Source organism: Nocardia sp. KT25-26 (assembly GCF_056627695.1).
On record NZ_CM152813.1, the window covers coordinates 4757200 to 4985764 of the forward strand.

Annotated in this window: 208 protein-coding genes, 2 tRNA genes, 6 rRNA genes and 2 pseudogenes (2 of these 218 running past the window's edge); 72 read left to right on the plus strand and 146 right to left on the minus strand. The window is 68.3% G+C overall.

Translation table 11 applies throughout. From position 1 onward, the window contains the following. Positions 1-730: the 5' portion of a hypothetical protein gene (locus tag AC1HFH_RS21545; RefSeq protein ID WP_480244596.1), read on the minus strand. 494 nt of this gene lie to the left of the window's left edge; 730 of the gene's 1224 nt are visible here — the first part of the coding sequence; it begins with the start codon at positions 728-730; its stop codon lies off the left edge, out of view. 299 nt (positions 731-1029) lie between these two features. On the opposite strand from AC1HFH_RS21545, the gene AC1HFH_RS21550 reads away from it, so the two are divergent. Both AC1HFH_RS21550 and AC1HFH_RS21555 read left to right on the plus strand, forming a co-directional pair. Beyond that, on the plus strand, positions 1030-2175 hold the full coding sequence (locus AC1HFH_RS21550) for an acyl-CoA dehydrogenase family protein (RefSeq protein WP_480244597.1): 1146 nt from the start codon (positions 1030-1032) through the stop codon (positions 2173-2175). A 187-nt stretch (positions 2176-2362) separates the two neighbouring features. Continuing rightward, a complete protein-coding gene (locus tag AC1HFH_RS21555; protein ID WP_480244598.1) occupies positions 2363-2854 on the plus strand; it encodes a DUF4254 domain-containing protein in 492 nt (163 codons plus the stop codon). 16 nt (positions 2855-2870) lie between these two features. On the opposite strand, the gene AC1HFH_RS21560 is transcribed toward AC1HFH_RS21555, so the two are convergent. Together AC1HFH_RS21560 and AC1HFH_RS21565 are read right to left on the minus strand one after the other, a co-directional pair. Continuing rightward, positions 2871-3140, minus strand: coding sequence for an Rv3235 family protein (locus AC1HFH_RS21560; RefSeq protein ID WP_480244599.1), 270 nt, complete (start codon positions 3138-3140; stop codon positions 2871-2873). Between the two features lie 483 nt (positions 3141-3623). Then, positions 3624-4463, minus strand: a complete 840-nt coding sequence (locus AC1HFH_RS21565) for a DUF72 domain-containing protein (protein ID WP_480244600.1) — start codon at positions 4461-4463, stop codon at positions 3624-3626. A 36-nt stretch (positions 4464-4499) separates the two neighbouring features. Between AC1HFH_RS21565 and AC1HFH_RS21570 the strand changes: the two genes are divergently transcribed. Next, a complete protein-coding gene (locus AC1HFH_RS21570) occupies positions 4500-5714 on the plus strand; it encodes an MFS transporter (RefSeq protein WP_480244601.1) in 1215 nt (404 codons plus the stop codon). After that, complete coding sequence (locus AC1HFH_RS21575) at positions 5711-5917, plus strand: hypothetical protein (protein WP_480244602.1); 207 nt, start codon at positions 5711-5713, stop codon at positions 5915-5917. The genes AC1HFH_RS21570 and AC1HFH_RS21575 overlap by 4 nt, the downstream gene beginning before the upstream one ends. Before the next feature lie 9 nt (positions 5918-5926). Here AC1HFH_RS21575 and fadD32 read toward each other — a convergent pair whose 3' ends face one another. The 5 genes from fadD32 to AC1HFH_RS21600 form a co-directional block, all read right to left on the minus strand. Then, positions 5927-7783: a long-chain-fatty-acid--AMP ligase FadD32 gene (fadD32, locus tag AC1HFH_RS21580; RefSeq protein WP_480247936.1), complete on the minus strand. Its 1857-nt coding sequence runs from the start codon at positions 7781-7783 to the stop codon at positions 5927-5929. Between the two features lie 20 nt (positions 7784-7803). Beyond that, positions 7804-9024: a KasA/KasB family beta-ketoacyl-ACP synthase gene (locus AC1HFH_RS21585; RefSeq protein WP_480244603.1), complete on the minus strand. Its 1221-nt coding sequence runs from the start codon at positions 9022-9024 to the stop codon at positions 7804-7806. A gap of 166 nt (positions 9025-9190) precedes the next feature. After that, complete coding sequence (locus tag AC1HFH_RS21590) at positions 9191-10498, minus strand: diguanylate cyclase domain-containing protein (protein ID WP_480244604.1); 1308 nt, start codon at positions 10496-10498, stop codon at positions 9191-9193. A gap of 31 nt (positions 10499-10529) precedes the next feature. Beyond that, entirely contained in the window at positions 10530-11342 is an 813-nt protein-coding gene (locus AC1HFH_RS21595) for an SAM-dependent methyltransferase (RefSeq protein ID WP_480244605.1), read from the minus strand. Between the two features lie 119 nt (positions 11343-11461). Continuing rightward, positions 11462-12115, minus strand: coding sequence for a YdcF family protein (locus AC1HFH_RS21600; protein WP_480244606.1), 654 nt, complete (start codon positions 12113-12115; stop codon positions 11462-11464). 158 nt (positions 12116-12273) lie between these two features. Here AC1HFH_RS21600 and AC1HFH_RS21605 point away from each other — a divergent pair, with 158 nt between their 5' ends. Together AC1HFH_RS21605 and AC1HFH_RS21610 are read left to right on the plus strand one after the other, a co-directional pair. Continuing rightward, positions 12274-13254: a DNA polymerase III subunit beta family protein gene (locus tag AC1HFH_RS21605; RefSeq protein WP_480244607.1), complete on the plus strand. Its 981-nt coding sequence runs from the start codon at positions 12274-12276 to the stop codon at positions 13252-13254. After that, positions 13254-13745, plus strand: coding sequence for a hypothetical protein (locus AC1HFH_RS21610; protein ID WP_480244608.1), 492 nt, complete (start codon positions 13254-13256; stop codon positions 13743-13745). The genes AC1HFH_RS21605 and AC1HFH_RS21610 overlap by 1 nt, the downstream gene beginning before the upstream one ends. A 123-nt stretch (positions 13746-13868) precedes the next feature. Here AC1HFH_RS21610 and rrf (AC1HFH_RS21615) read toward each other — a convergent pair. The 3 genes from rrf (AC1HFH_RS21615) to AC1HFH_RS21625 all read right to left on the minus strand — a co-directional run bounded on the left by rrf (AC1HFH_RS21615) (position 13869) and on the right by AC1HFH_RS21625 (position 19077). Continuing rightward, positions 13869-13985: ribosomal RNA gene (gene rrf, locus AC1HFH_RS21615) — 5S ribosomal RNA — on the minus strand. Positions 13986-14118: 133 nt separating this feature from the next. Further along, positions 14119-17228 (minus strand): 23S ribosomal RNA (locus AC1HFH_RS21620). 330 nt (positions 17229-17558) lie between these two features. Then, a 16S ribosomal RNA gene (locus AC1HFH_RS21625) occupies positions 17559-19077 on the minus strand. The 16S, 23S and 5S rRNA genes sit together here, the layout of an rRNA operon. A 572-nt stretch (positions 19078-19649) precedes the next feature. On the opposite strand from AC1HFH_RS21625, the gene AC1HFH_RS21630 reads away from it, so the two are divergent. Continuing rightward, positions 19650-20123: a MarR family winged helix-turn-helix transcriptional regulator gene (locus tag AC1HFH_RS21630; protein WP_480244609.1), complete on the plus strand. Its 474-nt coding sequence runs from the start codon at positions 19650-19652 to the stop codon at positions 20121-20123. 2 nt (positions 20124-20125) lie between these two features. Here the strand turns inward: AC1HFH_RS21630 and AC1HFH_RS21635 are convergent, their stop codons facing one another. The 13 genes from AC1HFH_RS21635 to AC1HFH_RS21695 form a co-directional block, all read right to left on the minus strand. Continuing rightward, positions 20126-20542, minus strand: coding sequence for a DUF7144 family membrane protein (locus tag AC1HFH_RS21635; protein WP_480247937.1), 417 nt, complete (start codon positions 20540-20542; stop codon positions 20126-20128). Between the two features lie 100 nt (positions 20543-20642). Next, positions 20643-22157 (minus strand): flavin-containing monooxygenase, encoded by a 1515-nt coding sequence (locus tag AC1HFH_RS21640; RefSeq protein ID WP_480244610.1) that lies wholly within the window; start codon positions 22155-22157, stop codon positions 20643-20645. 47 nt (positions 22158-22204) lie between these two features. Further along, positions 22205-23785: a Na+/H+ antiporter gene (locus AC1HFH_RS21645; RefSeq protein ID WP_480244611.1), complete on the minus strand. Its 1581-nt coding sequence runs from the start codon at positions 23783-23785 to the stop codon at positions 22205-22207. A gap of 640 nt (positions 23786-24425) precedes the next feature. Then, complete coding sequence (locus AC1HFH_RS21650) at positions 24426-25025, minus strand: hypothetical protein (protein WP_480244612.1); 600 nt, start codon at positions 25023-25025, stop codon at positions 24426-24428. A gap of 134 nt (positions 25026-25159) precedes the next feature. Next, positions 25160-26116 carry an MlaD family protein gene (locus AC1HFH_RS21655; protein WP_480244613.1) on the minus strand — a complete coding sequence of 319 codons (957 nt, stop codon included), beginning with the start codon at positions 26114-26116 and terminating at the stop codon, positions 25160-25162. Then, entirely contained in the window at positions 26113-27186 is a 1074-nt protein-coding gene (locus AC1HFH_RS21660; protein WP_480244614.1) for an MlaD family protein, read from the minus strand. Before AC1HFH_RS21660 ends, AC1HFH_RS21655 begins: the two co-directional genes overlap by 4 nt. Continuing rightward, positions 27186-28283 carry an MlaD family protein gene (locus tag AC1HFH_RS21665; protein WP_480244615.1) on the minus strand — a complete coding sequence of 366 codons (1098 nt, stop codon included), beginning with the start codon at positions 28281-28283 and terminating at the stop codon, positions 27186-27188. Before AC1HFH_RS21665 ends, AC1HFH_RS21660 begins: the two co-directional genes overlap by 1 nt. Beyond that, positions 28283-29296 carry an MlaD family protein gene (locus tag AC1HFH_RS21670; RefSeq protein ID WP_480244616.1) on the minus strand — a complete coding sequence of 338 codons (1014 nt, stop codon included), beginning with the start codon at positions 29294-29296 and terminating at the stop codon, positions 28283-28285. Before AC1HFH_RS21670 ends, AC1HFH_RS21665 begins: the two co-directional genes overlap by 1 nt. After that, positions 29284-30276, minus strand: coding sequence for an MlaD family protein (locus AC1HFH_RS21675; RefSeq protein ID WP_480244617.1), 993 nt, complete (start codon positions 30274-30276; stop codon positions 29284-29286). Before AC1HFH_RS21675 ends, AC1HFH_RS21670 begins: the two co-directional genes overlap by 13 nt. After that, positions 30273-31307 (minus strand): MlaD family protein, encoded by a 1035-nt coding sequence (locus AC1HFH_RS21680; protein WP_480244618.1) that lies wholly within the window; start codon positions 31305-31307, stop codon positions 30273-30275. The genes AC1HFH_RS21675 and AC1HFH_RS21680 overlap by 4 nt, the downstream gene beginning before the upstream one ends. Positions 31308-31315: 8 nt before the next feature. Further along, positions 31316-32182: an MlaE family ABC transporter permease gene (locus AC1HFH_RS21685; RefSeq protein ID WP_480244619.1), complete on the minus strand. Its 867-nt coding sequence runs from the start codon at positions 32180-32182 to the stop codon at positions 31316-31318. Further along, positions 32183-33028: an MlaE family ABC transporter permease gene (locus AC1HFH_RS21690; RefSeq protein WP_480244620.1), complete on the minus strand. Its 846-nt coding sequence runs from the start codon at positions 33026-33028 to the stop codon at positions 32183-32185. A 196-nt stretch (positions 33029-33224) separates the two neighbouring features. Beyond that, entirely contained in the window at positions 33225-34322 is a 1098-nt protein-coding gene (locus AC1HFH_RS21695; protein WP_480244621.1) for a calcium:cation antiporter, read from the minus strand. Positions 34323-34456: 134 nt separating this feature from the next. Here AC1HFH_RS21695 and AC1HFH_RS21700 point away from each other — a divergent pair, with 134 nt between their 5' ends. From AC1HFH_RS21700 to AC1HFH_RS21710, 3 genes are all read left to right on the plus strand, one after another. Then, positions 34457-35113, plus strand: a complete 657-nt coding sequence (locus AC1HFH_RS21700) for a phosphate signaling complex PhoU family protein (protein ID WP_480244622.1) — start codon at positions 34457-34459, stop codon at positions 35111-35113. A gap of 139 nt (positions 35114-35252) precedes the next feature. After that, positions 35253-36029 carry an HNH endonuclease family protein gene (locus AC1HFH_RS21705; protein ID WP_480244623.1) on the plus strand — a complete coding sequence of 259 codons (777 nt, stop codon included), beginning with the start codon at positions 35253-35255 and terminating at the stop codon, positions 36027-36029. A gap of 32 nt (positions 36030-36061) precedes the next feature. Next, positions 36062-36286, plus strand: a complete 225-nt coding sequence (locus tag AC1HFH_RS21710) for a hypothetical protein (RefSeq protein WP_480244624.1) — start codon at positions 36062-36064, stop codon at positions 36284-36286. On the opposite strand, the gene AC1HFH_RS21715 is transcribed toward AC1HFH_RS21710, so the two are convergent. The 6 genes from AC1HFH_RS21715 to AC1HFH_RS21740 all read right to left on the minus strand — a co-directional run bounded on the left by AC1HFH_RS21715 (position 36267) and on the right by AC1HFH_RS21740 (position 41224). After that, complete coding sequence (locus tag AC1HFH_RS21715) at positions 36267-37472, minus strand: FAD-dependent monooxygenase (RefSeq protein ID WP_480244625.1); 1206 nt, start codon at positions 37470-37472, stop codon at positions 36267-36269. The two genes, AC1HFH_RS21710 and AC1HFH_RS21715, sit on opposite strands and share 20 nt — an antisense overlap. A 174-nt stretch (positions 37473-37646) precedes the next feature. Continuing rightward, positions 37647-38288 carry a PadR family transcriptional regulator gene (locus AC1HFH_RS21720; RefSeq protein ID WP_480244626.1) on the minus strand — a complete coding sequence of 214 codons (642 nt, stop codon included), beginning with the start codon at positions 38286-38288 and terminating at the stop codon, positions 37647-37649. A gap of 118 nt (positions 38289-38406) precedes the next feature. Next, entirely contained in the window at positions 38407-38778 is a 372-nt protein-coding gene (locus tag AC1HFH_RS21725) for a DUF3817 domain-containing protein (protein WP_480244627.1), read from the minus strand. Further along, positions 38775-39242 carry a transcriptional regulator gene (locus AC1HFH_RS21730; protein WP_480244628.1) on the minus strand — a complete coding sequence of 156 codons (468 nt, stop codon included), beginning with the start codon at positions 39240-39242 and terminating at the stop codon, positions 38775-38777. The genes AC1HFH_RS21725 and AC1HFH_RS21730 overlap by 4 nt, the downstream gene beginning before the upstream one ends. 140 nt (positions 39243-39382) lie before the next feature. Then, the gene (locus AC1HFH_RS21735; protein WP_480244629.1) at positions 39383-40267 is read right to left on the minus strand and encodes an oxidoreductase; all 885 of its coding nucleotides are present in this window, start codon (positions 40265-40267) and stop codon (positions 39383-39385) included. Positions 40268-40309: 42 nt separating this feature from the next. Next, on the minus strand, positions 40310-41224 hold the full coding sequence (locus tag AC1HFH_RS21740; RefSeq protein ID WP_480244630.1) for a sigma-70 family RNA polymerase sigma factor: 915 nt from the start codon (positions 41222-41224) through the stop codon (positions 40310-40312). A gap of 104 nt (positions 41225-41328) precedes the next feature. Between AC1HFH_RS21740 and AC1HFH_RS21745 the strand changes: the two genes are divergently transcribed. Both AC1HFH_RS21745 and AC1HFH_RS21750 read left to right on the plus strand, forming a co-directional pair. Then, positions 41329-41961, plus strand: coding sequence for a TetR/AcrR family transcriptional regulator (locus tag AC1HFH_RS21745; protein ID WP_480244631.1), 633 nt, complete (start codon positions 41329-41331; stop codon positions 41959-41961). Between the two features lie 75 nt (positions 41962-42036). Next, on the plus strand, positions 42037-44064 hold the full coding sequence (locus tag AC1HFH_RS21750) for an MDR family MFS transporter (RefSeq protein ID WP_480244632.1): 2028 nt from the start codon (positions 42037-42039) through the stop codon (positions 44062-44064). Between the two features lie 19 nt (positions 44065-44083). Here AC1HFH_RS21750 and rdgB read toward each other — a convergent pair whose 3' ends face one another. The 10 genes from rdgB to clpS form a co-directional block, all read right to left on the minus strand. Next, on the minus strand, positions 44084-44692 hold the full coding sequence (gene rdgB, locus AC1HFH_RS21755) for an RdgB/HAM1 family non-canonical purine NTP pyrophosphatase (protein WP_480244633.1): 609 nt from the start codon (positions 44690-44692) through the stop codon (positions 44084-44086). 2 nt (positions 44693-44694) lie between these two features. After that, entirely contained in the window at positions 44695-45465 is a 771-nt protein-coding gene (rph, locus tag AC1HFH_RS21760; RefSeq protein WP_480244634.1) for a ribonuclease PH, read from the minus strand. 325 nt (positions 45466-45790) lie between these two features. After that, positions 45791-46555 (minus strand): cyclic nucleotide-degrading phosphodiesterase, encoded by a 765-nt coding sequence (locus AC1HFH_RS21765; protein ID WP_480244635.1) that lies wholly within the window; start codon positions 46553-46555, stop codon positions 45791-45793. 69 nt (positions 46556-46624) lie between these two features. Beyond that, entirely contained in the window at positions 46625-47338 is a 714-nt protein-coding gene (locus AC1HFH_RS21770; RefSeq protein ID WP_480244636.1) for a rhomboid family intramembrane serine protease, read from the minus strand. A 560-nt stretch (positions 47339-47898) separates the two neighbouring features. Beyond that, positions 47899-48861 carry a PLP-dependent cysteine synthase family protein gene (locus AC1HFH_RS21775; protein WP_480244637.1) on the minus strand — a complete coding sequence of 321 codons (963 nt, stop codon included), beginning with the start codon at positions 48859-48861 and terminating at the stop codon, positions 47899-47901. Between the two features lie 3 nt (positions 48862-48864). Further along, positions 48865-49152, minus strand: coding sequence for a MoaD/ThiS family protein (locus AC1HFH_RS21780; RefSeq protein WP_480244638.1), 288 nt, complete (start codon positions 49150-49152; stop codon positions 48865-48867). A gap of 47 nt (positions 49153-49199) precedes the next feature. Next, entirely contained in the window at positions 49200-49619 is a 420-nt protein-coding gene (locus AC1HFH_RS21785) for a M67 family metallopeptidase (protein WP_480244639.1), read from the minus strand. Positions 49620-49773: 154 nt separating this feature from the next. Then, on the minus strand, positions 49774-50835 hold the full coding sequence (locus AC1HFH_RS21790) for a P1 family peptidase (protein WP_480244640.1): 1062 nt from the start codon (positions 50833-50835) through the stop codon (positions 49774-49776). A 34-nt stretch (positions 50836-50869) separates the two neighbouring features. Further along, positions 50870-51439, minus strand: coding sequence for an oxidative stress transcriptional regulator AosR (gene aosR, locus AC1HFH_RS21795; protein WP_480244641.1), 570 nt, complete (start codon positions 51437-51439; stop codon positions 50870-50872). Between the two features lie 199 nt (positions 51440-51638). Next, on the minus strand, positions 51639-51959 hold the full coding sequence (gene clpS, locus AC1HFH_RS21800; protein WP_480244642.1) for an ATP-dependent Clp protease adapter ClpS: 321 nt from the start codon (positions 51957-51959) through the stop codon (positions 51639-51641). Between the two features lie 158 nt (positions 51960-52117). Between clpS and AC1HFH_RS21805 the strand changes: the two genes are divergently transcribed. From AC1HFH_RS21805 to AC1HFH_RS21820, 4 genes are all read left to right on the plus strand, one after another. After that, the gene (locus AC1HFH_RS21805; RefSeq protein WP_480247938.1) at positions 52118-53371 is read left to right on the plus strand and encodes a nicotinate phosphoribosyltransferase; all 1254 of its coding nucleotides are present in this window, start codon (positions 52118-52120) and stop codon (positions 53369-53371) included. Positions 53372-53465: 94 nt separating this feature from the next. Further along, a complete protein-coding gene (locus AC1HFH_RS21810) occupies positions 53466-54035 on the plus strand; it encodes an isochorismatase family protein (RefSeq protein ID WP_480244643.1) in 570 nt (189 codons plus the stop codon). A 723-nt stretch (positions 54036-54758) separates the two neighbouring features. After that, the gene (locus tag AC1HFH_RS21815) at positions 54759-56792 is read left to right on the plus strand and encodes an ATP-dependent DNA helicase (RefSeq protein WP_480244644.1); all 2034 of its coding nucleotides are present in this window, start codon (positions 54759-54761) and stop codon (positions 56790-56792) included. Between the two features lie 224 nt (positions 56793-57016). Then, positions 57017-57724 (plus strand): class I SAM-dependent methyltransferase, encoded by a 708-nt coding sequence (locus AC1HFH_RS21820; protein ID WP_480244645.1) that lies wholly within the window; start codon positions 57017-57019, stop codon positions 57722-57724. A 64-nt stretch (positions 57725-57788) separates the two neighbouring features. On the opposite strand, the gene AC1HFH_RS21825 is transcribed toward AC1HFH_RS21820, so the two are convergent. The 4 genes from AC1HFH_RS21825 to glgP form a co-directional block, all read right to left on the minus strand. Beyond that, the gene (locus AC1HFH_RS21825; protein ID WP_480244646.1) at positions 57789-58598 is read right to left on the minus strand and encodes a hypothetical protein; all 810 of its coding nucleotides are present in this window, start codon (positions 58596-58598) and stop codon (positions 57789-57791) included. 124 nt (positions 58599-58722) lie between these two features. After that, positions 58723-59283, minus strand: coding sequence for a DoxX family protein (locus AC1HFH_RS21830; protein ID WP_480244647.1), 561 nt, complete (start codon positions 59281-59283; stop codon positions 58723-58725). A 136-nt stretch (positions 59284-59419) separates the two neighbouring features. Then, positions 59420-60781 carry an NCS2 family permease gene (locus tag AC1HFH_RS21835; RefSeq protein WP_480244648.1) on the minus strand — a complete coding sequence of 454 codons (1362 nt, stop codon included), beginning with the start codon at positions 60779-60781 and terminating at the stop codon, positions 59420-59422. 67 nt (positions 60782-60848) lie between these two features. Next, positions 60849-63428 (minus strand): alpha-glucan family phosphorylase, encoded by a 2580-nt coding sequence (gene glgP, locus AC1HFH_RS21840; protein ID WP_480244649.1) that lies wholly within the window; start codon positions 63426-63428, stop codon positions 60849-60851. Positions 63429-63479: 51 nt separating this feature from the next. On the opposite strand from glgP, the gene AC1HFH_RS21845 reads away from it, so the two are divergent. Both AC1HFH_RS21845 and glgB read left to right on the plus strand, forming a co-directional pair. After that, positions 63480-65495: an alpha-1,4-glucan--maltose-1-phosphate maltosyltransferase gene (locus AC1HFH_RS21845; protein WP_480244650.1), complete on the plus strand. Its 2016-nt coding sequence runs from the start codon at positions 63480-63482 to the stop codon at positions 65493-65495. Next, positions 65492-67657 carry a 1,4-alpha-glucan branching protein GlgB gene (gene glgB / locus AC1HFH_RS21850; RefSeq protein WP_480244651.1) on the plus strand — a complete coding sequence of 722 codons (2166 nt, stop codon included), beginning with the start codon at positions 65492-65494 and terminating at the stop codon, positions 67655-67657. The genes AC1HFH_RS21845 and glgB overlap by 4 nt, the downstream gene beginning before the upstream one ends. A gap of 1 nt (position 67658) precedes the next feature. Here the strand turns inward: glgB and AC1HFH_RS21855 are convergent, their stop codons facing one another. The 5 genes from AC1HFH_RS21855 to AC1HFH_RS21875 form a co-directional block, all read right to left on the minus strand. Beyond that, positions 67659-68741, minus strand: coding sequence for a class I SAM-dependent methyltransferase (locus tag AC1HFH_RS21855; protein WP_480244652.1), 1083 nt, complete (start codon positions 68739-68741; stop codon positions 67659-67661). Positions 68742-68852: 111 nt separating this feature from the next. After that, the gene (locus AC1HFH_RS21860; protein ID WP_480244653.1) at positions 68853-69248 is read right to left on the minus strand and encodes a nitroreductase/quinone reductase family protein; all 396 of its coding nucleotides are present in this window, start codon (positions 69246-69248) and stop codon (positions 68853-68855) included. A gap of 260 nt (positions 69249-69508) precedes the next feature. Further along, entirely contained in the window at positions 69509-70363 is an 855-nt protein-coding gene (locus AC1HFH_RS21865) for a co-chaperone YbbN (RefSeq protein ID WP_480247939.1), read from the minus strand. Positions 70364-70421: 58 nt separating this feature from the next. Then, the gene (locus tag AC1HFH_RS21870; RefSeq protein WP_480244654.1) at positions 70422-70790 is read right to left on the minus strand and encodes a DUF3817 domain-containing protein; all 369 of its coding nucleotides are present in this window, start codon (positions 70788-70790) and stop codon (positions 70422-70424) included. Between the two features lie 313 nt (positions 70791-71103). Continuing rightward, the gene (locus AC1HFH_RS21875; RefSeq protein ID WP_480244655.1) at positions 71104-72282 is read right to left on the minus strand and encodes an acetyl-CoA C-acetyltransferase; all 1179 of its coding nucleotides are present in this window, start codon (positions 72280-72282) and stop codon (positions 71104-71106) included. Between the two features lie 133 nt (positions 72283-72415). Here AC1HFH_RS21875 and mce point away from each other — a divergent pair, with 133 nt between their 5' ends. Beyond that, positions 72416-72880 carry a methylmalonyl-CoA epimerase gene (mce, locus tag AC1HFH_RS21880; protein ID WP_480244656.1) on the plus strand — a complete coding sequence of 155 codons (465 nt, stop codon included), beginning with the start codon at positions 72416-72418 and terminating at the stop codon, positions 72878-72880. A gap of 86 nt (positions 72881-72966) precedes the next feature. Beyond that, the gene (locus AC1HFH_RS21885) at positions 72967-73971 is read left to right on the plus strand and encodes a hypothetical protein (RefSeq protein ID WP_480244657.1); all 1005 of its coding nucleotides are present in this window, start codon (positions 72967-72969) and stop codon (positions 73969-73971) included. A gap of 117 nt (positions 73972-74088) precedes the next feature. Here the strand turns inward: AC1HFH_RS21885 and AC1HFH_RS21890 are convergent, their stop codons facing one another. The 28 genes from AC1HFH_RS21890 to argS all read right to left on the minus strand — a co-directional run bounded on the left by AC1HFH_RS21890 (position 74089) and on the right by argS (position 105328). Further along, positions 74089-74379, minus strand: coding sequence for an ATP/GTP-binding protein (locus AC1HFH_RS21890; RefSeq protein WP_480244658.1), 291 nt, complete (start codon positions 74377-74379; stop codon positions 74089-74091). Between the two features lie 22 nt (positions 74380-74401). After that, positions 74402-75103 (minus strand): endonuclease NucS, encoded by a 702-nt coding sequence (gene nucS, locus AC1HFH_RS21895; protein ID WP_480244659.1) that lies wholly within the window; start codon positions 75101-75103, stop codon positions 74402-74404. Between the two features lie 130 nt (positions 75104-75233). Beyond that, a 5S ribosomal RNA gene (rrf, locus tag AC1HFH_RS21900) occupies positions 75234-75350 on the minus strand. 133 nt (positions 75351-75483) lie between these two features. Then, positions 75484-78594 (minus strand): 23S ribosomal RNA (locus tag AC1HFH_RS21905). A 327-nt stretch (positions 78595-78921) separates the two neighbouring features. Next, positions 78922-80440 (minus strand): 16S ribosomal RNA (locus tag AC1HFH_RS21910). Positions 80441-80878: 438 nt separating this feature from the next. Further along, positions 80879-82186: a UDP-N-acetylglucosamine 1-carboxyvinyltransferase gene (gene murA / locus AC1HFH_RS21915; RefSeq protein ID WP_480244660.1), complete on the minus strand. Its 1308-nt coding sequence runs from the start codon at positions 82184-82186 to the stop codon at positions 80879-80881. Between the two features lie 80 nt (positions 82187-82266). After that, positions 82267-82911 (minus strand): cob(I)yrinic acid a,c-diamide adenosyltransferase, encoded by a 645-nt coding sequence (locus AC1HFH_RS21920; protein ID WP_480244661.1) that lies wholly within the window; start codon positions 82909-82911, stop codon positions 82267-82269. A gap of 26 nt (positions 82912-82937) precedes the next feature. Further along, a complete protein-coding gene (locus AC1HFH_RS21925; RefSeq protein ID WP_480244662.1) occupies positions 82938-83363 on the minus strand; it encodes a DUF2550 domain-containing protein in 426 nt (141 codons plus the stop codon). Between the two features lie 202 nt (positions 83364-83565). After that, positions 83566-83943, minus strand: a complete 378-nt coding sequence (locus AC1HFH_RS21930; protein WP_480244663.1) for a F0F1 ATP synthase subunit epsilon — start codon at positions 83941-83943, stop codon at positions 83566-83568. A gap of 6 nt (positions 83944-83949) precedes the next feature. Then, the gene (gene atpD, locus AC1HFH_RS21935; RefSeq protein ID WP_480244664.1) at positions 83950-85398 is read right to left on the minus strand and encodes a F0F1 ATP synthase subunit beta; all 1449 of its coding nucleotides are present in this window, start codon (positions 85396-85398) and stop codon (positions 83950-83952) included. 31 nt (positions 85399-85429) lie between these two features. After that, a complete protein-coding gene (locus tag AC1HFH_RS21940; RefSeq protein WP_480244665.1) occupies positions 85430-86401 on the minus strand; it encodes a F0F1 ATP synthase subunit gamma in 972 nt (323 codons plus the stop codon). Between the two features lie 57 nt (positions 86402-86458). Further along, positions 86459-88099, minus strand: coding sequence for a F0F1 ATP synthase subunit alpha (gene atpA, locus AC1HFH_RS21945; RefSeq protein WP_480244666.1), 1641 nt, complete (start codon positions 88097-88099; stop codon positions 86459-86461). Positions 88100-88159: 60 nt separating this feature from the next. After that, positions 88160-88972, minus strand: coding sequence for a F0F1 ATP synthase subunit delta (locus tag AC1HFH_RS21950; RefSeq protein WP_480244667.1), 813 nt, complete (start codon positions 88970-88972; stop codon positions 88160-88162). Positions 88973-89069: 97 nt separating this feature from the next. Then, positions 89070-89630: a F0F1 ATP synthase subunit B gene (locus tag AC1HFH_RS21955; protein ID WP_480244668.1), complete on the minus strand. Its 561-nt coding sequence runs from the start codon at positions 89628-89630 to the stop codon at positions 89070-89072. A 5-nt stretch (positions 89631-89635) separates the two neighbouring features. Continuing rightward, positions 89636-89878, minus strand: coding sequence for an ATP synthase F0 subunit C (locus tag AC1HFH_RS21960; protein ID WP_480244669.1), 243 nt, complete (start codon positions 89876-89878; stop codon positions 89636-89638). An 82-nt stretch (positions 89879-89960) separates the two neighbouring features. Next, positions 89961-90737 (minus strand): F0F1 ATP synthase subunit A, encoded by a 777-nt coding sequence (gene atpB, locus AC1HFH_RS21965; RefSeq protein ID WP_480244670.1) that lies wholly within the window; start codon positions 90735-90737, stop codon positions 89961-89963. Positions 90738-91071: 334 nt separating this feature from the next. Further along, positions 91072-91539 (minus strand): Cg1360 family ATP-synthase-associated protein, encoded by a 468-nt coding sequence (locus tag AC1HFH_RS21970; protein ID WP_480244671.1) that lies wholly within the window; start codon positions 91537-91539, stop codon positions 91072-91074. Position 91540: 1 nt separating this feature from the next. After that, positions 91541-92689: an MraY family glycosyltransferase gene (locus tag AC1HFH_RS21975; protein WP_480244672.1), complete on the minus strand. Its 1149-nt coding sequence runs from the start codon at positions 92687-92689 to the stop codon at positions 91541-91543. Between the two features lie 13 nt (positions 92690-92702). Further along, positions 92703-93368, minus strand: coding sequence for an L-threonylcarbamoyladenylate synthase (locus AC1HFH_RS21980; protein ID WP_480244673.1), 666 nt, complete (start codon positions 93366-93368; stop codon positions 92703-92705). Positions 93369-93765: 397 nt separating this feature from the next. Next, the gene (prmC, locus tag AC1HFH_RS21985; RefSeq protein ID WP_480244674.1) at positions 93766-94638 is read right to left on the minus strand and encodes a peptide chain release factor N(5)-glutamine methyltransferase; all 873 of its coding nucleotides are present in this window, start codon (positions 94636-94638) and stop codon (positions 93766-93768) included. 44 nt (positions 94639-94682) lie between these two features. Then, positions 94683-95756, minus strand: coding sequence for a peptide chain release factor 1 (gene prfA, locus AC1HFH_RS21990; RefSeq protein WP_480244675.1), 1074 nt, complete (start codon positions 95754-95756; stop codon positions 94683-94685). Positions 95757-95851: 95 nt separating this feature from the next. Then, the gene (rpmE, locus tag AC1HFH_RS21995) at positions 95852-96082 is read right to left on the minus strand and encodes a 50S ribosomal protein L31 (RefSeq protein WP_480244676.1); all 231 of its coding nucleotides are present in this window, start codon (positions 96080-96082) and stop codon (positions 95852-95854) included. Between the two features lie 333 nt (positions 96083-96415). After that, positions 96416-98413, minus strand: a complete 1998-nt coding sequence (gene rho, locus AC1HFH_RS22000; RefSeq protein ID WP_480244677.1) for a transcription termination factor Rho — start codon at positions 98411-98413, stop codon at positions 96416-96418. 392 nt (positions 98414-98805) lie between these two features. Next, the gene (gene thrB / locus AC1HFH_RS22005; protein ID WP_480244678.1) at positions 98806-99738 is read right to left on the minus strand and encodes a homoserine kinase; all 933 of its coding nucleotides are present in this window, start codon (positions 99736-99738) and stop codon (positions 98806-98808) included. A gap of 26 nt (positions 99739-99764) precedes the next feature. Then, positions 99765-100871: a threonine synthase gene (thrC, locus tag AC1HFH_RS22010; RefSeq protein ID WP_480244679.1), complete on the minus strand. Its 1107-nt coding sequence runs from the start codon at positions 100869-100871 to the stop codon at positions 99765-99767. Further along, positions 100868-102157, minus strand: coding sequence for a homoserine dehydrogenase (locus AC1HFH_RS22015; RefSeq protein ID WP_480247940.1), 1290 nt, complete (start codon positions 102155-102157; stop codon positions 100868-100870). The genes thrC and AC1HFH_RS22015 overlap by 4 nt, the downstream gene beginning before the upstream one ends. 65 nt (positions 102158-102222) lie before the next feature. Further along, positions 102223-103644 carry a diaminopimelate decarboxylase gene (gene lysA, locus AC1HFH_RS22020; RefSeq protein WP_480244680.1) on the minus strand — a complete coding sequence of 474 codons (1422 nt, stop codon included), beginning with the start codon at positions 103642-103644 and terminating at the stop codon, positions 102223-102225. 25 nt (positions 103645-103669) lie between these two features. Beyond that, entirely contained in the window at positions 103670-105328 is a 1659-nt protein-coding gene (gene argS / locus AC1HFH_RS22025; RefSeq protein ID WP_480244681.1) for an arginine--tRNA ligase, read from the minus strand. A gap of 124 nt (positions 105329-105452) precedes the next feature. On the opposite strand from argS, the gene AC1HFH_RS22030 reads away from it, so the two are divergent. From AC1HFH_RS22030 to AC1HFH_RS22055, 6 genes are all read left to right on the plus strand, one after another. Further along, on the plus strand, positions 105453-106376 hold the full coding sequence (locus AC1HFH_RS22030) for a DUF3105 domain-containing protein (protein ID WP_480244682.1): 924 nt from the start codon (positions 105453-105455) through the stop codon (positions 106374-106376). Next, positions 106376-107080, plus strand: coding sequence for a DUF305 domain-containing protein (locus AC1HFH_RS22035; protein WP_480244683.1), 705 nt, complete (start codon positions 106376-106378; stop codon positions 107078-107080). The genes AC1HFH_RS22030 and AC1HFH_RS22035 overlap by 1 nt, the downstream gene beginning before the upstream one ends. Positions 107081-107197: 117 nt before the next feature. Beyond that, positions 107198-107273: transfer RNA gene (locus AC1HFH_RS22040), tRNA-Arg, on the plus strand. Positions 107274-107543: 270 nt separating this feature from the next. Further along, on the plus strand, positions 107544-109775 hold the full coding sequence (locus tag AC1HFH_RS22045) for a SulP family inorganic anion transporter (protein WP_480244684.1): 2232 nt from the start codon (positions 107544-107546) through the stop codon (positions 109773-109775). A 119-nt stretch (positions 109776-109894) separates the two neighbouring features. Beyond that, positions 109895-110449: a MarR family winged helix-turn-helix transcriptional regulator gene (locus tag AC1HFH_RS22050; RefSeq protein ID WP_480244685.1), complete on the plus strand. Its 555-nt coding sequence runs from the start codon at positions 109895-109897 to the stop codon at positions 110447-110449. A gap of 125 nt (positions 110450-110574) precedes the next feature. After that, complete coding sequence (locus AC1HFH_RS22055) at positions 110575-111612, plus strand: Hsp70 family protein (RefSeq protein ID WP_480244686.1); 1038 nt, start codon at positions 110575-110577, stop codon at positions 111610-111612. A 2-nt stretch (positions 111613-111614) separates the two neighbouring features. On the opposite strand, the gene AC1HFH_RS22060 is transcribed toward AC1HFH_RS22055, so the two are convergent. After that, positions 111615-112409, minus strand: a complete 795-nt coding sequence (locus tag AC1HFH_RS22060; protein ID WP_480244687.1) for an enoyl-CoA hydratase — start codon at positions 112407-112409, stop codon at positions 111615-111617. 172 nt (positions 112410-112581) lie between these two features. Between AC1HFH_RS22060 and icmF the strand changes: the two genes are divergently transcribed. Together icmF and AC1HFH_RS22070 are read left to right on the plus strand one after the other, a co-directional pair. Further along, positions 112582-115794 (plus strand): fused isobutyryl-CoA mutase/GTPase IcmF, encoded by a 3213-nt coding sequence (gene icmF, locus AC1HFH_RS22065; RefSeq protein WP_480244688.1) that lies wholly within the window; start codon positions 112582-112584, stop codon positions 115792-115794. Positions 115795-115931: 137 nt separating this feature from the next. Beyond that, positions 115932-116354, plus strand: a complete 423-nt coding sequence (locus AC1HFH_RS22070; RefSeq protein ID WP_480244689.1) for a DUF3224 domain-containing protein — start codon at positions 115932-115934, stop codon at positions 116352-116354. Between the two features lie 4 nt (positions 116355-116358). On the opposite strand, the gene AC1HFH_RS22075 is transcribed toward AC1HFH_RS22070, so the two are convergent. From AC1HFH_RS22075 to AC1HFH_RS22090, 4 genes are all read right to left on the minus strand, one after another. After that, positions 116359-117126, minus strand: coding sequence for an SWIM zinc finger family protein (locus AC1HFH_RS22075; RefSeq protein WP_480244690.1), 768 nt, complete (start codon positions 117124-117126; stop codon positions 116359-116361). Beyond that, on the minus strand, positions 117127-120390 hold the full coding sequence (locus AC1HFH_RS22080; RefSeq protein ID WP_480247941.1) for a DEAD/DEAH box helicase: 3264 nt from the start codon (positions 120388-120390) through the stop codon (positions 117127-117129). A gap of 100 nt (positions 120391-120490) precedes the next feature. Continuing rightward, the gene (locus AC1HFH_RS22085) at positions 120491-120910 is read right to left on the minus strand and encodes a PIN domain-containing protein (protein ID WP_480244691.1); all 420 of its coding nucleotides are present in this window, start codon (positions 120908-120910) and stop codon (positions 120491-120493) included. Continuing rightward, positions 120907-121164: a FitA-like ribbon-helix-helix domain-containing protein gene (locus tag AC1HFH_RS22090; RefSeq protein WP_480244692.1), complete on the minus strand. Its 258-nt coding sequence runs from the start codon at positions 121162-121164 to the stop codon at positions 120907-120909. Before AC1HFH_RS22090 ends, AC1HFH_RS22085 begins: the two co-directional genes overlap by 4 nt. A gap of 280 nt (positions 121165-121444) precedes the next feature. Here AC1HFH_RS22090 and AC1HFH_RS22095 point away from each other — a divergent pair, with 280 nt between their 5' ends. Beyond that, positions 121445-121807 (plus strand): hypothetical protein, encoded by a 363-nt coding sequence (locus AC1HFH_RS22095; RefSeq protein WP_480244693.1) that lies wholly within the window; start codon positions 121445-121447, stop codon positions 121805-121807. A gap of 42 nt (positions 121808-121849) precedes the next feature. Then, on the plus strand, positions 121850-122533 hold the full coding sequence (locus tag AC1HFH_RS22100; RefSeq protein ID WP_480244694.1) for an HNH endonuclease family protein: 684 nt from the start codon (positions 121850-121852) through the stop codon (positions 122531-122533). A gap of 560 nt (positions 122534-123093) precedes the next feature. On the opposite strand, the gene AC1HFH_RS22105 is transcribed toward AC1HFH_RS22100, so the two are convergent. After that, positions 123094-123954, minus strand: a complete 861-nt coding sequence (locus AC1HFH_RS22105; RefSeq protein WP_480244695.1) for a helix-turn-helix transcriptional regulator — start codon at positions 123952-123954, stop codon at positions 123094-123096. A gap of 145 nt (positions 123955-124099) precedes the next feature. Between AC1HFH_RS22105 and AC1HFH_RS22110 the strand changes: the two genes are divergently transcribed. Continuing rightward, positions 124100-124879, plus strand: coding sequence for an NAD(P)H-dependent oxidoreductase (locus AC1HFH_RS22110; RefSeq protein ID WP_480244696.1), 780 nt, complete (start codon positions 124100-124102; stop codon positions 124877-124879). A 179-nt stretch (positions 124880-125058) separates the two neighbouring features. After that, positions 125059-126345 carry a cytochrome P450 gene (locus AC1HFH_RS22115; protein ID WP_480244697.1) on the plus strand — a complete coding sequence of 429 codons (1287 nt, stop codon included), beginning with the start codon at positions 125059-125061 and terminating at the stop codon, positions 126343-126345. Positions 126346-126412: 67 nt separating this feature from the next. Here the strand turns inward: AC1HFH_RS22115 and AC1HFH_RS22120 are convergent, their stop codons facing one another. The 6 genes from AC1HFH_RS22120 to AC1HFH_RS22145 form a co-directional block, all read right to left on the minus strand. After that, positions 126413-127240, minus strand: a complete 828-nt coding sequence (locus AC1HFH_RS22120) for a sulfurtransferase (protein WP_480244698.1) — start codon at positions 127238-127240, stop codon at positions 126413-126415. A gap of 108 nt (positions 127241-127348) precedes the next feature. Further along, complete coding sequence (locus AC1HFH_RS22125; protein ID WP_480244699.1) at positions 127349-128722, minus strand: dihydrolipoamide acetyltransferase family protein; 1374 nt, start codon at positions 128720-128722, stop codon at positions 127349-127351. Positions 128723-128900: 178 nt separating this feature from the next. Continuing rightward, positions 128901-129881 carry an alpha-ketoacid dehydrogenase subunit beta gene (locus tag AC1HFH_RS22130; RefSeq protein ID WP_480244700.1) on the minus strand — a complete coding sequence of 327 codons (981 nt, stop codon included), beginning with the start codon at positions 129879-129881 and terminating at the stop codon, positions 128901-128903. Further along, complete coding sequence (gene pdhA / locus AC1HFH_RS22135) at positions 129878-130966, minus strand: pyruvate dehydrogenase (acetyl-transferring) E1 component subunit alpha (protein ID WP_480244701.1); 1089 nt, start codon at positions 130964-130966, stop codon at positions 129878-129880. The genes AC1HFH_RS22130 and pdhA overlap by 4 nt, the downstream gene beginning before the upstream one ends. 157 nt (positions 130967-131123) lie before the next feature. Continuing rightward, entirely contained in the window at positions 131124-131543 is a 420-nt protein-coding gene (locus AC1HFH_RS22140) for an acyl-CoA thioesterase (RefSeq protein WP_480244702.1), read from the minus strand. A 48-nt stretch (positions 131544-131591) separates the two neighbouring features. Further along, positions 131592-132542: an AraC family transcriptional regulator gene (locus AC1HFH_RS22145; RefSeq protein WP_480244703.1), complete on the minus strand. Its 951-nt coding sequence runs from the start codon at positions 132540-132542 to the stop codon at positions 131592-131594. 121 nt (positions 132543-132663) lie between these two features. Between AC1HFH_RS22145 and AC1HFH_RS22150 the strand changes: the two genes are divergently transcribed. Both AC1HFH_RS22150 and AC1HFH_RS22155 read left to right on the plus strand, forming a co-directional pair. Then, the gene (locus AC1HFH_RS22150) at positions 132664-133506 is read left to right on the plus strand and encodes an NmrA family NAD(P)-binding protein (RefSeq protein ID WP_480244704.1); all 843 of its coding nucleotides are present in this window, start codon (positions 132664-132666) and stop codon (positions 133504-133506) included. Positions 133507-133687: 181 nt separating this feature from the next. Then, on the plus strand, positions 133688-135256 hold the full coding sequence (locus AC1HFH_RS22155) for an MFS transporter (RefSeq protein WP_480247942.1): 1569 nt from the start codon (positions 133688-133690) through the stop codon (positions 135254-135256). A 103-nt stretch (positions 135257-135359) separates the two neighbouring features. Here AC1HFH_RS22155 and AC1HFH_RS22160 read toward each other — a convergent pair whose 3' ends face one another. The 5 genes from AC1HFH_RS22160 to AC1HFH_RS22180 form a co-directional block, all read right to left on the minus strand. Continuing rightward, a complete protein-coding gene (locus AC1HFH_RS22160) occupies positions 135360-135812 on the minus strand; it encodes a nitroreductase family deazaflavin-dependent oxidoreductase (protein ID WP_480244705.1) in 453 nt (150 codons plus the stop codon). A 532-nt stretch (positions 135813-136344) separates the two neighbouring features. After that, positions 136345-137232, minus strand: coding sequence for an SCO6745 family protein (locus AC1HFH_RS22165; protein WP_480247943.1), 888 nt, complete (start codon positions 137230-137232; stop codon positions 136345-136347). 132 nt (positions 137233-137364) lie between these two features. Next, complete coding sequence (locus AC1HFH_RS22170) at positions 137365-138783, minus strand: NAD(P)(+) transhydrogenase (Re/Si-specific) subunit beta (RefSeq protein WP_480244706.1); 1419 nt, start codon at positions 138781-138783, stop codon at positions 137365-137367. A gap of 4 nt (positions 138784-138787) precedes the next feature. Beyond that, positions 138788-139102 (minus strand): NAD(P) transhydrogenase subunit alpha part 2, encoded by a 315-nt coding sequence (locus AC1HFH_RS22175; protein WP_480244707.1) that lies wholly within the window; start codon positions 139100-139102, stop codon positions 138788-138790. Continuing rightward, the gene (locus AC1HFH_RS22180; RefSeq protein WP_480244708.1) at positions 139102-140226 is read right to left on the minus strand and encodes a Re/Si-specific NAD(P)(+) transhydrogenase subunit alpha; all 1125 of its coding nucleotides are present in this window, start codon (positions 140224-140226) and stop codon (positions 139102-139104) included. Before AC1HFH_RS22180 ends, AC1HFH_RS22175 begins: the two co-directional genes overlap by 1 nt. A gap of 408 nt (positions 140227-140634) precedes the next feature. Here AC1HFH_RS22180 and AC1HFH_RS22185 point away from each other — a divergent pair, with 408 nt between their 5' ends. The 3 genes from AC1HFH_RS22185 to AC1HFH_RS22195 are packed head-to-tail and all read left to right on the plus strand — an operon-like array spanning position 140635 to position 142560. Beyond that, the gene (locus tag AC1HFH_RS22185; protein WP_480244709.1) at positions 140635-141078 is read left to right on the plus strand and encodes an HIT family protein; all 444 of its coding nucleotides are present in this window, start codon (positions 140635-140637) and stop codon (positions 141076-141078) included. Further along, positions 141075-141914 carry a maleylpyruvate isomerase N-terminal domain-containing protein gene (locus AC1HFH_RS22190; RefSeq protein ID WP_480244710.1) on the plus strand — a complete coding sequence of 280 codons (840 nt, stop codon included), beginning with the start codon at positions 141075-141077 and terminating at the stop codon, positions 141912-141914. The genes AC1HFH_RS22185 and AC1HFH_RS22190 overlap by 4 nt, the downstream gene beginning before the upstream one ends. 4 nt (positions 141915-141918) lie before the next feature. Continuing rightward, on the plus strand, positions 141919-142560 hold the full coding sequence (locus AC1HFH_RS22195) for a Type 1 glutamine amidotransferase-like domain-containing protein (RefSeq protein ID WP_480244711.1): 642 nt from the start codon (positions 141919-141921) through the stop codon (positions 142558-142560). Positions 142561-142569: 9 nt separating this feature from the next. On the opposite strand, the gene AC1HFH_RS22200 is transcribed toward AC1HFH_RS22195, so the two are convergent. The 3 genes from AC1HFH_RS22200 to AC1HFH_RS22210 form a co-directional block, all read right to left on the minus strand. After that, a complete protein-coding gene (locus tag AC1HFH_RS22200) occupies positions 142570-143157 on the minus strand; it encodes a TetR/AcrR family transcriptional regulator (RefSeq protein ID WP_480244712.1) in 588 nt (195 codons plus the stop codon). Between the two features lie 58 nt (positions 143158-143215). Further along, positions 143216-143713 carry a GtrA family protein gene (locus AC1HFH_RS22205; protein WP_480244713.1) on the minus strand — a complete coding sequence of 166 codons (498 nt, stop codon included), beginning with the start codon at positions 143711-143713 and terminating at the stop codon, positions 143216-143218. A gap of 115 nt (positions 143714-143828) precedes the next feature. Then, complete coding sequence (locus AC1HFH_RS22210) at positions 143829-144149, minus strand: hypothetical protein (protein ID WP_480244714.1); 321 nt, start codon at positions 144147-144149, stop codon at positions 143829-143831. Between the two features lie 208 nt (positions 144150-144357). Here AC1HFH_RS22210 and AC1HFH_RS22215 point away from each other — a divergent pair, with 208 nt between their 5' ends. Together AC1HFH_RS22215 and AC1HFH_RS22220 are read left to right on the plus strand one after the other, a co-directional pair. Beyond that, positions 144358-145731 (plus strand): FAD-binding oxidoreductase, encoded by a 1374-nt coding sequence (locus AC1HFH_RS22215; protein ID WP_480244715.1) that lies wholly within the window; start codon positions 144358-144360, stop codon positions 145729-145731. A 35-nt stretch (positions 145732-145766) separates the two neighbouring features. Continuing rightward, complete coding sequence (locus AC1HFH_RS22220) at positions 145767-146051, plus strand: GNAT family N-acetyltransferase (RefSeq protein ID WP_480244716.1); 285 nt, start codon at positions 145767-145769, stop codon at positions 146049-146051. 12 nt (positions 146052-146063) lie between these two features. On the opposite strand, the gene AC1HFH_RS22225 is transcribed toward AC1HFH_RS22220, so the two are convergent. From AC1HFH_RS22225 to AC1HFH_RS22240, 4 genes are all read right to left on the minus strand, one after another. Continuing rightward, positions 146064-146780: a DUF6875 domain-containing protein gene (locus AC1HFH_RS22225; protein ID WP_480244717.1), complete on the minus strand. Its 717-nt coding sequence runs from the start codon at positions 146778-146780 to the stop codon at positions 146064-146066. A gap of 230 nt (positions 146781-147010) precedes the next feature. Continuing rightward, positions 147011-148171 (minus strand): acyl-CoA dehydrogenase, encoded by a 1161-nt coding sequence (locus AC1HFH_RS22230; RefSeq protein WP_480244718.1) that lies wholly within the window; start codon positions 148169-148171, stop codon positions 147011-147013. A 176-nt stretch (positions 148172-148347) separates the two neighbouring features. Beyond that, positions 148348-149019 carry a TetR family transcriptional regulator gene (locus AC1HFH_RS22235; protein ID WP_480244719.1) on the minus strand — a complete coding sequence of 224 codons (672 nt, stop codon included), beginning with the start codon at positions 149017-149019 and terminating at the stop codon, positions 148348-148350. Next, a complete protein-coding gene (locus AC1HFH_RS22240; protein WP_480244720.1) occupies positions 149016-149564 on the minus strand; it encodes a GtrA family protein in 549 nt (182 codons plus the stop codon). Before AC1HFH_RS22240 ends, AC1HFH_RS22235 begins: the two co-directional genes overlap by 4 nt. A gap of 106 nt (positions 149565-149670) precedes the next feature. Here AC1HFH_RS22240 and AC1HFH_RS22245 point away from each other — a divergent pair, with 106 nt between their 5' ends. Beyond that, positions 149671-150843 (plus strand): 5-(carboxyamino)imidazole ribonucleotide synthase, encoded by a 1173-nt coding sequence (locus AC1HFH_RS22245; protein ID WP_480247944.1) that lies wholly within the window; start codon positions 149671-149673, stop codon positions 150841-150843. Beyond that, positions 150836-151363: a 5-(carboxyamino)imidazole ribonucleotide mutase gene (gene purE, locus AC1HFH_RS22250; protein WP_480244721.1), complete on the plus strand. Its 528-nt coding sequence runs from the start codon at positions 150836-150838 to the stop codon at positions 151361-151363. Before AC1HFH_RS22245 ends, purE begins: the two co-directional genes overlap by 8 nt. 124 nt (positions 151364-151487) lie before the next feature. Here the strand turns inward: purE and AC1HFH_RS22255 are convergent, their stop codons facing one another. Next, positions 151488-152393, minus strand: a complete 906-nt coding sequence (locus tag AC1HFH_RS22255) for a LysR family transcriptional regulator (RefSeq protein WP_480244722.1) — start codon at positions 152391-152393, stop codon at positions 151488-151490. 84 nt (positions 152394-152477) lie between these two features. On the opposite strand from AC1HFH_RS22255, the gene AC1HFH_RS22260 reads away from it, so the two are divergent. Together AC1HFH_RS22260 and AC1HFH_RS22265 are read left to right on the plus strand one after the other, a co-directional pair. Continuing rightward, entirely contained in the window at positions 152478-153320 is an 843-nt protein-coding gene (locus AC1HFH_RS22260) for an oxidoreductase (protein ID WP_480244723.1), read from the plus strand. Positions 153321-153346: 26 nt separating this feature from the next. Beyond that, positions 153347-153988 (plus strand): DUF1579 family protein, encoded by a 642-nt coding sequence (locus AC1HFH_RS22265; protein WP_480244724.1) that lies wholly within the window; start codon positions 153347-153349, stop codon positions 153986-153988. 22 nt (positions 153989-154010) lie between these two features. On the opposite strand, the gene AC1HFH_RS22270 is transcribed toward AC1HFH_RS22265, so the two are convergent. The 3 genes from AC1HFH_RS22270 to AC1HFH_RS22280 are packed head-to-tail and all read right to left on the minus strand — an operon-like array spanning position 154011 to position 156562. Further along, positions 154011-155324: a sensor histidine kinase gene (locus AC1HFH_RS22270; protein WP_480244725.1), complete on the minus strand. Its 1314-nt coding sequence runs from the start codon at positions 155322-155324 to the stop codon at positions 154011-154013. 1 nt (position 155325) lies between these two features. Then, a complete protein-coding gene (locus AC1HFH_RS22275; RefSeq protein ID WP_480244726.1) occupies positions 155326-156003 on the minus strand; it encodes a response regulator transcription factor in 678 nt (225 codons plus the stop codon). A 16-nt stretch (positions 156004-156019) separates the two neighbouring features. Continuing rightward, positions 156020-156562, minus strand: coding sequence for a PH domain-containing protein (locus AC1HFH_RS22280; RefSeq protein WP_480244727.1), 543 nt, complete (start codon positions 156560-156562; stop codon positions 156020-156022). Positions 156563-156725: 163 nt separating this feature from the next. On the opposite strand from AC1HFH_RS22280, the gene AC1HFH_RS22285 reads away from it, so the two are divergent. Next, positions 156726-157697: an acyl-ACP desaturase gene (locus AC1HFH_RS22285; protein ID WP_480244728.1), complete on the plus strand. Its 972-nt coding sequence runs from the start codon at positions 156726-156728 to the stop codon at positions 157695-157697. Between the two features lie 16 nt (positions 157698-157713). Here the strand turns inward: AC1HFH_RS22285 and AC1HFH_RS22290 are convergent, their stop codons facing one another. Next, complete coding sequence (locus tag AC1HFH_RS22290; protein ID WP_480244729.1) at positions 157714-158511, minus strand: biotin--[acetyl-CoA-carboxylase] ligase; 798 nt, start codon at positions 158509-158511, stop codon at positions 157714-157716. 85 nt (positions 158512-158596) lie between these two features. Between AC1HFH_RS22290 and AC1HFH_RS22295 the strand changes: the two genes are divergently transcribed. The 3 genes from AC1HFH_RS22295 to AC1HFH_RS22305 all read left to right on the plus strand — a co-directional run bounded on the left by AC1HFH_RS22295 (position 158597) and on the right by AC1HFH_RS22305 (position 161448). Beyond that, the gene (locus AC1HFH_RS22295) at positions 158597-160237 is read left to right on the plus strand and encodes an acyl-CoA carboxylase subunit beta (RefSeq protein ID WP_480244730.1); all 1641 of its coding nucleotides are present in this window, start codon (positions 158597-158599) and stop codon (positions 160235-160237) included. 160 nt (positions 160238-160397) lie between these two features. Further along, positions 160398-160727, plus strand: coding sequence for an acyl-CoA carboxylase subunit epsilon (locus tag AC1HFH_RS22300; RefSeq protein WP_480244731.1), 330 nt, complete (start codon positions 160398-160400; stop codon positions 160725-160727). Between the two features lie 85 nt (positions 160728-160812). Continuing rightward, a complete protein-coding gene (locus AC1HFH_RS22305; RefSeq protein ID WP_480244732.1) occupies positions 160813-161448 on the plus strand; it encodes a Maf family protein in 636 nt (211 codons plus the stop codon). Here AC1HFH_RS22305 and AC1HFH_RS22310 read toward each other — a convergent pair. Beyond that, positions 161374-162204 (minus strand): helix-turn-helix transcriptional regulator, encoded by an 831-nt coding sequence (locus AC1HFH_RS22310; RefSeq protein ID WP_480244733.1) that lies wholly within the window; start codon positions 162202-162204, stop codon positions 161374-161376. The genes AC1HFH_RS22305 and AC1HFH_RS22310 overlap by 75 nt on opposite strands. A 142-nt stretch (positions 162205-162346) precedes the next feature. On the opposite strand from AC1HFH_RS22310, the gene AC1HFH_RS22315 reads away from it, so the two are divergent. The 4 genes from AC1HFH_RS22315 (at position 162347) to AC1HFH_RS22330 (ending at position 166778) form a co-directional block, all read left to right on the plus strand. Further along, the gene (locus AC1HFH_RS22315) at positions 162347-163228 is read left to right on the plus strand and encodes a sulfurtransferase (protein ID WP_480244734.1); all 882 of its coding nucleotides are present in this window, start codon (positions 162347-162349) and stop codon (positions 163226-163228) included. A gap of 233 nt (positions 163229-163461) precedes the next feature. Continuing rightward, complete coding sequence (locus tag AC1HFH_RS22320; RefSeq protein WP_480244735.1) at positions 163462-165258, plus strand: acetyl/propionyl/methylcrotonyl-CoA carboxylase subunit alpha; 1797 nt, start codon at positions 163462-163464, stop codon at positions 165256-165258. 122 nt (positions 165259-165380) lie between these two features. Next, positions 165381-166313, plus strand: a complete 933-nt coding sequence (locus AC1HFH_RS22325) for a patatin-like phospholipase family protein (RefSeq protein WP_480244736.1) — start codon at positions 165381-165383, stop codon at positions 166311-166313. A gap of 120 nt (positions 166314-166433) precedes the next feature. After that, the gene (locus AC1HFH_RS22330) at positions 166434-166778 is read left to right on the plus strand and encodes a hypothetical protein (RefSeq protein WP_480244737.1); all 345 of its coding nucleotides are present in this window, start codon (positions 166434-166436) and stop codon (positions 166776-166778) included. A 170-nt stretch (positions 166779-166948) separates the two neighbouring features. Here AC1HFH_RS22330 and lat read toward each other — a convergent pair whose 3' ends face one another. Beyond that, the gene (lat, locus tag AC1HFH_RS22335) at positions 166949-168286 is read right to left on the minus strand and encodes an L-lysine 6-transaminase (protein ID WP_480244738.1); all 1338 of its coding nucleotides are present in this window, start codon (positions 168284-168286) and stop codon (positions 166949-166951) included. A 65-nt stretch (positions 168287-168351) separates the two neighbouring features. Continuing rightward, positions 168352-168804, minus strand: coding sequence for an Lrp/AsnC family transcriptional regulator (locus AC1HFH_RS22340; protein ID WP_480244739.1), 453 nt, complete (start codon positions 168802-168804; stop codon positions 168352-168354). 106 nt (positions 168805-168910) lie between these two features. On the opposite strand from AC1HFH_RS22340, the gene amaB reads away from it, so the two are divergent. Further along, the gene (amaB, locus tag AC1HFH_RS22345; protein ID WP_480244740.1) at positions 168911-170455 is read left to right on the plus strand and encodes an L-piperidine-6-carboxylate dehydrogenase; all 1545 of its coding nucleotides are present in this window, start codon (positions 168911-168913) and stop codon (positions 170453-170455) included. 49 nt (positions 170456-170504) lie between these two features. After that, a tRNA-Met gene (locus AC1HFH_RS22350) sits at positions 170505-170578 on the plus strand. A 52-nt stretch (positions 170579-170630) separates the two neighbouring features. Here the strand turns inward: AC1HFH_RS22350 and AC1HFH_RS22355 are convergent. Then, entirely contained in the window at positions 170631-171593 is a 963-nt protein-coding gene (locus AC1HFH_RS22355) for a TIGR00341 family protein (protein WP_480244741.1), read from the minus strand. Positions 171594-171763: 170 nt separating this feature from the next. Between AC1HFH_RS22355 and AC1HFH_RS22360 the strand changes: the two genes are divergently transcribed. Both AC1HFH_RS22360 and AC1HFH_RS22365 read left to right on the plus strand, forming a co-directional pair. Beyond that, entirely contained in the window at positions 171764-172186 is a 423-nt protein-coding gene (locus AC1HFH_RS22360; RefSeq protein WP_480244742.1) for a DUF6325 family protein, read from the plus strand. Positions 172187-172199: 13 nt separating this feature from the next. Then, the gene (locus tag AC1HFH_RS22365; RefSeq protein WP_480244743.1) at positions 172200-172556 is read left to right on the plus strand and encodes an SHOCT domain-containing protein; all 357 of its coding nucleotides are present in this window, start codon (positions 172200-172202) and stop codon (positions 172554-172556) included. Positions 172557-172618: 62 nt separating this feature from the next. On the opposite strand, the gene AC1HFH_RS22370 is transcribed toward AC1HFH_RS22365, so the two are convergent. The 6 genes and pseudogenes from AC1HFH_RS22370 to AC1HFH_RS22395 form a co-directional block, all read right to left on the minus strand. Beyond that, positions 172619-172993 (minus strand): SHOCT domain-containing protein, encoded by a 375-nt coding sequence (locus tag AC1HFH_RS22370; RefSeq protein ID WP_480244744.1) that lies wholly within the window; start codon positions 172991-172993, stop codon positions 172619-172621. 337 nt (positions 172994-173330) lie between these two features. Then, complete coding sequence (locus tag AC1HFH_RS22375; protein ID WP_480244745.1) at positions 173331-174137, minus strand: DNA-formamidopyrimidine glycosylase family protein; 807 nt, start codon at positions 174135-174137, stop codon at positions 173331-173333. A gap of 39 nt (positions 174138-174176) precedes the next feature. Continuing rightward, positions 174177-174614, minus strand: a complete 438-nt coding sequence (locus tag AC1HFH_RS22380; RefSeq protein ID WP_480244746.1) for a type II toxin-antitoxin system VapC family toxin — start codon at positions 174612-174614, stop codon at positions 174177-174179. Next, positions 174611-174865 carry a type II toxin-antitoxin system Phd/YefM family antitoxin gene (locus AC1HFH_RS22385; RefSeq protein ID WP_480247945.1) on the minus strand — a complete coding sequence of 85 codons (255 nt, stop codon included), beginning with the start codon at positions 174863-174865 and terminating at the stop codon, positions 174611-174613. Before AC1HFH_RS22385 ends, AC1HFH_RS22380 begins: the two co-directional genes overlap by 4 nt. 62 nt (positions 174866-174927) lie before the next feature. Then, positions 174928-177759 (minus strand): annotated as a pseudogene (locus AC1HFH_RS22390) (Lhr family ATP-dependent helicase); the annotation flags it as partial. Positions 177760-178134: 375 nt separating this feature from the next. Next, positions 178135-180000: pseudogene (locus AC1HFH_RS22395) on the minus strand (DEAD/DEAH box helicase); the annotation flags it as partial. Positions 180001-180071: 71 nt separating this feature from the next. Here AC1HFH_RS22395 and AC1HFH_RS22400 point away from each other — a divergent pair. The 4 genes from AC1HFH_RS22400 (at position 180072) to AC1HFH_RS22415 (ending at position 183548) form a co-directional block, all read left to right on the plus strand. Beyond that, positions 180072-180617, plus strand: a complete 546-nt coding sequence (locus AC1HFH_RS22400; RefSeq protein WP_480244747.1) for a histidine phosphatase family protein — start codon at positions 180072-180074, stop codon at positions 180615-180617. A gap of 143 nt (positions 180618-180760) precedes the next feature. After that, positions 180761-181324 carry a TetR/AcrR family transcriptional regulator gene (locus AC1HFH_RS22405; RefSeq protein WP_480244748.1) on the plus strand — a complete coding sequence of 188 codons (564 nt, stop codon included), beginning with the start codon at positions 180761-180763 and terminating at the stop codon, positions 181322-181324. Beyond that, entirely contained in the window at positions 181324-182154 is an 831-nt protein-coding gene (locus AC1HFH_RS22410; protein ID WP_480244749.1) for an MBL fold metallo-hydrolase, read from the plus strand. Before AC1HFH_RS22405 ends, AC1HFH_RS22410 begins: the two co-directional genes overlap by 1 nt. Before the next feature lie 203 nt (positions 182155-182357). Then, a complete protein-coding gene (locus AC1HFH_RS22415; RefSeq protein ID WP_480244750.1) occupies positions 182358-183548 on the plus strand; it encodes a TetR/AcrR family transcriptional regulator in 1191 nt (396 codons plus the stop codon). Positions 183549-183564: 16 nt separating this feature from the next. Here the strand turns inward: AC1HFH_RS22415 and AC1HFH_RS22420 are convergent, their stop codons facing one another. Genes AC1HFH_RS22420 through AC1HFH_RS22470 form a run of 11 tightly spaced genes read right to left on the minus strand, consistent with a single transcriptional unit; the run spans position 183565 to position 193303 of the window. Beyond that, a complete protein-coding gene (locus tag AC1HFH_RS22420) occupies positions 183565-184239 on the minus strand; it encodes a hypothetical protein (protein ID WP_480244751.1) in 675 nt (224 codons plus the stop codon). Positions 184240-184245: 6 nt separating this feature from the next. After that, positions 184246-185430 (minus strand): MCE family protein, encoded by a 1185-nt coding sequence (locus AC1HFH_RS22425; protein ID WP_480244752.1) that lies wholly within the window; start codon positions 185428-185430, stop codon positions 184246-184248. Beyond that, a complete protein-coding gene (locus AC1HFH_RS22430; protein ID WP_480244753.1) occupies positions 185427-186539 on the minus strand; it encodes an MlaD family protein in 1113 nt (370 codons plus the stop codon). The genes AC1HFH_RS22425 and AC1HFH_RS22430 overlap by 4 nt, the downstream gene beginning before the upstream one ends. Next, positions 186536-187666 carry an MCE family protein gene (locus AC1HFH_RS22435; protein WP_480244754.1) on the minus strand — a complete coding sequence of 377 codons (1131 nt, stop codon included), beginning with the start codon at positions 187664-187666 and terminating at the stop codon, positions 186536-186538. The genes AC1HFH_RS22430 and AC1HFH_RS22435 overlap by 4 nt, the downstream gene beginning before the upstream one ends. Beyond that, the gene (locus AC1HFH_RS22440; protein WP_480244755.1) at positions 187657-188676 is read right to left on the minus strand and encodes an MCE family protein; all 1020 of its coding nucleotides are present in this window, start codon (positions 188674-188676) and stop codon (positions 187657-187659) included. The genes AC1HFH_RS22435 and AC1HFH_RS22440 overlap by 10 nt, the downstream gene beginning before the upstream one ends. Beyond that, positions 188667-189689, minus strand: coding sequence for an MCE family protein (locus tag AC1HFH_RS22445; RefSeq protein WP_480244756.1), 1023 nt, complete (start codon positions 189687-189689; stop codon positions 188667-188669). Before AC1HFH_RS22445 ends, AC1HFH_RS22440 begins: the two co-directional genes overlap by 10 nt. Further along, positions 189686-191170: an MCE family protein gene (locus tag AC1HFH_RS22450; RefSeq protein WP_480244757.1), complete on the minus strand. Its 1485-nt coding sequence runs from the start codon at positions 191168-191170 to the stop codon at positions 189686-189688. Before AC1HFH_RS22450 ends, AC1HFH_RS22445 begins: the two co-directional genes overlap by 4 nt. A gap of 7 nt (positions 191171-191177) precedes the next feature. Next, positions 191178-192041: an ABC transporter permease gene (locus tag AC1HFH_RS22455; protein WP_480244758.1), complete on the minus strand. Its 864-nt coding sequence runs from the start codon at positions 192039-192041 to the stop codon at positions 191178-191180. A 1-nt stretch (position 192042) separates the two neighbouring features. Beyond that, positions 192043-192897 carry an MlaE family ABC transporter permease gene (locus AC1HFH_RS22460; RefSeq protein WP_480244759.1) on the minus strand — a complete coding sequence of 285 codons (855 nt, stop codon included), beginning with the start codon at positions 192895-192897 and terminating at the stop codon, positions 192043-192045. Then, on the minus strand, positions 192894-193082 hold the full coding sequence (locus AC1HFH_RS22465; RefSeq protein ID WP_480244760.1) for a hypothetical protein: 189 nt from the start codon (positions 193080-193082) through the stop codon (positions 192894-192896). The genes AC1HFH_RS22460 and AC1HFH_RS22465 overlap by 4 nt, the downstream gene beginning before the upstream one ends. Continuing rightward, complete coding sequence (locus tag AC1HFH_RS22470) at positions 193079-193303, minus strand: hypothetical protein (RefSeq protein WP_480244761.1); 225 nt, start codon at positions 193301-193303, stop codon at positions 193079-193081. The genes AC1HFH_RS22465 and AC1HFH_RS22470 overlap by 4 nt, the downstream gene beginning before the upstream one ends. A 748-nt stretch (positions 193304-194051) precedes the next feature. On the opposite strand from AC1HFH_RS22470, the gene AC1HFH_RS22475 reads away from it, so the two are divergent. Further along, positions 194052-194966, plus strand: a complete 915-nt coding sequence (locus AC1HFH_RS22475; RefSeq protein WP_480244762.1) for an oxygenase MpaB family protein — start codon at positions 194052-194054, stop codon at positions 194964-194966. Between the two features lie 87 nt (positions 194967-195053). Here AC1HFH_RS22475 and AC1HFH_RS22480 read toward each other — a convergent pair whose 3' ends face one another. After that, positions 195054-195890 (minus strand): oxygenase MpaB family protein, encoded by an 837-nt coding sequence (locus AC1HFH_RS22480; protein ID WP_480247946.1) that lies wholly within the window; start codon positions 195888-195890, stop codon positions 195054-195056. A gap of 187 nt (positions 195891-196077) precedes the next feature. Here AC1HFH_RS22480 and AC1HFH_RS22485 point away from each other — a divergent pair, with 187 nt between their 5' ends. Continuing rightward, positions 196078-196329 (plus strand): hypothetical protein, encoded by a 252-nt coding sequence (locus tag AC1HFH_RS22485; protein ID WP_480244763.1) that lies wholly within the window; start codon positions 196078-196080, stop codon positions 196327-196329. On the opposite strand, the gene AC1HFH_RS22490 is transcribed toward AC1HFH_RS22485, so the two are convergent. Continuing rightward, the gene (locus tag AC1HFH_RS22490; RefSeq protein WP_480244764.1) at positions 196301-196918 is read right to left on the minus strand and encodes a TetR/AcrR family transcriptional regulator; all 618 of its coding nucleotides are present in this window, start codon (positions 196916-196918) and stop codon (positions 196301-196303) included. The two genes, AC1HFH_RS22485 and AC1HFH_RS22490, sit on opposite strands and share 29 nt — an antisense overlap. A gap of 98 nt (positions 196919-197016) precedes the next feature. On the opposite strand from AC1HFH_RS22490, the gene AC1HFH_RS22495 reads away from it, so the two are divergent. Continuing rightward, a complete protein-coding gene (locus AC1HFH_RS22495) occupies positions 197017-197778 on the plus strand; it encodes a 3-hydroxyacyl-CoA dehydrogenase (protein ID WP_480244765.1) in 762 nt (253 codons plus the stop codon). 106 nt (positions 197779-197884) lie between these two features. Next, the gene (locus AC1HFH_RS22500; RefSeq protein ID WP_480244766.1) at positions 197885-198529 is read left to right on the plus strand and encodes a TetR/AcrR family transcriptional regulator; all 645 of its coding nucleotides are present in this window, start codon (positions 197885-197887) and stop codon (positions 198527-198529) included. Positions 198530-198557: 28 nt separating this feature from the next. On the opposite strand, the gene AC1HFH_RS22505 is transcribed toward AC1HFH_RS22500, so the two are convergent. The 8 genes from AC1HFH_RS22505 to AC1HFH_RS22540 all read right to left on the minus strand — a co-directional run bounded on the left by AC1HFH_RS22505 (position 198558) and on the right by AC1HFH_RS22540 (position 206925). Next, positions 198558-199037, minus strand: a complete 480-nt coding sequence (locus AC1HFH_RS22505; protein WP_480244767.1) for a hypothetical protein — start codon at positions 199035-199037, stop codon at positions 198558-198560. A 91-nt stretch (positions 199038-199128) separates the two neighbouring features. Beyond that, positions 199129-199902, minus strand: a complete 774-nt coding sequence (locus AC1HFH_RS22510) for an SDR family NAD(P)-dependent oxidoreductase (protein ID WP_480244768.1) — start codon at positions 199900-199902, stop codon at positions 199129-199131. Further along, a complete protein-coding gene (locus AC1HFH_RS22515) occupies positions 199899-200921 on the minus strand; it encodes a phosphotransferase family protein (protein ID WP_480244769.1) in 1023 nt (340 codons plus the stop codon). Before AC1HFH_RS22515 ends, AC1HFH_RS22510 begins: the two co-directional genes overlap by 4 nt. A gap of 94 nt (positions 200922-201015) precedes the next feature. Continuing rightward, entirely contained in the window at positions 201016-202212 is a 1197-nt protein-coding gene (locus AC1HFH_RS22520) for an acyl-CoA dehydrogenase family protein (RefSeq protein ID WP_480244770.1), read from the minus strand. Next, positions 202209-203378: a thiolase family protein gene (locus AC1HFH_RS22525; RefSeq protein ID WP_480244771.1), complete on the minus strand. Its 1170-nt coding sequence runs from the start codon at positions 203376-203378 to the stop codon at positions 202209-202211. Before AC1HFH_RS22525 ends, AC1HFH_RS22520 begins: the two co-directional genes overlap by 4 nt. A gap of 169 nt (positions 203379-203547) precedes the next feature. Beyond that, complete coding sequence (gene fadD5, locus AC1HFH_RS22530; RefSeq protein ID WP_480244772.1) at positions 203548-205101, minus strand: fatty-acid--CoA ligase FadD5; 1554 nt, start codon at positions 205099-205101, stop codon at positions 203548-203550. 43 nt (positions 205102-205144) lie between these two features. Beyond that, positions 205145-205942, minus strand: a complete 798-nt coding sequence (locus tag AC1HFH_RS22535; protein ID WP_480244773.1) for an enoyl-CoA hydratase — start codon at positions 205940-205942, stop codon at positions 205145-205147. Then, on the minus strand, positions 205939-206925 hold the full coding sequence (locus AC1HFH_RS22540) for an NAD(P)H-dependent flavin oxidoreductase (protein ID WP_480244774.1): 987 nt from the start codon (positions 206923-206925) through the stop codon (positions 205939-205941). The genes AC1HFH_RS22535 and AC1HFH_RS22540 overlap by 4 nt, the downstream gene beginning before the upstream one ends. A 183-nt stretch (positions 206926-207108) precedes the next feature. On the opposite strand from AC1HFH_RS22540, the gene AC1HFH_RS22545 reads away from it, so the two are divergent. Together AC1HFH_RS22545 and AC1HFH_RS22550 are read left to right on the plus strand one after the other, a co-directional pair. After that, positions 207109-208584: an aldehyde dehydrogenase family protein gene (locus AC1HFH_RS22545; protein WP_480244775.1), complete on the plus strand. Its 1476-nt coding sequence runs from the start codon at positions 207109-207111 to the stop codon at positions 208582-208584. Positions 208585-208634: 50 nt separating this feature from the next. Beyond that, positions 208635-209780 carry an acyl-CoA dehydrogenase family protein gene (locus AC1HFH_RS22550; protein ID WP_480244776.1) on the plus strand — a complete coding sequence of 382 codons (1146 nt, stop codon included), beginning with the start codon at positions 208635-208637 and terminating at the stop codon, positions 209778-209780. Here the strand turns inward: AC1HFH_RS22550 and AC1HFH_RS22555 are convergent. Next, entirely contained in the window at positions 209768-210613 is an 846-nt protein-coding gene (locus AC1HFH_RS22555) for a hypothetical protein (protein ID WP_480244777.1), read from the minus strand. The two genes, AC1HFH_RS22550 and AC1HFH_RS22555, sit on opposite strands and share 13 nt — an antisense overlap. Positions 210614-210707: 94 nt before the next feature. Between AC1HFH_RS22555 and AC1HFH_RS22560 the strand changes: the two genes are divergently transcribed. After that, positions 210708-211292, plus strand: a complete 585-nt coding sequence (locus tag AC1HFH_RS22560; protein WP_480244778.1) for a TetR/AcrR family transcriptional regulator — start codon at positions 210708-210710, stop codon at positions 211290-211292. 108 nt (positions 211293-211400) lie between these two features. Here the strand turns inward: AC1HFH_RS22560 and AC1HFH_RS22565 are convergent, their stop codons facing one another. Beyond that, complete coding sequence (locus AC1HFH_RS22565) at positions 211401-212045, minus strand: class I SAM-dependent methyltransferase (protein ID WP_480244779.1); 645 nt, start codon at positions 212043-212045, stop codon at positions 211401-211403. A gap of 1063 nt (positions 212046-213108) precedes the next feature. Between AC1HFH_RS22565 and AC1HFH_RS22570 the strand changes: the two genes are divergently transcribed. Genes AC1HFH_RS22570 through AC1HFH_RS22585 form a run of 4 tightly spaced genes read left to right on the plus strand, consistent with a single transcriptional unit; the run spans position 213109 to position 216244 of the window. Then, on the plus strand, positions 213109-213654 hold the full coding sequence (locus AC1HFH_RS22570) for a DUF3558 domain-containing protein (protein WP_480244780.1): 546 nt from the start codon (positions 213109-213111) through the stop codon (positions 213652-213654). 36 nt (positions 213655-213690) lie between these two features. Further along, positions 213691-214089, plus strand: coding sequence for a hypothetical protein (locus AC1HFH_RS22575; protein WP_480244781.1), 399 nt, complete (start codon positions 213691-213693; stop codon positions 214087-214089). Next, on the plus strand, positions 214089-215468 hold the full coding sequence (locus AC1HFH_RS22580) for a PPE domain-containing protein (RefSeq protein WP_480244782.1): 1380 nt from the start codon (positions 214089-214091) through the stop codon (positions 215466-215468). The genes AC1HFH_RS22575 and AC1HFH_RS22580 overlap by 1 nt, the downstream gene beginning before the upstream one ends. Continuing rightward, positions 215468-216244 (plus strand): ESX secretion-associated protein EspG, encoded by a 777-nt coding sequence (locus tag AC1HFH_RS22585; protein ID WP_480244783.1) that lies wholly within the window; start codon positions 215468-215470, stop codon positions 216242-216244. The genes AC1HFH_RS22580 and AC1HFH_RS22585 overlap by 1 nt, the downstream gene beginning before the upstream one ends. Positions 216245-216274: 30 nt before the next feature. Here the strand turns inward: AC1HFH_RS22585 and AC1HFH_RS22590 are convergent, their stop codons facing one another. Further along, the gene (locus AC1HFH_RS22590; protein ID WP_480244784.1) at positions 216275-218068 is read right to left on the minus strand and encodes a glycerol-3-phosphate dehydrogenase/oxidase; all 1794 of its coding nucleotides are present in this window, start codon (positions 218066-218068) and stop codon (positions 216275-216277) included. Positions 218069-218317: 249 nt separating this feature from the next. Here AC1HFH_RS22590 and glpK point away from each other — a divergent pair, with 249 nt between their 5' ends. After that, the gene (glpK, locus tag AC1HFH_RS22595; protein ID WP_480244785.1) at positions 218318-219814 is read left to right on the plus strand and encodes a glycerol kinase GlpK; all 1497 of its coding nucleotides are present in this window, start codon (positions 218318-218320) and stop codon (positions 219812-219814) included. On the opposite strand, the gene AC1HFH_RS22600 is transcribed toward glpK, so the two are convergent. The 4 genes from AC1HFH_RS22600 to AC1HFH_RS22615 all read right to left on the minus strand — a co-directional run bounded on the left by AC1HFH_RS22600 (position 219799) and on the right by AC1HFH_RS22615 (position 224936). Beyond that, positions 219799-220998 carry an aminotransferase-like domain-containing protein gene (locus AC1HFH_RS22600; RefSeq protein ID WP_480244786.1) on the minus strand — a complete coding sequence of 400 codons (1200 nt, stop codon included), beginning with the start codon at positions 220996-220998 and terminating at the stop codon, positions 219799-219801. The genes glpK and AC1HFH_RS22600 overlap by 16 nt on opposite strands. A 75-nt stretch (positions 220999-221073) precedes the next feature. After that, on the minus strand, positions 221074-222132 hold the full coding sequence (locus AC1HFH_RS22605) for a DUF8176 domain-containing protein (protein WP_480244787.1): 1059 nt from the start codon (positions 222130-222132) through the stop codon (positions 221074-221076). A 70-nt stretch (positions 222133-222202) separates the two neighbouring features. Further along, positions 222203-223273 carry a hypothetical protein gene (locus AC1HFH_RS22610; protein WP_480244788.1) on the minus strand — a complete coding sequence of 357 codons (1071 nt, stop codon included), beginning with the start codon at positions 223271-223273 and terminating at the stop codon, positions 222203-222205. A gap of 259 nt (positions 223274-223532) precedes the next feature. Next, positions 223533-224936, minus strand: coding sequence for an NAD(P)H-quinone dehydrogenase (locus AC1HFH_RS22615; RefSeq protein ID WP_480244789.1), 1404 nt, complete (start codon positions 224934-224936; stop codon positions 223533-223535). 400 nt (positions 224937-225336) lie between these two features. Between AC1HFH_RS22615 and AC1HFH_RS22620 the strand changes: the two genes are divergently transcribed. Beyond that, complete coding sequence (locus tag AC1HFH_RS22620) at positions 225337-225801, plus strand: gamma-glutamylcyclotransferase family protein (protein ID WP_480244790.1); 465 nt, start codon at positions 225337-225339, stop codon at positions 225799-225801. 357 nt (positions 225802-226158) lie between these two features. Here the strand turns inward: AC1HFH_RS22620 and AC1HFH_RS22625 are convergent, their stop codons facing one another. Together AC1HFH_RS22625 and AC1HFH_RS22630 are read right to left on the minus strand one after the other, a co-directional pair. Next, positions 226159-227340 (minus strand): M20 family metallopeptidase, encoded by a 1182-nt coding sequence (locus AC1HFH_RS22625; protein WP_480247947.1) that lies wholly within the window; start codon positions 227338-227340, stop codon positions 226159-226161. A gap of 38 nt (positions 227341-227378) precedes the next feature. After that, a protein-coding gene (locus AC1HFH_RS22630) for a M20 family metallopeptidase (RefSeq protein ID WP_480244791.1) crosses the window boundary here: on the minus strand, positions 227379-228565 show its 3' portion. It continues 16 nt past the right edge of the window; only the last 1187 of its 1203 coding nucleotides appear in the window; its start codon lies beyond the right edge, outside the window; it ends in the stop codon at positions 227379-227381.

A 228565-nucleotide genomic window follows, 5' to 3' on the forward strand; every position in this document is an offset into this window, starting at 1 on the left:
CGTAACGGGCACTGACCGCATCGTGGATCAGCAGGGCGACACCGATCATCACCGGCGCCACCGCGTGTACCGCAGCGTCGTACCAGAGGCTGTCGCGCACATAGGGATAGGTGTTCAGCGTGACCGTGAGTGCGAGCAGCGCGACCTCGGCGAGGGCGACCTGCTGCCGGTTGCCGACCACACCCCATTCGGCCACCTTGTTCGTGCCGACCATGATGATGATCAGGCAGACGCTGATCATGGCTTCCAGCAGGTAGCTGAACCAGAACAGCGGATCGGTCGGCCCACCCGGTGCGATGTTCTGCTGGACGTTGACCGCCGACCAGAGCATGCCGGCCGCGACGACACCGGCCAGTGCCCGCAGCGACCAGGAGCGATGCCGGTACAGCGAAGCCAGTTTCGCGTGCGGGCTCGACTCCCGTCGCTGTGCGGCGATCGCCCTGCGGGCTACCAGCAGATCTCGCATGTCGGCCTTCTCGATTGCTTCGGTGGTCTGCCGGGCCCGGTCGGAAGCGGCCGCCTGTGCCTGGGTCTGCTTCCACCGTTGCTCGCGGTCCTGTTCCCGGATCCGTTCGGCAAGTTCGCGTTCGGCCCGCAGCTCGGATTCCGACAGGGCTTCGGTGAGCGCGGGGTCGAATTGGTACGCGAGCCGGCCCCGGGCCTTCTCGACCCGCTGAGCCAGTTCGGTGACGTCGTCGGCGACCTCGTCGACGGAATGCTCGATCGTCATCGCGAACCCCCAGCCGGATTTCGCGACAGCGGGCTGATGACCACACGTGTGAACGGCACACGCCATTCATAGTCCATTCACACGCTCCAGTGAAACGGAGTTGCCCGACGCGCCCGGACTCGTCGGCGCGCCGCCGGCGACACGCACGCCCACCGGCCGGTCGAGCTCACCACCATCCGGCTATTGTCACTTCGCCAATATTGCGCCACAATGTGCATGTAACTACTCGTCACCCCTGGTGAGCTGTGACTTCAGCAGCCACGGGGGTGGCAGCGCTGTACCGAGCCGAAGGAGACTCGATGGCCGCCTACCGGTCGAGCTGGATGGACGAGGATACGGAAGCGCTGCGCGAGCTCGCGCGCGCCTTCTTCCAGAAGGAAGTCGCCCCCAATATCGACAAGTTCATCGACCAGCACCACGTCGATCGCGACCTGTGGAACAAGGCCGGCGAGGTCGGTCTGCTGTGCCTTTCGATCCCCGAGGAGTACGGCGGCGGCGGGGGCACCTTCGCCCACGAGGCCGTACTGATGGAGGAGCAGGCGCGCGCCGTGGACACCGCCTGGGGTGTCAGCCTGCACAACGGCATCGTCGCCCACTACCTGCTCGCCTACGGCACCGAGGAGCAGAAGAAACAGTGGCTGCCGAAGATGGCCACCGGCGAAGTGGTCGGCGCGATCGCCATGACCGAACCCGGCACCGGGTCCGATCTGCAGAGCGTCAAGACCAAGGCGGTGCGCGACGGCGACGAGTACGTGATCAACGGCTCCAAGACCTTCATCACCAACGGTAGCCAGGCCGATCTGATCATCGTCGTCGCCAAGACCGACACCACCCAGGGCGCGAACGGCATCTCGCTGATCCTGGTCGAGGCCGACCGGGCAGGGTTCCGGCGCGGCCGGGTGCTCGACAAGATCGGCCAGAAGGGCCAGGACACCTCGGAGCTGTTCTTCGAGGACGTCCGGGTCCCGGTCACCAATCTCCTCGGCACCGCAGAAGGCCAGGGCTTCATCCAGCTGATGCAGCAGCTGCCGCAGGAGCGCTTGATCGTGGCGATGGGCGCGGTGGCCGGGATGGAGGTCGCGCTCGACCACACCCTGCGCTACACCAAGGAGCGAGAGGCCTTCGGCCGTCCGGTGTTCGGCTTCCAGAACACCAAGTTCAAGCTGGCCGAGGTCGCCACCGAGGCGCGGATCGCCCGGGTGTTCATCGACGACTGCATCGACAAGCATCTCGTGGGTGAGCTGGATATCCCGACGGTCGCCATGGCCAAGTGGTGGTGCACCGATCGCGCCATGAACGTCGCCAGCGAATGTCTGCAGCTGTTCGGCGGGTACGGCTATATGACCGAGTACCCGATCTCGCGCATGTGGGTCGACAACCGGGTGCAGCTGATCTACGCGGGCACCAACGAGATCATGAAGGAGATCATCGCCCGCAGCCTCTGACCGGCGCGATTTCCCGACACACGCGGCGCAACCGGTGGATCCGGTTGCGCCGCGCCGCGTTCGGAGGCTCTGCCGGATGCTCCGGACCGGCGGGAGAACCATCCGCGCCGGGACCGAGACCGAATGTCAGACGGGAGCCCGGCGCCGGCGCGCCCACTGACCACTCACGGGCGGAGGTAATGGTGCGGTGAACGCGGACAGTGACCGGTCTCCCGACGACGCGGTCCGGCCGCTGCCCGGGCGTGAGGTGATGGTGCAAGCGGTGTGCGGCGGGGTGGACTGTGCCGACCCGATGCTCGACGCCGCACACGAGCTTTCCGGGCTGCACGAACGCCGGGCGCTGGTGGGACCGGGCGATATCGGCGAGATCGACCGGCACCGTGCCTGCCTGGTCTGCGAAATCGACCGCTGGGTGTACCTACGCACCCCACGCCCGCAGGCCGGGGCGCCGATGCATACCGAAAGCCTGGGCGCGGTGGTGGACCGAATGGCCCAATTCGCGGCCCTCACCTATTCGGCCCTGGCCAACGGCGCCGACGAACAACTGCGCGCCGCCCATCACCGGCTGTACGAATTGGGCTGCGGCTATGCGGACCTGGTGACCGAACTGTCCTGCGGAACCAGGCGGGTACCGGACGATCCCGACTTCGGACGCACACCCGGGGCGCGCCCCGAGTAACGCCGACCGCCCCTCATCAGCGCATGCGCAGCGAGATCAACTGCCAGGAACCCCTGCGATACCGGATCCGGCCCGCGAAGGCGAACCGGCGGTCACCGCGCTGATATCCGCCGAAGATCTCCGCGGTACGCGGATCGATCGGCACCGTCGACACCCGGGTCAGCGCGGCGGAACCGAGCCCGGATCCCGGCACCAGGTCCTGCGTGACCAAGGTCTGCACCGCGGCCACCACCTTCGGATCGGCGACGGCTCGCAATTGCCCCGCACCCCGGCGGCGATCCAGCACCTCGAGCACTATCCGCAGCGCCCGACGAGTGAACTGCGCTGCGGGAGACTCCGATTCGTCCCGGTGCCGGTCGGGTGCCGATGCAGCCCCGGAAGGTCCGACTGCTCCTTCGGAGGGTGGGCCGCACGTCGCAGCGGCAACCTGCGCAACACGCTCTCCCGTGTGCCCGGCCGAGCTCGTACAGCCGGGCAGGCGGCCGTTCCCGCTCATCGCCCCAGTCGCCGGGCGGCCGGCCCGCCGGACACCGAACGAATGCTGCGCACCACGACCGGTACGACAGCCGATCGCCGGTCGCGCCGTGGCGTTGCGGGCCGCATGCGGCCGGTGCGGTTCCAGCGGCGGCTCACAGCACGGCGCCGGTGACAACGAGATGTCCTCGGTTCCCATCGATCCCCTCCTGCCCACCCGATCCCCTTGCGGGCACCAGCATGTCACGCCCCGACAGCGTCGTAAAGAGCGAAAACCCAGGTCAGGCGACCAGTTTCAGAACAACGTCATCGGCGCAACCGACTCGGGGTCCGGCAACGGAGCCAGTCCCGGTACCAGCGCGGCGACTTCGGCGTGGAACCGCCGGGCCAGGATGCGTGATCCGGCGTTGTCCGGGGTGTGCAGGAACATCGTGGGCGAGCGCCCCTCGCGCAGCCACTCCGCGACGGTATGCACCCACGGCTGCCAACCGGCGACGGCGCGCTCCGGATCGTCGGGACCGTGATAGCGCACGATCGGGAACTCGGTCAGCGCACGCAGCCGCCGCGGCAGCCGGGGCTTCTTCCCACGTGCCTCCAGTTCGGCCGGGCTCTGCGCCGCCCGTTCGAACAGCACCGTGGTGTCGAACGGCACCCATTCGGCGCCGATCCGGCCGAGGACGCGTTCCAGCTGGGTGGCCGCATCGGGATCGGTGAAGAACGCCGGGTGGCGAACCTCCACGGCACAGCGCAGCCCATCCGGCAACGCCCGCTGGAACCGGGCCAGCGCACCCAGATCGCCCGGGCCGAAGGTGGCGGGGAGTTGGCACCACAGTGCGTGCAGGCGCGGCCCCAGCGGCGCCATCGCCGTCAGGAATGCCGTGAGCTCCGGCTGCGTCTCGATCAGGCGCCGTTCATGGGTGATCGGCTTGGGCAGTTTGACCACGAAACGGAAGTCCGGATCCGTCTGCTCGGCCCATCCGGCGACCGTCTCCGGTGCCGGGGTGGCGTAGAAGGTGGTGTTGCCCTCCACGGCATTGCAGTGGGCCGCGTAGCTGCGCAGCCGCGCACCGGCCGACGACGGCCGGGGTTGCCAGTCGGGATGGGTCCACATCGCGCATCCAACGTGCAGCCGCATGGGCCGACCGTAGTGCATGAAAACTTGCCGTTTAAGATGGGGTCAGTGACGGCCACCCTGACGACCGGTCGCCCCGGCACGGGCGTTGCGACCACGACCCGCAGCTGGCTCGGCGTCGCCGCCGCGATCTTCGCCATCGCCTGGGGCGGCAACGAGTTCACCCCGCTGCTGGTGATGTACAAGGGCCAGGGGATGGCCCCGACCACCGTCGACCTGCTGCTCTTCTATTACGTCCTCGGTATCGTGCCCGCGCTGCTCATCGGCGGGCCGCTCTCGGACCGCTGGGGACGGCGCCCGCTGCTGCTGCCCGCGCCGATCATCGCCGCCGCCGGATCGCTGCTCCTGGCCTCGGGTGCCGGGTCGGCACCGATGCTGGCGGCGGGGCGACTGCTCTCCGGGGCCGCGCTGGGTCTCGCCATGGCGGTCGGTGGCAGCTGGCTCAAGGAGCTGTCCGACGGCACCGGCGCGCGCCGCTCGGCAATGAGTCTGACCGGCGGTTTCGCTCTCGGCGCGGGTGTCGCCGGCCTGCTCGCCCAGTGGGCCCCGCTGCCGAACTCGGCCGCCTACCTGGTCAACATCGTGCTGTGCCTGGGTGCCGCCGGATGGCTGCGGCAGGTGCCGGAGACGGTCCGGCCGGTGGCTGCGCCGGGCCGGCTCCGCGACGATCTGCGGATCCCGGCCGCCGCACATCCCCGGTTCCGGACCGTCGCGATCCCGGTGGCACTGTGGCTGTTCACCGCCAACGCCACCGCCTATGCGGTCCTGCCGACGCTGATGCTGCCCCGGGTCCCGGAGGCGCCGATCGCCTTCTCCGCACTCGTCACCATGGTCACCCTCGGCTGCGGATTCACCATCCAGTCCCTCGCCCGCCGCATCGACCTGCCGGGCACCGCCCGCAGTGCGGTGGTGGCGCTGATCCTGCTCACCATCGGCATGCTGCTCGCCGCGTGGACCGCCGCCACCCTGACCGTATGGGCGACACTGCTCACCGCAATGGTGCTCGGCAGCGGCTACGGCATCGGCCTGGTGGCCGGACTACAGCAGATCGAGCGGATCGCGCCCCCGAGGCAGCTGGCCGGGTTGACGGCGGTCTTCTACTCGATCAGCTACCTCGGCTTCGGCGTCCCGGCCTTGCTGTCGGCACTGCACGGCCGCGCCGGGTTCGGTTATCCGGCCATGTACCTGGTCACCGCCGCCGTCGCCGCCGGCTGCCTGGCTCTGGTGGCCGCGAACTACCGGGAACGGCGATGACCGAGGACCGGGTGGCGGCCCTGCGCCGGTGGGAAGACGCCGGCGCGATCTGGCGGGTGCTGAGCCGCCGCCCCGGCTCGGTCACGATCGGGCTGTTCGAGTGCACCGGGGGTCAGGAGGTGGACCGTTTCACCGCCACCGACGCCGCGCTGCTCGGCTACGTCGGCGACCGCAACAGCAGCGACGAGCCCTCCCCGCACTGAATCACAGCCTCACGACACCGCCACATCCGGGAATGCCTGCTGCCGATGCCCGCCGCGCAGCGTGCCGTCCAGATAGGCGGTCCGGCAGGCCCGCCGGGCGATCTTGCCGCTGGACGTGCGCGGAATCGACCCGGCGGGGACGAGCAGCAGATCCCGCACCGTCACCCCGTGCCGGCGGGCGATGGCCGAGCGCACCGCTTCGGTGATCGGGCCGGGGTCCAGCTTCGCCGCCCCGGTCCCCCGCTCGGCGACGAGCACCAGCTGTTCCCCGGACCCGGCCGCCGCCGGCAACTCCGCCGCCGACACCGCGAATGCGGCCACGAACCCCGGCCGCAGCGCACTGCTCGCCTCCTGCGCCGAGTACTCCAGGTCCTGCGGGTAGTGGTTGCGCCCGTCGACGATCACCAGATCCTTGACCCGGCCGGTGATGAACAGCTCCCCGTCGTGGTAGGCGCCCAGGTCACCGGTGCGCATCCAGGACGCGTCGGCCTCGGTCCCGGCGGCATGGCTGCCGTTCGGCTGCCGGGCGATCAGCCGGTTGCCGAAGGTGGCGGTGGTCTCCTCCGGACGACCCCAGTACCCGATGCCCATATTGTCGCCGTGCAGCCAGATCTCGCCGACCTCGCCGTCGCGGCGTTCGAATCCGGTCTCCGGGTCCACGATCACCGCCCACTGGGACAACGCCACATAGCCGCAGGACACCTGGGCGATCGAATTCTCCGCGTCCTCACCCACCGGGATCATCCGGCCGGCACCCAATTCGGCGCGGTCCACGTACACCACGCGGGCCGGATCCTCGCGCCGGGTCGCGGACACGAACAAGGTCGCCTCAGCCATCCCGTAACACGGTTTGATCGCGGTCTTGGGCAGCCCGTAGGGCGCGAAGGCCTCGGTGAACCGGTTCATCGAGTCGACCGACACCGGCTCACTGCCGTTGATCAAGCCGATGACATTGCTCAGATCGAGTTCCTCGCCCGCCTTGGGAACCCCACGGACCGCCGCATGCTCGAAGGCGAAGTTCGGGGCCGCCGAATACATTTCCGCCCCGTCCGACTGTGCGGCCAGTTCCCGGATCCACCGGTACGGCCGCCGCACGAAGGCGCTCGGCGACATGATGGTGATGAACTTGCCACCGATGGTCGGCAGAATCACCGTCAACAGGCCCATATCGTGGAACAACGGCAGCCAGGTGACCCCACGGGCGTTCTCGGTGATCCCGATCGCATCGATCATCTGCAACAGGTTGGTGCCGACCGAACGGTGCGTGATCTCCACTCCCGCCGGAGTCCGGGTGGAACCCGAGGTGTACTGCAGATAGGCGACACTGTCGGCGTCGATCTGCGGTCGCCGCCAGCTACCGCCGACGCTGTCCGGTATCGCCTCCACGGCGATGATCCGCGGCCGATGCGCGGCGGCCCGGTCCCGGTAGAACTCACGCACCCCGGCCGCCGCCGAACCGACGGTCAGCACCGCGGCCGGTTCGCAGTCGGCCAGCACGGCCCGCAACCGGTCGCTGTGGCCCTGTTCCTCGGGGTCGAACAGCGGCACCGCCACGTTGCCCGCATACACCGAAGCAAACAGTGCCACCACATAGTCCAGGCCCTGCGGCGCCAGAATCGCGACCCGGTCCCCCGGGCGGCAGACCTGCTGCAGGCGAGCGGCCACGGCCCGCAAACGTACGCCGAATTGCCGCCAGGTCAGCTCGTGGTATTCCCCGTCCCTTTCCCGGGAGTAGTCGATGAAGCGGTAGGCGAGTTCGTCACCGTTGGCTTCGCTGTGTTTGTCGACGAAATCGATCAGGGTCCGGTCGCCCGGAATGGTGATCCTGCCGTTCTCGTCGAGATAGTCGTCGAAGGTCTCGCCGATCAATGTGTCCCCTGTATCGATCAGTAACGGCCGAAGGCGATGGCGACGTTGTGCCCGCCGAATCCGAAGGAGTTGTTCACCGCGTAGTCGATGCGGCCGCTGCGGGCCGAGCCCGACACCACGTCCAGGTCGATCTCCGGATCCTGGTTCTGCAGGTTCAGGGTCGGCGGCACGATGCTGTCGCGAATGCTCAGCACGGTGAGTACCGACTCCAGCGCGCCGACCGCCCCGATCGAATGCCCCAGTGCGGATTTCGGCGCATACACCGAGGCGTGGTTGCCGATAGCGCTGCCGATCGCCCGGGCCTCCGCGGTGTCCCCGATCGGGGTGGCCGTCGCGTGCGCGTTGACATGGGTGATGTCCGCCGGGGTGAGCCCACCGGTCTGCACCGCGCGGGTCATGGCGCGAGCGGCACCGGTACCGTCCGGATCCGGTGCCACCAGGTGGAATCCGTCCGAGGTCACCCCGGCGCCCAGCAGCCGGGCGTGCACGGTGGCGCCGCGGGCCGCGGCGTGTTCCTCGGTCTCGAGCACCATCAGGGCACCGGCCTCACCGAAGACGAACCCGTCGCGGTCGGCGTCGAACGGACGCGACGCCGCCTTCGGATCGTCGTTGCGGGTGCTCATGGCACGCATCTGAGTGAAGGCTGCGATCGGCACCGCCTGGATCGACCCTTCGACGCCACCGGTGACCACGATGTCCGCATCACCCATCACGATCATCCGCCAGGCGTTGGCGATCGCCTCGGAGCCGGACGAGCACGCCGATACCGGGGTGGCCACTCCCGCCCGGGCGCCCAGTTCCAGGCCGACGCAGGCTGCCGGACCGTTCGGCATGATCGCCTGCACCGTCAGCGGCGACACCTTGCGGTATCCGCCGTTGTCCAGCTTGTCCCGGGCGTAGATCAGTGATTCGGCCCCGCCCAGCCCGGTACCGATGGAAACCCCGAGCCGATCTGCGTCGACCTCCGGACTACCGGCATTGCGCCACACCTCCCGGCCCAGAACCACGGCCATCTGCTCGACGTAGGACAGCCGCCGAGCTTCGTCGCGGGTCAGGGCGGAGGCCGGATCCACCTTCAGGTGGCCGCCGATCCGCACCGGCAGGTCGAACTGGTCGATGAACTGGTCGTCGAGCCGGTCGATCCCGCTTTCGCCGTTGAGCAGGCCCTTCCAGGTGGAATCCACGTCACCGGCGATCGATGTGGTCGCCGCGAGGCTCGTGACGACGATGTCCCTCATGTTTCGCTCACTCTCTCTGGCTGTACTACGACGGATCGAGAACTGCTGTTCGAGAACTGGTGGAGCAGAACGCACTACCGGCCGGGCCAGGTCGGCCGGACGGTAGGTGGAACGACCCGGTCACACTACCGGATCGCCGACGGCAAGATCCCTCGGATCGGCCCGGCTAGCGGGTCCGGCTGCGCGGACCGGGCGCCGTACGGCCGGCTTTGTCCCGATACATGGCCGCATCGGCGGCGTGCAAGAGGTCGTCGACGGCCGCCGGCGGAGTGGTGAAATACACCGAACCGATACTCGCCCCGACCGCTACGACGCGGCCTTCGACCCGCATCGGCGCGGTCAAGCTGGCGAACAGGGTGTCCGCGACCTTCTCCAGCTCGGCCGCGCCGGCACAGTCATCGAGGACGACCAGGAACTCGTCGCCGCCGATCCGCGCGGTCAGCCCACTCTCCGGCGGGACCGCCGCGCGCAGCCGGTCGGCGACGATTCGCAGTACCCGGTCACCGACCCCGTGCCCCCAGAGGTCGTTGATCTCCTTGAACCCGTCCAGATCGAGATAGCACACCCCGATGGGCGTCGTGGTGACCGACAGCCGGTCGAACAGATGTCCGCGATTGGGCAGGCCGGTCAGCCCGTCGTGATTGGCGTCGTGCCACAACCGGTCGGCCAGTTCCTTACGCTCGGTGACGTCCACGGCCACCCCGATCAGGAAACGCAGCTGTCCGTCGGCGTCGCGCACCACGGACATGGACAGATCGATGCACCGGAGCGTGCCGTCGCTCCTGGTGTGCTGGGTCTCGGTCCGGAACCGGTCGATCTCACCGGTGAACATCCGCTGCAGCTGTGCGAATGCGTCGTTGAGGTTCGCCGGGCCGAGGATGTCGGCCACCGTCCGCCCCGGTAGCGCCGTCGGCTCCTGGCCGAGCATCTCCGCCATGGCGGCATTGGCATCGAGCACGTGCCCGGTGCGATCGATCACCCCGATGCCCACCGAGGCACCAGCGAACACGGCGGCGAAGCGGGCTTCCGAGAGCTGCCGCCGCTGTTCGGCCTCGCGGGCCGCGACCAGCGCCGCAGCCAGGGTGGTCTCCTGTTCCGCGAGCGCGGTCGTCCGCAGCGCCCCCGTGAAGGCCGCCGCGAACTCTGCAGCCAGGTCCACGGCGCGGCACCGCAGCTCGGGCCCGGCATCGGCTCCTGCCCCGGCGGCTTCCACCAAATCGGTGCAGATGATACGCACCGACCTACCGACGGCGGCGGGATCGCGGTAGTTCGCCGCCACCAGTGCCTGCGCCGCACGGGAGGCGACATCGCACGCTCCGCCGGTGCGGACGGTGACGATGAGTTCCGCACACATCCCGGTGAGCAGCGCAGTCACCTCGGACCGGGTGAGAGTGGGCGCCACGATGCCGTCGAGGGCGTCGGCCCACCGGCCTGCCAGCTCTCGCGACCCCAACACCTGGTTCACACCTGCCATCCCACTCCATCACCCGGTCGTCCGGGCCCGGCTACCGCGCCTTGGTCGCCACCCCTGCCATACCGAGCGAATTGCCCGGCTTCTCGTGCTGGTCCTGTTCGGACTCGGGCCGCCAGGACGGCAGTTCCACCACGCCCGGATCGACCAGCTCCCACCCGTCGAACATGGCCGCGATCGCCTGCTGTGACCGAAAATGGATTCCCACCCGGGTCCGATCGGTCGCCTGAGCTCCGAGCTTACCGGCATCGTCGGGCCGCTGCTCCGATGAAAGATGCGACAGTGCGAGATGGCTGCCGGTCGGCAGGGCGGTACGCAGGGCCGCCACCAACCCGGCCGGATCCTCGTCGTCCGGCACCAGATGCAGCACCGCCACCAGCAGCAGGCCGACCGGCTCGTCGAGATCGATCAGACCGGAGGCCCGCACCGCCTGCAGCAGCTCGTCCGGTTTACGCAGATCGGCTTCCAGTGCCCCGGCCTTGCCGTTGCCGCCCAGGATGGCCTTCGCATGGGCGACGGCCACCGGGTCGATATCGACATAGAGCACGCGGCAGCCCGGATCCAGCTCCTGCGCGATCTCGTGCACATTGCCCGCGGTCGGGATCCCGGAGCCGATATCCAGGAACTGCCGGATACCGGCATCCAGGCAGAACCGCACCGCACGACGCAGGAACGCGCGGTTGCTCAACGCCAGCCGCGGGAGGTCGGGCACCAGCTGGACCGCCATCGATGCCGCCTGTCGGTCCACTTCGAAGTTGTGCGACCCGCCCAGGAGCGCGTCGTACATCCGGGCCGGGCTGGCCTGCTGCATATCCACACCGTCGGGCGCCCATGCCGGTCGATCCATCGCCTGTCCTTTCCGCAGTGCCCGCACCGGCCGTTTCGGCCACGCACCCGGGGTGCCGGCGGGTCGATCCAGGCGAATCGTAGCCCCGGTTGCCGCGCACCGCGAGGCTCGGCGATCGGCTACCGCTCGGTGCCGTAAGGCTGGGCCCACAGCGGCACCCGGTCCGGAGTCATGGTCGCCACCACCGGTACGCCCGCATGGTCGAAGTCGTTCCTGGCGCGATCCAGGTGGTCGGTGGAGGTGATCAGCACGGCGCGATGAATGTTCAACAGCTCGAGCAGCCGGGCGGAGAAGAGGGCGTTCTGCACGGTGGACGCCGCGCGATCCTCGATATGGATCCGGTCCCGGGCGATGCCACGCGCCGCCAGCCAGTCCGCCATCGCCTCCGCTTCGGTCACCCCGTTGCGCGGATTGCCACCGGTGACCACGACCGGTGAATGCGGTGACATCAACGCCTGGATCAGCCCGGCGTGCAGCCGCGCATTCAGTTCCGGCCGCATGGAACCGTCCGGCAGCAGGCCGAAGCCGAGCACCACGATCGCGGTATCGGGGCCGTAGTCGTCGGGGACCCCGAGATCCGGGCGGGCAGCGTCGAGGGTCCGCAGCGCCTGATTGGCTATGACCGCCACCTCGTCGGTGAACCCGGCCGGTATTTCGAACGGCTGCGCCATGGCAGGCGTTGCGGCCACGGCCACCGCGGTGCACGCCACGGAGCCGAGCGCGAGCCGTAGGGCGCCATGGCGGGCAGCTGCGAAGGGAAAAGGCCTGTCCATGTCGCGACCTCCTGGCGGGAGCGGCCCGACCGGCCGCTACGAGCAACACTGGCCAATATGGTGACCGAGCGCCCGGTTCGGTGTGCCGTTTTCTGAAAAGTCTGTGATTCGCACTTATCGGGCGGTGGATTGTGCTGTGCCGGCGTTGACCTTCGACGGTGGATCCGCACACCGGGTACCGCTACTACGCGAACACCCAGGTCGAGTCGGCGATCCTGCTACGTCGGCTGCGCGAGATCGATCTCCCGCTCGACACGGTCACCACGGTCCTCACCGGTCCGGCCGAGACCGCGGAACAACTCCTCGACACCCACGTGCACGAGCTGGCCCGCCGCGCCGAGCGGGCAGCCGCGGTATCCGCGCAGGTCAAACACGGCCTCCGGGAGGCGTCCGGGACCGCCGTGTGGCTCCGTGGCGCCGACCTCGCGGCGGCGGTGCGCGCCGTCGCGCCGGCCGCCGCAGCCGATTCCGAATTCCCGGTACTCACCGGCATCTACCTGGAAGCCGGCCCGGAGGGCGTCGTACTCACCGCCACCGACCGATATCGGCTGAGTACCCGCTCGCTGGTACCGGATCGGCCTCCGGCCCGAAACTGGACCGCGATCGTGCCGGCTGCCGACCTGCTTTCCCTCGCCGGTGCCTTCGATACCAGCGACCGGGTCCGGTTGACCGTGCATGCGGATTCCCTCCGGCTCACCGCCGAGGAAACGCTGCGGCCGCTGCCGATCCTCGAAGAGGTCGAGTACCCGGACTACCGAGCGATGATCGCCGGGCTCGCCCCACCGTCGGCGCGTCTGGTCCTGCCCCGCACACTGCTGCTGGACGCGCTCACCGATGCCGAGGTGGTCCACTGCCACTGGACACCGGACGAGCTCGCGGTCACGTCCACAACCGGCGAGCAGATCCGGATCCCGGCACAAGTACGCGGCACCGGATCCGATATCGAATTCTGGTGTGCCTCGCACCGGCTGTTCGCCGCCGCCGACGCAGCCGTCGGCCCCGAGGTGGTCCTCGAGATCGCGGCACCGGATCAGCCGATCGTGGTCCGGTCCGCCACTGACGGCGACCTCACCACCCTGGTCATGCCCATGGCCGAGCCGGCTACGGATACTCGGGCACACGGAACGGAAGGGCGCTGATGTCGGCCGACGAAACCATGGACCGCATCGGCGAGGCGATCACCCTCGGCCGCTCCGGCCACCCCGCCGACGCCATCGATCATCTGCAGAAGCTCTGGCAGCGGATCGGCACCGACGGCGATCCCCTGCACCGATGCACGCTGGCACACTACCTGGCCGACCTGTACGACGATCCGGCCCTGGCGCTGACCTGGAACATTCGCGCGCTCGACGCCGGTATCGCACTGACGGATGCCCGGGCTGCCGCCCATGACCCCGGCCTGCGTGCAGCCGGTTTCCTCCCGTCGCTGTATCTGAATCTCGCCGACGACTATCGCCGGCTCGGATCCTTCCGAGCAGCCGCCGACACCCTGGCCGACGCCCGCGCCGTACTGGGTGAACTCGACGACGACGGCTACGGCGAAACGATCCGCCGGGCGGTAGCCGACCTGGGCGAAGCGATCGCCGCGCAAGACAGCACACCGCGAGCCGGTGCACCGGCCGGAACTTGATACGCGCATACGACAATGGCCCCTGGGATCCCAAAAGGGTTTCCAGGGGCCATCATTTCGGATCACTGGGACCCGAAACGACGATAGGGGACCCAAACCTGGGTCCCCTATCGTGAATGTATGTTCCGGCGGTGTCCTACTCTCCCACACCCTGTCGAGTGCAGTACCATCGGCGCTGGTGACCTTAGCTTCCGGGTTCGGAATGGGACCGGGCGTTTCCCCACCGCTAAAACCGCCGTAACTCTATGAAACTATCCAACAAACCACCACACCCCCCAACGAGGGAGTGTGCCGGACCCGGAACATCCCGGACCCCAGCAATGGTTCGTGTGTTGTTTCAGACACCACACAGTGGACGCGTAACACCTTCATCTTTTATAAGCCCTCGACCTATTAGTACCGGTCACCTACACACATTACTGCGCTTCCAGTTCCGGCCTATCAACCCCATCATCTGTAGGGGGCCTTACCCACTCGAAGGTGGTGAGAAACCTCATCTAGGAACAGGCTTCCCGCTTAGATGCTTTCAGCGGTTATCCCTCCCGAACGTAGCCAACCAGCAATGCACTTGGTAGCACAACTGACACACCAGAGGTTCGTCCGTCCCGGTCCTCTCGTACTAGGGACAGCCTTCCGCAAGTTTCTGACGCGCGCGGCGGATAGAGACCGAACTGTCTCACGACGTTCTAAACCCAGCTCGCGTGCCGCTTTAATGGGCGAACAGCCCAACCCTTGGGACCTACTCCAGCCCCAGGATGCGACGAGCCGACATCGAGGTGCCAAACCATCCCGTCGATATGGACTCTTGGGGAAGATCAGCCTGTTATCCCCGGGGTACCTTTTATCCGTTGAGCGACACCGCTTCCACACGCCGGTGCCGGATCACTAGTCCCGACTTTCGTCCCTGCTCGACCTGTCGGTCTCACAGTCAAGCTCCCTTGTACACTTGCACTCGACACCTGATTGCCAACCAGGCTGAGGGAACCTTTGGGCGCCTCCGTTACCCTTTAGGAGGCAACCGCCCCAGTTAAACTACCCACCAGGCACTGTCCCTGAACCAGATCATGGTCCGAAGTTAGAAGCCCAATACGACCAGAGTGGTATTTCAACGACGACTCCACAAACACTGGCGTGCCCGCTTCACAGTCTCCCACCTATCCTACACAAACCGTACCGAACACCAATACCAAGCTATAGTGAAGGTCCCGGGGTCTTTTCGTCCTGCCGCGCGTAACGAGCATCTTTACTCGTAATGCAATTTCGCCGAGTCTGTGGTCGAGACAGCAGAGAAGTCGTTACGCCATTCGTGCAGGTCGGAACTTACCCGACAAGGAATTTCGCTACCTTAGGATGGTTATAGTTACCACCGCCGTTTACCGGGGCTTAAATTCTCAGCTTCGCAACCCAAAAGGTCGCTAACCGGTCCTCTTAACCTTCCGGCACCGGGCAGGCGTCAGTCCGTATACATCGTCTTACGACTTCGCACGGACCTGTGTTTTTAGTAAACAGTCGCTTCTCTCTGGTCTCTGCGACCCAACCCAGCTCCCCGAGCAAGTCGGTTCACCGGATCGGGCGCCCCTTCTCCCGAAGTTACGGGGCCATTTTGCCGAGTTCCTTGACCACAGTTCTCTCGATCGCCTCGGTATTCTCTACCTGACCACCTGTGTCGGTTTGGGGTACGGGCCGTGTACCAACTCACTAGAGGCTTTTCTCGGCAGCATAGGATCACTGAATTCACCACAACGGCTACGCATCACCTCTCACCCACAAGAACCACGGATTTGCCTATGGTTCGGGCTACAGGCTTACACCAGTACAACCACTGACTGGCCCAGCTACCTTCCTGCGTCACCCCATCGCTTGACTACTACACCCAGGGTCGTGTGCATCCCCATCACTCCACCCGAAGGTGATAGATCCGGTTCAGGACACTTAGCACAGATGATTCGCCATTGGGCGCGGATACACGGGTACGGGAATATCAACCCGTTGTCCATCGACTACGCCTGTCGGCCTCGCCTTAGGTCCCGACTCACCCTGGGCGGATTAACCTGCCCCAGGAACCCTTGGTCATCCGGCGGACGAGTTTCTCACTCGTCTTTCGCTACTCATGCCTGCATTCTCACTCCCATAGCCTCCACAGTTGGATCACTCCACCACTTCCACGGCTACAGGACGCTCCCCTACCCACCCCAACCACTGCCCCGAAGGGAATGTATATGTTGGAGTGCCGCGGCTTCGGCGGTGTACTTGAGCCCCGCTACATTGTCGGCGCAGGACCACTTGACCAGTGAGCTATTACGCACTCTTTCAAGGGTGGCTGCTTCTAAGCCAACCTCCTGGTTGTCTCAGCGATCCCACATCCTTTTCCACTTAGTACACGCTTAGGGGCCTTAGCCGGCGATCTGGGCTGTTTCCCTCTCGACTACGAAGCTTATCCCCCGCAGTCTCACTGCCGCACTCTCACTCACCGGCATTCGGAGTTTGGCTGACTTCGGTAAGCTTGTAGGCCCCCTAGGCCATCCAGTAGCTCTACCTCCGGCGAGAAACATGCGACGCTGCACCTAAATGCATTTCGGGGAGAACCAGCTATCACGGAGTTTGATTGGCCTTTCACCCCTACCCACAACTCATCCCCTCAGTTTTCAACCTAAGTGGGTTCGGGCCTCCACAACATCTTACTGCTGCTTCACCCTGGCCATGGGTAGATCACTCCGCTTCGGGTCCATAATGTGCGACTCAACGCCCTCTTCGGACTCGCTTTCGCTACGACTACCCCACACGGGTTAACCTCGCCACACACCGATGACTCGCAGGCTCATTCTTCAAAAGGCACGCCATCACCAAACAAGTCGGCTCTGACGGATTGTAAGCGCACGGTTTCAGGTACTATTTCACTCCCCTCCCGGGGTACTTTTCACCTTTCCCTCACGGTACTAGTCCGCTATCGGTCACCAGGTAGTATTCAGGCTTACCGGGTGGTCCCGGCAGATTCACAGCAGATTCCACGGGCCCGCTGCTACTCGGGCATCACTCACGCCAGCCGCCATGTTTTCAGTTACGGGACTCTCACCCTCTACGGCAGACCTTTCCAGGCCACTTCACCTAACACAACGGTTTCTGACTGACGCTCACCACGGCAGTGATGAGAAGAGCAACCCCACAACCCCACACATGCAACGCCTGCCGGCTATCACACACACATGGTTTAGCCTCATCCGCTTTCGCTCGCCACTACTCACGGAATCACATATTGTTTTCTCTTCCTGTGGGTACTGAGATGTTTCACTTCCCCACGTTCCCTCCACACACCCTATATATTCAGATGCGGGTAACACGACATCACTCGTGCTGGGTTTCCCCATTCGGAAATCCTCGGATCACAGCTCGGTTGACAGCTCCCCGAGGCATATCGCAGCCTCCCACGTCCTTCATCGGCTCCTGGTGCCAAGGCATCCACCGAACGCTCTTAAACACTTACAAAGACAAAGATGCTCGCGTCCACTGTGCAGTTCTCAAACAACACACCCACCAGAACCACACACCCCGGACCGAACACCCTCCACACGGAGAACCGGTATCACGAGAGACCCTGGCGGATCGTTTCTTGCCTAGAAAGAACGCCTGTTCTTTCAGGACCCAACAGTGTGCCGACTACAATCCCCGAAGACCAGCCACACAGGACCGACCCACACCCGAGGCACATATCAGTGTTCCACCCATGAGCTCCGCAGTCCCACGATCGGAGACTAAACGGCTCTGCCACCACACGCTCCCCGACAACTCGGGGCGTGGATGGAGAATGCTCCTTAGAAAGGAGGTGATCCAGCCGCACCTTCCGGTACGGCTACCTTGTTACGACTTCGTCCCAATCGCCGATCCCACCTTCGACAGCTCCCTCCCACAAGGGGTTAGGCCACCGGCTTCGGGTGTTACCGACTTTCATGACGTGACGGGCGGTGTGTACAAGGCCCGGGAACGTATTCACCGCAGCGTTGCTGATCTGCGATTACTAGCGACTCCAACTTCACGGGGTCGAGTTGCAGACCCCGATCCGAACTGAGACCGGCTTTAAGGGATTCGCTCCACCTCACGGTATCGCAGCCCTCTGTACCGACCATTGTAGCATGTGTGAAGCCCTGGACATAAGGGGCATGATGACTTGACGTCGTCCCCACCTTCCTCCGAGTTGACCCCGGCAGTCTCTCACGAGTCCCCGCCATAACGCGCTGGCAACATAAGATAAGGGTTGCGCTCGTTGCGGGACTTAACCCAACATCTCACGACACGAGCTGACGACAGCCATGCACCACCTGTACACCAACCACAAGGGGGGCCGTATCTCTACGGCTTTCTGGTGTATGTCAAACCCAGGTAAGGTTCTTCGCGTTGCATCGAATTAATCCACATGCTCCGCCGCTTGTGCGGGCCCCCGTCAATTCCTTTGAGTTTTAGCCTTGCGGCCGTACTCCCCAGGCGGGGTACTTAATGCGTTAGCTACGGCACGGATCCCGTGGAAGGAAACCCACACCTAGTACCCACCGTTTACGGCGTGGACTACCAGGGTATCTAATCCTGTTCGCTACCCACGCTTTCGCTTCTCAGCGTCAGTTACTTCCCAGAGACCCGCCTTCGCCACCGGTGTTCCTCCTGATATCTGCGCATTTCACCGCTACACCAGGAATTCCAGTCTCCCCTGAAGTACTCAAGTCTGCCCGTATCGACCGCAAGCTCGAAGTTGAGCCCCGAGTTTTCACGATCGACGCGACAAACCGCCTACAAGCTCTTTACGCCCAGTAATTCCGGACAACGCTCGCACCCTACGTATTACCGCGGCTGCTGGCACGTAGTTGGCCGGTGCTTCTTCTACAGGTACCGTCACTCTCGCTTCGTCCCTGTCGAAAGAGGTTTACAACCCGAAGGCCGTCATCCCTCACGCGGCGTCGCTGCATCAGGCTTCCGCCCATTGTGCAATATTCCCCACTGCTGCCTCCCGTAGGAGTCTGGGCCGTGTCTCAGTCCCAGTGTGGCCGGTCGCCCTCTCAGGCCGGCTACCCGTCGTCGCCTTGGTAGGCCATTACCCCACCAACAAGCTGATAGGCCGCGGGCCCATCCCGTACCGATAAATCTTTCCACCAACCCCCATGCGAGAGATGGTCATATCCGGTATTAGACCCAGTTTCCCAGGCTTATCCCAGAGTACAGGGCAGATCACCCACGTGTTACTCACCCGTTCGCCGCTCGTGTACCCCGAAGGGCCTTACCGCTCGACTTGCATGTGTTAAGCACGCCGCCAGCGTTCGTCCTGAGCCAGGATCAAACTCTCCGTTGAAGACTCACGAAACACCCGAAGGTGAATCAGCAGTATCTAACTAGAGTCCGAAAACCTAGCAAAACGCCAGCCGGAAATTAGCTGACAAAAAATGTCCGACACCCACACGGGGGTGCAAGCATCGGAACCAAAAAATATTTGGCACTGACATTCATCGACACACTATTGAGTTCTCAAAGAACACACGCACACACCGAGAACACCCGAACCGAATCCGGTGCCTCAGTGAAGCAACTTTCCGAAGCTTAGCCGACCACAGTCCCCGACACAAAATCGGGTCCCGGATCAACCAGTGTGATCGTCAGGCGCTCATCGTCCTACCTCGTTTTCCCGCACCGTCGCGTACCCTGTGTTCAAGGCCGCGTTCGGCTCCGGGTCGGAGTCCGTGTCGCTCTGACTCGAATAAAGTTACGCATGATCGAGAACGAAGTCAAATCGCCTGGTCAGACGGCATAATTGCCGCCCCGACTGCAGCCGACACCCCGAACAGAGACGTAGACACCCACTACACACCCGGGCTACAGTCATGTCCCCATAGCTAACTTCCAGCTACACAACGGAGGGGTGGTCCAGTGCCCGGTGACCTCGGTACCACCGAACGTCGAGCGTGGTCTGCCCTCGTCGCAGTATCCACTCTGCTACCGGCGGCGCTCGATTCGCTCCTGCAACGCGAGTTCGGCCTGACCCATTTCGAGTACCGGGTGCTTGCGGTACTCCGGGAGGCGCCCGGCCGGCGGATGCGCCTGTCCGAGCTGGCCACCCGGGGCCACGGCTCGATCTCCCGCCTGTCCCACGTCGTCTCCAAACTGGAGCGGGCCGGCCTGGTCGAGCGCCGGGTGTCCCGCTCGCGACGCGGGATGGACGCGGTACTGACCGCAGCCGGTGCCGGAAAGCTGGCCGCCGCTACCCCGGCCTATCGGCAGGCGGTCGGTGATCTGGTCTTCGACGGTTTGGCCCCGGAACAGACACAGTCGCTCGCCGACCTCGGCGAGCGACTGTGTGAACATCTCGGCGTTGCCCTGGACCGGGATCCGGCCGGCCGATGAACTCAGACCCGGCGCGGATCCCAGGTGCACACCGCCCAGATCACGACGATGTCCAGTGCGATGATCAGGACCGACCACCAGGGGTAGTACGGCAGCCACAGGAAGTTGGCGACGATCGACAGCGAGGCCAGCACGATCGCCATGATCCGCCCCCACATCTGGCCCGCGAGCAGCCCGATCGCCGAGATCACCACGACCGCACCGAGCACGATGTGGATCCAGCCCCAGGTGGTCAGATCGAACTGGTAGATGTATTCCGGCCCCACCACGATCAAATCGTCCTCGGCGACCGCCGAGATGCCCTGCAGGATCTGCAGAACACCGATGACCAGGAGCAGGATGCCGGCGCCGATGGAGGCGCCCGCGGCGAACCCGTCGCGCAACGAATGATCTTCCCGGGGCGGTTGCGCCTGGGTCATGTCGGGCTGATTCGTCATCGTCTCGACCTTTCCGTCAGTTCACCGACGTGCCACGACGGCACTTGGCACCGACGGTAGGGAGCGCACCCCGGATCGCACCTCACCCGTTGTGGGTGAGATCGGAAACGCGCCGGTCAGCCGGGCGCAGTGTGCGGCGCAGCCCGGTGCCCCGGACGACGAGCGAATCCAGCAGGTAGTTCTGCCGCACCTGCCACGGCCGGCGATCACCCTGCCGCGGGAAGTCAGCGATCGACCGGCGGATATAACCGGATTGCAGATCGAGCAGCGGGCGGGCGGCCAGCCTGCCCCGCGGCCGGGGCACCACCGGCGTGCCACCGTTGCGGTCGATATGCCGCAGCACCTTGCACACCAGTCGCGAGGTGAGATCGGCGCGCAGGGTCCAGGAGGAGTTGGTGTAACCGATACAGATCGCGAGGTTCGGCAGGCCGGTGAGCATGGCGCCCTGCCAGACGAACTGCTCCGCGAGATCGACCGGCACCCCGTCGACCGAGGGCCGGATGCCGCCGAGGGCGAGCAGTCGCAACCCGGTCGCGGTGACCACGATGTCCGCCGGCAGCGTCGTCCCGGAGGACAAGGTCACCCCGTCGGGAACGAACCGATCGATCCGGTCGGTGACCACGTCGGCCCGGCCCTTCTTGATCGCCTTGAAGAAGTCGGCATTCGGCGCGGCGCACAGGCGCTGATCCCACGGGTCGTAGTCGGGGGTGAAGTGCTCGGCGACCAGGTCCGGATCCTTCAGGATCCGGGTGGTGAGCCGGGTGAGCAGGGCCCGGGCCGCGGCGGGGCGCCGCCGGCAGTACTGATAGAAGCCGATGTTGAACAGGATGTTCTTGATCCGGACCACCCGGTGGGCGAGCGTCGCCGGCAGCAGTTCCCGGATCCGGTCGGCCTGTTTGTCCCGGCCGGGGACCGCGCTGATCCAGGTGGGGCTGCGCTGCAGCATCGTCACTCGTTCGGCGTCCTCGGCCATCGCCGGCACCAGGGTCACCGCGGTGGCGCCGCTGCCGATCACCACCACCCGTTTGCCCCGGTAGTCCAGCTGCTCTGGCCAGAACTGCGGGTGCACGACCTCGCCGGCGAATTCGTCGAGGCCGGGGAAGTCCGGCGCATGCGGCCGTTCGTAGTCGTAGTACCCGGCACAGATATACAGAAAATTGCAGGTCAGAACCGCTTCCCCGGGGTCCCCACGGACAGTCAGCCGCCAGTGTGCGGCATCGGAGACCCAGTCGGCGGCGAGCACCCGGTGCCGATACCGGATCCGGGACTCGATGTCGTGTTCGGCTGCGGTCTCGCGCAGATAGCGCAGAATAGCCGGACCGGCGGCAATCGATTCGGCATCGCGCCACGGCGCGAACGGATAGCCGAGGGTGAACATGTCCGAATCGGACCGAACTCCTGGATAGCGGAACAGATCCCAGGTCCCGCCCATTCGGTCCCGGGCCTCCAGGATCGCGAAGGACTTGTCCGGGCACTCGGTCTGCAGCCGGTAGGCGGCACCGATCCCGGACAACCCGGCCCCGACGATGACGACGTCGAGATGTTCGGTGGCGGACGGATCCGCCCGATCGGTGCGCGTACGGGTGCTGTCGGTCATGGCACCAGTGTGCCGTGCCCCGCCGGGCGGCACCGGCGTTCGGCGGGTCAGTTGCCGGCACCGAGGTCCAGCCGGCGGGTCACCCGGTCCACGACGTCCGGCGGCATCCCGGGTTCCCGGCGGGCGGCCTGGGCCTCCCGCCGACCGGCTTCCACGATGGCGGCTCTCAGGTCGTGGGCCCGGACCATCATCCGGCGCTCCCGTTCCAGAGTGGCCTTCTCCCCCGCATCGGCGGCTTCCGGATCCGCCCGTGCGGAACGGCGCATCAGGCTGTCGCGCAGATTGCGGTAGGCCTCGTCCGGCAGGCCCTCCTGTTCGGCGACCCGGTCCAGTTCGACCAGTTCGGCCCGCACGACTCGGGCCCACAACTGCATCTCCAGGTGGCGTTCCATCTTGGTGTCGGCGTGCACCCCGGTGATCCGGACCATCAGCGGCAGGGTCGGCCCCTGCACCAGCAGGGTGAACAGCACCAGGGCGAACGCTATGAACAACACCTCGGCGCGGCCGGGGAACTCGGTTCCGGCATCGGTGAAGTACGGGATTGCCAGCGCCAGCGCGACCGTGGCGACGCCGCGCATCCCGCACCACCAGGTCACCAGGGTTTCGCGCCAGGTGTAGGGCTGTTCGGCCTCGACCCGCAACCAGTACCGGCGGCCGACCGCCCAGCTGACCAGCAGCCAGGCCAGGCGCAGCAGCACCACGACCGCGATCACCGCGGCCGTCACACCCAGCAGGCTGGGCCAGCCCTTGCCGGTGGTCGCCAGCACCGTCCGCATCTCCAGCCCGATCAGGGCGAAGGCGAATCCGGTGATGAAGACTTCGGTGATGTCCCAGAACGAATCCGCCACCAGGCGATAGTCGCGATCGCCGATCTCGGTGACCGCATCGGTCAGGTACAGGGCACAGACCACCACGGCCAGGACCGCCGACCCGTGCCAATGCTCGGCGAGCCCATAGGCCGCGAACGGCAGCAGCAGCCCCAACGCGACCTGCCAGACCGGGTTGTCCAGCCGGGCGGTCAGTTTGCTGCCCAGCCACCCGGTCGCCACCCCGACACCGCCGCCGACACTCGCGGCGACCAGGAACTCGACCATTGCGCTCTGGGTGGAGAACGTTCCGGTGACGACCGCCTGCACGGCGACGGTGTAGATGACGATCGCGGTGACGTCGTTGAACAGTCCTTCACCGCTGAGCATGACATTGAGCCGCCTGGGCAGGCCGAGCCGGCTCGCCATCGATTCCGCGGCCACCGGATCGGGTGGCGCCACCATCGCCCCGAGCACCACGCCGACCGCGATCGGCCACCCCGGGAACCAGGCATGGAATATCGCAGCGACGGCTGCGGCGGTGGCGATCACCAGGCCGAAGGCGCGCAGCGCGATCGGGCGCCAGTTCTCCGCGAACTGCCGCCACGAGGTCCGCCGGGCCGCGGCATACAGCAGTGGCGGGAGGACCAGCGGCAGGATCAGCTCCGGCGGCAGCCGCAGATCCGGCACGAACGGGATGACCGCCAATCCGAGCCCGAACAGCGTCATCAGCACCGACGGCGCCACCCGCAGCCGTTCACCGAGCGGTTCGGCGAAGATGGCGGCGAACAGGATGATGAGCGTCAGCACCAACTGATCCATGCGAACAGTGTGCCGACGCGGCCCCCGGCCCCCGGTCGTGACGCGCCCGGCAACTCACCGGCCGATCAGCCACCCGATTACGGCCGGCGGCGCCGCTCCGAACGCGATCACCGACTCCGATCGACCGGCCGACGCAGCCGGCAACGATCGCGGCGACCACGACGGAGTGCATGCCACCGGCAAATCGGTGCCAATTGATCCGGACCGTCCTGCGGGTAGGTGGCGGCGGTCCGCTGCATCGGCAGGTGGAATCCGAGCGACTTTCGCGGGCGCCCTGCTGCGCGGCTCACCGACAGCGACCGATGGGTGATCCGGTGGGTGCGCCGGGGCCTACCACTGCGCATGCGCCGAGCGGACAACCGATACCGGTGCGTCCGGAGCCTGCGGGCCGGCACCCGACCGCCTGAGCTCTGACCGATCCGCCGACACCCACCAACACCCCCGAGCATTCCTGCGCTGGACACGCCGCCCGGATCAGTCGGCGGCCGCGAAGCCCACGGCCGCAGCCGGAACGCAACCTTGACCGGAGGCACCTCATACAGCGGCTGCACGTAGACCGGCACCGGTGGACGGCGCCGCGGAGTACCGGATCGGCGCCTGCCTGCACCCCGAGCATTCATGCCTGGCTACGCATCTCGCATCAGTCGACGGCTGCGGCTGCCGGGGGAAACACGATCGGCGGCAGTGGGAACGGCAGCTGGATCGGTGGAGGTGGCGGCGGAGGAGGTGGCGGAGGAGGTGGAGGGGGCGGAGGCGGCGGAGGTGGCGGCGGGGCCGGAGCCACCGGGACGTTCACCGGAGGCTCGTAGACCGGCGGTGGTTCGTACACCGGCACCGGTGGCGGTGGTGGTGGTGGTGGAGGAGGGGGCGGCGGAGGTGGGGCGGGGGCCGCTGTCTCGGAGGGTGGCGCGGGTGTGCATTGCCAGCTGTCGGCCACCAGTTCCCACCGCGCGGTGATCCCGCCGGCCGAGCAGTTCCCACCGATATGCCGAGCCGGCCACGGCGGGCCGTCCCGGCCACCGAAGGCGGCGCCGATCACCGCCGTGGCGGAGCCGGGCGTAGCGGACGAGCCGGTGGTCGTGGCCGGTTCCGAGCTGTCCTCGGCTTCCTCACCCTGTTGGAACCACATGATCAGCGCGACCGCGACCACCAGGGCGAGCACCGCGACCAGTACCGCGGCAATCGCGAGTACCCGGGTATTCTCCGGCCCCGGTGCGGGGCCGTCCTCGGACTGCTCCATCGCAACCGCCTCTGCCGCGGGAACCGGGACTTGCTCCGGTCTGCAGGCTACCGCACGATTGCTGCCCTGCTCACCGGATCCAACTCAGACCTCCTGGCCAGGGCATACCGCTATATCCAGCGGTTGCCGAACATTCACTTGATTGCGACCCGGACGCGGATGGAGTCGGCATCGGTATCGGCCAGCGCCTGATCCACCAGGGCACCCAGGTCGATCCGGGTAGCGCTGTCGGTCACCGCCTCGGTGAGTGGACGCAGGCCGGGCAGCAGCTCGCGCAGCTCGGGGCCGTGCTGCTCTAGCCAGGCGGTCAATCGCTCCAGGAACGGAACCAGGCCGCCCTCGGCCAGATAATCCTGCGGGTCGATGCTGTCGGTGGCCAGCCGGCCGACCGATTCGACGAACTCATCGAGGGTCTTGCTGAACCGGACGAAGCTGGGGGCGGCGGCCGAGGTCGCCGGTCCGGCCCACTCGATGTCCTGAGCGACGTACTGGAAGTTGTTCAGCAGTTCGGCGATCGCCGGGGATCGGCTCATGATGGTCGCGGCCAGCAGTTCGCCGGACCGGGCCAGCTGGGGCATCGAGTCCTCGGTACCGTCCAGCGCCACCGCCATGGTGTCGACCAGCGAACCGACCACCGCCGGGTCCAGCTGGTTCACCGTGCGGGTGACCATCCGGGCCACATCGGGAATCGATACCGGAGTGCGCACCTGCTCGCCGGCGAGCCGCTGACCGTCGTGAACGTAGGGACCGTCGCCGGATTCCGGTGCGAACTGCACATACGGTTCGCCCAGCGAGGAGAGGTGCTCGACGGTGACGGTGCTGTCCACCGGCAGCTCGTGTTCGGCGCCGAACCGGAAGTCCACCCGGACCCCGGCCGCGGTGTTGTCCACCGCGGTCACCTCGCCGATCTCGATGCCGGTGAGCAGGATCGGTGAGCCCGGGCTCACGCCGCCGGAGTTCTGCAGCACCAGCGACGCCCGGGTGTAGTCGGCGAACGGGTCGGCCCGCACCACCCCGAAGGTCAGGTAGCTCGCGCCCAGCACGGTGATGGCGGCGATGCCGCCGAGCGAGGCCAGGGTTCCGATCTTCATCGCACCGCTCCGATCATGCGCAGGACCTGGACGAGCTGGGCCAGCTGGTCGCCCGCCGGATCTGCGGAATCGGCGATCCGCGCCCCGGTGATGTTCACCTTCGGCCCGTTCTCGGCGAACGGAATGACCTTGTCGCGCAGCAACGCGATCAGCAACGCGGTATTGGCCGGCGACCGCAGATCGGGGCCGCCGGTCGCCAGCGGGACGAACGCCTGGACCGCGGCATCGCCGGATTCGGCCAGTGGTGCCAGCCAGGCCAGTGATTCGCCGGTGGGTCCGAGTGCCGCGAACACCTCCATCACCCCGCCGATCGATTCCTGTGTTCCGGTGAACGCGGTCACCGCCTCGGGCGTCAGGATGTTGGTCAGCTCGTCCGGGATATCGTGCATGACCTCGGCGTTCGAGGCGAGGCCGTCGACCAGCAGGTCGACCCGATCCAGGTTGGCGGCCAAGTCGGCGGCGTCGGCGCCGAGGGTGGCGGCGATCTGCGCGGTCCGGCGCGGGTCCTCCGGCAGCACCGAATTCACCCGGTTGACGATGTCCTGTAGCTGCCCGATGGCGCCGCCCTGGACGAACATCGCCATGGTGGCCATGGTGTCCTCCAGTTGCACCGGTGTCCTGGTGTGGTCGATGCCGATGGTGTCGCCGTCGGTGAGCAGCGTGCCGAACCCGTCGGCGGGTGTGGTCAGCGCCACGTGGATATCGCCGAGCAGGGTGTCCTGGCGCAGTTCGGCGACGGTGTTCTCGGGCAGCTGCACCGACTGCCGGATATCGGCCTCGACCAGCACATAGCCGCCCCGACCGGCGGGCGCCGCGGCCGGCGGGACGACGGTGACCGCATCGACGATGCCGATCTGGGCACCGTTCGCGATCACCTTCGACTTGGCCGGCAGGTTCAGCGCGCTGGCGAACTCGATGCCGATGCGATAGGTCGGGCCGGAGACAGTGGACCCGGGCACCGGCACGTCGGCCGGGTCGAATCCGCAGCCGCCCACTGCCAGCGCGGCCGCGCAGGCCAGTGCGACGGCGCCGCGGCCGAGGATCGTGCGGTGTGTTCGCTTCCGAAGCATCAGCGGGCACCTGCCGTTCCGAGTACCAGGGGTACGAGATCGATGCCGGTGGGGCCCGCAGCCGGATCGGGGCACCCGCCGGGGGTGAGGTCGTTCACCGCAGCGCACACCTGCTGGGCCTGATCGGCGCCCAGTGGTAGCTGCGGTGCCGCATAGGTGATCGCGGTGCCGCCGTCCGGACCGGCGATGGTCCGGAAAGCACTGGTCAGCGCAGGCATCATCAGGACGATATCGCGCAGCGAACCGACTTCGGACTGCAGCAGCCGCACCAGCGGCACCGAATCGTCGAGTGCCCGCAGCAGCGGGTCACCGAGGATCACCGTGAGGTCGTTCAACATCGGCAGTACCTCCCGCAGGCCGTCGAACAGCCCGATGGCGGGGCCGAGCAGATCGTCGGTGGCCATATCGAGCAGTGGCGCCAGCCGGGTCAGCATGGACCGCAGATCGCCCCAGTTGGCCGCCACCCGGTTCGACACCGATGCGAAGGCGTCGAACAGACCGGCCAGGTGCGCGATATCGGCGTCGGGCGAGTTCAGTGCGGCACCCAGCTTTTCGACGAGCGCGTTGATCCGCGGGCCGGCGCCGGTGGTCGCGGTGTCGATGGCGGCCAATCCGTCGGCGAGCGGACTCGGCTGCGCCGGATCGGTGCCGGTGAGTTCGTCCGACAGCGAGGCCAGTGCGGTCAGCGTCTCGGTGAGACTCTTCGGGGTCAAGGTGTCGGTGATGCACCCGCCGGACCATTCGGTGCGGTCCGTTCCGCTGCTGAGTACCGCGAGGTTGCGGTCCGCCGCGACGGAGAAGGCGACCGTGGTGGCCGACGCGTCGGCGTACACCGGATACTCCGCGTCGACCGCGAAATCCACCCGGACCCGGGCACCCTGGTTCTGCACGGCGGTGACCTCACCGACGGTGATTCCGCGCATCGTCACGTGATTGCCCGGATACAGCCCGATCGCGTCCGGCATCAGGGCGCAGTAGGCGCGGGTCTCCTTCATCGGATCGAAGGCGATGAAGTACCCCGCGACCACGGCAGCAACCAGCACGACCGCACCGGCGATCGACATGAATGCCTGGCTGCCCAGGATCTTGTTCCGCATCAGCACGCCTTCCCGGGCAACGGCACGCACACCGCACGGCCGGAATCGTCTACGACGACACCGGAACCGGGCACCACCAGGCTGTTCAGATCGTCCTGCAGGCGGTGCACGGTGTCGATGAGCGGTGTCATGCCCTGTTCGAGTTCCTGCAGGCGCGGCAAGGCTTCGGCCAGTGCCTGCGCCCGGGGGCGCAGGGTCTCGTCCCAGCTCGGCGCGAGGGTGGCGACCCGCTGGACGACGCTGACCAGCAGCCGCACCGCCTCCGCGAGTTCGGCACGTTTGCTCAGCAGCACGTCTTCGAGCAGGTTGACCTTGTCCATCATCCGGCCGAGGTCGGCCTTGGCGCCGTCGTACATGGTGATGTACTCGTCCAGGATCGCAATGGATTTCGATACCTGATCGCGTTGCCGGTTCAGCGCGTCGACGTAGGTCTCGACGACATCCAGGGTGGTGCGCAGGCTCTCCGGCGCCGCGTCGAGGGCGCTGTTCGCGGCGACCAGGTTGTCCCGAAGGATATTGCCGTCGATCTCGTCCAAGGGCGTGGTCGCCTCCTGGAATGTCTCGATCAGGCTGTAGGGCAACCGGATCCGATCCGATGGGATCGGCTGATCACCCAGCGGCCGGTCCCCGGCCGGGAACAGCGCGACGTAGTTGCCACCGACGACGGTGAGCATCCGGACATCGAGGGAGGTCCGGTCGCCGACGAACACATCGGAATCGACGGTGAACCGCATGATCACCCGGTCCGGTTTCAGCTCCAGCGATTCCACGCTGCCCACCGAGATCCCGGCCAGCCGGACATCGTCGCCGACCCGCACCGATTGGGCTTCGTGTAGCTCCGCGGTATAGGTCTGTTTGCCGAACGGCACCACGTACAGCACCGCGGCCGCCGCCAGCACCACCACGACCAGGGCCACCCCGATGAGTCCCATGCGCAGTTCCCGGCGGAGTTTCGCGGGTTCGTCGAGCACCCGACGCTCGCGGAACAACCCGGACAGGCTCAGCCGTTGCATACCGTGACCTCCTGTCCGGCGATGAGGATCTGCAGCGGCACCGGCACATCGGCGGCGCCGTTACTGCAGTCGAACCCGTTCCTCGGCAGGGCGGCGTCCAGGGTGCCCAGCAGGCCGGGAACCCGGGAGAAGACCTCGACGGCCTGCTGCGGGTCGGGGAACAGGCTGCGGATCAGCGCGTCGATATCGGCGCTGCCGTCCTCGGTGATGCCGAGCCCGGTCAGCATCCGTTCCACCGGGGCCAGCACCGGCGGAGCAGCGGCGGCGAACCGGACCACCCCGTCGATGTTGCGCTGCATCGACTCGAAGATGTCGGTGAGCCGGGCCAGCAACGGGACGAGGTGCCCGACCCGGCCGCCGTGCCGGTCCGCCAGCTCGGACAGGTTGCGGATCAGCGTGCCGATCACCTGCTGCCGGTTGTCGACGTATCGGGCCAGCTCATCGATGGCCGACAGGGCGGGGCCGAGACCGGTACCGTCGCCCTCGATCACCGCGAGCATGCTCTCGGTGAACTTGTTGATCGACGCCGGCGACAGGGTGGCCAGGACCGGCTTCAGACCGCTGAACAGGCTGGTCACGTCGAACGACGGCACCGTCATATCGGTGCCGATCGGCGCGCCGTCCGGGATCGGTGTTCCCGGTACCGGCTGTTGCTGCAGGTCGATATAGCGCTGGCCGGTCAGGTTCTGGTACCGGATGGCCAGCACGCTGTTGTCGTAGATGGGCGTATCGGTCTTCACGGTGATGTGCACGGAAGCCCGGGTGCCCGCGAGCCGGATTCCCTCCACCTTGCCGACCTGCACACCGAACATCCGGACGTCGTTGCCCACCTTGAGCCCGTTGGCATCGGTGAACAGCACTTCATGCGCCTGGGTCTCGCCGTCCACCGGCCGTTTGATCAGGGTGAACACCGCCACCAGCACCAGGATCATCGCGGTGGCGAACACACCGAGCCGCCATGCGGCGCCGCGCGCGGTCATCGCGTCCCCCCGTTCCCGAACAGCGGTACCGCGATGGCGGGCACCGATTGCAGCTCCAGCTCCAGATCGAGTTCCGGACCGTCCGGCCCGGCCGGCATCGCGCCGTCGATGTTCGTCAGCAGTGCGCGCAACGCGGCTCCGGTGTGCTGCGGTGTGGTCGACATCCGGGCCAGCGCCGCGAGCATCGGCGCCAGCATGTCGGTGGTCTCGCCGAAGGTGTCCTCGGCGGTACTCAGGGTCGTGGTGAGAGCGGGCAGGATGCGGCCGCCGAGGACGCCGACCCCGATGTCGTAGCGTTCCTTGTCGACCTGGGTGATCCGGATGTCGCGGATCTGGTCGATGACCTCCATCGTGGCGCCGGCGAACTGCCCGCCGCCTTCGAAGGCCGGACCCAGTCGGCCGAGCAGGTCCGAGGGCGCCATCGTCTGGTTGTCGGCGATCGTCTGTGCCACCGTGATCAGGGCCTGCAGCAGCGGCGTGAACGATTTCAGGTCGGCGGCCACCCGAGCGATCACCGTCGCCATCCGCGGGCTCATCACGGTCATCCCCACCTGCGACATGCCGCGCAGGATGGCGCTCATGGTGGCGTCGTAGACGCGATCGCCCTGCGGCCCGGTCAGATCCAGGACCTGACCGGCGCGCAACGGCTCGCCACCGGGACCACGACGCAGCTCGAGCTCGCTGATCCCGAACAGGTTGGTCGGCGCGTAGTCGACGGTCAGGCTCGAATCGATACCGTGCAGCCGGGATTCGTCGAGGGCCAGCTCGATCCGCTGGGTGCCGCGAGTTCCGGGCGCCACCGCCGCGACCGAGCCGACCGTCACCCCGTCGACCCGTACCTGGCTACCGCTCTCGATGCCGTCACCGATTTGCTCGGTGTGCAGCGAGACGTGCAGGCGGTCGTCGGTGCGCAGGTTGCGGTAGGTCACCGTGGCGAGCACCACGGCCGCGATGAGGCCCAGGATGATCCCGCCGGTGAGGCGGGTGCCGCGGCGGGTGGCCGCCACTCCGGGCATTCCGTAGTTGGGCATTTACTCGTTCACCCCGTGAAACTGATCGCCGAGTTGAAGCCCCAGAGCACGATCGACAGCACCATGTCGATGGCGACGATCGCGACGGAGCTGGCCCGCACCGCCCGGCCGGAGGCGATGCCGACGCCCTCCGGCCCGCCGGTGGCGAAGAACCCGTAGTAGCTGTGCACCAGGATCACGACGGTGCCGAAGATGGCGACCTTGATCACCGCGGCGATGACGTCGAATCCCGAGACGAACTGGAAGAAGTAGTGGTCGTAGACGCCCGCCGACTCGCCGTAGACGAGGGTCAGCATGCCGCGGCAGGCGAGATAGGACAGGATCAGCGCGATCAGGAAGGTCGGCACGATCGCGATGGCACCCGCGATCACCCGGGTGGTCACCACGAACGGCACCGAACGCAGGCCCAGCGCCTCGATCGCATCGATCTCCTCGGAGATCCGCATGGCGCCGATCTCGGCGGTGATGCGGCAGCCGGCCTGGGCGGCGAAGCCGATGGCGGCGGCGATGGGCGCGAGCTCGCGGGTGGTGGCGTAGGCGGAGATGACGCCGGTGACCGGGCCCATGCCGAGCATGTCCAGGGACGCGAATGCCTCGACCGCCACCGAGGCGCCCATGACCAGGCCGAGCACGATCATCATCGGGACGGTGCCGCCGCCGACGATCACCGAGCCGCGGCCCCAGGTCATATCCGTGATGGCCCGCATGGTTTCGGCACGGTAGCGCCGGACGGTGATCGGCACCGCCGACAGCACCTGCCAGACGAAGGCGGCGACGAAGCCGAGCGATTCGACCCCGGCGGTCAGCCGCTTTCCGGCCCGCGCCGGGCGGCGCACCCAGGCCAGGGGTTTCGGTAGGTAGAACGACGTTGCCATCTAAGCCAGCTTCGTGGGTAGGAACATGGCGCTGATCTGGGTGGCGAGCAGGTTGACGATCGCGATCGAGACCACCGAGAGCACCACCGCCGCGTTGACCGCGTCGGCAACGCCGCGTGGCCCGCCCTTGGCTTCGAGCCCGCGCTGACAGGCGATCACCACCACCAGGAATCCGAAGATCAGCGCCTTCAGCAGGGACACCCAGACATCGCCGGCGGTGGCGAAGGCACCGAAGGTGGACCAATAGCTGCCGGGTGTCACACCCTGGCCGCCGACCGCCACGGCATAGCCGGCCAGCACGCCGACGAAGATGATCAGGATGTTGAGCATCGGCGCGACGATCATCATCGCCGCCATCCGCGGAATGACCAGCCGGTGCACCGGGCTGATGCCCATGGTGTTCAGCGCATCGATCTCTTCGCGGATGGTGCGGGCACCGAGGTCGGCGGCGATGGCTGCGGCGCCGGCGCCGCCGAGCAGGAATCCGGTGGCGATCGGGGCGCCCTGTTTGATCACGCCCAGCCCGCCGGTGGCGCCGAGCATCGAGTCCGCGCCGAGGCTGTGGATCAGATTGCCGACCTGCACCGAAACGATCACGCCGAACGGGATGGCCATCAGCACCGCGGGGATCGCGGTCACCGTGACCAGCCGCCAGGCCTGCAGCAACGTCTCGCGCCACTGGAACCGGCGCCGGAGGAGATCGCTCGCACCGCCGGAGACGGATTCCTGGGCCAAGGCCACCGCGCGCCCGAAGGTCCGCAGCGACGACACCACCGTATCGGTGAAGTTGTCGCGGACGATCTGGATCGCGGTGTCGCGCGTCGCGGTTCCGGGTCGGGGGGCCATCAGCGATGCCCTCTCGCGGACCGCGAGGCGCGGGATGGATAGGAGTTCATACCGCACTCTCTGGTTCGGCGTCGGTGCCAACTCCAGCAAAGTAATAGGTACTCTACGTCACAACAAAATTTAGATGGTGTGACGCTGGTCTCCGAAATATTGTCTGCCGGAACACATCGAACGAAATGTGATACCGGCAACAACCCTACGGGCTGGCCGCCAGGAAAAGGAAGGCGCCGAAGATCGCCAGGTGCACGCCGCCCTGCAGCAGCGTCGCCCGGCCGGGCACCACGGTCATCCCGCCCACCACGATGGTCAGCGCCAGCAGCACCATCTGCGTGGCTCCCAGACCGAGCAGCAGCGGTCCGGTCAGCCAGATCATCGCCAGCGCGATCACCGGAATCGTCAGCCCGATACTGGCCATGGCCGACCCCAGCGCCAGGTTCAAGCCGATCTGCACGCGGTCCCGGCGGGCCGAGTTGAATGCCGCGATGGTCTCCGGCAGCAGCACCAGCATGGCGATCACCACGCCGACCGCGGCCAGTGGCAGCCCGGCAGCCGCCACACCGCGTTCCAGGGCCGGTGAGATCACCTTCGCCAGCCCCACCACGCACACCAGCGAGAGCAACAGGAAGCCCATACTGACCGGCATCGGGTTCGGCGCCGGTAGCGCGGGCACCGCCTCGGGTTCGTCGTCGACCACGCCGTCACCTTCGACCGGCAAAAAGTCGTCCGGGTGACGCACCGTCTGCACCAGCACGAAGAGCAGATACAGCGCCAGCGAGGCGACACCGGCGAACGCCAGCTGCCCGGGCGAGAACTCCGGCCCCGGCTTGCTGGTCGTGAAGGCAGGCAGGACCAGGCTCAGCGTCGCCAGGGTCGCGACCGTCGCCAGCGCCGCGCCCGTCCCCTCGGAGTTGAATACGGCCACCCGCCGCCGCAATGCGCCCACCAGCAGCACCAGCCCGAAGATGCCGTTGCAGGTGATCATCACCGCGGCGAACACGGTGTCGCGAGCCAGTGTCGCTGCCTTCTCCCCACCCGACACCATCATCGTGACGATCAGTGCCACCTCGATCACGGTGACCGACACCGCGAGCACCAGCGAACCGAACGGCTCCCCCACCCGGTGCGCCACTGCCTCGGCATGCTGCACCGCCGCGAGCACCACACCGATCAGCGCGATCCCGGCCAGGACCGTCACGACCGCGGGCAGCTCGCGTCCCCAGGTGGCCAGGAGAACGATCAGCGCCAGCAGCGGCACGGATACGGTCCATCTCGATATCGCCTGCACAACCGTCATGGTCTCCATGGTGTCAGTTGCCACCCGGCAACCGGCCGATCCGCGCCGGAGCTCACACCCCGGATCGCCGCGGCGCCGGTACAACTTTTCCGATGAATCGACCCGCACCGCGTCGATGGGGAACAATCTTGCGCGTGCGGACCCAGTTCACCCTCGAACTCATCGCGTTGACGAACGACCTCACCCGGATGTGCAGACTTGCCGAAGACACGGCGGCCCGAGTCACCGACGCCCTGGCCGATGCCGACCTCACCGCCGCCTACGAGGTATTCGCATTCGACGAGCAGCTACAGGAGATGTACGCCGCGGCCGAGGCGCGCACCGTCGTCCTGCTGGCACTCCAGGCGCCGGTCGCGCGCGATCTGCGGCATGTGGTGACCGCGATCCAGATCGCCGGTGAGCTGTCCCGGATCGGCCACCTCACCAACCAGGCCGCCGGACACGTCTACAACGCGCACCCGGAACACGTTGCGCCACCGAAGATTCTCGATCCGCTGATCGAGATGGGCCGGCTGGTGACCACCTGTGTAGCGCAGGCCGGTACGGCCGTATCGACCGGACACTTCCGCGATGACGACGAAACCACGACCGCGGCAATGGAAGTACTGCACAAACGGTTGCATACCGCGATCACCGATCCGGAGTGTGCGCTTCCTCCGGCCGCCGCCATCGACCTGGCCATGCTCGGCAACCACCTGGAACGCTGCATCGACCACACCGGCCGGGTCGAACGGCTGATCCGCTTCCTCGACACCGGGATCCCGCCCACCGCCGAGGCCGAAGCAGGCTGACGGATAACACCTTTCGGCTATCATTGTGGGAAAGGTCATACATGTCGGACGACCTCGGTCGTAGCCTCGCCAGGTAGGTTGTGCCGGTTCGAGTTCGGCGACGACCGGTCACGGGGCCGGCGAAGTGTGGTGTGGTGGCATGGCAGCAGGATTCAACTGGTCGGTAGTACGCGCTCATCCGCTGACCAAGCGAGCCGGATCGGTGCTGCTGGTGGCGCTGCTCATCGGTATCACCTACCTGTTCTCCGAACGGTTCACCGATCCGGGCGGCACCGCCGATGCGGCATCGGCCGGCGCCGATGTCACCGCCGAGGTGGAGAAACTGAAGGTGGTTGCCGAAGCGCCGATGTCCGGCTATGACCGGGACGCGTTCCCGCACTGGGACGATGCGGTGACCGAACACGGTTTCGGTACCGAATTCGCCCGGTACTCCGAATGCACCACCCGCGAGGTGATGCTGCTGCGCGATGCCGAGGGTTCGGTCCGGCTGGATCCGCAGACCTGTGATCTGACCGTCGGGGCCGACGGCGGCTGGCGCGACGGCTACGGATTCGTCGATCGCCGGACCGACGAGATGCGCCCGTACAAGTGGATCACCGATCCGACGAATGTCGACGCCGAACATATTGTCGCCCTGGCCGAGGCCTGGCGCTCCGGAGCGGACGCCCTGGACGAGGACACCCGCCGCCGGATCGCCAACGACGCCTTGAACCTGCAGGCCTCCGATCCGTCGGCAAACCGGTCCAAGGGCGATCAGGACGTCGCGAACTATCTGCCGCCCGGGACATTCCGGTGCGAATATGTCGGGCGATACGTCCAGGTCAAGCTAAAGTACGGGCTGAGCGTCGATCCCGACGAGCAGGCCGCACTGCGCACCGCGGCCGCCGACTGCGCCCGCGGAGGAGAGAGCCGATAGCCGAGTTCGCCGAGCTGCCCGAGGCGGCGGTGATGACCGAGGAGGAGGGCACCGTATCCGGTGCCCTCGATTTCATGCTCGACGCTGCCGGGCACGGCCTGGTCCGCTACCACGGCACCGAAACCTGGCTGACCATCGGAAACATCGACGGCGACGAGCCCCGCACCTGGACCGAGCTCACCGAACTGACGCAGGCTGTCAGCGCTTCGGGTGACGACCGGGACAGTGCCGGCAACGTCATACCGTTCGAGGCCTGAACTCCGGCACCCGGTCGTCCCAGGGGATGCGGTACCGCTGCTCGGTGGCGAGTGTCTTCTCCGGATTCATCACAGTACGGACCAGCAGCGGCAGCAGCGCGTTCATCATCCGGCGCGCCATCGGCCCCGGCGTCTTGCTGCGGTTGATCTTCGCCGCCCGGTTCGCGATCGACTCGACCCGATTGCGCCGAAGCTGCTCGTAGGCGGCGAACGCGGCGGGTGCCGACAGGTCCCGCAGGCAGCGCGCCAACTCGATCCCACTCTCGATGGCGAGTGACGCGCCCTGGCCGGAACTGTTCGACGGCGCGTGCACAGCATCCCCGATCAGCACCATCCGGCCCCGATACCAGTGCGGTACCGGCGGCATGATGTGCAACGCACCGGTGATCTCCAGGTCGGCGGCGGTGGTCCGGCGGACGAACTCACCGCCCGGGTCGTCACCCGCGTAGGTTTCGCGCAGGATCGGCAACCAGTGGTCGGCACCGAGCTCCCGCGCCTCGGCGAGCGAGAGATATTCGGCGTGCGGAAGATTCGCACCCCAGGTGACCGTGCCGTCCCCGGCCTGCCAGTACAGGTAGTAGGCCCGGGATCCGAACGCGAAGGTCATTGTGTCGGCCGGCAGGTCCCGATCGCTTGCGATACGCGCACCGAAGCCGAGCATCCCGGTGTAGTGCGGCCCGGGCGCCGCCGGGTCGATCAGGCCGCGAACGGTCGAGCGGATGCCGTCGGCACCGATCAGAATGTCCGCAGTGGCCGTGCTGCCGTCGGCGAAATGTGCCGTGATCGCGTCGGCCTGCTCGTCGACATGGGTGAGCCGTTTGCCGTAGCTGAACGGCACCCCGGCGGCGACTGCGTGATCGTGCAACGTCCGGTGCAATTCGCCGCGATCGACGACCTGCAGCGGCGGTTGATCGGGCAAACCGGGCACACGATGCACTCGGTCGCCGACGGCCAGCCGCATCCCGGTCACCGGTACCGCAATGCCGCGCACTGCATCGCCTGCCCCGACGATATCGAGTGCGGCCATTCCGTTGGGGGCCAGGGCGAGCCCGGACCCGATCCCGTCGGACGGCCCGGGATAGGCCTCGTGAATCCGGGCATCGATGCCTACAGCGTGCAGGGCGGTCGCGGTCACCGGCCCGGCGATCCCGCCGCCGATGACCAGGGCGGTTCTGATATCGGACATGGTTCGACTCCGTTCAGGGACATGGTCGAACCGCCGCCGCAGCCGCACCCGGCTACTCTGTAGGTGCCAGCCTCGTGGCCGGGTGCGCGACTCGCGCGGGACGGTTCGAGACGGTTGCTGTGCTCGGTGGCGTGTTGCCGCACGCCACCGAGCACGGTTGTTCACAATGGTCGGTCAGTCTTCGGCCGGTTCACCCTCCCCTCCCAGCTTCCGAGCGGGACCGTTCAAATGGAAATCCCGCCATCGGTCCAGATCCGGGAACGAACCGGCCCGCAGCTCGTCCCGAAGTGACCGGGTCCAGTCGGCTTCGGCCCGCAGCATGGCCAGTCCGTACTCGGATTCGACGGTGAACAACCGCGGTAACCCGGTCTCGCGGACCTCGGCCAGTTCGGTGGTGGTGTCGTCGATGGTGCGCTGCAGCGCGGCCACCCGGCGATCCAGTAGATCGGCCACGTCTTCGGGCGGCAGGGCCGCCAGGATCGACAGGCCTGCAGTGAAACGATGGTATTCGGGTTCGGGGCAGGCGAGTAGTTCCCGCGTCCAGTCGACCAGCTCGGCGCGGCCCGCCTCGGTGATCGCATAGATCACCCGCTCGGGCCGGGCGCCGTCGCGCTCGCTGCCGACCACCTCCAGGAATCCCGCCCGGTCGAGGTTCTGCACCACTGTGTAGAGCGAGCCCCACTTGATGTCCATGTCCCGGTCTTTTCCCCGGGCGCGCAACGTGGCCGCGATCTCGTAGCGGTGCATCGGCCGGTCCGTCATGACGGAGAGCACCGCCAACGCGAGCAGGTTGTTCACCTTGCGCTTGGTCGCCATGACACCTCCCTCGCGGCCGAATACTCGTCTACGAATATACGCCTACGAGCAACTTGTGGCCAGGCGTGGTCGACGGGAACCGGACAGATCGGAGCGGCGCCGCCCGCCGGGCCGGGCCTCAGAGTCCGTAGGTGCGCTTGATCTCGGCGGCGTTGCGGTGTTCGACGAAGAACGAGAGCAGCGGGACCGTGCCGGCGAGCAGGGTGCCGACGGTGCGGCCGATCGGCCAGCGCACCTTCACGGCCAGGTCCGCGGTGACCAGCAGATAGACGAAGTACACCCAGCCGTGCACCACCGCGATCCAGCTCGGGGTGTCGGCACCGAAGATGTACTTCGCGATCATCTCGACGGTCAGCAGCAGCAGCCACAGACCGGTCACCCAGGCCAGGACGCGGTACCGCAGCAGCGCACCGGCGATCTTGCCGTTCCCGGCGGCAGGTGCCTGCTGCGGGCCGGTGGTGGTGGGGGCGGTGTCCTCGGTGGCGCTCAACCGGCGCTCCTCTCGGGGGCGTGCAGGCCGGCCGAGCGGACCTGCGCATCGATATCGCCGGCATGCAGTTCCGCGAGGTACCGGTTGTACTCGGCGAGCTCGGGATCGTCGGCGCGGGGGGCTTTCGGCCGTTCCGGCAGCAGACCGGCGGGAATTTCCCGGGGCCGGTCGTCCCGGGATACGGAGCGTCGCGGGAACGAACCGCCGGAACCGGATTCGGCGTCCGCCTCCTGCTGTTCGACCGCCTCCCGCTCGAGCCGGACGAATCGGAAGTAGGCGAACACCGCGAACGCGGCGAACAACGGCCACTGCAGGGCATAGCCGAGATTCTGGCCGGTACCGGACGCCGATTCGAACCGCTCCCACTGCCACCAGGCCAGGCCGAGGCACCCCAGCGCCGCGACGATGACCAGCGCGATCAGAGCCGGGCGGTTGTACCCCGGGCGGCGCGATGAATCGGACACGTCGACCACGGTACTCGCCTACTACAAACGACGTAGGAACAGGTGACCGGCTCGAGGCGCCGGTCACGCTCCGCTACCGCCACCGGGACACCCGGCCCCGGCGCGGCCGTGCTCCTCCGACCGACCGGCCCGGCACCGGATCAGGCGGTCTGGAATGCGTAGCTGATGCCGGTCATCCGCTCCGATTCCGCCCACAGCCGCCGCTGCAGCTCCCGGCTCCGCGAGATCCGGCTGGACGGGCAGGACTCCACCGGCCCCTGGGACTGGAACCAGCGATTCGGGCCCCAGTACACCTCCGGGTCGGCCGCCGGGTCGGTGGCGGCGAACAGGGTGGAATGCGCCGCCCGGGCCGGCGGGTGCCCGACCAGCCGGATCACCGGTTTGCTGATCCGGTCCAGCGGGGTCTCGGTCCGCGCGAACAGATCGGTGGCCGAGACGCCGGGATGGACGACGTAGGAACGCTGCGGTGCACCCGCTTCCCGCAGCCGGTGCTGCAGTTCGCGACCGAACATCAGGTTCGCCAGCTTGGCCTGCGCATAGGCGAGATTGCGCTGGTAGCGCCGGTTCTCGTAGTTCAGGTCGTCGATCCACAATTTCGGGGTCTGTTTGTGCGCGATGCTGGCGAGGGTGACCACCCGGTCGCCGATCCGATCGAGCAGCAGGCCGGTCAAGGCGAAGTGGCCCAGATGGTTCACGCCGAACTGCATCTCGAACCCGTCGACCGTACGGGCGAACGGGATGTTCATCAGACCGGCGTTGTTGATCAGCACATCGAAGGCACCGAGCCCGTCGGCGAAGGCCCGCACCGAGCCCAGGTCGGCCAGGTCCAACGCCCGTACCCGGACGTCGCCGGGTATCTCGTCGGCGAGCTGCTGGGCTTTGGACACGTTCCGGCAGGCCATCACCACCGTCGCGCCCCGGGCGGCCAGCACCCGGGTGGTTTCGACACCGAGGCCGCCGTTGGCCCCGGTGATCACGAAGGTCCGGCCACTCTGATCCGCGATATCGCGAGGTTTCCACGCCATACGGCGACCTTACTCTCGAGTAAGATCCAGCGGAAGGGGCACTCACAGCAACTCGGCCAGCGCCCGGGCACAGCCCGGCCGGCGCAGCTTGCCCAGCGCCTTGGCCTCGATCTGCCGCGCCCGCTCCCGGGAAACCCCCAGTTCGGCACCCACCTCGGCGAGCGTGCGGGCGTCGGCCCGGTCGAAGCCGAACCGCAAACGCAGGACCGCCGACTCCCGGTCGGTCAAGGTGGCCAATGCGCTGTCGACATACCCGCGCCGCAGACTCGTCGTTGCCACCACATCGGGCGCCGGACCACAATCCGGAAGCAGCTGGGCGAGTTCCCCGCCGTCCTCCCCCACCGGCGTGTGCAGCGAGGCCGGCTCCGGCTCCAGCCGGAGCAGCTCGGCGACCCGATTCTCCGGAACATCGGCAGCCGCAGCCACCTCGGCGATCCGCGGGTCCCGGCCGAGTTCCTGGGCCAGCACCCGGCGAGCCCGGGTGACCCGCTGCAGGACCTCGGCGACATGGCCGGGCAGCCGGATTGTGCGCCCCTGGTCGTTGAGCGCCTTACCGATGGCCTGGCGAATCCAGAAGGTGGCATAGGTCGACAGCTTCAACCCGCGGGTGTGGTCGAACTTGTCGATCGCCCGCATCAGCCCGACCGTGCCCTCCTGGATCAGGTCCAGCAGGGACAGACCGGTCGTCGTCGGAAACCGGCGGGCGATCGACACCACGAGCCGCAGATTCGCGCGCACCATCCGATCCTTGGCCCGGAGTCCATCGGCCACGGCGCGCTGCCACTCCGGGTGATATGCGGCCGCCTCGGGCGAAGTTTCCACCAGCCGGGCGGCGGCCGCCCGCCCGGCGGCGACCCGCACCGCCAGATCGTGCTCCTGATCGGCGGTGAGCAGCGGGGTTCGCCCGATCGCGGCGAGGTAGTCGCGAACGGAATCGGTGGTGACAGCTGCAGGCATCGGACCTCCTGGTGAGCAGCGCCGGACGAAGCCTCACAAATTTATATCCGACCTAATTTTATGTCAATACTTTTTTTATGATCGCCACGCGGTAATGTCGGGGCATGACCGAACAGCACGGCCTGCGCGCCAGAAAGAAGCAGCAGACCAGGGAGAACATCTCCAACACCGCCACCCGGCTGTTCCTGGAGCGCGGCTTCGACCGGGTGACGATCGCCGATATCGCCGCCGCGGCCGAGGTCGCCAAGATGACGGTGACCAACTACTTCCCCCGCAAGGAAGACCTGGCGCTGGATCTGGGCCCGGTGTACACCGAACAGCTCGCGCAGGCGGTCCGGGATCGCGCACCCGGCGAATCGGCGCTGGCCGCCCTGCGCCGGACCTACCTCGCGGCGGTCGCCGCCCAGGACCCGGTGGTGGGGTTCAGCGGGCCCGAGTTCGCCCGGATGATCGACGCGAGCCCCGCCCTGACCGCCCGGCTGCGGGAGTTCCACGACGAGCGGGAGTCAGCGCTGGCCCGGGCGCTGGCATCGGAAACCGGGGCGCCACCCGGAGACCTGCGGCCCCGGGTGGCGGCCGCGCTCCTGGCCGGGGTGCATCGGGTGCTGTTCGAGGAGACCATGCGACGCACCCTCGCCGGCGAACCGAATCCCGATCTCGCGGCGGCCGTGCAGGCCCGGATCGGCGAGGCTTTCGCCACCTTGGAGCCGAGTCTGGGCACCTACGCGGTCCGCTGAACGGCGGCACGAACCGCGAACCTGTGCCGTGTCACTGACCGTGGCGGGGATGGCGGTGCACCCATACTGGGCCTCGTGACCGGTCGCGTTTCCACCGACGAGCCTGCCGAGCCGATGAGCAGGTCGAGGACCAACCTGGTCTTCGCCACCATCGTGCTCGGGATGCTGATGGCCGCCCTGGACCAGACCATCGTCTCGACCGCGTTGCCGACCATCGTCGCCGACCTGGGCGGCGCCGGGCATATGGCCTGGGTGGTGACGGCATATCTGCTCGCGGAGGCGGTTGCCACGGCACTGGCCGGGAAACTCGGCGACCTGTTCGGCCGCAAACTGATCTTCCAGCTCAGCGCACTGATCTTCATCACCGGTTCGGCGATCGCCGGGCTCGCCGGGGGCATGGTGATGCTGGTGCTGGCCCGCGCCGTCCAGGGCATCGGCGCGGGCGGGTTGATGGTGACCTCGATGGCATTGATCGCCGACACCATCCCACTGCGTGACCGGGGCAAATACCAGGGCGCGCTGGGCGCTGTCTTCGGTGTCACCACCGTGCTCGGCCCGACCCTGGGCGGACTGTTCACCGACCATGCGAGCTGGCGCTGGTGCTTCTACATCAATGTCCCGCTGGCCGTGCTGATGATCGCGGTCGCCGCCCGAACGCTGCCGGAGGTCCGGGCGGTGGTGCGGCCGATCGTCGACTATCTGGGCATCGGGCTGGTCGCACTCGGGGTGAGCGCACTGATCCTCGGCCTGGAGTGGGGTGGCACCGAATATCCGTGGCTGTCCTGGCAGATCATCGGACTGTTCCTGGCCGCCGCGGTGCTGATCACCGCATTCGTGCGGGTGGAGCAGCATGCCGCGGAGCCGATGCTGCCGATGCGCCTGTTCGGCGCCCGGGTGTTCACGGTGTCCTCGATCCTGAGCTTCATCGTGGGCTTCGCCATGCTCGGATCGATGACCTATCTGCCCGCCTATCTGCAGTATGTGGACGGCGTCTCGGCCACCGTCTCCGGGCTGCGGACACTGCCGCTGGTAGTCGGGCTGTTCATCACCTCTATCCTGTCCGGCCAGGTCGTCGGGAAAACCGGGCAGTACCGGTACTTCCCGATCGTCGGCACCGCGGTGATGGCGCTCGGCCTGGGCCTGATGTCGACGATGGGACCGGGCACCCCCACCTGGCAGGAATCGCTGTACATGCTGATCCTCGGGCTCGGCATCGGATCGGCGATGCAGGTGCTCACCATCGTCGTGCAGAACACGGTGCCCTATGCCGACCTCGGGGCCGCCACCTCGGGAGTGACCTTCTTCCGCACGCTGGGCAGCGCCTTCGGCACCGCAGTGTTCGGCACCCTTTACACGAACCGGCTGGAACCGGCGCTGGCCGAAGCGGTGCGCGAGGTGCCCGGCGTTCCGCCGGCCGCGGTGACCGACCCGCAACAGCTGCGCGAACTGCCCGCCCAGCAGGCCGCCCCGATCATCGACGCCTATGCGGCCTCGATCGACCACGTCTTCCGCTGGGTGGTGCCGGTCGCACTGGCCGGTTTCGTCATCGCTTGGTTCCTGCCGCAGGTCCGGCTGCACGACAGTGCCCGGCACGGTGCCGGTGATGTCGGCGAAGGCTTCGCGGTGCCCGACTCCCAGGACCGGGTGGTGCAGCTGGAGCGAGCCGTCGCAACGACGGTGCAGCGGGCCCGGGCCGACGGAGTACTCACCCGACAAGTGCTGGCAGCCGCCGGCAGCTCACTCGGCATCGCCGAGGCCTGGGCGCTCGGACAGGTCTATCTGCACGAGAAGGTGCGCGGCTCGGCCACCTTGCACGACATCGCCTTCCGGCACCGGATCCCGGTGGAAATACTGGCGCCGATCTTCCGGACCGTCGCGGCCGAGGACTACCTGACCGACGAGGCCGGTCGGCTCACCCTCACCGACCGCGGCCGAACCGAAGTGGATCTGCTGCGCGCCGGCTGGCGTCGCTGGCTGGGTGATCGCCTCGACGACTGGAACTGTGCCGATCCGTCGGAACGCGAACTCATGGACCGGGCACTGTCCCGGATCGCCGCCGAACTGCTGGATCAGGACACCGACCGGCCGCCGATCGCACAATGAGACCGGCGGCCGTGCCGCATCACTCGGTCAGCGCCACCAGAGTCGGCAACAGCTGTTGCAGGGCCCGGCCACGATGGGAGCGCGCGTCCTTTTCCTCCGGCTCCAGTTCGGCCGCACTGCCGGTGGCGTCCTCGGGCAGGAACAGCGGGTCGTAGCCGAAACCACCGGCACCGGCCGGAGTCCGGGCGATCCGGCCCGGCCATTCCCCGCGGGCGAGCGTGACCTCGCCGCCCGGAACAGCCAGCGCGCAGACCGAGACGAACCGGGCACCGCGCCGCTCGTCCGGTACATCGGACAGCTGACCGAGCAGCAGCGCGTTGTTGGCGGCGTCGTCACCGTGCCGGCCCGCCCAGCGAGCCGACAGCACCCCCGGCATCCCGTTCAACGCGTCCACCGTCAGCCCGGAATCGTCGGCCACACACGGCAATCCGGTGGCGGCGGCACCGTCCCTGGCCTTGGCCGCCGCATTCTCCTCGAAGGTCGCGCCGGTTTCCGGGGCCTCCTCGTATGCGGGAACGTCGTCGAGTCCGAGCACCGCCAGGCCCTCGACACCCGCCTCGGCCAGGATCCGCCGCAACTCGCGCAGTTTCTTGGCGTTGCGGCTGGCCACCAGCACCTGCCGGGCCACGGCTACTTCCGCTTCGCCGGGTCGGGCTCGGGCAGCTCACCCGGGTACGGCTCGGCCAAGGCGGCCTTCTGCACCTCGAACAACTGCTCGCAGCCGGCCAGCGCCGAATCCAGCAGCTTGTCCAGCGTGGACCGGGGGAACGTCGCACCCTCACCGGTGCCCTGGATCTCGACCAGGGTGCCGGTGTCGGTGGCCACCACGTTCATGTCGACCTCCGCGCGGGAGTCCTCCTCGTAGGGCAGGTCCAGCCGTACCCGTCCGTCCACCACGCCGACACTGACGGCGGCGATCGCACACGAGATCGGCTGCGGGTCGGCCAGCGCGCCCGCCGCACCCAGGTAGGTGACCGCATCGGCCAGCGCCACATAGGCGCCGGTGATCGCGGCCGTCCGGGTACCGCCGTCGGCCTGCAGCACATCACAGTCGATGGCGATGGTGTTCTCCCCGATCGCGGCGAGGTCGATACAGGCCCGCAGGGAACGACCGACCAGCCGGCTGATCTCCTGGGTGCGGCCGCCGACCTTGCCCTTCACCGACTCACGCCCACTACGGGTGTGCGTGGCGGCCGGCAGCATCGCGTATTCGGCGGTCAGCCAGCCCAGCCCGGAGTCCCGGCGCCACGGCGGCACCCCCTCGGTGACGCTGGCCGTGCACATCACCCGGGTCTGCCCGAACTCCACCAGCACCGACCCCGCCGGATGCGTGGTGAACCCCCGGGTGATCCGTACCTCGCGGAGCTCGTCGTCCGCCCTGCCATCGGCTCGCCTAGACATGCCGGGGAGTCTATTGGTGCACAGGAATGCTCACGACGACGGGTTGGCCGGGCAGGTGATCCGGGCCCGTCCGCGGCAACGGACTTCATCCTCGAACCTGTCGATGGCGGTACGAATCGTGGGCCCGGCAGCATCACCTGTGCACCCTAGAGCCGCAGGGCCGACTCCGCTCCCGACGCAACCCCGTCGGGAGCGAGTCTTACGAGCGACGACCAGGCCCGCCCCTCGAATCAGCCCTCGAAGCGCATGCGCCGAAGGCGCGAGTCTCGAGGGCTGATTCGAGGGGTTAATAGGGCCTGGTCCGCACCCGAGCGGAGCTCGGCCATCAGACACTAAAGGTCTCGCCGGGGGACACCGCGTGGACCGGGCCGGCGAAGGCGGCCTTCGCTTCGGCGATGACATCTTCCCGGGACGTCCACGGCGGGATGTGGGTGAGCAGCAGTTCCTTCACTCCGGCCCGGGTGGCGATCTCACCGGCCTCGGTACCGGACAGGTGGATCCCCGGTGGCCGGTTGGCCGGGTCGTGGGTCCAGGAGGCCTCCGACATCAGCACGTCGGCGCCTTCGGCCAGCTCGACGACCGCATCGCACATCGCGGTGTCGCCGGTGTAGACGAACACCCGGCCGGTGGCGGTGGTGATCCGCAGGCCGTACGACTCCGGCGGGTGGTACATCCGCCGCGCCAGCACGGTGTGGCCGGGCCCGAACGGAACGGCTTCGCCTTCGACCCACGGCTGCGCGTCGATGACATCCGACCAGTTGTCGGTCTCGCCGCCGACCTCGGCGGAGGCGTTGCCGATCCGCAGCGGCGCATCGGACGGACCACGCACCAGCGCCCGGCCGACCGGCGGGTTCGGGTGGTAACGGCGCCACACCAGCAGGGCGGGCAGATCGAGGCAGTGGTCGGCATGCAGGTGGGTCAGGAAGATGTCGACGTCACCCGGGTTCAGGTAGCGCTGCAGCGCACCGAAGATGCCCGGCCCGAAATCGATGACGGTCGGCTTCATATCCGGGCCGGTCAGCAGATAACCCGACGCTGGGGAGTCCGGGCCGGACACACTGCCCGAGCACCCGAGGACGGTAAGGCGCATTTCCCCATGCTGCCACGACGGATCGGTAGTCAATGCAGGATCCCCCCATTTCCCATTCCGGACCCCGGGTTACCGCACGCTCGCTGAGCGGGCAGCCGGTGTTCCACGGCGGCGTCGACGTTCATTGCCAGAGAGTACCCAGCCGGCAACCACTCCACCCACGGCCCCGAAAAGATGGCCCTGCCAAGAAATCCCGGGCTGTCCTGGCAGCACACCCCACAGCAGGGAGCCGTACAGCACCAGGACCACCAGACCGAGCACGATCTGGCCGGGGTGCCGGGTGAACCAGCCGCGGCAGATCAGGAACGTCAACCAGCCGAATACCAGCGACGATGCCCCGACGTGCAGGCTGCCCGGCGCCCCGGTCAGCCAAGTACCGATACCGGCGACGAACCAGATGGCGGCGGTGGCCGCGAGCCCCCGGGCGATCCCCGAGGCCAGCACCAGGAACCCGAGCACCAGCAGCGGGAGCGTATTCGCCAGCAGATGCCCCCACCCGGCATGCAGCAGCGGTGCCCACAGCACTCCGTCGAGGCCGTCGAGCTCGCGCGGCTCGATCCCGGCGGCGTCGAGCTGCCGGGAGCTCGCTGCGTCGACCGCTTCGACGGCGTACAGGAGCAGGACGAAACCGCCGATCAGCAGCCCCGACCACAACCAGCGCGCCCGCAGCGCCGCAGCTCGGCTCGCCGGTGCGTCCGAACGCCTGCCACCGGACACCTCCCCGCGCAGCGCCGCGATCCGAGCCGGATCGAACGAGGGCCCCATCCCTGCACCACCGGTCATCTGCACTCTCCTGCCCGGAAGAACTCGACCCTTCCCAGCGTACCGATCCCGGCACTGCCACACCCGGCACACACCCCACCGGCAGATGCCCACAAGCGTGCACCGAAACGCGCCGTCGTGCATCACCGGCGATGCAAGACGGCACGAATCAATGCAAGGACCGACGGCCTCCGAATCCGGCTCGGGCCGGCCTCGGGCAGCGACCGGGGCCCAGCCACGCCCGAGCATCGAACCGCGAGCCGCCGGCCCGAGGGCCGGACAACCGAGACGTCCCAGTGGCCGCAGCAACTACCGAAACGCCGGATGGGGCCCACGCAACTCCGCAGGAAGACCAGCTGAAGGAGCTGTGGTGGCGGCATCGCCCGAGTAGCCACCGCCACCACAACTCCCTCACCGGCAAAGCGGGGCGGCTCGGCCCGGAAGCACGGGCCGCCGACACGTAAGGTTGCGCGCAACGCAACCCCGCACGGAGCGACCTCGAGGAGCGAGGAGTTCGCGGCCCGCCTCGCCCCCTAGGGCCGCGAACACGCGACGCCGGAGGCGGCGCCATCGAACACAGCTCAAGCCCAGAGTTGGCCGTCGAGGCGCTCCTCGGCTTCTTCCAGGGTGCCGTCGTAGGCGCCGGTCGACAGGTACTTCCAGCCGCCGTCGGCCACGACGAAGGCGATGTCTGCTCGTTTACCGGCCCGGAGCGCCTTTTTGCCGACGCCGAGGGCGGCGTGCAGGATGGCGCCGGTGGAGATTCCGGCGAAGATGCCTTCCTCGCCGACCAGCTCCCGGGTCCGGCGAACCGCGTCGTAGGGCCCCACCGAGAACCGGGAGGTGAGCACGGTTTCGTCGTAGAGCTCCGGGATGAATCCCTCGTCGATGTTGCGCAGGCCGTAGACCAGTTCGCCGTACCGGGGTTCGGCGGCGACGATCTCGATTCCGGGCACCTTCTCGCGCAGGAACCGGCCGGTGCCCATCAGGGTCCCGGTGGTGCCGAGGCCCGCGACGAAATGGGTGATCTCGGGCAGGTCGGCGTAGATCTCCGGGCCGGTGCCCTCGTAGTGGGCGAGCGCATTGGCCTGGTTGCCGTACTGGTACAGCATCACCCAGTCCGGGTGCTCGGCGGCGATCTCCTTCGCCAGCGCGACAGCTTGATTGGAGCCACCGGCCGCCGGGGAATCGATGATCTCGGCGCCGAACATGGTGAGCAGCTGACGCCGTTCCACCGAGGTGTTCTCGGGCATGACGCAGATCAGCCGGTAGCCCTTGAGTTTGGCGGCCATGGCCAGCGAGATACCGGTGTTGCCGCTGGTCGGCTCCAGGATGGTGCAGCCCGGCCGCAGCAGCCCGTCCGCCTCGGCCTGTTCGATCATCCGCAGCGCCGGCCGGTCCTTCACCGAACCGGTCGGGTTGCGGTCCTCCAGCTTGGCCCACAACCGCACCGGGTGCTCACCCTCCCATTGCGGGGAGAGGTTGCGCAGCCCGACCAGCGGTGTGTTGCCGAGCGTGGCGATCAGCGATTCGTACCGCGCCACGAGTCAGTCCGCGTCGCGGCTGCCGCCGGCCACGGCGGGCAGGATGGTGACCGAGGCGTCCGCGGGCACCTCCGAGTCGAGGCCGCCGGAGAACCGGACGTCCTCGTCGTCGACGTAGATGTTGACGAACCGGTTCAGCTTGCCGTCCTTGAGCAGCCGCTCGGCCAGGCCCGGATGGTTCGCGTCCAGGTTCTCGATGAGTGCGGCCAGGGTGCTGCCCTCGGCCTGCACCCGCTTCTCGCCGCCGGTCAGGCCACGCATGATGGTCGGGATGGACACGGTTACCGACATCGGAACTCCTCGGTAGGAAACGAAACTCTTGCTGACTGTCCTGCGGCTCAGTCGCCGTAGGAATCGACGATCTTCACCGGCTCCTCGGTGACCACCCCGTCGACGATCCGGTAGCTGCGAAACTCGTGCTCTTCGGGGTCCCGGGTCGACACCAGGACGTAGTGGGCGTCCGGTTCGGCGGCGAAGGACACATCGGTGCGGCTGGGATAGGCCTCGGTGGCGGTGTGCGAGTGGTAGATCACCACCGGCGCCTCGTCGGCATCGTCCATCTCCCGCCACACCCGCAACTGCTCGGCGGAGTCGAATCGATAGAACGTCGGCGAGCGCTCCGCGTTGATCATCGCGACGAACCGCTCCGGCCGATCCGACCCTTCCGGGCCCGCGATGATCCCGCAGGCCTCGTCCGGGTGATCGGCTCGCGCGTGCGCCACCATCGCCGTTACGAGGTCGGCTCTGATCACCAGCACAGCATGCCCTTCCGGTCTACGAACTCCGTGTACCGCGGCGACCCACCTCCGGTCGGTGCGATCACCCGGTCACCACGTCGACAACTGCCCACCCTATGTGGATATTCCCCGGTCGACGCGCCCGGCCCCGCTCTCGGCTCGCCCGCCGAGGTGGTCAGTGCCGCGGGAACAGGTCGTGATAGGCAGGGATGCCGGCCACGGCGGTGGCGGAACACACCGCATCGACGACGGCCCGTTCCACCGCGACGGCGGCGGCCGTGCAGAGCGCGTCGAGCACCAGCAGATCGGCGGGAAAAGCGGGCGGCAGCCCGGGCGCAGGTGTGGTGCGGGCGCCGGTGGACAGTACGAACAGGGTGTCTCCGTCCAGCGGGGAATGCACCGGGCGGATGGCCCTGGCCAGCCCGTCCTGCGCGGCAGCCGCGATGCGTCGGCAGCCGGCCGGGTCCAGGGCCGCATCGGTGGCGACGACACCGATGGTGGTGTTGAGCACCGTGCCCTTACCGGGCAGCTCGTCGGCTCGCGCCAGTTCGGCCTCGGTGCCCGGGCGCAGCCCGAAGAATTCCGGCCCGTCCGTCCCGGTCCCCCACGGCAGCCCGGTCCGCGGATCGAACACCGAACCCACCGGATTGGCGACCACCAGCGCGGCCACCGTCACACCTGCCGCGGCACCTTCGGAAAGGACCAGGCTCGCCGATCCGACGCCGCCCTTGACGGCACCGGCCCGAGCCCCGGCACCGGCGCCGACCGAGCCACGAGCGAATTCCTCGGCGGCAGCACCGGCGGCCCGATAACCGAACTCGGCGGTGGGGCGAATCCCCCAGTCGCCGACCGGGAGGTCGAAGATCACTGCGCCCGGCACGATCGGCACCACCCGGGTGGGGTCGGCAGGATCCATCGGGATTCCCTCGCCGTGTTCCTCCAGCCAGGTCATCACCCCGTCGGCGGCCGCCAGGCCGTAGGCACTGCCGCCGGACAGCAGCACGGCGTGCAGTTGCCGCACCGTGTTGCCCGGGTCCAGCAGATCGGTTTCCCGAGTGCCCGGGCCGCCACCGCGGACATCGACCGCCGCCGTCGCACCACCCGGCACCCGTACCACCGTGCATCCGGTGGCAGCCCCGATTCCCGGGCCCGCATCGGGGTCGAGCCGGTGATGATGGCCGACCAGGACGCCGGTGACATCGGTGAGAGCATTGCGCGCTCCGGCGCTGACGGTCATGATCGGCGCTCCTTTCTCCGGGGAACCGATCCGTTCACGGGGCCAGTGCCTGCAGCAGGGAATCCTGCATCCAGGTCAGCCAGTGATAGATGTCCAGATGCGGAGCCCGCGGATCGTCGGGATCCAGATGTTCCGGCGTGTCGTCGGTGACGTCGAGCGCGGTACCGAGGGCGAGCCGGACGTCGGTCAGCGCGGCCAGCCAGGCATCGGCCTGTTCCGGTGTCAACACCACCCGGCCACCGGCCTCCGGCACGGTTTCCAGAACCACCGCACCGGCCGCCAGCTTGGCCTCGATGATCTCCGGTTCGTACAGCGACCGCAGCGCGCTGTTGAGATCGGCGCGCGCGGCATCGGGGGAACCGGGTTCGGCTCGATGGAAGTCGGGTAGCAGCCGGGCCAGCTGCGGGTCGTCGGGCGGTGCACTGTTGCCGGTGTTCATTCCGGTCAGGGCGGCGAGTTCGTCGTCCGGTGCGCCCGAGGCGCGCTCGGTGAGCAGACCGGAGACGGCGGCCACCAGTTGGCGCAGCACCGTTGCTTCGTGCGCGTCCATTTCGGACCGCAGTTTCGGTCCGCTCAGCGAGTTCTTCCGGCTCCACTTTCGCACGACGCCACGGTAGTCCCTCGTCGCCGCGGCCGTCTCCGGCCCGCCGGAGTCAGCGGTATCCGATGCGACCGACCTCCGAGGGCCTCCGTGGCCACGCTCCGCTACCGCCTCCGGCCCGCCGGAGTCAGCGGTATCCGATGCGACCGACCTCCGAGGGCCTCCGTGGCCACGCTCCGCTACCGCCTCCGGCCCGCCGGAGTCAGTCGTCCCGCTGCATGGTCGCCCACAGGCCGGCTGCGTGCAGGCGCCGCACATCCTGTTCCATCTTGTCCCGCGAGCCGGAGGAAACCACGGCTTTGCCCTCGTTGTGCACCTGCAGCATCAATTCGGTCGCCTTGGCTTTGCTGTAGCCGAAGAGCTTCTGAAAAATGTAGGTCACGTAGTGCATCAGGTTCACCGGATCGTCCCAGACCACAGTGACCCACGGGCGGTCCTCCGCCTCGAGGATCTCGGTGTATTCGATGGCCTCGGGGGTCGCCTGTGCCGCCGACAGCGTGTTGTTCATCTCGCACAGGGCCATACCACTCAGGGTACGACGCACGCGCGGAGAAACAACACCCACACCGTGCTCGTTTCGGTACACCGGCACCGGCTCCGGCACTGGCTACAGTGGGCGGCGTGGACACCTGCGACGGCTCGGTCAGTACCGCGCTGCTGACCGACCAGTACGAGCTCACCATGCTGGCCGGCGCGCTGGCCGACGGGTCCGCCGGGCGGCGCTGCACCTTCGAAGTGTTCGCCCGCCGGTTGCCGCACGGGCGCCGATACGGCGTGGTCGCGGGTGTCGGGCGGCTGCTCACCGCGCTGGAACAGTTCCGGTTCGGTCCCGACGAACTGGCCGTCGTCGAGGAGTTCCTCGATCCCGCGGCCGTCGACTGGCTGCGCGACTACCGCTTCGGCGGCGATATCGATGCCTACGCCGAGGGGGAGCTCTACTTCCCCGGTTCGCCGATCCTGTCCGTGCACGGCACCTTCGCCGAATGCGTGATCCTGGAGACGCTGGTCCTGTCGATTCTCAACCACGACAGCGCCATCGCGTCGGCGGCGGCGCGGATGGTGAGCGCCGCAGCCGGGCGGCGGATGATCGAGATGGGGTCGCGGCGCACCCATGAACAGGCCGCCCCCGCCAGCGCCCGGGCGGCCTATCTCGCCGGCTTCGACGCGACCTCGAATCTGGAGGCGGTCCGGCGCTACGGGGTCCCCGGCGCCGGGACCAGCGCCCATGCGTTCACGCTGCTGCACAGCGGTCCCGACGGCGCGCACGAGGCGGCGGCCTTCCGCAGTCAGATCGACCGGCTCGGTACCGGCACCACGCTGCTGGTCGACACGTTCGACATCACCCGGGGCGTCGCCACCGCCGTCGAGGTCGCCGGCCCGGAACTGGGCGGGGTGCGCATCGATTCCGGCGACCTCGGCGTCCTGGCCCGCCAGGTCCGGCAGCAGCTCGATGCGCTGGGCGCCCGCAACACGCGGATCGTGGTGTCGGGAGATCTGGACGAATACTCGATTGCGGGACTGCGCGCCGAACCGGTCGATGCATACGGTGTCGGCACCGCGCTGGTCACCGGGTCCGGGGCGCCCACCGCCGGGATGGTGTACAAGCTGGTCGAGGTCGACGGCCTGCCGGTGGCCAAACGCAGCAGCCACAAGCAGTCCCGGGGCGGCGCCAAGCGCGCACTGCGGTTCGCCCGACCGACCGGCACGGTGGTCGAGGAGGTGGTGTACCGGGTGGCGGACGGCCCGCCCGCCACCCCGGCCGGTCTGACGGCCCGGGAACTGTCGGTGCCGCTGCTGCGTGGCGGCCGCGCCTGCGCCGAACCCACCCTGGCCGAGGCCCGGGACCGGGTCGCCCGGGGGCTGGTGAGCCTGCCGTGGGAGGGGCTCAAGTTGTCCGCCGGTGACCCCGCCCTGCCCACCACCTTCATCGACTGATCGCCCGGCGAGGTGGCCGGACCGGGCGGTCGAGCGGAGAATGGGGCCGAACCGGCAAGTGATCGGATGCGATCGAAGATGAGGAGTGGGACCGATGCCACGTGGTCTGATCATCGTCGATGTCCAGAACGACTTCTGTGAGGGCGGTTCGCTGGCCGTCACCGGCGGCGCCGCGACCGCCGCCCGGATCTCGCGCTTGCTCGCCGATGAGGCAAGCGGATACGACGCGATCGTCGCCACCAAGGATCTGCACATCGATCCGGGCGCACATTTCTCGGACCGGCCCGATTTCGTCGACACCTGGCCACCGCACTGCCGGGCCGGCACCCCCGGTGCCCAGTTCCATCCGGACCTGGACACCGCACCGGTCCAGGAGGTGTTCGCCAAGGGCGCCTACACCGCCGCCTACTCGGGTTTCGAGGGCGAAACCGAGGACGGCACACCCCTGGCCGACTGGCTCCGCGCCCGCGATATCGACTCGGTCGACATCGTCGGCATCGCCACCGACCACTGCGTCCGTGCCACCGCCCTGGATGCCCGCACCGAAGGCTTCACCACCCGCGTTCGCCTCGACCACACCGCCGCCGTCGCCCCGGCAACCACCGCCCAGGCCCTCACCGCCCTCCGCGCGGCCGGCGTAGAACTGTCCGGCACCGTCCCCTGACCCGTGAACGAACACCAGACCGGGAGTAGCGCCCCGAACCCGACCGCCCACGGAGCCCACAGCGTTGCCCGGCCGCCACGGGAGACTCCATGCGGACCGGCGGGAACAGCTGCCACGCGACTTCCACCCCGAACACCGCCACCCGCAATCCCGAGCCCCGAACAGAAGCTCCCCGAGTCCACCGCAGCAACGGAAAACGCCGAATCCGCCCCACCCACCCCCCACGGAACGCCCCTCACACCCACCTAGACCAGCCGAGGGAGCTGTAGTGGCGGCATCACCCGAGTACCCACCGCCACCACAACTCCCTCACCGGCAAAACGGGCGGCTCGGCCCGGAGGCACGGGCCGCCGAAACCTACGTTCACACCCCTCGCCCGACACCGGGCCGAGCGCCCCGAGGGCGACCTAGACCAGTCGAGGGAGCTGTGGTGGCGGCATCGCCCGAGTAGCCACCGCCACCAGAACTCCCTCACCGGCAAAGCGGGCGGCTCGGCCCGGGCAACGTGCTGCTGAAACGTACGTGCGCGGTTTCGCAACGCCGCACGGAGCGACTCCGAGGAGCGAGGAGTTCGCGGCCCGCCTCGCACCCGAGTACTCGAAAGCGCATGAGCCGAAGGCTCGAGTCTCGAGTGCTCGGATGCGAGGCCCCCAGGGCCGCGAACACGGAGCGGCGGAGCCGCGACCATCCAACACTGTCGGGGTGGGCCGGTAGTCTGCCCGGGTGGCCGAACTTCCTGCTGTTTCCGAGCTGCTCGCCTCCGCTGTGAAAGCGCTCGGCGGGACGGAACGTACCGGGCAGACCACGATGGCGAATGCCGTCGACCACGCCATCGACACCAAGGAGCATCTCGCGGTGCAGGCGGGTACCGGGACGGGCAAGTCGCTGGCCTATCTGGTGCCGAGTCTGCGGCATGCGGTGCGGACGGGGCGCACGGTGGTGGTGTCGACGGCGACGATTGCGCTGCAGCGGCAGCTGGTGGACCGGGATCTGCCGCGGTTGGCACAGGCGCTGGCGCCGGCTCTGGGCCGGACGCCGCAGTTCGCCATCCTGAAGGGCCGCAACAACTACCTGTGCCTGAACAAGATCAACAGTGCGGTGCCGGAGGAGCCGGAGGAAGCGGAGCTGTTCGACGCCTTCGCAGTGTCGCGGCTGGGCCGGGAGGTCCAGCGGGTCAACGAATGGGCCTCGGATACGGAGACCGGTGACCGGGACGAGCTGGCCCCGGGGGTGAGCGATCGGGCCTGGCGGCAGGTGAGTGTGTCCTCGCGGGAATGTCTCGGCAAGTCGCGTTGCCAGTTCGGCCAGGACTGTTTCGCCGAGCGGGCGCGGACCGAATCCGCCCAGGCCGACGTGGTGGTGACCAACCACGCGCTGCTGGCCATCGACGCGATCAGCGGGATCCAGGTGTTGCCGGAGCACGATGTGGTGGTCATCGACGAAGCCCACGAGCTGGTGGACCGGGTCACCGGGGTGGCCACCGCCGAACTCGGTGCGGCGGCGATCAGCGCGGCGGCTCGCCGCTGCGCGAAGCTCATCGACGAGCAGGAGGTCGACCGCCTGGAAGGCGCCTCGGAGGCGTTCCACGAAGCGCTCGACCAGCTGCCGCCGGGGCGCTGGGATCAGCTGCCGGAGGGGATCGCTCCGGTGCTGGCGTTGATCCGGGATGCGGCGTGGAATGCGCGGACCGCGCTGGCGCCGCAGGGCGGCACCCCGCAGGGCGACGATGCGGCCACCCGCAACCAGGCGCTGGCCGCGGTCGAAGAGGTGCACGACACCGCCGTACGGGCACTGACCGCGTTCGAGCAGGAGGATCCGGCGGCCCGCCGCGATGTCCTGTGGCTGTCCGCCGACGAGGTGCGCGGGGTGGCCCGCCGGGTGCTGCACATGGCCCCGCTGTCGGTCGGCGGGCTGCTGCGTAGCCGGTTGTTCGGTACCGCCACCGTGGTACTCACCTCGGCGACCCTGCAACTGGGCGGATCGTTCGACGGCTTGGCCGCCACCTGGGGCCTGCCCGCCGCGACCGGGCGCACTGTGGACCCCGCGCTGGCCAACGGCGGCGCGGCCCCGTCGGATGCCGAATCGGTGCGCTGGAGTTCCCTGGATGTCGGCTCCCCGTTCGATCATGCCCGCGCCGGGATCCTCTATGTGGCCCGCCACCTGCCGCCGCCCGGCCGCGACGGCCTGGCCCCGGCCTATCTCGACGAGATCGAACGGCTGATCACCGCGGCGGGTGGTCGCACGCTGGGGTTGTTCTCGTCGATGCGGGCCGCGAAGGCGGCGACCGAAGCGCTGCGGCAACGCCTGGCCACCCCGGTGCTGTGCCAGGGCGACGATTCGATGGGTGCCCTGGTGCGCCGGTTCGCCGACGAACCGGAGACCTCGCTGTTCGGCACGCTGACGCTGTGGCAGGGGGTGGACGTCCCGGGGCCGTCACTGAGCCTGGTGATCCTGGACCGGATCCCGTTCCCCCGGCCGGACGACCCGTTGCTCACCGCCAGGCAACGCGCGGTCGAGTCGCGGGGCGGCAACGGCTTCATGGCGGTGGCCGCGAATCATGCGGCGCTGCTGCTGGCGCAGGGCACCGGCCGGTTGTTGCGCAGTGTGGACGACCGGGGCGTGGTGGCGGTGCTCGACTCCCGGCTGGCCACCGCCCGCTACGGCGGGTATCTGCGCGCGTCGCTGCCGCCGTACTGGGAGACCGCCGATCCCGATGTGGTGGTCAAGGCGCTGGGCCGGCTCACCGCGACCGGCTGACCCGCGCAGCAGCACCTACTGGCATAAATTTCCGGATGGAATTAGATTGAAGTGGGGTGCGGCGGCCCCCCTCAATTCCCTGCCGCCGCGCCCGCCGGTCCTCACGCCGGTCCCCTGCAGCCGGCGTGAGGACACCATCGCCGGGCCCACCACCCCACTCGAGCGAATCACCCGCTATGTCGTTTTCGTCCGCGTGCGAACGCCCGGCATGAGAATGTTGGCAGATGAAGCACCTTCCCGACGGTGAAGTACTCGATGAATTCCTTGTCAGCGCAAGATCTTTGACCGAGTACCGCGCAATGTTCGAACTGTCCGACTCCGATCTGACCGATCGCCGTATCCTCGACTGCCCCGGTGGCGCAGCAAGTTTCACCGCAGAGGCCACTGCCCTCGGAGCCCGGGTGACGGCCGCCGACCCGATCTATCGACGGTCACCCGACGACTTGACAACCTTCGCCCTCGACCAGACGGAACGCGGAACCGCCTGGGCGCAAAAGCATCTGCACCGATATCGATGGGAGTGGTACGGCGACCCGAGCGGCCACCGCACCATGCGCCGCTCGGCTGCCGCTCGATTCGGCGACGACATCCGGAACAACCCGCACCGCTACATCGCCGCCGAACTGCCCACCCTGCCGTTCCCCGACGACACCTTCGACCTGGTATTGAGCTCCCACCTGCTGTTCAGCTACGCGGACCGGCTCGACGCCGACTTCCATCTCGCCGCCCTGGCCGAGCTGGCCCGGATCACCCGCGGCGAGACCCGCCTCTACCCACTACTCGACCACACCGGCGCCCCGTTGGACGATCTGCTCGAAATGCTGCGAACCGAGCTGCACGACAAGGGAATCCGGACCACACTCCGCCGCACCGCCGACTACGAGTTCCACCACGGTGCCGACACCATGCTGGTACTGCACCCGATCGGTTGAGCCGGGCGACGCCGCAGGCATCGGCCCGGTCAGCGTGCGCTGCGGGCCGCCTGCGGGCGGCGGGTCACCCGCAGGCCCAGTCGAAAACTCCGGACTCCAGATCGATCTGGGCGTTCCCACCGCCGAAGTTCAGTCCGGCGATCTCCTCGAGCTCGAGATAGAACGCGGTCAGCCCCTCGGGCAGGGCCTGCACCGGGAAGGCGGTACCGCCCAGGTGCGAGCGGCCGAAGATGGGTTCGGCCCAGGGCTGCCACCCGGAATCATCGGTGAGCGGATCCTGATAGGCGGCCTCTGGCTCGTATTCGACCGGCGGGATGCCGACATTCGGATCCGCACGCTCGGCCAGCCATACCCCCACGGTCGGATTCAGCTGATCCCAGGCATTGCAGCCACCATCGGTGGCCGCGGGGGCGCCTGCGGGCCGCACATCGCCGGGCGGATCGACCGGACCACCGGCGAATTCGGCCTCGGTCAGCCAGATCAGCGCGAACACCCCGCCGATCTCGTCGTGCAGCAGTTGCTGTTGCGGGTGCACCCGGGTGACGGCGAGCTCACGCAGTACCGGATCGGCCGAGTCGGGATCGGCCACCGCCTGCTGTTCGGCATCCGCGAACTGCCCTTCCCCCTGGAAGAACGCCACCGCCGGATACTCCGGGCCGCGCCGCTGATAGTCGACCGGCAACCGCAGCGTGATCGCATGCATCATCGGCAGTCCGGTCACCGGACCCCGCGGCCAGGCGGCGCGATCGATGGCCGGCCCGGCGCTCCCGATCCAGCCGGCCCGCACCGCACCCTCGAATGCAGCCACTTCACCTCCGGGCAACTCGGCCAGCTTGTCCGCCGATTCCCCGAACCCGAGGTCATACGCCTTCATGCACACCCTCCTCCGACAACACTGCCACCACCTGCGAGCGTAGTGCCCGGCACCGAAACGCGTGGCGCGGCGGAACAACCCGAGGGTCGTCCGCCGCGCCACCGCGAACAGGATCGGCCGGAGGTCAGAGCACCGATTTCAGGATCAGCGTCAGCACTGCGGCGGCCACCGCGACGACGACGGCAACTACACCCGTCCCGACGCGGTACTTCTCCCAGACCCGCAGGTTCTCCGGCAGCAAGGCGTCGACGGCGTACCGGCCGGGGCCGGTGAAGGCCAGGGCGGCCGCGACGACACCGTAGGTCAGCGCCTCACGCCAGCCGGTCACCGCGGGGTCCGCAGGGAACAGCCCGCCGGACCAGGTGGCGTTCATCGCGTTGATCATCGTGCCGAGCACGATCGCGGCGGCCAACGGCGTGACCGCACCGAACACCAGCAGCAGTCCGCCGACGAGCTCGGACAGACCGGCCAGAGCGGCGAAGAGTTTGCCCGGGTTGTACCCCATTCCTTCGAATGCCTGCGAGGTGGCGTCGTAGCCGTAGCCGTTGAACCAGCCGAACAGCTTCTGGGCGCCGAATGCGGCCATCAGCCCGCCGAAGACGACACGCAGGATCAGCAGGCCGATATCGGTGGCGGTGGCCTGATCGGCGGTGGTTCCCGCGGCGGCCTTTTCCGTCGTGGTCATGGTGTCCCTCATCTCTGCGCCCGGCAGGCGCATCGCAATTCCCTAACCGGACTCTAGTCCGTTTGCCTCGAAGGGGACAACCTCGTCGTTGCCGCGGATGATTCCGAACCCATCCTGACATGTGCTGTGATCTGTGTCACTCCACCAGGAGCAGGAGGTATCCGGCGAACATCAGCAACAACGCCCACATGACCGGATGTACTTCCCGAATCCGGCCCCGGGCCACCATCATCACCGGGTAGAAGACCATTCCCATCGCGAGGCCGTTGGCGATCGAGTAGGTCAGCGGCATGGTGACCACGGTCAGGAACGCCGGCACGGCGTACTCGATCCGGTGCCAATCGATCTCGCCGAGCGAGCGCGCCATCAGCACGCCCACCACGATCAGCGCCGGGGCGGTGATCTCCCCGGCCCCGGCGATCACCGAGAACACCGGGAAGCAGAACATCGCCAGCAGGAACCAGCCGGCGGTGGTCACCGCGGTCATGCCGGTGCGACCGCCCGCCGAGACACCGGCAGTCGATTCGACATAGGCGGTGGTGGTCGAGGTGCCGATGACCGCGCCCGCCATGGTGCCCACCGAATCGGCCGCCAGGGCACTCGACGCCCGCGGCAGATGGCCCTTCTTGTCCAGCAGACCGGCCTGATTGGCCACCCCGATCAGGGTGCCGGACGAGTCGAAGAAGTCGACGAAGAGCATCGTCAGCACCACGATCGCCATCTGCGCGGTGAACGCGTCCGGGAGATGGATGATCGCCTGCCCGAAGGTCTCGTCCAGCCCCTTCGGCAACGCCGCGATTCCGTCGGGCAGCTCGACCAACCCGGTGACCATGCCCAGCACCGTGGTCGCGACGATGCCGTACAGCACCGCACCGTGCCAGCCCAGCGTCAGGAACACCACGGTGAGGATCAACCCGAACAGTGCCAGCAGCGTCGGGCCCGAGCTCAGGTCGCCCAGCTTCACCAGGGTCGCTTCGCTGTCCACCACGATCCCGGCGTTGCGCAGACCGAGGAAGGCCACGAACATGCCGATCCCGGCGCCGACGGCGAGCTTCATCTGCATCGGAATGGCGTTGAGGATGCGCTCGCGCACTTTCGTCACCGCCAGCACGAAGAAGATCGCACCGGAGAGGAACGTGCCGGACAGCGCGACCTGCCAGGGAATCCCCATCCCGAGCACCACCGAGAAGGCGAAGAACGCGTTGAGGCCCATTCCGGGCGCCAGCGCGATCGGGTACCGCGCCCACAGCCCCATCACCAGCGTGCCGACCACCGCCGATACCGCGGTGGCGGTGAAGACCGCCTGCATCGGAATGCCCTGATCCCCGAGCGCACCCTCGTCACCGAGGATCGACGGGTTGACCGCCAGCACGTACGACATGGCCAGGAAGGTGATCGTGCCCGCCATGATCTCGCGACGGAACGTCGAACCATTCGACGTGATGCCGAAATAACGGTCGACCCGCCGCTGGGCGCGGGCTGCGGTATCGGTGGCCATGGGTTCTCCAGGAGTGCGATCGAAAGCGGAGTCGGTGCTCAGGGACGTTAGCCGAGTGTTCGCCGTCTCACGGGGCCGGTATGGCCACCAGGCCCAATTCGGCGTCCGAAGACAGCAGCCGATGATGCGGCAGCACCCGGACCGTGTAACCGACGGCACCCGAACGCGGCACCGGTGTCTGCACGGTGTAGCGGTGGGTCCCGGCGTCCGCGCCCGCATGCTGCATCGGCACCGTCGCCGTATCGGAGAGTTCGTCGTTCGCCGAAACCTTGCCCAGTACCGCCTGGACCACCACATCGGCCGGTTCCAGCCCGCCCAGGTCGATCCGGGCGGTGAGGGCGAGCTCGGCGCCGATCACCGGCGTGTCCGGCAGACCGGCGTTGTCGACCTGCACCACCTTGACCGCCGGCCAGGCCGCCTCGACCCGGCGGCGATAACCCGCGAGCTCCGCGGCGGCGGTGAAATCGTCGGCGGCGGCCCGGGCATAGGCCGCGCCGGCCGGGAAGTAGTACTGCTCGGCGTAATCCCGGACCATCCGCGAGGCCAGCACCTTCGGGCTGGTGGTCTGCAGGGTGTGCCGCACCATCTCGGTCCAGCGCACCGGCACCGCTCGCGCATCCCGGTCGTAGAAGCGCGGCGCGACGACCCGCTCGAACAGCTCGTACATGGCGGCGGCCTCCAGGTCGTCGCGGCGGCGCTCATCGCGGATGCCGTCGGCGGTGGGGATCGCCCAGCCGTTGTCGCCGTCGTACATCTCGTCCCACCAGCCGTCCCGGATGGAGAGGTTCAGCCCACCGTTGAGCGCCGACTTCATCCCCGAGGTACCGCACGCCTCAAGCGGCCGCAGTGGATTGTTCAACCACACATCGCAACCCCAGTACAGGTAGCGGGCCATCGACATGTCGTAATCCGGCAGGAACACGATCCGGTGCCGCACCTCGGGATCGTCGGCGAACCGCACCACCTGCTGGATGAGCGCCTTACCGCCCTCGTCGGCCGGATGGCTCTTGCCCGCCACCACCAGCTGCACCGGCCGCTCCGGATCCAGCAGCAGCGCCCGCAGCCGCTCCGGTTCCCGCAGCATCAGCGTGAGCCGCTTGTAGGTGGGCACCCGCCGGGCGAACCCGACCGTCAGCACCTGCGGATCGAAGACGTCGTCCACCCATCCGAGCTCGGCGTCCGCCGCACCCCGGGCCCGCCAGGAATCCCGCAGCCGCCGCCGCACCTCGTCGACGAGGACTGCACGCAGCACGTTCCGGGTCGACCACAGCTGGACCAGGTCCGCGTCACCGATCCGCTCCCAGCCGCGGGCCTCCTCCACCAGTTCCGGGCCGACCAGCTCGCGCGCCTTGTCGATCCATTCGCGGGCCGCCCAGCTGGGCGCGTGCACACCGTTGGTGACCGACCCGATCGGCACCTCCGCCGCATCGAAGCCCGGCCACAATCCGGCGAACATGTCCCGGCTGACCTCGCCGTGCAGCCGCGACACCCCGTTGGCCCGCTGCGCCAGCCGCAGGCCCATATGCGCCATGTTGAACACCGACGGGTCGGCTTCCCGGCCGAAGGCCAGGATCCGGTCCACCGGCAGCCCCGGCAGCAGCGCCGACTCCGGCGCCCCGTGGGCACCGCCGAAGTACCGCCGCACCAGCGGCATCGGGAACCGGTCGATCCCGGCGGGCACCGGTGTGTGGGTGGTGAACACGGTCCCCGCCCGGACCGCGGCCAGTGCGGTGTCGAAGTCCAGCCCGCCGGCCACGAATTCCCGGATCCGTTCCGCGCCGAGGAACCCGGCATGCCCTTCGTTCATGTGGAACACCGTCGGATCGGGCAGCCCGTACGCACGGGTGTAGGCCCGCACCGCCCGGACTCCGCCGACACCGGCGAGGATCTCCTGTTTGATCCGGTGGTCCTGGTCGCCGCCGTACAGGCGGTCGGTGACCGCGCGCAGCTCCGGATCGTTCTCGGCGATATCGGAGTCCAGCAACAGCAGCGGGATCCGCCCGACCTGCGCGATCCACACCCGGGCCCGCAACACCCGCCGCTCCGGCATCCCGACATGGATCAGAACCGGCGAGGTATCGCTGGTCAGCAACCGCAACGGCAATCCCTGCGGATCGAGTGCCGGGTACTGCTCGGTCTGCCAGCCGTCGGCGGACAGCGACTGCCGGAAGTACCCGGAGCGATACAGCAGACCCACCCCGATCAGCGGCAGCCCCAGATCGGAGGCGGCCTTCAGATGGTCACCGGCCAGAATGCCGAGCCCGCCGGAATAGTTCGGCAGCACCTCGGTGACACCGAACTCCATCGAGAAATAGGCGATCCCCGGACACGCCGCGGTCGACTCCGGATCCTGTTCGGAGAACCACCGGGGCCGGGTCAGATAGTCGCGCAGCCCGGCGACCGCGGAGTCGACCCGCGCAGGATACGCCGCGTCGGCGGCCAGCTCGTCGAGCCGAGCCGGATCCACCTCCCCCAGCATCCGCACCGGATCCTGCCCGCATACCCGCCACAACTGCGGATCCAGCTCGGCGAACAGATCCTGGGTGGGCGTGTGCCAGCTCCAGCGCAGGTTCGTGGCCAGTTCGCCCAACCCCGCCAGACGCTCGGGCAAATGGGCGCGGACGGTGAATCGACGAAGTGCCTTCACCACGGAAAGGCTACAGGCTGCGCGCTCCGGCGGCCCTGTAGGTTACTTGGGATGACGGGCCGCATCGCGATCGATGACACCGCACCGAGCCTGACCGACGGCCGACCGGCCAAAGCGGCGGTCGGTGAGGCGTTCCCGGTGCGTGCCGTGGTGTGGCGGGAGGGCCACGGTGCAGTAGCGGCGACGTTGGCGGTACGGGCACCGGCGGCGGACGGGTTCCGTGGCCGCACGACCCGGATCCGGATGTCGCCGGAATTCGAGCCGGACGTGTTCAACGCAGTGTTCGTGCCGGACCGGCCCGGTCTGTGGACCTACCGGATCGAGGGCTGGGGCGATCCGATCACCACCTGGCGGGCAGCGGTGGAGGCCAAACTCGCGGTCGGGCAGAGCGCGGCGGACCTGGCCAACGATCTGGAGATCGGTGCCCGGCTGTTCGAACGGGCCGCGCAGGCGGTGCCGAAACGCGAATTCGAGCGGCTCCGGGAGGTGGCGGCGGCGCTGCGCAGCGAGGACCAGCTGCCGGCCCGGGTCGCACCGGCGTTCACCGAGGAGGTGGCCGAGATCCTGCGGGCCGCCCCGCTGCGGGAACTGGTGACCCGCGGTCCACAGCATTCGGTGCTGGTCGAGCGGCGCCGCGCGCTGTTCGGCTCGTGGTACGAGTTCTTCCCCCGGTCGACCGGGGGACGCGATGCCGACGGCAGCCCGATCCACGGCACCTTCGCGACCGCCGCCGCGGACCTCCCGCGGATCGCGGCCATGGGCTTCGACGTGGTGTATCTCCCGCCGATCCACCCGATCGGCGCAGTGAACCGGAAGGGCCGCAACAACGCACTCACCGCCGGGCCCGATGATGTCGGCTCCCCGTGGGCGATCGGCTCCGCCGCGGGCGGCCACGATGCGGTGCACCCGTCGCTGGGCACCGCGGCCGATTTCACCGATTTCGTCGCCGCGGCGGCCGACCTGGGCCTGGAGGTGGCCCTCGATCTGGCCCTGCAGTGTGCACCCGACCACCCGTGGGTCCGCGAACATCCCGAATGGTTCACCACCCTGCCGGACGGCAGCATCGCCTTCGCCGAGAATCCGCCCAAGAAGTACCAGGACATCTACCCGGTCGATTTCGACAACGATCCGGACGGCCTGTACGCCGAGGTGCTGCGGATCGTGCGGCACTGGATCCGCAGCGGCGTCAAGATCTTCCGGGTCGACAACCCGCATACGAAACCCGCCGACTTCTGGGAGTGGCTGATCACGCAGGTCCACCGCACCGATCCGGATGTGGTGTTCCTGTCCGAGGCGTTCACCTATCCGGCCCGGCTCTACGGTCTGGCCCGCCGCGGATTCAGTCAGTCCTACACGTATTTCACCTGGCGGGTGCACAAGTGGGAACTCACCGAATTCGGCCTGGAACTGGCGGCCAAGGCGGACGAGGCCCGGCCGAACCTGTTCGTCAACACCCCGGACATCCTGCACGAGAGCCTGCAGCACGGCGGCCCGGGCATGTTCGCGATCCGTGCCCTGCTGGCCGCCACCCTGGCGCCGACCTGGGGCGTGTACTCCGGTTTCGAATTGTACGAGCACCGGGCGGTACACCCCGGCAGCGAGGAATACCTCGATTCGGAGAAATACGAGCTGCGGCCCCGCGATTTCGCCGCAGCCCTGGCCCGTGGCGAATCCCTGGAGCCCTGGATCACCCGGCTCAACGAGATCCGCCGCGCCCACCCTGCCCTGCAACAGTTGCGCTGCCTGCACTTCCACCAGGTGGACAACGATGCGCTACTCGCCTATTCGAAACTGGATCCGGTCAGCGGTGATGCGGTGCTGATCGTGGTGAACCTGAATCCGTTCGGCGCCGAACAGGGCCATATCTCGCTGGATCTGCCCGCGATCGGCCGGGAATGGCACGACCATCCGGTGGTCCGCGACGAGATCACCGGCGAGGAATACCACTGGGCCCAAACCAATTTCGTGCGCCTGGATCCGACGAAGGCGGTCGCACACATCCTCACTCTGCCGCCGGTGGGCCAGTTCGCCCGCACCGAACTCGCCTTCCGCCGATCACTGCGATGAAACGGCGTGACCTGCTGCTGCTCGCCGCGGGCACGCACCCGGACCCGCATACGGTCCTGGGCGCCCACCGGCACCCCGACGGCACCGCCGTACAGGTGCTGCGCCCGCACGCCGCAACCGTCGCGGTCGTCGTCGGCGGCACCACCCATCCGCTGACCCCCATCGGCCATCACGTCTTCGCGGCGATACTGCCCTACCCGGAACTCGACGACTACCGGATCCGGACCGAATACCCGGACGGTACGACGGTGACCGGGGCCGACGGATACCGGTTCCTGCCGACCGTCGGTGAACTGGATCTGCACCTGCTCGGCGAGGGGCGGCACGAGCGGCTGTGGGAGGTCCTCGGCGCGCATCCGCGCCGCTACACCACGCTGGACGGGGACGTGACGGGCACCTCGTTCGCGGTGTGGGCGCCGAACGCCCGCGGTGTCACAGTGCTCGGCGACTTCGACGGCTGGGGCGGGCGGACCACGCCGATGCGCCGGCTGGGTGCCTCCGGCGTCTGGGAAGTGTTCGTCCCCGGCGTCGGCGCCGGCACGAAATACAAATTCCGGGTGCACGGCGCCGACGGACGCACGATCGACCACGCCGACCCGTTCGCCTTCACCACCGAACTGCCACCGGCCACCGCTTCGGTGATCGCGGCGCCCGCCGCGCATCGCTGGCAGGATCACGACTGGCTGGACCGGCGTACCGGCTTCGACGCACTGCGGGCCCCGATGAGCATCTACGAGGTGCACCTGGGCTCGTGGCGGCCCGGCCTCGGCTACCGGGACCTGGCCCGCCAGCTCGCCCGATACGTCCGGGAGCACGGCTTCACCCACGTCGAACTGCTGCCTGTCGCCGAACACCCGTTCGGCGGATCCTGGGGATACCAGGTGAGTTCCTACTACGCACCGACGGCCCGGTTCGGCTCCCCCGACGACTTCCGGGCCTTCGTCGACCAGTTGCACGCCGCCGATATCGGGGTCCTGCTGGACTGGGTGCCCGCACATTTCCCGCGCGACGACTGGGCGCTGGCCCGGTTCGACGGCACCCCGTTGTACGAACACCCCGATCCGCGCCGCGGCGAACAACCCGAATGGGGCACCCTGGTGTTCGATTTCGGCCGCAACGAGGTGCGCAACTTCCTGATCGCCAATGCGCACTACTGGATCGAGCAGTTCCATATCGACGGGCTGCGCGTCGATGCGGTCGCTTCGATGCTCTACCTGGACTACTCGCGAGGGCACGGCGACTGGGAACCGAATGCGCACGGCGGCCGGGAGAACCTGGAGGCCGTCGACTTCCTGACCGAACTCAACGAAACCGTGCACCGGCGCCACCCCGGAGTGGTCACCATCGCCGAGGAATCCACCACCTGGCCGGGAGTCACCCGGGCCACCGAGGTCGGCGGGCTGGGGTTCACGATGAAGTGGAACATGGGCTGGATGCACGATGCGCTGGGGTATCTGCGCCGCGACCCGGTGCACCGGTCCTGGCACCACCACGAAATGACGTTCTCCTACACCTACGCATGGCACGAGAACTACGTGCTCCCGCTCAGCCACGACGAGGTGGTACACGGCAAGGGCACCCTGTGGACCCGGCTCCCCGGCGACGACTTCACCCGGGCCGCCGGGGTGCGGTCGCTGCTCGCCTACCAGTGCGCGCACCCGGGCAAACAGCTGTTGTTCATGGGACAGGAGTTCGGGCAGTTCCGGGAGTGGGACCACGAGTCGGGGCTGGACTGGCACGAACTGGACGACCCGCTGCACCGTGGGATCGCCACCATGGTCGCTGCGATGAACACGGTCTACCGGGAGCGGCCGGCCCTGTGGAGCCGGGACAGTACCCCGGGCGGGCACTCCTGGATCGAGGCCGACGACCACGCACACAACCTCTTCGCCTTCCTGCGACACGGCGCCGACGGCTCGCTGGTGGCCTGCGTGTTCAACTTTGCGGGGGTGGCGTGGCGGGACCACCGGCTCGGACTTCCGCGCACCGGCCGGTGGCTGGAGATATTCAACTCCGATGCGGTCGAGTTCGGCGGTTCCGGAGTCGGCAATCTGGGTGCGGTGACGGCCACCGAACACCCCCGGCACGGGTATTCCTGTTCGGCTGCCGTCACCGTGGCCCCGCACAGCGCGGTCTGGTTCGCCCCCGCCGAGCCGGCGTGAACTACTTCCGTGCGACGTAGTAGCTGTTCAGCGGATCACCCTCCACCCGGTGCATCTCCACATCGGTGAACCCGGCGTCGGCGAGCATCGCCAGCGCCTTCTGCTCACCCCAGACGGTGCCGAGGCCGTCGCCGCCCTGCCCGAGCGACACCGACATGCAGTGCATCGTCGAGACACCGTAGAGGAACGGCCCCAGCGGCAGGTCCAGATTCTCCTCCAGCTTGCTGGACGCGTGGATGTCGACCATCAGGAACGTGCCGCCGGGTCGCAGCGCCTCGGCGATATTGCGCAGCACCTGGGCCGGGTGGGCCTGATCGTGGATCGCGTCGAACACGGTGATCAGGTCGTAGGCGCCCGGCATATGCAGTTCGGCGATGTCCTGGACGTCGAACCCCACATTGGGCAGATCCAGCGCCGCCGTCTCGGCGCGGGCTGCCGTCACCGCTTCGGCGGAGAAGTCGTAGCCGGTGAACATGCTCGACGGGAACGCCTGCGCCATCAGGTTCACCGCATGCCCGCGGCCGCAGCCCAGATCGGCGACGTCGATACCGGCCTGCAACCGTTCGGTCAGCCCCGGAGCCAGCGGCAGGATCACATCGATGAGCGCGGCATCGAAAACCGCGGCGCTCTCCTCGGCCATCAGGGCGTGGAAACGGGCATAGTCCTCGTAGGACAGGCCGCCGCCGACCCGGAACCGCTCGACGATCTTCGGCTCCACCTCACCGAGCTGGGCGATGAACTGCATCACCCGGGCCATATTGTCCGGACCGGCGGCCCGGGTGAGACAGGCCGCATGTGCGGGCGGCAGCGTATACGTCTCCCGTTCCGGCTCGTAGGTGACGATCCCCGCTGTGGTGATACCGCCGAGCCATTCCCGGACGTAACGTTCGTCGAGTCCGGCGGCGGCCGCGAGCTGGGCGCTGGTCGCATCGGGCCGGTTCGCCATCGCGTCGAACAGTCCGACCTGGTGGCCGATGCTGATCATGATGGCGGTACTGGCCTGGTCGAGCGTCTCCATCATCTGCCCGGCGAAAGCCTCCACCGCAGCCGGGTCGACCTCGGCAGATCGATCGATAGAAGTCATCGGGTACTCCTTCGGCAAGTCCCGCAACCCGGTGTCGCAGGATCCGACAGGAAGTACGCCGCGGGTGGTCGCCCAGTTCAGCGGCGGCCGACTCGATCCACGGCCGGACCGTCAGTCGTCCAGATCCACCCGGATGGTGAGCAGATCGGTCCCCACCACCCGTACCGCGGCACTGTTGGCCCGCGGCAGCTCACGCAGCCGGGCCACCGGATCGTCCTCGGGCAGCAGCTGCGCGGTCCCGGTATACCAACGCCCATGCAGCCGCACCCGCACGCGGTTGTCGGCCATGATGTTGCGCACATACTGGGACCGCTCGCCGAACTCCGAGACCAGCCAGAACTGCGCACCGACCAGCCGTCCGCCGATTGGGGTGATCCGCGGACGCCCGCTGACCCGGCCGGTGGTCTCCAGCAGCTGCTGACTCGGCAACCGGCGCAGAATCGGATTGCCGAGCCGCCGCTGAAATGTGGTCACCAACCGATGCTGCACATCGTCCCTGCTGGGCATACCCCTGAACCTACCCCCCGGGACGCGTCGCGAGCGACGAAGTCGCTCAGTTCAACACGGAGAGGCCCTCCCAATGGGCCGCGACTCGAGCGACGGAGTCGCTCCATCCAACACCGAGCGGCCCCGCCTCGATTTTGGACTGACGGAGCGAAGGAGCGAAGCGACTGAGCGGAGGAGGGAAAAATCGAGGCCCCCTGGGGGCCGCGACTCGAGCAGCGGAGCTGCTCCATTAGACACAGTGCTGCTCAATCCAACACAGCTCAGTACAGGGCGGTGGCGAGCTTGCGTCGGGCGGCCACCACGAAGGGTTCGGCCGGATCGAACAGTTCGAACAGCTCCAGCAGCCGGGTCCGCACGGTGTTCCGGTCGTCGCCGGCGCTGCGTTTGACGGCCGCGATGAGCCGGTCGAACGCGGCTTCCGGGCGCTGCTCGTACAGCTCCACATCGGCGGCGTCGAGCTGGGCGGCCACGTTGTCCGGTTCGGCGTCGGCGGTTGCGATCGCCGATGGGGGCAATGCCTGGGCCCGGGTCAGGAAGCGCAGCTGGCGCAGCGCGCCCTTGGCCTGCTCGTTGTTCGGCTCCGCGGCGATGATCGCCTCGTAGGCCGCCTCAGCGCCGGCGATGTCGCCGCGCTCCAGTGCCTCCTCGGCAGCGACGAACCGGGGGTCCTCCGGCTCCTCGGGTTCCCCCGGGGTACCGCCCTCGAGTTTGCCCGCGACCGCTTCGAGCACCGCATCCAGCCACTGCCGCACCTGCGGCTCGGGCTGGGCGCCCTCGAAATCGGCCAGCGGCTGGCCGCCGGCGATCGCGATGACGGTCGGAATCCCCTGGACCCGCAGTGCCTGCGCGATCCGCATGTTCGGTTCGGCTTCGACACTGGCCAGATCCCAGGTTCCGCCGTCGGCGGCATGCAGCCGCTCGAGCGTCCGCACCAGCTCCACGCTGCCGGGACTGCGCTGCGAGTAGATCGCCACCACGACGGGCACCTGCATCGACCGGCGCAGCACCTTGGTCTCGAAATCGGCCTCGGTGACCGCGTGGTCGGCGGGTGCCGCCCCGCCCTCGGAAGAGGCGGGCGGCTGCTTCAGGCTGGACAGGTCGACCGCACCGGACATGGCTGCGGCGACTGCAGGGGATGGACGAGCACCTGGACGAGTCACGGTTCCCAGTTTGTCACGAACCGACAGTGGCCGGTGCCGCGGACTCCCCGCTACCGGCGACGGCCGGCGCATCCAGCTTGCCGGTGCGCTGCGCCCACACCTCGAAGATCACCGAGAACAACGGCGGAATGCTGGAGAGCAGCGCCAGCACCGTGGTCTTCCAGTTCCAGTTCAGCTCCCGCGCCGCCAGCAGTGCGGTCAGCACGAACAGGATGAAGATGCCGCCGTGCACCGGCCCGAAGATCTTCACCCCGATCTCGTTACCCGGATCGGGGATGTACTTGAACGCCATCCCGGCCAGCAGCCCGATCCAGGACAGTGCCTCGAGCAGCGCGAACAGGCGGAAACGACCGGAAACGGTCCGCAGGTCGAAAGATCCCATGCCGCCATTGTGCCGTAGGCACTACGACACGGCGTAGTTGGATGTACCACAGTGTCGAATTTGCCGAGCTCCGCTCGGCGTGTTCCGGCTGTGTCCGATTTGCGCGAGCTCCGCCCGCGCGTGTTCCGACCCTCTTCTGCCCAGCGAATCGACACTCGAGACTCGAGCCTGCGGCTCATGCGCTTTCGAGTGCCGATTCGCTGGGCGGGCCGGAACGTCGCTCGTCAGGCTCGCTCCGCGCGGGGTTGCAGGTGAGCAATCTCACCATTCATCCGTCAGGGGCGGATCGGGCGTCGAGGTCCACGCCCCCCTTCTACACCCGCACGATGAGGGCATCGCCCTGGCCGCCGCCACCGCAGAGGGCGGCCGCACCGATGCCGCCGCCACGGCGCTTCAGTTCCAGGGCCAGGTGCAGCAGGATGCGGGCGCCGGACATGCCGAGCGGGTGGCCGATCGAGATGGCGCCGCCGTTGACGTTGACCTTCTCCGGGTCCAGGCCGAGCTTGCGGGTGGAGGCCACGCCCACCGCGGCGAAGGCCTCGTTGATCTCGACCAGATCCAGATCGGCCGGGGAGATGCCCTCCTTCGCACAGGCCTTGGCGATCGCGTTGGCCGGCTGGTCCTGCAGGGTCGAATCGGGACCGGCCACCACACCGGCGGCGCCGATCTCGGCGATCCAGCTCAGACCCAGCTCTTCGGCCTTGGCCTTGCTCATCACGACCACGGCCGCAGCACCGTCGGAAATCTGCGAGGCGGTACCCGCGGTCACCGTGCCGTCCTTGCGGAACGCGGGCCGCAGCTTGCCGAGCGACTCCACCGTGGTGTCGGCGCGGATGCCCTCGTCGGTGCTGACATACACCGGATCACCCTTGCGTTGCGGCACCGCCACCGGCACCACTTCGTCGTCGAAGACGCCGTTCTTCCAGGCGGCCGCGGCCCGCTGATGTGAGGCGGCGGCGAAGGCGTCCTGCTCCTCGCGGCTGATCTTGTCGAGGTCGTTGCGCTCCTCGGTGAGCAGGCCCATGGCCTGATCGGTGATCACATCGTGCAGGCCGTCGTAGGCCATGTGATCGACGAGGGTGGTGTCGCCGTACTTGAAGCCCTCCCGGCTCTTCGGCAGCAGGTGCGGGGTCTGCGTCATCGACTCCATCCCGCCGGCCACGACGATCTCGTGCTCACCGGCGCGGATCAGCTGATCGGCGACCGCGATAGCGTTGATCCCGGACAGGCAGACCTTGTTGATCAGCATCGACGGGACATCCATCGGGATACCGGCCGCGATGGCGGCCTGGCGCGCGGGCAGCTGGCCGGCGCCGGCCTGCAACACCTGGCCGAGCACGACGTAGTCCACCTGTTCGGGCGCCACGCCACCCTTCTCCAGGGCCGCCTTGATCGCGATCCCGCCGAGATCCGAGGCCTTGAAGTTCTTCAGGCCGCCCAGCAGCCTGCCGACCGGGGTACGCGCACCGGAGACGATCACGGAAGTGGTCACGACGATCCTCGCTCTTCTCATCGACACGGCTGCTGGCAGCCACACTCGAGCGGCTGCGATGAGCCACTGCTACTACCCAACGGTAACCGGTACCGGCGCCCGGGCGGCTGCCGGGCCGTCGTACGTTCGAGGGGTGACTACCGAGAACTCCTTCATCCCGGCCGACTACGTCATCGCCATCGACCACGTCGGCGTAGCGGTGCCCGATCTCGACGCCGCCGTCGCCTGGTACACCGACAACCTCGGCATGGTCGAGACCCATCGTGAGGTGAACGAGAGCCAGGGCGTTCAGGAGGCGATGCTCTCCTGCCCGGCCGCAGCCGACCGGGCCGCGGCACTGCAACTGCTGGCGCCGTTGAACGCGGAGTCGACGATTGCCAAGTTCATCGATCGCAGCGGTCCGGGACTACAACAACTTGCTTACCGCGTCACCGACATCGAGGCGGTATCGACCTATCTGCGCGACCGGGGCCTGCGTTTGCTGTACGAGGCTCCCCGGCACGGAACCGCGGATTCCCGCATCAACTTCCTGCACCCGAAGGATGCTGGCGGTGTGCTGATCGAACTGGTGGAGCCGAATCCGAATGTTACGCACTAGTACGGGGATCGGGCCGGTAAATCTCGGCCCGATCACATTTGCGGTCGAGTCTCCACGCGCGCGCCGCAGGCTTTATTGTGTGTGCCATGTCGTCACCTGAGTCCGATCGCAATCGCTTCGTTGCACTGCCCTTCACTGTTGTGCGCAAGGGTTATGCGCAAGACGAGGTGCGCAACTACTTCGACCGCTTCGACGCGGAACTGAGGGTCACCGCCACCGACCGGGACGCTGCCGCCGCGCAGGCCCGTAATCTCGCCGGCCAGCTCGAGGATGCTCGCGACGAGATCGACGAGCTGCGCAAGGAGGTCGACCGGCTCTCCGTGCCGCCGACCACCGCCGAGGGCATGTCCGATCGTATTTCGCGCATGCTGCGCCTGGCGTCCGACGAGGCTTCCGAGGTCCGCGCCCTGGCGCAGGCCGAGGCCGCCGAGATGGTCTCCATCGCCGAGCAGCAGGCGAACGAGATGCGCGGCAAGTACGAGTCGCTACTGGCGGAGACCAAGGAGAAGCGCGAGGCGCTCGAAGTCGAGTTCGAGCAGACCCTCGCGAATGCGCGCACCGAGTCCACCAAGATCATCGAGGCCGCCCAGGCCGAGGCCGAGCGCCACGGCAAGGAGGCCGAGGCCAAGCGCAAGGCCACCCAGCAGGACTTCGAGGCCACCATGGCCGACCGTCGCACCAAGCTGACCCGGGCGATGGAGGAGCTGGAGGCCACCAGCCGCGCCGAGGCCGCGCAGCGGATCAAGGACGCGACCGACGAGGCCAACCGCCTCATCACCTCTGCGACCCAGACCTCCGAGCGCAAGATCGCCCACGCCAAGGAACTCGCCGAGGAGATGCGGGTGCTGCGTGGCCGGGTGCTGGCTCAGCTGCTCGGTATCCGGGGTCAGCTCGATTCGGTGCCGGCCATGCTGGCCGCGGTCAACCGGGAGAGCGAACTGCTCGACGGCGCACCGGAGAAGAACCAGAAGTCGATCGGCGGGAACAACGCCAAGCAGGTGTCGGGCGGCAAGGGTGCCAAGGAGATCTCCGAGGCCACCGACAGCGAGGACACCGAGGACGAGCGCGAGGACGCCGAAGTCGCCAACTGACTTCACAGGCCGCGATCGGACACACACGACATCGGCTGGATCACAACAGAAAACACCGAAGGCCGCCCCGTTCCGGGGCGGCCTTCCGCATCTTTCGGCCGATCGGGCGCCCCGGAATCAGGACCAGCGGCGGGTGATCCGGCGAGTCCGCCGGCCCTTCCAGCACCCCTGGTGCCAGTGTCGGCGGTCGTCCTCGCCGCCGTCCACCGCCCAGGCCACGATGTGCGCGACGCCGGGCATGATCTCGTGGTCGCAGCCCGGGCACCGGTAGGTCTTCACCGCGCGGCTACCGGGAACCGTTCGCACCACATAGGTTTCGTCGCCGTCGGGACCGGATTCGGTGCGCGCGAAAACGTCCCCGATCGGCGGCGGGGCCGAACGGGCGGATCGGGGCTTACGGCGGGGCATGGTGGCGATCCGGCCTCCGGGCTCAGAAGAGCCGGAAAACGTTGCTCTCGGTGCCGCGCAGGGCGTCGTAATCCAACGTCTGGCACCGGATACCCCGGTCCTCGGCCAGGGTTCGAGCCTGCGGCTTGATCTGCTGGGCCGCGAACACCCCCGACACCGGTGCCAGCAACGGGTCCCGGTTCAGCAGTTCCAGATACCTGGTGAGCTGTTCGACGCCGTCGATCTCACCGCGCCGCTTGATCTCCACCGCCACCGTGCCGCCGTCCGCATCCCGGCAGAGCAGGTCGACCGGGCCGATCGCGGTCATGTACTCCCGGCGGATGAGGGTGTAGCCCTCGCCGAGCGTGGTGACATGCTCGGCGAGCAACTCCTGCAGATGTGCCTCGACCCCGTCCTTCTCCAGGCCGGGATCCACGCCGAGATCGTGCTCGGAATCGTGTTCGATCGCGGCGATGCTGATCCGCAGTTCCTCACCGGCCTTGTTCATCACCACCCAGACGGTGTCCACCCCCTCGGGCACCGCCGGCACCTGGGCACCGGTGACATCGATTTCGTTGAGCCAGCAGGGCGGGCTCATCCAGTTCAGCGGCTTGTAGGAACCGCCGTCGGAGTGGACCAGCACCGAGCCATCGGCTTTCAACATCAGCAGCCGGCGAGCCATCGGGAGGTGGGCGGTCAGCCGACCCGAATAGTCGACCTGGCAACGAGCAATCACAAGGCGCACCGCCCCAGTCTAGGCAGGCTCGGGGCCGAACCCGCAAACCGGCCGATGGTGTGGCAACAGGATGCAGACACACCGATGGCCCCTGCCCGAAACCGTCCAGGTTCCGCACAGGGGCCATCGTAAATGTATGTTCCGGCGGTGTCCTACTCTCCCACACCCTGTCGAGTGCAGTACCATCGGCGCTGGTGACCTTAGCTTCCGGGTTCGGAATGGGACCGGGCGTTTCCCCACCGCTAAAACCGCCGTAACTCTATGAAACTATCCAACAAACCACCACACCCCCCAACGAGGGAGTGTGCCGGACCCGGAACATCCCGGACCCCAGCAATGGTTCGTGTGTTGTTTCAGACACCACACAGTGGACGCGTAACACCTTCATCTTTTATAAGCCCTCGACCTATTAGTACCGGTCACCTACACACATTACTGCGCTTCCAGTTCCGGCCTATCAACCCCATCATCTGTAGGGGGCCTTACCCACTCGAAGGTGGTGAGAAACCTCATCTAGGAACAGGCTTCCCGCTTAGATGCTTTCAGCGGTTATCCCTCCCGAACGTAGCCAACCAGCAATGCACTTGGTAGCACAACTGACACACCAGAGGTTCGTCCGTCCCGGTCCTCTCGTACTAGGGACAGCCTTCCGCAAGTTTCTGACGCGCGCGGCGGATAGAGACCGAACTGTCTCACGACGTTCTAAACCCAGCTCGCGTGCCGCTTTAATGGGCGAACAGCCCAACCCTTGGGACCTACTCCAGCCCCAGGATGCGACGAGCCGACATCGAGGTGCCAAACCATCCCGTCGATATGGACTCTTGGGGAAGATCAGCCTGTTATCCCCGGGGTACCTTTTATCCGTTGAGCGACACCGCTTCCACACGCCGGTGCCGGATCACTAGTCCCGACTTTCGTCCCTGCTCGACCTGTCGGTCTCACAGTCAAGCTCCCTTGTACACTTGCACTCGACACCTGATTGCCAACCAGGCTGAGGGAACCTTTGGGCGCCTCCGTTACCCTTTAGGAGGCAACCGCCCCAGTTAAACTACCCACCAGGCACTGTCCCTGAACCAGATCATGGTCCGAAGTTAGAAGCCCAATACGACCAGAGTGGTATTTCAACGACGACTCCACAAACACTGGCGTGCCCGCTTCACAGTCTCCCACCTATCCTACACAAACCGTACCGAACACCAATACCAAGCTATAGTGAAGGTCCCGGGGTCTTTTCGTCCTGCCGCGCGTAACGAGCATCTTTACTCGTAATGCAATTTCGCCGAGTCTGTGGTCGAGACAGCAGAGAAGTCGTTACGCCATTCGTGCAGGTCGGAACTTACCCGACAAGGAATTTCGCTACCTTAGGATGGTTATAGTTACCACCGCCGTTTACCGGGGCTTAAATTCTCAGCTTCGCAACCCAAAAGGTCGCTAACCGGTCCTCTTAACCTTCCGGCACCGGGCAGGCGTCAGTCCGTATACATCGTCTTACGACTTCGCACGGACCTGTGTTTTTAGTAAACAGTCGCTTCTCTCTGGTCTCTGCGACCCAACCCAGCTCCCCGAGCAAGTCGGTTCACCGGATCGGGCGCCCCTTCTCCCGAAGTTACGGGGCCATTTTGCCGAGTTCCTTGACCACAGTTCTCTCGATCGCCTCGGTATTCTCTACCTGACCACCTGTGTCGGTTTGGGGTACGGGCCGTGTACCAACTCACTAGAGGCTTTTCTCGGCAGCATAGGATCACTGAATTCACCACAACGGCTACGCATCACCTCTCAGGCTCCATGCTGTGCGGATTTACCTACACAACGCCCTACAGGCTTACACCAGTACAACCACTGACTGGCCCAGCTACCTTCCTGCGTCACCCCATCGCTTGACTACTACCACGAGGGTCCCGCGCAGCACTTTTGGGTCTCCCGAAGGAGATCCCGCCAGATTTGGGCGGTTAGCACCATGGATTCACCATTGGGCGCGGATACACGGGTACGGGAATATCAACCCGTTGTCCATCGACTACGCCTGTCGGCCTCGCCTTAGGTCCCGACTCACCCTGGGCGGATTAACCTGCCCCAGGAACCCTTGGTCATCCGGCGGACGAGTTTCTCACTCGTCTTTCGCTACTCATGCCTGCATTCTCACTCCCATAGCCTCCACAGTTGGATCACTCCACCACTTCCACGGCTACAGGACGCTCCCCTACCCACCCCAACCACTGCCCCGAAGGGAATGTATATGTTGGAGTGCCGCGGCTTCGGCGGTGTACTTGAGCCCCGCTACATTGTCGGCGCAGGACCACTTGACCAGTGAGCTATTACGCACTCTTTCAAGGGTGGCTGCTTCTAAGCCAACCTCCTGGTTGTCTCAGCGATCCCACATCCTTTTCCACTTAGTACACGCTTAGGGGCCTTAGCCGGCGATCTGGGCTGTTTCCCTCTCGACTACGAAGCTTATCCCCCGCAGTCTCACTGCCGCACTCTCACTCACCGGCATTCGGAGTTTGGCTGACTTCGGTAAGCTTGTAGGCCCCCTAGGCCATCCAGTAGCTCTACCTCCGGCGAGAAACATGCGACGCTGCACCTAAATGCATTTCGGGGAGAACCAGCTATCACGGAGTTTGATTGGCCTTTCACCCCTACCCACAACTCATCCCCTCAGTTTTCAACCTAAGTGGGTTCGGGCCTCCACAACATCTTACTGCTGCTTCACCCTGGCCATGGGTAGATCACTCCGCTTCGGGTCCATAATGTGCGACTCAACGCCCTCTTCGGACTCGCTTTCGCTACGACTACCCCACACGGGTTAACCTCGCCACACACCGATGACTCGCAGGCTCATTCTTCAAAAGGCACGCCATCACCAAACAAGTCGGCTCTGACGGATTGTAAGCGCACGGTTTCAGGTACTATTTCACTCCCCTCCCGGGGTACTTTTCACCTTTCCCTCACGGTACTAGTCCGCTATCGGTCACCAGGTAGTATTCAGGCTTACCGGGTGGTCCCGGCAGATTCACAGCAGATTCCACGGGCCCGCTGCTACTCGGGCATCACTCACGCCAGCCGCCATGTTTTCAGTTACGGGACTCTCACCCTCTACGGCAGACCTTTCCAGGCCACTTCACCTAACACAACGGTTTCTGACTGACGCTCACCACGGCAGTGATGAGAAGAGCAACCCCACAACCCCACACATGCAACGCCTGCCGGCTATCACACACACATGGTTTAGCCTCATCCGCTTTCGCTCGCCACTACTCACGGAATCACATATTGTTTTCTCTTCCTGTGGGTACTGAGATGTTTCACTTCCCCACGTTCCCTCCACACACCCTATATATTCAGATGCGGGTAACACGACATCACTCGTGCTGGGTTTCCCCATTCGGAAATCCTCGGATCACAGCTCGGTTGACAGCTCCCCGAGGCATATCGCAGCCTCCCACGTCCTTCATCGGCTCCTGGTGCCAAGGCATCCACCGAACGCTCTTAAACACTTACAAAGACAAAGATGCTCGCGTCCACTGTGCAGTTCTCAAACAACACACCCACCAGACCAACACCCTGTCGCCGGCCGGAGCACACACCCCGCGGTACGAACCAGAAAACCTGGCGGATCGTTTCTTGCCTAGAAAGAACGCCTGTTCTTTCAGGACCCAACAGTGTGCCGACTACAATCCAACACTCATCATCATTATCCGACTCCGAGCCACGCTGGCGCATGTCAGTGTTCCACCCATGAGCAACCACCGAACCACATTCGAGTTCGTAATGGCCTCTGCCAGAACGACATCCACCCTCTGGTGGCACGTCTGGAGAATGCTCCTTAGAAAGGAGGTGATCCAGCCGCACCTTCCGGTACGGCTACCTTGTTACGACTTCGTCCCAATCGCCGATCCCACCTTCGACAGCTCCCTCCCACAAGGGGTTAGGCCACCGGCTTCGGGTGTTACCGACTTTCATGACGTGACGGGCGGTGTGTACAAGGCCCGGGAACGTATTCACCGCAGCGTTGCTGATCTGCGATTACTAGCGACTCCAACTTCACGGGGTCGAGTTGCAGACCCCGATCCGAACTGAGACCGGCTTTAAGGGATTCGCTCCACCTCACGGTATCGCAGCCCTCTGTACCGACCATTGTAGCATGTGTGAAGCCCTGGACATAAGGGGCATGATGACTTGACGTCGTCCCCACCTTCCTCCGAGTTGACCCCGGCAGTCTCTCACGAGTCCCCGCCATAACGCGCTGGCAACATAAGATAAGGGTTGCGCTCGTTGCGGGACTTAACCCAACATCTCACGACACGAGCTGACGACAGCCATGCACCACCTGTACACCAACCACAAGGGGGGCCGTATCTCTACGGCTTTCTGGTGTATGTCAAACCCAGGTAAGGTTCTTCGCGTTGCATCGAATTAATCCACATGCTCCGCCGCTTGTGCGGGCCCCCGTCAATTCCTTTGAGTTTTAGCCTTGCGGCCGTACTCCCCAGGCGGGGTACTTAATGCGTTAGCTACGGCACGGATCCCGTGGAAGGAAACCCACACCTAGTACCCACCGTTTACGGCGTGGACTACCAGGGTATCTAATCCTGTTCGCTACCCACGCTTTCGCTTCTCAGCGTCAGTTACTTCCCAGAGACCCGCCTTCGCCACCGGTGTTCCTCCTGATATCTGCGCATTTCACCGCTACACCAGGAATTCCAGTCTCCCCTGAAGTACTCAAGTCTGCCCGTATCGACCGCAAGCTCGAAGTTGAGCCCCGAGTTTTCACGATCGACGCGACAAACCGCCTACAAGCTCTTTACGCCCAGTAATTCCGGACAACGCTCGCACCCTACGTATTACCGCGGCTGCTGGCACGTAGTTGGCCGGTGCTTCTTCTACAGGTACCGTCACTCTCGCTTCGTCCCTGTCGAAAGAGGTTTACAACCCGAAGGCCGTCATCCCTCACGCGGCGTCGCTGCATCAGGCTTCCGCCCATTGTGCAATATTCCCCACTGCTGCCTCCCGTAGGAGTCTGGGCCGTGTCTCAGTCCCAGTGTGGCCGGTCGCCCTCTCAGGCCGGCTACCCGTCGTCGCCTTGGTAGGCCATTACCCCACCAACAAGCTGATAGGCCGCGGGCCCATCCCGTACCGATAAATCTTTCCACCAACCCCCATGCGAGAGATGGTCATATCCGGTATTAGACCCAGTTTCCCAGGCTTATCCCAGAGTACAGGGCAGATCACCCACGTGTTACTCACCCGTTCGCCGCTCGTGTACCCCGAAGGGCCTTACCGCTCGACTTGCATGTGTTAAGCACGCCGCCAGCGTTCGTCCTGAGCCAGGATCAAACTCTCCGTTGAAGACTCACAACCACACCCCCAAAGGGATGCAATCAGATCTAAACTAGAGTCCGAAAACCTAGCAAAACGCCAGCCGGAAATTAGCTGACTATAAATGTCCGACACCCACACGGGGGTGCAAGCATCGGAACCAAAAACAATTTTGGCACTGACATTCATCGACACACTATTGAGTTCTCAAAGAACACACGCACGAACGGAGACACCGAACTCATCCGGAGCTTCCGTAAGGCAACTGTTCCAACCTAGCTCGGCGAATGCGTCTCAGTCAAGTCGAACTTGACGTGACACTCGCCACAGACAGGCAACTGTCAGGCGCTCATCGTCCTACCTCGTTTTCCCGGTCTTAGATCGGGGCACTGGGCCCTGCGTCTCAGCTCCGGGTCGGTGTCCGTGTCGCTCTGACTCGTAATAAGTTACGTGCCGCCCAACAGGAAGTCAAATCGCCTGGTCAGCAACGGTTTCTGCGACCACCGCACCCACCCGTTCGACACTGCCGCCGAGGGACTGCAGTTGTTCCACGAAATTCGGGTAGCCGCGGTCGATATGGAAGACATCGTGGACCTCGGTGGTGCCGTCGGCGACCAGACCGGCCAGCACCAGACCGGCGCCGGCCCGGATATCGGACGACCAGACAGGTGCACTGGACAGCTGCGGGATTCCGCGGACCACGGCGTGATGCCCATCGGTGCGGGCATCGGCACCGAGCCGGATCATCTCCTCCACGAACCGGAATCGCGCCTCGAAGATGTTCTCGGTGATCATCGAGGTCCCGTCGGAGATCGCGGCGAGACCGATGGCCATCGGCTGTAGGTCCGTCGGGAATCCCGGGAACGGCAGCGTCGAGAAGTTGACCGCACGCGGCCGCTCGGCTTGTACGACGTGGAAACCGTCGGGTTCGTAGGAGATCCGAGCACCGGCCGAACGCAGTTTGTCCAGCACCAGCGACAGATGCTTGGGGTTGACTCCGGTGACGCGTACGTCCCCCTCGGTCATCGCCGCCGCGATTCCCCAGGTGGCGGCGACGATCCGGTCTCCGATCACCCGGTGCGTGGTCGGCGCCAGCCGTTCCACCCCCTGGATGGTGAGCACCGACGTGCCGGCGCCGGCAATTCGAGCGCCCATCTGGACGAGCATGTGGCACAGGTCCACGATGTCGGGTTCGCGTGCGGCGTTGTCGATCACCGTCTCCCCCTCGGCGAGAACGGCGGCCATCAGAATGTTCTCCGTGGCACCGACGGACGGGAAGTCCAGGCGGATCCGGGCTCCCTGCAGTTCGTCGGCGCGGGCGACCACGCAGCCGTGCTCGATCTCGCTGGTGGCGCCGAGCAGCCGCAAGCCGGCCTGGTGCATATCCAGCGGGCGGGAGCCGATCGCATCACCGCCCGGCAGTGCCACGACGGCGCGTCGGCATCGGGCCATCAGCGGACCGAGCACACACACCGACGCCCGGAACTGCGTGACCGCGGGGAAGTCCGCGTGGTACTTCGGCTCGGTCGGCGTCACGATGGTGACCACGGAACGGTCGCCGGGCGCATCGTCGGAGATCGTCACATCGCAGCCGAGCCCGCGCAGCACCTCGGCCATCAGCGGGACATCGAGGATGTCCGGGCAATTGGTGATGGTGGTCGTCCCCTCGGCCAGCAACGCCGCCGCCATCAGTTTCAGGACGCTGTTCTTCGCGCCACCCACTGCGACTTCACCGACGAGCCGATTGCCCCCGGAGACCAGAAACCGTTCACTCACCCCGTCAGCTTATCGACCCGTCCGGGGTCCCGTGAGCGGCCCGCCGGGATCGGCACCGGCGCTTCGGGCCACCGGCGCGCTCACTCCGCGCCGGCGCCCGGCCGCCAGAGCACATCGCCGTCCGGATTGGCCACCCGGCACAGGATGAACAGCAGGTCGGACAGTCGATTCAGGTACTTCGCCGGCAGGATGCCGGTGCGGTCCGGATACTCGGCGACCGCGGCCCAGGCAGCGCGTTCGGCCCGGCGAACCACGGTGCGGGCGGTATGCAGCAGAGCCGCCAGCGGAGTGCCACCGGGCAGGATGAAGGAGTTCAGCGGAGCCAGTTCCGCATTGAACTGGTCGCACCAGTGCTCCAGGCGCTCGATGTAGGGTTCGGTGATCCGCAACGGCGGATAGGCGGGGTCCTCGACAATCGGGGTGGACAGATCGGCCCCGGCGTCGAACAGATCGTTCTGTACCTGGCGCAGGACCTCCAGCAGGCGCGGCTCGGGTGCGCCGAGCGCGATCGCGACACCGAGGGCGGCATTCGCCTCGTCACAGTCGGCGTAGGCGATCAGCCGCGGATCGGTCTTGGTCACCCGGGAGAAATCGCTCAAACCGGTGCTGCCGTCATCGCCGGTACGGGTGTAGATCCTGGTGAGATGCACTCCGGACCGGCGTCGGCGGTCCGATTCGGCACCGGCCGCCCGTTCGGTGCGGGCAGGTTCGTCGGCGTTGTCCATACGTTCCCCAGATCGGACGGTGCGATTCAGTTCGGCCCGCGCATCCGGCGGGCCCGGTCGGATGGGCGGGATTCCACCCAGGAGAGGAAGGCGGCCATCGAACCGCGGTCCAGGGCCAGCTCGTAGCCACCGGCCGGATCGGTCACACCGACCACCAGGATGTCGTCGCTCATGATGTCGTGCTCATCGCCCTGTGGACCACGTCGCTCGACGATTTCGAGGCCCTGGCGCTGTACCCGCGAATCGGCACCCCACTTCAGGCTGGTCAGCTTGAAGAAGACCAGCCGGTCCTCGTCGTACCGGATCAGCCCGTGCCGCCACCCGTGGCCGCCCTCGGCAGGCAGCACCCGCAGCAGCGCTGCGGTACCACCTCGACGCAACATCATCAGCCGATAGGTGGAGGTGCCCGCCAGGAGCACGAGCGCCAGCACCAGAATGATCAGAACAACCATCCCGGTCTGCAATGCCGTACGTCCCTTCGCTCCGGTGCCGGTGCCGAACTCGCGGACACTGCCGCGCCGACACCTTCCGCCCATTCAACCACGACCCGCGACGGCCGTCGCCGACCGGTGGCACCGGATGACGAAAATACCGCTGCCGGTGTCGAACTCGGTCGAGTTCGACACCGGCAGCGGTCGTTCAGGGTATGCCGGATCAGGCCGGGGTGGTCTTCTCCACCGCGCGAACCTGCCCCTGGGCCACCAGCAGCTCCTCCGGAGTTGCCTCGGCATCGGACAGCACCCGCTTGGCCTGCTCGACATCGACTTCACCGGAGAGCTGTGCCGACTCGGCCAGCACCCGGACCGAGGTAGCGGTCACCGAGAAGAATCCGCCGTGCACGGCCGCGACGATCTGCTCGCCCTCGGCCGGCACGATGGTCACGGTGCCGCCCTCGACCAGCTGGCCGAGCACCGGCTCGTGGCCCGGCATGATGCCGATCTGCCCCTCGGTGGTCTGCGCACTGACGAACGAGGCCCGGCCGGACCAGAGCTTGCGCTCGACGGCAACCAGGTCGACTTCCATATCCGCCATCGGTGACTACTTTCCGGCGATCTTCTTCGCGGCCTTCTCGACATCGTCGAGGCCACCGCAGGAGTTGAACGCCTGCTCCGGGAAGTGATCGAACTCGCCCTTGCAGACCCGGTCGAAGTCGTCGATGGTCTGCTCCAGCGGCACCACCGAGCCGTCCTCGCCGGTGAACTTCTTCGCCACGAGGAAGTTCTGGCCGAGGAACTTCTCCAGTCGGCGAGCCCGGCCGACGATGACCTTGTCCTCTTCGGACAGTTCGTCCATACCGAGGATGGCGATGATGTCCTGCAGCTCCTTGTACTTCTGCAGGATCCGCTTCACCTCGTTGGCCACCGCGAAGTGCCGCTCACCGACGATCGAGGCCTCCAGGATGCGGGAGGTCGAGGTCAGCGGGTCGACGGCGGGGTAGATGCCCTTCTGCGAGATCGGGCGGGAGAGCTCGGTCGTCGCATCCAGGTGGGCGAAGGTGGTCGCCGGTGCGGGGTCGGTGTAGTCGTCGGCGGGCACGTAGATGGCCTGCAGCGAGGTGATCGACTTACCGCGGGTCGAGGTGATGCGCTCCTGCAGCTCACCCATCTCGTCGGCCAGCGTCGGCTGGTAACCGACGGCCGAGGGCATGCGGCCGAGCAGGGTCGACACCTCGGAACCGGCCTGGGTGAACCGGAAGATGTTGTCGATGAACAGCAGCACGTCCTGGTGCTGCACGTCGCGGAAGTACTCGGCCATGGTCAGGGCCGACAGCGCGACGCGCATACGGGTGCCCGGCGGCTCGTCCATCTGGCCGAAGACGAGGGCGGTGTCCTGGAGGACGCCCATCTCCTCCATCTCCAGGTGCAGGTCGGTGCCCTCACGGGTGCGCTCACCGACGCCGGCGAACACCGAGGTACCGGAGAACTCCCGGGCGATACGGGTGATCATCTCCTGGATCAGCACGGTCTTGCCGACACCGGCACCACCGAACAGACCGATCTTGCCGCCCTTCACGTACGGGGTCAGCAGGTCGATGACCTTGATGCCGGTCTCGAGGATCTCGGTCTTACCCTCGAGCTGGTCGAAGCTCGGCGGCTTGCGGTGGATGCCCCAGTTCTCGCCGTCGCGGCCCGTGCCCGGCGCGTCCAGGCAGTCGCCCAGCGCATTGAACACGTGGCCCTTGACGACGTCGCCGACCGGCACCGAGATCGGCTTCTCGGTGTCGACGACGGTGGCGCCGCGCACCAGGCCATCGGTCGGCTGCATCGAAATGGTGCGCACGATGTTGTCACCCAGGTGCTGGGCGACCTCGAGGGTCAGGGTCTTGGCCACCGAGGCCAGCTCGACCTTCGCGTGCAGAGCGTTGAACAGCTCGGGAACGGAGCCACGCGGGAACTCGACGTCCACGACGGGGCCGATGATCCGGACGACGCGGCCCGCGGCAGCGCCTGCCCGGCTCGAGTTGTCTTGTGTGACAGCTGCGGTCATTGGTGTTGATTCTCTTCCGTGTCGATGAGGCTTAATCGCGATCCGAGCCCGACGCCAGCGCATTCACGCCGCCGACGATTTCGCTGATCTCCTGCGTGATGTTGGCCTGGCGCAACGAGTTCGCCTGGCGAGACAGCACGGTGGCCAGCTCGTCGGCATTGTCGGTCGCGGCCTTCATTGCGGTGCGCCGAGCCGCCGACTCGGATGCCGCTGCCTCGAGCAACGACGCGTAGATGCGCGTGTTGATGTATTTGGGCAGCAACGCGCCCAGCAGCACATCGGCGTCCGGCTCGAATTCGTACTGCGCCGAGACCTCCGCGAGCGGCGAATCGGACATCATGTCCTCGCCCATCTCGAAGTTCTCGTCGACGTAGCTGACCTGGATCGGCGCCAGCCGACGCACCTCCGGGGTCTGGGTCAGCATCGACACGAACCGCGTGTACACGATGTGCAGTTCGTCGACACCGGCGATGTTTCCGGTGCCGTTCGGCGCCGGCACCTCACCGTCGGAGCCCGCCATGAACGCCTCGACCAGGTGTCCGCAGGCAGCCGAAGCATCGGTGTACTTCGGCTGCTGCGAGAAACCGGTCCACGAGGAGACGAACGGACGGTTGCGGAAGGTGTAGTACGTGAGGCCCTTGTTGCCCATCACGTACAGCACCGGCTCCTTGCCCTCGCCGCGCAGTGTGGTCATCAATTCCTCGGCGCGCTTGAGCACGTTGGAGTTGTAGCCACCACACATACCGCTGTCACTGGTGATCACCAGAATCGCGGCCCGACGGACCTCGGCCCGCTCGGTCAGCAGCGGGTGCGACAGGTTCTTCGATGCGCTCGCCAGTTCGCCGAGGACCTCGGTGATCTCTTCGGCGTACGGCTTCGCGGCCTCGACCCGGGCTTGAGCCTTGGCAATACGCGAGGTCGCGATCAGTTCCTGGGCCTTGGTGATCTTCTTGATCGACTTCACACCACGAATACGGGAGCGCAATTCACGCAAGCTTGCCATCAGCGGTTCACACTCCCCTCATTCGCCTCAGTGTTGTGCAGCATGGAAGGACCCGGCCTACTTCTCGACGTGCTTGCGGGTGACCGACAGCGACTCGACCTCTTCGTGGTCCAGCTCGCCGGCCGCAGGCTCGTTCACGACCCGGGTACCGTCGGAGGCCAGGAAGCCCTGCTTGAACTTGTCGGTCTCCGCCTTCAGCAGCTCGGCAGCCTCACCGCCGATCGGCTTGGCGCCACCCTCCAGCGCGTCGAAGGAGCTCTGCGCCGAGCTGTGCAGGTACTCCAGCAGCTCACCGTTGAAACGACGGATGTCGTCAACCGGCACGGAGTCGTAGTAGCCGGCGTCGGTCAGGTAGATCGACACGATCTGGTCCTCGACCGCGACCGGGGAGTACTGGTTCTGCTTGAGCAGCTCCACCCAGCGGGCACCGCGCTCCAGCTGGGCCAGCGACGCGGCATCCAGGTCGGAGGCGAAGGCGGAGAACGCCTCCAGCTCGCGGTACTGCGCCATTTCCAGACGCAGCGAACCGGCGACCTTCTTCATGGCCTTGGTCTGGGCGGCACCACCGACACGGGAGACCGAGGTACCGACGTTGATCGCCGGGCGGACGCCCTTGTTGAACAGGTCGGACTCCAGGAATACCTGGCCGTCGGTGATGGAGATGACGTTGGTCGGAATGAACGCCGAGACGTCACCGGCCTTGGTCTCGATGATCGGCAGGCCGGTCATCGACCCGGCACCCATCTCGTCGGACAGCTTGGCGCAACGCTCCAGCAGCCGCGAGTGCAGGTAGAAGACGTCACCCGGGTAGGCCTCACGACCCGGCGGACGACGCAGCAGCAGCGAGATGGCGCGGTAGGCCTCGGCCTGCTTGGTCAGGTCGTCGAACACGATCAGGACGTGCTTGCCCTGGTACATCCAGTGCTGGCCGATGGCCGAACCGGTGTAGGGGGCCAGCCACTTGAAGCCGGCCGAGTCGGAGGCCGGAGCCGCGACGATGGTGGTGTACTCCATCGCGCCGTGCTCCTCCAGTGCGGACTTGACGCCCGCGATGGTGGAACCCTTCTGACCGATGGCGACGTAGATGCAGCGCATCTGCTTGGTCGGGTCGCCCGACTCCCAGTTCGCCTTCTGGTTCAGGATGGCGTCGATGCAGACCGCGGTCTTGCCGGTCTTGCGGTCACCGATGACCAGCTGACGCTGGCCGCGGCCGATGGCGGTCAGCGCGTCGATCGCGGTGATGCCGGTGGCCATCGGCTCCTCGACCGGCTGGCGCTCCAGCACGGTCGCGGCCTGCAGCTCCAGCACGCGGCGGTCGTCGGACTCGATCTCGCCGAGGCCGTCGATCGGCTGGCCGAGCGGGTTGACCACACGACCGAGGAACTTGTCACCCACCGGCACCGAGAGCACGTCGCCGGTCCGGCGGACCTCCATGCCCTCCTCGATGGTGGCGTACTCGCCGAGGATGACGGCACCGATCTCGGTGTCCTCGAGGTTCAGCGCGACGCCGAGCACACCGCCCGGGAACTCGAGCAGCTCGTTGGCCATTGCCGAGGGCAGGCCGCTGATGTGCGCGATACCGTCGCTGGTGTCGGTGACGACACCGACCTCTTCGATAGAAGTTTCCGGGGTGTAGCTCTGGGTGTAGCTCTCGATCGCGCTACGGATCTCGTCGGAGGAGATCGTCAGCTCCGCCATGTTGTTCCTGCTCTCGCTGTGGTCTCGAATGTCGGGGGGTGTGGGGCTGGGGAACGTCCGTCAGGACAGTTCCCGGCGCAGCCGCTCCAGTCGGCCGGTGGCGCTGCCGTCGATCACGTCGTCTCCGACGCGCACGACGATTCCGCTCAACAGCGTCGGGTCGACCTGCACGTGCACGGTGACCGCCTTGCCGTAGGTGCGCTGCAGTGCGGCGGACAGCTTCTCCCGCTGCTGCGGGGTCAGCGCGATCGCGGCACGCGCATGGGCGACGATCTGATCGCGGCGGGCCGCGGCCAGATCGGACAGGGCGTCGAACGCGACGCCGATGTTGTTGCTCCGCCGCCGGGTCACGGCCTGCTCGGCCAGGGTGACCGTGATCGGCTCGGCCTTGCCGTTGAGCAACCGCTCGACCAGGGCACGGCGGGCCGCGGCGGGCTTGGCCTGATCGGACAGGGCCTGCTCCAGCTCCGGGTTGTCGGCGATGATCCGGCCGAGCCGGAACAGCTCGTCCTCCACTGCCTCCAGCCGGCCGCTGTCGGCGGCCGACTCCAGCAGGGCCTCCTGCCCGAGCAGGACCAGGGTGTCGACCAGGTCGGCGGTGCGGGACCAGTCCTGGGCCACCGCGGTGGTCAGCACTGCCTGGGTGGCAGCGCTGACCTTGCCGCCGAAGACCCGCTCACTGAGCTCGGCGCGCGCCGAGCCCGGCACCGACACGTCCGCGAGCGCTACACGCAGCGAACGCTGGTCGTCCAGCACGGCGACAACGGCGAACAGTTCCGACCCCGTCGTGGCCGCAACACTGTCACTTCCGGTCAGAGCGGCCCGAAGCGCCTCCCGGGACCGGGAGCTGGCCTCGCGGCTCGCTGCGTACATGCTTCTCACTTTCGCTGTGTCCATTCCTGCCTGGACGGGACGGCCTGCGTGGTTACGCTCCGCTCCCGCCTCCGGCCGTTGACCCGCTCAGGCATGGTTACCTTCCGACCCCGATGCCGGCGCCTGCGTCGTCGAGCTCGCTGAGGAACTTGTCGATCGCAGCTGCCTGCTTGGCTTCGTCCGAAACCGACTGCCCGATGATCTTCTCGGCCAGGTCGACGGCCGTCCGGCCGACGTCGGAGCGCAGCTCGGTCAGGATCTGCTGGCGCTGGGCTTCCAGCTGGGCGTGACCCGCAGCGATGATGCGATCGCTTTCGGCCTGGGCGTCCTGGCGCATCTGCGCCAGAATCTGCTGACCCTGGGTGCGCGCATCCTCACGGATACGGGCAGCCTCGAGCCGCGCATCGGCCAGCTGCTGCTGGTACTGCTGCAGCGTCTGCTGGGCTTCTTCCTGTGCCTTCTCGGCGCGGGCGATGCCGCCCTCGATCTTGTCCGAACGCTCATCCAGCACCTTGGTGACGCGTGGAATCACGTACTTCCAGAACAGGAAGCCGATTACTGCGACGCAGACGATCGACCAGACGATGTCATACGTAGCCGGAAGCAGAGGATTCACATCCTCTCCTGCTTCTGCGGCGAGCGTGGTGAACTCGTACATCGGAATCAGAAGATGAAGCCGGCGACGAGGCCGATCAGGGCCAGGGCTTCGGTGAAGGCGATACCGAGGAACATGTTGGTACGGATCTGGCCGGCGAGCTCGGGCTGACGGGCCAGGCCCTCGATGGCCTTACCGACGACGATGCCGACGCCGATGCCCGGGCCGATTGCGGCGAGGCCGTAGCCGATGGCGCCGTAGCCGGTGGCGTTGGTCTCGACGGCTTCCTGGGCCAGGTACGAGAGGCTCATGAGTCTTCCATTCCCTTTCTTTTGCTCACCCGCCGGTCGGCGCGTGACGCAGATTCTGTCGGTGGTCGGTCGGTACGGGTGGTCAGTGGTCGGCGGCGTGCTGCGCCAGGCCGATGTAAACAGCGGTCAGCAGTGCGAACACATAGGCCTGCAAGAAGATGACCAGCAGTTCGAACAGCGTGAAGCCGATTCCGGCCAGCAGGGAGAAGGGCGAGAACACCTTCATCCAAGCAGTGGCGTCGAAGAGGAAGTACCAGGTGGCGCTGAAGAACAGCACCAGCATGATGTGGCCGGCCAGCATGTTCGCCATGAGTCGGACGGTCAGCGTGAACGGGCGCAGGACGAACGTCGAGATGAACTCGATCGGAATCAGCAGGACGTGCAGGGCAACCGGCACATCCGGGACCACGATGCTGCTACGCACGTACTTGAAGAACCCGTACTTCTTGATGCCGACATAGTTGAACGCGATGTAGGCAATCGCCGCGAGCACGATCGGCATGCCGATCCTGGCGTTCGACGAGATATTCAGGAAGGGGACGATACTGGTGAAGTTCAGGAACAGCACCGTGAAGAAGATCGTTGCGATCAGCGGCAGGAACCGGCGGCCGGTCTCCTTACCGAGCACTTCTTCACAGATCTGTTCCTTGACGAAGACCACCGCCATCTCGGCGACATTCTGCAGGCCACGCGGCACGAGGCGCGGCGAGCGGAACGCCAGCACGAACACGGCGACGATCACGGCTGTCATCAGCAGCCGGATCAGCATCAGTCGATCGAGTTCGAACGGCGTACCCTCGAACAGCACGGCCGGGGGGAAGAAGTCGGACAGCGATGGCGCGTGGAACTCGGCTGCCAAGGTGGTGACGCTCAGCGTTCTCTCCCGTGTTCGGGCCGCAGGTACGGTTTGTTCCCGCGGTTCGATCGGACATTGACGATCAATTTGGGTCGACTCCGGTCGGCTCGAATTTCGTCGGCGCCACCGGAAGATTTCCGGCGACCGCCCGTACGGGTGTCGGCGACATCGTCGACATGCTTCAGCCGGATCGATGACCCGGATCGGCAGTCAGCATAGCGATGAGTGACGGGATCGTGGTGATCCCCCCTGCTCACTCAGGGATCTACCCCTCGTTTGGTCGCTTGCTTACCAACACTTTACCAAGTCATCTACGACATTGTGTAGCTGGGTGAGATCATTCCTGTTCGGGGGCCGTTTCGCTGTCACCCGCGCGTGTCGTGACGTACGGAACCTTCTGGCGCAGAGCGCCATACGTCTCCGCACCGAGCACGATGAGCAGGGCGCCCACCACCGTCAGGAACAGGGTCGGCCGGCTGTAGAAATCGAACTGGTTCAAGATCCCCACGACCACCAGCACGACCAGCACTTTCCCGACCCAGCTGACCAGCAGGACCAGGCCGGCGGTACTCGGCGGCAGCTTGGCGCCGAACAGCACGGCCGCCACCGTGGTCAGGATGAATCCGCCACCGATGGCGGCACCCAGCAGCGCACCCCACAACCCGGCCGAACCGGCGAACAGCAGACCCAGCAGCATCGACACCGGAACCAGCACACCCAGACCGATCAGTCCGTAGCGCAGCGCTGCCCGCAGCGGCGCATCGGGGCCGGGCAAGGTCTTCCGGTCATCGCTCACGAGCCGCACTCTACCTTGCGCCGGAGCCCGACCGAACGGCCGCATCCGGGCGGCGCAGCGACGGAATCGCGGTCACGACCAGCGCGAACACCAGACCCGCTGCGACCAGCAGCACCACCACCCGCCGGTCCATCAGCGATGTGCCGACCGCACCGAACGCCAGCACCCCGACCCACAGGTAGATCACCAGTACGACGCGGCGGTGCGAATGCCCGATCTGCAGCAGCCGGTGATGCAGATGCATCTTGTCCGGTGTAGTGAAACTCACTCCGGCCCGGGTGCGGCGCACGATCGCCAGCAGCAGATCCAGCACCGGAATGAACATCACCGCGCCGACCAGCAGCAGCGGTGACAGCAGGCCGACGATATCGCGGGGTCCGTATCCGGTCAGCGGGATGCGGCCGGAGGCGCCGGTCGAAATCGCGGCCAGCATCAGGCCGATCAGCATCGAGCCGGAGTCGCCCATGAATATCCGCGCCGGCTGGAAGTTGTGTGGCAGGAAACCGAGACAGGCACCGGCCAGTGCGGCAGCCAGCAGCGCCGGCGGGTAGGTGTCCACCGAACCACCCTGGTCGAAGAGCAGGCCCACGGTGAATACGAAGACCGCCAGCGCACAGATCAGCCCGAGACCGGCGGCGAGACCGTCGAGACCGTCGACGAAGTTCATCGCGTTCACCAGCGTCACCGTGATCCCGACGGTGATCAGGCCACCCTGCAGTGCGTCGAGCACCACCGTGGTGTCGCTGAACGGGTTGTACAGGACATACCAGGCCAGGCCCATCACGGTCATCACACCGGCGGCGGTGACCTGCCCGGCGAATTTGGTGAGCGCGTCCAGGCCCCACCGGTCGTCGACGATGCCGACCAGCACGATGAGGGTCGCGGCGACCAGGACCGCCGGAATGTCCGGGGCGAAATCGAAACCACGGCGCAACGCCGGCAGCTGATGAGCGAACAGCACCGCGGCAACCACGCCGATGTACATGCCGACGCCACCCATCCGCGGGATCGGCTCGGAATGCACATCCCGGGCACGCGGCACCGCGATCGCGCCGAACCCGATCGCGAGGACCCGGATGCCGCCGGTGGCGAGGAAGGTTGCCGTGGCCGAGACGAGCAGCACGAGCAGCAGCTCGCGCAGGGGTACGACGGCGCTCATCCGATTCCGCGGATCACCGGAGCGCCTGGTCCAGCAGAGCTTCGGGGGTGGTCCCGAGCACCTCGGCCACATCGGGCGCCGGCACCGCACCCTCCCGCAGGATGCGCGGCTGGTCGGCGGTCAGGTCCACGATCGTGGAGGCGACCGCATGTTCGGCCGGCCCGCCGTCGAGGTAGACGTTGACCAGCGAGCCCAGCTGTTCCCGCGCCTGTTCGGCGGTGCTCGCCGGCGGCTGCCCGGAGACGTTCGCGCTGGACACCGCCAGCGGGCCGACCTCACGCAGCAGTTCCAGGGCGACCGGATGCAGCGGCATCCGCAGCATCACCGAGCCCCGGGTGTCGCCGAGGTCCCAGGCGAGGGAGGGCGCCTGCTGCACCACCAGGCTCAGCCCGCCAGGCCAGAACGCCCGGATCAGCTCCCGGGCCTGCGGGCGTACGGAGAACACCAGACCGTCGATGGTGTGCCAGGAACCGACGAGCACCGGCACCGGCATATCCCGGCCACGCCGCTTCGCCGCCAGCAGATCCTGCACGGCTGCCGAATCGAAGGCGTCCGCCGCCAGCCCGTACAACGTGTCGGTGGGCATGACCACCAGCCGACCCGATTTCAACGCACTGGTCGCCGCTTTCAGGCCGGCGGCCCGGGTATCGGCATCCGAACAGTCGTAGACGGTACTCACGGACCCCAGCCTAACCGGGGGAAGTTCCCCGCAGACACGCGACCGCCGCCACCCCACCGCCTGCCCGACGGATCCGCACGCCGCCGCTCACCGTCCTCGCCGACCGCATTCCCGGGGTGCCACACCAGCCGGATCCCGTGAAGCCCGCGGCCGCCCAGCGTGCACTCGGCATCGGCGGCTACGGACCAGGCCGATCGAGAAGCTGCTGCGGTGGAGTGCCATACCTCGTCGACAGCGTCCTCGGCCGGCTCGGTACCGGCGCTGGACGCCAGTCCTCTCTGCTGGGACACGCCGACGCTGTCGAGTTCGAGACGCGGATGCCCGCGCAATGGCGGTCTGTAGCGCTTCGTGCCGACATCTCACGCCGTGCGCCGCGACCCGAACTGTGTACCGCGACTCAGGCCGTGCGCCGCGCGGTGACGAAGCGGGGGCGTTCGGCGAGATCGGTGTGCTCGGTGATGTCGGTGTACGGGCCCTCGCTGAGGAGGACGGCGACGCCGGTTCCGTTGGTGTCGTCGTGTTCGATGGCGGTGGCGCCGCCGGGCCGCAGCAGGCGGGTGACGTTGGGCAGCAGGCCGCGGATCACGTCGAGGCCGTCCGGGCCGCCGAACAGGGCCCGGTGCGGATCGTGGTCGGCGACCTCGGGGGGCAGATCGGCCCGGTCCGGGACGTAGGGCGGGTTGCTGACCAGCAGGTCCACCCGCCCGGTGAGGCCTGGCAGCAGCGCCGGATCGGTGACATCGTCGTCGTACAGCGTGATGGGGGTGTCCCCGGCCGCGATGCACACATCGGCATTACGGCGGGCCCAGGCCGCAGCCTGCGGGTCCAGCTCCACTGCGTGCACATCGGCGTCCGGGCGGGCGTGTGCCAGGGCCAGCGCCAGGGCCCCGGAGCCGGTGCAGAAATCGACCACGACCGGGGTGTGGTCGTGCGGCAGGGTCTCCAGCCAGGCCAGCGCCCAGGCGAACAGCAGCTCGGTCTCGGGTCGCGGGACGAAGACGCCGCGCCCCACCGCCAGATCGACATCCCCCATCGCGGCGGTGCCGGTGAGATGCTGCAGTGGCTCCCGGGCCGCCCTGCGGTCGACCAGCGCCTGGTAGTCGGCCAGCAGGGCCGGCTCCACCATCGGCACCAGCGCGAGCCGGGTGCGCGCCACCCCGAGCAGATGTGCGGCGAGCAGCTCGGCATCCGCCATCGGGCTCGCAACCCCGGCGGCCTGCAGTTTCTCTGCCGCGGCGAGGACGGCCGGGCGCAATGCGGTTCGGGTCACGGTCTCATTCTGCGCCTACCGGCGGCCGGGGCACTCTCATCGGGCTATTCCGCGGTCATCCGGGCCTCGCGGTCGGCCTTGCCGAGCGCGTCCAGGAGCGCATCCATATCGCCGTCCAGAACGGCGTCCAGGTTGTGCGCCTTGAAGCCGATCCGGTGGTCGGCGATCCGGTTCTCCGGGAAGTTGTAGGTGCGAATCCGCTCGGAGCGGTCCACGGTGCGCACCTGGCTCGCGCGGCCCTCGGCGGCCTCCTGTTCGGCCTGTTCCTCGGCAATCGCCTGCAGCCGCGCCGCCAGTACCTGCAGGGCCCGGGCCTTGTTCTGCAGCTGGGAGCGCTCGTTCTGGCAGGTCACCACGATCCCGGTGGGCAGGTGGGTGAGCCGGACCGCCGAATCGGTGGTGTTCACACCCTGGCCACCCTTGCCGGAGGACCGGTAGACGTCGATGCGCAGTTCGCTCTCGTCGATCTGCACCTGTTCGACTTCCTCGGGCTCCGGGTAGATCAGCACCCCGGCCGCCGAGGTGTGGATGCGGCCCTGCGATTCGGTGACCGGCACCCGCTGCACCCGGTGCACCCCGCCCTCGAACTTGAACCGCGACCACACGCCGTCCCGGGCGGCGTCGCGGCTCTTGATCGACAGCGTCGCCTCCTTGTAGCCGCCCAGGTCGGAGTAGGCGACGCCGAGGACTTCCACCTTCCAGCCGTGCCGTTCGGCGTAGCGGGTGTACATCCGGGCCAGATCGGCCGCGAACAACGCCGATTCCTCGCCGCCCTCGCCGGACTTCACCTCGAGCACCACATCGTCGCTGTCGTGCGGATCGCGCGGCGCCAGCAAGTCGGCGAGGGCTTCCTCGAGCTCTTCGACCTGCTGCTCGAGCTCCGGTATCTCCGCGGCGAAGGCCGCATCGTCGGCGGCCAGTTCCCGGGCGGCCGCGAGATCGCCGCGCACCGACTCCAGTTTGCGATAGGTGTTCATGACCGGGGCGAGCTCGGCGAACCGCTTACCGACCCGGCGGGCCGTGGCCGCGTCGTTGTGCAGCGCCGGATCGGCCAGCTGCGTCTCCAGGCCGGCGTATTCGGCCAGGATGTCGTCGATGGCGGAAGGCTGCTGGGTCACGGATTGTCCTTGTCCGGAGGGTCGGGAGATCGAGGGGATCGACAAAAAACCCGACGCCCGGCCTGCTGTGCAGGACCGGGCGTCGGGTGGCTGAACTACTTGGCGTCGGCCTTCTTCGCCGCACGCTTGCCGTAGCGCGCCTCGAAGCGGGCGACCCGGCCGCCGGTGTCCAGGATCTTCTGCTTGCCCGTGTAGAACGGGTGGCACTGCGAGCAGACCTCGACGGTGATGTGTCCGGACTCCTTGGTGGAGCGAGTCTGGAAGGTGTTGCCGCAACCACACACGACGGTGGTGTCGACATACGTGGGGTGGATTCCTGCCTTCATGGGTGTCCTCTCGATATTGGTCCCGGGTCGCTCCCCGGCAGGGAACGTGAACCGGAACCGACTAGGCGGGATTGCCTGCCTGCTCGCGGCAGCCAGACGCACGGCGATCCAGTATGCCAGAACCGCACGTCACGGAGAAACGGGAGGTGCGCTCGGACTATTCCCGGCCAGGCTGCCGCCGAATTACGCAGAGTCGAGCGCCGCCGGCCGAGCGAACGCAACCCCGCACGGAGCGAGTCTTACGAGCGACGTTCCGGCCCGCCCAGTGAATCGGCACTCGAAAGCGCATGAGCCGCAGGCTCGAGTCTCGAGTGCCGATTCGCTGGGCAAAAACTACTCAGCGCCTGGGGTGTTCTTGGAAACCTGTACCAGGAACTCCAGGTTGTTCTTGCTCTTCTTCAGCCGGTCGATCAGCAGATCGATGGCCTGATGCGAATCCAGCCCGGACAGCACCCGGCGCAGCTTGTGCAGGACCGCGGCCTCGTCCGGGCTGAGCAGCAGCTCGTCCTTACGGGTGCCGGACGGGTTGACGTCCACCGCGGGGAACACCCGACGCTCGGCGATCTTGCGGTCCAGCTTGAGCTCGGCGTTGCCGGTGCCCTTGAACTCCTCGAAGATCACCGTGTCGCCGGTGGAACCGGTCTCCACCATCGCGGTCGCGATGATGGTGAGCGAGCCGCCGTTCTCGATGTTGCGCGCCGCACCGAGGAACCGCTTGGGCGGGTACAGCGCCGTGGAGTCGACACCACCGGAGAGGATGCGCCCGGAGGCCGGCGACGAGTTGTTGTACGCACGGCCCAGCCGGGTGATCGAATCCAGCAGCACCACAACGTCTTTGCCCATTTCCACCAGGCGCTTGGCCCGCTCGATGGCCAGCTCGGCGACCGAGGTGTGGTCGCTCGGCGGCCGGTCGAAGGTGGAGGCGATGACCTCGCCGCGCACCGACCGCTGCATGTCGGTGACCTCTTCGGGACGCTCGTCGACCAGCACCACCATCAGGTAGCACTCCGGGTTGTTGGTCGCGATCGCGTTCGCGATGTCCTGCATGATCGTGGTCTTACCGGCCTTCGGCGGCGACACGATCAGGGCACGCTGCCCCTTGCCGATCGGCATGATCAGGTCGATCACGCGGGTGGTCAGCTTGTTCTGCTCGGTTTCCAGCCGCAGACGCTGGTTCGGGTACAGCGGCGTCAGCTTGGCGAAGTCGGGGCGCCGCTTGGCGGCGTCGACCTCGGCACCGTTCACCGTGTCCAGCCGGACCAGCGGATCGAACTTCTGCCGCTGGCTGCCCTGCTCGCCGTCGCGCGGCGCGCGCACCGCACCGGTGATGGCGTCACCACGGCGCAGGCCGTTCTTACGCACCAGGTTCATCGAGACGTAGACGTCGTTCGGCCCGGCCAGGTAACCGGAGGTGCGGACGAACGCGTAGTTGTCCAGCACATCCAGGATGCCGGCGACCGGCTGCAGGACGTCGTCCTCGCGCAGCTCGGGCTCGCCGCCTTCCCGGTCGCGGCCACGCCGGCGCTCCCGGAACCGGCGGCCCCGGCGCCCGCGACCACCTTCGTCGTCGCCGCCGCGACCGTTCTGGTTGCGATCGCCCCGTTCCCGATCGCCCTGGTTGCGGCGCCGGTCGTCGCCCTCGCCGTCGCGCTTGCCATCGTCGGTGCGCTTGCCCTCGTCGGCCCGGTTGTCGGCGGCGTTGTCGGCGCCACCGGACCGGCCCTGGTCCCGGCCGCGGCGCTGCCGGCCCCGGCCGCGCTGGCCGCCGTCGCGGCTGTCGCCGCTGCCTTCCGCGGGCTTCGTCTCACTCTTGCCGGCCTCGTTCTTGCCGGTCTCGTTCTTGGTGGCCTCGCCCGCCGGCGCATCCTTCTTCGACGCCGCTGCCTTATCGGCGGTCTCCGCCTTCGGCTGCTGCTCCGCCGGAGCCGCTGCCTGCGCAGCGGGGGCCTCGGTCGCGGCCTGCTCCGACTGCACGGGCTCGTTCTTGCCCGCCTCGTTCTTCGGAGCGGATTTGGCCGACCGGGCAGGCTTGTCATTCTTCGCGGGGGCCTCGCCCGCCGCGGGCTTGCCGGCCGCACCCTTGGCCTGACCGGCCTGATTTTCCTTGATAGCGGCGATGAGATCGCCCTTGCGCATCCCCGAGGTACCTCGGATGCCGAGCTCCCCGGCCAGTGCGCGCAACTGCGGCAACAACATTCCAGTCAGCCCCGATCGTGCGACGTCGGTGTGTTCGCTCATCTTCGAAATCTGTCCGGAGTCACTTTCGCGGTTGCCCGAGGACGGGGAATCGGAATCCACCCCGGGGGTCGCGAGCAGGTCCGTATCTGTCACGGAAATCCTTTCCTTCCCTCGACTGCCGTGTGCTGATTCGAGGGTTCGTTCCGCAGTCCGGGTATCTGCCGGGCTCGGATTGTGCGTCCTTCAGGGCGCCTGTGCCGCCTCGGTGGAGTGCAGCTCGCACCGCGACTGCGGCTCCACCAGGGCCCCTGTGCCGTACCACCTGCCCCGCCGGACCGGAGGGCTCCTCTCGCTCTGCCGGATCTGGTGGCGCTGCCACCGGAAGACATTCGTGGGGAGAGATCATTCCAGTTGCGCAGCTGCCGAGCTCGAGGAGCGCCTGCTGGAGCGATTGCCCTGAGAAAGCACCGGCGTCTGATGCGCACGATGTACGGACACGCCCAGGATAGCTGGGAACCGGGAAACTCGGCAAGGCGGACGCGCCGTCAGTCGATCTGCACACCTTCGGCAACCCCCGGTTCGATGACCCGCAGGCCGTCCACTGCGGCCTGTTCGGCCAGGTCGGCGGGGAATTCGCCGGTGGTCAACGCCAAAATGGTCGGTCCGGCCCCGGAAACGGTCGCGGCAATGCCGGCGGTGCGCAACCGGGCGATCCACGCCGTGGTCAACGGCAGGGCCGGCGCCCGGTATTCCTGGTGCAGCCGATCCTCGGTGGCGGGCAGCAGCAGATCGGGACGCTCGGTCATGGCCACCACGGCCAGCGCCGCGCGGCTGACGTTGAAGGCGGCATCCGCATGCGGCACGGTGGCCGGTAGCAGGCCGCGGGTCTGCGCGGTCGAGGAGCGCACCTCGGGTACCAGCACCACCGGCCGCAGCGCCGGATGCGGATCGAGCCGCACCGCCCGGTACGCGGGGTTCGCACCGGCACCGGATTCGGTCCAGGAGACGACGATTCCGCCGAGCACGCTGGCCGCGGCATTGTCCGGATGTCCCTCGAACTCCGCTGCGAGCTGCACGAGTCGATCCCGGTCCGGCACCCGGCCGGGATCGAATTTGCCGACCAGACCGGCCCCGGCGGCCAGCCCGCCCACCACGGCGGATGCCGAGGATCCGAGCCCGCGCGAGTGCGGAATCACGTTGCGGCACAGTACGTCGAGCCCACCGGCCCGGACTCCGGCGGTCGCGAGTCCGGCTTCCACCGCCCGCACCACGAGATGGGTGGGGTCGCACGGCACATCCGCCGCACCCTCCCCTTCGACGCGAACCGTGCAGCCGCTCTCGGTGGTTCGTACCTCGATCTCGTCGTGGATCCCCAAAGCCATTCCCAGGCAATCGAATCCGGGACCCATATTGGCGGTCGAAGCAGGTACCCGAACGAGGACCGACAGCCCGGCGGGCAGTGTCGCGAGCTCGGGCACCGGCTGAGCTTCCCGAGTGTCCACTGCTATGCCAGCTCGAGTGCGGCGGCCACGGCAACCGGATCGACGGCGATCGGGCGCACCTCGGGCATGCCGGCGAGGGCATTGTCCGGGTCCTTGAGACCGTTACCGGTCACCGTGCACACCACGGTCAGCCCCGGTTCCAGCCAGCCCTCGGCGCGGGCCGCCAGCAGACCGGCGACACTGGCCGCCGACGCCGGCTCCACGAAGACGCCCTCGTGCGAGGCGACCAGCCGGTAGGCCGCGAGGATCTCGTCGTCGGTCGCCGCGCGGAAGGCGCCGCCGGATTCCTCCTTGGCGGCCATCGCACCGTTCCAGGAGGCCGGGGCCCCGATCCGGATCGCGGTCGCCACCGTCTCGGGTTCCTTCACCGGCGCGCCGTGCACCAGCGGCGCCGCACCGGCGGCCTGCACACCCAGCATCCGCGGCAGCGTCGAGGTGACGCCGTCGGCATGGTACTCACGGTAGCCACGCCAGTACGCGGTGATGTTGCCGGCATTGCCCACCGGCAGGACGTGCACATCGGGCGCCTTGCCGAGCACATCGCAGATCTCGAACGATGCGGTCTTCTGCCCCTCGATCCGCGCCGGGTTCACCGAGTTCACCAGGCCCACCTGCGGGAAATCCGAGGTGACCTTGCGCGCCAGCTCCAGGCAGTCGTCGAAATTGCCCTCGACCTGGATGATCTTCGCACCCAGCACCACCGCCTGGGCCAGTTTGCCCATCGCGATCTTGCCCTGCGGGATCAGCACCGCGCAGTGCATCCCCGCCCGGGTGGCGTAGGCGGCGGCCGAGGCCGAGGTGTTGCCGGTGGAGGCGCACAGCACCGCCTGCTGGCCGCGGTACTTGGCGTCGGTCATCGCCATCGTCATCCCGCGGTCCTTGAACGAACCGGTGGGGTTGGCACCCTCGACCTTCAGATACACCTCGCACCCGGTCCGCTCGGACAGGTACGGCGCCGGAACCAGCGGAGTGCCCCCCTCGAACAGGGTCACCGGCTCCCAGTCCGCCGCACCGGCCAGCCGATCGCGGTATGCCGCGATCAGGCCGGGCCAGCGGGAATGCACGCCGGACTGCGGCGCGACACCGGTGGGCCCAGATGCTGTAGTCATTCTTCGGTGCCTTCCAATCTCAAAACGCTGGTGACAGTGGTCACCGACGGCATCTCCGCCAGTGCGGCGACGGTGTCGGCCAGCGCCGACTCCATCGCGTGATGGGTCACGACCACCAACCGGGCGCCCTCGCCGTGCCCCTGCTGCCGGACGGTGGAAATGCTCACGCCGTGCTGGGAGAACTCCCGGGCCACCGCCTCCAGCACACCCGGCCGATCCTCGACCTGCAGGTTCACGTGGTAGCGAGTCGGGGTGTCCCCGATCGGCGCGATCGGCAACTCAGCATAGACCGATTCGCCCGGCGCGCGGCCACCGAAGAACTTGTTCCGGGCCGCCATCACCAGGTCGCCGAGCACGGCGGAGGCGGTCGGCGCACCACCGGCACCCTGACCGTAGAACATCAGCCGCCCGGCGTTCTCGGCTTCCACCACGACCGCATTGAAAGCGCCGTTGACCGCGGCCAGCGGGTGCTTGCGCGGGATCAACGCCGGATACACCCGCACCGACACCCGCTCCTTACCGCCCTCGCTCGGCGGCGGCTCGCCCGGCCCGGCCGACACCCGCTCACAGATCGCGAGCAGTTTCACCGTGCAGCCGACCGCGGAAGCGGTCTCCAGATCCTCGGCGGTGATCCGGGAGATCCCCTCCCGATGCACATCGGCCGCCGTCACCCGGGTGTGGAACGCCAGCGACGCCAGAATCGCCGCCTTGGCGGCCGCATCGTAGCCCTCGACATCGGCGGTCGGGTCCGCCTCGGCATAGCCGAGCCGCATCGCCTCGCTCAGTACGTCCCCGTAGGCCGCGCCGGTCTCGTCCATCGCCGACAGCACGTAGTTGGTGGTGCCGTTCACGATGCCGACCACCCGGTCCACCCGATCGCCGGACAACGACTGGATCAGCGGCCGCACCACCGGGATCGCCCCCGCCACCGCGGCCTCGAAGTACAGATCGGCACGGCTGCGCTCGGCCGCCGCCGCCAGTTCGCCCGTGTAATCGGCCAGCAACGCCTTGTTGGCGGTAACCACGGACTTGCCGGCATTCAGCGCGGCCAGGATGTGCGCACGCGCCGGATCGATACCGCCCATCACCTCGACGACCAGATCCACATCGTCGCGGGCCACCAGCGCCTCGGCATCGGTGGTCAGCAATTCCGCCGGCAGGCCGCGATCCTTTGCGGCATCCCGTACCGCCACCCCGCGCAGCACCAGCGGAGCGCCGATCCGCGACCGCAGATCGTCGGCATGTTCGCGCAGCACCCGCACCACCTCGGTGCCCACGGTGCCCATGCCGAGTACCGCAACACCCAGCGGCCGCTGGGCATCGCGGGTGCCGGTCACCAGCGTTTCGCTCGTCACTTCTCCACCTCCAGGCCGATCAGGTCCGCCACCGTCTCCCGGCGCAGAATAAGCCGCGACCGCCCATCGCGCACCGCGACCACTGCGGGCCGGGTGAGCAGGTTGTAGCGGCTCGACATCGAATAGCAGTACGCGCCGGTCGCGGCAACCGCAACCAGATCCCCCGGTCCGGTGTCCGCCGGCATCCAGACGTCGCGGATGACGATATCGCCACTCTCGCAGTGTTTTCCGACGACCCGGGCGACCACCGGATGCGCCTGCGAGGACCGCGACACCAGTCGGCAGTCGTAGTCGGCCTGGTACAGCGCGGGCCGGATGTTGTCACTCATTCCGCCGTCGACGCTCACATAGCGGCGCTGCGCCCCGCCGTCCAGCGACACATCCTTGATGGTGCCGACCTCATAGAGGGTCACCGTGCCGGGACCGGCGATGGCGCGCCCCGGCTCGACCGCGATGACCGGCTCGGGCAGCCCGGCACGGGCCGCTTCGGCGGCCACCAGCTCGCGCAGCTTGGCGGCGAACTCGGTCAGCGGCGGCGGATCGTCGTTCGGCAGGTAGGAGATGCCGAGGCCGCCACCCAGATCCAGAATCGAGATCTGCGAGGTGCGCTCTATGCCGAACTTGTCGATCGCCTCACGCAGCAGGCCGAGCATCCGCCGGGCGGCGATCTCGAAACCGTCCAGCTCGAAGATCTGCGAGCCGATGTGGCTGTGCAGGCCGACGAGGCGCAGGTTGTCGGCCTCGAACACCCGGGCGAGGGCGGTCATCGCATCCCCGCCGGCGATGGAGAAACCGAACTTCTGGTCCTCGTGCGCGGTGGAAATGTATTCGTGGGTGTGCGCCTCGACGCCGACGGTCACTCGGACCAGCACGTCCTGCACCACGCCCGCGGCGCCGGCCACCGCCTCCAGCCGGTCGATCTCGTAGAGCGAGTCGACCACCACGTGGCCGACGCCGGCGGCCACGGCCGCCTCCAGTTCCGGGACCGATTTGTTGTTGCCGTGCAAGGCGATGCGTTCGGCCGGGAAACCGCCGTGCAGGGCGACGGCCAGCTCGCCACCGGAACACACGTCCAGGGACAGTCCCTCGTCCCGGATCCAGCGCGCCACCTCACCGCACAGAAATGCCTTCGAGGCGTAGTGCACCCGGGTGTTCGGGCCGAACGCGGCCACCATGTCCCGGCAACGGGACCGGAAATCGTCCTCGTCCACCACGAACAGCGGCGTCCCGTACTCCGCGGCGAGGTCGGTGACCGGTATGCCCGCCAGCGTGACCGTGCCGTCGGCGTCGCGGGCCGCATTGCGTGGCCACACGTTCTCCGGCAGCTCGATCATCTCGCTCGGATCCGCGGGCCGTTCCGGCAGGCTCGGGGCGTGCGGGATGTCGGCATGCCGGGGACCGGCCGGATGGACGCTCACAGTAGGCCCTTCTTCCTGATAGTCATCACATACGCTCCGGGGCCGCGACGCCGAGCAGGCCGAGGCCGTTGGCCAGCACCTGTCGGGTCGCGCCGACCAGCTCCAGCCGGGCCGCGTTGACCGGCGACACCGGATCGTCACCCAGCGGCAGCACCCGCAGGTTCTTGTTGGTCTGGAAACGGTGGTAGGCGCCGGCGAGTTCCTCCAGGTAGCGGGCCACCCGGTGGGGTTCGCGCAGGTTCGCCGCACCGGCCACCGTCCGCGGGAACTCGCCCAGCGTACGGATCAGCTCGCCTTCCTCGTCGGCGGTCAGCTGCGCCAGGTCCGGGGTGACCGAGGCGTAGTCGAACTCGGCGGCGTTGCGCCCGATCGAGGCGGTGCGGGCGTGCGCGTACTGCACGTAGTACACGGGATTCTCGTTGCTCTGGCTGGTCCACAGGTCCAGGTCGATGTCCAGGCTCGAGTTCACCGAGGAACGCACCAGGGCGTAGCGGGCCGCGTCGACACCGATCAGCTCGACCAGATCGTCCAGGGTGACCACCGTGCCGGCGCGCTTGCTCATCTTCACCGCGACGCCGTCGCGGACCAGGTTCACCATCTGCCCGATCAGCACCTCGACGGTGTCCGGATCGTCCCCGAAGGCCGCCGCAGCCGCCTTGAGCCGGCCGATGTAACCGTGGTGATCCGCACCGAGCATGTAGACGGCCAGATCGAAGCCCCGGGAGCGCTTGTTCTGGAAGTAGGCGATATCGCCGGCGATATAGGCGGCGTGCCCGTCGCTCTTGAGCACCACCCGGTCCTTGTCGTCACCGAATTCGGTGCTGGCGATCCACCAGGCGCCGTCCTTCTCGTACAGATTGCCGGAGGTCTTCAGCTGCTCGACCGCCCGCTCCACCGCACCGGACTCGAACAGCGAGCTCTCGTTGAAGTACACATCGAAATCGGTGCCGAAATCGTGCAGCGACTTCTTGATGTGCGCGAACATCAGTTCCACGCCCTCGGCACGGAACAGTTCGTGCCGCTGATCGGCGGGCAGCGTCGTCGCCTCCGGATGGGCTGCGACGATGGTCGCGGCGATCTCACCGATATAGGCACCGGCGTACCCGTTCTCCGGTGTCGGTTCGCCCAGTGCGGCGGCGACCAGCGATTCGGCGAACCGGTCGATCTGGGCGCCGTGGTCGTTGAAGTAGTACTCGCGGGTGACGTCGGCGCCCTGGGCGGCCAGGATCCGGCCCAGCGCATCACCGACCGAGGCCCACCGGGTACCACCCAGATGCACCGGTCCGGTCGGGTTCGCGGAGACGAACTCGAGGTTGATCGCGGTGCCCTGCAGCGTGGACGCCGTGCCGTAGGCGGCCCCCGCGGCCAGGATCTGCTCGACGATGAGCCCCTGGGCGGCCGCGGCCAGCCGGATGTTCAGGAATCCCGGGCCGGCTACCTCGGCGACCTCGATCCCTTCGGCCGCGGCCAGCGCATCGGCGAGCCAGCCGGCCAGTTCGCGCGGGTTGGTTCCGGCCTTCTTGGCCACCTGAAGGGCCAGATTCGTGGCATAGTCGCCGTGTTCCGGGTTACGCGGACGCTCCACAGTGACCTGTTCGGGCAGGACCGAGGAATCCAGTCCGCGTTCGACAAGCACCTTCGCCGCCGTGGTGCGAAGGACATCTGCAAGGTCAGCTGGAGTCACGAGTCTCTATCCTATGGTCTGGGCAGGTGTACCCCGCTACTGGGCACAGTGCACCGCGCAACCTCGGGGCCACCACACGACCTCGAACCCATCCGATCCGACCACCGAAAGAGCACAACGAGCGATGCCGAGTCCGACCAGCGCCTCATCGGCCAAGGCCGTCCGGGCCGCCGGGAAGTCGTCGCCGTCCCGTAAATCGGGCGGCAAGGGCAACCTCCCCGGCAAACGACACATTCCGTGGGCGACGATCGGCGCAGGTGCCGTCATCATCGCATTGATCGCCCTGCTGGCCTACAACCTGGTCCCCAAGTACCTGGAGCAGGCCGAGCTGGAGAAGTTCACGCCGAGCGCCGAGCAGCAGGATCCGTCCGACCAGATCGACGGGGTGACGAAGCAGGACTACCCGGCGGGCCTGCACGTGCAGCCCACCGAACGGGTGGCCTACGACCAGACCCCGCCGTTCGGCGGCCCGCACGATGCGGCGTGGGCGAACTGCACCGGCGTCGTCTACGCGAAGCCGATCCGGGAGGAGAACGCGGTTCACTCCCTCGAGCACGGCGCGATCTGGATCACCTACGACCCGGAGCAGATCGACAGCGCCGGGATCGACACGCTGAAGCAGCTCACCGAGGGCAAGCAGTACACGATGATGTCGCCCTACCCCGACCTGCCGGCCCCGATCTCGCTGCAGTCGTGGGGCCATCAGCTGCGCGTGGACTCCGCGGACGACGACCGGATCAAGCAGTTCGTCACCGCGCTGCGGGAGAACCCGTACGCCTACCCCGAGGTGGGCGCCAGCTGCTCGAACCCGGCGTTCGACGCCAACAACCCGCCGCCGTACGACCCGACCCCGCCCGGCCCCGATGCGGTGCCGATGGACGGCGGCGGGATCACCCCGGATGTCGCGGAAATGGGCGGGGTGCCGGGGGTGCCGACCGTGCCGATGCCCGGCGCCGGTGACGTCCCCGCTCCCGGGGCCCCGGCTCCCGGAGCGCCCGCCGAGGCTCCGCTGCCCGAAGCCCCCGCGCCGAACCCGGAGGAGCAGTGATGACCGTCGAGACCCCGGCCGAGCCCGACCGCGCCGAATCCGCGGACGGCTCCCGCGGCCGCCGGCCCGGCACGCTGCTGCTGGTCCTCGGCGCCGTCGCGGCGCTGCTCGCGGGTATTGCGATCGGCGCTCTGGTGCTGCCGCAGGAGGACTCGGGTGCCGCCGAACCCGGCCCGGTGGACATCGGCTTCAACCAGGACATGACCACGCACCATGCACAGGCGGTCGAGATGTCCGGAATCGCGCTGATCGGTTCGGCGGATACCGACGTGCAGCGGCTGGCCTACGACATCATGACGACCCAGGAGAACCAGATGGGCCGGATGCAGGGCTGGCTGCAACTGTGGGACGCACCCGGACAGGACATCGACGGGCCGATGCGCTGGATGTCCGACCACGGGGACGGACACGGCGACGGGCACGACATGTCGGCGGACACGACGCAGATGCCCGGTATGGCGAGCCCGGCGGAGATGGACGAGCTGCGCCGGGCCACCGGCGACGAGCTCGACGTCCTGTTCCTGCAGCTGATGCTGCGGCACCACCAGGGTGGGGTCGGGATGGGTGAATACGCCGCCGGCCACGCCGAGACCGTCGCAGTCCGCTCGCTGGCCGACACCATGGTGGCCACCCAGCAGAACGAGTCGGACCTGATGCGATCGATGCTCGCCGAACGCGACGCCGAACCGCTGCCCTTCCCCTGAGCCGACAGGTGCCGGACCGGCACGAAAGCCGCCGGTCCGGCACCTTTTTTGGCGCAGCGCCACCGATGCGATAGTCTGTTCTCCGCCCGGTCGGGAAGCCCCGACCGAGACTATCCCGCCCTCGTAGCTCAGGGGATAGAGCGTCTGCCTCCGGAGCAGAAGGCCGCAGGTTCGATTCCTGCCGAGGGCACCATCCGATGTCACCGGACATCGAACTTCCCGGATCTGCATCCCGCAGGTCCGGGATTTTTGCGTCCGGGTGTCCACCGCCCACCGAGGCGGGCGGCCTTCCCAGCCGATGGAATACAAGATCGGCTTTTCTCAGGCTTTGCTAAGCCTTTAACTTTAGGCTTGCCTCATCTCTTGCGAGGTTGCCGGACGATGCCGTCCGAACGCCGAATCGATTGCCGCAGAACATGTTCCACCGTTGACCGGGGCCGCCGCGCTCCGGCGAAGGAGAAGTATGTCCCTCGACACCGATAGGCCCACACCCGAACCCCGGGCCCCCGTCGCCGCCGGTCGCGCTGCCCGGTTCCGCGCGATCGCCCGCTACGACCTGCCCGCTTCGATCGTCGTCTTCCTGGTGGCCCTGCCACTGTCCCTCGGCATCGCCGTCGCCTCCGGGGCGCCGATCGCGGCCGGCCTGATCGCCGCGGTGGTCGGCGGCGTGGTGGTCGGCTTGCTCGGTGGTTCGCCGCTGCAGGTCAGCGGCCCGGCAGCCGGTCTCACCGTGGTCGTCGCCGAGAGCGTCACCACCTTCGGCTGGGCGGTGACCTGTTTCATCACCGCCGCGGCCGGACTGCTGCAGATCCTGTTCGGACTGAGCCGGATCGCCCGCGCCGCACTCGCCATCGCGCCGGTGGTGGTGCACGCGATGCTGGCCGGAATCGGCATCACCATTGCCCTGCAACAGATCCATGTCCTGCTCGGCGGATCCTCGCACAGCACCGCATTCGACAACATCACCCAGCTGCCCGGTCAACTGCTGAACCTGCACGGCGAGGACGTCGTGATCGGGGCCGTGGTGATCACGATCATGCTCGGCTGGCGGTTCGTGCCGGAGCGGATCCGGACGGTGCCCGGACCGCTGGTCGCCGTACTGGCCGCCACCGTGCTCTCCCTGATCCTGCCCGGTGATATCGAGCGAGTGATGATGAGCGGCTCACTGTTCGATGCCGTCGGCCTGCCGGGCATCCCGGACGGCGACTGGGCGGCGGTGGCGCTGATGGTGCTCACCATCGCGCTCATCGCCAGCGTGGAGAGCCTGCTCTCGGCAGTGGCGGTGGACAAGATGCACAACGGCCGCCGTACCCACTTCGATCGGGAACTGATCGCCCAGGGCGCCGCCAACACCACCTCCGGGCTGATCGGCGGGCTGCCGGTGACCGGCGTGATCGTGCGCAGCTCGACAAATGTCCACGCCGGCGCCCGGAGCCGGGCTTCGGCCTTCCTGCACGGGATCTGGGTGCTGGTGTTCTCGGTGGCGCTGGTCGGTGTGGTGCAGCAGATTCCGATGGCCGCACTGGCCGGACTGCTGATCGTGATCGGCATCCAGCTGGTGAAGCTGGCCCATATCCGGCTGGCGCGGCGCACCGGTGATCTGCTGATCTACACGGCCACCGTGCTCGGTGTCGTGTTCGCGAACCTACTCGAGGGCGTATTGATCGGCCTCGCACTGGCTTTCGTGCTGCTGTTGTGGCGGGTGGTCCGGGTGGCAGTGAGCGCGGGACCGGTCGACGGCACCGATCGCTGGCTGGTCGGCATCGACGGGACCTGCACATTCCTGGCGCTGCCCAGGCTCTCGGCCGCGCTCGCCGATGTGCCGCCCGGTACCGATGTGCTGGTGGAACTCACCGTCGATTTCCTCGACCACGCCGCCTGCGAGGCGATTCTGGATTGGGCCCGGCAGCACGAAACCACCGGCGGCACCGTCGAGTACGTGGAGCTCGGGACCGCACGGATGGCACACGCGGCAGCCGGGCCGCCCCGCCGCGGACCGGCCCGCGAACTGGTCGACGGCATGCTGGGCCCGTGGCGCCGCAACACCCACGACAACCATGTCACCGCCGGGGTGGCGGCATATCACCGCAGCCATGCCCACGTGCTGCGCCCGCATCTCGGCCGGCTGCGCGAGGCACAGGATCCCGACTCCTTCTTCCTGACCTGTGCCGACTCCCGGATCGTGCCGAACGTGCTCACAAACAGCGGACCCGGCGACCTGTTCACGGTCCGCAATGTCGGAAATCTGGTGCCGGCCGGGAGGCAGGATGCCTCGATCGAGGCCGCCCTCGGCTTCGCGCTCGGCGAGCTGGATGTGCGCAACGTCGTGGTGTGCGGTCATTCCGGTTGCGGCGCGATGCATGCACTGCTCGATACCGACCCCGGGGACGACGAACTGTCCAGCTGGCTGCGCTATGCCGAGCCGAGCCTGCACCGCTATCGGGACGGCCATCCGGTCGCCGCCGCCGCGGCCGCCGCCGGATTCGGCCCGGCCGACCAGCTGAGCATGGTGAACATCGCGGTGCAGCTGGAGACGCTGCGCGCCCATCCGGTGGTGGCGCGGGCCGGCGGTGCTCGGCAGATCTCCGTGTCGGGGTTGTTCTTCGATATCGCGACCGCCCGGATGGTCGAGGTCACCGCCGAGGGGATCGGCGAGATCGAACCGGATCCCGGCCGCGGACCCGTGCCGGTCTGAGCGGCGACCGCATCCCGGCGGGGCCGAACCGGCCGGGATGCGGTACTGCGCAGCGCCCGGAACCCCAGCCACCGGAGCCGGATCCCGTCGCGCCTGGCGACGATGGGATGATCGGGGGCATGTCCCGGCCGCGCCCGCTTCCGCTCGACCCGATCGCCGAGGCCCACCGGCAGTGGGTCCGGCACGGCTGGGCCGATGTCGCCGACGGGATGGCGGCGGTGACCTCGCTGGTGCGAGCCCAGCAGATCGTGATGGCCCGGGTCGACGAAGCCCTGAAACCGACCGGGCTGACCTTCTCCCGGTACGAACTGCTGCAACTGCTGCACTTCAGCAGGCACGGCGCGTTGCCGATGGCCACGGCCAGCGCCCGGCTGCAGGTGCATCCGACCAGCGTCACCAATTCGGTCGACCGATTGGAGGCCGCCGGATTGGTCGCTCGCGTACCCCACCCCACCGACCGCCGGGCCACGCTGGTCGAGATCACCCCGGCCGGGCGCGAGATCGTCGCCCGCGCCACTGAGGAGCTCAACTCCCGGGTGTTCGCCGATGTCGGCCTGTCGCCCGGGCAGCTGCGGCAGCTGCTGGGACTGCTGGCCGAGTTCCGGCAGGCCGCCGGAGATTTCGAGCCGGTCGGCGAAGTGGCCGCAACCGACTGGCCGGCCGACGCCGACTGATCCGGGGCGGCCGGAGCGCACACCCGCCGGAATAATTGCGGCGAATCGGACCATCCAGCACACGTCCAGCGAATCACCCGGCAACATGCTTGGCAGCGACGCGCCGAGCGGCCACCATGGAGCGCATGGTGCTGGTGCTGGGGGTATCGGCGGGTGCGGACGGCGCGCGAGCCGTGCTGACGCACTCCGACCAGCCGCATCTGCCGCCGGTGGATCGATGCCTGGTACGGCGGCGAGCCGGCGGATCGGTGGCCGAACCGGTCGCGGCGGCGATCGCCCGGATGCGGGCCGCGGCCGCCGCCCGCGACGAGGTGGTCAGCGCCACCGCGGTCACCTGCCGCACCGACGTGCACGCCGATGCGATCCGGACCGTCGCCCCGGATGCCGCGGTGGTCGACGAACCCCTCGCCCAGCTGCGCTACCTGCGTTTCACCGGACTACTACCGGCCGAGGGCACGGTACTCCTCTACGACCTCGGCAGTTCCGGCTTGACCGTCACCCAGGCCGACTGCCGGGCCGAGACGATCCTCGCCGGACGACGCAGCACGGTACTCGGCGGCGACGGCTACGACGCGCTGCTGCGCTGGCAGCTCGCCCGCGGTGGCGTGGCCGTCGACGCGCCGACCGGGCGCCGGTACCGGGAGCAGCTCAGCGACACCCGGGTGATCACCGCCACCGACACCGCCACCGGCCTGCGTGCCGTCCTGACCCGCGGGGAGCTGGGTGAGCTGTGCGCCGCGGGCCTGCACCACTCGGCGTCGTTCGTCCGGCAGGTGATCGAGGAGACCGGCACGCCACCGGCGGCGCTCGTCCTACTCGGCGGCTGTACTCGCAACCCCGACGTACGGGCGGCGTTGGCCGATCTCACCGGCCTGCCGGTGGTGTACGACCCGGAACCGGAATCCGTCTCGGCCCGGGGCGCGGTCCTGCTGGCCGGCCGGCGACCGGGCCGGTTGCAGATGCACCGGCTGCGCGCGGCGCCGGCCGCCGACACCATCGCGGGGGTGGGCCGCCGGAAACTGCTGGCGGCCGTCGCGGTCACCGCAACCCTCGGCGCGGCCGTGGCCGGGCTGCTGACCATGCACGATTCCGCGGCCGCACCGGCCGGCCCGGGAACCGTGCCGGCCGAGCTGCTGCCAGCGGGTCCGGCCCCGGAAGAGTGACCTCAGCTGTCGGTGAACTTCGGCGCCCGCTTCTCCACGAACGCGGTCATGCCTTCCGACTGATCGTCGACGGCGAACAGGGAGTGGAAGACTCGGCGTTCGAACCGCAACCCCTCGGACAGGGTCGTCTCGAACGAGCGGTTCACCGACTCCTTGGCCAGCATCGCCACGGGAAGTGACATCCCGGCGATGGTCCGGGCGACGTCGAGTGCGGTGTCGAGCAGTTCGTCGGCGGGCACGATCCGGGACACCAGACCGGCGCGCTCGGCTTCCTCGACCCCCATGTTCCGGCCGGTCAGCACCAGGTCCATCGCCTTGGCCTTGCCGATCGCGCGGGTGAGGCGCTGGGAGCCGCCGATCCCGGGGATCACGCCCAGCTTGATCTCCGGCTGACCGAACTTCGCGGTATCGGCAGCGATCAGGATGTCGCAGATCATCGCGAGCTCACAGCCGCCACCGAGCGCATACCCGGCGACCGCGGCGATGGTGGGCTTGCGGAAGTTCGCCAACCGGTCCCAGCGGGCGAAGAAGTCGCCCTTGAACATGTCCATATAGGACTTCGGCTGCATCTCCTTGATATCGGCGCCCGCGGCGAAGGCCTTGGCCGAACCGGTGATCACGACGGCGCCGATCGAATCGTCGGCTTCCAGTTCGTCCAGCGCGGCGATCACGTCGTCGAGCACCTGCGCATTGAGCGCATTGAGTGCCTTCGGCCGGTTCAGGGTGATCCAGCCGACCCCGCCCCGGCCGTCTTCGCCGCCCTTGCGTTCCAGCAGAATCGTCTCGAAATCGGTCACGACGCACACCCTCTTGTCGTTCGGCAGTGTTGACCCCGGTGACGATACCGAGGCGCCCGGTCGCGATGCCCGACCGGGCGAACGGCGCCGGAACGCGGTCGGCCCATTTCATGGCGGTATGACCTGCACCACACTAGAATAGTTGGACGTCCAACCATATGAGAGGCGGGCCATGAGCACACTGCACGTCCCCACTCATCCGGTGCGGCTGGTCACCGCCGCCGCTCTGTTCGACGGACACGATGCGGCGATCAACATCATGCGGCGCATCCTGCAGGCCCAGGGCGCGGAGGTGATCCACCTCGGCCACAATCGGTCGGTCCGCGAGATCGTCGACGCCGTAGTCGAAGAGGACGTCCAAGGCGTGGCAGTCAGCTCCTACCAGGGCGGGCACGTCGAGTTCTTCGAGTACCTGGCGCGTTCCCTGAAGGAGGCCGGCGCCGAAGACGTCCGGATCTTCGGCGGGGGCGGCGGGGTGATCGTGCCCGAGGAGATCGATCGGCTCGCCGACGGCGGAATCCGGATCTTCGCCCCCGAGGACGGCCAGCGCATGGGCCTGCCGGACATGGTGAACGAACTGATCCGGGCCTGCGATCGCGACCCGGCCGCCGCGGCGCCCGCACCGGCCGATCTGACGGACGGTGACCGGCGGGCGCTGGCCCGGACCCTCACCTGCCTACAACAGGACACACTCCCGGCCACCGACCGGGCAGCACTGCAGACGGCGGCCGCCGCGAACCCGGCACCCGTACTGGGCATCACCGGCACCGGCGGCGCCGGCAAGTCCTCGTTGACCGACGAACTGATCCGCCGGTTGCGCACCGATCAAGGCGATGAATTGCGCATCGCGGTCCTCGCCGTGGATCCCACCCGGCGCCGAGCCGGCGGCGCGCTGCTCGGCGACCGGATCCGGATGAACAGCCTGGACGGCGACCGGGTGTTCTTCCGGTCCCTGGCGACCCGCGGCCGACGCGAACTGCCGCACGATATCGACACGATGATCGCGGCCTGCCGGGCCGCCGGATACAACCTGGTGATCCTGGAGACACCGGGAATCGGCCAGGGTGATGCCGATATCACCGAATACGCCGACCTTTCCCTCTATGTCATGACACCGGAGTTCGGGGCGGCCACCCAGCTGGAGAAGATCGATATGCTCGACTTCGCCGACGTGGTCGCAGTGAACAAGTACGAACGGCGCGGCGCCGCCGACGCGGTTCGTGATGTGGCCCGCCAGTTGATCCGCAATCGGGAGGAGTTCACCGCCGGCCCGGCAGATATGCCGGTGTTCGGCACCAGTGCAGCAACTTTCGACGACGACGGGGTCACCGCTCTCTATCGGCACCTGCGCGACCGGCTCGCCGAAGCCGGGCTGCCCGTCGGCCCCGGCACCCTACCGGCGGTGGACACCCGGGTCTCCACCCGGTTCGCCCGGCTGGTGCCGACCGCCCGGGTCCGCTATCTCGCCGAAATCGCCGAAACGGTGCGCGGATACCATGCCGACACCGTGCGCCGGTGCGCAGCGGCACAGCGGGTGCAGCGGCTGGCCCTCGTGCACGAGGAGCTCCCCGACGATCCGGCCGTCGCCGAACTCCTGGAATCCGCTCGTGCCGAATTGGATCCGGAGACCACCGAACTGCTCGACCGGTGGCCCGGGATCGCCGCCGGCTATCGCGGGGCGGAACAGGTGGTCCGGGTGCGTGATCGCGAGCTCCACACACCCTTGCGCCGTGAGTCGTTGTCCGGCAGTAGCATTCCCCGGGTAGCCGTGCCGCGCTACACCGATCACGGTGAGCTGCTGCGGTTCCTGCGCAACGAGCACCTACCCGGATACTTCCCGTTCACCGCCGGGGTGTTCCCGTTCAAACGAACCGATGAGGACCCGGCACGGATGTTCGCCGGCGAGGGCGATCCGGCCCGCACCAACCGCCGGTTCAAGGTGCTCAGTGCCCATGCTCCGGCCACCCGACTGTCCACCGCATTCGATTCGGTGACGCTTTATGGGCACGACCCCGATGAACGTCCCGACATCTACGGCAAGATCGGCACCTCCGGCGTCTCGGTGGCCACCGTGGACGATATGGCCACGCTCTACGACGGTTTCGATCTGACCGACCCGACGACCTCGGTATCGATGACGATCAACGGCCCGGCACCGACGGTGCTCGCCTTCTTCCTGAACGCCGCCCTCGACCAGGCCCGGCAGCGTTTCGAGGCGGCCGAGGGACGGACACCGACCGAAGCCGAGGCGGCCGAACTGCGGGCCACGACCCTGGCGAATGTGCGCGGCACGGTGCAGGCCGACATCCTCAAGGAGGACCAGGGGCAGAACACCTGCCTGTTCTCCACCGAGTTCAGCCTGCGGATGATGGCCGACATCCAGGAATGGTTCGTGCGCAACAACGTCCGGAACTTCTATTCGGTGTCCATCTCCGGCTACCACATCGCGGAGGCGGGTGCGAACCCGATCAGCCAGCTGGCGTTCACCCTGGCCAACGGGTTCACCTATGTGGAGACCTATCTGGCGCGCGGCCTCGATATCGACGATTTCGCGCCGAATCTGTCGTTCTTCTTCTCCAACGGCATGGATCCGGAGTACAGCGTGATCGGCCGGGTCGCCCGGCGGATCTGGGCCATCGCGATGCGGGAACGCTACGGCGCCGGCGAACGCGGTCAGAAGCTGAAGTACCACGTGCAGACCTCGGGACGTTCCCTGCACGCCCAGGAGATGAGCTTCAACGACATCCGCACCACCCTGCAGGCTCTCATCGCCGTCTACGACAACTGCAACAGCCTGCACACCAACGCCTACGACGAAGCCGTCACCACGCCGACCACCGAATCGGTGCGCCGGGCCCTGGCGATCCAGCTGATCATCAACCGGGAATGGGGCCTGGCGATGAACGAGAACCCGCTGCAGGGCAGCTTCGTCATCGACGAACTGACCGACCTGGTCGAGGAGGCCGTCCTCACCGAGTTCGACCGGATCAGTGAACGCGGCGGCGTGCTCGGCGCCATGGAAACCGGGTACCAGCGCGGCAAGATCCAGGACGAGTCGATGCGCTACGAACAGCGCAAACACGACGGCTCGCTGCCGATCATCGGGGTCAACACCTTCCGCGGGCCCGAATCCGACACCCCGGCCGGCCCGATCGAACTCGCCCGCGGCACCGAGGCGGAACGGCAATCCCAGCTGACCCGGCTGCGCGAGTTCACCGACCGCCACCGCGACGAGGCGCCCGCGGCCCTGCAACGGCTGGCCGACGTCGCCCACACCGACGACAACATCTTCGAGGTCCTCATGGACGCCGCCCGGGTCTGCACCCTGCAGCAGATCACCGACACCTTCTTCGCCGTCGGCGGCCGGTACCGGCGCACCGTATGAGCCGCCGTGACACCTGGCACCGGGAGCCCTGCACGGCGCAACACCCCGGGTGAGCTCGGTCCGCAACAGGCGCGACGAGATCACACGACTGTCCGTCCGCGACCGGAGTGTCGGTGGGTGCGTTTACGATCGGCGGCATGAAAGCAATCGGCAGGTTCGAAGTGACGGCAGTCGACCAGGCGGAGGTGCGGGCGGAACCATCGATCAGCACCGGGCTGCCGGTGCAGTTGCTCCTCATGACCAAGAGCTTCTCCGGGGAGATCTCGGGGCAGGCGGCGACGCTGTTCACCACGGCGTTCGATATGGAATCGGGTGTCGGCACCTACGTGGCGATGGAGTCCTTCGAGGGGGCCCTGCACGACCGCACCGGCTCGTTCAACTTCATCCACTCGGCCGCCACCGAGGGCAACGGCCACCAGGACCGCACCGACGAGTTCTTCCGGATCGTGCCCAACAGCGGCACCGGCGAACTCACCGGCATCACCGGCAGCGGCACCCTGTGGGTGGATGCCGAAGGCGGCCACCACATCCACTTCGACTACGAGCTGCCCGAGGGCTGATCGGTCACCGCTCGAAGTCGTGGTAGAGGGTGCGGAGTTCACGGTGGCCGGTGGCGGCGGTCTGTTCGTCCTCGCTGCACATGCGCAGGGCACTGCGGAGCGGGCGGGGGTCGAGATCGTCGAGGACCGGATGGAATTCGGGGGTCGGCAGGGCGGGCAGGGTGAGGTGGTCGCCGTAGAGGTCGGTGGGGTTCGTGGTCTCGGGGGCGGTTTCGACGCTGCCGATCAGGGTGTCCAGGTCGGGGCCGCGGAGGGTGAGGATGTCGTGCGGGTGTTCGTCCAGGCGTTCGGCGAGCACGTAGCACAGGGCCGCCACGTGTTTGCACGGTCCGACCGGGTCGGGGCAGCTGCAGGAGAAGTCGACATCGGCGGCGGTTTCCGGCAGCAGCAGCGGACCGAGGGTGTCCGGTAGGGCACCGCCTGCAATGGCGGCCAGCATCCCGGGAGCCTCCCGCACCGCCCGGACCAGCAGCTCGACCTCCTCCGGGCGCAACGGCCGGACACCGAGGACCGCGGTGAACGGCTGCGGCTGACTGCCCTGTACCTCCCCGACCACCGCACCGTGTTCGAGCACGAAATGCACCACCTGGCCGGCGCGGGCGTAGGTGCGGCCGCGCGACACCCGCCCCGGATCGGCCACCTTCTCCATCGTTTCGAGCAGCGACCGCCCCCACCAGGTGCGGCCGAAACCGCCCCGGCCTCCGCGGGCCCGCGCACCACCGCGCACCGGGCGCCGCCGGCCGAATTCGGCGAAGTCCGGAAAGTCCGCCATCTAGTCGCCCACCGCCTCCGCGCCCAGGGTGAACAGGTCCCGGAGTTCCTCGGTGCCCAGCTCGGTGATCCACCGCTCACCCGTGTCGACGGCCAGATCGGCGAGGGCGCGTTTGCCGCCGATCATGTCGTCGATCCGTTCCTCGATGGTGTCCACGCACACCAGTTTGCGCACCTGCACGGCCCGCTGCTGGCCGATCCGGAAGGCCCGGTCGGTGGCCTGGTTCTCCACCGCCGGGTTCCACCAGCGGTCCAGGTGCACCACGTGATTGGCGGCGGTGAGGTTCAGCCCGGTACCGCCGGCCTGCAACGACAGCAGCATCAGCGGCGGGCCGGTGGCGCTCTGGAATTCGGCCACCATGGCGTCGCGGCGGCGCTTCGGCACTCCGCCGTGCAGGAACGGCACCGGAGTGCCGAAACGCTCGGTGAGGAACGGCACCAGCAGATCACCGAATTCGCGGAACTGGGTGAACAGCAGGGCCTTCTCGTCGTCGGCGAGCACCGCGTCGACGATGTCCTCGACCAGGGCGAGTTTGCCGGATCGGTGGGCACCGCGGCGCAGCACCGGGGAGCCGTCGCCGAGGAAATGGGCGGGGTGATTGCACACCTGTTTGAGCCGGGTCAGGGCACCGAGCACGGCGCCCTTGCGGGCCATGCCCTTGGCGTCCTTCAGCTTGTCCAGCATGTCGTCGACCACCGCCTGATACAGCGCGGCCTGCTCGACGGTGAGGTTCGCCCGCACCGTCATCTCCAGCTTCTCCGGCAGGTCGGAGATCACCGCCGGGTCGGTCTTCACCCGCCGCAGCAGGAACGGCCCGGTGATCAGCCGCAGCCGGGCCAGCGCGTGCTCGTCCCGGTCGCGCTCGATGGGCACGGCGAACCGGGCCCGGAACGATTGCGGGCTGCCGAGCAGTTTCGGCATCACGAAGTCGAACAGCGCGCGCAGTTCTTCGAGCCGGTTCTCCACCGGGGTGCCGGTGAGCGCCAGCCGGTGCCGGGCCGGCAGCGCCCGTGCCGCCCGCGACTGCCGGGTGGCGGCGTTTTTGATGTGCTGGGCTTCGTCGAGCACCACCCGTTCCCACTGCTGATCGCGGAGCACGGCGATATCCCGGGCCAGCAGCGCGTAGGTGGTGACGACGAGGTCGGCCCCGCGCACCGCTGCCGGGAACTCGTCGCCACGGGCCCGCCCCGGACCGTGATGCACCAGCACCCGCAGATCGGGCACGAACCGCTGCGCCTCCCGCTGCCAATTGCCCACCACCGACATCGGGCAGACGAGCAGGGTCGGCCCGGGGGCTCCCGCAACACCGGCACTCGTCGGGGTCGACCGGTCCGCCGACGCCGTCTCGCCGGCGCCCGGACCGGGTGGTGCCGCTGCACCGCCTGGACCGCGGAGTGCCTCGTCCCGCGTCCCGCCCACCGGGTCCGGACCGACGGGGCAGTCCGGCGACGCAGGCGCGATGGGGATGCTCGGCGACATCGGCGCCGGACGTGCCGTGGCCGACCACGCCTCGCGTTCGTAGGCGAGCAATGCGAGTACCTGGACGGTTTTGCCCAGTCCCATATCGTCGGCCAGGACGGCGCCGCAGTTCAGCCGGTTCATGGTGGCCAGCCAGTGCAGGCCACGCGTCTGATAGGGGCGCAGTTCGGCTTTCAGCCCGACCGGGGCGGCGGTCACCTCTGTGCCGGCGTCCCGGGTGCTGTCGAACAGTTCCGCGGCCCAACCGGTCGCCGTCACCTCGGTGACCGGAACCGCGTCGACGCGATCGGCGGCGAGCTGCCCGATCATGTCGGCCAGCGTGACGGGACTGTCGTCGGCGTGTGCGGCGACGTACCGGGCGGCAGCGGCCAGGGAGCGGTGATCGGCCTGGACCCATTGTCCGCGCAGCTTCACCAGGTCGGTTTTACTGCGGATCAGCCGCTGCATCTCGGCGGTGCTGAGCACCAGATCTCCCAGGGCCAGCTCCCAGTGATACGAGAGCAGACCGTCCAGGCCCACCGCCGATTCGGCGGCGGCCGGGCTGCTCACCCGCAGCCGCAGGGCCGGTTCTGCGACCTGCCAGGCCCGCGGCAGCAGCACCCGGATTCCGGCTTCTCGCAGCGCGGCAGCCCCGTGCGCCACCAGGTCGGCGACCACCGGGGTGGGCAGCAGCATATCCAGGCCGCGAGGGTCGACCGGCACGTCACGCAGCCGCGGGTAGGCCTGCTGCGCCTTTTCCAGCCGGTCCATCACCGAACGCAGGGTGACCTGATCGCCCGTCGGTGACACCGGTTGCGGTGCCTCGCCAGGTGGTTGCAGGCAGACCTCCAGCCGCCACAGGGCGCCGATCCCGCCGTCGTCCGAGGCCACCCCCGCGGTTCGTGTCTCCGCGCCCCAGGCGCCGGTCACACCACCCGGCGCCGCACGTGTCTCGGCCTCGCCCGGCGCAGCAGTCCCGCCGAAGAAGCTGCGTCGGCCTACGGCACCCGGCGCCGTCCCGACCACGACATTCGTCACGACCGGCCCGGCATCGACCTGCGGCCCCGTTGCTGTTCCGGTGGCCGTCGCGGCGTCCGCGTCGGAGTCGAAGTCGGTCGACTCCGGCTCGCACAGGCGCAACACCAGTTCGGGCTCGTCGGCGTGATAGCCGGCTCGCCACTCGGCCAGGGTTTGCGCCACCCGGTACGAGCCCGCCTCCAGTGCGACGTCGTCGACCAGGGCCGCGACGAGCGGGTGCCGGAACGAGCGGGACTCCAGGTACTCGCGGGCGATCGGATCGGTGAGTTCGGTGATCAGATCATCGAGCACCGCGGCGGGCGCCCCGGCCACCGCCAGCGCCGGTGGCAGCGCCTGCACCAGCTCGGCCTGCCAGGCGCGCTGCTGCGCCCCGCCGACGAGCCGCCAGCGCGCCCACCACTGACCATCGGCCCGGTCCAGTTGCGGCACCACCCGCCCGGCCCGCACCCAGCGTTCGATGCCACGCGCCACATGCGCGAGAAAACGCAGGTCACCGGCCACCCGGTCCTTCGGCAGCCGCTGCCGCAGCACCGGCGCCGCCGCGGCGGGCGCCAGCGCGTGCGCGCGGACCGTCATCGGGACCGGGCCGTCCGCGGGTGCGCTCGGATCCACCGCCAGCACCCGGGCCCGGTGCCGGAACCGCGACAGCGCGAGCAGTTCACCCAGCGGCGCAGGCACTCCCGCAACCCCAGGTTGCGGACCAGCGCCGGACTCGCTGTCGAACCACAACAGCAAGCCCGATCCCGGGGTCCACAGACCGTGCAGCACGCTCACCATCCAAACACTGTGCACGTCGGCACCGACACGGCCGGTCCGGGGCTCGGTGCCGCCCGGGTGGACCCGGAGCGGCGCCGGGCGGAGCTGTCGCCTACTGCCGCCACGGGTCGATGACCGAAACCCCAGTTGCCGTGAACGGTGCAGTGTCGCGGGTGGCGACAGTGCAGCCCGCGGCGGCCGCTGTGGCGGCAATCATGCCGTCGGCGGTGCCGACGGCCAGCCCGGCGGCACGCGCGTCGGCCATGCGGCGCGCGTACTCGGCAGTGGCCGCCAGGTCGTAGGGCAGGATGCGGCCGGGAAAGGCCGGCAGGGTGTGGTTCTCCAGCCAGTCGACGTACTCGTCCCGCCGTCGCCCGGCCGGCATTGCGGCGATGCCGTATCGAAGTTCACCTACCGTGACCGCTGCCAGGTAGAGGGTCTCGACGCTCTGGGCATCGAGCCACGCCATGACCCGAGGATTCGGGCTCCTACTGGTGGTCTCGCTGATGACGTTGGTGTCCAGGAGAATCACCGGTCGAACTCCAAAGGTTCGGCCGGAGTCCGGTCCCGCCCGAAGTAGGTGGACTGTTCGTCGTCGCTGAGCCGATGTTCGGCACCGATGACCCCGCTGAGCATCGACCCCAGCCTGATCCGCTCGGGTGGCTGCACGGCAGCGGTGAGAATCGCCCGCATCTCCGCTTCGGCACTGCGGCCGTGCGCCGCGGCACGTTGCCGGATCGCCCGGTGCACCTCATCGCTCAGATTTCGGACTGTCACGTTCTTCATCCGCTATCACCACCCTTCCTGTGCCATCAATGCTAGCAGAATTGTTCATCCGATAGCACTCGCCTCACTCGGCGTATCCCTGCGATGAACGTCCCGGGGCGGAACAACCGGGCCGAGGGATACCCAACGGACCGTTTTTGGAACATACTGGGATATCTCCTGGTGACGGCGGATGCCGCGAGGGTAGGTCCTGCGCGCCGGCCGGTGACGACAACTCGATACGGCCTCGCCGGACCGGCGACCCCGGGCCGGCCGAACCACTCAGCCTGCGGAGGGCAGCATGACGATTCTGCTCCAGGTACTCGAGCAGAGCTATACGCCGGCAACACCCTGGGAACGGCGCAAATTCACCTTCGTCGACACCTCGAAGATCGTCGGCATGCGATTGGACGGACAGGCCGGCGTCTGGCTGGATCTGTCCCGGCCGGGGGAATCGCAGCGGCTGGCACACACCGTCGACCCGCGCGAATCCATCACCTTCCTGCTCACCACCTTCGCCAAGATCGCCGAATGCACCGAGCGGGGTGGCTGCTGGCTGATCGGGCACGACGGCGTGCACGCGGCCACCATCGCGGCGACCAGGTTCCCACCGCAGGCGAACAACGTCGACGCCGACGATCTACTCGCCCGCGCCTGGCTGTGAGCGTCGGCATACCTGTCGGTGCCCGCGGCTACACCGGAGCGCATGCGCCCGCCTCTGCTCTCGCTGCTCGCCGCGGTTCTGCTGGTTACCGGCTGTGGTGGCCTGCCCGATCCACCGGCACCGGGCAGCCCGGCGCACGCCGAGGTGACCGCATTGCTCGACCGGGTCCGGCTCGTGGACCGTCGTCCGCATCCCGGCGGCTACGAACGCAGCTGCCGCCCCGGGCACGGTTGTGTGTTCGGTCCGGCCTGGAGTGACGACACCGACGCCCCGGACGGTCACGACGGATGCCGGACTCGGGACAATGTCCTGGCCAGGCAGTTGCGCGAAGTCCGTTTCCGGGGGCGCTGTGTGGTCGTCGCAGGCAGCCTCACCGATCCGTACACCGGACGGATACTGGAGTTCCGCAAGGCGGATGCCGGACGGGTCCAGGTCGACCACGTGTATCCACTGGCCGCCGCCTGGGATCACGGCGCACGGTCCTGGCCGCCTGCCCGGCGGGCCCGCTTCGCCAACGACGTAGCGATAAACCTGCTGGCCACCTCCGGTCCGGTCAACCAGGCCAAGGGTGACCGCACACCGGCCGAATGGCTACCACCCGAACCGGCCTACCACTGCTTCTACGCGGGCAAATACCTGACCGCCGCCTTGGCCTACGACCTGCCCGTCACCCATGCCGACCATGCGGCACTGCGCGCCGCCGCCGCATCCTGCCCGGAAGACTGAGCGAGCCCGGAACGAGCACAGCCGCCGCCTGTTCGACAGGCGCGTCGCAGCCGCCGATCACGGCGGACTCCCGGCCCTGTCATCCGGTCGACGGCGGCCCGAACCCGGGTACCGACTGCATCCGCCCGGCACCGGCGGACAAGCGCTGCCGACTCGGGAACAGCGGCGTACTCGTCGACTGTCCCGAGCTCCGGGATGGTCGCGCCGGCCCGCGGACCGCGAGCAGGACGTGAGCAATGCCCAGCGCGCCGCGGCAGCCCCGGCGGAAGGAACGCCCGAGGCGCTGGCGACTGTCGGGGCTCCGGCCGGACCGGACGCCGAACACAAGGACGGAGAACGAAGCAGCCGCGGCCCTGCGGCCGATCAGCAGCGGCCACCGGGGCGGTTCCGGCCTACGGCGCCACCCCGCCGTGGGCACAGAGTCGGCCCCGGCGCCCCATGGTCCGGTGACAGCACACGATGCCGGTCCGCCGAGGCCGCCAGGTCAGCGTGATCAACGGAAGTCGCTCACCTCATCCGGTGCCCTGCACACGAGGCCGGTCCACCCGCGGTCGGCGCAGTCAGTGGCGGTCGCCCGCCTCACCCGGCGACGACGCACGAAGCCGGTCGGCCGGGGCGGCGCCGAGGCTGGCGAGCAGCCGGAGCTTCTCGTCGGCCTCGCTGTCCGGGGCGGCCGAGAGCACCACCAGTTCGGTGCCGGGGCTGCCGGGGACGGCGAAGTTCTCCTGATGCAGGTCGAGATAGCCGATCAGGGGGTGGCGGTAGGGTTTGCGGCCGTGTCCGCGGGTCCGGACGTCGGCGCGGGCCCACAGTTTGCCGAAGCGGTCACTGTGCATCGCCAGCTCGCCGATCAGCGATTCCAGCCGGGGATCGTCGGGGAACCGGCCTGCCGCGAGGCGCAACTGGCCGACGACATCGCGGCTGCAGTCCTCCCACAGCGCGTAGAACTCGGGCGCCGTGGCGTCGAGAAAGGTGTGCCGGGCCAGATTCGTACCGACCAGGCGGCCGCCGTACAGCAGCTCGGCGAGGCGGTTGGCGGCCACCACCTCGAGTCGGTGGTCGATCAGATAGGCGGGTGCGTCCCGCACCAGATCCAGCACCCGCAGCAGTTCCGGGCGCAACCGGACGACGGGGGTGCTCTTGGTGCGCCGCCGCGGCTGCCGGGCCAGCCGGTGCAGATGTTCGCGTTCGACCTCGTCGAGCCCGAATACCCGGGCCAGCGAATCGAGCACCTGTTCGGACGGCTGCCGAGCCCGTCCCTGTTCCAGTCGCACGTAGTAGTCGACGCTCACCCCGGACAGGTGGGCGACCTCCTCCCGGCGCAGGCCGGCCACCCGGCGCCGGGAATCGACCGGGATACCGGCCGCCCCGGGGTCGACCCGGGACCGGCGGGTGCGCAGGAAATCGGCGAGATCGTCCATCGCCCCAGTATCACGCCGGGCCGCCCGGCGAGGGTGGCCCTGCCGTTCCCATGATCGCCGGACCACCGGACGACGCGCCCCTGAACACCGGCGGCGGCAGCGCCCAGGATCGGAGCAGACCGACCGACGGACCCGAGGAGCAGTCATGAACATCCTGATCGTCAACGCCCATCCGGAACGCCGCTCGCTCACCGGCGCCTTCACCGATATCGCGCACGACACTCTCGCCGACGCCGGCCATCGGGTGCAGATCAGCGATCTGTATGCGATGAAGTGGAAGGCCACGGTGGATGCCGACGACTTCGGCTCGGCGGCCGATTCGCCGCTCCGGGTGGTTGCGGACTCCGGGCGTGCGCTGACGGCCGGCACCCTGGCCGCCGATATCGCCGCCGAACAAGCGAAGCTGCGCTGGGCCGATACGGTCATCCTGCAGTTCCCGCTGTGGTGGTACTCGATGCCGGCGATCATGAAGGGCTGGGTGGACCGGGTGTTCACCTTCGGCTTCGGTTACGGCGTCGGAGTGCACGACGACACCCGCTACGGCGACCGGTACGGCGACGGCACGCTGGCCGGCAAGCGGGCCCTGGTGTCGGTGACGATCGGCGGGCGGGAAACCCATTACGACGATCGCGGCATCAATGGTCCGATCGAGGACCTGCTGTTCCCGATCCACCACGGGATACTCTATTACACCGGGATGGAGGTGCTGCCGCCGTTCGTTCTCTACGGTACGAATCGCCTGCCGCAGGACGCCTTCGACGCGGCAGCCCGAGCCTGGCGGGACCGGCTGCGCACCCTGGCCGACACCGAGCCGATTCCGTTCCGACGCCAGAACAGCGGCGATTACGAAATCCCTTCGCTGCGCCTGCGTCCCGGCCTGGAGTCCGGCGAGCAGCGTGGATTCGGGCTGCACGTGCGCAGCTGACTACTGCGATCGGCGGACGAATCCGCCTGCCGGGCACCATCTTCGCCAACCCGCGCAAACCGGACACGCGCCCGGTAGGCTCTGGCCGGATCCGTTCCGCGGATCCGCCGCCGTTGTCGGATATCGGAAACGCCAGGGGGCCGCCCGTGAAAAATCTGCCCGCCGCATCCGGATGGCGCATGGTGCGCGATCCCCAGCGACTGCACCTGCATCTACGCGACTGGGCGCGAGAGCACGGCCCCCGCTACCGGTTCTCGGTACTCGGCAAGAGCTATGTGGTCTTCGCCGACACCCCGGCGGTCCAGCAGATCCAGCGCGAGCGGCCGGACCGGTTCCGCCGTCTCGGCACCATGGAGCCGGTGTTCGAGGAGATGAGCGTGGACGGCCTGTTCGCCGTGGAGGGCGACAAGTGGCGGCGCCGGCGCCGGCTGGTCACCCCGGCATTCAATCAGGCGGCCCTGCGCGGCTTCGGCGACACCCTGGAGATGATCACCGCCCGGCTCGAGCAGCGCTGGCGCGACGGCACCGACGATGTGCACGCCGATCTGATGCGGTTCACCGCGGATGTGATGGCGCAGATCGCCTTCGGCTACGACCTGGATACGCTCAGCGGCCGCGGCAATGCGGTCGAACAGCGGCTGGCCGTATTCTTCCCGATGATCGGTCGCCGGGTGAACGCACCGATCCCGTACTGGCGCTGGTTCCGGCTCCCGGCGGACCGGAAACTGGATCGGGCGATCGCCGAGCTGCGCGACGATATCGGCACGCTCATCGCCGAGTCCCGCAAACGGATGCAGGACGCCGGCGGCGAGAGCACCTCCGGCCCGACCAATTTCATCGAGGCGCTGCTGCACGCCCAGGAGGGCGACGACCCGCTCACCGACGACGAAGTGTTCGCCGAATCGCTGACCGTCCTGGTCGCCGGCCAGGACACCACGGCGAATACGCTGGCCTGGCTGCTCTACGATCTGGCCCGGCACCCGGAGGTCCAGGAACGGCTCCGCAGCGAACTGGCCGAATCCGACCGCAGCACCTACCTGGACGCCGTCATCCAGGAGTCGATGCGGCTGCAGCCGGTCGCCCCGGTGTTGTTCCTGGAGGCGTGCACCGACCTCACCATCGATGGCGTCGAGATACCCTCGGGCACCCCGATTTTCACCCTGCAGGGCGAGGCCTCGGTGGCACCGGAGAATTTCACCGATGCCGACCGGTTCCGGCCGGAGCGCTGGCTCGGCGAGTACGACGGCACCCACAATGCCAAGGCGAGCATGCCGTTCGGATCCGGGCCGCGGTTCTGCCCCGGCCGCGGGCTGGCGTTGCTGGAGATTCACAGCGTACTGCGAATGGTGTTGCGGGAGTTCCATATCGCCCTGCCCGAGGACGCCGCGGCGCCGCGGGAGGTCTACACCTTCGCCGTGGCGCCGCGGGACATGCAGCTGGAACTCACCGCACTGGTGCCCGGCTGACACCGGTCGGACCCCCGTCGGCCGCCCGACCGGTGTCAGCCGGCGGGTACCCCCGTCGATCCAGGGCCTAGCGGCCGACGGCGGATTCCGCGGCCGTTCCGGTGGCCACCGGCCGCTTCGGATCGTGGGACCACTGCGACCAGGAACCGGGGTACAGGGCGGCGTCGATCCCGGCAAGTGCCAGGGCGGCGATCTGGTGTGCCGCGGTGACCCCGGAGCCGCAGTACACCGCGAACGGGCCCGTCCCCAGCTCGGCGAACCGGTCCCGGAGGGCACTCGGGGTACGGAACCGGCCGGCCGGGTCGAGGTTCTGCGTGGTCGGTGCGCTCACCGCCCCCGGGATGTGACCGGCCCGGGGATCCACCGGCTCCACCTCGCCGAGGAAGCGTTCGACGGCGCGGGCATCCAACAGGGTTCCCGACCACGTCGCGGCGGCGTCGGCGTCGATCACCGGCATCCCGCCCGGCCGCAGCACGACATCCCCGGATTCGGGAGCCGGTTCCGCACCGGTGGCCGGTACGCCACCGGCGGCCATCCAGGCGGGCAGCCCGCCGTCCAGGATCCGGACGTCGGTCAGCCCGGCCCAGCGGAGCAGCCACCAGGCCCGGGCGGCGGCCAGGCCGCCGGTGGCGTCGTAGACCACCACGGGGTCACCGGTGCGGATGCCCCAGCTCCGAGCGCAGCGCTGCAGCCGCTCGATGTCCGGGAGCGGGTGCCGACCGTGCGCCGGGGCGGGCGGGTCGGCGAGTTCGGTCTCCAGGTCCACGAACACCGCGCCGGGTATGTGGCCGTCCAAATAGTGCTGCGGGCCCTCCGGGTCCCCCAGAGCCCAGCGCACATCGAGCAGCCTGGCTCCCGGCCGGAGCTCGTTCGCAGAGATCAGCACCGAGTTCACGCAATTCGCTCCTGTCGAGTCGATGTACATTGCCGATTTCCTCCAGTTTTCGCCCCCGCACCGCGATTCCGGACCGTTTCACCGGATGGTGGAGCGAATCGGCCACCGCTACTGCCGGGCGAGCAGGGTCAGCGGGTCCGCCACCAGGTTCGCGACCGTACCGAGGAACGTCGCGCCGAGGTCGCCGTCGATCATCCGATGGTCGAAGCTCAGCCCCAACGTGACGACCCAGCGGACCGCGAGCTCATCGCGCACCACCCACGGGCGTTTCCGGACCGCACCCAGGCACAGGATGGCGGCCTCTCCCGGATTGACCAGCGGCACACCGCTGTCGACGCCGAACACCCCGACATTGGTGATGGTGAAGGTACCGCCACGCAGGTCGGCCGGACCGGCGGTACCGGATCGCGCCGTCTCGGTCAGCCAGCCCAGTTCCCGGGTCAGTTCACGCAGGCTCAGCGCCTGGGCGTCTTTGATGTTCGGCACCAGCAATCCGCGGTCGGTGGCGACCGCGATCCCGAGGTTGATGTAGTGCTTGGTGACGATTTCCTGGTTCTCCGCGTCCCAGGCCGCGTTGATCCCGGGATGGTCGGCCAGTGCGGCGAGCGTGGCCTTCGCGACCAGGGCCAGCGGCGTCAAGGTGATACCGGAGAACTGCTCGGTGGCCCGGAGGTGGTCGAGTAGTTCCATCGAGGCGGTGCAATCGACGGTGACGAAGGTGCTCGCCTGCGGGATGGTGCGGGCGCTGGTCACCATGGCGGCGGCAGTCCGCTTCCGGATCCCGGCCACCGGGGTGCGTTCTTCCCGGTGCGGTGCCGACAACACCCCGGCCGCGCTGGCGGCCGCGATCTCGCCCCGGTCGGTGGCCACCGCGGTATCCGATTCCGGCTCGGCGGCCTCGGCCGGACCGGACACCGGTACGGCACCGCGCACGTCGGCAACCGTCACCGCGCCGCCGGGGCCGGACCCGGCCACGAACCACAGATCGATCCCCAGTTCCCGGGCCAGCCGGCGAGCTGCCGGCGTAGCAGCGGCCCGGTGCTCGCTGGGGGTGCTGCTCACCATCGCCGGCCCGGGGCGAGCGCCTGCCCCGGCCGGTGTGTCCGGCTGGGCACCGCGGCGCCGCCGGGTGCCGGTCTCGGCGGCCGGACCGTACCCGACCAGCACCCCGGTGCCCTCGGCCGAATCGGCATCCGGCGGCGATACCGCCAGGTCGTTGCGCACCCGGATCAGCGGTGCACCGACCGGAACGGTGTCGCCGGGTTCGGCGAGCAATTCCACCACCGTGCCGGAGAAGGGCGAGGGCAGAGCAACGACTGCCTTGGCGGTCTCCACCTCGGCGATCGTCCCGTTCAGCTCGACCCGATCCCCCACCGCCACCGCCCAGGAGACCAGCTCCCCTTCGGTGAGTCCTTCACCGAGGTCCGGGAGCCGGAATTCCAGCACATGATCCGGCCCCTCGCTCGGCACGACGTCTGGCACGGTTTGCCCCTCTCGATGTCGCATTGTGTCCGGCCGGGGCGGGCGACCGGCGTCCTGCTCCCCCCAGCGCACACACCTGTCTTCGAGCCTCCCCGGCCCGGATACCGCTGCGGCGGTATCCGATGCACGTGACCACCGGACTGCCACCGCTACCGGCCCGCCGGCGTTCGGATGCCGATCAGGTGGCGAAACAGCGGTCGACCGCGGCAAGCACCCGATCCGGGTCGGGAAGGTGATACTTCTCGAGCTTAGCCGGGGGATACGGGATGTCGTAGCCTCCGACGCGCAGCACCGGCGCTTCCAGGTGATAGAAGCAGCGTTCGGTGATCCGGGCGGCGATCTCGGCCCCCAGCCCGGCGAAGACCGGTGCTTCGTGCACCACCACCAGCCGTCCGGTCTTCGCCACCGACGCCTCGACGGTGTCGAAATCGATCGGCGACAGGCTGCGCAGGTCGACGACCTCCACCGAGCGGCCCTCATCGGCGGCGATCTGCGCGGCCGCCAGCGCGGTGGCGACGGTGCCGCCGTAGGCGGCGAGGGTGGCGTCGGTTCCGGCGCGGCAGACCCGGGCGGCGGACAGCGGCAGCTCGGGTTCGGCGTCGAAATCGACGTCCGCCTTGTCCCAGTAGCGGCGTTTCGGTTCGAAGAAGATCACCGGATCGTCCAGGGATACGGCCTGCCGGATCATCCGGTAGGCATCGTCCGGGGTGCTCGGCGCCACCACCCGCAGACCTGCGGTATGCGCGAAATACGCCTCCGGAGACTCGGAGTGATGTTCCACCGCGCCGATGCCACCACCGAACGGGATCCGGATCGTCAACGGCGCCTTCACCTTCCCGCCGGTGCGGTAGTGGATCTTGGCCACCTGGGAGACGATCTGGTCGAAGGCCGGATAGACGAAACCGTCGAACTGGATCTCACACACCGGGCGATAGCCGCGCAGCGCCATCCCGAAGGCGGTACCGATGATGCCGGATTCGGCCAGCGGCGTATCGATGACCCGGTTGTCGCCGAAGTCCTTCTGCAACGTATCGGTCACCCGGAACACGCCACCGAGGCGGCCGATGTCCTCACCCATCAGGACCACCGACGGGTCGTCCTCCATCGCCCGGCGCAACCCGAAGTTCAGCGCCCCTGCGAATGTGGTGGTGGTTCTCATGCCGGGCCTCCTTGCAGTGCCGCCTGGTACGCGGCGAACTCCCGGGCCTCGGCGGCCACCAGCGGATGCTCGGTCGCGTACACATGCTCGAACAGCTGGGCGGGGTCCGGATCCGGCATCTCGACGGTGGCGGTGCGCAACCGTGCCGCGGCGTCGTCGGCGCGGGCGGTGACCTCGGCCTCGAACTCGGCGTCCAGCAGTTCCTCCGCGGTCAGTAGGCGGCGCATCCGGTCGATCGGGTCCCGGCGCTCCCACAGTTCGGTGTCGGCGGCGGTGCGATAGCGGCCCGGGTCGTCGGCGGTGGTGTGCGGTCCGATCCGATAGGTGATGGCCTCGATGAAGGACGGACCGCCGCCGGTGCGGGCCCGTTCGACCGCCTGCCGGGTCACCGCCAGCACGGCCAGCACATCGTTGCCGTCCACCTGCACTCCCGGCATGCCGTAGCCGTCCGCGCGGCGGACCAGCGGGACATGGCTCTGCACCCGGACCGGCTCGCTGATCGCCCACTGGTTGTTCTGGCAGATGAAGACCACCGGGGCGGACCAGGCGGCCGCGAAGCCGAGCGCCTCGGCGATATCACCCTGGCTGCTGGCGCCGTCGCCGAAGTAGGTGACCGTGGCGATCTCGGCGCCGTCCAGATGTGCCGCGTAGGCATAGCCGGTGGCGTGCAGGCCCTGGGAACCGACCACGATGTTGGCATTGGTCATGTTGACCTCGTCGGGGTCCCAGCAGTGGTGGGCGGCCCCGCGCCACAACCGGGTCATCTGTTCCACCGGTACGCCACGGCAGTACGCCACCGCGGTCTCCCGGTAGCTGCAGAACACGTAGTCGTCCGGATGCAGGGCATGTGCGGAGCCGACCTGGGCGGCTTCCTGCCCGTACAGCGGCGCCCACAGGCCCAGCTGGCCCTGGCGTTGCAATGCGGTGGCCTCGACATCGATCCGCCGGGCCAGGACCATATCGGTGTACATGGCTCGCAGCCGGTCCGGGCCGATATCGGCGATGAGTGCGGCGTGTTCACGGTCCAGTACCCGATGTCCGTCGGGTTGCAGCAACTGCACCGGATAACTCTGCTTCTGCAGCATCGGCTCGTCTCCTCACCGCCGGCGGATCGCGCCGGAGATAGACAGCACCAGCATCGCGGGTGTGCGATGTATCACCAGGATCCACGCACCGGCCCGCTGCGCAAGCAACGCGCTCGAAACTAGGCAGAATGCCGAGCAGAAGCAGGTCTGCGCCGAGCTAGTTGATCAGTTCTTCGGCGGCTGTCCGAATGATCTGTGGAATCGGCACCGGCTTGCGGGTCTCGTGATCGACGTAGACGTGCACGAACGTCCCGGTGGCCGCGAGCTCCAGGGCGCCGTCCGCCTCCCGGAAGATCGCCAGATCGTAGGTGATGCTGGAGTTGCCCAGCCGCTCGATCCGCAGGCCCACCTGCAGGGTGTCCGGGAAGCTGACCGAGCCGACGAACCGGCAGGAGGTCTGTGCCACCACGCCGAGCGCAGGCAGTTCCCGGATGTCGGTACCGGTGGCGCGCATCAGCCAGGCGTTCACCGCGGTGTCGAAGTAGGCGTAGTAGGTGACATTGTTGACATGGCCGTACTGATCGTTGTCGGCCCACCGGGTCGGCATCGGCCACAGCACCGGATACTGCTCGCTCATTCCGGCGACGTTAGCCGAGTCGGCACCGGGCACACAGCGGCGGCGCGATCAGCCCGCCGTCGGCACCGGAGCGGCGGACCTGTTGCGATGATCGCGGGGGCTGATTCCGAAATGCCGTTTGAATGCGGTGCTCAATGCGAAGGCACTGCTGTAGCCCACCCGGTGCGCAATCGTCTCCACCGTGGCGTCCGATTCGGTGAGCAGGTCGGCGGCCAGCGCCAGCCGCCAGTCGGTGAGGAACGTCATCGGCGGTTCGCCGACCAGTTCGGTGAACCGCCGCGCCAGCGACGCCCGGGACATGCCCACCTCGCTCGCCAGCGCGCTCACCGTCCACGGGTGGGCCGGGTTGTGCTGCAGCAGCCGCAGCGCCTTGCCGACCACCGGATCGCGGTAGGCGTGATACCAGGCGGGGGCATCGGTGCGGTCGAACCAGGCACGCAGCGCGGCGATCAGCACCAGGTCGAGCAACCGGTCCAGTACCGCGCTCTGCGCCGGGCGGTCGCAGACGGCCTCGTCCACCAGCAGGTCCAGCAGCCGCTCGTCGAATTCACCGCGGGAGAGCACCGCCACCGCCGGCAGCGCCCGCAGCAGCCGCCGGCTCACCGCCCCAGCGGACTCGTAGGACCCGGTGACCAGCAGGGTCTCCCCGTTCGGAGCGGTGCCCCACTGCCGCACACCGAGACTCATGGTCTCGCAGAGCACGGTGCCGTCCGGGGTGGTGGTGACCTGGCCGGGTTCCACGATCACCTGCATCGGCGTCTCCGGATCGTCGGCGACGGTATAGGGGCGCGGCCCGGTGCACACCACCACATCGCCGGCCCGGAGCTGCCGGGGCGCGGCATCGGCCGAACTCAACCAGGCCGAACCGCGCACCAGTGCCAGCACGGTGAGCGCCGCATCGTCGCGCACATGCAGCGACCACGGCGGATCCAGGAGCGAACAGATCAGGAACGCCCCCCGCGCACGAGGACCTTCGAGCAGACTTGCCAGCGCATCCACTCATTCACGGTATCGCCCGGCATCGGTCCGCGGAACCGCTGTCGCGGCGGCCGGACGAGCGCGTATGCGGGTGAGCGGCTCGACGATGGTTTCCGGGTGCTCGCCCCGGTGTACTCGAATCATGCAACAGAACAAGACTTCTCGGAAACTCACCCTCGTGACCGGCGGTACCGGCAAGACCGGCGGCCGGGTCGCGGCCCGGCTACGCGCAGCCCGACACCCGATCCGGATCGGCTCCCGAACTGCCGAGATCCCCTTCGACTGGACCGACCGGGCCACCTGGCCGGCCGCCCTGGCCGGCGTCGGCTCGGTGTACCTGGCCTATCAGCCCGACCTCGCGGTGCCGGGCGCCCCCGACGACATCCGCGCCTTCACCGCGGCCGCCCGGGCCGCCGGGGTACGGACGGTGGTCCTGCTGTCCGGCCGGGGCGAGCCGGAGGCCGCGGAATGTGAGCAGATCGTGCGGGATTCGGGACTCCGCTACACCATCGTCCGCTGCTCGTTCTTCATGCAGAACTTCAGCGAGGGCGCATTCGTCGAACTCGTGGCCGCCGGGCGGCTCGCCCTGCCCAACGGGGATATCGCCGAACCGTTCGTCGATGCCGACGATATCGCCGATGTCGCCACGGCCGCCCTGCTCGACGACGCCCACACCGGGCGGGAGTACGAAGTCACCGGCCCACGAGCCCTCAGCTTCGCTCAGGCGATTGCCGAGATCGCCGAAATCACGGACCATCCCGTGGCGTTCGAGCCGATCGAGCGGGCCGCTTTCGTCGCCGAACTGACCGAGTACGGGGTGCCCGCAGATACGATCAGCCTCCTCGACTATCTGTTCGGGACGATTCTGGACGGGCGCAACTCGACCCCGGCCGACGGCGTGTCCGCCACCCTCGGGCGCGCCCCGAAGGACTTCCGCGAGTTCGCCGCGGCAGCGGCGGACAGCTGGCGCACGGCCGACGCATGAACCGCCGGGAGCGCCGGCCATCCGGCGCTCCCGCGGTGGCGACGAAAATATTCGGTGGCCGCGCCGCAGGTGCCGGCACTAACGTCGAGCCCGAGTCGGCGGCGCGGGAATGCCGGGGCGCCCGCGCGACTTGTTCCGGGCAGGTCCCGGTACCGACCGACGAGGAGTTGCTGTGGCGACCGTGCCCACCGAGCAGGCCGACGATACGAACCCCGCCCGAGCGGGCGTCAAGGAGTGGATCGGCCTGGCCGTCCTCGCCCTCCCGACCCTGCTCATCTCGATGGATCTCAGCGTGCTGTACCTGGCGATCCCGCATATCAGCGAGGCCCTGGCCCCGAGCAGCTCCCAGCTGCTGTGGATCCTGGACATCTACGGCTTCCTGGTGGCCGGATTCCTCATCACGATGGGCACCCTCGGCGACCGGATCGGCCGACGGCGACTGCTGATGATCGGGGCGGCGGCCTTCGGCGCCGCATCCATCGTGGCCGCCTACTCCGACAGTGCCGCCATGCTGATCGCCACCCGCGCGCTGCTGGGCATCGCCGGTGCGACGCTGATGCCCTCGACGCTCGCCCTGATCCGCAACATGTTCCACGACGACCGGCAGCGCACCACCGCGATCAGTGTCTGGATGACCAGCTTCATGGTCGGCATGGTGATCGGCCCGCTGGTCGGCGGCGCCATGCTGGAGAACTTCTGGTGGGGCTCGGTGTTCCTGGTCGCGGTCCCCGCCATGGTGCTGTTGCTGGCGACCGGGCCGATTCTGCTGCCCGAATACAAGGATCCGGCACCGGGCAAGCTCGACATTCTCAGCGCGGTGCTCTCGCTGCTGGCGGTGATGGGGGTGATCTACGGCATCAAGGAACTCGCCAAGGACGGCTGGGCCTTCGACGCCGCCGCGGTCCTGCTGGCCGGGCTGGCGCTCGGGGCGGTCTTCGTGCTGCGCCAGCGGCGGCTGGCCTATCCCCTGATCGACCTGGCGTTGTTCGGCAATGTCCGGTTCAGCGGTTCGCTGGCCGCGCTGATGGTGGCGATGCTGGCGATGGGCGGACTGTTCCTGCTGCTGGCCCAGTACCTGCAGCTGGTGCTCGGGCTGTCCGCGTTCCGGGCCGGTCTCTGGACGGTGCCGCAGGCGCTGGCGATGGTGGTGGGCGCCGGGCTGGTCAGCACCCTGGCACCGCGGGTGCGTCCCGCCTATCTGATGGCCGGTGGCCTGGCGGTCGCCATGGCCGGCTACGCGATCTTCACCCAGCTGTCCGGTTCGGACGATCTGGCCGTGATCGTCACCGGGATGGTGGTGTTCTCCCTCGGCCTGAGCCCGATGTTCGTCCTGGGTATCGATCTGATCGTCGGTGCCGTCGATCCGGCCCGGGCCGGCGCCGCATCGGCGATCTCCGAGACCGGTCAGGAGTTGTCCGCCGCACTCGGGGTGGCGGTGATCGGCAGCATCGGCACCGCGGTCTACCGTGGCGAGATGTCCGGCGCCCTGCCCACCGGCCTGCCCGAAGCCGCCGCCGACGCCGCCCGCGACACTTTGGCCGGCGCACTACAGGTCGCGGCCGGGCTGCCCGACGCCGCAGCGGCGGAGCTGACCGCCACCGCCCGCCAGGCCTTCACCAGCGCCCTACAGGTGAACTCGCTGGTGGCGGTCGGCCTGACTCTGATCGCCGCAACCCTGGTGCTGACCCTGCTTCGCCATCTCCCCGCCCCGAACGATGCAGCCGCCCCGGAACCGAAACCCACCCCCTGATCGAGTCGAAATCCGCGATACGGCCCGGCGCCGGGACAGGGTTGCATCGAAATGTGCGGTCGAGCACCGCCGGTGATGCACGATCGCACATTTCGATACAAGGTCACGAGGCGGTGAGGTGCAGTTCCACCAGCGGGACGGCGTCGATGGAATCGCCAGTGGATTCCCGGATGATGCCGTCGAGTTCTCGGTAGGCTCGGGGGTTGCGGTCGCGGTAATCGGCCAGGACCGTTCGGGATTCGGCTGCGTCCAAGTTGCGGGCGGTGGCCGGTACGGAGTAGCGGGTTCCGATGCTGACCCGGCATTCGGGATTCGCCTGGAGGTTCCGGTACCACTGGGAGCGGGGGCCGAAGCCGGAGGCGATGATCACGGTGTCGCGGTCCGGGCGGGCGACCGCCTCCAGGACCACATAGCGTCGCTCCCCGGACTTCCGCCCGATGTGCTCCAGCATCAGCAGCCGGCCACCGAACACGAAACCCAGCCGGGCCCGGAACAACCCGATCGGCGCCCGGACCAGCCAGCGGGTGTGCAGGAGACGGTTACCGATACTCGCCATACCTGCCACCGTAGCAATGCCCCCGGACCGCGGTGCTGCCGCTCGCCTCCCGCGGCGGCCGATGCACAACCGAACAGCCGACTCGGCGAGGGATGCGAGCGGTTGAGTCGACCGCGCCGACCGCCTCACTGAGCCACCGCCGAACGCTCTCCGGATTCGGGCACCACGAGGCCACTACCGGCACAGCCACCTCCCGATGGCGGCGACAGTTCTGCCACGCACGCCGCCCGACTCGCCGGTGCGGAAGCCAGCGGGCGTTTCCTGCCGGGCCGGCGGCGGCCCGCCGCCGTGCGGGAGCGAACGGGTGGCCCTGCGTTCTTCCCGCCGGATCGGGTTCGGCCGGTCGGTGCCCGGTGTCGGCCAGGTGTTGCTCTGCCGCGAGGTAAGCCACCGGCGATGTCCGGCACAGCGAACGCATCGACGAGATGTCACCGAAAGTGCCCGTCACATTTCGTCCGATCGTCGCCTGTGCATAGCCCTTTCGACACCGAGTTCCCAGCTCGATGCCCGCCACCCGGCGACGGTCGACAGTTCAGCCGGTGGCGGCGGCGAAACGGCCCGGTTCGAAGACGCCCTCCGGAAAGGCCCCGTTGGCGACGATCTGCAGTGTGAAGGCACGGCCGATCTCACCGAGCCGCACCGATCGGTCGGCGCCGAGGTGGCGCCAGGGTGCGGCAGCCGACCGGTCGGTGGCTGCTTCCAGGCTCGCCCGCAACTCGGCGCCCGCCTCGGTCAGGGCGCCGGTGGCGTCGAGGATGCCGCGTTCGCGCAGGCGCTGCACCGCGGCATCCCACTGTTCCGCGGACCAGCCGCGGGTGGCCTGGGCGGCAGGCAGGGTGAACCCCTTGCCGGTGGCGGTGTGCGTCACCAGCGCGGCGATTCCGTCCAGATCGTGACCGACCAGCGCGGCGATATGCCCGTCACCGCGGTACTCCCGCAACAGGGTGATCGCATGCCAGAACACCAGATGCGGCTCCTCGGGCCAGGCGAGCGCGGCGTGCGCCGCGAACAGCGGGCGCCCCTCGGCCGTACATGCCGCGGCGGCCTCGCGGGCCAGTTCGGCCGCCTCGATCATCTCGCCCGAGTCCACGGCCTCGGCACCGAGCCGGGTCCGGAATACCGCGTCCACCGCCCGCCACCGGGCGTCGAGCACCTGTTCGGGGGTGGCGAGCTGCCAGGCGGCCGGGATGTGCCGGGCCACCAGTTCCGGGCTGAAGTTGAAGAAGGTGGCGGCGACCACGGCCGGGCCCACCGCACCCAACGGCGCCGAACGCACCGCGAAGTAGGTCATCTGGCCCGGCTGCAGTCCGATACCGGTCAGCTGTTCCTGCGCCTCCGGCGGGAAGTAGGTCATCGAATGCAGCAGGTCCAGCCTGCGGTGCACCGGTCCGGCCAGTTCGGCGGCTGCGGCGGAATCCATCACGCCCGCACGGTAGCCCGGAATCGATCCGGACACTACCCGCTACCGGAGTGGGAACGATCACGGCACGAACGGCGAAACGCCACGACGGCGGGGGCCGTCGTGGCGTTTCGATCGAACGCGGAAGGCGTCCTACAGCTCCTTGAGCTCTTCGGCGACCGCGGCCACCGACTTCTTGGCATCGCCGAACAGCATCGAGGTGTGATCGGCGTAGAACAGCGGGTTGTCGATACCGGCGAACCCGGAGTTCATCGAACGCTTCAGCACGATGACGTTCTTGGCCTGGTCGACATTGAGCACCGGCATGCCGTAGATCGGGCTGCTGGGGTCCTCGCGGGCGGCCGGGTTGGTGACGTCGTTGGCGCCGATGACCAGCACGACATCGGTGCGGCCGAATTCGCCGTTGATGTCGTCCATCTCCTTCATGGCGTCGTAGTCCACCTCGGCCTCGGCCAGCAGCACGTTCATATGCCCCGGCATCCGGCCGGCCACCGGGTGGATGGCGTACTTGACCTCGACACCCCGGTCCTCCAGCATCTCGGCCATCTCCTTGACCGTGTGCTGGGCCTGGGCGACGGCCATACCGTAGCCGGGCACCACGATGACCTGGTTGGCGTAGGCCATCTGGATGGCGGCATCCGCGGCCGAGGTGGCCTTGGCCTGCTTGCCCTCACCGGCACCGGCGCCACCGCCGGCCGCACCGCCGCCGCCACCGAAGCCGCCGGCGACGATAGCCGGGATGGACCGGTTCATCGCCTTGGCCATCAGGTTGGTCAGGATGGTCCCGGACGCGCCGACGATCATGCCGGCGACGATCATGGCGGTGTTGTTCAGCGCCAGGCCGGCGGCCGCGGCCGACAGGCCGGTCAGGGCGTTGAGCAGCGAGATGACCACGGGCATATCGGCACCGCCGATCGGCAGCACCACCATCAGGCCGAGGATCCCGGCCAGCACCAGCACCAGCACCATCCACCACTGCGAGACACCGTCACCGGTGGCACCGATGCCGATCACCACGGCCGCGGCGATCGCGCCGATCAGCAGTAGCAGGTTCAGCGGCTGCTGCAGTTTGCCGACCCCGATCGGCTTGCCCGGCAGGATCTCCTGCAGTTTGCCGAAGGCGATCAGCGAACCCCAGAACGACACCGAGCCGATGATCGCGGCGAACAGCGAACCGATCACGATGTGCACATCGGGCTGTTCGTGGATGTTCGAGAAACCGTCGGTGTCCAGGAATTCCGCCCAGGCGATGAGCGCAACGGTGCCACCACCGACGCCGTTGAACGCCGCGACCAGCTGCGGCATCTCGGTCATCTTGGTGAATTTGGCCGGCGGTACGCCGAGAACCACACCGACCACCAGGCCGGCGATGATCAGGATCCAGTTTCCGGTGTCCCGGACGGCGATCAGGGTCGCGACGACCGCGATGCCCATGCCGACGGCGGCGATCCAGTTACCGCGTACCGCGGTCTTCGGGCCGGTCAGGCCCATCAGACCGTAGATGAACATCGCGAACGCGACGATGTAGAGAATATTGACGAGGTTGTCCATCGGTTTACTCGCTCACCTTCTGGGGTGCCGCCTTCTTGCCCTTGAACATGCCGAGCATCCGGTCGGTCACGACGAAACCGCCGATGACGTTCAGGGTTCCGAAGACCACGGCGACGAACAGGATCACCTGCATCAGAATCGACGGGTCCTCGACCTTGCCGAGCACGACCAGGGCGCCGAGTACGACGATGCCGTGGATCGCGTTGGTGCCCGACATCAGCGGTGTATGCAGGGTGTTGGGCACCTTGGAAATGACCGCGAAGCCCACGAATCCGGACAGCACCAGAATCGCGATATTGGCGAGCAGTTCGGTGTACATCAGTTCTCCACCTCGGGGGTCTCGCGCGTGACACAGGAGTCCGCGAGCACCTGGTCGTCGAAGTCCGGGGCGAGCGTCCCGTCGACGAGCATCAGCTCCAGCAGCGCGGCGACATTCTTCGAGTACAGCTCGCTGGCGTGCTCGGGCATGCCGGCCGGCAGGTTCAGCGGCGAAGCGATGGTCACCTCGTGCTTGACCACGGTCTCGCCGGGTTCGGTCAGTTCACAGTTGCCACCGGTCTCACCGGCCAGGTCGACGATCACCGAGCCCGGCTTCATGCCCTCCACGGCCGCGGCGGTGACCAGCCGCGGCGCCGGGCGACCGGGCACCAGTGCGGTGGTGATCACCACGTCGAAGCCCTTGATGGCGTCTTCCAGGGCCTGCTGCTGCTGGGCCTTCTCGTCGTCGGTGAGTTCGCGGGCGTAGCCGCCCTCACCGGCGGCGTCGATGCCGAGATCGAGCCACTGGGCGCCGACCGAGCGCACCTGATCGGCGACTTCGGGGCGGACGTCGTAGCCGGTGGTCTTCCCGCCGAGCCGCTTGGCCGTGGCCAGGGCCTGCAGGCCGGCCACACCGACACCGAGCACCAGCACACTGGCCGGCTTCACGGTGCCGGCCGCGGTGGTGAGCATCGGGAAGAACCGGGTGGATTCCGAGGCGGCGAGCAGCACGGCCTTGTAACCGGCGACATTCGCCTGCGAGGACAGCGCGTCCATCACCTGGGCGCGCGAGATGCGCGGAATCGCCTCGACCGCGAACGCCTGGACCCCGGCGTCGCGTAGCGCGTCGATCTGGTTGTCGGCATTGCGCGGTGCGAGGAACCCGATCAGCGTCTGTCCCTTGGACAGCCTGGCCACCTCGGCATCGCTGGGCGGGGCCACCTTCACGACCACATCGGCGCCCCAGGGGTCGCCGATGGTCGCGCCGGCCTCGGTGTAGGCCGAATCGGGGATGAGCGCGCCGAAGCCGGCACCGGCTTCCACGACCACGTCCACGCCCAGTTTCCGGAGCGCCGGGACGATCTTGGGCACCAATGCGACCCGTCGCTCGCCCGCGTTGGATTCGCGAACGACTCCGACACGCGCTCCGCGCGGGGTCTCTTCCGCGTTTTGCGTTGTCTCCACTTGTCAGACTTCCTTCTCGTGCTGGCCATCGGCCACCGGCGGACAACCGGTCGTCTTACCGATCAGTAAGTTCGCCGGAAATGCTCGCAACTGTATCCGGCCCGCGGTGAGGGTACCTGAGATGCCGGTCACACGGGACGGCGGTATCCTGCGGCGATACCGGTTCCGTACCGGTCGGATGACCATAGCTGTACACCCCGCCGCAGGCTCTGCGGCACCCCACTGTGCGGGATCCGATAATCGTCGACGCAGGTCGTGCCGGGCAACAACGCACCGTCGGGTTCGTCACCCACCTCGGGGTCCGTCACCTGGTCAAGCGAACAGGACCATTGCCGACAGTGACCGGAGTCATGCCGATACGCCGCGACCGGGTGTTCCACGCCACTGATACACCGTAAAGTCTCGAGGGTGAACGACTGCGTGTTCTGCCGGATCGTGGCCGGTTCGGCACCGGCGACAAAAATCTACGAAGACGACTCGGTCTGCGCCTTCCTGGACATCCGGCCGATCACCCGCGGCCATACACTGGTCGTCCCCAAACGGCACGCCACCGAGCTCGAGGACCTCGACCCCGAACTCGGCACCCGGGTGTTCCGGACCGGCCACCTGCTGGCCCGGGCGCTCCGCCGCGGCGGGCTGGCCAGCGACGGCGCGAATCTGGCGCTGAACGACGGCACCGCCGCATTCCAGACCGTCGGCCACGTGCACCTGCACGTGGTGCCGCGCCGGCACGGCGACAGACTCGCCTTCGCCAAAGGTTTCCTGCTGCGCCGCCCCCACGAACCGGAAGCCACCGCAGCAGCCATCCGCGCCGGATTGGCGGCGCTGGACACCGAAGGAGCATCGGAATGACGGACGCCACGCTCGCGCCCACCGCCCTCACCGACCTGCTGTCCCGGCAGTGGCAGGCGATCGCGGAACTTGTCGGCGATCTCGACGAGACCGGCTGGCGGACCCCGTCACCACTGCCCGGCTGGACCGTCTTCGACGTGGTCGCCCACATCGTCGGCACCGAATCGATGCTGCTCGGTGAGAAGCCGCCGGCCCGCGATCCGGAACGCCCCGAGATCGACGTGCGCACCTTTCCGCATGTGCACAACGAGATCGGGATCTACAACGAGATCTGGCTGGAGCGCCTGCGGCCCCGGCCGGGTGCCCGGCTGGCGGAACTGTTCGCCGAGGTGACCGATCGCCGCCGCGCGGCGCTCGCGGCGCTGACCGACGAGCAGTGGGCGACCCCGGGCCCCTCCCCGGTCGGTGAGGTGAGCTACGCCCGATTCATGCGGGTGCGGCTGTTCGATTGCTGGATGCACGAACTGGATGTCGCCGACGGGCTCGGCCGGACGGTGGACGAGGGCGGCCCCCGAGCCGAGGCCGCGTTCACCGAACTGCTGTCGAGCCTGGGCAAAGCGGTGGTGAAAGGGGCGCAGGCACCGGACGGTTCCCGGGTCACCATTGCAGTGACCGGACCGGTCACCCGGAACCTGCACTTCGTCGTCGACGGCCGGGCCACGCTCGTCGACGAACTCGATGCGGAACCGACTGCGACGCTGCAGCTCGACTCCGGCCTGTTCGCCCGGCTGCGCGGGGGCCGGACGGTCCCCGAAGCGCATCCCGGGGCGTACCGGGTGACCGGGGACACCGAACTGGGTGAGCGACTGGCCCACCACCTCGCCTTCACCATCTGAGCCGATGCGACTGTTCCTGGCCTCCTACCGCTTCGGGGCGCATCGCGATCGGCTGCTCGAACTGGCCGGACCGCCCGGCCGGGTGGCAGTGGTCCCCAATGCCTGCGATGCCTGGCCCGCGGCGTGGTCCGGCGCAGTCACCAGCGATCTGCTGCCGTTGCAGGCGCTCGGTTACCGGCCCGAGGTGCTGGATCTGCGGGAGTTCACCGGACGGGCCGCCGCGCTGGAGCGGCGGCTGCGCGAGTTCCCGCTGGTGTGGGTGCGCGGTGGCAACACCTTCGTGCTGCGCGCCCAGTTCGCGCGCAGCGGAGCCGATTCCGTGTTGCCGACGCTGCTCGCCGAGGACACCCTGTGCTACGCCGGGTACAGCGCCGGGGCCTGTCTGCTCGCACCGGACCTGCACGGACTGGACACCGTGGACGATCCCGCCGAGGTGCTGCCCGCCACCGGCCGCGATCCGCAGTGGGACGGCCTCGGCCTGATCGACCGGCCGCTGGCGGTGCACCTGGATTCACCCACCGACCTGGACGGCACGGCGACGGCCCTGGCGGCCCGCTGGCGGGCCGAAGGTGTGCCGCACTGGGCCCTCACCGACGACGACGTGCTGATCGTCGACGGTGACCGCACCCACCTGTGCGGCGGCTGACCGGACCGGTCAGTTCCCCTCGTCCGGTGCGGCGATCCGGGCGATCGCATCCTTGACCCAGCCCCGCCGGTCGTCGGCGTCGCCGTCGGTGCCGAGCAGGAACCGCCGGATCTGTGGTACCGCGTCCGGATAGTTGATCACGCTGACGAGCAGCATCAACAGCACCCCGGGCGGCATATCGGCGCGGAGCAGCCCACGGTCCTGCGCCTCGGCGATGCGGTCCAGCTTGTCCCGGTACCGGGCGGTGCGGACCTCGCTGTCGAGCGCTTGTTCCGGCCCCAGTTCCAGCGCCTCCCACAGCACCAGGCGCAGGAATTCCGGGTGACCGCGGTGGTAGTCGACATGCTGATCCACCCAGGCGTCCAGATCGACGATATCGGTGGGAACGGCGGCGGCCAGTTCCACCATGGCTTTCTCCAGCACCTGCCGGAACAGCTGTTCCTTGTCGCCGAAGTAGGCATAGATCAGCTGCTTGTTGGCGCGGGCCGCGCGCGCGATGCGATCCACCCGGGCACCGGCGATCCCGTAGCGGGCGAACTCCTGGGTCGCCGCTTCGAAGATGCGCGCCTTCGTCGCCTCCGCATCCCTGACAACCATCTCCGGATGGTATCCAACCGCCCGGTTGCCACCACGGGCGGCAGCGCAGCCCGGTCGGCTACCTCAGCAGCCGGCCCAGCCACCGACCGGCGGGTCCGAAGACGACCCAGCGCATCGCGCTGTACATGTACACCGCCTCACCGGCCCCGGCGAGCAGCCGGGACAGCAGGTAGGGCACGCCCGCGGCGGTCAGCCCGGCACCGACCCCCAGGATGAACACCAGGTAGTTGATCAGCACCACACCCGCGTAGATCACTGCCTGGCCGCCGACCGGCGCATGCGACCGGAAGTTGAAGTACCGGTTGAGCGCGAAGGCCAGCCCGAATGCCGTTGCGTAACCGAGGGTCACCGCGAGCCACACCGGTGCCCCCAGCAGCCCGTGCAGTGCGGTGAGCAACAGCAGATCCACCCCGAAGGTGAACCCGTTGATCACCGCGAAGCCCAGGAACGTGGGTGGCACCACCCGGTCGAAACCGAGCGGTAGCCGGGCGGTCACGGCCGCGCACCACCGGCCGAACCGTTCCGGCAGGGTGTCGGTGGGCGTCCGGTCGAGCATCCGGCCAGCGTGCCAGCGGCAGATGACCGTCAGGTGAGCAGCAGGCGAACCGATTTCGATTCCGGACGCACCGGTCCGCATCGCCTGCTCCGGGTGCCGGTCGGCACCGGGCCGGTCAGCGCCGCAGCCCGCCGACCCGGCCGGCCGCACCGCGGTCCAGCGCCGCCCACCCGGCCAGCGCCCGGCGCCGGGTGATCTCGTCGGCGTCGATGAGCAGCGCGTCCCGCAGGATCCGGGGGTCGTCGCGCCAGCAGGCGCGGATCTCGGCGAGATCGCGGGCGCCGAAGACCCCGCTGCCCTCCAGCGCCGCCAGCCAGTCGGCGTGCTCGCCGGCATGGATCCGCCGCATATCCTCGGGTTCCAGTCGCGCATCGACGAACTCGGCCGACAACAGGGCGCCGACGAGCTCGCTACGCGACGGTGACGACTCGGTCATCCGGCCCTCCTCGGATCGCACCCGGCACGAACTCGAACCGCACCTTCGCGAGGACCACCGGCGGCCCGGATCCGGCCGCCGTCTCAGGTACGTCCTGACATTGTGTGCCGATCGGGCACGCGGCACCACTTCGACGCGCCAGATCACAATCCGATGAGGAACGCTGCTGGGCCGTCCCACATCACATTCCGGGCGTTACCGTGGCCGGGTGGACGAACCCCGGGCGCCGCTCGACGCGCTGACCGCGACCGTCTCCGATGGTGCCGTGCTGATCGACCCCGACATTCTGGCAGGCTACCGGCAGGACTGGGCCCGCGACCCCGGCGCCGGCACCCCGCTCGCCGTGGTGCGGGCGGGCAGCACCGCCGATATCTGCGCAACCCTGCGCTGGGCGAGCACCCATGGCATCCCGGTGGTACCGCGCGGCGCCGGGTCCGGCCTGTCCGGCGGGGCCACCGCGGTGGACGGCGGCATCGTGCTGAGTACCGAGCGGATGCGGTCGATCACCGTCGATCCGGTCACCCGGACCGCCGTGGCCCAGCCGGGTCTGCTCAATGCCGAGGTCAAGCGGGCGGCGGCTGAGCACGGCCTGTGGTATCCACCGGACCCGTCGTCGTTCGAGATGTGTTCCATCGGCGGCAATGCCGCGACCAACGCCGGCGGACTGTGCTGTGTGAAATACGGCGTGACCACCGACTACATCCTCGGTCTGGAGGTGGTCCTCGCCGACGGCACCCCGGTGCGCCTCGGCGGACCGCGGCTCAAGGATTCCGCCGGGCTCTCGCTGACCAAGCTGTTCGTCGGCAGCGAGGGCACCCTCGGCGTGATCAGCGAACTCACCCTGCGCCTGCTGCCGGCCCAGCCGGCCCAGTCGACCGTGGTGGCGAGCTTCGACTCGCTCACCTCGGCCACCGATGCGATCCTGGCAATCTCGGCGACCATGCGCCCGGCGATGCTGGAGTTCATGGACACCGTGGCGATCAATGCCGTGGAGGACGAGATGCGGATGGGCCTGGACCGGGCCGCCGCCGCCCTGCTCGTCGCCCGGTCCGACGCACCGGGCGGCCATGCCGGCCGGGAGGCCGAACTCATCGTCGCCGCATGCGAAAAGGCCGGCGCCACCGAGGTGTTCCACACCGCCGACGCCGAGGAGGGCGAGGCGTTCGCCGCGGCCCGGCGCTTCGCGATCCCGGCCGTCGAGCGGATCGGTCCGCTGCTGCTCGAGGACGTCGGAGTGCCGCTGCCTCGCCTCGGTGATCTGGTCACCGGGATCGCCGAGATCGCCGAACGCAACGATGTGATCGTCTCGGTGATCGCGCACGCGGGCGACGGCAATACCCACCCGCTGATCGTGCACGACCCCACCGACCCGGACAACACGGCGCGGGCGCATCTGGCCTTCGGGCAGATCATGGAGCTGGCGATCGCTCTCGGCGGCACCATCACCGGCGAGCACGGGGTGGGCCGATTGAAGAAGGCCTGGCTGCCCGGGCAGCTCGGCCCCGAGGTGATGGCCCTGACCGAACGGATCAAGACCGCCCTGGATCCGCAGGGAATCCTCAACCCAGGGGCGATCCTCTAGGGAACATCTGCCACCGGAACGGAGTTCCAAGCGATATGACCACCAGGCTCGAGCACAACACCGACGACACCCGGTTCGAGATCTACATCGACGACACCCTCGCCGGGTACGCCGACTACGACGAACGCGCGGACGGACGGATCCGCGATTTCCACCACACCATGACCTTCCCCGAATTCCGGGGACAGGGGGTGGCCGGGCAAGTGGTCGAGTATGCCCTTCATGAGTCCCGCGACGCGGGCTTTTCCGTAGTCCCGACCTGCTGGTACGTGGAGAAGTACATCGCCGAGCACCCGGAGTACGCCGCACTGGTCCCCTGACGCCACGCAGCATCAGGCCTGCGGACCGGCAGCGGCGACGGCCGGTGCCGCCGGCCGCTCGTGATAGGCCGGGAGATCCTCGTAGTTGTTCGTCGTCATCCGGCTGACCATCACCTCACGGACATGTGCGGGCAGGGTCGGGGCGAATTTCTTGATGTACGCCGAGATCCATTCGGCCCGCGCGGCGAGAAACGGGAAGTCGGTGGCCATCATGCTCCGCACCACCAGCATCGGCAGCGGCGCGTCCAGCGGGCGGTAGTCCTTGTTCCACAGCCCCGGCTGGGCGCAGCCCGGATAGAACTGCCCCAGCATGGCGCCGCGGGCCACGAACCCGGACTTGAGTTCGGCGTGCAGCCGATCGATCAGGGAATAGTCGCGCAGATCCGGCAGCACCGTGATCAGGGTGCGCAGCACCGACGAGCCGCCGTCGGCGGGCGGCAGCGTGGGGTACAGCTGCAGGGCGTCGGCGAGCACCAGCCGGACGAAATCCGGCCACGGGTTGGCGCCCGGGATCCGGCCGACCCACATCAGGTCGCGTTTCATCGCCGAGGCGACATACGGGCATACCGGCCCGCTGCGGCCCAGCTCCGGATCGGGCCTGGTGAGGTGGTCGGCGGCCCAGTCCCGCAACTCGGCCAGCACGGCCTCGGTATGCGGGCACGAGGCGTCTTCGGTGGACAGTGGGATCCAGTGCAACCGCGATTGCGGCCCGACGATTGTCTCACTCATGACGTGCTCCCAACCTCTGCATACAGTGTCGCGCTACGCCCGTCCGAGCGCATCACCCTCTACCTGTGTTATTGCTGGTCAGGTCACGAAACATGGGCGGTACGGGTCACCGGTGGGCCGCCGATCCGCATCGTTTCGGTCACGCAGGCGGGCGGTGCCGAAAACGCCGGAGGCGGCGTGGAGATCGCTCTCCACGCCGCCTCCGGCTCCGGCGGATCCGCCCGGAAAATTCAGCCCTTGAGCAGCTGACGGGACATCACCAGCCGCTGGATCTGGTTGGTGCCTTCGTAGATCTGGGTGATCTTTGCATCGCGCATCATCCGCTCCACCGGGAAGTCGGTGGTGTAGCCGGCGCCGCCGAACAGCTGGACGGCGTTGGTGGTGACCTCCATGGCCACATCGGAGGCGAAGCACTTGGCGGCGGCGGAGATGAAGCCGAGGTTCTTCTCACCGCGCTCGGCGCGGGCGGCCGAGGTGTAGACCATCAGCCGGGCGGCCTCCACCTTCATCGCCATATCGGCGATCATGAACTGGGTGTTCTGGAAGTCGGCGATCGCCTTGCCGAACTGCTTGCGGTCCTTGGTGTAGGCGATCGCGGCGTCCAGCGCACCCTGGGCCAGGCCGACAGCCTGGGCGCCGATGGTGGGGCGGGTGTGGTCCAGGGTCTGCAGCGCGGTCTTGAAACCGGTGCCCGGCTCGCCGATGATCCGGTTACCCGGCACCCGGCAGTTCTCGAAGTACAGCTCGGCGGTGGGCGAACCCTTGATGCCCAGCTTGTGCTCCAGCGGGCCGACGACGAAGCCCTCGTCGTCGGTGTGCACCATGAACGCGGAGATGCCGTTGGCGCCCTTCTCCGGGTCGGTCACCGCCATCACGGTGTACCACTCGGACTTGCCACCGTTGGTGATCCAGCACTTGGAACCGTTGATGATCCAGTCGTCGCCGTCCTGCTTGGCGCGGGTGCGCATGCTCGCGGCGTCGGAGCCGGCCTCCCGCTCGGACAGGCAGTAGGAGGCCATCTTGCCGGCCACCAGGTCACCCAGCACCTGCTGCTTGAGCTCCTCGGAGCCGTTCAGGATCAGGCCCATGGTGCCGAGCTTGTTGACGGCGGGGATCAGCGAGGAGGAGCCACAGACCCGGGCGACCTCTTCGATCACAATGCAGGTGGCGACCGAATCGGCCCCCTGGCCGCCGTAGGCCTCGGGCACGTGCACGGCGTTGAACCCGGCTGCGTTCAGCGCGGTCAGTGCCTCCTCGGGGAACCGGGAGTTGCCGTCGACGTCCTTCGCGTACGGGGCGATCTCCTTCTCGGCCAGGCCGCGGATGGCCTGACGGAGCTCGTCATGGAAGTCCTCGAGCTGGAACAGAGCGAAATCGGGGTTTCCCGCCATCGGGCACACTCCTGGTCTGGTCGGTCGTGATCACTGCACGCTTGACGCGCACTACCTCGGCACTCAGTGCCAGGCGACCGCCAGTATAGACCGCCGCAACTCGTCGCTACGTGGGGATATACCCCTGGCACTCAGTGTCACTGTCTCGGCGGAGCGGGCCACCGATAGCTCACAGATTACTCAGCCGAGCCGGTGCGCAACTGCGCCGCGAGCCGGTCGGCGAGTTCCCGCGGCGCCAGATGCCGCGGGAACACCGCCACCACCACTTCATCCGGGCCGTCCGGTGCGCGCCGCCCCCGGGGAATGGCCGCGAGCTCGGCCGCCAGATCGGCGACCCCGGCATCGCTCTCCCCGCGCACCATGCGGCGCAACAGATAGTTGTGGGTGGCGGTCACCGCGGCGGTGAACTGCACTCGGGCCAGATCCGGCGCCTCGGGCAGGCGTTCCCGCAGGAAATCGGTGAACAATCGCTCGTACCGGAACACGGTGACGATTTCGCGCTCCCGCAATGCCGGCACCTGCCGCACCACCCGATAGCGGCGTTCGGCGATCTCACGCCACTGGGTGAAACGCTCGAACACCTCGACCACCGCCGCACAGACGGCATCCCAGGGGTCACCGGCCGACCGTTCCAGCGAGTCCTGGGCCCGGGCCAGCTGGTATTCGTGATCGGCGAAGATCACGTCCTCCTTGGAGCGGAACTGCCGGAAGAAGGTGCGCCGGGAGATCCCGGCCGCCTCGGCGACGGCGTCCACCGTGGTCGCCTCGTATCCCTGGGTGGCGAACAGCCGCAATGCCTCGTCCACCACCGCGAGCCGGAATCCGGCCGCGTCGTCGGCCGCCGTCAACTGCGCCTCAGCTGCCGTTCCTCCACCTCGATGAGGTCGGAGAGCTCCTCGGCGATCTCGTCCATCTCGTCCGGGAACACCCAGCGGCGCATGGCCCAGAACCGGAACGCCATCTGCAGCAGATTGCCGATGATGAAGGCGCTGACGAAGTCCGCGATGTTCTCCACCGCGAAACTGACGTTCGGCTGCCGCAGTTCGAAAACATACGACGAAATCCACAGCGGAATATTGCTGAGCACCACACCGACGCCGCTGACCCCGAAGAAGAGCAGCGCCTCGTGGTGCCGCTCCCGGCCGCCGCGGTTCTTGAACGACCATTCGCGGTTGAGAATGTAGGAGGCGATCACCGCGATCACCCCGGAGATGATCTTGGCCGTGACCGGCTTCTCGGTGAGGACCGTCCACTTCAGTGCGTAGAAGATGCCGCTGTCGATGACGAACGTCGTGGCGCCGACGATGGCGAACTTGATCAGCTCACGATGCCGATGGGCGACCGAACGCAGGTTCGAGGGCAGGACGCTGACCACGTCGTCGACGAATGACACAGCGTCCGAGTGTAGCGCCCGCCTTCATCCGTCCCGATGGCAGAGATTCGGAATCGGCATGACAAGATGGCACGACGTGAGTGCACGTTCGTTCGATCCGTCCGCGATGCCCACCGTCACCATGGTCGGTGGTGGCCAGCTCGCGCGCATGACCCACCAGGCCGCGATCGCGCTCGGCCAGCGGCTGCGCGTGCTCGCCGAACGCCCCGAGGATCCGGCCGCGCAGGTGACTCCGGATCTGGTCCTCGGCAGCCACAACGACCTGGCCGCGCTGCGTAAGGCCGCGATCGGGTCCCATGCGCTCACCTTCGACCACGAACACGTGCCGACCGAGCATCTGGCGACGCTGGTGGCCGAGGGCGTGCACGTGGCACCGCCGCCGGAGGCGCTGGTGTACGCGCAGGACAAGCTGAAGATGCGGCGCAAACTGGCCGAGCTGGGCCTGCCGGTCCCGGCGTTCACCGAGGTGACCGACCCCGCCGACGCGGTCCGCTTCGGCGCGGAGCACGGCCTGCCGTTCGTACTCAAGGCGATCCGCGGCGGCTACGACGGCCGCGGCGTGTGGATGCCCGCCGACGCCGCCGAGGCCGAGCAGATCGTCACCGAGCAGCTCGACCGGGGCGTGCAGTTGCTGGCCGAGGCCAAGGTGGATCTGGCGCGCGAGCTGTCCGCGATGGTGGCCCGTTCCCCGTTCGGGCAGGCCGCCACCTGGCCGGTCGTCGAGACGGTGCAGCGCAACGGTCAATGCGCCGTCGTCATCGCACCCGCACCGGACCTGCCGGAACGTCTGGCCGTCCGGGCCGAGCAGCTCGCCCTGGAGCTGGCCGCCGATCTGGGCGTGGTCGGCGCGATGGCGGTGGAACTGTTCCAGACCCACGATGGTGAGCTGCTGGTGAACGAGCTGGCCATGCGCCCGCACAACTCCGGCCACTGGGGCATGGACGGTGCCGTCACCGGGCAGTTCGAACAGCATCTGCGCGCCGTCCTGGACTACCCGCTCGGCGACACCTCCCCGTTGGCCCCGGTCACGGTGATGGCCAATATCCTGGGCGCGGCCCAGGCCCCGGAGATGTCGATGGACGAGCGGCTGCACCATCTCTTCGCCCGGATGCCGGAAGCGAAGGTGCATCTCTACGGCAAGGGCGAACGGCCCGATCGCAAGATCGGGCATATCAACGTGCTCGGCGCCGATGTCGCCGTGGTGCGGGAGAAGGCCGAGCGTGCGGCGCACTGGATGTCGCACGCCGTTTGGACCGACGGATGGGATCCGCATGAGTGACGACACGACCACCGCGGCCGGTGCCGGGCCGGCGGTCGGCCTGATCATGGGCAGCGACTCGGACTGGCCGACCATGGAGGCCGCGGCCGAGGCGCTCGCCGAGTTCGGGGTGCGGTTCGAGGTCGGCGTGGTCTCCGCGCACCGCACCCCGCAGCGCATGCTCGACTACGCGAAGTCCGCGGCCGGCCGGGGTGTGCAGGTGATCATCGCCGGTGCCGGTGGGGCCGCGCATCTCCCCGGTATGGTCGCCTCCGCCACCCCGCTGCCGGTGATCGGCGTCCCGGTCCCGCTGAAGTATCTGGACGGGATGGATTCGCTGCTGTCGATCGTGCAGATGCCGGCCGGCGTGCCGGTCGCGACGGTCTCCATCGGCGGCGCCCGCAATGCGGGCCTGCTGGCGGTTCGGATCCTCGCCGCCCACGACGCCGCCTTGCGCTCGCGAATGGAGCAGTTCCAGGCCGGGCTGGAACAGATGGTGCTCGACAAGGACGAAGCACTGCGCCGCAAGCTTCTCGGCTGAGCGAACGCTCCGGGCCTCGACACCTGCCGCGGGCCTGGGCAGCACCGCGGCATCAGCCCGCTCCACCAGCACCGCCGGGCAGTCGCCGGGCAGGCCTGCCGGGCTCTTGCGCGCCCGAACGGGGTCACCCGCCGCCGCTGTCGACGACTGCGCGGGCCGCTGCGGCATAGGCTTGCACCAGAGGCCGGCGGTCGTCACGCCGCCAGGCCAGGGCGAGTTCGCTCGGGGTGACTCCGCGGACCTCGCGGGCCACCAGGCCGTCGCGCACGACCAGTGCGGCGTTTCCGGCAGCCAGCAACACGACTCCGGCACCGGACAGCAGCGCCTCGGAGGTCTCCTCGGTGCTGGCGATCTCGCCACCGATCACCGGGTCACGTCCGCCCCGGGCATCCGACGCGAGCCAGTAGTCCCGCAGCGGCCCGGCCGACTCCGGCAGAGCCAGGAACGGTTCGTCGAGCAACTCCGCGAAATCCACCACCTCACGGGCGGCCAATCGATGCGATTCCGGGAGCGCAACCAGCCGGGGCTCGCGAGCGACCACGATCCAGTCGAAGCGTCGCGGGTCGGCCAACGGCAGCCATACGTACGCGACATCGCTGCTGCTGTCCGCCAGTCCGGCTGTCGGGTCCGACCAGACCACCTGACGCACTACCGGTACCGCCGATGGGACGGCAGCGAGGAATCGGGTTCGCACCGCCGGCAGCAGGCCCCGGCCGGGTCCGGTGTTCCAGCCGATGACCAGAGTCGCCTGCTGCCGGGCCTGTGCCGCCGCTACGACCGTGCCCGCCTCTTCCCACAGTTCGAGTGCCCGGCGCGCATACGGCAGCAGGGCCGCGCCGACCGATGTCAGCTGCACCGGCCCGCCGGCCCGCTCGAACAGGGCAGATCCGAGCTGCCGTTCCAGCATCCGGATCTGTTTGCTCAGCGCCGGCTGGGAGATGTACAGCGTTTCGGCCGCGCGGGTGAAGTTCAACTGTTCGGCCACCGCCACGAAGTACCGCAGATCGCGCCCGTGCACATCCATAACCATCGGTTCTCATAGTAGGTCTTGGACACCCAGTGGGCAGCACGGACAGGATCGAGCTGTATCCACCGTTCGGCTGAGGAGACCCCGATGAACAACCCGAAGATCTGGCTGATAACCGGCGCGAGCAGCGGTTTCGGCCGCGCCCTGACCGAGGCGGCGATCGCCGCGGGCGATACCGTCGTCGCGGTCGCGCGGCGCACCGCAACGCTGGACGAGCTGGTCGCCGCGAATCCGGACCGAATCGAGCCCATCGCCCTCGACATCACCCGGACCGATCGGATCGCCGGCTTGGTCGCCGATATCGTCGCCCGGCACGGCCGAATCGATGTACTGGTCAACAACGCCGGTCGAACCCAGGTCGGTGCGGTCGAGGAGACCACCGACCAGGAGCTGCGCGACCTGTTCGATCTGCATGTGTTCGGCCCTGCCGCCCTCACCCGGGCCGTGCTGCCGCATATGCGCGAGCGGCGCAGCGGCGCGATCGTCATGATGAGCAGTGTCGGCGGACGCGGGTCGTTCGCCGGGTTCTCCGCCTACAGTGCAACGAAATTCGCCCTGGAAGGACTGTCGGAGGCGCTGGCCGACGAGGTGCGCCCGTTCGGGATCCGGGTGCTCGTGGTCGAACCGGGCGCCTTCCGCACCGGCCTGTTCGGTCCCGGCGCAGCGTATTTCAGCGCCGAAACGGACGCGTATGCCGAAACCGCCGGTGCCACCCGCCGCATGGTCGAATCCAACGACGGCACCCAACCCGGCGATCCGGCCAAGGCCGCCACCGCCATCCGCACTGCGCTGGCGGCGGAACACACACCGCTGCGGTTGCCGCTGGGCGACGACTCGGTCGACACTGTTCTCGACCATCTCGACCGGGAACGCGCCGAACTCGTCGAATGGGAGAAGGTGGCTCGCAGCACCGCTTTCGACGCGCGGTGAACCCGGATCGGAACAGAGGACAGCCGATGACATTCCACCGATTCCGTCACCTGCCGGCCGCTGCCCTGATCGCCGTGGCGCTGCTCACCGCAGCCTGCAGCCCGAGCGCCGAGACCGCCACCCCGGCGCCGGCCACCAGCACGATCAGCACACCGTCCGCGCCCGGACACCAGGACCCCGGCCATGCCCGGCTCGACCGGCTCGTGGGCGAATGGGCTGCCGACAAATCCACCTTCGTCGCGGGTGGCACTCCGGAGGCGCCGCTGCGCGGGCGCGATCTGGTGTCCCGGTGGCGCTGGATCGCCGGCACCGGGAACAACTTCCTCCAGGAGGAGGTCACCGGAACATTGGGGGACGCCCCGTATTTCCGGCTCGGCCTGCTCGGCTACTCCCCACTGGACGACCGTTACGAGTGGACCACCGTGGACAGCATGACGCCGATGACGATGAGCTACCGCGGCGGCAGCGCCGACGACCCGAACATCTCGATGACCGGCGAATTCACCGATCCGGGGGTGCTCGGCCCGGAGAACGCCGGAAACAGCACGCCGATGCGTACCGAGATCGAGTTCGAATCGGACGATCGGGTGGTCATGGAGATCTTCTTCAGCCCGCCCGATGCCCCGGAGGTCCTCGCCGACCGGGTCGTCCTCACCCGCCGTTCGTGACCGGCTGACCGATCGGGGTACGTCAGCGCGGTTCCGGGAGCGTGGTGGCGGGCGTGCGGCTTCCCGATGTCAGCGCCCCGAGGAACACCGCGAAGATGGCGGGGCGGCGGCGCTGGAGTTCGAGGCGGCCGCCGTCGGCTTCGACGAGGGCCCGGGCCAGGGCCAGGCCGACACCGGTGGAACCGCCGGCGGAGAACCCGCGGTCGAAGATGTGCGGAGCGAGTTCGTCGCGGATCCCGTCGCCCTCGTCGGCGACCTCCACGCAGACCAGGGGTTCGCGGCCGATACCGGGACGGACGGTGCGGACCGAGACCACGCAGATCCCGGAGCCGTGCATCAGGGCGTTGTCGACCAGTACCGCGACCGCCTCGCGCAGCCGGGAACCGGTGATCGGGGCGCGTAACGACTCGTCGCCGGTGAGTTCCAGGACCCGCCCGGCCTCCCGGAACGGGCGGCGCCATTCGTCGACGACGCCGCGCAGCTCGTCCATCACCGGTACCGGATCCCGGTCGGTGGCGTCCTCGTCCCGCGACGCCCGCACCAGATCGTCGATGGCATCGGTGAGCCGGTCGACCTGTGCCATCGCCTCCTCCGCCTCGTGCACGACCTCGGGGTCGGAGTGGGTGGACAGCTCGTCCAGGCGCAACCGGACCGCGGTGAGACGACTCCGCAGCTGGTGCGAGACATCGGCGACCAGGGCGTGTTCGCGCTGCAGCCGCCCGGCGATCTCCACGGTCGCCGAATCCAGGACATCGGAGACCCGGTCCAGCTCGGGGATGCCGTGCCGGCGCGGGTCCGGCCGGAAATCGCCCATCGCCAGCCGCGCCGCCCGGGCGGCGACATCGCGCAGCGGATCGGCCACCCGCCGGGCACTGAGCACTGCGACGGTGAAGGCGGCGGCCAGCGAGGCCAGCACGGCCACCACCACGACGGCTACGGCCTGCCATTGCCTGGTGTGCATCGGCGCGGCCGGCACCTCCAGCCGCAGCGACCCCGAGGTGCCCATCGACAGCGATTCCACCAACGGCGCCTCGACCCGCGCGACCCCCACATCGGCGCGGGCGCCGTTGTCGTCCGGCGCCGGGTACACGATGGTCACCCGGCCGTTCTCCGGGACCAGGGCCTCGATGGCCCGCAGATCCAGGCCACCGCGCACCGTGCCGTCCGGCCCCTCCTGCGCGACCACCTGGGCCGCCATCCGGTCCAGCCGGTCCCGCAGGTCGTTGCGGGTGATGTCCTCCACCCACAGCCAGGCGGTGTAGCTCAGCGGGGCGCCCAGCAGCACCGTGGTGACGGTCAGCACGGTGAAGATCGAACGCAGGATGCGGCGGCGCACGTCAGTGGGTGTTCAGCCGGAATCCGACGCCGCGCACGGTGACGATCCGGCGTTCCGCCATCGGGCCCTCGTCGCCGATCTTGCGGCGCAGCCACGACATGTGCATGTCCAGGGTCTTGGAGCCACGCAGGTCGGCGTCTCCCCAGACTTCACGCAGGATCGTCTCCCGGGGCACCACCTGGCCGGCGCGGTCGATCAGAACCTTCAGCAGCTCGTATTCCTTGTTGGCCAGGCCCACTTCGCTGCCGTTGACCAGCACCCGGCGCGCCGCCGGCTCCAGCCGGATACCGCCGACCTCGACCGCATCGTCGCCGATCCCGCTGCGCCGCAGCAGCGCCCGGACGCGGGCCAGCAGTTCGGCGAGCCGGAACGGCTTGCCGACGTAGTCGTCGGCACCGGCATCGAGGCCGACCACGAAATCCACCTCGTCGGTGCGGGCGGTGAGCATCAGTACGGCCAGATCGGCGCCGCTGGCCCGCACCTGTCGGCAGACCTCCAGCCCGTCCATGCCGGGCAGGCCCAGATCGAGGATCAGCAGGTCGTGGCTGCCCTCGAGGGCCCGGCGCAGCACGGCCGGCCCGAAGCGTTCCACGGTGACCGTGTAACCCTCCCGGCCGAGGGCACGGGACAGCGGCGCGGCGATGGCCTCATCATCCTCGGCGAGCAGTACAGCGGTCATGGACAATGATTATTCATCAGGCGTATCCGCCGCCGTAGTGTCCCCACGACTGTTCCCCGTGTTGCCCCTGTGCCTCGAAGACCTGGTGGTACAGCAGCGAGTGGACCTGCTGGACCTGCGGGATGTCGTCGTATTCCAGTGGTTCCTCGGATGAGGAGCCGATGATCAGCGTGCCGGTGCCGAGCAGCCGATCGAAGATGCCGTGCCGGAACTGCACGCTGGAGATGCGGCTCATCGGGATATCGATGCCGGTATGGGTGATCACCCCTTCGCGGACCAGCACCCGGCGGTCGGTGACGATGAAATGTGTCGACTTCCAGCTGATCACGGGCGCGATACACCGCCAGCCGAGCACACCGAGCCAGGCGAGCCCGATCAGCGCCAACAGCACCGTCCCGGTGCCCCCTTCGGCATTGCGCCAGGCCAGGCCCCCGAGGAATCCGGCGACCGCAGTGGCCACGATCAACGTGACAACCGGCCAGAACAGCATCTTCCAGTGCGGATGGCGGTGCAGGATCAACTGTTCGTCCGGCGCCAGGACATCCTCCGGATAACCCATGCCCCGAACCCTACCGCGGCGAGTTGTCCGAATACCCGTGGCGCGAACGGCGCGCTACTGTGGCACTCAGGTTTGCACAGTCTTGGTGCAGGTCGCTCGAACGCTCTATCCGGTCCCGCCGAGGCGGGCCGGCGTTACCCGAACCGTGACACTGGAGGCGCGCGTGACCCACGATCTGACGCAGCTCGAAATATTGACGGCGCTCGAGCCGGTGGCCGAACAGAACCTGAACCGGCACCTCACCATGGCCAAGGAGTGGCATCCGCACGACTACGTCCCGTGGGACGAGGGTCGAAACTTCGCCGCGATGGGTGGAACCGATTGGGACCCGGAGCAATCCGGGCTCAGCGAGGTCGCCAAGGCGGCCATGATCACCAACCTGCTCACCGAGGACAACCTGCCCTCCTACCACCGCGAGATCGCCGAGAACTTCTCCCGAGACGGCGCCTGGGGCACCTGGGTCGGCCGGTGGACCGCCGAGGAGAACCGGCACGGCATCGTGATGCGCGACTACCTGGTCGTCACCCGCGGCGTCGACCCCGTCGCCCTGGAACAGGCCCGCATGGTGCATATGACCAACGGCGTGCACGCACCGGACAACTGGGGTGGATTTCTGGTGAATGTCGCATATGTGACGTTCCAGGAGCTGGCCACCCGGGTCAGCCACCGCAACACCGGCAAGGTCTGCGACGACCCGATCGCCGACCGGATGCTGCAGCGCGTCGCCGCCGACGAGAACCTGCACATGATCTTCTACCGCAATCTGTGCGGCGCGGCCCTGGATCTCGTTCCGGACCAGGCACTCCCGGCGATCACCAAGGTGCTCGCGCACTTCCAGATGCCGGGCGCGGGCATGCCCAACTTCCGCCGCAACGGCGTCCTGATGGCCAAGCACGGCATCTACGACCTGCGCCAGCACCTCGACGAGGTGGTGAACCCGGTGCTCAAGAAGTGGAAGATCTTCGAACGCAACGACTTCGGCCCGCGCGGCGAACAGGCCCGGGACGAACTGGCCGGCTACCTCGAGAAGCTGACCAAGGACGTGACCCGTTTCGAGGAACAGCGTGACCGGCTGTTGGCCCGGGAACGGGAGCGCGCCGAGCGCAACGAGCCCGCCCCCGTCGGCGCCCGGTAGCCGGCCGGCGCCCGGATCAGGTCCGGCGCAGATGGGTGACGTCCCCGGCGGAGACCGCCCGGCCACCGATGAGCAGCCGGCCGTTGTCGTCCACATCGGTGGCGATCCCGGTCACCGAGCCGCCGCCGGGCAACTCGGCCCGGACCTCCGCACCCAGCGTGGCGCACCGCTGCCGGTAGTCCGCCACCAGGTCGCCGAGCGCCCAGCCGCCGCGCTGCCATGCGGTGAACCGGCGGGCGAACTCGGCCAGAATCGCCGCCGCGATCTCGGTGCGGTCGATGCCGGTGGCGCCGGCCAGGGCCAGCGAGGTGGCGTGCGGCACCGGCAGCTCGTCCTCGGTGAGCGTGACGTTGAGCCCGGTCCCCACCACCACGGCGGGGGCGGGCACCGACGTCGCGACCTCGGCCAGGATCCCCGCCACCTTGCGCCCGTCGATCAGCACGTCGTTGGGCCATTTGAGCGCCGCCGCCACCCCGGCCGCGCTGCGCAACGCATCGACGACGGCGACCCCGGTGAGCAGCGGCAGCCAGCCGAGCGCGGCGGGCGTGATCGCCGGCAGCCGGACCAGAATCGACAACGAGATCTGCGCCCGCGGCGGACTCACCCAGGTACGCGTGTGCCGGCCGCGCCCCCGCTGCTGCGCCTCGGCGAGCAGCGCCCGGCGATCCAGGGCCGGGTCGGCGGCGGCCGCGGCAAGTAGATCGGCGTTGGTCGAGCCGGTCGTCTCCACCACATCGATACCGCTGTAGAAGGACAGTTCGGCGGTTCCGGTGCGCGCACGCAACCGGTCGAGGTCCAACGGAGGCCTGTTCACACACACAATCTAGCTGCGGTTTTTTTACTGACGGGTAGTGGTGCTGGCATTCCCCAGCCAGGTGGCACTGGTTACACTCGCCCCCATGACGAGTGTCCAGCAGCAGCCCGCATCCGGTTCGGCGGGCGAGCCCGATATCCACACCACTGCCGGCAAGCTTGCCGACCTGCGGAATCGGCTGGAAGAAGCGCAACACCCGGCGGGTGAGGCGGCCGTCGACAAGGTGCATGCCAAGGGCAAGATGACCGCCCGGGAGCGCATCCTGGCCCTGCTGGACGAGGGATCGTTCGTCGAGCTCGACGCACTGGCCCGGCACCGGAGCGTGAACTTCGGCCTGGAGAACAACCGCCCGCTGGGCGACGGCGTGGTCACCGGTTACGGCACGGTCGACGGCCGGGATGTCTGCATCTTCTCCCAGGACGTCACGGTGTTCGGTGGCTCGCTGGGCGAGGTGTACGGCGAGAAGATCGTCAAGGTGATGGACCTGGCACTCAAGACCGGCCGCCCGCTGATCGGCATCAACGAGGGTGCCGGCGCCCGGATCCAGGAGGGTGTGGTCTCGCTCGGTCTCTACGGCGAGATCTTCCACCGCAATGTGCAGGCTTCCGGCGTGATCCCGCAGATCTCGCTGATCATGGGCCCGGCCGCGGGCGGACACGTCTACTCCCCCGCCCTGACCGACTTCGTGGTGATGGTCGATCAGACCAGCCAGATGTTCGTCACCGGCCCGGACGTCATCAAGACGGTCACCGGCGAAGAGGTCACGATGGAGGACCTCGGCGGTGCGCACACCCATATGACCAAGTCTGGTGTCGCCCACTATGTGGCCTCCGGCGAACAGGATGCGCTGGACTACGTCAAGGATCTGCTCGGCTACCTGCCCAGCAACAACCGCGCCGAGGCGCCGCGATTCCCGGCGAGCGACCCGATCGACGGGGCGATCGAGGAGTCGCTGACCGAGGAGGACCTCGAGCTCGACTCGCTCATCCCGGATTCGCCGAATCAGCCGTACGACATGCACGAGGTGATCTGCCGGCTGCTCGACGACGACGAGTTCCTCGAGGTGCAGGCCGAGCGCGCGATGAACATCATCGTCGGCTTCGGCCGGGTCGACGGCCGCAGCGTCGGCATCGTCGCCAACCAGCCCACCCAGTTCGCGGGCTGCCTCGATATCGACGCCTCGGAGAAGGCCGCCCGCTTCGTGCGCACCTGCGATGCGTTCAACATCCCGATCATCACCCTGGTCGATGTGCCGGGCTTCCTGCCGGGGACCGATCAGGAGTACAACGGCATCATCCGCCGCGGCGCGAAGCTGCTCTATGCCTACAGTGAGGCCACTGTGGGCAAGATCACCATCATCACCCGCAAAGCATACGGCGGCGCCTACGACGTGATGGGTTCCAAGCATATGGGCGCCGATGTGAACCTGGCCTGGCCGACCGCGCAGATCGCCGTCATGGGTGCTTCCGGAGCGGTCGGATTCGTCTACCGCAAGCAGCTCAAGGAGGCCGCCGCCGAGGGCGCCGATGTCGAGGCGCTGCGCCTCGAGCTGCAGAACGAGTACGAGGACACCCTGGTGAACCCGTACGTCGCGGCCGAGCGCGGATACGTCGACGCCGTCATCCCGCCGTCGCACACCCGTGGCCAGATCGTGTCGGCGCTGCGGCTGCTGGAGCGCAAGATGGTGACCCTTCCGCCCAAGAAACACGGCAACATTCCGCTGTGAAAACGCGATATCCCGAATGAGCCGCGCACACTGAGAGCAACAACGCAACGGTTGATTGCCGCGTCTCCAACGGGAATGATTCGCGTCAACCGCGCTGTCATCGAGTACCACGCCATCCTCCGGGGCGACCTCCCGGAGACGGCAGGAAGGATCTGGCACTGTGACGACCGTGGCAGAAGAAGATGTGCTGACCGCCGCCGAACTGGACCTCGCCGTCGACCCGATCGCGGCCGAGATCGAGGTTCCGGCCGAGGCACCAGCCCCGGCGGCGGAGCAGGCCGCAGCCACCGGACCGGCGATCCGCATCCTCAAGGGCAACCCCACCGACGCGGAGATCGCCGCGCTGGTGTGCGTGCTGACCGCAGGCGCCGGTTCGGCGACGGAAGCCGATCGGGGCCCGGCCGATGCCTGGGGCAACCCCACCCTGATGCATCGCGGCACCTCGCCGTTCGCGCCGTACGTCTACCCGCTGCTCTCCCACCTGCGCTGACGCGGGTGAGCAGGCAATATCCGGACTGTTCCCCGAGCACATCCGCCGGGGACGGTCGGCGATTTCGAGCGCGGGGGCGCGCCCGGTGACGGCACTGGTGCTCGCCTCCGCTTCACCCGCGCGCCGGGCAGTGCTCCGGTCGGCCGGGATCGAGCCCGTCGTGCACGTCTCCGAGGTGGACGAGGATGCCGTCGCGGCGGCGCTACCGGCGGGCACCGCGCCCGACCGGGTCGTCGTGGCCCTCGCCCGCGCCAAGGCGACCGATGTCGCCGCCCGACTCGGCGACACACTCGGCGACTGCGTCGTGGTCGGCTGTGATTCCATGCTGCTGGTCGACGGGGTGCTGCAAGGAAAACCGCACGCACCCGAGGTGGCTCGGGCCCGCTGGGCGGAGATGTCGGGCCGCAGCGCCGATCTGATCACCGGCCATTGCGTACTACGGCTGCATGCGGGCGTGGTCGTCGCCGAGGCGGTGGACTGCAGCGCCACCACCGTGCATTTTGCGAAGCCCGAACCCGACGAGCTGGACGCCTACATCGCCACCGGCGAACCCTTGCAGGTGGCCGGCGCCTTCACCCTGGACGGGCTGGGCGGCTGGTTCGTCGACCGGATCGACGGCGATCCGTCCTCGGTCATCGGCATCGGCCTACCGCTGCTGCGCCGGCTCCTCGACGATGTCGGCGTCGGGGTGACGCAACTGTGGCGGAATCCGGCGGGCTGACGGCTCGATCCGGGGTTCGACAGTCTCCCCCACGGTCGCCGGGTCCGGCCCGGCGACCGGCACCCCGGTCGGTTCCGGAGCCTCTTCGGTGGCCGTTGCCCCGTCGGACGGCCGATCCCCCGCCAGCATCAATTCGAGTCGCGCGGTACACAGTTCCGGCTCCACGAACGGGTGCAGGCGGACATCCACCCGCCCGTTGGCCCCGTTGCGCTCCAGCACTTCCTTCATCAGCCCGGTGTGCACTCCGCACACCACTTCGGCGTGGGTGCGGGCGAGTTCGCGCAGCGGACAGGCGGTCAGCCGGATCTCCACGTGCTCCGGAGTCTGCACCGCCGGGTCCTTCTCCGGCGCGAAACCCAGTTCGGACATCAGCGAAATGGTGAGATCGCGGGCATCGGCCAGGGTCTGCACCGGCTGTTCCACCGTGTCGATGCGCCGTCCCCAGGCCTGTCCGGCCGCGTATGCCGCCGCCGACCGGCTGATCTCGTCGGGGCCGAGCTGATCGGCCAGCACCTGGGCGAGCTCCTGATAGCCGACCGAGCGTTGCACCGCCCGATAACCGATCCGGGGCCGGCCACGGCCGCGTGGCGGTTGCTGGAACTGCCGGACCAGCGACTCGCGGGTGAGCACGTCGAGGTGGAACCGTACCGTGGTGACATGCTGACCGGTGATCTTGGCGAGCTGCTGAGCATCGAGGGGCTCGCTGGCGCCACGCAGGATCGCGAGCAGTCGCCGCCGTGGCCAAGACTCGGACATAGCTCACCCCTCCTCTCCGGAGACTTTATCGGATATTCATGCGCTTTATTCGACCAATCGGCCGAATTGTGATTCGCACCTACTATCGCGGTACAGACAACTGTGCCGTATCCAATCCACCTCACGCGTTAAGGACCCCATCGTGCCCGTCGCACCGGATACCCACCCAGGCTTCGCGTCCTACGCACACCCACAACGATTGGTAACCACGGAGTGGCTGTCGGCAAACATCGGCGCGCCCGGCCTGAAGATCGTGGAAGCCGACGAAGACGTCCAGCTCTACGATATCGGGCACGTACCCGGAGCGATCAAGATCGACTGGCGAACCGACCTCGAGGACCCGGTCACCCGCGACTACATCGACGGCGCCCGGTTCGCCGAGCTGATGCGCACCCGGGGTATCCAGCGAGATGACACGGTAGTGATCTACGGCGACCGAGGCAATGCCCGGGCCGCGCACGCCGCCTGGCTGTTCACCCTCTTCGGCCACCCGGACGTCCGGCTGCTCGACGGCGGGCGCACCACCTGGATCGCCGAGGAACGCGACACCACCTTCGACACGGCCCGCGGGATCCAGGGCGACTATCCGCAGATCGATCGCGACGATCGCACCGCCCGGGCCTTCCGGGACGACGTGCTCGCCCACCTGGCCGGACCGTTGATCGACGTGCGGTCCGAGGCGGAATACGCCGGCGACTCGAACGACGCGGCCCAGCGGGGCGGGCACATTCCCGGCGCGACGAACATCCCGTGGACCCGGGTCTGCCATCCGGACGGCCGGTTCCGTTCCCGCGACGAACTGGACCGGCTGTACCAGGACCTGCCCGACGAGGTGATCGTCTACAGCCGGGTCGGCGAGCGGGCGGCGCACACCTGGTTCGTCCTCACCTTCCTGCTCGGCCGGAGCGGGGTGCGCAACTACGACGGCTCCTGGGCGGAATGGGGCAATTCCGTCCGCCTGCCGATCGCCGTGGGCACGGCGCCCGGAGCGGCGCCGCAGACCACGCCCGCGACCCGTTCCTGAGCCTGCACCGCGGCGCAATCACACGGCTGACCGGATTGTGACGCAGCACCTACTGCGCGGTAATCCCGGCCGAGTTCGAGCTGTGTTGGCAGACTGCCTACACTCGCCCGAGACGAAACATGTCGACCCGGGCGCGGAGCCTGCGCGGTGATCCGTTACCCCTCGGGGCAGCGGCACCGCTCGAGCGACCCATTCCCGCGAAGCGACCAAAGAAGATTGCACCAGGAGGCTCAGTGGCCAGCCATGCCAGCGCGCGGATCACGAAGGTACTCGTAGCCAACCGAGGCGAGATCGCTGTGCGCGTGATCCGGGCGGCGAAGGACGCCGGTATCGGCAGCGTCGCGGTCTACGCCGAGCCCGATGCCGACGCACCGTTCGTGAAGCTCGCCGACGAGGCGTTCGCCCTCGGCGGCCAGACGTCGGCCGAGTCGTACCTCGTGTTCGACAAGATCCTCGACGCCGCCGCCAAGTCGGGCGCCGACGCGATCCACCCCGGCTACGGGTTCCTGTCGGAGAACGCCGACTTCGCCCAGGCCGTCATCGACGCCGGACTCATCTGGATCGGCCCGTCGCCGCAGTCCATCCGGGACCTCGGCGACAAGGTGACCGCCCGGCACATCGCCGAGCGCGCGAACGCCCCGATGGCCGCCGGCACCAAGGACCCGGTGGCCGGCGCCGACGAGGTGGTGGAGTTCGCGAAGCAGTACGGCGTGCCGATCGCGATCAAGGCCGCCTTCGGCGGCGGTGGCCGCGGTATGAAGGTGGCCCACTCCATCGAGGAGATCCCCGAACTGTTCGAGTCGGCAACCCGCGAGGCCGTTGCGGCGTTCGGTCGCGGCGAATGCTTCGTGGAGCAATACCTGGACAAGGCCCGCCACGTCGAGGCGCAGGTGATCGCCGACAAGCACGGCAACGTGGTGGTCGCCGGCACCCGCGACTGCTCGCTGCAGCGCCGCTTCCAGAAGCTGGTCGAGGAGGCACCGGCCCCGTTCCTGTCCGACGAGGTCCGGGCGAAGATCCACGAGTCCGCCAAGCGCATCTGCCGGGAAGCGGGCTACTACGGCGCCGGCACCGTCGAATACCTGGTGCAGGGCGAGACCGTGTCGTTCCTCGAGGTGAACACCCGCCTGCAGGTCGAGCACCCGGTCACCGAGGAGACTTCCGGCATCGACCTGGTGCGCCAGCAGTTTCGCATCGCCAACGGTGACGCGCTCGAGATCACCGAGGACCCCACGCCGCGTGGGCATTCCTTCGAGTTCCGGATCAACGGCGAGGACGCAGGCCGCAACTTCCTGCCCGCGCCGGGCCCGGTCAAGGTGTACCGGGAGCCGGCCGGCCCCGGTGTCCGGGTGGACTCCGGTGTCGTCGAAGGCAGCGTGATCGGCGGCCAGTTCGACTCGATGCTGGCCAAGCTGATCGTCACCGGCGAGAACCGCACCCAGGCCCTGGAGCGGGCCCGCCGCGCCCTGGCCGAATTCGAGGTCGAGGGCCTGGCCACGGTCATCCCGTTCCACCGCGCGATCGTGTCCGATCCGGCCTTCATCGGAGACGGTGAGTCCTTCGAGGTCTACACCAAGTGGATCGAGACCGAGTGGAAGAACACCGTCGAGCCCTACACCGCGGGCGCGCCGGCCGAGGAGGACGAGGAACTGCCGCGGCAGAACGTGGTCGTCGAGGTCGGTGGCCGCCGGGTCGAGGTCTCGCTGCCCGGCCAGTTCAGCCTGGGCGGTGGCGCCGTCGGTTCGGCGGGTAACGGCGCCGTGCGCAAGAAGCCGAAGCCGCGCAAGCGTGGTGGCGCCGGCGGCGGGGCCGCCTCCGGTGATGCCGTGACCGCACCGATGCAGGGCACCGTGGTCAAGGTGGCCGTCGAGGAGGGCCAGACCGTGGAGGCCGGTGATCTGCTGGTGGTCCTGGAGGCCATGAAGATGGAGAACCCGGTCAACGCGCACAAGGGCGGCGTGGTCACCGGACTGTCGGTGGAGGCCGGCGCCGCCATCACCCAGGGCACTGTGCTCGCCGAGATCAAGTAGCTCGCCGAGACCGAGTAGCTCGCCGGGCTCGAACAGCCGGCCGGGTGAACACTCGGCGACAAACGAGACCGGAGCAGGCGGTGGCACGGATGCCACCGCCTGCTCTGTCGTATCGTGAACCGGTGACCAGTTCTTCCTCCCCGGTTCTGGAACTGATCCGGGAGCGCCACGTCTCCGGACATCGCGACGACGGCTGTCGGCTGGCGCTGGTGATCGAGGGCGGCAGCAGCCGCGGTGTGTATTCCAGCGGAATGGTTCAGGGATTGGAAGAGCTGGGCCTGGCCCAGGTCTTCGACGCCGTGTACGGCACCTCGGCAGGCGCGATCAACGGCGCCTGGCTGCTGTGCGGGCGGGCGCAGACCGGGATGCGCTCCTGGACCGACCCGGCGATCATGCGACGTGCCATCGACCCGGCCCGGATTCTGCGCGGTGGCCGGGTCTTCGACCTGAACTATCTGGTGAACGAAGTCTACGACGGCGTCGAACCGATGGACTTCGACGCCATCCTCGCGGGCCCGGCCACCTTCCACCCGATCGGTACCGACACCCGCACCGGCCGGCCGGTGGATCTGAACCCGCACATCGTCGACAAGGTCACCTTGAAGGCCGCCCTGCGCGCCTCCGCCGGCCTGCCGCTGCTGGCGGGCCCGCCGGTCCGACTCGGCGACGCCACCTACTACGACGGCGGGCTCGCCGAGAGCGTGCCGATCCGGACGGCCGTCGAGAGCGGGGCCACCCACGCCCTGGTGCTGCGCACCCGCCGCACCGACGAGCGGCGCCCACCCGCCCCGCTGCTGCATCGCCTGGTCGGCGGCGGCTACCTGCGTGCCACCGCGCCCGGCGCCTACCGCGCCTGGGCCGCCCGCCCGGACCAGCAGTCCGCCGAGGACGAGTTCATCGACTCCCGCGGCGATACCGTCCTGCAGATCCACCCACCCCTGGACGCCCCGCCGGTAGGCAGCGCCACCCGCGACACCACGCTGCTCACGCACGCCCTGCACTTCGGCCGGCGCAGCGTGCACGCGGCCTTGGCCCCCGCACTCGACGCAGCCTGAGCGACCGCCACCGGCGGCGGTCGGGTGGCGAACTGATCGCCCCGACGGCCACCGTGACCAGATACGTGCTCACCCGGCCTGATGAGAATCCCGAGTACCCCGGCACGCGATAATCATCCGGTGGAACCCATCGAGATCAATATCGGCGCGTGGTATCTGCGAGCGCTGCGGGCCGACGAGCGCATCGACGACCGCCCCGCGCTGGCCGACGGGGGGATCACCGACCCCGAGTACGTGGCCACCCGTGCCCGGCAGTGGGCGGACGAGACGCATCTGTCGTGGGCGGTGTGCGAGCCGACGACCGCGGAACTGGTCGCCGAGGTCGGGGTGACACCGGAGGGCGATATGGACGCGGCGCTTTCCGGCTGGTCCCGGCCCGGCGGGGAACCGGCGCTCGATGCCGCATTCACGGCGGTGGAACGCTTCGTCACCGGCGCACTGGGGCGCACACCGCACCGCGCGTGAGAACGGGCGCAGCCAGTCCGCTCGCGCAATCGCTCCCCTGGGGCAGCAACTGCCCGAACACCGCCCCCTCGGGCGGTGTGCACAGCTCGCCGCGAACTGCTGCAGGGCTGCACCGGACGATTGGTCGACAGCTGTTCACGTGCGAACGAATCACGGGCCCGCACCGCACGTCACTCCAGCCCGGTCAGCACCCGATCGATCGCGTCGAGGGCGCGGCCCAGTTCCTCCTCGGTGACGGTGAGCGGTGGGCGGAAGCGGATGCTGCGTTCACCGGTGCCCAGGATCAGCACGTGTTCCACCTCGCGCAGGGCGGCCACGACCCGATCCCGCAGTTCCGCGGTGCTGAGGGTGAAGGCGCACATCAGGCCGCGCCCGCGGGGGTCGGAAACGACAGCGGGATGCAGCTCGGCCAGTTCATGCAGCTGGCCGAGCAGATACCGGCCGAGCCGACGGGACTTCGGAATCAGATCGTCGGCTTCCAGGACCTCGAGAATGCGCCGCGCCCGCACCATATCGGTGAGATTGCCGCCCCAGGTGGAGTTCAGCCGGGAACCCACGGCGAAGACGTTGTCGGGTACCTCGTCCACCCGGCCACCCGCCATCACCCCGCACACCTGGGCCTTCTTGCCGAAGGCGACCACATCCGGCGCCAGCCCGAGCTGCTGATAGGCCCAGGCGCTACCGGCGGTACCGACCCCGGTCTGCACCTCGTCCAGAACGAACAGCGCATCGTGGGCGTGGCAGAGCTCCTGCATGCGCTGCAGGAACTCCGGCCGCAGATGCCGGTCGCCGCCCTCGCCTTGGATCGGCTCGGCGATGAAGCAGGCGATGTCGTGCGGGTAGGCCGCGAAAGCGGCACTGGCCTGGCCGAGGGCGATCGACTCCAGCGCCTCGACATCCGGTCCGGCGCCGAGATACGGCGTATCCAGCCGCGGCCAGTCGAACTTGGGGAAGCGGTCGGTCTTCACCGGATCGGTGTTGGTGAGCGACATGGTGTAACCGGTGCGCCCGTGGAAGGCGCCGGTCAGGTGCAGTACCCGGGTGCCCAGGCCGGGTGAGCGGCCGTGCCGCTCGTTGTGTCGGCTCTTCCAGTCGAACGCGACCTTGAGGGCGTTCTCGACGGCGAGCCCGCCGCCGTCGATCAGAAACAGATGTGGCAGCTGCGGATCGCCGAGCACCCGGGCGAAGGTGTCCACGAACCGTGCCATCTCGACGGTGTAGATATCGGAGTTGCTCGGCTTGTTCACCGCCGCCGTGGCGAGTTCGGTACGGAACTTCTCGTCGCGGGCCAGGGCGGGATGGTTCACCCCCAGGGCGTTGGATGCGAAGAAGCCGAACATGTCCAGGTAGGCGGTGCCGTCCCGGGCGTCGATGAGGGTGCGGCCGTGCGATTTGTGCAGGTCCAGCACCAGGTCGAACCCGTCGACGAGGATGTGTGCCGCGAGGATCTCGTGTACCCGGTTGGCGGGGGTGACCGCCGCGCCGGGGCGCTCCAGTTCGATGGTCACCCCACCGAGCGTACGCAAAATTTATCGAGCACTCCACGAAGTGGTGGATTTGTTACGGCAGATCGTTACCTGTCATAGAATGTCTGCAGGATGATGGTGCTGCGGGTCTGTACATTGGCAGTAGCCCGGATCTCCTGCAGCAGTTGCTCCAGGTGCCGCGGGGAGGCAACCCGCACCAGCAGGACGTAGCTCTCCTCCCCCGCCACCGAGTGGCACGCCTCGATGCCCGGGATGTGCTGCAGCAGTGCGGGTGCATCGTCCGGCTGGGACGGGTCGAGAGGAGTGATCGCCACGAATGCCGACAACAACTGGCCCAGTGCTTCGGGGTCCACAAGCGCGGCGTATCCGCGGATCACCCCGCGCGCTTCGAGCCTGCGCACCCTCGACTGCACCGCCGATACCGACAGACTGGCCTTTTCGGCCAGATTCGACAGGGTGGCGCGACCGTCGGCGACCAGTTCCCGAACCAGCAGTCGATCGATTTCGTCGAGTGGGGGTCTGCCCGGTGTCTCCGCCATTGGGGGAGGCTAACTCAGGTCCGGCCGCTCGTGGCCGAAACGTCCACTCGTTCACGTCCACACCGCACCCGAGGTTGTGCGCGGTACCAATACTCCCGCTGAGCGGATGGAGCAGCAGATGAACCGGACCGTCACCGACCACTTCACCGAACAACTTTCGCTGCGCGCCCGCGCGCTCCTGCACGCACTGGGCGCCGAGGAACCGGAATCCGGTGAGCTGGTGGCCCGCACACCGATCTCCGGCGGCCCGCTGACCAGCCTCGAGGTCACCACCCCGGCCGCATGTGATGCCGCGATCGCCCGCGCCGACAACGCATTCCGCACCTGGCGGACCGTCCCCGCCCCGCAGCGGGCCGAGGTGGTCCGGCAGTTCGCCGAACTCCTGCGCCGGCACCGCGGCGAACTGGGTGAGCTGGTCACCCTGGAGGTGGGCAAGATCACCGCCGAAGCCGTGGGCGAAGTCCAGGAGATGATCGACGTCTGCGATTTCGCGGTGGGCCTGTCCAGGCAGCTGTACGGGCGCACCATGCCGTCGGAACGGCCCGGTCACCGGCTGATGGAGACCTGGCATCCACTCGGCGTGGTCGGGGTGATCTCGGCATTCAACTTCCCGGTCGCGGTCTGGGCCTGGAACACCGCGATCGCCCTGGTGTGCGGGGACACGGTGGTCTGGAAGCCCTCGGAGACCACCCCGCTGACCGCGCTGGCCTGCCATACTCTGCTCCGCCGTGCCGCGGCCGCCGCAGGCGCGGATCCCGAAGTACACCAGCTGATCCAGGGCCCGCGGGAGGTCGGCGAACGGCTGGTCGACGACGCTCGGGTCGCCCTGCTCAGCGCCACCGGGTCGGTCGGCATGGGCCGCGCGGTGGGCCCCCGGGTGGCCGCCCGGTTCGGGCGCTGCCTGCTCGAACTGGGCGGCAACAATGCCGCTGTCGTGACGCCCACGGCCGATCCGGATCTGGCGGTCCGCGCCATCGTGTTCGCCGCCGCCGGCACCGCGGGGCAACGGTGCACCACCTTGCGGCGGCTCATCGCGCACCGATCGGTCGCCGAATCGCTGACCGCACGCCTCGCCGGGGCCTACCGGCAACTGCGCGTGGGCAATCCGCTGGACGAGCACACCCTGGTCGGACCGCTCATCCACGGCGACGCCTACGCCGCGATGCAGCAGGCCCTCGATCGAGCGCGCACCGAAGGCGGCGAGATCGTCTGCGGCGGTGAGCGCGTGGAGCTGATCGGCCCCGACGCGTTCTATGCGACCCCGGCGATCGTGCGGATGCCCGCCCAGACCGCACTGGTCCGCACGGAGACCTTCGCGCCGATCCTGTACGTGCTCGAATACGACGACCTCGACGAGGCGATCGACCTGCACAACGCCGTCCCGCAGGGGCTCTCGTCGGCCGTCTTCACCGGCGACCAGCGGGAGGCGGAGCGCTTCCTGGCCGCCGACGGCTCCGACTGCGGGATCGTCAATGTGAACATCGGCACCTCCGGCGCCGAGATCGGCGGCGCATTCGGCGGGGAGAAGCACACCGGTGGCGGTCGGGAATCCGGCTCGGACGCCTGGAAGGCGTATATGCGGCGGGCGACGAACACGATCAACTACTCGACCGGGCTACCCCTCGCCCAGGGCATCGAATTCGGTGGCTGACCTGCCGGTTTGGGTGTCCGACCACCGGCGTGTAAAGTTGTCTTTGCAACGCGGGGTGGAGCAGCTCGGTAGCTCGCTGGGCTCATAACCCAGAGGTCGTAGGTTCGAATCCTGCCCCCGCTACTAGGCAGAACGGCCCGGAACCAGTTCGGTTCCGGGCCGTTCTGCTGTGCAGCTAATCCGGCAGCTCCTTGCCGACGGTGTGCACGACGACGACCTTCGGATTCCAGGGCAGTATCCGGTCGACCTGCTTTTGCAGATCAGCGACCGGCGGCAGGTCCGATGGGCCCAGTACCGCCACCGTCGCGGTGCCGCTGCTCAACGACACATCGGTGACCACGGCACCCGCGGTGTCGTCCAGCCAGTCGCGCGCGGCGTGGCCGATCTGGCGGGTCCACAACGACGCCATGGAGTTCACCACCATCGGCGCGATCACCAGCACCAACAGGACCGCCAGCACCACATAGGCACGCTTGCGGCGGGTCCTGCGCAGTTCCGGACTCCGGGCATAGCCGACTCCGACGATGATCAACGTCGCGGTGATGATCAACGCGAGCACATTCGACGCGAACAGCACCAGCGCACCCAGCGCCTGCTCCACCGAGCCGGCGCCGAGGCACACCCCGATCACCCCGAGCGGCGGAACCAGCGAGATGGCGATCGCGACGCCGGGAAGGACATCGCCGACGTCGCGGCGGGTGATCGCGATCGCCCCGACGAAACCGGTGGCCATGGCCGCGGTCAGATCCATCAGCGTCGGCGACGTCCGGCCGGTGACCTGAGAGTTGCCGAGAACGTTCACCGGGTTCGGCAGCAACAGCGCGAACAGGAAGCCCAACGCCACCACCACGACCACGCTGGCGAACACCAGCACGAGGCTGCGGCCGATCAGGCCGGACCGGTCGGTCGCGATACCCAGCCCGATCCCGAGTATCGGGGCCGAGAGCGGGGCGACGATCATCGCGCCGATCACCGTGGCCGTCGAATCGGCGATCACCCCCGACACCGCGATGACCCCCGACAGCACCAGCATCAGCCAGTACCCCGACAACTTGTCCCGGCCGCCACCGGCGATATCCAGCTTGTCGACCAGTTCATCGATGCTCCGGCGCTGCGTATCCGGTACCACGTAGTGCACGACAGACCGCCCTTCTGCAAGGTTGCGCCGTCACGGCCGGCACGTCCGGCCGGAATCGGGGCACTGATCCGGGATTTTGCCCGGACGAACCGGACGCCGAACAGCTCCGGCGCGGATTTCACCCCGAACGGGTGAGTCCGTCCGGCACGGCGACCGGACACCATGGCTGCATGGCAGACTCCCCCACCTTCGGACCGGTCGAACTGGTCGTGCTCGAGTTCCCCGGGACCCGTGTCGACGGTGCGGTGACCACGGCGCTGCGCGAGGTCGCCGATCGCGGCTACGTCACCATCGTCGACCTCGTCTTCCTCCGCAAGGACGAACAGGGCAACCTGACCGAGACCGAGATCGATGCACTACCCGCCGATTCCGGCCTGGCCGGTATCCCGGTGGACAGCCGGACCCTGATCAGCGACGACGATCTGGTGGTCGTCCGCGAGTCGATAGCGCCGGGCTCCGCGGCTGTGGTGATCGTCTACGAGGAAACCTGGGCCCGGCAGCTCGCCGGCCAGGTCCGCGGGGCGGGCGGCGAGGTCTCATTGCACGTCCAGATTCCGCGCGATGCCGTCGAAGCGGCCCTGGCCGCCACCTAGAAAGGGACAACCCATGCCGTTGGGAGGACCGCGCGTCGGCCGGCCCGGGCTGCTGGGCACGATCGCCCGGACAGCGGTGATCACCGGAACCGCCAACGCCACCAGCAATGCCATGAACCGCCGGGCCCAGCGCCGGGCGGCCGAGCAGCAGGCCTATACCGAACAGCAGAGGCAGCCACCGCCCGGTTACGGCTATCCGCCGCAACCGGCGCCACCACCCCCTCCCGCTGCGCCGCCCGCTGCACCGGCCGCGCCGGCAGCGGAGGGTACGGATCTGGTGGCGAAATTGCAGCAGCTGGCCGATCTCCACAAGGCGGGCGTGCTGTCGGACCAGGAATTCGCCGCGGCCAAGACACAATTGCTCGGCTGACGGCGAAAAATATCCGGACGCCACCTCTCGGCTACGGCGTCCGGATATTTGTCGTGCATTCGTCAGGAAAGCGCTTTCGCCTTCAATCGCTCGAATTCGTCCTGGGTGATGGAGCCGGAGTCGAGCAGCTTCTTGGCGTCCGCGATCTGCGTCGCCGGATTACTGCCCGCGACGTCCTTGATGTAGGAATTGGTGGCGTCGACGGCCTGCTGTTCGGCCGCCGCCGAACGCTCGGCCATACCGCGACCTCGGGCGATCAGGTAGACGATGGCCGTGAGCAGTGGCAGGAAGATCAGCGCGACGATCCAGATCGCCTTGACCCAGCCGGAGGTCTCCCGGTCCCGGAACAGGTCGACGATGATCATGAAGAGCATCATCAGATAGGCGACGAACGCAAAGCTGACAATGATGAGCCAGAGGACTTCCCAGAAAGACATGTCGCTCCTATGGTCAATTTTCCGGCCCGGCTACCGAACCGATCAATGCATTAGAGCACGATAACTCCGGTGGGGCGATAAACCCAGGTGAAATCACCGAACCGCAAGCACACCAACCGGTAATCCGGATCGGCATTGCCGACGGTACGCTGCGTCCGAAAGTCGGCACAGCACAAGATCCTCCTCAGCGTCCAACCGCTCGACACCGACCAGCGACACATCAACTGATGCGGCAGCAGACCCCGCCGCACCTGTCGTTCCATTCCGCTTCGCCGAGCGAGCCGGCTCTGCAGACAGCGGCTGCGTGGGCGGAGCCTGCTGGTCGGGTCGGGACGGGTCAAGTCAGATCCGGGGCGGGCTGGCAGGTCGGGCAGTAGTAGATGCCGCGTTCGCGTTCCAGGATGCGGTCGGCGGGGCCCGGCGGGGTGGCGGCGAGATGCGCGTCGGAACCGAGCAGGCGGGAGCGGATCCGGGTGCCGCAGCGCCGGCAGGGTCGACCGGTTCGGCGGTAGACGAACGGTCGCCACGGGGGTTCGTGGGCGGCCCGGCCGAGGACACGGTGTGCTTCGTCGACCAGCGCGGGCAGGGCGGGCACGGCAGCGACCGGAGTGGCCGGATGAACGCGGCGCAGATAGCAGATCTCGCTGCGGTAGATATTGCCGATTCCGGCCAGATTGCGCTGGTCGAGCAGGGCGAGCCCGATCGGCCGATCCGGGTCGGCCGCCAGCCGGCGCCGGGCCTCGACAGGGTCCCAGTCCGGCGCCAGCAGGTCCGGGCCGAGCGGGTCGGTCACCCGGTGTTCCGCGTCGCGGGCAAGCACTTCGACCACCCCGAGATCGAATCCGACGGCTTCGGATTCGTCGTTGGCGAGCACCACCCGGGCGGCGACGCGCGGGCGGGTCCAGCGCCTCCCGCACTGGTACACCCACCATTCGCCGTCCATCTTCAGGTGCGTATGGACGCTCGCCCGCGGGGTGCGGATGAACAGATGCTTGCCGTAGGAGCCGACGGATTCCACCGGGTCACCGGTGAGATCGACGGTGGCGTAGCGCGGTACCCGGAAATCGCTGCGGGTCAGGGTCCGCCCGGCCAGTGCATCACGCAACTGCGCCGCCGTGCGGAACACGGTGTCCCCTTCGGGCATACTCGGCCTCCTGTCCGCCACCACCGTTCGATTCGACCTTCACACCTCGTCGGGGTTGTTCACGTCGAAGGTGGCGATACCGAGTGTTCGCCACGCGGCGAGCAATCGTTTGTCTCCTGATGCAGCCACGGTATCCGGCGCGTCCACCAATGTCGCTGCAGCGCAGTGAGCGGCGTCGTACCCGCGCAGTGCGTGCTGGAAGGCCAGATCACCCGCGGTTCGGACGAAGTCATCGTCGAAATCGATGACCTCCAATTGCTGCCACAGCGTGTCCAGCAGGTTCCGGGCCGCCGTGTGCTGTTCGGTATCGATACGCGTCATCCGATGTGCCTGCGCCAGCGCAGCAGCAGCTTCGATATACATGACGCGGCTGGATACGACAGCATCGGCCGTGTTCCAGAACACGTTGCACGAGTGGCTGGCAACTTCCTCGATCAGCAGGGGAATAACCGCCGAGGTGTCCAGGTATCCGATCACCGCCGTTGCTCATCGATGAGTTCACTCACGCTGCCTGCGGTCCGGATCGGTGTCGGAGCAGGCAACTTGCGCTGCGTGGCCGGTCGGATCCGCCCCGCCTCGCGCAGTCGTTCGAGTGGCGACAATGTTTCGACCGGGACCAAACGCGCCACCGGGCGGCCGTGGTCGGTCACGGTCAGCGTGCGCCCTGCTCGTACTTCGGTCAGGTGTCGACTCAGGTGGTCTCGCAGCTCGCGTATGCCGATCTCCATCACAACTCCTAAGTGGACATATTTGATTGTCAAATTATAGCCACACTACGTTGGACAGCTCATCACATCTGCCGGCGTAACCGCAGGCCGCGCGGCGTGGTGGCGAAGCCTGCATCGGTGAGAAACCCGGCGGCGGTACTGCCGTGCACCGATTCGCCGTTCACGCGGTCGATCACCAGGGATTCGACGCGGCGATCGTGCACCAGGGCGGCCAGGGCGCGGGCGGCGGATTCCCGGGCCGCCGGGTCCTCGGTGAAGGTCAGCAGGGTCTTACCGCCGCGCTCCAGGTAGAGGACCAGTTCGCCGGCGACCAGGACGACCAGGGCACCGGCCTTACGTCCGGGCCGGTGGCCTCCGTCGCCCGCGTTTTTCGGCCAGGGCAACGCGGCGCCGTACGGGTTGGCCGGGTCACACGCTGCCATTGCCAGGGCGTTGGGTGCGTCGTGGTCGCGCGTGGTGCGTCGGCCGCCCGGGTCGGCCTCGGTGTCGAAGGCGCGCAGCCGATCCACCACCTCGGTGGTGGAGAACTGGGCTCCGCCGAGCGAATCCACGAAATAGCCGCGGCGGCAGCGGCCACGGTCTTCGAATTCGGTGAGGACCCGGTACATCAGCGCGAAACCGCCGGGAACCCCTTCGCTCTGCACCGCGCCACGGGTCAGTACGCCGTAGCGCTCCAGCAATTGATCGGCGGTGGCATGGGCACGCAGCGTGGCATCGGTGATCCGGTCGGGCAGCAGAGACCAGCGGCCGGCCAGGGTGGGTGCCGCGGACCGGGCCGGTGCTCGATGGGGCAGGTAGGCACGGCCGCGGGGCGCCCGCCGCGGCGCCCGGTGCGCGGTGACGGTGCGGGCCGGTCCGGACAGCAGCGCCCGTACCGGTGCAAAGGTATCGCCCGCGAGGTAGCCCGCCCACACCAGCTGCCACAGCGCCTCCCCGGCCGCCTTGTCGTCGTCGAGTCCGCAGGCATCGGCCAGCTGCCGGAAGAAGTAGGCACCCCCGGCGCCGTGCAGGCCGTCAGGGGGCGCTGGGGCCGTGTCCGGATGACCGGGCGCGGGCTCCAGCCGGGCACCGAGGGCGGCCAGGATGCTCAGTTGCACATCGGTGAACTCGATATCGTCGACCGGCGGCAGGGTGAACGGCGCCTGATCGGCCGGGTGCAAGGCGATCCAGCCGTCCTTGGCGGTGATCGCGCCGTGCCCCGACCAGAGCACTTCACCGGTCGCCATCAGTTCGTCCAGCAGGGCGGGCGTGTAGTCGCGCACCCGCATCGGCAGCACCAGCGCTTCCCAGGCGGACGCCGGAATCGGCACCCCGGCCAGCTGTTCCACGACAGTCGCGACACCGTCGACGCCGCGCAACGACGCGGTACCGACATGCTGCCAGGTGGGCAGGAAGCGGGCCAGGGCCGCGGTGGCGACCGGTTCCACCTCGTGCCGGGCGGCGGCCAGGGACCGGCGCCGCAGCCGGCGCAGTACCTGGGTGTCGCACCATTCGGTCCCCATCGCACCCGGGGTGAATTCGCCTTCCACCACCCGTTTCTCGGCGAGCAGCCGGTGCAGCGCGGTGGCCGCCACCGCCGGGCCGATACCGAACCGATGGGCGACGGTTTCGGTCCGGAACGGTGCATGAGTACGGGCGAAGCGGCCCACCAGGTCACCGAGCGGGTCCGGCACCGGCTCCAGGAACGCGTCCGGCACCCCGACCGGCAGCGGAACACCCAGCGCATCCCGCAGGCGGGCGGCATCCTCCATCGCCACCCACCATTCGTGTCCGGCGAAGGACACCCGCATGGCACGTTTGTCACGGCGCAACTGTTCGAACCAGGCCGATGCCCGAGCGGCGACGAGGTCGACATGGCCGGTGCCGTTTCCGGGCACGCTGCCGTTCGAGGCGCCCGCCGATCCGACGCTGCCGGCGGAACCGACAGCGAGCGCCGTTTCCGGCTGTCCGGCATCGACCTCGTCGCCATCGGGCGCGGTGCACCGTTGCGCAGCTTCGGCCGGGGTGAGCGGACCGAGTAGCCGCAGCAGATCGGCCAGGCCCTCGGCATCACGGGCCCGGCGTTCCGGGGTCAGCCGCTGCAGCTCCTGTTCGGTGCGGTTCAGCACGGCCGGGTCCAGGAGTTCCCGCAGCTCCACCCGGCCGAGCAGTTCGGCCAGCAGACCGGAATCGAGTGACAGCGCCGCGGCCCGGCGTTCGGCCAGCGGGTTGTCGCCCTCGTAGACGAACTGCCCGATATAGGCGAACAGCAGCGCATTGGCGAACGGCGACGGTGCCGGGGTCTCCACCTCGACCAACCGCACCTTCCGGCCCGCCACCCGGGTCAGCAGATCGTGCAGGGCCGGCAGATCGTAGACGTCGCGCAGGCATTCCCGGGCGGTCTCCAGCAGGATCGGGAAGTCGGGGAACTTGCGGGCCACATCGAGCAACTGCGCCGAGCGCTGCCGTTGCTGCCACAGCGGGGCCCGCTTCCCGGGGTCGCGGCGCGGCAGCAGCAGCGCCCGGGCGGCGCACTCCCGGAACCGCGAGGCGAACAGCGCCGAGACGCCGACCTGTTCGGTGACGATCTCGTCGATCTCGTCGGGTTCGAAGACGAACAGCTCGGCACCCGGCGGATCGTCGGTGGTGTCGGGCAGGCGCACCACGATGCCGTCGTCTGCCGCAGTGGGGGCCGCATCCACTCCGAACCGTTCCTGCAGCCGCGCACCGACGGCCAGCGCCCACGGGGCGTGCACCGGGGTGCCGAACGGGGAATGCAGTACCAGCCGCCAGTCACCGAGTTCGTCGCGGAATCGTTCCACGATCAGGGTGCGATCGGTCGGCAGCTGTCCGGTCGCGCTGCGCTGCTCGTCCAGCAATGCGATCAGATTGGCGGTCGCGTTCGTATCCAGCCCCGCCGTCGTGATCACTTCACGCAGCTCGGCGACCGGGCCGGAGCTCGACGTTTCCGGCATCGCGGCCGTCGCGGTCCGGGCCCGGCGCGCCGATGCCGGGGCGGCGGCTGCCCGGCCCGCCCGTGCCTCGGAGGTGCTACGGCCGATCGGCGGCTCGTGCCGACCCGACGATTCCGGCCCACCGGATTCTCCGCCTGCCGAGGCGGGTTCGGCGGTGCTGCCGTCGGGTTCGGTCCTCCGGCCGGAGCCTGTCGGTGCCCCGGAGCCCGGGCCGGTGGTGCGGACGGGCCGGGTGTCGAGAGGCTGCCGCCGGTCGGGGCCGTGCGGAGCGGCCTGCGCACCGGTCGAAGCCGCAGCCGTTTCGGGATCGAGCAGCAGCGCCGACAGCTGGCCGGCCGAGACCCGGCCGGTGCGGCGGACGAATTCGCCCAGGGCGGCTCCGAGTTCGGCCGGCCGACCCAGGCCGTCGCCGTGCCAGAACGGCAGTCGGCCGGGCAGCCCGAACGCCGGGGAAACCAGCACCCGGTCGAACGTGATCTCCTCGATCCGCCAGCTGGTGGCACCGAGAGCGAACACATCGCCGACCCGCGACTCGTAGACCATCTCCTCGTCGAGTTCACCCACCCGGGAGGCCTTCTCACCGACCATGTACACCGCGAACATGCCCCGGTCCGGGATCGCACCACCGGAGGTGACCGCGAGCCGCTGGGCACCGGGCCGACCGGTCAGGGTCCCGGCATCGCGGTCCCAGACGATCCGGGGGCGCAGCTCGGCGAACTCGTCGGACGGGTAGCGACCGGCCAGCAGGTCCAGGACCGACTCGTAAGCCGACCGCGGCAGTTGCGCATAGCTCCCGGTACCGCGCACGGTGTCGAACCATTCGTCGGCATCGAGCGGATCCAGGGCACACGCGGCCACCGTCTGCTGGGCGAGCACATCCAGCGGGTGCGCGGGGATCTGCAGCCGTTCGATCGACCCGTCGATCATCCGCTGGGCGGCGACCGCGCAGTGGATGACGTCGGTGCGGTGTTTGGGGAACAGCACGCCGCGCGAGATCTCACCCACCTGATGCCCGGCCCGGCCGACCCGCTGCAGGCCGCTGGACACCGATGGCGGTGCCTCCACCTGGACGACCAGGTCCACCGCGCCCATATCGATGCCCAGTTCCAGGCTGCTGGTGGCCACCACACAGCGCAGCCGCCCGCTCTTCAGATCGTCTTCGATCAGTCCCCGCTGTTCCTTGCTCACCGAACCGTGGTGGGCCCGGGCCAGCAGCGCGCCCGCACCGTGTACCACCTCCGTCGACGGCCCGAGCTGCGCCGGGGGCGCGTGTTCGGTGTCGACCGGTTCACCCAGTCGTTCGGCGTACGCCTCGTTGAGCCGGGCGGTGAGCCGTTCGGCGAGCCGCCGGGAGTTGGCGAACACGATCGAGGATCGATGTTGGAGCACCAAGTCCACGATGGCCGCATCGACGTGCGGCCAGATCGAACCGGGCTGATCGGAGTCCCCTGGGTCGGTCATATCCGGCACCGGAACCCGGACCGACAGGTCGAAGGTCTTCGGCGCCGGTGGGGACACGATGGTGATCGGCGCCGCACCGACCAGGAATCGGCCCACCTCTTCGGGCGGCCGCACCGTCGCCGACAGGCCGATCCGCTGGGCGGGCTGCTTGGTGAGCCGGTCCAGCCGGGCCAGGGAAAGCGCGAGGTGGGCGCCGCGTTTGGTACCGGCGATGGCGTGCACCTCGTCGACGATCACGGTGCCGACCTGCGCGAGGCTTTCCCGGGCCGCCGAGGTGAGCAGCAGGAACAGCGATTCCGGGGTGGTGATCAGGATGTCCGGCGGTGTGCGCTGCATGGCCCGGCGCTGGGCAGGTGTGGTGTCCCCGGAGCGCACGCCGACGGTGATGTCCGGCGGGTCCTGGCCGAGGAGTCTCGCGGTGCGCGCGATCCCGGCCAGCGGGGCACGCAGGTTCCGTTCCACATCGACGGCCAGGGCCTTCAGCGGTGATACGTACAGCACGGCGGTGCCGCGCTGTTGTCCCGGATCCGGCGCCGGCCGCCCGGCGAGCCGGTCGATCGCCCACAGGAACGCCGACAATGTCTTACCGGAACCGGTCGGGGCGATGACGAGCGTGTGTTCCCCGGCCGCGATCGCCCGCCATGCGCCGAGCTGCGCCGGCGTGGGCGCGGCGAAGGCGCCGTCGAACCACTGCCGGGTGGCGGGGGAGAACCGGTCCATGCCGACCAGTGTGCACCCGAGGGCCGACATGTCCGCACGGTGCGACGGCGGAGGTCGTACGCTGGCCACTCGTGGGGCGACTTGTCGAGTTGGAGCTGATCAGTCACGGCACCACCGAAGCGATGCGCAAAGCCCGATTCCCGGTGGACGAGCCGCTGGACACCGGTGCGCGCGCCGCCGTGGCCCGGTGCCGGCCGATGCCGGGCGCCCGGGTGCTGATCGGCCCGGAGCGGCGCACCGGTGATACAGCTGACGTGCTCGGGCTGATCGGGACCGGCGACGATCGGTTACGCGATCTGGATGCCGGCTCCTGGCGGGGCAGCGAGCTGGCCGCACTCCCGCAGGACCAGCTGCTGGTCTGGCTGACCGATCCGGAATTCCGCGGCCACGGTGGCGAGACGGTGACCGAGCTGATCGATCGCACCCGGTACCTGCTGACCGAGATCGCCTCGGCCGGGAAGTCGACGGTGGCCGTCACTCATCCGGCGCTGGTGCGGGCCGCGCTGCTGGTCGCTCTCGACGCACCGGCCGAGGCCTTCTGGCGCATCGAAATCGCCCCCGCCTGCTGCACCCGGCTGCATTATCGCGGGAAGTGGACACTGCGCCTGCCCGGCTGACCCGGCGCAGTGCCGATCGCGGTGGTGGCCCGATGCCCCACCCGCCGACCGAACCCGGCTACGGACGAGTCCTGCCGTCCGCGGCACCTTTTGCGCATCGAACTAACTAGACCGGTCGTCATAATTGAGCTAGTGTTTCCGGCATGCCCCCACGCACCGACACCCGGCAGCGCTTCATCGATGCCGCCGCCGATCTCTTCCACCGCCAGGGCTACCACGCGACCGGCCTCAACCAGCTGGTGAGCGCCGGTGGTGCGCCCAAGGGCTCGTTCTACTTCCACTTCCCCGACGGCAAGGAGCAGCTGGCCGCGGAGGCGCTGACCCACTCGGCCGACCGGCTGCGCGAATCGCTGGCACAGGCTCTACGACAGGGTGGGATCGATGCGGTGTTCGCGACCCTGCAAACCACCCTCGTGGAATCCGACTACCGCCAGGGTTGCCCGATGGCAACCGTCGCTCTCGACGCCGGTTCCGAGAGCGAGCAGATCCGCGAGTCGTGTGCGGCGGGGTTCGAATCGTGGCGGCAGGCGATCGAGGAGTTCCTGCTCGACCAGGGCGTGACCGCCCGGCGGGCCGGCGAACTCGCCACGGTGGGCCTGGCCATGCTCGAGGGCGCCCTGCTACTGGCCCGCACCCGGCGCGACCTCACTCCCCTGCACCTGGTCGCCGATCAGCTGCGCACCATCCTGGAACAGGAGTTGAACTGATGCGGATCCATCACCTCGACGGCGGCACCATGCGCCCGCTCGGCGGCACGCTGATCGACGGGGCACCCGGCCTGCTCCGCCGGGCCGAAATGGTGTGCCACTGCGTCCTCGTCGAACTGGACGACCGGCTGGTGCTGATCGAGACGGGCATCGGCGAACAGGCCACGATCCGGCCCGAGGAATGGCTGGGCCGCCGCTTCCTGCAGCTCACCACGCCGGTCCTGGACCCGGCCCACACGGCCGTCGGGCGCGTCGAAGCGCTCGGCTACCGGCGCTCCGATGTCAGCGATATCGTGCTGACCCACCTGGACCTGGACCACGCCGGTGGCCTGGCCGACTTCCCGCGGGCGCGGGTGCACGTCTACGCCGACGAACTGCGGGCCCTGGACGGCGTCTTCGGACCCAAGGAGAAATTCCGTTACCGGCCGGCACATTTCGCACACGGACCGCAGTGGCACAGCTATTCCGAGCAGGGTGAATCCTGGTTCGGTTTCGAGGCGGTCCGACCCCTGGACGGCCTACCGCAGCTCGCATTGATCCCGCTGGCCGGACACACTCGCGGCCACACCGGCGTGGCCGTCGACACCGGGAACGGCTGGCTGCTCAGCGCCGGGGACGCCTACTTCCACCCCGGTCGGCTCGATCCGGAACAACCCCGGCAGCCACTGGGCATCACCGCGTTCGAGAACATGGTGCAGACGGTCGCCGCCGCACGCCGCGACAATCAGGACCGGTTGCGCGAACTGACCCGCGAGCACGGTGACCGGATCCGGATGTTCTCCGCGCACAACGCCGCCGAACTCCGCGCACTCCAGGGCACCGCGGCTTGACCCGCGCCCGCCCGGCCGAACATCCGGCGGCCGGGCGGGAGGGCACCAGAACCCACTCTATGTGAGTGGTTATTCTTCACCGTATTCCAGATATCCACCACACCTAGCTCAGTGTTAACAAACTTTTGTGATCTTCCATTCATCTGCTACAGATCGGCGTCAACCCCGGTTTCCGCATCCCCGGAGTGGGATATCATCGCGCCATGGACGCCCAGAAGCCGGTCCGGCGACGCCCCCGTAACCGCCGCGCGCAGATCGCTGCCGCCTCGGCCGAGGCGTTCAGCACCCTCGGCTATCACGGGGTCAGCATGGGCGACATCGCATCCCGGCTCGACATCAGCTCCACCGCGCTCTACCGCCACTACCCCAGCAAGTACGCCATCTTCCAGGAGGAGGCGCTGCGGCTGGGCCAGTCGGTCGCCGATGCCGCCGAGGTACCGGCGGAACTGGCGGATGCCCCGGCAGAGCAGCGGATGGACCACGTCCTGGACGCGTTGATCACCAACTCGATCACCAACCGCCGCAGTGCGGCCCTGGTCCGGTGGCAGTACCGGGACCTGGAACCCGACGACTACACGCTGCTGCTGGATCGGATGAAGACCGCCTGGCGAACCGTCAGCAGCATACTCGCCGAACTACGACCCGAACTCGACAGCGGTGACCGGGTGGTGCTGGCCGCCGCCTCGATCAGCGTGATCGGCAGCATCGCCGACCACCACGTCACCGCGCCGGAACGAACCCTCAGCGCCCTGCTGCGTTCGGCGGCCCGCACCGTCCTGGCCACCGATCTGCCGCCCGCAGGCGCGGATCCGGAACCCCGGACAGCCCGGGAGTTCCCGGCAACCCTGAAACACGAGCTGATCCTGAAGCAGGCGATCGACCTCTTCCACCGGCACGGCTACCCGAACGTCAGCATGGAGGACATCGCGGCAGCCGCCGAACTGCCCGCAGCCTCGGCGGTATACCGGTTCTACCGCAGCAAGGGCGACATCCTGGCATCCGCCTTCCGCCGCGCCGCAGACCAGGTGTCCGGCTCCATCGGACCGGCCATCGCCGAATCCGACAGTCCGCAAGCCGCACTGGACACCCTGATCGACCTCTACGTCACGGGGTCGTTCGCGAACCGGGAACTGACCTACGTCTACTACACCGAGTTCACCAATGTGCCGCAGGCCGAACGCACGGTACTGCGCAACATCCAGCGGCTCAGTGTCGAGGAGTGGGCGAAGCTGGTGACACAGGCCCGGCCCGAACTCACGCAGGCGAGCGCCCGCGTCCTCGTCCATGCCGCGTTCGCTCTGGTCGTGGATCTGGGCCGGTGGCTGCGGCCGAACAGCGAGCTGTCCAACCGGGCCCGGGTCGCCGCGCTGATGCGGGTCATCCTGCTGGGCTGACCCGCCGCGCACCTCGTCAGGGAACCGGGGGTGTGGTTGCCAGTGGCGAATTCACGTCGTTCACCAGCCACTTGCCGTCGGTCTTCGACATCCGCAGCACCATCGACAGCTGTCCTCGGGCGGGCTGCCCCTGGGTGCCCACGCTGGTGATGGTCTGGCCGATCACCACGATGGCCTCCGCCGAGGACTCGTCACCGGATTTGATCGCGCACTGGACGTCCTCGACCTTCGACACCACTTCGCCCTCGGCCAGGACGGTGCGCAATTCCTTGCTGGTGTCCTCGAACTCGGACCTCCAGTCGCCGGTAGCGCCGTCGAGCACGGCGGCGAAGTAAGGTTCCAGGTTCGCGGAGTCGTAGTCGGCCAGCACCGGCCCGTACGCGCAGGCGGCCGCACGGGCCTCCTGCTGTGCGGCCAGCACCCCCTCCGACCGGCCGTTCTGCACGAAGTAATACACGGCAACCGAGGTGACCGCGGCCAGCAGCACAACGGCCGCTGCGGCAACACCGATCAACTTGCGAGACAGGATGTTCCGAGCATCTGCCGCCGGACCGGCCGACTCGTTCGCAGGTTGCGGCTCACCGGATGCCGGCGCGCCTGCCGCGCGGGCAGTGGGTTCGGCAGTTGTCGTCTCGGCGTCTGCGCCTGCGTCGTCCGCCTTGCCGATCTCCACCTTTTCGCTGTCAGCCATGAACTCTCATTCCTCTTCGCCGGGGATGGGTCGGGACATCTCGTTGCCGGTCACACCGGGTGGCGGCCCGGATCCGTTGTCGGGCACGTTCGGCCGGGGAGCATTGGCCGAGCCGCGAATCTGCAGCGCCGGGTCGTCGGTCACGCAGTAGTTGTAGAGCCGGACCCGGGTGTCGGCGGTCGGCGCCGACGGCACGACCGGGATCGTGTCGTATTCGCAGGTCGGCCGGGGCCAGGGGTCGACCAGCGTATGGTAGGCGCCGTCGTGCGCCGGTATACCGATGGCCGCGATACCTTGCCGCAGCGCCGGAAACAGTGCCGCGATGGCCGGCGACCGCAGCTTGGCGGCCCGGGTGATCGCGACGAAATTGGTCACCAGATTGGTGATCGGGTCATCGGTCTCGGCCACGAAACCACCCAGCGAGGCCAGCTGCCCGGGTGCCAGGTCCAGAAACCGGCGCACCTCCGCATCGGCGGCGGTGAGCTGTTCGAACAGGGCACCGGCTCCGGTGGTCAGGGTGGTGAGGTCCGGCTGGGCATGCGTGGTGGTTTCGGAGATCACCTGCAGGTTCTCGATCAGCCGCCGGGTCTGCGGCAGCAGCGAGTCCAGACCGGCCATGGCGCGGCTGATCCCGGAGATCATGTTGCGCAGCCGATCCGGGCCGCCCGCGAGTGCCTTGTCGAGTTCGTCGACGATCACGGTGAGGCGCTCCGGGTTCATTCCGGAGATCAGCCCGCTCATATTGTTCAGCAACGACTCCGTGGTGACCGGCGTACTGGTCTGCGCGACGTCGATCTCCGCACCGTCCTGCAGGTACGGTCCGGTATCGGCGTCCGGCCGGAAGTCCAGGTACTGTTCACCGGCCGCCGAGAGCCGTCCGACGGCGACCGTACCGCCGACCGGAATCCGCACCCCCGACTCGATTTCCGCAACGGCGGTGACTCCGGCCCCTTCGGCGCGAACGTCGGCGACCCGACCGATGCGCAGGCCGCGGAAGGTCACATCGTTGTTCTCCAGCAGGCCGCCGGAATCCGCCAGCCGCACGGTGACCCGATAGTCCTCGGCGAACGGGTCGATCCGCAGGATCGCGCCACCCAGATAGGCGGCACCGGCCACCAGGACGACGACGAGACCGAGGTTGGCGACGGCGATCCGCCGCCGCACCAGATAGTTCCACAGCGGGATGTTCACCGCGGTCCTCCTGCGGGCCGGGGCGGGCTGTTCAGCCGGCCGATGACTTTCTCCAGCACCTGGCCGAGACTTCCGACGAAGGCACCGGCATCACCCAGTTCCGGCAGCCGGCTGCCGGTCGGGTCGGTCAGCGCGCCGATGCTCAGGTAGGACACCTTCGCGGTGACCGCCAGCACCGGCCCCTCGAAGGAGGCCAGCACCGAGGGGTAGATCTCGTCGAACCGGGCCAGCGCGGCACCCAGCTCGTCGGCCTGGGTGAACCCGGCCATCAGATCCTGGATGCTGCTGAACAGGCTCACGAATTCCGGGCCGGTGGTGTCGGTGAAATCGCCGAGCGCAGCCATGGTGACCGACACCTTGTCGATCAGCTGCGAGATGTCCCGGTTGTTCTCGGCCACCAATCCGAGCAGATCCGGGAAGGCATCGGCTGCCTCGCCCAGCTGTTTCTTGTTGTCGGCGAGCTCCCCGGTGAGCACCGAGACCCCGGTCAGCACGCTGTCGATGTCGGCGGTGCGCTGGTTGAGGGCGCCGATAGTGGCGTCGAGTTCGGTCAGCAGGTGCGCCAGCTGCGGCGCCCGGCCACCGAACATCGAGTTCATCTCGGCCGTGATCTTGGCGGCCTGGTTGATGGCGCCACCGTTGAGCAGCATCGAGATCGAGAGCATCAGTTGTTCCACCGAGGCACCGGCCGAGGTCAGATCGGTCCCGATGGTGTCGCCCTCCTGGAGCAAACGGCTATCCGATGTCTGCTCCGGCAGGGTCAGGGCCACGAAGATGTCGCCGAGCGGAGTGGCCTGCCGCAGTTCGGCGGTGGTCCCCACCGGCAGTTCGATGTCCTCCCTGATCAGCATCTCCACATCGGCGATGAAGTTGGTGGTGCTGATTGCGGTGACCACCCCGACATCGGTACCGCCGATCTTGATGTGGGCTCGCTCGGGCAGGTTGAGGGCATCGGTGAAGGCGGCGTTGACGGTGTATCCGTCCGCACCGATCCCGGGTTTGGGCAGGGGCATCGAGTCCACCGTGACCGCGCATCCGGTCGCCGTGGTCACCCCCGCCGCCGTGACCAGCGCCGCGACGGCCCGGCCGATTCGTGTCAGTCGTCTCATTTCGTGATCCCCAGCAGTGCCGCAGTGAGCCCGAAATCCGGCCCCATGTCCTGGATCTTCCCGGTCCGGCAGCCGTCCAGGCGCATCTGCACCCGTTCGCAGAACAGCGCCAGGGCCTCGCTGTCGAATACGCTCTTGTCGAGCAGGCCGTGCAGGCGCAGCGCCCGATGTTCCCGGCTCACCGCATTGGAGAAGTTCTCGAAGAACAGCGGTGTGACATCGACGATCTCGGTGAGTTCGCGGGAGCGCTGCCGCATCTGCTCGGTGATGTCGACGAACCGGTTCAGCGCACCGGCGAGCTGATCCTCGTTCTGCCCGACCACTGCCGAGGTGTTGGCGATGAAGTCGTTCAGCTGCTGCAGCACGGCGTGCAGGCCCGGTGCCTGTTCGCCCATCAGCTGCACCAGTTCGGTGAGCCGGCCGCTGAAATCGCGGACCGTCTGATCGTTGGCCGCGATCACCTCGGTGATCTCGTTGAGTTTCACGATGGTGTTGGAGATCTGGTCCCCGTTGGCGAAGGTCACCTCGAAGGCCGCCGACAGATCGTCCAGGGTTTCCCGGAGCCGGTCACCGTTGCCGTCCAGCAGCGGGTAAAGCACCCGGCTGGCCATCGGGCCCTCGTCGCTGTCGCCGGTCAGGGCGGCGCCCAGCTGATCGAAGTTCTCCAGGATCCGGTCCAGTTCCACCGGCGTCCGGGTGTTCTCCAGCGGGATGTGGTCACCGTCCGACATCGCCGGACCACCGGTGTAGGCGGGTGCCAGCTCGACATGCCGGTTGGTGATGAGCTGCGGCGACACGAGCGCGGCTTTGGCGCCGGCAGGAATCTGCACCTCGGTGTCGATCGCCATCACGACCTCCACATAGCTGCCGCGCGCGGTCACCGACTCCACGACACCGACCGGCACCCCGAGCACGGCCACTTCGTTTCCGGCGTAGAGGCCGGCGACGTTCTCGAAGTCGGCGCTGATCCGCATTCGTTCCCCGAGCGATTGCCCCGTGAGCCGGACCAAGGTGTCGTCCACCAGGGAACAGCCCGGGACGAGGGCCAGGGTCACGAACAGTGCGGCCGCCATCGGCAGGATCCGCCGCAGTGCGGTTGCGAACATGGTGTTCGGCATCAGTTGCATCCCGCCACCACCTGGGCGAAGCACAGCCAGTTGTCCGGGAACACCCACGGCGCGTACACATCACCGTACGGTCCGTTGCCGAGGGCATTGTTGAACTGGCGGATGGTGACGGGCATGATCTCGTAGAGCCGGTCCAGGTTGTCGCGGTTCTTCTCCAGGCCCTCGGTCATGGTGTTCAGATCGTGGATCAGCGGGCCGAGTTGCCCGTTGTTCTCGATGCCCATGTCCTGCAGCAGCCCGGACAGTTCGGCGACATTGTCGAGCAGCTGTTTCAGCAGGTCCTGCCGCTTGGCGACCGAATCGCCGATCTGCTGGCCGCGGGTGAGCAGGACGAGCACGCTGTTCTGGTTGTCGGCCACCAGTTCCGACACCTCGTCCATGTTCTTCAGCAACGCATCGACCTCGTCGCGCCGGTCGTTGATCACCGCGGCGAGCGCGCCGATGCTGTCCAGTGCCTGCACCGTCAGTTCCGGGGACTCGCCCATCTGCCGGTCCAGCACGTCCAGGGCCTCCCGGAGTTTGCCGGGATCGATCCGTTCGATGCGTTCGAACGAGTGGGTGTAGTCCGGATCGTCGATCACCTTGGCGAGGTTGTAGGGCACGCTGGTGGCGGTCAGTGGAATGGTGTCCGCGGCGAGCTCACCCGTCCGGCCCGGTTTCAGATCGACATGCAGCCGCCCCAGAATGGTCGACATCTTGATGGCGGCCCGGGCATCCGACCCGAGGTGCACATCGCTGCGCACCCGCATATCCACCAGTACCCGGTCGCCGGCCAAGCGGACCCCTCGAACCGCGCCGACCTCGATTCCGGACACATCCACCGTGGCACCGGGCCGCAACCCGGCGGCCTGGGCGAACTCGGCATGAATCGTCTTGTCGCCCAGTTGTGCCCGGGACAGCACACCGGACGCGAGCACCAGCAGCAGCACGCTGCCGGCCGCCGCCACCCCGAGCCACAGATACCGATTCGCCGCGAACTGCGGCATCCGGATACGCGATCTCATCGGCATACCTCCGTCTGGGAATTGCCACCGATCTGCGAGAAGATCCCCTCCGGGAAGAGCACGCCCCACAGCGAGACATCGAGCCGGCAGAAGTAGGCGTTGGCATAGGCGCCGTACGAGGTGAAATGGGCCAGCCGGTTGAGCACCGTCGGCAGCTGCACGGCGGCCCGATCCAGCGCCGCACCATTGGACAGCAGCAGCTCCACCCCGCTGGTCGCGTGGATCTGGGCCTGCGCGAGGTCCGGCTGCACCTGCCGGACCAGGCCGACCAGGGAATCGGTGGAGGTCGCGATCTGCTCGACCGACGACTTCAGCGTCTCGCCCTCCGCGTACAGCGCCTCCATCAGGGACCGGGTCTGGGTGATCAGCGATTCGAGTTCACTGCTGCGGTTGGCCAGCCCGGCCAGCACGCTGCTCAGATTGCCGATCACCTGGCCGAGGATCTCGTCCCGGGAGCCGAACGTCGAGGCCAGCTCCGCTGCCTGGGTGACCAGGCGGCTCAGCGAGACACCGTCCCCTTGCAGCGCCTGGACCAGGGTCTCCGACAGCGAGTTCACCTGGTCCGGTTGCAGCACGCTGAACAGCGGTTCGAACCCGGAGAGCAATGCGGACACGTCGAACGAGGGTTCGGTGCGCTCCACCGGGATGTGCCCGCCGGGCGGCAGCTGCTCGCCGCCACCCGCGCCGGGCACCAGCGCGATATAGCGCTGCCCGATCAGGTTCTGGTACCGGACCAGGGCCTCGGTCGTGGTGGTCAGATGCTGGCGGTCCTCGATCCGGAACTCGATCCGGGCCAGATAGTCCGCGGCGAAGTCGATCTGGTCGACCCGGCCGACGCGGACGCCGGCCATCCGCACATCGTCACCCACCCGCAGCCCCATCACGTCGGTGAAGGTCGCCGAGTAGGTTTCGGTGCGACCGGGCACCTCGCGTTGCAGGGTCGACCAGATCGTGAAGGTGAGGCCGACGGCCAGCACCACGAACATGCTGAATCCGATCAGCGCCTTGCCGTATTTCACGACCCGTCACCTCCTTCCGCGGTGTCGTAGACGGTCACCGTGCCGCCGGCCAGCAGCGGGGTGAGCAGCAGCAGTTGCGCTGCCGTCGGGGTGCCACCGATCACGGCCGCGACGGCGGCATGCCCACGACCTGCGGCGATCGGCCGGGCGGCCGGGGCCACGCCCGGGACACCCGGTGCCGGAACCGTCCCGGCGGGCACCTCGGATCCGGGTGCACCGGCACCCGGATCACCGGTCGCCGGTGCCGTGATTCCGGGGATGGGCGGCAGTCCGGGGATCGCGCCGAGCTCCGGAATTCCGGGAAGCTGTGGGAGGCCGGGCAGGGCGGCCGGCTCCGGTGCCGGCTGCGGCCCGGCCGCATCCAGCCACTGTGGCCGCAGTGCCTCCGGGTATTCCTGCGGCAGCGGTTCGGCCGGGACGGTCGGTCCACCGCACCGTGGTCCGGCCAGCTCCCCGTACCGGGGGCAGTCCTGTGCCGTGTACTGCTGGAACGGCGTGAAGCTGACATCCATCGCCCAGGCCATCTGCCGGCTCGGCCCGAAATGGAAGACCTTCGCCAGCTCGGCCAGCGTCGCATTCAGATTGCTCACGGTGTACGGAATCGCCTGCGGGTCGCGGGCCAAGCTGCCGAAGAGCTGATCGAGGCCCGGCACCAGTTCCTTCGCCGCATCGGGGTTGGCCGCGAACAGGCCGTTGACCGAGTCGATGGTGCCGCTCGCGTTGGCCAGCAACGCGATCAGGTTCTCCCGGCGTTCGGTGAGTGTGCGCGCGGTGGTGACCGACTCGTTCAGCACTGCGACCAGATCCGGTGCGGATCTGCTCAGTTCGGTGGTGGCGGTGCCCAGATCACCGAGCAGATCGCCGATTCCGGGAATTGCGCGCACCTCGGTGACCCACCGGTCGAGCCGTTCCACCGTCGAGCCGGGTACTCGGGCGGCCGGATCCAGCGCGGCCGACAAGGTCGCCAGGACCCGGCCCAGTTTCTCGGGCGCGATGTTGTCCAGGACGTCGCGGAGCACGGTCAGCGTGGTCTGCAACTGCACGGTGCCGGCACTGTCGTCCTGCGGAATCGTGGCACCGGCAGCCAAGGTGGCACCGCCCGAACCGCCCCGGTCGACCAGTTCCACGGCGGTCACACCGAACAGGTTGTTGGGTACCACCCGGGCTGCGACATCGGCCGGAATGGTCGCAGCCGCTTCCGGTTCCAGTTCCAGGGTGGCAGGCTGCCGCAATCCGGCCGCCACCACATCGATTCCGGCGACGGTACCGACGATCATGCCGCGGAACTTCACGTCCGCATTGGCCGGTAGCCCGTCTCCGGTGCTGGTGAGATCGGCTGTCACGGTTACTTTTTCGGTGAACCGGCCGTCGTATCGCATGGCCAGCAGGACCAGCAGCAATGCCACGATGAGTGCGGTGATCAACCCGGATAACGTGAGCTGCCGGGATGTCGGGCCACGCCCGCTGAGATCGGAGACCATATCCGCCCTATCCCGAGATCCGGAATCCGGGATCGATGCCCCAGATTGCTAGTGTCAGAAACAGATTGGCGAAGACCATGACGACGATGACCATTTTGATGGCCCGTCCGGCCGCCACTCCGACGCCCTCCGGGCCACCACTGGCGACATACCCGTAGTAGCACTGGATGAAGGTCGCCAGCATCACGAAGATCACCACTTTGAGAACCGAATAGATCAGATCCGGCCCGTTGAGGAACTGGAAGAAATAGTGGTCGTAGGTGCCGGCCGAGGTTCCGCCGAGGAACAGCACGGTGAGTTTGGTGGCCAGATAGGCCGTTGCCAGCCCGAGCAGATACAGCGGGACGATGGTGACCATCGAGGCGATCATCCGGGTGCTGATCAGATACGGCAGCGGTCGGATCGCCAGCGATTCCAGCGCGTCGATCTCCTCGGAGATCCGCATCGACCCGAGCTGCGCGGTGAACCGGCAGCCCGCCTGGATCGCGAAGGCCAGTGTGGCCAGGATCGGCGCCAGCTCCCGGGTGGTCGCGAAGCCGGAGATCGCCCCGGTCAGTGGCCCCATGGTGAGCAGGTTCAGCGCCGAGAACGACTCCATCCCCACCGTGATGCCGCCGAAGGCGCAGAGCACGAACACCACGCCGATGGTCCCGCCGCCCACGACCAGCGAGCCGTTGCCCCAGCCGACGTCCGCGGTGAGCCGCAACACCTCGCGCCGGTACTGCCGGAGTGCGAAGGGCATGGCGGCGATCGCCTGCACCAAGGTGATCGCCTGATGCCCGACCCGCTGATTCGCCCGGTACGGTACCGCCGCCGCGGCGGCGGCCGCCTGCACCGGCCGCAACGCCGGTGGTGTGTATCGACTGCCCATCTCACACCACCTTCGTCGGGAAAACGGTGTTGTAGATCTGGGTCAGGATGATGTTGGTCGCGAACAGCATCAGGGCGGAGGTGACCACCGCCGAGTTCACCGCGTCGGCGACACCGCTGGGGCCGCCGCGCGCATGCAGCCCGATATCGCAGGCGATGATCGCGGTGAGCGCGCCGAACACGGCCGCCTTCACCAGGGCCGCAATCAGATCGTTGGCCACCGCGAACGAGGCGAACGATGCGAGGAACGAGCCCGGAGTGCCGGACTGGGCGTACACGTTGAACATATAGGCGGTGGCGAAGCCGACGAAGACGATGAACCCGCACAGCAGGATGCTCACCAGCACGGCGGCGACCAGCCGGGGGGCCACCAGTCGGCGGACCGGATCCACCCCCATCACCATCATCGCGTCGATCTCTTCCCGGATGGTGCGTGAGCCGAGGTCCGCGCAGATCGCGGAACCGACCGCACCGGCGATCATCAGGGAGGTGACCAGCGGCGCGCCCTGCCGGATGATGCCGAGACCGGCAACCGCACCGATGAAGGTGGTCGCCCCGACCTGGTTCACCAGCGCACCGACCTGGATCGACACCACCACCGCGATCGGGATGGCGACGAAAACCGTCGGCAGGGCCGAAACGCTCGCCATGAACGCGCACTGCTTGATGAACTCGCCGAACGGAAACCGCCGCGCGGCGATCGCCCGGAACAGTTCGATCACGGCGTCGCGACCCAGCAGCACCTGTCGGCCCAGGGTTTCGAACGACCGCTGCGGATGCCGTTGCCACAGCCCCCGCAGGCTCTCCACCGACTGCTCCAGATCGGTGAGCTGCCGCGGCTTTTCGGTGGACGTCATGCGGCCCCGCTCAATTGATCTTCCAGCAGCACCAGTCCGAGACCGAGGACGCCGACGCCGGCCGCCACCGTGCTCAGCACTGCGAGCCACAACCCGAAGCGCAGGATCGGATTCACCTTCGTTCGCCCACCGAGGACTTTCACGCCGATCACGAGAATGTCGATGAGCCAGACCAGCGCCATCATGTCATCGACACATTCGCGAACAGCAGCACCGGCCAGCAGACGATGGACCCGAGAAAGGACACCACGAGGTCGACACCGTGCATCTCCTCGAGATGGCTCGTATGGGTCAGCGACCAGATCAGGCCGATCAATCCGTACGGGATGCCGAGGATGATGAGGGTCCCGACGAACTCGGACACCTTCATCTCGTAGCTGAATATGCGATCCAGCCGTTTGAGCATGGGTGTTGCGTCCTTTCTTCCGCCGCCCGGCTCGCCGTCACGGGGCCGGCCCGACCTGAGCGGTGATGTTACTACCGATTCACAGCAGATGTGAACCACTTCACGAAGAAAATTTGCCCCCTGAACAGGAGTGTTCACTTCAAAGCACGGTGATGCGGTCAGATAAGTTCACGGCTGATTTGCACCCGACCCAGCAGGCCGGCATCACCCCGTAGCAACCAACCCCGGACACCCCGGCACTGCAACCCTCATCGACACCCCACCGCACTCGCGATGAAAACCGCGTGACCCGCACCGATCTCTCCAGACTCTAGCCATCGGAGCAGACCCACCGGGTCCACATCGTCCATCGAGGCCAGATGTTATCAGTGATTCTTATCTACGGACCCACTTCCACATGCCGGTTTGTGAAATATGTTCATGTCAATTCACTCATCCAGCCAGGCCGCCCACGGCGAGGTAGTCATGCGGACTGCACCACACCGGAGAACATCCGGAAGCGCACACGATCGCCACGCCGGAGCGGATTCCGAGCAGCCAACGGGACCGCAATGTGCATAACTGACAGTAACTTATCCGGCCATCCTCGAGCCGTCAAGGACCCGAATCAACCGCCCTAAACTGCGAAACTACCGCTTCCGAAACTGGCGACAGCCTGACAGAACATCTAGTAACATACTGGAGGGAGTCGGGCACCGGAGACAGCTCACCACCCGGTACGCCGGCAACGGCCAAGGAAAGGACACCGATGACCGCCGCAGCCCGAGACCTCGGACCCCTCCCCGACCCGGGGGTACCGTTGACGACCGAGCAAACCCGGATCCACATCCCCGGCAGCCACCGGCCGTTCACCAAACGGCCGCTGAAACTCGCCGATGCCCTGGACTTCTGGAGCTTCGCCGGCGCCGCCGCCAACGTCGCCATGCAGATGTCGAGGCCCGGAGTCGGTTACGGCGTGGCCGAGAGTCGGGTCGAGTCCGGGGCACTGATGATCCACCCGTGGAAACGGGCCCGCACCACCACCCAGTATCTTGCGGTATCCATCCTGGGCACCCAGGAGGAGAAGGACGCCTTCCGGGAGGCGGTGAACGTCGCCCACCGCCAGGTGCGGTCCGAACCCGGGGCTCGAGTCAAGTACAACGCCTTCAACCGGGACCTGCAGCTGTGGGTGGCCGCCTGCCTGTTCATCGGATTCGAGGACACCTACCAGCTGCTGAACGGCAAGATGAGCGAGGAACAGGCCGAGGATTTCTACCAGACCACCTCGTGCCTGGCCACCGGCCTGCAGGTGACCCGGGACATGTGGCCCGCCACCCGCAAGGATTTCGACGACTTCTGGAACGAGAAGACCCGGGAGGCCGTACTGGACGACTACGTCCGCTCCTACCTGGACGACCTGATCAATCTCCGGATGATCCACTGGTATCTGCGGATCCCGTTCCGCGGCCTGCTGAAGTTCCTCACCATCGGCTCCCTGGCGCCCTACTTCCGGGAACAGATGCAGGTCGAGTGGACCGAAGCCGACCAGCGTCGCTTCGAAAACCTTTTCCTCTTCGTCGGTTTCGTCAACCGATTCATCCCGCGCTTCCTCCGGTTCGGTGGCTCGCACGCCCTGATGGCGGACCTGCGCCGGCGTATCCGCAAGCAGAAAGCGATTCTCTGACCGGTCGACCCAGCGGCGACCGGCCGATCCGGCCGCCGCTGAGCGAGCGATACGGGCTCGGCCCGAGCCCACCGCCCGAACGCCGACTCACACCAGCGGCTTGCCCGCGGCCAGCCGCCGCCGCATATCGGCCAGATAGCTGTTGAAGGGGAACAGCCGCATCGGTTGGGGCAGCACCGATAACACCCGGCCGACGGTGCGCATGGCCCGCTCGAAAACCCGCTGCCGGCGGGCATTCCAGGCCAGGCCCAACTCGTCCCGGAATTCCTGCGGCAGGAATCCGGTGACGAAGAAGCGGTTGAGCCGCCGGCCCAGCAGCTGGATCACCCGGGGATACGGCTGCAGGTCGATGATCTGGTCGTAGAAGTAGGCACGGACCTCGTCGTCGATCGAGATCTCGGCGACCTTGGCGTCCCAGTACTCGGCGAAGGCGGCCCGATCGGCCGGCCACATCTCGGGCTGCACCTGCAGGCTGGTGGCGAAGCGCGCGGACTCCCGGTACAGATCGTCGGCGAACTCGGTATCGACGGGACCGTACAGGAACCGGCGCGCATCCAGGACACCGCGATAGATACAGGCGGCGACCCACAGCTGCAACTCGGGATCGAAGGCGTTGTACTTCACCGGACTGTCCGGCCGGGAGCGAACCTGCCGATGCGAGCGATTGGTGGCCGCACGATAGGCGGCCCGCTCCTCGTCGGTGCCGAGGATAGCGACCGCCAGATAGGTGAGGGTGGTGCGGCCACGCTTGAGCGGCCGCAGGTCGAAACGTCCGCTGTTCACGGTACTTTCGACGACACCCCGGCCGACCGGGGCGATGCTCAGCTGCATGATCACGTTGGCCGGGCCACCGAGGACGGCCGCAACCCCGGACAGATACTCGCGGCGCCGGACCGCCGCCGGATCGCCGACGGGCGCGGACATGCGTAACTGAGGCATAGCAGACTCCATACATCGTTGTGAGAGAATGTTACATAAAGCCTCTCATTCACCCACAGCGGATGCAAGCCTCTAAGTTTCTGATGAATCTACATCAAGACACCGCAACAGCACGTCATACGGCGGTATATGTTAATAGATATTCTACTTCCAGTGTTGAGGCTGGTGGCGTATGACCTACGACTTCTCGTGGCGGTATCCGGTGCACATCCAGGCGCACGAGATCATCAACTACTTCGGCAAGTGCCCGACCTGCGGCTATCCCGCACAGGCGACCCAGTTCGTCACCGTCTACAGCGACGGCACCACGGCGGAGGCAATCATCGCGACCTGCGAACTGCCCTGCGGCTGGAGCGGCCGGACCGCCCCGACCACCATGACCGGCGAGCCGCCGATCACCCGGTCGGGCCGCCGGGTGCACTGAGGGCGAGTTGCTGCAGCGGCACCTCGGACAGACCGCCCCAGAACAGCGTGATCACCGCGGCCACGGCGTCGTCCTTGGGCACGGCCCGGCCGGTGGCGATCCAATGCTGCGCGGCATACTGACTGGCTCCGACCAGACCGGCGGCCAGCAACCGGGACCGCTCGACGGTCAGGGCCGGATTCTGCACGAACACCTCACAGACCGCATCGATACAGGCGTCCGTGGTCCGTCCGACCCGCCACTGCACCGAGGGCTCGCCGATCAGATCGGATTCGAAGACCATCCGGAAGCCGTGCGTATTGGCTTCCACGAAGTCGAAGAAGGCCTGCACCGTGGCGCGCAGCCGGCCACGCCCGGGCGCGGACGATGCGAGCACCTCCCGCACCGCGGCGACCAGCGCGTCGGCATGGGACTGCAGCACCGACAGATAGAGCTCCAGCTTGCCCGGAAACTGCTTGTAGAGCACCGGCTTGCTGTATCCGGCGCGTTCGGCGATCTCGTGCATCGTGACCGCGTGATACCCACGCTCGCCGAACACTTCCGTCGCCGCCGCCAATGCGCGACTGCGATGGTGCTGAACCTCGTACATGGTCCCTCCTCGCGATACCCAACACACTCTATCTAACGCTTGTTATGTTGGGTTAGTGTGGGCCCGGCAACAACCGGTTCGTAGCTAGGAGAAGCAAGATGGACATCACCGGCACTGTCGCACTCGTCACGGGCGGGGCCTCGGGCCTCGGCCTGGCCACCGTACGTGAACTGCACGCACAGGGTGCAAAAGTGGTGATCGTCGACCTGCCGTCGTCGAACGGCGCCGCCATCGCCGAGGAGCTGGGCGACGGTGTGGTCTTCGCCCCGGCCGATGTGACCAGCGAAGCCGATGTGACTGCCGCCATCGACGCCACCGATCGGCTCGGCACACTGCGGATCGCGATCAACTGCGCAGGGATCGGCAATGCGGTCAAGACCGTGAGCAAGAAGGGCGCCTTCCCGCTCGCCGACTTCACCAAGGTGGTCAACGTCAATCTGATCGGCACGTTCAACGTACTGCGGCTGGCGGCCGAGCGGATGGTGGCCGGCGAGCTCGTCGGCGAGGAGCGCGGCGTCATCGTCAACACCGCGTCGGTTGCGGCATACGACGGTCAGATCGGGCAGGCGGCGTACTCCGCCTCCAAGGGCGGGATCGTCGGCATGACCCTGCCGGTCGCCCGCGATCTGGCCGCCAGCAACATCCGTGTGGTGACCATCGCGCCGGGCCTGTTCCACACACCGCTGTTCGAGACCCTGCCCGACGAGGCCATCCAGGCGCTGGGCGCCCAGGTCCCGCACCCGGCGCGGCTCGGCGATCCCGGCGAGTACGCCGCCCTGGCGCGGCACATCGTCGAGAACCCGATGATCAACGGTGAGACCATCCGCCTCGACGGCGCCATCCGCATGGCGCCGCGCTGACGACGCGCAGTGTGGCACCGGCGCGGCCCGGTGCCACACGTGCCCGGGCACGACCCGGGCAGAAGTAGACTCGACGCAGGTCATATCGATTCCGGACAGGTGGACGATGCCACGACAACAGGCGGTGACGGCCGACGCCGACTGGCGGCGGTTCGAACCCCTAGAACTCACTCCGCTGCTGTCCGCGGCGCTGGAGGCCTTCTACGAACACGGTTTCCACGGCACCACGGTGCGCGATATCGTCGGGCGGGCCGGACAAACCGCACCCTCGCTGTACTACCACCACGACAGCAAGGAGGGCGTCTTCGTCGCGCTGCTGGAGCGCGGCACCGCCGAGGCCGCCTGGCGGGTGGAAGCGGCGACCGCAGCAGCCACCACACCTACCGAGCAGCTCGCCGCCATCGTCGAGGCGATCGTGCTGCATATGGCGAACCGGACCCGGCTGGCCGCTCTCGACCTCGAGCTGCGCCACCTCTCCCCCGCCACCCGTAAGCGATATGCGGTGCACCGCAAGGAGATCGAGTCCCGCCTGACCGGCATCATCGAGAACGGCATCCGCACGGGCACCTTCTCGGCGACGCACCCCACCGAGACTGCCCGCGCACTGCTCGGCATGTGCCAGTCCATCACGCGCTGGTACCAGCCCGAAGGCGCCCTGTCTCCTGCCGACCTCGCGTCCCGCTACGTCGATATCGCACTGACCGCGGTCGGCGTCCGGACCGACTCGCGGCCGGGCACGGCAACGCGCTGACCGTCCACCCGGCGGATGCGCGGCCGGTTCAGGATCCGCCGTCCAATGCCACCGTTCCCAAGCCGAGATGCTGCCGCATCGCCGTCTGCAGGGCCCGGATCGACGTGGCGTATTGCGTGCGCAGCGGGCCGTAGTCCTCGTCCCGGCTCGTCGGCGACGAACCGGCCACCAGCGCATCACGGATGTCGCGCAGCAGCTCGAAGGATTCTTCGGCCCGGTCGATGACGGCCTGTTCACCGATGAGCGCGATCTCGTATCGGTTCCGGTAGCAGCCGGCCACCCGGAAGGCCTCGGCTATCGCCGCACCACGAGCCGGTATGTCCGCACCGGCCACGGCTGCCTCCTGTCGCATCGCCTCGTGAGCCTCGGTGAGCGAGGACAGGAACCGCACATAGGTCTCCCGGCACAGCGTCCGGCGCGTGACGTCCTGCTCGCGACGATGCTTCACCCGATCGTTGAAGGTGGTCGCCACCAGGGCGATCAGCGCACCCAGTGCGGTACTCGCCACCGGAATCCACTGCAACGCAACACACCCGCCCTCGCCGAATCGGCTACCGAGCCTACCTCGCCTACCGGTCGGGCCGCTGGAGTTCACACGGTCAGGCCCGCCACAGCTGGTTCCCGGCCCGGGACACGACGATATTGGGGACCACCGCGTTGCGGGACAGGCGGGTCAGGGCGATTGCCAGCTCGGCCACGTCACCGGTGGTGAGCATGTCCGACTGCGCGAGTTCGCCGCGTTTCCAGGCGGTCATATCGGTGTCGACATAGCCGGGCGAGATCGCCGCCGCGGTGACACCGTTGGCCGATTCCTCCAGCGAAACGGTTTCGCACAGCGAGATCAATGCCGCCTTGCTCGCACCGTACGCGGCGAGGCCGGGTTCACCGGCCACACCGGTGATCGAGGCCAGCGCGACGATCTTGGCGCCGCGCTGCGGGTCTCGGGCCGCGCTCTTGCGCAGCATGGGCAGGCATGCCTGGATCAGGCGCAGCGGCGCCCGCAGGTTGATCTCCAGCATCCGGTCGGTGGTGGTTTCCGCGAGATCGGCGACCTCGCCGGCGGTGCCGGTCCCGGCGCTGAGGACCAGGGCGTCCAGCTCACCGAATCGTTGTTCGTGGGCCTGTGCCAGCGCCCGCACCTGTTCGAGGTCGTTCATCTTGGCGACCACCGGGTGTACCTCGGCCCCGGTTTCCCGGCGAAGCCGGTCCGCCGTCTCTTCCAGCGTTTCCCGGGTCCGGGCGGCGATGGTGAGCCGGTAGCCGTCGGCGCCGAGACGCCGGGCGATCTCGGCGCCGATGCCCCGCGAGCCACCGGTGATCAGGGCACTGCGAGCCGTTTCGGCCCGTTCGGATCGGATCGGCCGAAAGCTCACGACAGTGTCTCCAGACCCGCGTCCAGCAGCACCGGGACGGCGGCACCGATGGTGTCGAATCCGGTGCCGACGGTCTTGCCGGCCAGATACCGCTGGTGGATTCCCTCGGCGATGACGGCGAGCTTGAAATAGCCGAGGGCCCGGTAGAACGGCAGCCGGTCCAGGTCGTAGCCGGTGGCCGCGGCGTAGCGCTGGGCGACTTCGTCGGTGGACAGGAAACCCGGGTTGGCGCTGGGCGCATGCCGCACACCGAGCACCGGTTCACACCTGGGATCCCAATACACCTGCAGCAGGCCCAGATCGGCCAGCGGATCGCCGAGAGTCGCCATCTCCCAGTCGACTACGGCCGCAATGCGGCCGGGATCGTCGGCCGCGACGATCGTATTGTCCAGCCGGTAGTCGCCGTGCACGATCGACTCCCCGGCCTGCTGCGGCGGCAACGCGGCCTGCAGAGCGCCGGTGAGCCGGTCCAGGTCCGTCAGTTCGCGGGTGGCGACCCGGTCCCACTGACCGCGCCAGCGCCGCACCTGCCGGTCCAGGTATCCGGCGGGGCGGCCGAAGTCGCCGAGCCCGGCGGCGGCGAAGTCGACCGAGTGCAGCGCGGCGAGTGTGTCGACCAGCGCCTCGGAACACGCCCGTGCCTGTTCCCGGGTGAGCTGTGCGGCATCGTCACCGTCGCGCAGCACCCGGCCGTCCACGAAGGACACGACCGCGAACGGGACGCCGAGCACTCGGAGGTCGTCACACAGCGTCACCGCCCGCGCGACCGGTACGGCGGTGTCCCGCAGAGCGGCCACGATCCGGTATTCGCGCCCCATATCGTGCGCGGTCGGGGTGAGCGGACCGAGCGGCGGGCGGCGCAGCACCCACCGGTTGCTGCCATCGGTGATCAGATAGGTCAGGTTCGACTTCCCACCCGCAATCAGCGAAGCAGTGAGCGGACCTTCGACGCAGGGCACCTCGTCGGCGAAATACTCCTGCAGTGCGGGCAGATCCAGGCCGGCGACACCGGTGGTCATCGGCTACTCCTTCCGGCATGTCCGACATCACGACGAGCAGCGCGGCACCGGCCCGTTGCCCGGACCGGCCGCCGCCCGGCCGATAGCTCGCGCATCATCCGCGCCTCCGCTCCACATTGCGCAGCACGCGCCGCGCGATGGCCCACCGATGGGTCTCGGACGGACCGTCGTAGATGCGGAATGCCCGTACCTCCCGGTACATCCGGGACAGTGCGGCATCGCCGGATATCCCCAGTGCACCGCAGACCTGCAGCGAGCGATCCACCACCCGGCCGACGGCCTCGGCGACGAAAGTCTTCGCGATCGATGTGCTCTGCGCCGCCCGGGCACCGGCATCCAGCTCGCGGCAGGCGGTCAGGGTGAGGGCGCGGCTCGCCTCGATATCGATCTCGTTGTCCGCGATCATCTGCTGGATCATGCCGAGATCACCGAGCCGGCCACCGAAGGCCTGCCGGGAGGCCGCACGCTCGGCGGCGATATCGGCGGCCCGCCGGGCGGTGCCGAGCCAGCGCATGCAGTGCGTCATCCGGGCAGGCCCCAGCCGGACCTGGGCGTAGTCGAAGCCCCGGTCCACCTCGCCCAGTACCGCATCCGCGCCGACCTCGACATTGTCCAGGATCAGTTCGGAATGGCCGCCGAACATGGATTCGTCGAGGGTGTCGATATCGCGCACCCGGCGCAGTCCCGGGGCGGCGGCATCGACCAGGAACATCGTCGCCCCGCCCCGGGAGCCCGGGTCACCGGTGGTCCGCGCCATCACGATGGCGAAGTCCGCACCGTTGGCTCCAGTGATGAACCACTTGTGCCCGTTGATCACCCAGCCCGATCCGGTGCGTTCGGCGCGGGTGCGCAAGGCCGTCGGGTCCGAGCCGGCCCCCGGCGCCGGCTCGGTCATGGCGAAGCACGACCGGGTGTCTCCGGCCGCCAGCGGACGCAGATAACGCTGCTGCTGCGCCGGATTCGCGACCTGCTCGAGCAGGTGCATATTCCCCTCGTCCGGCGCGGCACAGTTCAGGCCGAGGGCGCCGAACAGCGAGTACCCCGCCGCCTCGAACACCGGCGCCCGGTCGGCCATGCCCAGCCCCAGGCCGCCGAACTCGCGGCCGACGTGCGGGGCGAACACCCCGGCGGCGCGGGCCGCGGCCTGCAACTGCTGTCGCTGTTCCTCGGGCAGGTCGTGCGCCGAACCGCCGAACTCGCGTTCCACCGGCAGCGCCACCTCGTGGACGTATTCGCGGGTCCGCTCGACCAGGTCGGTGAGGTCGACGGCGCCTTCCGCTGCGACCGTCATCCGAGCCGCTCGATGATCGTAGCGTTGGCCAGGCCACCGGCCTCGCACATGGTCATCAGCCCGTACCGGCTGTCCGACTGTTCCAGGTGGTTCACCAGGGTGGCCAGTATCCGGAGGCCGGAGGCGCCCAGTGGATGCCCGAGCGCGATCGCGCCACCGCGCGGGTTCAGTCGTTCCGGGTCGGCGCCCAGTTCCTTGGCCCACACCAGCGGCACCGGCGCGAACGCCTCGTTGACCTCGTAGGCGTCGACCGCATCGATTCCCAGACCCACCCGGTCCAATGCCTTCCGGGTGGCCGGCACCACGGCGGTGAGCATCAGCAACGGGTCGTCACCGGTGACCGCGAACGAATGGAAACGCGCGCGGGGCCGCAGGTTCAGCTTGTTCGCGACCTCTTCGCTCATGATCAGCGCGGCCGAGGCGCCGTCACTGAGCGGCGAGGAGTTGCCCGGGGTGATCGACCAGTCGATCTCCGGGAAACGCTGCTGCATGGCGTCGTCGGTGAAGGCCGGTTTCAGGGCGGCGAGCTTCTCGGCGGTGGTACCCGGCCGGATCGTCTCGTCGGCGGTCAGGCTACCGGCCGCGACCAGTTCCCGATCGAAGCCACCGGATTCGGCGGTCGCCGCCGCCAGCCGGTGTGAGCGGGCCGCGAACTCGTCCATCGCCTCCCGGCCGAATCCCCACCGGGCCGACAGCAGCTCGGCCGAGATGCCCTGCTGCACCAGCCCGTCCGCGAAGCGCTCGGCCAACGGCGCCCGGTTCGGGTCCGCACCGGCAGCATTCGAGAACATCGGCACCCGCGACATGGACTCCACACCGCAGGCGATGGCGATATCGTAGGCACCCGCCAGCACGCCCTGGGCGGCGAAATGTGCCGCCTGCTGGCTGGATCCGCATTGCCGGTCCACGGTGGTGGCCGGCACCGCCTCCGGGAATCCGGCCGCCAGCACGGCGGTGCGGGAGATGTTGAAGGCCTGCTCACCCGATTGGGTGACGCAGCCCCCGATCACATCGTCGACCAGAGCCGGGTCCAGATCGTTGCGTGCGATCAGTTCGGACAGCACTCCGGCCAGCAGCGTGGCCGGATGGACATCGGACAACCCGCCCCCCGGCTTTCCCCGGCCGGTCGGGGTCCGCACCACATCGACGATTACGGCGGAATTCATATCGGTTCCCCTCTCGGGAGGTATTCGGTTCGATCGGGTTCGCTGTCGTCGCGACGCGCCGGCCTCGACGACTCCCCTCCTGGCCCCGGCATCGGCGCCCGATGCTCGGATCTCGCTACCGCCGGGACCTATTCGGCGGACGGCACCGGCGGATGGATCGCGACCGGAATCAGGCGTGCGCCTTGCGCAGTTCGTGTTTGAGCACCTTGCCGCCCGCATTGCGGGGCAGTTCGTCCACCAGGACGAGATCCTTCGGGTGCTTGTACCGGGCGAGGTGATCGTTGAGATGTGGCTCCAGGTCGGCCAGCGTCAGCGGGGCGTTCTCCGCGGCGACCACCACCGCGACCGGCACCTCGCCCCACTTCTCGTCCGCCCGGCCGATCACCGCGGCCTCCCGGATCCGGTCGTGGGCGAACAGCACGTTCTCCACCTCGGCGCAGTAGATGTTCTCGCCACCGGAGATGATCATGTCCTTCTTGCGGTCCACGACGTAGACGAAACCCTCCTCGTCCTGCCGGACCAGGTCGCCGGAGTGGAACCAGCCACCGGCGAAGGCATCCGCGGTCGCCCGCGGGTTGTTCCAGTAGCCGGACATCATGGTCGGGCCGCGGTAGACGATCTCGCCCACCTCGCCGGGCGCGACGTCGTTCATCTCGTCGTCGACGATCCGGGTGGCGATCGTCGGGATGGGGCGGCCGACCGAGCCGAGCTTGCGCAGCGCGTCCTTGCCCTCCAGGACACAGGTGATCGGCGACATCTCGGTCTGGCCGAACACCGCGACGTTGAGTGCGTCCGGAAAGGTGGCCGACATGGCGCGCAGCACGGTGTCCGAGGCCGGGGCGGCGCCCCAGCTGATCACCCGCAGCTGCAGCTTCCGCTCGCGCACGGTGGGGTCGGCGCAGACCAGCTGCCACTGGGCTGGGACCAGGAAGACGGTGGTGGCCTTCTCCCGCTCCCACGCGTCCAGGATCTCGCCGGCATCGAAGGCCTTCAGCGGGTGCAGCACCATGGTGGTGCCCAGCTGGAAACAGGGCGCCAGGCTGCCGAGCCCGGCGATGTGGAACAGCGGCGAAGCACAGAACGCGACGTCGTCGGGCCGGGTGTCCATCGCCCGGATACAGGTCAGGGCCTGGGCATTCATATTGCTGTGGCTGAGCACCGCACCCTTGGGATTCCCGGTGGTCCCCGAGGTGTACATGAGCAGGGCCGGGGAATCCTCGGCGATATCGAGGACCTCGTGCGGTTCGCCGTCCTCGGCTATCAGGTCGTCGTAGGACTCGCCGTCGTCCGTGGATTCCCGGCCCACCACGATGTTCACCGCCAGCTCCGGGCACTGCGCCCGCACCGCGGCCACGAGCGGCGCCAGCACGCTGTCGGTGATCACCGCTTTCGCCCCGCTGTCGCGGACCAGGAAGGCCATCTCCGGCGGCGTGAGCCGGAAGTTGACCGGCACCGCGATCGCCCCGAGCCGGTTGATCGCGAACACCGTCTCCAGGTACTCGGTGTTGTTCAGCATCACGATGAGCACCCGGTCGCCGCGGCCGACGCCGCGGCGGGCCAGCGCGTCGGCCAAGCGGCCGGTGCGTTCGTGCAGTTGCGCCCAGGTGGTCTCGCGGCCCAGATAGCGCACCGCGACGGCATCGGGCTTGGTCCGGGCGTGGATGGCGATCTGGTTCATCCAGTGGTTGCGCCGCGACGCCACCGGCTCGGTCTCGACGGTCATGAGCTCTCCATTGAATCTCGGCGGCCCGGCGGGCCGGTGGTGTTCAGGCGCCGAAGTTCGGCTTGCGGCGGGTGAGCATGGCGGTCATGCCCTCCCGGAAGTCGTCGGAAGCGAGTAGTTCGGTCTGCCCCTTGGCCTCTCGTTCCAGCGCCGCGTCCAGCCCGGACAGCGAGGCCGCATTGAGGGCCTGTTTGGTCAGTTCCAGGGCGCGGCGCGGTCCGGCCGCCAGCCGGGCGGCCACCGCATCGACATGCGCTTCGATCTCGTCGGCGGGCAGCGCCCGGGTGATCAGCCCGGCCGCCGCGGCTTCCGATGCGGGCAGCCGGTCGGCGAGCAGCATCATCTCGGCGGCCCGGGTCCGGCCCATGGCCGCCGCGACGATCTCGGTCGCGCCGCCGTCGGGCATCAGTCCGATTCCGGTGAACGGGAGCAGCAGGTACGTGGAATCCACGACGTAGCTGAGGTCGGCGGCCAGCGCGAACGAGGCGCCGACACCCGCCGCGGGGCCGTTCACGTAGGCGATCACCGGAATCGGTGCGTCCACGATCGCGGTGACCACGCTGTTGGCGGCGGCCATCACGACGTCCGGAGTCGCCTCCTGGCCGCCGGCCGAGGCCGCGGCGGCCAGGTCGGCGCCGGTGCAGAAGGCCTTGCCGACGCCGGTCAGCACCACCGCCCGGATGCCGGTGTCCTCGGCGGCGGCCACGACGGCGTCGCCGATGGCGGACATGGTCGCCAGGTCGATGGCGTTCATCCGGTCCGGGCGGGTGATGGTGATCCGGACGATGCCGGCGGCCGATTCGATGGTCAGGCTGTCGGTACTGCGCAGTGCGTCGTTCACGAGACCGCCCCCTCGGTGACCGTATTCGCCAGCCGCCCGCCGATCAGGGCGGCGGATTCGGTGACGATCCGATCGATCAGCTCCGCGCAGGTCGGGATGTCGTGAATCAGGCCCTGGCACAGGCCGGCACTCCAGATGCCCGCATCCGGGTCGCCGTTCTCGTAGACCTTGCGGCCCCGGGCGCCCGATACGAGGTCCCGGATGTCGTCGAAGGTGCCGCCGGACCGTTCGATCTCGACGACCTTGCGGCTGACCTCGTTGGCGGCGACCCTGGCGGTGTTGTTCAGGGTCCGGAAGATCAGCTGGGTGTCGAGCTCGCTGTGCTCGACGATCTGTTCCTTGATGCGGTGGTGGATAGGCGATTCCGCGGTGCACAGGAAGCGGGTGCCCATGTTCACGCCGTCGGCGCCCAGGGCCAGGGCCGCGACCAGGCCGCGGGCGTCGGCGAAGCCGCCGGAGGCGATCATCGGGATCTCGATCTCGCGGGCGGCGGCCGGGATCAGCACCAGCCCGGGGATGTCGTTCTCGCCGGGATGTCCGGCGCATTCGAATCCGTCGATGCTGATGCCGTCGACGCCGACCTGCTGTGCTTTCACCGCATGCCGGACGCTGGTGCACTTGTGCAGCACCTTGATTCCGGCATCCTTCAGATGCGGCAGGTGCTCGGCCGGGTTCGCCCCGGCGATCTCGACGATCTGCACCCCGGAGTCGATGATGGCCTGCCGGTACTCCTCGTACGGCGGCGGCGTGATCGACGGCAGGATGGTCAGATTCACGCCGAACGGCTTGTCGGTGAGGTCCCGGGTGCGGGCGATCTCGTTGCGCAGTTCATCGGGGGTCGGCTGGGTGAGCGCGGTGAGGAATCCGAGGCCACCGGCCTCGGCCACGGCGGCCACCAGCGGGGCCCGGCCGACCCACATCATCCCGCCCTGCACGATCGGGTGCTCGATACCGAATGCCTCGGTGAATCGGGTACGCAGCATCGCTGCCTCTCTCTGGGTACGGACCTGTCCGCCGGTGCGGTGAATTCTGGCGATCACTCTTTGCAACCGACGAGAATCGTGATTAACTTACGGAAGAATTGCGATTAACTTAAGCCAGCCGGACCCGACTGTCAAGGGTTTCACCGGTCGCAGGCGAGTTTCGATACCCGAAGGGTGGTCGTGATGACCGAACTACTGACATCCGTCGATCCGGCCACCGGAGACACGGTCGGCGAATGGCCCGTCGACGGCCCGGTCGAGGTCGCGGCCGCCGTCGACCGCGCCCGCAAGGCGGCCATCGCCTGGCGAGAACTGGGATTCACCGGACGGCGCCGGGCGCTGCTGCGCTGGAATGCCCGGCTGATCCGCAACGCCGACGAGTTCTGCGAGCTGATCCACCGGGAGAACGGCAAACCGGTCGCCGATGCCTACCTGGAACTGGTCACCGCGGCCGAACACACCGACTGGGCCGCCAAGCACGCCCGCAAGACGCTGGCCCGGCAACGGTTCTTCCCGGGCGCGATGATGGCCAATCACGAAGCGGTGGTGGAACAGGTCCCGCTCGGCGTGGTCGGGGTGATCGGACCGTGGAACTACCCCGTCTACACCCCCAACGGCTCGATCGCCTACGCCCTCGCCGCCGGCAACACCGTGGTGTTCAAGCCGAGCGAATACACCCCCGCGGTCGGGCACTACTACGCCGATGCCTTCGCGGCCGCCAATCCGGAACTGCCCGAAGGCATCCTGACCGTGCTCACCGGCTACGGCGCGACCGGCGCGGCCCTGGTGGAATCCGCTGTCGACAAGATCGCGTTCACCGGCTCCACCGCCACCGGCAAGCGGATCATGGCGGCCGCCGCCGCGAACCTCACCCCGGTGCTGATGGAATGCGGCGGCAAGGACGCGGCCATCGTCGCCGAGGATGCCGATCTGCGGGTGGCCGCGGACGGCATCGCCTGGGCCGCGGTCGCCAACTCCGGACAGACCTGTGTCGGCACCGAACGGGTGTACGTCGTGAAGTCGGTGTTGGAACCGTTCCTGGCCGAGTTGAAGGCCGTCCTTGCCGATGTACGGCCCGGTTCCGATCCGGATGCCGGTTACGGGCCGATGACCATGCCGGCCCAGCTGGAGGTCGTCGCCGAGCACATCCGCAGCGCCCTCGACGGCGGTGCCACCGCCGTGGTGGGTGGCCCCGAATCGGTCCGCGCCCCCTTCGTGGAGCCCGTGGTGCTGCTCGACGCTCCGGAGGATTGCCAGGCGGTCCGGGAGGAGACCTTCGGGCCCACCATGACCGTTCGCGCCGTCGAGAGCGTCGAGGAGGCCGTCGAACTCGCCAATGCTTCGCGCTACGCTCTCGCCTCCTCGGTGTACTCCCGAAAGCGCGGCATGGAGATCGCCCGGCAGCTGCGGGCCGGGGACACCTCGGTGAACACCCCGGCCGCCTACGCCGCGATCGCCAGCCTGCCGCTGGGCGGCCTCGGCGATTCCGGGTTCGGCCGCATCCACGGCGAATACGGCCTGCGCGAGTTCTCCCGGCCGCATGCCATCGCCCGGGCCAGGTTCCAGATTCCCGGCATGGCGATCCAGTCGCTGCACCGCAAACCCTCGACACTGGCGATGATCCGCAAGATCTCGAACCTGCGCTACGGCCGCGCCTGACCGGCCGACCCACCAGACCCCATCCCCGAACACAGGAGATAACAACCGATATGGGTGTTGAATTCAGTCCGGAACAGCGCGATTTCGCGAAGGCGATCGCCGACTTCGCCAAGCGGGAGGCCGGCACCCGGGAGCAGCGCGACAAGCTGACCCACAACGGGACCGAACAGCACAATGCCGAGCTCTACCGCAAGATGGCCGATCTGGGCTGGCTCGGGCTGACCGTGCCGGAGGAGTACGGCGGTTCGGACGCCTCGATGGTGGAGATGTGCATTCTGCTCGAGGAGAGCATGCGCGGCATGCTGCCGATCGGCGCGATCGGCCCCACCCTGATCACCGGCGGCGCCTACGCCAAGTTCGGCACCGCCGCGCAGCAGGATGTGGTGCTGCGCGGCATCGTGCGTGGTGCTTCGCAGTCGATCTCGATGTCGGAGCCGGAGGCCGGCTCCGATGTCGGCAATCTGTCCACCCGGGCCGAGCAGGTCGACGGCGGCTGGCGGATCAACGGCCAGAAGACCTGGTGCTCCAATGCGCACATCTCGGAGAACATCCTGCTGGTGGCGCGCACCGACCGCAGCGGCGGCAAGCACGAGGGCCTCACCATGTTCCACGTGCCCGCCGACACTCCGGGCCTGCAGATCTCGCAGATCGAGCTGATGGGCGGGCAGCGCGAGACCAACGACCTCTACTTCACCGACTGCCTGCTGCCCGAGGACGCCGTGGTCGGCGAGGTCGGCAACGGCTGGCTGCAGCTGATGACCGGCCTGAACTTCGAACGGCTGATCCTCGCCGCCATGAGCCTCGGCGCCGCGGAACGCGCCTTCGCCGACGCCCTACAGTTCATCTCCGAACGCAAGCAGTTCGGCCGCCCGATCGGCACCTTCCAGTCGCTGCGGCACCGGATCGCCGACCTGGCCACCGAGATCGAGTGCACCAAGCTGCTGGTGTACAACGTCGCGGCCGCCGTCGACGCCGCCCCGGACAAGATGTTCGCCCGCGAGGCCTCGATGGCCAAGCTGAAGGCCACCGAAACCGCCAAGCGAGTGGCCCTGGAGGGTATGCAGATGATGGGCGGTTACGGCTACGCAACCGAATTCGATATGGAGGCGCACGTCCGCGGCGCGCTGGTGTCCACCATCTTCGGCGGCACCAGCGAGATCCAGCGCGACATCATCGGCAAGACCTACGGTTTGTGATCGGTGCGCCGGTCCCGCCTTGCGGGACCGGCATACCCGGTAGCTCCGCTCGGCCGGTCACCCCGGGGGCCCGGATGTCTGTACAGATCGGGTAGTCCACGGGCGTATGCGGTCATTCGGTCCGCATTCCGGACACCCGGGTGCCAGGTGCCGCCGATATCCCGCACCGCCAGCCGGGCACTGAGCTGTTCGACCAGGACGGGCGGCTCGAGCCGCACCGTGGCAGCGTGCCCGTCGGCCTCGCCGTAGGCGAACCGGAGCATGTGCTCCGCCGATTCCCAGATGCTGAGCGTGCAGTTGCCGGTCGGCGGGAATCCGGCCGAATGCGCCGTCACCAGTCCCGGTGCACCGTGGATGTAGGGGCCCAGCCGAATGCCCTGCCGCAGGAACCGGATCAGGTTGCGGGGCCTGGTCCGGCCCAGGGTCAGCGCGGCGAAGCCGGCCCCGGCGGGACTGTCCACCGGCCGCAGCGGCGCCAGGCCGCAATGCGAGCCACGAGCCGACAGCACCTCGAACAGCGCCCACCCGCTGTATGTGGTGGTTACGGCGAGGCGGCGGGCCGCCGGACCGGCGAGGAAGTCCCGGAAGTCCGCTTCCGAACGCCAAGCCGTCAGCAGAATCTGTCTGCGGATCGACGGAGTCCCGGCACCGAAGCCGGCGCTTTCCGCGGCGCCGATGGCGTGCATGACCTTCGCGAAGGTGAGCCCTCGGGTACTCGTCAGCTCGCGGCGCGCAGCCGACAACCAGCGCAGCGCCGCGCCGCCGCCGGTGAAATAGCCGATATGGGCAGCCAGTAGTGGGGAGGACTGGGTCTCTTCCATCCGCAGCAGCATGACGGCTCCTCTATCGTTCGTTCGAACGAACGATAGCATGGGGTGGGCGGGATGGCAGCCGGGCAGCCGTCCCCGGCTGTGCGAGACTGCCCGGGTGAACGAACGTGGTGGGCCGGAGCGTGCCAGGGTCCGGATTCTGCGCGCGGCACTGCAACTGGTCGGCCGCGACGGTGTCGCTGCGCTGACCAATCGCCGCGTCGCACAGGCAGCACAGGTATCCCTCGGTTCGCTGACCTACCATTTCGACAGCCAGCAACTGCTGCTGCGCGAGGCACTCGACCTATTCCTCGACGAGGAGATCGCACGCCTGTCGGGGCTCACTGAGCAGATCGTCGACGCCTCGCTGGACACCGCCCAGGCGGCCCGGGCGTTGGAAGCACTGCTGCAGAGCGAAACCGATCGGCGCGCCGCGAAGATGGAACTGTACCTGCAGGCAGCGCGGACCCCGGAGCTCCGCACCGCCGCAATGCGCTGCTTCGCGGCCTACGACCGGTTGACCCGCACCGCCCTCACCGCGCTGCAGATCCCCGAGCCGGATCGCATCGCCCCGATGTTCGTGGCAATGATCGACGGCCTCCAGCTACGCCGGCTCGCCTCCGGCGAGGCACACCTCGAAGTCGCCGAAGCCCTCCAGGCGCTGCTGACGGGCCTGCGAACCGCCCCCGGTCCGGAGCGCTGAGGACTGCTCGAGCCCGGCGCCGACTGCCACGCCCGCCCGGCAGGTGGAGCGCCGCCTCCCGTTTGCGGGGGAACCCCACAGGGGGCGAGAACCCGCCTTGCGCGTAGCTCATTCGGCGTCGCCGCGGACCCGTTCGATCGTGGCCAGCCATGCCGGTGCACCTGCGGCGTGGAACCGGGTCAGCAGCCGGTCCGATTCGATGCTGCGGATCTGCCACCCGCGGGCGGGCGTGAACGCATCGGCCAGTTCCTGCCGGGTGACCGGGTGCGGGCCGGGTTCGGGACCTTCGTCACTGAAGCACAGCAGGTACAGGGTTGCTCCGGGGTCGGTCACCGCCGCCAGCCCGGTCACGTATTCCGACCGTTCGGCAGCGTCCAATGCATGGAACAGCCCGCAGTCCAGAACGGTCGCGAACCGGCGGCCGAGCTCGTCCAGGTGTAGCGCGTCGGCAACCGCGAACTCGGCCGCGAACCCGTGTGCCGCTGCCTGCTCGCGGGCGGTGGCCACCGGCGCATCCACCACATCGATCCCGAAAACAGGCGCCCCGGCCGCCGCGATGTGCAGAGCGTTCTCACCACTACCGCACCCGGCGTCCAGCACGGGTCCGACGAAGGCGCCCGCCGCCACCAACCGGATCACACCGGGCTGCGGCTGCCCGACCTGCCAGGGCGCCGGCCCGTCCCGGTAGGACTCCGCCCAGGACACCCCGGTCGCCCGCTCATGCCCGCTGACCCGTCGTTCCTCCCGATGCACGGCCCACGCCCCTTTCGCCGATCAAATGCCACTCGAGTGCTATTTCACGCACATTTGAGTGACATTTCACGCCGCACGGACAGGTGGCACCGCCCCGCGGCGCACCGCTTCCACCCCCGCGTACCCGGCGCCGCACAGGGCCGATCCACTGCCTAACAGGCATCGTACCTGCATGTATATCGCAACACCGCGGAAAAGGGACACGATCCGCAACCATGCACGCCTCGGCTCCGGCAGGCCGACACGAAATGCTACTCACCTCGTGTGCAGTGACATTTGAGTAGCATTTGTGCCTGTCCACCGCCCCTGCACGACCACCGAGCAGTGCCCGACTGCTACCCGGAACGGACCTCGATGACGGCCTCGTCGCCGATTTCGCTCGCACGGTACGCATCAGGGACCGGGCCGGACTGGGCAGATTCGAGGGCAACGGACTCACCATCGACCGGCTCCAGCCGTCCCATGAGGTAGCTGACGCACTTCACGGGGACTGCGGCGCGGAACAGACCGGCCGCAGTTCGAGGTCATCGATCGCCTGAGTTTCGGAGACGATCGCTGTGCCTGTGGCCACGGCCGCCACAGCCGGCGCGGGGCATCAGCCGTGGGGCTCATCCTGCCAACTCTCGATATCTGGGCACCAGGTCGCAGACCGAGATACGGACGGCAGGCAGGCCAGCACCCGGTTGTAACGGGTCCAACCGGCAACCCAGTCCGACCCCGGAGCCGTCATCGCCGACGGAAGATCGGTGAGCTTCCGGTACGTGCGCTCGCGGTCGAGGGCAGCGACCACAGTGCGCAGATCGCCTGCCACATCGGCAGCCGACGGCCGAGAGACCGGCCATGCGATTCGGTGTCGCCGCTTGCCCGCTCGGGGTATCCGGGCGAGCTCGGCAAGGCCGACAGCACAGCAGACCGTCAACGCGCGGGCGCGGGTACCGCGGTAATCTGAACCGGGCACGAGAAGCCGGTCGGTGGAACCGGACGGCGGGGTGGTGCGTCCAAGATGTTACGGGGGATTCCCGGGGTTCGGCGACGAGGGAGAACTGTGCACAAGAGTCGGGTGATGCGGGCCGTGTTCGGCGGGGCCGCGGCGCTGCTGGTGGCCACCGGATGCAACGAGACCACGGAGGGGTCCGCGCAGCCGACCACCAGGAATATCGACGAGATCATCGTGTTCAATGTGTGCCGGGATCCGGGGCTCAGTGATGAGGTGCTGCTCGAGGCCGGGCTGGATCCGGCGACGAAGAACGTGTTGACCGACCCGCCGACCGGAGTGTCGAGCTTCCGTGCGTGCAGTTGGAAGCCGATCGACGAACGGTACGGGCCGAAGAACTATCTCCTGACTGTGTACTCCACCAGTCACACCCTGCAGGAGCAGCGGAAGAAGGAGAGCGCGACCGTCCTGGGCGAGACCACAGTAAACGGACGGACCGGGCTGATAACTACGGAACGCGGCGACCCCGACGGCTGCTACATCGACTTCGAGGCTGAGCAAGGCATGTTCAGCGTCCGAGCCGTTTGGCTCAGCGAGTACGAATCCCGCGACGGGGACGTCTGTGAGATCGCCGCACGGCACGCGGAAACGCTCGAGCCGAATCTGCCTGAATGACCGGCCGAACCGTTTGCACACAGGAAAGATAGAACTATGGGTGGGAAGATCGAAGACCAGCACGGCTACTGGACCCAGCTGGCTCGGCAGGCCGTTGCCGGTGAGTTCCGAATGGACACCGACCTCGGCGAAGGACTCCGCACCGAAGCCAAGAAGTACGCCGAACGGCTAGTCGATACGCAGGCAGAGATAGCCGGTCTCGGCAAGCTTTCCGGCTGGGGCAGCCTGCCCTCCGCAGTAGCCCTGCGCACCAAGTTCGAACGCAAGGCCGTCGGCGGCGGGGACAACCCCGACGACAATGCCGCACAACGCATCCAGGAACACATCGATATCGCCTGGCTGCAGCACGACACCTTCGCCGCCGCTATCGGCAAACTCGAACTGATCGACGAGCAACGCGCTGCCGCATTGCGGGCGACCGGGGAGAACGTCTGATGGGCTTGTCCTGGGAAGACGCCGTCATGATCATCCCGGTGGCCGGTACCTACCTCGCAGAGGGTATCGGCGGACACCGGGAAGCCTACGAAGCCGCAGCCGAACGTGGCCGCATGGACGAGGAAGCATCCAACCGCTGGTCACCTGACCGCAACATCATCAACGATGAATACCAGCGGCTCAGCGGCGATTTCGACGGAGAACTCGACGGCACCGTCGTAGAACCCGAGGCATTCGGCACCTGGTCCCACCGCCGGATCTACGACGCCCTCAACGGCACCGACGGAGAGCCCGGTGTATCGGCCGCCGACATCAATGCCGGCGCCGATGCCTGGCGCCGCCTCACCACCGAGATCGGCGAGGCGATCAGCGATTACGACGCCGGCATCCAGCGCGTAATCGGCGACCTGTGGGCAGGTCAGGCCGCCAACGCCGCCGTAGACGGCGTCCGCGAGTACACCACCAAGGCCCAGCAATTACCGAATTCGTTCCAGATGGTCGCCAATGGAATCGACCTGATGGAGGGCTATCTCGACCAGGCCAAGATGTCGATCCCGGAACCGGAACACCTGTCCGGGTGGGACGAGTTCGCCGGGCATATCCCCGGCAACGGGCTGGTCAAGGGCGACAAGCATCAAGCGAACGAAGCCGAAGCCGCCGCCCAGGAAGTCATGAAGAACTTCTACCAGCCGGGTACGGAAGTGGTCGACGGCCAAACCCCTGTCCTGCCCGTCGCCGTGAACACCCTGGGCCTCCCGGACGGCAACGGCAACGACTCCGACGGCTCGGGCGGGCCGAACGGCCCCGGCGGACCCAACAGCCCAACCGGTGGGCCGAACAGTCCGACCACCCAGGACCCCGGCACCGGCGACCCGGGCACCGAGGACCCATCGACGGAGGACCCGAGCAGCTCCGAGAACCCCTGGGACACCGGCGAGGAAGACACCACACCGGCATCCACCACCCCGCAGAGCACCACGACCAACCCGGCCGGCATCCCGGCGACTGCGCCGACGGGCGGTGTCCCGAACGGCTCCGGGCTCCCCAGCTCGGGGGTTCCCGGGACCGGAACTCCCGGCACCGGCGGCCCCGGTTCGGGACTCCCCGGCGCGGGCGTTCCGCTGGCCGGCCGCAGTCTGCCCGGTACCGGTACACCGGGTGGCGGCCCCGGCGCCGGGAATCCGGCTGCCGCAGCCGCACGCGGTCCGAGCACCGGTATGCGGGGTATGCCCGGCATGATGGGCGGCGCGCCCGGCCGCGGCGGCGGCAAGGACGACGAATCCGAGCACCAGACGCCGGACTATCTGATCCAGGAGCGTGAATCCGAGTTGATCGGCCAATTGCCGCCGGTACTGCCGCCGGGCGGGGTGATCGGCTGATGAGCCCGTTCCAACCGGGCCGCCGGTATCAGTTCGACGGCCTCACCTTCCAGCTGGTCCTCGAGGCCAACCGCCGCGACCGGTTCCCGTATCCGCTCAGCTACCGGCGCGAATTCGCCGAACACCGCGATGACGACGACCGCCGCCGGGGCGAGGCCGGGCTGCGGCTGCGCCGAATCTACGACCGGGAATTACACGAAGCCTTCCAGGTGCTGCTGGAACCGCAGGTGCGAGTCGAGATCGACGGGGCGGCGCACGGGCCGCAGGCACAGTTGCTGCGGATCCATGCCGGCATCTCCGGTCCGCTCGCGGTGCTGGCCGTGCAGCACCCGGGGCCGACCCGCGAACACGGCGGCGACATCGTGCTGACCACCCACCGAGCCACCGGCATCGCCGCCGAAATCACCGCCCGGCTGCCCCGGCTGCCGGGCGGCAGCACACCGCGCTTCGAGGGGCGGCGCAGCGATCTGGACGCGCCGGTGTATTCCCGCCACCCCACCCAGCTGTCGTCGACCGAACAGCTACAACAATTCTTCCGCCGTCCCCGTATCGGCATCGGCGAGATCGCCGTCTACCCGGGCTACCAGCTCGACGCCCGCCCCACCGGTGACGGCCGCGCCTTCTGCTGGCTCGACTACGCCGACGACGGCCGCTACCTCCTGCAGAACCACGACCCCGAGAATTTCACCGTGATCCCCGGCGGCCCCGAAGAACTCATCCGCCAGATCGGCACCCGCATCGACATCCTCAGTCGGCCCCGCACCGCTGCGTGGTAGCTCCCGGGGCCGGGGAGGCGCAGCCGCCGGTCACCCGTCCTGCGGCACCGGCTCCAGGATCTGCCGGCGCGGTTCCGGGGCCGCGACCCGCAGGGCGTCGGCGGAGGCGTCGTCGGGCTGGGTCTGGGAACGGATCTCGGCTTCGACGCGCGCCTGGTAGGTCGCCACTTCGCGGTCGATGTCCTCGGCATCCCAGCCGAGCACGGGGGCAACCAGATGTGCCACCTGTTCGGCGCAGTCGGCGCCCCGATGCGAGTACTCGATGGAGATGCGGGTGCGCCGGGCCATGATGTCGTCCAGGTGCAGCGCGCCCTCGGCAGCGGCCGCGTACACCGCCTCCACCTGCAGGTAGGAGGGGGCGTCGGTGATCGGCTGCAACAGTTCGGGGCGGCCCTCGGCGAAGGTCATCACCTCATCGACCAGGGCACCGTACCGGTCCAGCAGGTGCGTCATCCGGTACGGGTGCACGCCGTAGTGCTCGGCCAGCTGCACCGTCTGGTTGACCAGCGCGAAATAGCCGTCGGCGCCGAGCAGCGGCACCTTCTCGGTGATCGAGGGCGACACCCGCGCCGGGATGTCACCGGCCGCTTCGTCCATCGCATCCGCGGCCATCACCCGGTAGGTGGTGTACTTGCCGCCCGCGATCGCGACCAGGCCGGGCGCGATCCGGGCAACGGCGTGCTCGCGGGACAGCTTCGAGGTGTCATCGCTCTCCCCGGCCAGCAACGGCCGCAATCCGGCGTAGACGCCGTCGATGTCGTCGTGGGTGAGCGGGGTGACCAGTACTTCGTTGACCCGGTTCAGCAGGTAGTCGATATCGGCCTTGGTGGCGGCCGGGTGTGCCAGGTCCAGATTCCAGTCGGTGTCGGTGGTGCCGACGATCCAGTGCGCACCCCACGGGATGACGAACAGCACCGAGGTGGCGGTGCGCAGGATCATCGCGGTATCGCTGACGATCCGGTCCCGGGGCACCACGATGTGCACCCCCTTGGAGGCCCGAACATGGAACCGGCCGCGCTGATGCGACAGCGCCTGCACCTCGTCGGTCCACACCCCGGCCGCATTGATCACCACATGCGCGCGGGCCTCGCCGTAGCGGCCGTCTTCGCAGTCGCGCAGCTTCACCCCGACCACCCGGTCGGCCTCCCGCAGGAAACCGACCACCTGGGTCGAGGTGCGGATGACGGCGCCGTAGTGCGCGGCGGTGCGGGCCACCGTCATGGTGTGCCGGGCGTCGTCGACGACGGTGTCGTAGTAGGTGACCCCGCCGATCAGGGCGGACCGGCGCAGGCCGGGAGCCAGCCGCAGGGCACCGTGCTTGGTGAGATGGTGCTGTCCGGGAACCGATTTCGCCCCACCCATGGTGTCGTACAGGGTGAGCCCGGCCGCCACGTAGGGCCGCTCCCAGACCCGGTGGGTCAGTGGGTAGAGGAACCGCAGCGGCTTCACCAGATGCGGGGCGAGCGTGGACAACGCCAGTTCGCGTTCCTTGAGCGCCTCCCGGACCAGCCCGAATTCCAGCTGTTCCAGGTACCGCAGACCGCCGTGGAACATCTTCGACGACCGGCTGGAGGTGCCCGAGGCGAGGTCGCGGGCCTCGACCAGAGCCACCGACAGACCGCGGGTGGCGGCATCCAGGGCGATCCCGGCGCCGACCACCCCGCCGCCGACGACCAGGACGTCGAAATGCTCCTTGCCGAGCCGCTCCCACGCGCCGGCCCGCGCCTCGGGTCCCAGCAGCCCCGGCCCGAGCCGGTCGTGTCCGGATCGCCCGGCCACCAGTTCACCGTTGCGGAGGAACGGGAACTCCGGTGTCTGCGCCATGTCGTCGACTCCTCGCCGGCGGCCTCCCCGCCGAATCGTCACCGTGTGCTGCGGGTGTCACCGCAGGTGCCTGTCCAGGCTAAACCTAGTGTTCGCCGTCCGCCTGCCCCAACTCCGACGTGTCGTCTACCTCGGTTTTCGTCGCGGAGTAACAGTTACTCGGCGACAAGATGTCGGGAGCGACAAAATTCGGCCGCAGCGTCTGTGCGGGCTTGTCCGCGGGGCCGCCGATTTCAGTATCCTGCTCGAATGCGTCGCTATGTGGCCGCCATCGATCAGGGCACGACTTCGAGCCGGTGCATCGTCTTCGACCGGCAGGGCCGCATCGTCGGCACCGCCCAGCGCGAACACGAGCAGATCTTCCCCCGCCCCGGCTGGGTGGAACACGATCCACGGACCATCTGGCGCAATACCGAATCCGTTCTCGGTGAGGCCCTGGGCGACGCCGAATGCGCGGCCACCGATATCGCCGCGATCGGCATCACCAACCAGCGGGAGACCACCGTGGTCTGGGATCGACGCACCGGTGAACCGGTGTACAACGCCGTCGTCTGGCAGGACACCCGGACCGACCGGCTGTGCACCGAGCTCGCGGGCGAGCACGGACCGAACCGATACGCCGAACGCACCGGCCTGCCGCTGTCCACCTACTTCGCGGGCCCGAAGCTGCGCTGGATTCTGGACAACGTACCGGGCGTGCGCAAACGCGCCGAAGCCGGCGAACTGTGCTTCGGCACCATGGACACCTGGGTGCTGTGGAACCTCACCGGGCAGCATCTCACCGATGTCACCAATGCCTCCCGCACCATGCTGATGGATCTGCGCACCCTGCAATGGGATCGGCAGATCTGCGCGGAAATGGACATCCCGGTCTCGCTGCTGCCGGAGATCCGCAGTTCCTCGGAGGTGTACGCCGAGATCGAATCCGGTCCGCTGGCCGGGGTTCCGGTCGCCGGGATTCTCGGCGACCAGCAGGCCGCCACCTTCGGGCAGGCCTGCCTGGCTCCGGGCGAGGCCAAGAACACCTACGGCACCGGCAGTTTCATGCTGCTCAATACCGGCACCACCCCGGTGCCGAGCAAGCACGGCCTGCTCACCACCGCCTGCTACCGGCTCGGCGACCAGCCGGCCGTCTACGCATTGGAGGGGTCCATCGCGGTCACCGGGTCACTGGTGCAGTGGCTGCGCGACAACCTCGGCCTGATCTCCACGGCGGCCGAGGTGGAGGACCTGGCCGGCACGGTTCCCGACAACGGCGGCGCCTACTTCGTGCCCGCATTCTCCGGGCTGTTCGCACCGCGCTGGCGCCCGGACGCGCGCGGCGTGATCGCCGGGCTCACCCGGTACGTCACCAAAGCCCACCTGGCCCGGGCCGTTCTGGAATCCACCGCCTTCCAGACCCGGGAGGTGGTCGACGCGATGCGCGCCGACGCCGAGGCCCAGCAGCTGGATCTGGAGCTGACCACATTGAAGGTCGACGGCGGGATGACCGCCAATGGCCTGCTGATGCAGTTCCAGGCGGACATCCTGGACGTGCCGGTGGTCCGGCCGACGGTGATCGAGACCACCGCGCTCGGCGCCGCCTACGCGGCCGGGCTGGCGGTGGGCTACTGGACCGGAACCGACGACATCCGGGAGAACTGGGCCGCCGACCGGGAGTGGCGGCCGCAGATGTCCGAATCCGAACGCTCCGAGCGCCTCGCCGAATGGAACAAGGCGGTGGAACGCACCTACGGCTGGGCCTGAACCGCCGGTTCGGCCACCGCCGCCGCCAGGCGGTCGACGGCCTCCGTCAGCGTCGCCTCGTCGGATGTGGTGAAGCACAGCCGCATCGAGTTGCGGTACCCGCCGTCGACGGCGAAGGCCGAGCCGGGCACATAGGCCACACCGGCGGCCAGGGCGGCGGGCAGCAGCTCGGTGGTGTCGGTTCCGTCGCGGAAATCGGCCCAGACGAACATGCCACCGGCCGCCTCGGAGCACCGGATCCGATCGCCGAAGGTGCCGCGCACCGCATCGACCAGCGCCCGGGCCCGGGTGCCGTAGGTGGCCCGCACGCCATCGATGTGCCCAGTGAGCCAGGCGGTGTCGGTGAGCAGTTCGGTGGCGATCTGCTGGGTGAGCGCGGAACCACACAGGTCGGCGCCCTGTTTGAGCAGTTCCACCGCCCGGCACACCCGGTCGGGAGCGACCAGCCAGCCGACCCGCAACGTCGGGGCCAGGGTCTTCGACACGCTGGACAACCGGATCACCTGCGCCGAGGCCGCGGCGACCGGCGGCGGGGTGGGCGCATCGAACCAGAGCTCACCGTAGGGATCGTCCTCGATCACCCAGAAACCGTGTGCTTCGGCCAGTTCGGCCAGCCGGCGCCGCCGCGGCGCGGCCAGGGTCACCCCGCCGGGATTGTGGAAGTTGCTCACCGTGTGCACCACGGCGGGCCGTTCGCCGCGCACCAGGAGTTCGTCGAGCAGGTCCAGCCGCAGACCGTCCTCGTCCAGCGGCAGCGCGACGATCCGAGCTCCGGCGGCCCGGAACACCTGCAGTGCACCGACATAGCCGGGATCCTCGACGACCACCAGGTCACCCGGGTTCAAGAGCACCTCGGCCAGCAGGGCCAGCGCCTGCTGCGAACCGTGCGTCACGAACACCTCGGACTCGGGCACCGGGCGACCCAGCCGGGCCGACTCCCGGTCGGCCAGCACCGCCCGCAGCGGTGTCCATCCCGGGGACTCGGTGTACTGCAGCACCGCCCGGTCGGCCAGCGCGGTCGCCGCGGCGGCGGCGATCCGATCCCGCGGCATCAGGGCGGCGTCCGGCAATCCACCGGCCAGGCTGATGATGTCGGCGCGCCGAGTCAGCTTCAACAGGTCACGGATCGCCGAACTCTTCAGGCCGGCGAGTTTGCCGGCGAGGGGCGGGACGGTGGACGGCATGCGACCACACTGGCACACCCGGCCTGCAATCCGGAATAGTCATCCCATGATTTGGACGTGATCTCGGCGACGCTGCTACCGTTCGGTGATCTGCTCCAGCAGCCATTTACCGTCCCGCTCGACCGCTCGGACGATCTGCGGATACTCGGCGCTGGTCCCGTCCGGATGCCATTCCTGCACGTCGACGTTGTACCGACCGGCCCCGATCGGCACGATCCGCACACAGTGCGTCGACCCTTCCGGCACGTTCTCGTCGATGCCCTCCTGGATCGACTCCGCCGTCATCGCGGTGACCTCCGGGACCACGAACGAACGCGCCTTCGCGCCGTCGCGATCCACATAGAAGGCGTACTGGAAGGCCAGAATCGCATCCACCCCGGACGTGGTGCCGCCCTCCCCGTTCCCGATGGTGGCATTGCCCTGGGTACCCGAGGCACAGTTGCGCCCGAACACCGCCGACGGGGTCGGCTCGTCCGAGGCCGAATCATCACCACCCCGCTTGACCAGGGCGATCGTCGCCACCAAGGCCAGCACGGCCACCAGGGCACCGGCCGTACCGAGCAGCACCGGCATGGGCAGTTTCGGCTTCTTCCGGGCCGTCGGCGCCGGGCGCCCGGCCGGCGCCAGCCGCTGCGCGATCGGGTCGTTGGACCAGGACAGATCCGGCTGGGGCGGCGGTTTGGGCACCCCGCCGTCGTCGGCAGGTGAGCTCCACCACTCCTCGTCCGGCCGCGCCGGCCCGCTGTCCGGCGACGAGCGGATCACCTCGGTGCGGTCGGACCCGGCGGGCGTGGACTCCGGATTCCGGCGGATCAGCTCGGTCCGGTCGTCGTCGCGGGACTGCGCCGCCCCGGCAGCATCCGGACCGCTCGGTGCCGGCGTCCACGCCGGCGCTTCGTCACCGGGCCCCGGCGCACCGGCCGGACGCCAGGCCAGATCCGGACGATCGGCGGCAGGCGGCTCCGGCGGCGACCACTTCTCCCCCACCGGCGCCCCGAACTCCGAGAGCGGCGGGCCGAAACCACCGACCGGCGGCTCCGGCGGCCGGACATCGCGCAGGGGCGGACCGAAGTCGTTCACCGGCGGACCGAATTCCGAGTCCGGTTCCGGCCGATCGGCGCCGTTGTCACCCACGTTCCATCCTTTCCCCAGGACACAGCTGTGGGGCGGCCGCCACCGACCGCCCCACGGGGTTACCGACTACTCAGTACTGGATCGAGCCACCCCACTGGGTGGTCACACCCGCGACGTTCACCGACTGCGGGTCCAGCTCCCCCGGTACCGGAAGTGTAGCCTGGGCCACCGCATCCATGGCGGCCTGACCACCCGGCTGCGCCTTGATCCAGTCCTCGACCGCATACCGGGCCAGGTTGGCCTGGGTGGTGTCGAGCACGGTCTCCTGGACGTTGTCCACGCCGTCGGCGCCACGATGGAACGTGGTCAGCTTGATGGCGTTCTCCTCGATGTACTCCACCGAGATACCGGCCTCGCCCGGCCCCGCCGGGGTGCCGTAACCGACCGTGCCGACGTAGCCGTCCGCGTTGTTGAAGTGGTGCGTGTTGGCCGTATAGCCGGGGGCCAGCCCACCGGCGTCGACGGTGACACCGAGTTCCTGGTGCGGGCCCGGCATCTCGACGACCGGCGCCGCCGGAGCGGACTCCAGGCGGGGCGCCTCCCAGGCCGGCTCCGGCTCCTGCATCAGGGTGTCCGCACCCTCTTCGGGAGTGGTCTCGGCCGCCGGTGCCTCCGGGTCGACCGGCTGCTCGGGGGCCTCGCCCTCGGTCTCCGGCGCTTCCCCGGTCTCGGCGTCCTCCGGCTCCTCGCCGGGCTGCACCGCCCGCTCCGGAGTCTCGGGGGCCTCGGTGTTCACCGCGGGCTGCGCCGGCCGGTCCTGGCCCGGAACGGGCAGCGGAGCGATGCGCGGCGGTGCGGTGACGCCCGGCTGCGACGGCGTCCCGGCCTCCGGATCACCCGGCTCCGGGTCGGTGACCCCGGGCTGGCTCGGGGTCGGCGTGGTGACACCCGGCTGACTCGGCGTGGTCTCGGTTTCCGGAGACCCGTTCTCGGGAGACTCCGACTCCGGCGTCGCGGGAGCTTCGGTCTCCGGGGTGGTGCCCGGCTGCGGGGCACCCTGCAGCTCCGGAGCACCGTTGCCCGGGTTGCCCGGCTGCGAGTTGCCCGGGTTCTCCGGCTGGCCGGGATCGGCGCCGGCCGGCGCCGCCAGAAGGGTTGCCACAGCGGCGGCAGTGGCCAGCGGCAACGACGTGGTCGCCATCGCTCGCTGCGCCCGACTCGGCTTACGATGCTTCACTTCTCGTCATTCCCTTTCCCCTGCGTGCACCGAGTGACGGGGCACACACTGTCGTTCGGCGTGAGACGCCGGTGGACGACGCGGTCGCGGCGCGCGTTACGGAAAGGGTGACCCCCCATAACAAAATCCACGCGATCGACACCGGTCGCGTCTCGCGGGCAGTCAACCACACCCGGACCGGACAAGCAACGCGGCAGTAGGTTACTGCCGAATCCGCCGCGGGTCAGTCCAAATCGTCGTGCCGCATCAGCAAACGAGCAGCTTCGGTCACCGAGCCGGTGAGGGACGGATACACCGAGAACGTCTGTGCCAGATCGTTGACCGTCAGATTGTTCTGCACCGCCAGCGCGATCGGCAGGATCAGCTCCGAGGCGATCGGCGCGACCACCACACCACCGATCACCACACCGGTCGCCGGACGGCAGAAGATCTTCACGAAACCGCGTCGGAGCCCGGACATCTTGGCCCGCGGGTTGGTGTTCAACGGCAGCATCACCGTGCGCGCGGGCACCTCACCGTTGTCGATCGCGGTCTGGCTCACGCCGACGGTCGCGATCTCCGGACGGGTGAACACCGCAGACGCCACCGTCTTCAAACGGATCGGGTTCACTCCCTCACCCAGCGCGTGATACATGGCGATCCGGCCCTGCATCGCGGCCACCGAGGCCAGCGGCAACAGACCGGTGCAGTCACCGGCCGCGTAGATCCCGGGCACCGCGGTCCGGGAAACCCGGTCCACCCGCAGGTAGCCGCCCCGGTCCAGATCGATGCCGACCCGCTCCAGCCCCAGCCCGGCGGTATTCGGCGTGGAGCCCACGGTCATCAGCGCATGCGACCCGGACACCGTGCGGCCGTCGGAGAGCTTCACCACCACCCCGTCCGCGGTCCGCTCCACCGCATCGGCCCGGGCATGCTTGACCAACTCCACACCGCGCTCGGCGAGCGCCTCCTCCAGCACCAGGGCGGCGTCGGCGTCCTCCCCGGGCAGCACCCGATCACGGCTGGAGACCAGCTTCACCTGCACACCCATCTCGGTGTAGGCCGAGACGAACTCCGCACCCGTCACACCGGAACCGACCACCACCAGCGTCTCCGGCAGTTCGGTCAGCTCGTAGAGCTGCCGCCAGTTCAGGATTCGCTCACCGTCCGGCTCGGCGCCCGGCAGCACCCGCGGGCTCGCGCCGGTGGCGATCAGCACCACCTCGGCCTCCAGTTCCTCACTCGCCCCCTCGGCGGTGGTGACCCGCACCCGGTGCGCGGCCAGACCCGTTCCCGAATCGACCAGCTCGCCCCAGCCCGGCACCACCCGCACCCCGGAGGACTGCAATTTGGCACGGATATCCGAGGACTGGGCCAGCGCCAGCGCCTGGACCCGGGCATTCACCTCCGGTAGGTCGACCCGCGCCTGGCTGGCGTCGAGAGTGATCCCCAGATCCCGCGCGCGGCGCAGATCCGTCCGGATCCCGGTGGAGGCGATGAAGGTCTTCGACGGCACACAGTCCCAGAGCACGCACGCACCGCCGATACCGTCCGCGTCGATCAGCGTGACATCCGCACCGTGCTGCGCGGCCACCAGAGCGGCCTCGTAACCCGCCGGGCCGCCGCCGATGATTGCGATTCGGGTCATGCGTGCATACCTCCTGTGTCGAATGGCCGAGCTCCGCTCGGCGTGCGGACGGTGTCCGATGGCCGACTTCCGGCCGGCGTGCGGACCAGGCCCTGTCAGCCCCTGAATCAGCACTCGAGACTCGGGCCTTCGGCTCATGCGCTTTCGAGGGGCGGGCCCGGTCGTCGCTCGTAAGACTCGCTCCAGACGGGTGGCGCAGGCTCGGAGCTTGCGTCGCTGTCCATCCTCGCAGGTGTGGGCTCACGGCGCCCAGTCGGCGCACCGCGGCGGCCGCCGTCCGGGGCCGAACAGAGCCGTAGGCGTGGGAATCTTCGGTCCGCGCGCAGCATCGCGACCGAAATCCGCCCCGCCGATCCGTGCGGTGGCCGCACCCGCCGCGGATATTGGCTACAGTTCACAGGTGCCGATCTACGCCGCTTACGGGTCCAACATGGACTCCACGCAGATGCTCGAGCGCTGCCCGCACTCCCCCATGTCGGGAACGGGCTGGCTGGAGGGTTGGCGCCTGACCTTCGCCGGTGACGACATCGGCTGGGAAGGACCGCTGGCCACCGTCGTCGAAGACCCCGGTTCCCGCGTGTTCGTCGTCCTCTACGACGTCTCCCCGGAGGACGAACAGCGCCTGGACCGCTGGGAAGGCTCGGATTTCGGGATCCACAAGAAGATCCGGCTCCGGGTCACCGGCAACGAGGGTGCCGCGCGCCTGGCCTGGCTCTACGTCCTGGACGCCTACGAGGGCGGACTGCCGTCCGCTCGCTACATCGGGGTCATCGCGGATGCCGCGGAGAAGGCCGGCGCGCCCGCCGACTACGTCCACGCCCTGCGCACCCGCAACAGCAAGAACGTCGGTCCGGGGTCGGTGTAATTTTTGCCGAGCTCCGCTCGGCGTGTTCCGGCCCTCTTCTGCCCAGCGAATCGGCACTCGAGACTCGAGCCTTCGGCTCATGCGCTTTCGAGTGCCGATTCGCTGGGCGGGCCGGAACGTCGCTCGTAAGACTCGCTCCGTGCGTGGGTGCGAATGTTGCGGTGCCGGGCGCTCGGAGCGCTACTGGGCCGAGTCGGACGGTGGCGAGGCGCTCAGCGGCCTGCCGGACATATCGGCCTGGCGCAGTGCCAGGACGAGGTGACCAGCCTGCATTCGGAGGTACCCCGTTCGGGGTGGGCGAACCTGGGTCCCGGACCGACGGGACGCTCAGCCGGTCTGCCGGGCCATCCGGCGTGCTCAGCCGGCTTGCAGGACCAGGTTGGTCAGCACCCGGACGCCCACTGCGAGGGCCCGTTCGTCCAGGTCGAAGGTGGGCTGGTGCAGGTCCAACTGGTCGCCCTGGCCGGACCACACGCCGAGGCGGGCCATGGCGCCCGGGACCTCTTCCAGATACCAGGAGAAGTCCTCGCCGCCGCCGGATTGCGGGGTGTCCGCGAGCGCTTCGGGGCCGAGGGCGGTGATCGCGTTCTCGAACATCCGCACCGACTCCGGGTCGTTGACCACCGGCGGGACGCCGCGCTTGTAGTTCAGCTGGTACCGGACGCCGGTCGGCGCGAGCAGGCCGTCGACGATCTCACGGACGGTCGGTTCGAGCAGCGCCCAGGTGGCGTGGTCGCCGGTGCGCACGGTGCCGGTGAGCATGCCGGTCTGCGGGATGGCGTTCGGCGCCTTACCCGCACTCACCGCGCCCCACACCATCACGGTGCTGGTACGCGGATCGATGCGTCGGCTGAGCATGCCCGGCAGGCCGGTGATCACGGTGCCGATCGCGTACACCAGATCGCTGGTGAGATGCGGGCGCGAGGTGTGGCCACCGGGCGAATCGAGCACCAGTTCCACGGTGTCGGCGGCCGAGGTGATCGGGCCGGTGCGCAGACCGACCCGGCCGACCTCGAGGCGCGGATCGCAGTGCAGCGCGAAGATCCGGGACACCTCGGCCATGGCTCCCGCAGCGACGACGTCGAGGGCGCCGCCGGGCATCACTTCCTCGGCGGGCTGGAAGACGAGCCGGACGCCGACCGGCAGGTCCAGATCGGCGAGCGCGAGCGCGGTACCGAGCAGCACGGTGGTGTGCGCATCGTGGCCGCAGGCATGCGACACGCCCGGAACGGTGGAGGCGAAGCTGAGGCCGGTGAATTCCTGCATCGGCAGTGCGTCCATATCGGCACGCAATCCGATCCGCGGCCCCTCCGGGCCGATATCGCAGATCAGGCCGGTGCCGCCGGGCAGCACCTGGGGGTTCAGCCCGGCCTTGGTGAGCCAGGCCGAGACGAACTCGGTGGTGGCGAACTCGGTCCGGGACAGCTCCGGGTTGGCGTGGATGTGGCGGCGCCACTGCACCAGGTCGGCGGTGTGCTCGGCCAGCCAGGCCGATACCGCCTCCGCACCGGATTCTGCCGTACCACCGGGAACCGCCATGGCGGGATACACCCCGGTGTCCGAACTGCCGGTAATGCTCACCGATTGTCCTCCTGTCGTTCCACGAGCCGTTGCAACAACCTGTCCCTGTGTTCTACATCGCGGGCCACGGCCATCGTGGTACGCGCCAGCGCGACGGCGCCGTCGACGACGGCCAGATCCGCGGAGGCACCGGCCGCTGCCGTGGCGAACTCCGGCTGATGTGTCACCGCGCCGTCGGCGTCGATGCCGATGACCGGGTGGATGCCCGGGATCACGTTGGTGACATTGCCCATGTCGGTACTCCCGAGCGGACGCTGCACCTCGAGCTCGGGTGCGATCGGCACCCGGCCCAGCCCCGGGAGCTGCGCTCGGTAGGCAGCCAGCAGATCGGGGTCGGGCGTGAGCTCGGTATATGTGGGCGCGAGGGTCCGTATGTCGTGAGTGCAGCCCGTCGCCAGGGCACCCGCCTCGAAACAAGCCGTTGCGCGTTGCATCAGGTCGTCGAGGGAAGCGGAATCGGTCGCTCGTAGGTAATACAGCAACTCCGCACGTTCGGGCACGATGTTGGGGGCTACGCCACCGTCGCCGACTATACCGTGCAACTGTTGTCCCGGGCGCAAATGCTGGCGCAGCAACCCCAGGGCAACTTGCGCGACGGTGACCGCGTCACCGGCGTTGCGTCCCATTTCCGGCGCGGCGCTGGCATGCGCGGCACGGCCGTGGAAGTCGACCGCCAGATCCGCCAGCGCCAGCGAACTGGCCCCGGCGATGTCCTGCGGTCCGGGGTGCACCATCATCGCCATGGCCAGGTCGGCGAAGGCACCGGCCTCCAGCATCAGCACCTTGCCGCCGCCGCTCTCCTCGGCCGGCGTGCCCAGCACCACGACCGTCAGATCGAGCTCGTCGGCGACCTCGGCGAGCCCCAGCGCCGCGCCCACGCTCGAGGCCGCAATGATGTTGTGCCCGCAGGCGTGTCCGATCTCGGGCAGCGCATCGTATTCGGCGCACAGGCCGACGGTCAGTGCACCGCTGCCGTAGACGGCGCGGAACGCGGTCGGCAGCCCGGCGACCGGCCGGGTGATCTCGAAACCGCGCTCGGCCAGCGGTGCGAGCACCTTCGCGACGCTGCGATGCTCGGCGAACGCCGTCTCCGGTTCGGCGTGCAGATCGTGCGACAACGCCACCAACCGCGCGGCAGCGGCATCGATCGCCGCCTCCGCGGCGGTTGCCGGCTGATCACCGG

Excerpts from the sequence above, each read along its gene's own strand:
- AC1HFH_RS21550 (WP_480244597.1), top strand. The coding sequence starts at position 1,030 with ATGGCCGCCTACCGGTCGAGCTGGATGGACGAGGATACGGAAGCGCTG.
- AC1HFH_RS21565 (WP_480244600.1), bottom strand. The coding sequence starts at position 4,463 with ATGCGGCTGCACGTTGGATGCGCGATGTGGACCCATCCCGACTGGCAA.
- AC1HFH_RS21570 (WP_480244601.1), top strand. The coding sequence starts at position 4,500 with ATGGGGTCAGTGACGGCCACCCTGACGACCGGTCGCCCCGGCACGGGC.
- AC1HFH_RS21575 (WP_480244602.1), top strand. The coding sequence starts at position 5,711 with ATGACCGAGGACCGGGTGGCGGCCCTGCGCCGGTGGGAAGACGCCGGC.
- AC1HFH_RS21585 (WP_480244603.1), bottom strand. The coding sequence starts at position 9,024 with ATGAGGGACATCGTCGTCACGAGCCTCGCGGCGACCACATCGATCGCC.
- AC1HFH_RS21590 (WP_480244604.1), bottom strand. The coding sequence starts at position 10,498 with ATGGCAGGTGTGAACCAGGTGTTGGGGTCGCGAGAGCTGGCAGGCCGG.
- AC1HFH_RS21595 (WP_480244605.1), bottom strand. The coding sequence starts at position 11,342 with ATGGATCGACCGGCATGGGCGCCCGACGGTGTGGATATGCAGCAGGCC.
- AC1HFH_RS21600 (WP_480244606.1), bottom strand. The coding sequence starts at position 12,115 with ATGGACAGGCCTTTTCCCTTCGCAGCTGCCCGCCATGGCGCCCTACGG.
- AC1HFH_RS21610 (WP_480244608.1), top strand. The coding sequence starts at position 13,254 with ATGTCGGCCGACGAAACCATGGACCGCATCGGCGAGGCGATCACCCTC.
- AC1HFH_RS21635 (WP_480247937.1), bottom strand. The coding sequence starts at position 20,542 with ATGACCCAGGCGCAACCGCCCCGGGAAGATCATTCGTTGCGCGACGGG.
- AC1HFH_RS21640 (WP_480244610.1), bottom strand. The coding sequence starts at position 22,157 with ATGACCGACAGCACCCGTACGCGCACCGATCGGGCGGATCCGTCCGCC.
- AC1HFH_RS21645 (WP_480244611.1), bottom strand. The coding sequence starts at position 23,785 with ATGGATCAGTTGGTGCTGACGCTCATCATCCTGTTCGCCGCCATCTTC.
- AC1HFH_RS21650 (WP_480244612.1), bottom strand. The coding sequence starts at position 25,025 with ATGGAGCAGTCCGAGGACGGCCCCGCACCGGGGCCGGAGAATACCCGG.
- AC1HFH_RS21655 (WP_480244613.1), bottom strand. The coding sequence starts at position 26,116 with ATGAAGATCGGAACCCTGGCCTCGCTCGGCGGCATCGCCGCCATCACC.
- AC1HFH_RS21660 (WP_480244614.1), bottom strand. The coding sequence starts at position 27,186 with ATGCTTCGGAAGCGAACACACCGCACGATCCTCGGCCGCGGCGCCGTC.
- AC1HFH_RS21665 (WP_480244615.1), bottom strand. The coding sequence starts at position 28,283 with ATGCGGAACAAGATCCTGGGCAGCCAGGCATTCATGTCGATCGCCGGT.
- AC1HFH_RS21670 (WP_480244616.1), bottom strand. The coding sequence starts at position 29,296 with ATGCAACGGCTGAGCCTGTCCGGGTTGTTCCGCGAGCGTCGGGTGCTC.
- AC1HFH_RS21675 (WP_480244617.1), bottom strand. The coding sequence starts at position 30,276 with ATGACCGCGCGCGGCGCCGCATGGCGGCTCGGTGTGTTCGCCACCGCG.
- AC1HFH_RS21680 (WP_480244618.1), bottom strand. The coding sequence starts at position 31,307 with ATGCCCAACTACGGAATGCCCGGAGTGGCGGCCACCCGCCGCGGCACC.
- AC1HFH_RS21685 (WP_480244619.1), bottom strand. The coding sequence starts at position 32,182 with ATGGCAACGTCGTTCTACCTACCGAAACCCCTGGCCTGGGTGCGCCGC.
- AC1HFH_RS21690 (WP_480244620.1), bottom strand. The coding sequence starts at position 33,028 with ATGGCCCCCCGACCCGGAACCGCGACGCGCGACACCGCGATCCAGATC.
- AC1HFH_RS21695 (WP_480244621.1), bottom strand. The coding sequence starts at position 34,322 with ATGACGGTTGTGCAGGCGATATCGAGATGGACCGTATCCGTGCCGCTG.
- AC1HFH_RS21705 (WP_480244623.1), top strand. The coding sequence starts at position 35,253 with ATGGCAGCAGGATTCAACTGGTCGGTAGTACGCGCTCATCCGCTGACC.
- AC1HFH_RS21710 (WP_480244624.1), top strand. The coding sequence starts at position 36,062 with ATGACCGAGGAGGAGGGCACCGTATCCGGTGCCCTCGATTTCATGCTC.
- AC1HFH_RS21715 (WP_480244625.1), bottom strand. The coding sequence starts at position 37,472 with ATGTCCGATATCAGAACCGCCCTGGTCATCGGCGGCGGGATCGCCGGG.
- AC1HFH_RS21720 (WP_480244626.1), bottom strand. The coding sequence starts at position 38,288 with ATGGCGACCAAGCGCAAGGTGAACAACCTGCTCGCGTTGGCGGTGCTC.
- AC1HFH_RS21735 (WP_480244629.1), bottom strand. The coding sequence starts at position 40,267 with ATGGCGTGGAAACCTCGCGATATCGCGGATCAGAGTGGCCGGACCTTC.
- AC1HFH_RS21740 (WP_480244630.1), bottom strand. The coding sequence starts at position 41,224 with ATGCCTGCAGCTGTCACCACCGATTCCGTTCGCGACTACCTCGCCGCG.
- AC1HFH_RS21745 (WP_480244631.1), top strand. The coding sequence starts at position 41,329 with ATGACCGAACAGCACGGCCTGCGCGCCAGAAAGAAGCAGCAGACCAGG.
- rph (WP_480244634.1), bottom strand. The coding sequence starts at position 45,465 with ATGTCTAGGCGAGCCGATGGCAGGGCGGACGACGAGCTCCGCGAGGTA.
- AC1HFH_RS21765 (WP_480244635.1), bottom strand. The coding sequence starts at position 46,555 with ATGCGCCTTACCGTCCTCGGGTGCTCGGGCAGTGTGTCCGGCCCGGAC.
- AC1HFH_RS21770 (WP_480244636.1), bottom strand. The coding sequence starts at position 47,338 with ATGACCGGTGGTGCAGGGATGGGGCCCTCGTTCGATCCGGCTCGGATC.
- AC1HFH_RS21780 (WP_480244638.1), bottom strand. The coding sequence starts at position 49,152 with ATGTCGGTAACCGTGTCCATCCCGACCATCATGCGTGGCCTGACCGGC.
- AC1HFH_RS21790 (WP_480244640.1), bottom strand. The coding sequence starts at position 50,835 with ATGACCGTCAGCGCCGGAGCGCGCAATGCTCTCACCGATGTCACCGGC.
- clpS (WP_480244642.1), bottom strand. The coding sequence starts at position 51,959 with ATGGCCCTGTGCGAGATGAACAACACGCTGTCGGCGGCACAGGCGACC.
- AC1HFH_RS21805 (WP_480247938.1), top strand. The coding sequence starts at position 52,118 with ATGCTGGCCGGCGCGCTGGCCGACGGGTCCGCCGGGCGGCGCTGCACC.
- AC1HFH_RS21810 (WP_480244643.1), top strand. The coding sequence starts at position 53,466 with ATGCCACGTGGTCTGATCATCGTCGATGTCCAGAACGACTTCTGTGAG.
- AC1HFH_RS21820 (WP_480244645.1), top strand. The coding sequence starts at position 57,017 with ATGAAGCACCTTCCCGACGGTGAAGTACTCGATGAATTCCTTGTCAGC.
- AC1HFH_RS21825 (WP_480244646.1), bottom strand. The coding sequence starts at position 58,598 with ATGAAGGCGTATGACCTCGGGTTCGGGGAATCGGCGGACAAGCTGGCC.
- AC1HFH_RS21830 (WP_480244647.1), bottom strand. The coding sequence starts at position 59,283 with ATGACCACGACGGAAAAGGCCGCCGCGGGAACCACCGCCGATCAGGCC.
- AC1HFH_RS21835 (WP_480244648.1), bottom strand. The coding sequence starts at position 60,781 with ATGGCCACCGATACCGCAGCCCGCGCCCAGCGGCGGGTCGACCGTTAT.
- AC1HFH_RS21845 (WP_480244650.1), top strand. The coding sequence starts at position 63,480 with ATGACGGGCCGCATCGCGATCGATGACACCGCACCGAGCCTGACCGAC.
- glgB (WP_480244651.1), top strand. The coding sequence starts at position 65,492 with ATGAAACGGCGTGACCTGCTGCTGCTCGCCGCGGGCACGCACCCGGAC.
- AC1HFH_RS21855 (WP_480244652.1), bottom strand. The coding sequence starts at position 68,741 with ATGACTTCTATCGATCGATCTGCCGAGGTCGACCCGGCTGCGGTGGAG.
- AC1HFH_RS21860 (WP_480244653.1), bottom strand. The coding sequence starts at position 69,248 with ATGCCCAGCAGGGACGATGTGCAGCATCGGTTGGTGACCACATTTCAG.
- AC1HFH_RS21865 (WP_480247939.1), bottom strand. The coding sequence starts at position 70,363 with ATGTCCGGTGCGGTCGACCTGTCCAGCCTGAAGCAGCCGCCCGCCTCT.
- AC1HFH_RS21870 (WP_480244654.1), bottom strand. The coding sequence starts at position 70,790 with ATGGGATCTTTCGACCTGCGGACCGTTTCCGGTCGTTTCCGCCTGTTC.
- AC1HFH_RS21885 (WP_480244657.1), top strand. The coding sequence starts at position 72,967 with ATGTCGTCACCTGAGTCCGATCGCAATCGCTTCGTTGCACTGCCCTTC.
- AC1HFH_RS21890 (WP_480244658.1), bottom strand. The coding sequence starts at position 74,379 with ATGCCCCGCCGTAAGCCCCGATCCGCCCGTTCGGCCCCGCCGCCGATC.
- AC1HFH_RS21920 (WP_480244661.1), bottom strand. The coding sequence starts at position 82,911 with ATGGACAACGCCGACGAACCTGCCCGCACCGAACGGGCGGCCGGTGCC.
- AC1HFH_RS21925 (WP_480244662.1), bottom strand. The coding sequence starts at position 83,363 with ATGGTTGTTCTGATCATTCTGGTGCTGGCGCTCGTGCTCCTGGCGGGC.
- AC1HFH_RS21930 (WP_480244663.1), bottom strand. The coding sequence starts at position 83,943 with ATGGCGGATATGGAAGTCGACCTGGTTGCCGTCGAGCGCAAGCTCTGG.
- atpD (WP_480244664.1), bottom strand. The coding sequence starts at position 85,398 with ATGACCGCAGCTGTCACACAAGACAACTCGAGCCGGGCAGGCGCTGCC.
- AC1HFH_RS21940 (WP_480244665.1), bottom strand. The coding sequence starts at position 86,401 with ATGGCAAGCTTGCGTGAATTGCGCTCCCGTATTCGTGGTGTGAAGTCG.
- atpA (WP_480244666.1), bottom strand. The coding sequence starts at position 88,099 with ATGGCGGAGCTGACGATCTCCTCCGACGAGATCCGTAGCGCGATCGAG.
- AC1HFH_RS21950 (WP_480244667.1), bottom strand. The coding sequence starts at position 88,972 with ATGTACGCAGCGAGCCGCGAGGCCAGCTCCCGGTCCCGGGAGGCGCTT.
- AC1HFH_RS21955 (WP_480244668.1), bottom strand. The coding sequence starts at position 89,630 with ATGTACGAGTTCACCACGCTCGCCGCAGAAGCAGGAGAGGATGTGAAT.
- AC1HFH_RS21960 (WP_480244669.1), bottom strand. The coding sequence starts at position 89,878 with ATGAGCCTCTCGTACCTGGCCCAGGAAGCCGTCGAGACCAACGCCACC.
- AC1HFH_RS21975 (WP_480244672.1), bottom strand. The coding sequence starts at position 92,689 with ATGAGCGCCGTCGTACCCCTGCGCGAGCTGCTGCTCGTGCTGCTCGTC.
- rpmE (WP_480244676.1), bottom strand. The coding sequence starts at position 96,082 with ATGAAGGCAGGAATCCACCCCACGTATGTCGACACCACCGTCGTGTGT.
- thrC (WP_480244679.1), bottom strand. The coding sequence starts at position 100,871 with ATGACTACAGCATCTGGGCCCACCGGTGTCGCGCCGCAGTCCGGCGTG.
- AC1HFH_RS22015 (WP_480247940.1), bottom strand. The coding sequence starts at position 102,157 with ATGGGCACCGTGGGCACCGAGGTGGTGCGGGTGCTGCGCGAACATGCC.
- AC1HFH_RS22030 (WP_480244682.1), top strand. The coding sequence starts at position 105,453 with ATGCCGAGTCCGACCAGCGCCTCATCGGCCAAGGCCGTCCGGGCCGCC.
- AC1HFH_RS22035 (WP_480244683.1), top strand. The coding sequence starts at position 106,376 with ATGACCGTCGAGACCCCGGCCGAGCCCGACCGCGCCGAATCCGCGGAC.
- AC1HFH_RS22045 (WP_480244684.1), top strand. The coding sequence starts at position 107,544 with ATGTCCCTCGACACCGATAGGCCCACACCCGAACCCCGGGCCCCCGTC.
- AC1HFH_RS22050 (WP_480244685.1), top strand. The coding sequence starts at position 109,895 with ATGTCCCGGCCGCGCCCGCTTCCGCTCGACCCGATCGCCGAGGCCCAC.
- AC1HFH_RS22055 (WP_480244686.1), top strand. The coding sequence starts at position 110,575 with ATGGTGCTGGTGCTGGGGGTATCGGCGGGTGCGGACGGCGCGCGAGCC.
- icmF (WP_480244688.1), top strand. The coding sequence starts at position 112,582 with ATGAGCACACTGCACGTCCCCACTCATCCGGTGCGGCTGGTCACCGCC.
- AC1HFH_RS22070 (WP_480244689.1), top strand. The coding sequence starts at position 115,932 with ATGAAAGCAATCGGCAGGTTCGAAGTGACGGCAGTCGACCAGGCGGAG.
- AC1HFH_RS22075 (WP_480244690.1), bottom strand. The coding sequence starts at position 117,126 with ATGGCGGACTTTCCGGACTTCGCCGAATTCGGCCGGCGGCGCCCGGTG.
- AC1HFH_RS22090 (WP_480244692.1), bottom strand. The coding sequence starts at position 121,164 with ATGAAGAACGTGACAGTCCGAAATCTGAGCGATGAGGTGCACCGGGCG.
- AC1HFH_RS22095 (WP_480244693.1), top strand. The coding sequence starts at position 121,445 with ATGACGATTCTGCTCCAGGTACTCGAGCAGAGCTATACGCCGGCAACA.
- AC1HFH_RS22100 (WP_480244694.1), top strand. The coding sequence starts at position 121,850 with ATGCGCCCGCCTCTGCTCTCGCTGCTCGCCGCGGTTCTGCTGGTTACC.
- AC1HFH_RS22105 (WP_480244695.1), bottom strand. The coding sequence starts at position 123,954 with ATGGACGATCTCGCCGATTTCCTGCGCACCCGCCGGTCCCGGGTCGAC.
- AC1HFH_RS22110 (WP_480244696.1), top strand. The coding sequence starts at position 124,100 with ATGAACATCCTGATCGTCAACGCCCATCCGGAACGCCGCTCGCTCACC.
- AC1HFH_RS22115 (WP_480244697.1), top strand. The coding sequence starts at position 125,059 with ATGGTGCGCGATCCCCAGCGACTGCACCTGCATCTACGCGACTGGGCG.
- AC1HFH_RS22130 (WP_480244700.1), bottom strand. The coding sequence starts at position 129,881 with ATGAGAACCACCACCACATTCGCAGGGGCGCTGAACTTCGGGTTGCGC.
- pdhA (WP_480244701.1), bottom strand. The coding sequence starts at position 130,966 with ATGCTGCAGAAGCAGAGTTATCCGGTGCAGTTGCTGCAACCCGACGGA.
- AC1HFH_RS22140 (WP_480244702.1), bottom strand. The coding sequence starts at position 131,543 with ATGAGCGAGCAGTATCCGGTGCTGTGGCCGATGCCGACCCGGTGGGCC.
- AC1HFH_RS22150 (WP_480244704.1), top strand. The coding sequence starts at position 132,664 with ATGCAACAGAACAAGACTTCTCGGAAACTCACCCTCGTGACCGGCGGT.
- AC1HFH_RS22160 (WP_480244705.1), bottom strand. The coding sequence starts at position 135,812 with ATGGCGAGTATCGGTAACCGTCTCCTGCACACCCGCTGGCTGGTCCGG.
- AC1HFH_RS22165 (WP_480247943.1), bottom strand. The coding sequence starts at position 137,232 with ATGGATTCCGCCGCAGCCGCCGAACTGGCCGGACCGGTGCACCGCAGG.
- AC1HFH_RS22170 (WP_480244706.1), bottom strand. The coding sequence starts at position 138,783 with ATGGACAACCTCGTCAATATTCTCTACATCGTCGCGTTCGCGATGTTC.
- AC1HFH_RS22175 (WP_480244707.1), bottom strand. The coding sequence starts at position 139,102 with ATGTACACCGAACTGCTCGCCAATATCGCGATTCTGGTGCTGTCCGGA.
- AC1HFH_RS22190 (WP_480244710.1), top strand. The coding sequence starts at position 141,075 with ATGACGGACGCCACGCTCGCGCCCACCGCCCTCACCGACCTGCTGTCC.
- AC1HFH_RS22195 (WP_480244711.1), top strand. The coding sequence starts at position 141,919 with ATGCGACTGTTCCTGGCCTCCTACCGCTTCGGGGCGCATCGCGATCGG.
- AC1HFH_RS22200 (WP_480244712.1), bottom strand. The coding sequence starts at position 143,157 with ATGGTTGTCAGGGATGCGGAGGCGACGAAGGCGCGCATCTTCGAAGCG.
- AC1HFH_RS22205 (WP_480244713.1), bottom strand. The coding sequence starts at position 143,713 with ATGCTCGACCGGACGCCCACCGACACCCTGCCGGAACGGTTCGGCCGG.
- AC1HFH_RS22210 (WP_480244714.1), bottom strand. The coding sequence starts at position 144,149 with ATGACCGAGTCGTCACCGTCGCGTAGCGAGCTCGTCGGCGCCCTGTTG.
- AC1HFH_RS22220 (WP_480244716.1), top strand. The coding sequence starts at position 145,767 with ATGACCACCAGGCTCGAGCACAACACCGACGACACCCGGTTCGAGATC.
- AC1HFH_RS22225 (WP_480244717.1), bottom strand. The coding sequence starts at position 146,780 with ATGAGTGAGACAATCGTCGGGCCGCAATCGCGGTTGCACTGGATCCCA.
- AC1HFH_RS22230 (WP_480244718.1), bottom strand. The coding sequence starts at position 148,171 with ATGGCGGGAAACCCCGATTTCGCTCTGTTCCAGCTCGAGGACTTCCAT.
- AC1HFH_RS22245 (WP_480247944.1), top strand. The coding sequence starts at position 149,671 with ATGCCCACCGTCACCATGGTCGGTGGTGGCCAGCTCGCGCGCATGACC.
- purE (WP_480244721.1), top strand. The coding sequence starts at position 150,836 with ATGAGTGACGACACGACCACCGCGGCCGGTGCCGGGCCGGCGGTCGGC.
- AC1HFH_RS22255 (WP_480244722.1), bottom strand. The coding sequence starts at position 152,393 with ATGGTTATGGATGTGCACGGGCGCGATCTGCGGTACTTCGTGGCGGTG.
- AC1HFH_RS22260 (WP_480244723.1), top strand. The coding sequence starts at position 152,478 with ATGAACAACCCGAAGATCTGGCTGATAACCGGCGCGAGCAGCGGTTTC.
- AC1HFH_RS22265 (WP_480244724.1), top strand. The coding sequence starts at position 153,347 with ATGACATTCCACCGATTCCGTCACCTGCCGGCCGCTGCCCTGATCGCC.
- AC1HFH_RS22275 (WP_480244726.1), bottom strand. The coding sequence starts at position 156,003 with ATGACCGCTGTACTGCTCGCCGAGGATGATGAGGCCATCGCCGCGCCG.
- AC1HFH_RS22280 (WP_480244727.1), bottom strand. The coding sequence starts at position 156,562 with ATGGGTTATCCGGAGGATGTCCTGGCGCCGGACGAACAGTTGATCCTG.
- AC1HFH_RS22295 (WP_480244730.1), top strand. The coding sequence starts at position 158,597 with ATGACGAGTGTCCAGCAGCAGCCCGCATCCGGTTCGGCGGGCGAGCCC.
- AC1HFH_RS22310 (WP_480244733.1), bottom strand. The coding sequence starts at position 162,204 with ATGTCCGAGTCTTGGCCACGGCGGCGACTGCTCGCGATCCTGCGTGGC.
- AC1HFH_RS22340 (WP_480244739.1), bottom strand. The coding sequence starts at position 168,804 with ATGGCGGAGACACCGGGCAGACCCCCACTCGACGAAATCGATCGACTG.
- amaB (WP_480244740.1), top strand. The coding sequence starts at position 168,911 with ATGGAGCAGCAGATGAACCGGACCGTCACCGACCACTTCACCGAACAA.
- AC1HFH_RS22360 (WP_480244742.1), top strand. The coding sequence starts at position 171,764 with ATGGCAGACTCCCCCACCTTCGGACCGGTCGAACTGGTCGTGCTCGAG.
- AC1HFH_RS22365 (WP_480244743.1), top strand. The coding sequence starts at position 172,200 with ATGCCGTTGGGAGGACCGCGCGTCGGCCGGCCCGGGCTGCTGGGCACG.
- AC1HFH_RS22370 (WP_480244744.1), bottom strand. The coding sequence starts at position 172,993 with ATGTCTTTCTGGGAAGTCCTCTGGCTCATCATTGTCAGCTTTGCGTTC.
- AC1HFH_RS22375 (WP_480244745.1), bottom strand. The coding sequence starts at position 174,137 with ATGCCCGAAGGGGACACCGTGTTCCGCACGGCGGCGCAGTTGCGTGAT.
- AC1HFH_RS22385 (WP_480247945.1), bottom strand. The coding sequence starts at position 174,865 with ATGGAGATCGGCATACGCGAGCTGCGAGACCACCTGAGTCGACACCTG.
- AC1HFH_RS22405 (WP_480244748.1), top strand. The coding sequence starts at position 180,761 with ATGCCCCCACGCACCGACACCCGGCAGCGCTTCATCGATGCCGCCGCC.
- AC1HFH_RS22410 (WP_480244749.1), top strand. The coding sequence starts at position 181,324 with ATGCGGATCCATCACCTCGACGGCGGCACCATGCGCCCGCTCGGCGGC.
- AC1HFH_RS22415 (WP_480244750.1), top strand. The coding sequence starts at position 182,358 with ATGGACGCCCAGAAGCCGGTCCGGCGACGCCCCCGTAACCGCCGCGCG.
- AC1HFH_RS22420 (WP_480244751.1), bottom strand. The coding sequence starts at position 184,239 with ATGGCTGACAGCGAAAAGGTGGAGATCGGCAAGGCGGACGACGCAGGC.
- AC1HFH_RS22430 (WP_480244753.1), bottom strand. The coding sequence starts at position 186,539 with ATGAGACGACTGACACGAATCGGCCGGGCCGTCGCGGCGCTGGTCACG.
- AC1HFH_RS22435 (WP_480244754.1), bottom strand. The coding sequence starts at position 187,666 with ATGCAACTGATGCCGAACACCATGTTCGCAACCGCACTGCGGCGGATC.
- AC1HFH_RS22440 (WP_480244755.1), bottom strand. The coding sequence starts at position 188,676 with ATGCCGATGAGATCGCGTATCCGGATGCCGCAGTTCGCGGCGAATCGG.
- AC1HFH_RS22450 (WP_480244757.1), bottom strand. The coding sequence starts at position 191,170 with ATGGTCTCCGATCTCAGCGGGCGTGGCCCGACATCCCGGCAGCTCACG.
- AC1HFH_RS22455 (WP_480244758.1), bottom strand. The coding sequence starts at position 192,041 with ATGGGCAGTCGATACACACCACCGGCGTTGCGGCCGGTGCAGGCGGCC.
- AC1HFH_RS22460 (WP_480244759.1), bottom strand. The coding sequence starts at position 192,897 with ATGACGTCCACCGAAAAGCCGCGGCAGCTCACCGATCTGGAGCAGTCG.
- AC1HFH_RS22465 (WP_480244760.1), bottom strand. The coding sequence starts at position 193,082 with ATGATGGCGCTGGTCTGGCTCATCGACATTCTCGTGATCGGCGTGAAA.
- AC1HFH_RS22470 (WP_480244761.1), bottom strand. The coding sequence starts at position 193,303 with ATGCTCAAACGGCTGGATCGCATATTCAGCTACGAGATGAAGGTGTCC.
- AC1HFH_RS22475 (WP_480244762.1), top strand. The coding sequence starts at position 194,052 with ATGACCGCCGCAGCCCGAGACCTCGGACCCCTCCCCGACCCGGGGGTA.
- AC1HFH_RS22480 (WP_480247946.1), bottom strand. The coding sequence starts at position 195,890 with ATGTCCGCGCCCGTCGGCGATCCGGCGGCGGTCCGGCGCCGCGAGTAT.
- AC1HFH_RS22485 (WP_480244763.1), top strand. The coding sequence starts at position 196,078 with ATGACCTACGACTTCTCGTGGCGGTATCCGGTGCACATCCAGGCGCAC.
- AC1HFH_RS22490 (WP_480244764.1), bottom strand. The coding sequence starts at position 196,918 with ATGTACGAGGTTCAGCACCATCGCAGTCGCGCATTGGCGGCGGCGACG.
- AC1HFH_RS22495 (WP_480244765.1), top strand. The coding sequence starts at position 197,017 with ATGGACATCACCGGCACTGTCGCACTCGTCACGGGCGGGGCCTCGGGC.
- AC1HFH_RS22500 (WP_480244766.1), top strand. The coding sequence starts at position 197,885 with ATGCCACGACAACAGGCGGTGACGGCCGACGCCGACTGGCGGCGGTTC.
- AC1HFH_RS22515 (WP_480244769.1), bottom strand. The coding sequence starts at position 200,921 with ATGACCACCGGTGTCGCCGGCCTGGATCTGCCCGCACTGCAGGAGTAT.
- AC1HFH_RS22520 (WP_480244770.1), bottom strand. The coding sequence starts at position 202,212 with ATGACGGTCGCAGCGGAAGGCGCCGTCGACCTCACCGACCTGGTCGAG.
- AC1HFH_RS22525 (WP_480244771.1), bottom strand. The coding sequence starts at position 203,378 with ATGAATTCCGCCGTAATCGTCGATGTGGTGCGGACCCCGACCGGCCGG.
- fadD5 (WP_480244772.1), bottom strand. The coding sequence starts at position 205,101 with ATGACCGTCGAGACCGAGCCGGTGGCGTCGCGGCGCAACCACTGGATG.
- AC1HFH_RS22540 (WP_480244774.1), bottom strand. The coding sequence starts at position 206,925 with ATGCTGCGTACCCGATTCACCGAGGCATTCGGTATCGAGCACCCGATC.
- AC1HFH_RS22545 (WP_480244775.1), top strand. The coding sequence starts at position 207,109 with ATGACCGAACTACTGACATCCGTCGATCCGGCCACCGGAGACACGGTC.
- AC1HFH_RS22550 (WP_480244776.1), top strand. The coding sequence starts at position 208,635 with ATGGGTGTTGAATTCAGTCCGGAACAGCGCGATTTCGCGAAGGCGATC.
- AC1HFH_RS22555 (WP_480244777.1), bottom strand. The coding sequence starts at position 210,613 with ATGCTGCTGCGGATGGAAGAGACCCAGTCCTCCCCACTACTGGCTGCC.
- AC1HFH_RS22570 (WP_480244780.1), top strand. The coding sequence starts at position 213,109 with ATGCGGGCCGTGTTCGGCGGGGCCGCGGCGCTGCTGGTGGCCACCGGA.
- AC1HFH_RS22575 (WP_480244781.1), top strand. The coding sequence starts at position 213,691 with ATGGGTGGGAAGATCGAAGACCAGCACGGCTACTGGACCCAGCTGGCT.
- AC1HFH_RS22580 (WP_480244782.1), top strand. The coding sequence starts at position 214,089 with ATGGGCTTGTCCTGGGAAGACGCCGTCATGATCATCCCGGTGGCCGGT.
- AC1HFH_RS22585 (WP_480244783.1), top strand. The coding sequence starts at position 215,468 with ATGAGCCCGTTCCAACCGGGCCGCCGGTATCAGTTCGACGGCCTCACC.
- AC1HFH_RS22590 (WP_480244784.1), bottom strand. The coding sequence starts at position 218,068 with ATGGCGCAGACACCGGAGTTCCCGTTCCTCCGCAACGGTGAACTGGTG.
- glpK (WP_480244785.1), top strand. The coding sequence starts at position 218,318 with ATGCGTCGCTATGTGGCCGCCATCGATCAGGGCACGACTTCGAGCCGG.
- AC1HFH_RS22600 (WP_480244786.1), bottom strand. The coding sequence starts at position 220,998 with ATGCCGTCCACCGTCCCGCCCCTCGCCGGCAAACTCGCCGGCCTGAAG.
- AC1HFH_RS22610 (WP_480244788.1), bottom strand. The coding sequence starts at position 223,273 with ATGGCGACCACGTCGTTGCCGCTGGCCACTGCCGCCGCTGTGGCAACC.
- AC1HFH_RS22615 (WP_480244789.1), bottom strand. The coding sequence starts at position 224,936 with ATGACCCGAATCGCAATCATCGGCGGCGGCCCGGCGGGTTACGAGGCC.
- AC1HFH_RS22625 (WP_480247947.1), bottom strand. The coding sequence starts at position 227,340 with ATGGCGGTTCCCGGTGGTACGGCAGAATCCGGTGCGGAGGCGGTATCG.